General features: G+C 64.6%; 176 protein-coding genes, 1 tRNA gene and 1 pseudogene (1 of these 178 running past the window's edge). 104 read left to right on the top strand and 74 right to left on the bottom strand.

The annotated features are described in order from the left end of the window. Window positions 1–531 carry the 3' portion of an LON peptidase substrate-binding domain-containing protein gene (locus tag F8197_RS13365; RefSeq protein ID WP_152882266.1) on the top strand. It extends 87 nt beyond the left edge of the window, so only the last 531 of its 618 coding nucleotides appear in the window; its start codon lies beyond the left edge, outside the window; the stop codon is at window positions 529–531. Between the two features lie 11 nt (window positions 532–542). Here F8197_RS13365 and F8197_RS13360 read toward each other — a convergent pair whose 3' ends face one another. The 5 genes from F8197_RS13360 to F8197_RS13340 all read right to left on the bottom strand — a co-directional run bounded on the left by F8197_RS13360 (window position 543) and on the right by F8197_RS13340 (window position 4,972). Next, window positions 543–1,517, bottom strand: coding sequence for a DMT family transporter (locus F8197_RS13360; protein ID WP_152882265.1), 975 nt, complete (start codon window positions 1,515–1,517; stop codon window positions 543–545). Window position 1,518: 1 nt separating this feature from the next. After that, window positions 1,519–1,800: a DUF1294 domain-containing protein gene (locus F8197_RS13355; RefSeq protein WP_152882264.1), complete on the bottom strand. Its 282-nt coding sequence runs from the start codon at window positions 1,798–1,800 to the stop codon at window positions 1,519–1,521. Window positions 1,801–1,826: 26 nt separating this feature from the next. Further along, window positions 1,827–2,894: a tryptophan--tRNA ligase gene (gene trpS / locus F8197_RS13350; protein ID WP_019922513.1), complete on the bottom strand. Its 1,068-nt coding sequence runs from the start codon at window positions 2,892–2,894 to the stop codon at window positions 1,827–1,829. 198 nt (window positions 2,895–3,092) lie between these two features. After that, window positions 3,093–4,340: a TCR/Tet family MFS transporter gene (locus F8197_RS13345; RefSeq protein WP_373996868.1), complete on the bottom strand. Its 1,248-nt coding sequence runs from the start codon at window positions 4,338–4,340 to the stop codon at window positions 3,093–3,095. After that, window positions 4,331–4,972, bottom strand: coding sequence for an HD domain-containing protein (locus tag F8197_RS13340; RefSeq protein ID WP_152882263.1), 642 nt, complete (start codon window positions 4,970–4,972; stop codon window positions 4,331–4,333). Before F8197_RS13340 ends, F8197_RS13345 begins: the two co-directional genes overlap by 10 nt. A gap of 141 nt (window positions 4,973–5,113) precedes the next feature. Between F8197_RS13340 and F8197_RS13335 the strand changes: the two genes are divergently transcribed. Then, complete coding sequence (locus tag F8197_RS13335; RefSeq protein ID WP_019922516.1) at window positions 5,114–5,608, top strand: chemotaxis protein CheW; 495 nt, start codon at window positions 5,114–5,116, stop codon at window positions 5,606–5,608. 104 nt (window positions 5,609–5,712) lie between these two features. After that, window positions 5,713–7,320, top strand: a complete 1,608-nt coding sequence (locus F8197_RS13330) for a methyl-accepting chemotaxis protein (protein WP_152882262.1) — start codon at window positions 5,713–5,715, stop codon at window positions 7,318–7,320. 156 nt (window positions 7,321–7,476) lie between these two features. Here F8197_RS13330 and F8197_RS13325 read toward each other — a convergent pair whose 3' ends face one another. Both F8197_RS13325 and F8197_RS13320 read right to left on the bottom strand, forming a co-directional pair. Further along, entirely contained in the window at window positions 7,477–8,172 is a 696-nt protein-coding gene (locus F8197_RS13325) for a ribonuclease HI family protein (RefSeq protein WP_308937344.1), read from the bottom strand. 8 nt (window positions 8,173–8,180) lie between these two features. Next, window positions 8,181–8,744 (bottom strand): YXWGXW repeat-containing protein, encoded by a 564-nt coding sequence (locus F8197_RS13320; RefSeq protein WP_152882260.1) that lies wholly within the window; start codon window positions 8,742–8,744, stop codon window positions 8,181–8,183. A 173-nt stretch (window positions 8,745–8,917) separates the two neighbouring features. Here F8197_RS13320 and F8197_RS28890 point away from each other — a divergent pair, with 173 nt between their 5' ends. The 9 genes from F8197_RS28890 (at window position 8,918) to F8197_RS13275 (ending at window position 23,229) form a co-directional block, all read left to right on the top strand. Beyond that, window positions 8,918–12,469, top strand: coding sequence for a penicillin-binding transpeptidase domain-containing protein (locus F8197_RS28890; protein WP_227012233.1), 3,552 nt, complete (start codon window positions 8,918–8,920; stop codon window positions 12,467–12,469). Window positions 12,470–12,573: 104 nt separating this feature from the next. Continuing rightward, window positions 12,574–13,914, top strand: coding sequence for a hypothetical protein (locus F8197_RS13310; protein ID WP_152882259.1), 1,341 nt, complete (start codon window positions 12,574–12,576; stop codon window positions 13,912–13,914). Then, window positions 13,911–14,642: a hypothetical protein gene (locus F8197_RS13305; RefSeq protein ID WP_152882258.1), complete on the top strand. Its 732-nt coding sequence runs from the start codon at window positions 13,911–13,913 to the stop codon at window positions 14,640–14,642. The genes F8197_RS13310 and F8197_RS13305 overlap by 4 nt, the downstream gene beginning before the upstream one ends. A gap of 3 nt (window positions 14,643–14,645) precedes the next feature. Continuing rightward, on the top strand, window positions 14,646–16,031 hold the full coding sequence (locus tag F8197_RS13300) for a hypothetical protein (RefSeq protein WP_152882257.1): 1,386 nt from the start codon (window positions 14,646–14,648) through the stop codon (window positions 16,029–16,031). Then, entirely contained in the window at window positions 16,028–17,032 is a 1,005-nt protein-coding gene (locus F8197_RS13295) for a hypothetical protein (RefSeq protein ID WP_373996867.1), read from the top strand. Before F8197_RS13300 ends, F8197_RS13295 begins: the two co-directional genes overlap by 4 nt. A gap of 95 nt (window positions 17,033–17,127) precedes the next feature. Further along, window positions 17,128–19,416: an SPFH domain-containing protein gene (locus F8197_RS13290; RefSeq protein WP_152882256.1), complete on the top strand. Its 2,289-nt coding sequence runs from the start codon at window positions 17,128–17,130 to the stop codon at window positions 19,414–19,416. 16 nt (window positions 19,417–19,432) lie between these two features. After that, on the top strand, window positions 19,433–21,817 hold the full coding sequence (locus F8197_RS13285) for an SUMF1/EgtB/PvdO family nonheme iron enzyme (protein WP_152882255.1): 2,385 nt from the start codon (window positions 19,433–19,435) through the stop codon (window positions 21,815–21,817). Window positions 21,818–21,881: 64 nt separating this feature from the next. Further along, a complete protein-coding gene (locus tag F8197_RS13280) occupies window positions 21,882–22,229 on the top strand; it encodes a zinc ribbon domain-containing protein YjdM (RefSeq protein WP_152882254.1) in 348 nt (115 codons plus the stop codon). 103 nt (window positions 22,230–22,332) lie between these two features. After that, window positions 22,333–23,229, top strand: a complete 897-nt coding sequence (locus F8197_RS13275; protein WP_019922528.1) for a pirin family protein — start codon at window positions 22,333–22,335, stop codon at window positions 23,227–23,229. 90 nt (window positions 23,230–23,319) lie between these two features. Here F8197_RS13275 and F8197_RS13270 read toward each other — a convergent pair whose 3' ends face one another. The 8 genes from F8197_RS13270 to F8197_RS13235 all read right to left on the bottom strand — a co-directional run bounded on the left by F8197_RS13270 (window position 23,320) and on the right by F8197_RS13235 (window position 33,314). Beyond that, the gene (locus tag F8197_RS13270) at window positions 23,320–24,831 is read right to left on the bottom strand and encodes an FHA domain-containing protein (RefSeq protein WP_152882253.1); all 1,512 of its coding nucleotides are present in this window, start codon (window positions 24,829–24,831) and stop codon (window positions 23,320–23,322) included. 196 nt (window positions 24,832–25,027) lie between these two features. After that, window positions 25,028–26,029 (bottom strand): protein phosphatase, encoded by a 1,002-nt coding sequence (locus tag F8197_RS13265; RefSeq protein WP_152882252.1) that lies wholly within the window; start codon window positions 26,027–26,029, stop codon window positions 25,028–25,030. 277 nt (window positions 26,030–26,306) lie between these two features. Continuing rightward, on the bottom strand, window positions 26,307–26,924 hold the full coding sequence (locus F8197_RS13260) for an SH3 domain-containing protein (protein ID WP_152882251.1): 618 nt from the start codon (window positions 26,922–26,924) through the stop codon (window positions 26,307–26,309). An 11-nt stretch (window positions 26,925–26,935) separates the two neighbouring features. Next, window positions 26,936–28,648 carry a hypothetical protein gene (locus F8197_RS13255; RefSeq protein ID WP_152882250.1) on the bottom strand — a complete coding sequence of 571 codons (1,713 nt, stop codon included), beginning with the start codon at window positions 28,646–28,648 and terminating at the stop codon, window positions 26,936–26,938. Between the two features lie 2 nt (window positions 28,649–28,650). Continuing rightward, window positions 28,651–31,056 carry an FtsW/RodA/SpoVE family cell cycle protein gene (locus F8197_RS13250; protein ID WP_227012232.1) on the bottom strand — a complete coding sequence of 802 codons (2,406 nt, stop codon included), beginning with the start codon at window positions 31,054–31,056 and terminating at the stop codon, window positions 28,651–28,653. 74 nt (window positions 31,057–31,130) lie between these two features. After that, window positions 31,131–32,096 carry a serine/threonine-protein kinase gene (locus F8197_RS13245; RefSeq protein WP_193333428.1) on the bottom strand — a complete coding sequence of 322 codons (966 nt, stop codon included), beginning with the start codon at window positions 32,094–32,096 and terminating at the stop codon, window positions 31,131–31,133. Between the two features lie 92 nt (window positions 32,097–32,188). Continuing rightward, a complete protein-coding gene (locus tag F8197_RS13240) occupies window positions 32,189–32,644 on the bottom strand; it encodes a glycine zipper domain-containing protein (RefSeq protein WP_152882249.1) in 456 nt (151 codons plus the stop codon). Window positions 32,645–32,783: 139 nt separating this feature from the next. After that, window positions 32,784–33,314 (bottom strand): GNAT family N-acetyltransferase, encoded by a 531-nt coding sequence (locus F8197_RS13235; RefSeq protein ID WP_056139610.1) that lies wholly within the window; start codon window positions 33,312–33,314, stop codon window positions 32,784–32,786. Window positions 33,315–33,448: 134 nt separating this feature from the next. On the opposite strand from F8197_RS13235, the gene F8197_RS13230 reads away from it, so the two are divergent. Beyond that, a complete protein-coding gene (locus tag F8197_RS13230; protein ID WP_152882248.1) occupies window positions 33,449–34,891 on the top strand; it encodes a M20/M25/M40 family metallo-hydrolase in 1,443 nt (480 codons plus the stop codon). Here F8197_RS13230 and F8197_RS13225 read toward each other — a convergent pair whose 3' ends face one another. Then, a complete protein-coding gene (locus F8197_RS13225) occupies window positions 34,892–35,743 on the bottom strand; it encodes an MBL fold metallo-hydrolase (RefSeq protein WP_152882247.1) in 852 nt (283 codons plus the stop codon). Window positions 35,744–35,872: 129 nt separating this feature from the next. On the opposite strand from F8197_RS13225, the gene F8197_RS13220 reads away from it, so the two are divergent. The 4 genes from F8197_RS13220 (at window position 35,873) to F8197_RS13205 (ending at window position 39,501) form a co-directional block, all read left to right on the top strand. Continuing rightward, a complete protein-coding gene (locus F8197_RS13220) occupies window positions 35,873–36,112 on the top strand; it encodes a hypothetical protein (RefSeq protein WP_152882246.1) in 240 nt (79 codons plus the stop codon). Window positions 36,113–36,164: 52 nt separating this feature from the next. Then, window positions 36,165–36,590 (top strand): hypothetical protein, encoded by a 426-nt coding sequence (locus tag F8197_RS13215; RefSeq protein ID WP_152882245.1) that lies wholly within the window; start codon window positions 36,165–36,167, stop codon window positions 36,588–36,590. Between the two features lie 122 nt (window positions 36,591–36,712). After that, window positions 36,713–38,119 carry a TolC family protein gene (locus F8197_RS13210; RefSeq protein ID WP_227012231.1) on the top strand — a complete coding sequence of 469 codons (1,407 nt, stop codon included), beginning with the start codon at window positions 36,713–36,715 and terminating at the stop codon, window positions 38,117–38,119. Further along, entirely contained in the window at window positions 38,116–39,501 is a 1,386-nt protein-coding gene (locus F8197_RS13205) for a multicopper oxidase family protein (protein ID WP_152882244.1), read from the top strand. Before F8197_RS13210 ends, F8197_RS13205 begins: the two co-directional genes overlap by 4 nt. 22 nt (window positions 39,502–39,523) lie before the next feature. Here F8197_RS13205 and F8197_RS13200 read toward each other — a convergent pair whose 3' ends face one another. After that, window positions 39,524–39,805 carry a hypothetical protein gene (locus F8197_RS13200; RefSeq protein WP_152882243.1) on the bottom strand — a complete coding sequence of 94 codons (282 nt, stop codon included), beginning with the start codon at window positions 39,803–39,805 and terminating at the stop codon, window positions 39,524–39,526. A 3-nt stretch (window positions 39,806–39,808) separates the two neighbouring features. After that, entirely contained in the window at window positions 39,809–40,561 is a 753-nt protein-coding gene (locus tag F8197_RS13195; RefSeq protein WP_152882242.1) for a S24 family peptidase, read from the bottom strand. 121 nt (window positions 40,562–40,682) lie between these two features. On the opposite strand from F8197_RS13195, the gene F8197_RS13190 reads away from it, so the two are divergent. Together F8197_RS13190 and F8197_RS13185 are read left to right on the top strand one after the other, a co-directional pair. Continuing rightward, window positions 40,683–41,114 (top strand): hypothetical protein, encoded by a 432-nt coding sequence (locus F8197_RS13190; RefSeq protein WP_152882241.1) that lies wholly within the window; start codon window positions 40,683–40,685, stop codon window positions 41,112–41,114. A 66-nt stretch (window positions 41,115–41,180) separates the two neighbouring features. Beyond that, window positions 41,181–41,265, top strand: a tRNA-Leu gene (locus F8197_RS13185). Window positions 41,266–41,449: 184 nt separating this feature from the next. Here the strand turns inward: F8197_RS13185 and F8197_RS13180 are convergent. Further along, window positions 41,450–41,902 (bottom strand): TadE/TadG family type IV pilus assembly protein, encoded by a 453-nt coding sequence (locus F8197_RS13180; protein ID WP_193333427.1) that lies wholly within the window; start codon window positions 41,900–41,902, stop codon window positions 41,450–41,452. Between the two features lie 276 nt (window positions 41,903–42,178). On the opposite strand from F8197_RS13180, the gene F8197_RS13175 reads away from it, so the two are divergent. The 33 genes from F8197_RS13175 to rfaD all read left to right on the top strand — a co-directional run bounded on the left by F8197_RS13175 (window position 42,179) and on the right by rfaD (window position 111,128). Next, window positions 42,179–43,105, top strand: a complete 927-nt coding sequence (locus F8197_RS13175; RefSeq protein ID WP_152882239.1) for an STM4015 family protein — start codon at window positions 42,179–42,181, stop codon at window positions 43,103–43,105. Window positions 43,106–43,120: 15 nt separating this feature from the next. Then, window positions 43,121–44,221, top strand: coding sequence for an STM4014 family protein (locus F8197_RS13170; RefSeq protein WP_152882238.1), 1,101 nt, complete (start codon window positions 43,121–43,123; stop codon window positions 44,219–44,221). Next, window positions 44,209–45,036 (top strand): STM4013/SEN3800 family hydrolase, encoded by an 828-nt coding sequence (locus F8197_RS13165; RefSeq protein WP_152882237.1) that lies wholly within the window; start codon window positions 44,209–44,211, stop codon window positions 45,034–45,036. The genes F8197_RS13170 and F8197_RS13165 overlap by 13 nt, the downstream gene beginning before the upstream one ends. Continuing rightward, window positions 45,033–46,412 carry an STM4012 family radical SAM protein gene (locus tag F8197_RS13160; RefSeq protein ID WP_152882236.1) on the top strand — a complete coding sequence of 460 codons (1,380 nt, stop codon included), beginning with the start codon at window positions 45,033–45,035 and terminating at the stop codon, window positions 46,410–46,412. The genes F8197_RS13165 and F8197_RS13160 overlap by 4 nt, the downstream gene beginning before the upstream one ends. Beyond that, on the top strand, window positions 46,406–47,296 hold the full coding sequence (locus F8197_RS13155) for an STM4011 family radical SAM protein (protein ID WP_373996866.1): 891 nt from the start codon (window positions 46,406–46,408) through the stop codon (window positions 47,294–47,296). The genes F8197_RS13160 and F8197_RS13155 overlap by 7 nt, the downstream gene beginning before the upstream one ends. A gap of 43 nt (window positions 47,297–47,339) precedes the next feature. After that, entirely contained in the window at window positions 47,340–47,561 is a 222-nt protein-coding gene (locus tag F8197_RS13150) for a hypothetical protein (protein WP_152882235.1), read from the top strand. Between the two features lie 273 nt (window positions 47,562–47,834). After that, on the top strand, window positions 47,835–49,295 hold the full coding sequence (locus F8197_RS13145; protein ID WP_152882234.1) for a PfaD family polyunsaturated fatty acid/polyketide biosynthesis protein: 1,461 nt from the start codon (window positions 47,835–47,837) through the stop codon (window positions 49,293–49,295). Between the two features lie 12 nt (window positions 49,296–49,307). Continuing rightward, window positions 49,308–50,558, top strand: a complete 1,251-nt coding sequence (locus F8197_RS13140; RefSeq protein ID WP_152882233.1) for a hydroxymethylglutaryl-CoA synthase family protein — start codon at window positions 49,308–49,310, stop codon at window positions 50,556–50,558. Beyond that, on the top strand, window positions 50,546–51,328 hold the full coding sequence (locus tag F8197_RS13135) for an enoyl-CoA hydratase/isomerase (protein ID WP_152882232.1): 783 nt from the start codon (window positions 50,546–50,548) through the stop codon (window positions 51,326–51,328). Before F8197_RS13140 ends, F8197_RS13135 begins: the two co-directional genes overlap by 13 nt. Beyond that, window positions 51,325–52,386 (top strand): ACP S-malonyltransferase, encoded by a 1,062-nt coding sequence (fabD, locus tag F8197_RS13130; RefSeq protein ID WP_152882231.1) that lies wholly within the window; start codon window positions 51,325–51,327, stop codon window positions 52,384–52,386. Before F8197_RS13135 ends, fabD begins: the two co-directional genes overlap by 4 nt. 25 nt (window positions 52,387–52,411) lie before the next feature. Beyond that, a complete protein-coding gene (locus F8197_RS28590; RefSeq protein WP_193333426.1) occupies window positions 52,412–77,386 on the top strand; it encodes an SDR family NAD(P)-dependent oxidoreductase in 24,975 nt (8,324 codons plus the stop codon). Between the two features lie 44 nt (window positions 77,387–77,430). Next, window positions 77,431–79,206, top strand: coding sequence for an acyl carrier protein (locus F8197_RS13015; protein ID WP_193333425.1), 1,776 nt, complete (start codon window positions 77,431–77,433; stop codon window positions 79,204–79,206). A gap of 17 nt (window positions 79,207–79,223) precedes the next feature. Beyond that, window positions 79,224–90,980 carry an SDR family NAD(P)-dependent oxidoreductase gene (locus tag F8197_RS28585; protein WP_193333424.1) on the top strand — a complete coding sequence of 3,919 codons (11,757 nt, stop codon included), beginning with the start codon at window positions 79,224–79,226 and terminating at the stop codon, window positions 90,978–90,980. 32 nt (window positions 90,981–91,012) lie between these two features. Continuing rightward, complete coding sequence (locus F8197_RS12960; protein ID WP_152882229.1) at window positions 91,013–91,786, top strand: hypothetical protein; 774 nt, start codon at window positions 91,013–91,015, stop codon at window positions 91,784–91,786. Between the two features lie 33 nt (window positions 91,787–91,819). Then, window positions 91,820–92,071: an acyl carrier protein gene (locus tag F8197_RS12955; RefSeq protein ID WP_373996865.1), complete on the top strand. Its 252-nt coding sequence runs from the start codon at window positions 91,820–91,822 to the stop codon at window positions 92,069–92,071. Next, window positions 92,055–93,308 carry a beta-ketoacyl synthase N-terminal-like domain-containing protein gene (locus tag F8197_RS12950; protein ID WP_373996864.1) on the top strand — a complete coding sequence of 418 codons (1,254 nt, stop codon included), beginning with the start codon at window positions 92,055–92,057 and terminating at the stop codon, window positions 93,306–93,308. The genes F8197_RS12955 and F8197_RS12950 overlap by 17 nt, the downstream gene beginning before the upstream one ends. 8 nt (window positions 93,309–93,316) lie before the next feature. After that, a complete protein-coding gene (locus F8197_RS12945) occupies window positions 93,317–93,856 on the top strand; it encodes a hypothetical protein (protein WP_152882228.1) in 540 nt (179 codons plus the stop codon). Further along, window positions 93,853–94,740: an alpha/beta fold hydrolase gene (locus F8197_RS12940; RefSeq protein WP_152882227.1), complete on the top strand. Its 888-nt coding sequence runs from the start codon at window positions 93,853–93,855 to the stop codon at window positions 94,738–94,740. The genes F8197_RS12945 and F8197_RS12940 overlap by 4 nt, the downstream gene beginning before the upstream one ends. Then, window positions 94,737–95,672 (top strand): acyltransferase domain-containing protein, encoded by a 936-nt coding sequence (locus F8197_RS12935; protein WP_152882226.1) that lies wholly within the window; start codon window positions 94,737–94,739, stop codon window positions 95,670–95,672. The genes F8197_RS12940 and F8197_RS12935 overlap by 4 nt, the downstream gene beginning before the upstream one ends. Then, complete coding sequence (locus F8197_RS12930) at window positions 95,669–97,216, top strand: DHA2 family efflux MFS transporter permease subunit (RefSeq protein WP_227012229.1); 1,548 nt, start codon at window positions 95,669–95,671, stop codon at window positions 97,214–97,216. The genes F8197_RS12935 and F8197_RS12930 overlap by 4 nt, the downstream gene beginning before the upstream one ends. Next, entirely contained in the window at window positions 97,213–98,292 is a 1,080-nt protein-coding gene (locus F8197_RS12925; RefSeq protein ID WP_152882225.1) for an HlyD family secretion protein, read from the top strand. Before F8197_RS12930 ends, F8197_RS12925 begins: the two co-directional genes overlap by 4 nt. A 146-nt stretch (window positions 98,293–98,438) precedes the next feature. Then, window positions 98,439–99,056 carry a response regulator transcription factor gene (locus tag F8197_RS12920; protein WP_227012292.1) on the top strand — a complete coding sequence of 206 codons (618 nt, stop codon included), beginning with the start codon at window positions 98,439–98,441 and terminating at the stop codon, window positions 99,054–99,056. A 157-nt stretch (window positions 99,057–99,213) separates the two neighbouring features. Beyond that, complete coding sequence (locus F8197_RS12915; protein WP_019920638.1) at window positions 99,214–99,711, top strand: transcription termination/antitermination protein NusG; 498 nt, start codon at window positions 99,214–99,216, stop codon at window positions 99,709–99,711. Between the two features lie 12 nt (window positions 99,712–99,723). Continuing rightward, a complete protein-coding gene (locus F8197_RS12910; RefSeq protein WP_152882223.1) occupies window positions 99,724–100,944 on the top strand; it encodes a cation:proton antiporter in 1,221 nt (406 codons plus the stop codon). A 1-nt stretch (window position 100,945) separates the two neighbouring features. Then, window positions 100,946–101,641 carry a 4'-phosphopantetheinyl transferase superfamily protein gene (locus F8197_RS12905; protein WP_152882222.1) on the top strand — a complete coding sequence of 232 codons (696 nt, stop codon included), beginning with the start codon at window positions 100,946–100,948 and terminating at the stop codon, window positions 101,639–101,641. An 82-nt stretch (window positions 101,642–101,723) separates the two neighbouring features. After that, the gene (locus F8197_RS12900; RefSeq protein WP_193333423.1) at window positions 101,724–103,262 is read left to right on the top strand and encodes a sensor histidine kinase; all 1,539 of its coding nucleotides are present in this window, start codon (window positions 101,724–101,726) and stop codon (window positions 103,260–103,262) included. Continuing rightward, window positions 103,253–104,746, top strand: a complete 1,494-nt coding sequence (locus F8197_RS12895; protein WP_152882220.1) for a sigma-54 dependent transcriptional regulator — start codon at window positions 103,253–103,255, stop codon at window positions 104,744–104,746. Before F8197_RS12900 ends, F8197_RS12895 begins: the two co-directional genes overlap by 10 nt. A 153-nt stretch (window positions 104,747–104,899) precedes the next feature. Further along, window positions 104,900–105,643: a hypothetical protein gene (locus tag F8197_RS12890; RefSeq protein WP_152882219.1), complete on the top strand. Its 744-nt coding sequence runs from the start codon at window positions 104,900–104,902 to the stop codon at window positions 105,641–105,643. A gap of 18 nt (window positions 105,644–105,661) precedes the next feature. Beyond that, on the top strand, window positions 105,662–106,348 hold the full coding sequence (locus tag F8197_RS12885; RefSeq protein ID WP_152882218.1) for a hypothetical protein: 687 nt from the start codon (window positions 105,662–105,664) through the stop codon (window positions 106,346–106,348). Then, window positions 106,338–107,588 (top strand): SLC13 family permease, encoded by a 1,251-nt coding sequence (locus tag F8197_RS12880; RefSeq protein WP_152882217.1) that lies wholly within the window; start codon window positions 106,338–106,340, stop codon window positions 107,586–107,588. The genes F8197_RS12885 and F8197_RS12880 overlap by 11 nt, the downstream gene beginning before the upstream one ends. Beyond that, window positions 107,585–108,871 (top strand): MFS transporter, encoded by a 1,287-nt coding sequence (locus F8197_RS12875; RefSeq protein WP_152882216.1) that lies wholly within the window; start codon window positions 107,585–107,587, stop codon window positions 108,869–108,871. The genes F8197_RS12880 and F8197_RS12875 overlap by 4 nt, the downstream gene beginning before the upstream one ends. Window positions 108,872–109,057: 186 nt before the next feature. Then, window positions 109,058–110,113: a lipopolysaccharide heptosyltransferase II gene (gene waaF / locus F8197_RS12870; RefSeq protein WP_152882215.1), complete on the top strand. Its 1,056-nt coding sequence runs from the start codon at window positions 109,058–109,060 to the stop codon at window positions 110,111–110,113. Between the two features lie 16 nt (window positions 110,114–110,129). Beyond that, on the top strand, window positions 110,130–111,128 hold the full coding sequence (gene rfaD / locus F8197_RS12865; RefSeq protein ID WP_373996900.1) for an ADP-glyceromanno-heptose 6-epimerase: 999 nt from the start codon (window positions 110,130–110,132) through the stop codon (window positions 111,126–111,128). 3 nt (window positions 111,129–111,131) lie between these two features. Here the strand turns inward: rfaD and F8197_RS12860 are convergent, their stop codons facing one another. From F8197_RS12860 to F8197_RS12840, 5 genes are all read right to left on the bottom strand, one after another. Then, complete coding sequence (locus tag F8197_RS12860) at window positions 111,132–111,389, bottom strand: hypothetical protein (protein WP_152882213.1); 258 nt, start codon at window positions 111,387–111,389, stop codon at window positions 111,132–111,134. A 24-nt stretch (window positions 111,390–111,413) separates the two neighbouring features. After that, window positions 111,414–111,704 (bottom strand): hypothetical protein, encoded by a 291-nt coding sequence (locus tag F8197_RS12855; protein WP_152882212.1) that lies wholly within the window; start codon window positions 111,702–111,704, stop codon window positions 111,414–111,416. A 24-nt stretch (window positions 111,705–111,728) separates the two neighbouring features. Continuing rightward, a complete protein-coding gene (locus F8197_RS12850) occupies window positions 111,729–111,953 on the bottom strand; it encodes a hypothetical protein (RefSeq protein ID WP_152882211.1) in 225 nt (74 codons plus the stop codon). Between the two features lie 94 nt (window positions 111,954–112,047). Then, complete coding sequence (locus F8197_RS12845; RefSeq protein WP_152882210.1) at window positions 112,048–113,904, bottom strand: hypothetical protein; 1,857 nt, start codon at window positions 113,902–113,904, stop codon at window positions 112,048–112,050. 2 nt (window positions 113,905–113,906) lie between these two features. Further along, window positions 113,907–116,027 (bottom strand): TonB-dependent siderophore receptor, encoded by a 2,121-nt coding sequence (locus F8197_RS12840; RefSeq protein WP_152882209.1) that lies wholly within the window; start codon window positions 116,025–116,027, stop codon window positions 113,907–113,909. A 217-nt stretch (window positions 116,028–116,244) separates the two neighbouring features. On the opposite strand from F8197_RS12840, the gene F8197_RS12835 reads away from it, so the two are divergent. Continuing rightward, window positions 116,245–118,452, top strand: a complete 2,208-nt coding sequence (locus F8197_RS12835; RefSeq protein ID WP_152882208.1) for an ATP-binding protein — start codon at window positions 116,245–116,247, stop codon at window positions 118,450–118,452. Here F8197_RS12835 and F8197_RS12830 read toward each other — a convergent pair. From F8197_RS12830 to F8197_RS12800, 7 genes are read right to left on the bottom strand one after another with little or no spacing between them, the layout of a single operon-like run. Further along, window positions 118,449–118,685 (bottom strand): hypothetical protein, encoded by a 237-nt coding sequence (locus tag F8197_RS12830; RefSeq protein WP_152882207.1) that lies wholly within the window; start codon window positions 118,683–118,685, stop codon window positions 118,449–118,451. The two genes, F8197_RS12835 and F8197_RS12830, sit on opposite strands and share 4 nt — an antisense overlap. After that, on the bottom strand, window positions 118,672–120,594 hold the full coding sequence (locus tag F8197_RS12825) for a response regulator (RefSeq protein ID WP_373996863.1): 1,923 nt from the start codon (window positions 120,592–120,594) through the stop codon (window positions 118,672–118,674). Before F8197_RS12825 ends, F8197_RS12830 begins: the two co-directional genes overlap by 14 nt. Before the next feature lie 27 nt (window positions 120,595–120,621). Further along, on the bottom strand, window positions 120,622–121,980 hold the full coding sequence (locus tag F8197_RS12820; RefSeq protein ID WP_152882206.1) for a sensor histidine kinase: 1,359 nt from the start codon (window positions 121,978–121,980) through the stop codon (window positions 120,622–120,624). Next, window positions 121,980–123,002, bottom strand: coding sequence for an anti-sigma regulatory factor (locus tag F8197_RS12815; protein WP_152882205.1), 1,023 nt, complete (start codon window positions 123,000–123,002; stop codon window positions 121,980–121,982). Before F8197_RS12815 ends, F8197_RS12820 begins: the two co-directional genes overlap by 1 nt. Beyond that, complete coding sequence (locus F8197_RS12810) at window positions 122,990–123,460, bottom strand: anti-sigma regulatory factor (protein ID WP_227012228.1); 471 nt, start codon at window positions 123,458–123,460, stop codon at window positions 122,990–122,992. Before F8197_RS12810 ends, F8197_RS12815 begins: the two co-directional genes overlap by 13 nt. Further along, the gene (locus F8197_RS12805) at window positions 123,457–123,807 is read right to left on the bottom strand and encodes an STAS domain-containing protein (protein WP_019920657.1); all 351 of its coding nucleotides are present in this window, start codon (window positions 123,805–123,807) and stop codon (window positions 123,457–123,459) included. The genes F8197_RS12810 and F8197_RS12805 overlap by 4 nt, the downstream gene beginning before the upstream one ends. A 7-nt stretch (window positions 123,808–123,814) precedes the next feature. Continuing rightward, a complete protein-coding gene (locus tag F8197_RS12800; protein WP_056148514.1) occupies window positions 123,815–124,678 on the bottom strand; it encodes an STAS domain-containing protein in 864 nt (287 codons plus the stop codon). A 301-nt stretch (window positions 124,679–124,979) separates the two neighbouring features. On the opposite strand from F8197_RS12800, the gene F8197_RS12795 reads away from it, so the two are divergent. Genes F8197_RS12795 through F8197_RS12775 form a run of 5 tightly spaced genes read left to right on the top strand, consistent with a single transcriptional unit; the run spans window position 124,980 to window position 129,962 of the window. Next, window positions 124,980–126,029, top strand: a complete 1,050-nt coding sequence (locus F8197_RS12795) for an ATP-grasp domain-containing protein (protein WP_373996862.1) — start codon at window positions 124,980–124,982, stop codon at window positions 126,027–126,029. After that, window positions 126,029–127,240, top strand: coding sequence for a phosphoribosyltransferase domain-containing protein (locus F8197_RS12790; protein WP_152882204.1), 1,212 nt, complete (start codon window positions 126,029–126,031; stop codon window positions 127,238–127,240). Before F8197_RS12795 ends, F8197_RS12790 begins: the two co-directional genes overlap by 1 nt. Next, window positions 127,218–127,970: an HAD family hydrolase gene (locus tag F8197_RS12785; RefSeq protein ID WP_152882203.1), complete on the top strand. Its 753-nt coding sequence runs from the start codon at window positions 127,218–127,220 to the stop codon at window positions 127,968–127,970. The genes F8197_RS12790 and F8197_RS12785 overlap by 23 nt, the downstream gene beginning before the upstream one ends. Further along, window positions 127,967–129,049, top strand: a complete 1,083-nt coding sequence (locus F8197_RS12780) for a cysteine protease StiP domain-containing protein (RefSeq protein WP_152882202.1) — start codon at window positions 127,967–127,969, stop codon at window positions 129,047–129,049. The genes F8197_RS12785 and F8197_RS12780 overlap by 4 nt, the downstream gene beginning before the upstream one ends. Next, window positions 129,042–129,962, top strand: coding sequence for an HpcH/HpaI aldolase/citrate lyase family protein (locus F8197_RS12775; RefSeq protein ID WP_152882201.1), 921 nt, complete (start codon window positions 129,042–129,044; stop codon window positions 129,960–129,962). The genes F8197_RS12780 and F8197_RS12775 overlap by 8 nt, the downstream gene beginning before the upstream one ends. A gap of 114 nt (window positions 129,963–130,076) precedes the next feature. On the opposite strand, the gene F8197_RS12770 is transcribed toward F8197_RS12775, so the two are convergent. From F8197_RS12770 to F8197_RS12740, 6 genes are all read right to left on the bottom strand, one after another. Then, entirely contained in the window at window positions 130,077–130,337 is a 261-nt protein-coding gene (locus F8197_RS12770; RefSeq protein WP_056148503.1) for a hypothetical protein, read from the bottom strand. A 108-nt stretch (window positions 130,338–130,445) separates the two neighbouring features. After that, window positions 130,446–133,505, bottom strand: coding sequence for a polysaccharide deacetylase family protein (locus F8197_RS12765; protein WP_227012227.1), 3,060 nt, complete (start codon window positions 133,503–133,505; stop codon window positions 130,446–130,448). Window positions 133,506–133,607: 102 nt separating this feature from the next. After that, window positions 133,608–134,048, bottom strand: a complete 441-nt coding sequence (locus F8197_RS12755) for a hypothetical protein (protein WP_152882200.1) — start codon at window positions 134,046–134,048, stop codon at window positions 133,608–133,610. A 173-nt stretch (window positions 134,049–134,221) separates the two neighbouring features. Continuing rightward, entirely contained in the window at window positions 134,222–134,692 is a 471-nt protein-coding gene (locus F8197_RS12750; RefSeq protein ID WP_019920666.1) for a response regulator, read from the bottom strand. Further along, the gene (locus F8197_RS12745) at window positions 134,689–136,566 is read right to left on the bottom strand and encodes an ATP-binding protein (protein ID WP_152882199.1); all 1,878 of its coding nucleotides are present in this window, start codon (window positions 136,564–136,566) and stop codon (window positions 134,689–134,691) included. Before F8197_RS12745 ends, F8197_RS12750 begins: the two co-directional genes overlap by 4 nt. Continuing rightward, the gene (locus F8197_RS12740) at window positions 136,563–137,327 is read right to left on the bottom strand and encodes a LuxR C-terminal-related transcriptional regulator (protein ID WP_152882198.1); all 765 of its coding nucleotides are present in this window, start codon (window positions 137,325–137,327) and stop codon (window positions 136,563–136,565) included. Before F8197_RS12740 ends, F8197_RS12745 begins: the two co-directional genes overlap by 4 nt. Before the next feature lie 158 nt (window positions 137,328–137,485). On the opposite strand from F8197_RS12740, the gene F8197_RS12735 reads away from it, so the two are divergent. The 4 genes from F8197_RS12735 to F8197_RS12720 all read left to right on the top strand — a co-directional run bounded on the left by F8197_RS12735 (window position 137,486) and on the right by F8197_RS12720 (window position 143,361). Beyond that, window positions 137,486–137,983: an SgcJ/EcaC family oxidoreductase gene (locus F8197_RS12735; protein ID WP_019920669.1), complete on the top strand. Its 498-nt coding sequence runs from the start codon at window positions 137,486–137,488 to the stop codon at window positions 137,981–137,983. A 248-nt stretch (window positions 137,984–138,231) separates the two neighbouring features. Beyond that, window positions 138,232–139,068, top strand: coding sequence for a hypothetical protein (locus tag F8197_RS12730; RefSeq protein ID WP_152882197.1), 837 nt, complete (start codon window positions 138,232–138,234; stop codon window positions 139,066–139,068). Window positions 139,069–139,102: 34 nt separating this feature from the next. Further along, entirely contained in the window at window positions 139,103–141,319 is a 2,217-nt protein-coding gene (locus F8197_RS12725) for an acylase (protein ID WP_152882196.1), read from the top strand. Between the two features lie 323 nt (window positions 141,320–141,642). Continuing rightward, a complete protein-coding gene (locus tag F8197_RS12720; protein ID WP_152882195.1) occupies window positions 141,643–143,361 on the top strand; it encodes a methyl-accepting chemotaxis protein in 1,719 nt (572 codons plus the stop codon). Window positions 143,362–143,386: 25 nt separating this feature from the next. Here the strand turns inward: F8197_RS12720 and F8197_RS12715 are convergent, their stop codons facing one another. From F8197_RS12715 to F8197_RS12705, 3 genes are read right to left on the bottom strand one after another with little or no spacing between them, the layout of a single operon-like run. Beyond that, complete coding sequence (locus tag F8197_RS12715; protein WP_152882194.1) at window positions 143,387–143,791, bottom strand: HNH endonuclease; 405 nt, start codon at window positions 143,789–143,791, stop codon at window positions 143,387–143,389. A 40-nt stretch (window positions 143,792–143,831) separates the two neighbouring features. Continuing rightward, window positions 143,832–145,007 carry a PLP-dependent aspartate aminotransferase family protein gene (locus tag F8197_RS12710; RefSeq protein WP_152882193.1) on the bottom strand — a complete coding sequence of 392 codons (1,176 nt, stop codon included), beginning with the start codon at window positions 145,005–145,007 and terminating at the stop codon, window positions 143,832–143,834. After that, entirely contained in the window at window positions 145,004–146,371 is a 1,368-nt protein-coding gene (locus F8197_RS12705) for a pyridoxal-phosphate dependent enzyme (protein ID WP_152882192.1), read from the bottom strand. Before F8197_RS12705 ends, F8197_RS12710 begins: the two co-directional genes overlap by 4 nt. A gap of 138 nt (window positions 146,372–146,509) precedes the next feature. On the opposite strand from F8197_RS12705, the gene F8197_RS12700 reads away from it, so the two are divergent. Then, a complete protein-coding gene (locus tag F8197_RS12700) occupies window positions 146,510–147,070 on the top strand; it encodes a thymidine kinase (protein ID WP_019920678.1) in 561 nt (186 codons plus the stop codon). A gap of 7 nt (window positions 147,071–147,077) precedes the next feature. Here the strand turns inward: F8197_RS12700 and F8197_RS12695 are convergent, their stop codons facing one another. Together F8197_RS12695 and F8197_RS12690 are read right to left on the bottom strand one after the other, a co-directional pair. Next, the gene (locus F8197_RS12695) at window positions 147,078–147,842 is read right to left on the bottom strand and encodes a LytTR family DNA-binding domain-containing protein (protein ID WP_152882191.1); all 765 of its coding nucleotides are present in this window, start codon (window positions 147,840–147,842) and stop codon (window positions 147,078–147,080) included. Beyond that, window positions 147,839–148,903 carry a sensor histidine kinase gene (locus F8197_RS12690; RefSeq protein WP_152882190.1) on the bottom strand — a complete coding sequence of 355 codons (1,065 nt, stop codon included), beginning with the start codon at window positions 148,901–148,903 and terminating at the stop codon, window positions 147,839–147,841. Before F8197_RS12690 ends, F8197_RS12695 begins: the two co-directional genes overlap by 4 nt. Window positions 148,904–149,055: 152 nt before the next feature. Here F8197_RS12690 and F8197_RS12685 point away from each other — a divergent pair, with 152 nt between their 5' ends. Beyond that, a complete protein-coding gene (locus F8197_RS12685; RefSeq protein ID WP_227012226.1) occupies window positions 149,056–149,871 on the top strand; it encodes a DUF2306 domain-containing protein in 816 nt (271 codons plus the stop codon). Between the two features lie 277 nt (window positions 149,872–150,148). Next, window positions 150,149–150,982 (top strand): alpha/beta fold hydrolase, encoded by an 834-nt coding sequence (locus F8197_RS12680; protein ID WP_152882855.1) that lies wholly within the window; start codon window positions 150,149–150,151, stop codon window positions 150,980–150,982. On the opposite strand, the gene F8197_RS12675 is transcribed toward F8197_RS12680, so the two are convergent. Further along, a complete protein-coding gene (locus tag F8197_RS12675; protein ID WP_152882189.1) occupies window positions 150,983–153,475 on the bottom strand; it encodes a glycosyl hydrolase 115 family protein in 2,493 nt (830 codons plus the stop codon). Window positions 153,476–153,665: 190 nt separating this feature from the next. On the opposite strand from F8197_RS12675, the gene F8197_RS12670 reads away from it, so the two are divergent. The 4 genes from F8197_RS12670 to F8197_RS12655 all read left to right on the top strand — a co-directional run bounded on the left by F8197_RS12670 (window position 153,666) and on the right by F8197_RS12655 (window position 157,816). Then, window positions 153,666–155,786, top strand: coding sequence for a TonB-dependent siderophore receptor (locus F8197_RS12670; protein WP_152882188.1), 2,121 nt, complete (start codon window positions 153,666–153,668; stop codon window positions 155,784–155,786). A gap of 9 nt (window positions 155,787–155,795) precedes the next feature. Then, window positions 155,796–156,941, top strand: coding sequence for a DUF1624 domain-containing protein (locus F8197_RS12665; protein ID WP_152882187.1), 1,146 nt, complete (start codon window positions 155,796–155,798; stop codon window positions 156,939–156,941). A 123-nt stretch (window positions 156,942–157,064) separates the two neighbouring features. Next, complete coding sequence (locus F8197_RS12660) at window positions 157,065–157,409, top strand: type II toxin-antitoxin system RelE/ParE family toxin (protein WP_152882186.1); 345 nt, start codon at window positions 157,065–157,067, stop codon at window positions 157,407–157,409. Between the two features lie 50 nt (window positions 157,410–157,459). Next, window positions 157,460–157,816, top strand: coding sequence for an addiction module antidote protein (locus F8197_RS12655; RefSeq protein WP_056148451.1), 357 nt, complete (start codon window positions 157,460–157,462; stop codon window positions 157,814–157,816). Window positions 157,817–157,888: 72 nt separating this feature from the next. Here F8197_RS12655 and F8197_RS12650 read toward each other — a convergent pair whose 3' ends face one another. From F8197_RS12650 to F8197_RS12630, 5 genes are all read right to left on the bottom strand, one after another. Then, window positions 157,889–159,226 carry an MFS transporter gene (locus F8197_RS12650; RefSeq protein WP_019920685.1) on the bottom strand — a complete coding sequence of 446 codons (1,338 nt, stop codon included), beginning with the start codon at window positions 159,224–159,226 and terminating at the stop codon, window positions 157,889–157,891. A gap of 265 nt (window positions 159,227–159,491) precedes the next feature. After that, window positions 159,492–159,944 (bottom strand): copper chaperone PCu(A)C, encoded by a 453-nt coding sequence (locus tag F8197_RS12645; protein ID WP_152882185.1) that lies wholly within the window; start codon window positions 159,942–159,944, stop codon window positions 159,492–159,494. Then, on the bottom strand, window positions 159,941–160,555 hold the full coding sequence (locus F8197_RS12640) for an SCO family protein (RefSeq protein WP_152882184.1): 615 nt from the start codon (window positions 160,553–160,555) through the stop codon (window positions 159,941–159,943). Before F8197_RS12640 ends, F8197_RS12645 begins: the two co-directional genes overlap by 4 nt. A gap of 57 nt (window positions 160,556–160,612) precedes the next feature. After that, window positions 160,613–160,993 (bottom strand): DUF2946 family protein, encoded by a 381-nt coding sequence (locus tag F8197_RS12635; protein WP_152882183.1) that lies wholly within the window; start codon window positions 160,991–160,993, stop codon window positions 160,613–160,615. 69 nt (window positions 160,994–161,062) lie between these two features. Next, window positions 161,063–163,090 carry a methyl-accepting chemotaxis protein gene (locus tag F8197_RS12630; protein ID WP_152882182.1) on the bottom strand — a complete coding sequence of 676 codons (2,028 nt, stop codon included), beginning with the start codon at window positions 163,088–163,090 and terminating at the stop codon, window positions 161,063–161,065. 444 nt (window positions 163,091–163,534) lie between these two features. Between F8197_RS12630 and F8197_RS12625 the strand changes: the two genes are divergently transcribed. After that, window positions 163,535–165,796: a carboxy terminal-processing peptidase gene (locus F8197_RS12625; RefSeq protein ID WP_152882181.1), complete on the top strand. Its 2,262-nt coding sequence runs from the start codon at window positions 163,535–163,537 to the stop codon at window positions 165,794–165,796. A gap of 160 nt (window positions 165,797–165,956) precedes the next feature. On the opposite strand, the gene F8197_RS12620 is transcribed toward F8197_RS12625, so the two are convergent. From F8197_RS12620 to F8197_RS12610, 3 genes are all read right to left on the bottom strand, one after another. Beyond that, window positions 165,957–166,574, bottom strand: a complete 618-nt coding sequence (locus F8197_RS12620; RefSeq protein ID WP_193333422.1) for a PEP-CTERM sorting domain-containing protein — start codon at window positions 166,572–166,574, stop codon at window positions 165,957–165,959. A 231-nt stretch (window positions 166,575–166,805) separates the two neighbouring features. Next, window positions 166,806–166,988, bottom strand: coding sequence for a hypothetical protein (locus tag F8197_RS12615; protein ID WP_152882179.1), 183 nt, complete (start codon window positions 166,986–166,988; stop codon window positions 166,806–166,808). Between the two features lie 305 nt (window positions 166,989–167,293). Continuing rightward, a complete protein-coding gene (locus tag F8197_RS12610) occupies window positions 167,294–168,508 on the bottom strand; it encodes an MFS transporter (protein WP_152882178.1) in 1,215 nt (404 codons plus the stop codon). Window positions 168,509–168,593: 85 nt separating this feature from the next. On the opposite strand from F8197_RS12610, the gene F8197_RS12605 reads away from it, so the two are divergent. From F8197_RS12605 to F8197_RS12595, 3 genes are read left to right on the top strand one after another with little or no spacing between them, the layout of a single operon-like run. After that, window positions 168,594–169,049, top strand: a complete 456-nt coding sequence (locus tag F8197_RS12605) for a helix-turn-helix domain-containing protein (protein WP_152882177.1) — start codon at window positions 168,594–168,596, stop codon at window positions 169,047–169,049. A 14-nt stretch (window positions 169,050–169,063) separates the two neighbouring features. Beyond that, window positions 169,064–170,254, top strand: a complete 1,191-nt coding sequence (locus tag F8197_RS12600; protein ID WP_056148423.1) for an acyl-CoA dehydrogenase family protein — start codon at window positions 169,064–169,066, stop codon at window positions 170,252–170,254. Window positions 170,255–170,263: 9 nt separating this feature from the next. Further along, window positions 170,264–171,397, top strand: a complete 1,134-nt coding sequence (locus tag F8197_RS12595) for an acyl-CoA dehydrogenase family protein (RefSeq protein ID WP_152882176.1) — start codon at window positions 170,264–170,266, stop codon at window positions 171,395–171,397. A gap of 2 nt (window positions 171,398–171,399) precedes the next feature. Here F8197_RS12595 and F8197_RS12590 read toward each other — a convergent pair whose 3' ends face one another. The 16 genes from F8197_RS12590 to F8197_RS12515 all read right to left on the bottom strand — a co-directional run bounded on the left by F8197_RS12590 (window position 171,400) and on the right by F8197_RS12515 (window position 192,849). Then, on the bottom strand, window positions 171,400–172,317 hold the full coding sequence (locus tag F8197_RS12590; protein ID WP_152882175.1) for a diguanylate cyclase domain-containing protein: 918 nt from the start codon (window positions 172,315–172,317) through the stop codon (window positions 171,400–171,402). Continuing rightward, complete coding sequence (locus tag F8197_RS12585) at window positions 172,314–176,888, bottom strand: PAS domain-containing protein (RefSeq protein WP_373996861.1); 4,575 nt, start codon at window positions 176,886–176,888, stop codon at window positions 172,314–172,316. Before F8197_RS12585 ends, F8197_RS12590 begins: the two co-directional genes overlap by 4 nt. A 33-nt stretch (window positions 176,889–176,921) precedes the next feature. Further along, window positions 176,922–177,503 (bottom strand): prepilin-type N-terminal cleavage/methylation domain-containing protein, encoded by a 582-nt coding sequence (locus F8197_RS12580; protein WP_152882174.1) that lies wholly within the window; start codon window positions 177,501–177,503, stop codon window positions 176,922–176,924. 55 nt (window positions 177,504–177,558) lie between these two features. Next, the gene (locus F8197_RS12575; RefSeq protein ID WP_152882173.1) at window positions 177,559–178,287 is read right to left on the bottom strand and encodes a hypothetical protein; all 729 of its coding nucleotides are present in this window, start codon (window positions 178,285–178,287) and stop codon (window positions 177,559–177,561) included. Continuing rightward, a complete protein-coding gene (locus F8197_RS12570) occupies window positions 178,287–179,066 on the bottom strand; it encodes an ABC transporter permease (protein ID WP_227012225.1) in 780 nt (259 codons plus the stop codon). The genes F8197_RS12575 and F8197_RS12570 overlap by 1 nt, the downstream gene beginning before the upstream one ends. Further along, a complete protein-coding gene (locus F8197_RS12565) occupies window positions 179,063–179,773 on the bottom strand; it encodes a type II secretion system protein (protein WP_152882172.1) in 711 nt (236 codons plus the stop codon). The genes F8197_RS12570 and F8197_RS12565 overlap by 4 nt, the downstream gene beginning before the upstream one ends. Before the next feature lie 8 nt (window positions 179,774–179,781). Then, complete coding sequence (locus tag F8197_RS12560; protein ID WP_152882171.1) at window positions 179,782–180,513, bottom strand: hypothetical protein; 732 nt, start codon at window positions 180,511–180,513, stop codon at window positions 179,782–179,784. Between the two features lie 287 nt (window positions 180,514–180,800). Further along, window positions 180,801–181,583, bottom strand: a complete 783-nt coding sequence (locus F8197_RS12555; protein ID WP_152882170.1) for a hypothetical protein — start codon at window positions 181,581–181,583, stop codon at window positions 180,801–180,803. A 212-nt stretch (window positions 181,584–181,795) separates the two neighbouring features. Continuing rightward, a complete protein-coding gene (locus F8197_RS12550) occupies window positions 181,796–182,551 on the bottom strand; it encodes a hypothetical protein (protein ID WP_152882169.1) in 756 nt (251 codons plus the stop codon). Next, window positions 182,548–184,143, bottom strand: coding sequence for a hypothetical protein (locus tag F8197_RS12545; protein ID WP_373996860.1), 1,596 nt, complete (start codon window positions 184,141–184,143; stop codon window positions 182,548–182,550). Before F8197_RS12545 ends, F8197_RS12550 begins: the two co-directional genes overlap by 4 nt. 7 nt (window positions 184,144–184,150) lie before the next feature. Continuing rightward, window positions 184,151–185,353: a type II secretion system F family protein gene (locus tag F8197_RS12540; protein ID WP_152882168.1), complete on the bottom strand. Its 1,203-nt coding sequence runs from the start codon at window positions 185,351–185,353 to the stop codon at window positions 184,151–184,153. After that, window positions 185,353–187,065, bottom strand: coding sequence for a GspE/PulE family protein (locus tag F8197_RS12535; RefSeq protein WP_152882167.1), 1,713 nt, complete (start codon window positions 187,063–187,065; stop codon window positions 185,353–185,355). Before F8197_RS12535 ends, F8197_RS12540 begins: the two co-directional genes overlap by 1 nt. 7 nt (window positions 187,066–187,072) lie before the next feature. Further along, window positions 187,073–189,274, bottom strand: coding sequence for a lipopolysaccharide assembly protein LapB (locus F8197_RS12530; protein WP_227012224.1), 2,202 nt, complete (start codon window positions 189,272–189,274; stop codon window positions 187,073–187,075). Beyond that, the gene (gene mshL, locus F8197_RS12525; protein ID WP_152882166.1) at window positions 189,271–191,121 is read right to left on the bottom strand and encodes a pilus (MSHA type) biogenesis protein MshL; all 1,851 of its coding nucleotides are present in this window, start codon (window positions 191,119–191,121) and stop codon (window positions 189,271–189,273) included. The genes F8197_RS12530 and mshL (F8197_RS12525) overlap by 4 nt, the downstream gene beginning before the upstream one ends. Before the next feature lie 64 nt (window positions 191,122–191,185). Then, on the bottom strand, window positions 191,186–192,133 hold the full coding sequence (locus tag F8197_RS12520) for an ExeA family protein (protein ID WP_227012223.1): 948 nt from the start codon (window positions 192,131–192,133) through the stop codon (window positions 191,186–191,188). After that, the gene (locus tag F8197_RS12515; protein ID WP_152882165.1) at window positions 192,133–192,849 is read right to left on the bottom strand and encodes an ABC transporter ATP-binding protein; all 717 of its coding nucleotides are present in this window, start codon (window positions 192,847–192,849) and stop codon (window positions 192,133–192,135) included. Before F8197_RS12515 ends, F8197_RS12520 begins: the two co-directional genes overlap by 1 nt. A 176-nt stretch (window positions 192,850–193,025) precedes the next feature. On the opposite strand from F8197_RS12515, the gene F8197_RS12510 reads away from it, so the two are divergent. From F8197_RS12510 to F8197_RS12435, 16 genes are all read left to right on the top strand, one after another. Next, entirely contained in the window at window positions 193,026–194,729 is a 1,704-nt protein-coding gene (locus F8197_RS12510) for a GspE/PulE family protein (protein ID WP_056148378.1), read from the top strand. Between the two features lies 1 nt (window position 194,730). After that, window positions 194,731–195,960 carry a type II secretion system F family protein gene (locus tag F8197_RS12505; protein WP_373996859.1) on the top strand — a complete coding sequence of 410 codons (1,230 nt, stop codon included), beginning with the start codon at window positions 194,731–194,733 and terminating at the stop codon, window positions 195,958–195,960. A 10-nt stretch (window positions 195,961–195,970) separates the two neighbouring features. Next, window positions 195,971–196,492 (top strand): type II secretion system protein, encoded by a 522-nt coding sequence (locus tag F8197_RS12500; RefSeq protein ID WP_152882164.1) that lies wholly within the window; start codon window positions 195,971–195,973, stop codon window positions 196,490–196,492. 51 nt (window positions 196,493–196,543) lie between these two features. Continuing rightward, on the top strand, window positions 196,544–197,074 hold the full coding sequence (locus F8197_RS29280; protein WP_304506165.1) for a type II secretion system protein: 531 nt from the start codon (window positions 196,544–196,546) through the stop codon (window positions 197,072–197,074). A 27-nt stretch (window positions 197,075–197,101) separates the two neighbouring features. Further along, window positions 197,102–197,722, top strand: a complete 621-nt coding sequence (locus tag F8197_RS12490; RefSeq protein ID WP_152882163.1) for a Tfp pilus assembly protein FimT/FimU — start codon at window positions 197,102–197,104, stop codon at window positions 197,720–197,722. Continuing rightward, complete coding sequence (locus F8197_RS12485; RefSeq protein ID WP_152882162.1) at window positions 197,712–198,353, top strand: type II secretion system protein; 642 nt, start codon at window positions 197,712–197,714, stop codon at window positions 198,351–198,353. The genes F8197_RS12490 and F8197_RS12485 overlap by 11 nt, the downstream gene beginning before the upstream one ends. Beyond that, the gene (locus F8197_RS12480) at window positions 198,353–199,333 is read left to right on the top strand and encodes a type II secretion system protein (protein ID WP_152882161.1); all 981 of its coding nucleotides are present in this window, start codon (window positions 198,353–198,355) and stop codon (window positions 199,331–199,333) included. The genes F8197_RS12485 and F8197_RS12480 overlap by 1 nt, the downstream gene beginning before the upstream one ends. Further along, a complete protein-coding gene (locus tag F8197_RS12475) occupies window positions 199,330–199,812 on the top strand; it encodes an agglutinin biogenesis protein MshP (RefSeq protein WP_152882160.1) in 483 nt (160 codons plus the stop codon). The genes F8197_RS12480 and F8197_RS12475 overlap by 4 nt, the downstream gene beginning before the upstream one ends. Before the next feature lie 139 nt (window positions 199,813–199,951). Further along, on the top strand, window positions 199,952–200,896 hold the full coding sequence (locus F8197_RS12470) for an agglutinin biogenesis protein MshI (protein ID WP_193333421.1): 945 nt from the start codon (window positions 199,952–199,954) through the stop codon (window positions 200,894–200,896). Continuing rightward, window positions 200,893–201,576, top strand: a complete 684-nt coding sequence (locus F8197_RS12465) for an MSHA biogenesis protein MshI (protein WP_152882159.1) — start codon at window positions 200,893–200,895, stop codon at window positions 201,574–201,576. Before F8197_RS12470 ends, F8197_RS12465 begins: the two co-directional genes overlap by 4 nt. After that, window positions 201,573–202,445, top strand: coding sequence for a type II secretion system protein M (locus tag F8197_RS12460; protein ID WP_152882158.1), 873 nt, complete (start codon window positions 201,573–201,575; stop codon window positions 202,443–202,445). Before F8197_RS12465 ends, F8197_RS12460 begins: the two co-directional genes overlap by 4 nt. Then, the gene (locus F8197_RS28580) at window positions 202,442–202,951 is read left to right on the top strand and encodes a hypothetical protein (RefSeq protein WP_193333420.1); all 510 of its coding nucleotides are present in this window, start codon (window positions 202,442–202,444) and stop codon (window positions 202,949–202,951) included. Before F8197_RS12460 ends, F8197_RS28580 begins: the two co-directional genes overlap by 4 nt. 7 nt (window positions 202,952–202,958) lie before the next feature. Then, window positions 202,959–204,752: a pilus (MSHA type) biogenesis protein MshL gene (mshL, locus tag F8197_RS12450; RefSeq protein WP_152882157.1), complete on the top strand. Its 1,794-nt coding sequence runs from the start codon at window positions 202,959–202,961 to the stop codon at window positions 204,750–204,752. Window positions 204,753–204,754: 2 nt separating this feature from the next. Then, complete coding sequence (locus tag F8197_RS12445; RefSeq protein ID WP_152882156.1) at window positions 204,755–205,648, top strand: ExeA family protein; 894 nt, start codon at window positions 204,755–204,757, stop codon at window positions 205,646–205,648. Next, complete coding sequence (locus F8197_RS12440; RefSeq protein ID WP_227012222.1) at window positions 205,645–206,916, top strand: M48 family metallopeptidase; 1,272 nt, start codon at window positions 205,645–205,647, stop codon at window positions 206,914–206,916. Before F8197_RS12445 ends, F8197_RS12440 begins: the two co-directional genes overlap by 4 nt. Before the next feature lie 155 nt (window positions 206,917–207,071). After that, window positions 207,072–209,789, top strand: a complete 2,718-nt coding sequence (locus tag F8197_RS12435) for a PEP-CTERM sorting domain-containing protein (protein ID WP_152882155.1) — start codon at window positions 207,072–207,074, stop codon at window positions 209,787–209,789. Window positions 209,790–209,791: 2 nt separating this feature from the next. Here F8197_RS12435 and F8197_RS12430 read toward each other — a convergent pair whose 3' ends face one another. From F8197_RS12430 to F8197_RS12415, 4 genes are all read right to left on the bottom strand, one after another. After that, entirely contained in the window at window positions 209,792–210,688 is an 897-nt protein-coding gene (locus F8197_RS12430; protein ID WP_193333419.1) for an AraC family transcriptional regulator, read from the bottom strand. A gap of 90 nt (window positions 210,689–210,778) precedes the next feature. Continuing rightward, complete coding sequence (locus tag F8197_RS12425; RefSeq protein ID WP_152882153.1) at window positions 210,779–211,720, bottom strand: HD-GYP domain-containing protein; 942 nt, start codon at window positions 211,718–211,720, stop codon at window positions 210,779–210,781. Window positions 211,721–211,729: 9 nt separating this feature from the next. After that, window positions 211,730–212,914 carry a pyridoxal phosphate-dependent aminotransferase gene (locus tag F8197_RS12420; protein ID WP_152882152.1) on the bottom strand — a complete coding sequence of 395 codons (1,185 nt, stop codon included), beginning with the start codon at window positions 212,912–212,914 and terminating at the stop codon, window positions 211,730–211,732. Window positions 212,915–212,968: 54 nt separating this feature from the next. Next, on the bottom strand, window positions 212,969–213,400 hold the full coding sequence (locus F8197_RS12415) for a putative toxin-antitoxin system toxin component, PIN family (RefSeq protein ID WP_152882151.1): 432 nt from the start codon (window positions 213,398–213,400) through the stop codon (window positions 212,969–212,971). 32 nt (window positions 213,401–213,432) lie between these two features. Between F8197_RS12415 and yaaA the strand changes: the two genes are divergently transcribed. Then, entirely contained in the window at window positions 213,433–214,203 is a 771-nt protein-coding gene (gene yaaA, locus F8197_RS12410) for a peroxide stress protein YaaA (protein WP_152882150.1), read from the top strand. A gap of 49 nt (window positions 214,204–214,252) precedes the next feature. Here yaaA and F8197_RS12405 read toward each other — a convergent pair whose 3' ends face one another. Then, complete coding sequence (locus tag F8197_RS12405; RefSeq protein ID WP_026637084.1) at window positions 214,253–215,059, bottom strand: outer membrane protein assembly factor BamD; 807 nt, start codon at window positions 215,057–215,059, stop codon at window positions 214,253–214,255. Between the two features lie 66 nt (window positions 215,060–215,125). Between F8197_RS12405 and F8197_RS12400 the strand changes: the two genes are divergently transcribed. Next, on the top strand, window positions 215,126–216,178 hold the full coding sequence (locus F8197_RS12400; protein ID WP_056148323.1) for an RluA family pseudouridine synthase: 1,053 nt from the start codon (window positions 215,126–215,128) through the stop codon (window positions 216,176–216,178). A gap of 2 nt (window positions 216,179–216,180) precedes the next feature. Further along, on the top strand, window positions 216,181–216,969 hold the full coding sequence (gene pgeF, locus F8197_RS12395) for a peptidoglycan editing factor PgeF (protein WP_152882148.1): 789 nt from the start codon (window positions 216,181–216,183) through the stop codon (window positions 216,967–216,969). Between the two features lie 3 nt (window positions 216,970–216,972). On the opposite strand, the gene F8197_RS12390 is transcribed toward pgeF, so the two are convergent. Further along, window positions 216,973–217,182 (bottom strand): hypothetical protein, encoded by a 210-nt coding sequence (locus tag F8197_RS12390; protein WP_019920738.1) that lies wholly within the window; start codon window positions 217,180–217,182, stop codon window positions 216,973–216,975. A gap of 49 nt (window positions 217,183–217,231) precedes the next feature. Between F8197_RS12390 and phaC the strand changes: the two genes are divergently transcribed. After that, window positions 217,232–218,947, top strand: a complete 1,716-nt coding sequence (phaC, locus tag F8197_RS12385) for a class I poly(R)-hydroxyalkanoic acid synthase (protein ID WP_152882147.1) — start codon at window positions 217,232–217,234, stop codon at window positions 218,945–218,947. A gap of 181 nt (window positions 218,948–219,128) precedes the next feature. Then, entirely contained in the window at window positions 219,129–219,692 is a 564-nt protein-coding gene (gene phaR, locus F8197_RS12380) for a polyhydroxyalkanoate synthesis repressor PhaR (RefSeq protein ID WP_152882146.1), read from the top strand. A gap of 160 nt (window positions 219,693–219,852) precedes the next feature. On the opposite strand, the gene F8197_RS12375 is transcribed toward phaR, so the two are convergent. Then, on the bottom strand, window positions 219,853–220,044 hold the full coding sequence (locus F8197_RS12375; protein WP_152882145.1) for a hypothetical protein: 192 nt from the start codon (window positions 220,042–220,044) through the stop codon (window positions 219,853–219,855). A 14-nt stretch (window positions 220,045–220,058) separates the two neighbouring features. On the opposite strand from F8197_RS12375, the pseudogene F8197_RS12370 reads away from it, so the two are divergent. The 10 genes and pseudogenes from F8197_RS12370 to F8197_RS12330 form a co-directional block, all read left to right on the top strand. After that, window positions 220,059–220,422, top strand: a pseudogene (locus F8197_RS12370) (transposase); the annotation flags it as partial. 180 nt (window positions 220,423–220,602) lie between these two features. Further along, the gene (locus F8197_RS12365) at window positions 220,603–221,703 is read left to right on the top strand and encodes a serine protease (RefSeq protein ID WP_152882144.1); all 1,101 of its coding nucleotides are present in this window, start codon (window positions 220,603–220,605) and stop codon (window positions 221,701–221,703) included. Between the two features lie 168 nt (window positions 221,704–221,871). Further along, window positions 221,872–222,891: a serine protease gene (locus F8197_RS12360; RefSeq protein WP_152882143.1), complete on the top strand. Its 1,020-nt coding sequence runs from the start codon at window positions 221,872–221,874 to the stop codon at window positions 222,889–222,891. A 6-nt stretch (window positions 222,892–222,897) separates the two neighbouring features. After that, window positions 222,898–223,956 carry a hypothetical protein gene (locus F8197_RS12355; RefSeq protein WP_152882142.1) on the top strand — a complete coding sequence of 353 codons (1,059 nt, stop codon included), beginning with the start codon at window positions 222,898–222,900 and terminating at the stop codon, window positions 223,954–223,956. Further along, window positions 223,953–226,700 (top strand): hypothetical protein, encoded by a 2,748-nt coding sequence (locus tag F8197_RS12350; protein ID WP_152882141.1) that lies wholly within the window; start codon window positions 223,953–223,955, stop codon window positions 226,698–226,700. The genes F8197_RS12355 and F8197_RS12350 overlap by 4 nt, the downstream gene beginning before the upstream one ends. A 452-nt stretch (window positions 226,701–227,152) precedes the next feature. After that, the gene (locus F8197_RS12345) at window positions 227,153–227,464 is read left to right on the top strand and encodes a hypothetical protein (protein WP_152882140.1); all 312 of its coding nucleotides are present in this window, start codon (window positions 227,153–227,155) and stop codon (window positions 227,462–227,464) included. Between the two features lie 574 nt (window positions 227,465–228,038). Further along, the gene (locus tag F8197_RS28575) at window positions 228,039–228,179 is read left to right on the top strand and encodes a hypothetical protein (RefSeq protein WP_193333417.1); all 141 of its coding nucleotides are present in this window, start codon (window positions 228,039–228,041) and stop codon (window positions 228,177–228,179) included. A 6-nt stretch (window positions 228,180–228,185) separates the two neighbouring features. Next, entirely contained in the window at window positions 228,186–228,701 is a 516-nt protein-coding gene (locus F8197_RS29455) for a DUF4365 domain-containing protein (RefSeq protein ID WP_373996858.1), read from the top strand. 110 nt (window positions 228,702–228,811) lie between these two features. Then, window positions 228,812–229,051, top strand: coding sequence for a hypothetical protein (locus F8197_RS12335; RefSeq protein WP_152882139.1), 240 nt, complete (start codon window positions 228,812–228,814; stop codon window positions 229,049–229,051). A gap of 363 nt (window positions 229,052–229,414) precedes the next feature. Next, window positions 229,415–230,386, top strand: coding sequence for a GTP pyrophosphokinase family protein (locus F8197_RS12330; RefSeq protein WP_152882138.1), 972 nt, complete (start codon window positions 229,415–229,417; stop codon window positions 230,384–230,386). Window positions 230,387–230,686 lie beyond the last annotated feature (300 nt).

Here is a 230,686-nt window from a genome sequence, read left to right as displayed (position 1 = left end):
GACATGGTCAAGCGCTGTATCGAACAAGACGAACAATTCGGCGTGGTTTCCCTGCTTGAAGGCAGCGAAACACGCGTGCCAGATCAGCAAGATACTTTATCCACTGGCGGCACCATGGCCAGGATTACCGAATGGGTTTCTCCGATGCCGGGCCTGTTGCAGATATCGTGCATCGGTACCACGCGTTTCCAGGTGCGTTCCGCGCACCAGTTGAAACATGGTTTATGGATGGCCGATGTCGATAACGTGGCCGAAGATATGGTGGTGCCGGTTCCGGCTGAACAGCAGGACGTGGCCAATGCACTTGGCTCGCTGATCCGCTCGTTGCAAAAAAAACAGATTTCGATTTCCAAAATGCCGCTGTCGCCGCCTTATCGATTAGATGAGGCCGGTTGGGTGGCGAATCGCTGGTGCGAATTACTGCGCTTGCCACAGGAAGAAAAACAGCGCCTGCTGTTGCAGGAAAATCCAGTATTACGCCTGGAGTTAATCCAGGACGTACTCAGCGAAAACGGTTTATTGGACCAGTAGTAAAGAAATATTTAATCGCCTGGATGCACGGTGCCCGCGCTGTCCAGCGCATGCACGCGCACCGACCACATCACGCCTGTCACCAATAACAGCATGGCCGCCACTTCCAGCACGCGCGGCCACTGCTGGTGATAGATAAAACCATAGCCAAGCGCGAACAGCGTTTCAAACAATATCAGCTGGCCCGACAACGTCAGCGGCACCGTGCGGCTGGCGATATTCCATAAATGGTTGCCGATCACGGACGCACCCAGCGCCAGCAATGCATTGACGATCCAGAAGACGGTCCAGTCGCGTCCGCTCGCCACGGCGCCGGCGCCGGTCACGTCGCCATGGAACACAGCCAGCGCCACGGCCGCGATCACCAGCGCGATCAGCCCGCTGGAGACGCCGTACAGCGCCGACCATTCACCGCTGCTGAAATGCGGATTGCGCTTGAGGTAGCGGGCATTGTCCACCGAATACCAGGTCCAGCACAGCAGGGCGCCGACGGCGCACGCCACGCCGGCCAGCTTGACTGCCAGCGTGGCGCCGGCGCCGGCGCTCGTGACCGCATCGTGCGAGAAAACATCGATGTTGATGCAGGCAATCCCGGCCGCGACCAGCAGCAGTGGCCACGCCAGCTGGCGCAGCGGCACGGCGCCGTGGTCCTTGCGGCCCATCAGGGTGACGGTAATCGGCAGCACGCCGATGATCAGCGACGTGGCCGACACGCCCGCCATCTGCACACCGAGCGCCAGCAGCATGTAATAAACGATGTTGCCGGCCAGCGCATGCTTGACCATGGCCGATACATCGGTGCGGTCGAGCCGGCGCAGCAGCGGCGGCAGGCGCCGGTGCAGCAGGCCGGCGGCGATCAGGCCGTAAGCGATATAGCGCCCGCAGGCCATTTCCAGCGGCGTGAACGCGGTAAGGTAGGCGGGCACGATGAACACCATGCCCCACATCGCGCCGGCCAGCAGGCCGCAGAAAACGCCACGCCACATATCAGTAGCCCCAGCACAGCCAGCCGAGGGCGGCAAGGTTGAAGGTTACCGAGATCCAGAACCGGACCTGGAACGAAGTCTTGGCGGTTTTATGGCGCAGCCGGCGCTGGGCCAGCCAGCCACCGGGCCAGCCGCACAGGAACCCGAGCAGCAGCAGAACGCGCTCGGGAATACGGCGCTCGCCGCGCCGGGCGGCAGCCTTGTCGATGGCATACACGATGTAACAGACGGTGCTGGCCACTGCATACACCGAGGCCAGCCACATGGCCAGCAACGGCCACATGGTCAACACGCCGGGCGTGGGCACGCTCAGAAGTACGACAGGCCGAGCGCGGCCTTCACTTCATCGGCGGTTTTGGCCGCCACTTCGCGCGCGCGGAACGTGCCTTCCTTGAGCATTTGCATGATGTAGCCCTTGTCCTGGGCCAGCTCCTCGCGGCGGGCGCGGATCGGCGCCAGCATTTCCTGCAACACCACTTCCAGGCGCTTCTTGACGATCGAGTCGCCCAGGCCGCCACGTACGTAATGCGCTTTCATTTCCGCCAGCTTGTCTTTTTCCGGATCGAAAGCGTCGAGGTAGATGAAGGCGACGTTGCCTTCCAGGTGGCCCGGGTCTTCCACGCGCAGGTGCAGCGGGTCGGTATAGACCTTCTTGACGGCGGCGGTGATCTCGGCGGCAGTGGCGCCCAGGTTGATGGTGTTACCGAGCGATTTGCTCATCTTGGCCTTGCCGTCGGTGCCCGGCAGGCGGCCGATTTCCGGCACCAGCGCCTTGCATTCGACCAGCACGTCGCGGTTGGCGAGGCGGTTGAAACGGCGCACGATTTCATTGGTCTGCTCGATCATCGGGATCTGGTCTTCGCCCACCGGCACGATCGACGCCTTGAAGGCCGAAATGTCGGCCGCCTGCGAAGCAGGGTAGGTGAGGAAGCCGGCCGGGATGTCGCGTTCGAAGCCGCGCAGCACGATCTCGGCCTTGACGGTCGGGTTGCGCTCGAGGCGCGCCACGGTCACCAGGTTCAGGTAATAGAAGGTCAGCTCGGCCAGTTCCGGAATCTGCGACTGGATCAGGATCGTCGATTTGGCCGGGTCGATGCCCACAGCCAGGTAGTCGAGCGCCACTTCCACGACGTTGCGGTGGACCTTGTTGACGTCTTCCATATTGTCGGTCAGCGCTTGCGAGTCGGCCAGCATGATGAATTGCTTGTAGTCGTCCTGGTACGTGACGCGGTTGCGCAGGCTGCCCACGTAGTGGCCCAGGTGCAGCGGGCCGGTCGGACGGTCGCCGGTCAGGATCACGGTCGGACCCTTGGCTGCGGTGGCAGCGTTGGCAGCGGGCGCGGAAGAGATAACTTGGGACTGGTCGGGCTGGTTCATCGGGCAGTATTCCTTGGGTTGCCCAAGTCCGGATCGACGAATAAAAACGCCACCAGACTCGGGCGGCGTTGATAAAAGTATCACATCACTATCGGGAAACAGTGAAATAGTGGCCGCGCTCGCTAGGAGCGGCGCCAATTCAGCAGCAATGTGGTGAAAAAATTCATGGCCGTATGGTTGCAGTTCGGCGCCGGTCTGTCAAGGCCGGTCCGTCGCATGCGGGTGGGTCGTAAAGTAGCGCCGCGCCACCACGATGGCCGCCACCTGCATTGCCGCGCACAGGAAGAAGGTGGCGCCGATGCGCCAGTCTCCCGCTGGTAACTGGCTTACCCGGGCCAGGATGGCGGAACCGAGCAGCGGCATCACGATCACGCCCGCGCTGCTGATCGACTGCAGAGAGCCCATCAACTCGCCCTGTTCATTGGCCGGGGTGGCGCGCGAGACCAGGCTTTGCAGCGCCGGACCGGCGGCAAAGGCCAGCACATTGCATACGATGATGGCGTACATCATCCAGCCCTCGGTGGCCAGGCCATAGGCGAGATAGGCCACCGCGCCGGAGATGATCCCCAGCCGCGCCAGTTTGACTTCGCCCCAGCGCTTGATCAGCACCCCGAGCAGGCCGGCCTGCACCACGGCGGCCGTCAATCCCACGCAAAACAGCGCAAAGCCGTTCTGGCCCGGCGTCCAGTCGAAGCGGAACGTGGTGTACAGCACCCAGGTGGTGTTGAGCATCATCTGGGCGCAGGTGACCAGCGTGAAGGTGATCACCAGGCCACGGATGTCGGTGCGCCGTCCCAGCTTGATCAGGGAGGTGAACGGGTTGAGGCGGGCCTTGTCGAACGGCGGGCGCACGCCCGGCGCCAGCGATTCGGGCACCACCAGGTAGCCGTAGATGAAGTTGGCGGCCGACAGCGCGGCGGCCACGTAGAACGGCAGGTGGATATCGATACCGCCCAGCAGGCCGCCCAGCATCGGGCCGCAGATGAAACCGAGGCCGAACGCCGCGCCCACCTTGCCGAAGCTCTTGGCGCGGTTCTCGGGCGTGGAGATGTCGGAGGCATACGCCGCCGCCACCGACATGCTGGCTGACGACATGCCGCCGATCACGCGGCCGATGAACAGGCAGGCCAGGTTGGGGGCCCAGGCGGTGGCGAGAAAATTGGCGCACATGCCGCCCATCGAATACAGCATCACCGGGCGCCGGCCCACGCGGTCGCTCAAGGCGCCCAGCATGGGCATGAACAGGAACTGCATCAGGCCGAAAGTGGCGCTCATCACGCCGTACCACAGCGACTGTTCGTCGCGCGAGGACGTGAACTGGCCGACCAGCACCGGCAGCACCGGCACGATCAGGCCCACGCCCAGCATGTCGATGAACACGCAGATCAGGATGAAGTTGAGATTAGCCGCCCGTGGCGTGGCTGCCGGCGCCGACACTACGCCCACTCTTCGGCAAAACGGTCGCGAAACGCCAGCAGTTCCGCCAGCCGTTCTTCGCCCAGCTGGCGGCCGGTGGCGGTCTGCATCTTGCCGGGCAGGGTGGCCAGCTTGGTCTCGATATGGTCGAGCGCATAGGCGCGGTCGTCGCGCTCGCGGTGGCGTGCCAGCGGATCATGGCTGTGCGCCAGATTCGATCCCATTCGGCCGGCGATGTAGAACAGCCGCGCCAGGCCTACTGCGCCCAGCGCGTCGAGGCGGTCGGCGTCCTGGACGATCTGCGCCTCGATGGTGTGGGCGGGCAGGGCGGCGGAAAAGCTGTGACACTCGATGGCGTGCGCCACGGCGGCCAGCCGCTCGGCCGGAAAATCGCGCTCAGCCAGCTCGCGCGTGGCCAGTGCGGCGGCCTGGCGCGAGGCCAGGTGGCGCTCGGGATGGTTCTTGGGCAGGTTGACCAGGTCGTGCAGGTAGCAGGCGGCCAGCACCACCAGTGCGTCCGCTTCTTCATGCCGGGCCAGCAGCAGGGTGGCGTTGCGCCACACCCGGTGCAGGTGATTGATATCGTGCGCGCCGTCGTCGTCCTGCCCGGCGGTGGCCAGGGCGATCAGGCGTGGCTGCCAGTAGTCGAGCAAGCTGTCCATGAGACTCCACAATCAAACCGCCATCATACCTTGCCCAAGCACTATTTTCGTGCGGTGGGGAGGTTTACGAGTGAATAGTTGATGCTTGGAAACTTGACTTGAGGTAACATTAGGCCATATTTTTAGTGAAGGATTACCGCAATGAACAGCAACGTCACCGAAATGCACGCCAATTCCCCTGCCGGCGAGTTTCTTGCATTTACCCTGGGCCAGGAAGAATACGGCATCGATATCCAGAAAGTCAGCGAGATCCGCAGCTACGAAACCCCGACCCGCATCGCCAATGCGCCGGAATTCGTCAAGGGCGTGGTCAACCTGCGCGGCATCATCGTGCCGATCGTCGACATGCGCATCAAGTTCAACCTGGGCACGCCGAGCTACGACCAGTTCACGGTCGTCATCATCCTCAATATCGGCCACCGCGTGGTGGGCATGGTGGTTGACCGCGTGTCGGACGTGACCACGCTGACCCACGAGCAGATCAAGCCGGCCCCGGAAATCGGTTCGGCCATCAACACCGACCACATCGTGGGCCTGGGCACCATTGAAGATCGCATGCTGATCCTGGTCGATATCGACAAGCTGATGTCCAGCGAAGACATGGGCTTGATTGAGAAGACGGCCATGGCAGCCTAGAAAACTCGCGAACCTACTGCGCCTCGCTACGGTTCTCGATGTTTTCTAAATGTATTGCCGATGCTGGCATCCGTTGCAGATTGTTTTTGAACCAAGAGGCAAGAATGAATATGTTGGCGAATATCAGTATCGGCAAGCGCCTGGCGCTGGGGTTTACGGTCATCCTGGCGTTTGCCATGGTGATCACCGGCATCGGCGTGTGGCGCCTGCAAGGCGTGGCGTCGGCCACGGCCGACATGATGCAGGTGCCGCTGGCCAAGGAGCGCATGATCGGCGATTGGTCCAGTAACATTGATAGCGCTATCAAGCGTACCACGGCAATTGCCCGCAGCACCGACGCCAGCCTGGCGACGTATTTTGCCGATGAAGCGAAGGCGTCATCGGCGCGCTCGTCCGAATACCAGAAGAAGATCGAAGAACTGATCACCGAACCGGACGAGAAGGAACTGTTCGCCCGTATCGGCGCGCAGCGCAAGATCTACCTGTCTTCGCGCGATGAACTGAGCAAGTTCAAGGCAGCTGGCGACCTGGAACAGGCGCAGCGCGTGTTCGATACCGTGTTCGTCCCCGGCACCGCAAAGTACCAGGCCCTGATCGCCGATCTGCTCAAGATGCAGCGCGCCCGGATCGACGCCACTGCCGCCCACATCGACGCCGTGGCCGACAGCAGCCGCAACCTGCTGCTGGTGCTGGCGGCGTTGATGCTGGCCTTCGGCGTGCTGTGCGCCTGGCTGCTCACGTCCGGCATTACCGGGCCGCTGCGCGCGGCCGTGGTGGCGGCCCGCCGCGTGGCCGGCGGCGATCTCACCGGCCACATCGATGATCGAGGCACCGACGAAACGTCACAACTGCTGGGCGCACTGAAAGAGATGAACGCCAGCCTGCTGGGCATCGTCACCGAGGTGCGCAGCGGTACCGACCATATCACCACGTCGTCCACCGAAATCGCCGAGGGCAACCAGGACCTGTCGCGCCGCACCGAGCAGCAGGCTGGCGCGCTGGAAGAAACCGCGTCGTCGATGGAGGAGCTGACGTCCGCTGTCAAACACAATGCCGACAACGCGCGCCAGGCCAACCAGTTGGCGGCATCGGCGTCGCAGGTGGCGGTGAAGGGCGGGCAGGTGGTGTCGCAGGTGGTGGATACCATGGATTCGATCAATCAGTCGTCGCGCCGCATTGTCGATATCATTGCCGTCATCGACGGCATCGCGTTCCAGACCAATATCCTGGCCCTGAACGCTGCCGTGGAAGCGGCGCGCGCCGGCGAGCAGGGACGCGGCTTCGCGGTGGTAGCGTCGGAAGTGCGCAACCTGGCGCAGCGCTCGGCGTCGGCCGCGAAAGAAATCAAGCAACTGATCGGCGACTCGGTGGACAAGGTCAACCAGGGCAGCAAGCTGGTGGCCGATGCGGGCGCCACGATGGACGAAATCGTCAGCAGCGTGGCGCGCGTGAGCGACATCATCACCGAAATCACCGCCGCCACCACCGAGCAAAGCGCCGGCATCAACGAAGTCAACCAGGCCATCGGCTCGATGGACGCCGTGACCCAGCAGAACGCCGCGCTGGTCGAGCAGGCCGCCGCTGCGGCGGAATCGATGCAGCAGCAGGCGGCCGTGCTGGCGCAGGCGGTCGCGGTGTTCAAGGTGGAAGGAATGGCGTACCAGTCGCGCCCGGGCGCCAAGCCGCGCAAGGCGGCGTTGCAGATCACTTAGAAGCTATCCCGGCAGGGAATGAGGCGCTGCTTGCGCGCCTCGACAGCGGGGCCGGCGTTGCTCGTCATCGCATGGCCTGCCATGCTTCTTGCCCGCGCCTTGCCGCCGCCACCGAGACATTGCAATCGGCTGCCTCCTCCTTGTTGCGACAGACCCTCAGTCTTCTTCCTCGGCCGGCGATTGTTCGATAGCCTGCTGCGACAGGCGGTCGGCGTCGCCGTTGCGGTGGCGCGGCACCCAGTGCAGGCGGCTGGTGCTTACTTTTTCCATCAGCGCCAGCACGCGGGCGCGGTGCTCTTCCAGGCCGCTTGCGCCGGTCGCTTCACCTCCCGCATTGACATCGTTGACCACCACCTGGCTGTCGCCGTGCAGCAGCAGGTCGTGCGCGCCTGCGTCCACGGCCGCTTCCAGCAGCGCGGTCAGGGCCAGGTATTCGGCCTCGCCGCTGTTGCCGTGGCCGGCGCGGCGGCTGATCTCGATGCGTTCGCCGCCAGGACCGCACAGCAGGGCGCCGATGCCGATGCGGCCCGGATTGGGGTGAGCGGAGCCGTCGAACCAGCCGCGCCAGCGGTCCTGCGGCGGCGCCAGTTGCGCCTTGCGCTGCGCCAGCTGGTCGGCCTGCTGTGCGCGGCGCGCGGCGCGGCGGTCCTCGTCCAGCTGTCTTGCTTGCGCACGCATGGTCAGCAGCGCCGCCAGATCGGTCAGCCCGCCCTGGCTTGCCGCCAGCGTCAGTATCTGGTGCAGCGCCTGTGCTTCGGTGAGGTGCGCGCGCGCGGCCAAACGGCGCGCGGCCACGCGCTCGCCGTGGAAGGCGGCCGTGGCCAGCGTTTCAAACTCGTCAGGTTGCTGCATCAATGTCATCAATTACGGCGAGGATTGTCGGGACGGTTGTCGTGGCGGTTGGGAACGCCGTCGCCATCGCGGTCGCGGTCATAGCGGTTCGGCACGCCGTCGTGATCGCGGTCGCCGCGGCCCCGGTTGTCTCCGCGATGATCGCCGCGATGGTCGTTGCGGTGGTCGCGGCGATCGTCACGGTAGTGGCCCCGGTTGTCGTGGTGGTCGTAGCGGTTGGGGATGCCGTCATGATCGCGGTCGCCGTTAGGGCCACGGTTCCAGCGGGCTTGTTCTCGGTACCAGCGGCCCTGGCGTTGCACCCAGTGCGGCTGCGAATAGACGTAACCAGGACGTACGGCCACCCAGTCGCCGCCGATCCATACGTGGCGGTTGCTGCGCCAGTCCCAGTAGCCGGGCGACCAGATGTAGCCGCTGCGCGGTGGCGGCACGCGCTCGTAGCGCAACGGTGGCGGCGCCTGGCCGATCACCACGCTTACGCCCACCTGGGCAGAGGCGATCGTGGGAGTAAAGGCCGCGGCGCTCAAGGCCAGCAGGGCGGCGGCGAAAACGGTGTGCGAGCGTGTGGTCATGATGTGTCTCCGGTTTGCAGATGAATCCAATATAGCAAGCGCGATATTGAGCACCGCTGATTGATGCAACTTTTTACATATGACACAAAGTCAGGGCGGAATTGTAAGCGACACGCCACTTTTCGTCTTCCCCCTGCTAAACCGCGCTGTCACCCATTGAACCCGAGAGCCGGATGCCACGATTATTCAGCCAGTTTTTGCAGGCGTTGACCGAGCGCCGCCGCGCGCGTCGCCGCCAGGCCAACCTGCGCACCGGCGATCGGCTGCGCGCGCGGCCGCAACTTGCGCTGGTGGCTACCCGCGCTGCCGCCGTGGCGCTGCCATCAAGCCGCTCCGCGTGGCTGTGGACCACGTTGGCCGTGTTGCTGGCGTTAGCCGGCGGCGCGCTGATCGTTGGCCACGCGCGCCACCTGGGCGCTGCCGCTCCGGCACGCTCGACGCAGCCGGTCGATACCCTGCGCACCGCCTTGCCCGGCGCCGTATTCACCGTGCCGGACAGCTCTGGCGCCACCACCAGCCTGCATGCCGACGGCGCGCTGCTGGTATTGGCCGGCATGGAGGCGGCGCCGGTGGTGCGGGTGGATTTGTGCAGCCAATTACGCAGTCCCGCTCATCCTGGCGATGCGCGCCTGCTGCCGCTGCGCCTGGGTGAACGGTTTGCCGATGTCGAGCGCCAGGTGGCCGACAATCTGGCGTCGGGCACGCCTGCGGCGCTGCGCAATGTGCTGCTGGTATCCGACAGCGGCGCCGGCCTCGACGCCATGCCGCAAGTGCGTATCGAAGGCAATGCCCGCGCCGATTTCGCCGATCCGCTGGCCGAACCGTTGAACCTTTCGTGGCGCAGCCGCCAGGGCCAGGCGCGCTGGATCGGCGACGCCAGCCTGGGCCAGGTGGAGCAGGGCGCGTCCGGCCAGGTCGCGTTGCGCCGGCAGGGCTGGTTGCTGTGGGGCGCAGCCTCGGCGCTGCGGCTCGAGCGGCGCGCCAATGTGCTGTGTCCGCGCGCAGGAGAACTGCTGGTGCAATTGTACCGGCGCGCCGCGCCTGCGGCTGTCGATGCGGCCACTGCGCTGGTAGTGGCTTTTCCCGCGCGCGGCGCTGCGGTGCGCACGCGTCTCGCTCCCGGCAGTTACCGGGTACCCGCCGGCGCTGCGCCGGTACTGGAAGACCAGGCCCTGTTTGGCTCCCTGCAAGCAGCCGGTCTGCTGCGGCTGACTGCCGCCGGCGTGATCGAATTGGCGCCACGCGACTTGCCGCAATGGCTGGCCGCCAGGCCCGCAGATCGCGTGGCGCAGCCGGACGACTGGGGCCATATCCCGCCCGGAGCCACTACCGATAAACTGTTCAAGCGCTTGTACTACCAGGCCGACGGCGCCTATGTGCGGCAGCAGGTCGATATCTTCAACGGCGAACGGCGCTTGCTGGCATGGCGTCTGCGTGGCGATTCCTCTGCGGCGCTGGAGTGGCGCGCCAGTGTGGATAGTGGCGGGCGGGGTGGCAGCAGCGGCGACAGCGGCCCGGTGATGGTCGCGACCACCACGCGCATGCCGGTGGCAGCTGCGCGCCTGTTCGCTACCTTGCCGCAAGGTTGGCAGCCGTGGACGCGGGTGGCACGCTGGCCGGCTGCTGGCGAAGGTAGTGCTGGCGGCAATGGCAACGGTAACCGCAACGGTAGCGGCAACGGCAACGGCAACGGCAAAGAAGGCAATGCGGGCAACGTCGCCAGCTTCGGCAATGAGGGTCACGTCGGTATCAACGGCATCAACGGCATCAACGGCAGTAGCGGCGACATCGGCAGGGTTGGCAATGTCGGCAACGATGTTCAGGCTGGCGGCGATGGCATAGGCAGCGACAGCGACAGCAACCGCAACGGTAACGGTAAAGGAGGTAGCAACGACAAGCAGGCGCCGCTGGTTCGGCTGGCCGCGAACTTGCCGCAAGCGGCGGCTGGCGGCGAGGTGTTGCGCCTGCTAGTAGCGGGCACGGTGGTCGGTGGCAGCGGCGCTGCCATGCGCGCTGTTCCCGCCTGCACCGGACGCGCCTGCACTGGACCCGATGATGTACAGGAAGTGTCGCTGACCTTGCACGCCGGCGTGCGCGAGGTGACGGTCAACGTGCGGCCGCTGGCCTTCAGCGCACCGGACGACGAGCAGTATCGTCACCTGCGCCTGGCCGGCGACAAGCTGGTATGGCAGCCTTTGGCCGGCGGTACGTCGGCGCCGGTCGCGGCACCGTCGCCGGTGCGGCTGGCGGACCGCCACGGCGAGCCCCTGTGGAACGATGGCGCGCCCACCGAAGCTGCCAGCGCCGCCGGCCTGGCGCCGTTGCTCGGGCTTGGCCCGGAACACGCCAGCAGCGTGGCCGGCATGCTGGCCCGGTTGCCGACGGCCGGGGCGCCCGTCGCAGCCACGCTGACGCTCGACCTGCCGTTGCAGGCGCTGAGCCAGCACATCCTCGAATGCGTGGGCATGCGCCAGGGCCGCTGGACCGGCGCCGGCTGCGCGGGCGGGCCGGTGGCACAGCCTACACCGCAAGCGCGGCGCGCCGGCCTGGTTATCCTCGACACCGAAACCGGCGACGTGCTGGCAGCGGCCGGCGCCGGCGGCGGCGAGGTCAATGCCGCCAACTGGACCGAAGCGCGCGACCACGACCGCACCAATCCCGCCCGCAGCGCCCTGCGTTTGCCAGCCTTGCAGCACGACGGCGGCGCCCACCAGAGTCCCGGTTCCACGTTCAAGGTGATCAGCGCGCTGGGGCTGGAAATGGCAGCGCAAAAGGATCGCCAGCTCGATGCGCTGCTGGCCGGCCTGCCGCTGCCAACCATCAATGCACTGGCGCGCCAGCGCGGCTTCGGCTTTCAGACCGGCGCGCCCACGTATCCGCAGGAACCCCGGCAAGCGCGCATCACCAACTACCGCGAGCAGGGCCTGGACCGGCGCGCGCAGGACGGCCGGCTGGGACTGGCGCAGGCGCTGACCTACAGCCTCAATACCTGGTTCGCCTGGACCGGCGAGTTGAGCGACCGCAGCCTGTTCGGCCGGCCCGACGGCGGCGCGCCCGGCGTGCAGGCGCTCGACGCCGACGCGCTCGACACCGTACGGCCCATCGTCGCGGCGGCGCACCGGCTCGGCTTCGAGCAACCGGTGCGACTCGATGGCGGCCTGCTGCCATCGGACTTCGACTGGCGCACCTGGGATGCCCTGCAAGCCACGCCGGCCCATATTGACACCATCCACACCCGCCACGAACTGCGCCAGATGGCGATCGGCCTGCGCATGCAGGTCACGCCGCTGCACATGGCGCTGGCCTCGGCGGCGGTGGGGCAGGGCCGGCTGGTCGTGCCCCGGCTGCTGCTCGATCTCGACGGCCATCACGGTAAGGTTCCTGCCATGACGTCCACCGGCGTACGGCTCGACCGCATCCGCGCCGGCATGAAGGGCGTGGTCGATGCGGGCACCGGCGCCGGGGCATTCGGCGGCCCCGCGCTGGCCGCCGTGCGCCCCGGCCTGTATGGCAAGACCGGCACGGCACCCACCGGCGATGACACTGCCACCGTGTGGTTCACCGGCTGGCTGGAACCGGGCACTTTGCCTGGACAGGCCCACCGGCTGGCGTTTGCGGCTTTTGTGAGCCACTCGGACAGCACCGGCGGCGGCCATGCGGCGCCGGTGGTGGCGGCCGTGCTGGCTACCCTGGCGGGGCAGAACGCCGAACAGAGGGGAAAATAGCCTTGTAAACGCGATAATGGCGCGACCTGGCTGTGGCATGATGATCGGGCGCGCGGGTGTCAATCCGGCTGCGCTTTTCGATTGATTATCCACGACAGGACTGTATGCGTTTGCCAGGAACCCGGTACCAGGAGCACGGCTGGGAACAAGTGCGCAAGCTGCTTGGGCTGTGCTCCCTGCAGGCGTTCCGCCGGCTCGACCTGGCGCTGGTGCTCGACCCGGCGCAGCACGGCGTTTTGCTCGATGCTTACACCGGGGCGCTGGCGGCGGACCTGCGCGCGCAGGCCCGCTCCGCGCGCGGCGAGATGGATGGCAACAGCTACGGCGAGACCGTGGCCGAACTGGCCCTGGCACTGGCTTTCGAATTGCAGGCATACCCGGCGTTCTGGGACGCGTTTGTCGCCACGCTGGTCGCCGAGCATGGCCGCAGCGGCGACTTCTGGTGCGACCCCGCCGCCGAAGGCGTGCTGCGCAAGAAAGTCAACGATATGTATGCCGGCCTGCGCGACCGGGTGGACGCCGACAACTACATCGTTGCCACGGGACGCGACTGCTCGCCCAACAAAATCTATACTTACCGCATGCTGGACACGGCCTACCGCGACATTGCCCGCCTGTTCGCTGACTGGCATGATCATCGCGCCCAGGTCGGCGCCATCCTGGGCCGCGCGCTCGACGCGATGCCGATCGAAGCGCGGCAAATGAAGTCCATCGCCGGCTGCAAGCCCGAATGGATTGTCAACTGGAGCGCGTCGCTGGAGGAATACGGCGGCGCCCCGGGGCCGCTGCACACCCGCTCGAAGCGCTTCGCCAGCCTGAAAAACAGCCCGGACAAGATCGGCGCGATGCTGCTGGAGATCGGCGACTACGAGGAGCTGTCGTCCAATCTGGACCACGCCGAAGGCTGGCAGGGCGCAGCCGGCGAGGCCGCAGCCTGGCTGGAGGACTACTGGCGCGTGATGGGCGACTCGGCCGCGCATGAAGCCGGGGGCGGGGTGTTCGACGAGGACCGCCTTGTGCCTGCACCTCCCCAATCGGACGAAGAAGAACTGAACGACGCCGGGGATCGGCACGACGACACCCCGGAACCCATGCCGCCCGATCCGGTGCAGCAGGCCGCCGAACAGCAACTGGCCACCGGCCTTTCCCTGCCCCCCCGCTACATGGAACTGGCGCGCGGCGCGCAGGCGGCGGGCAGCCGGTTGCTGCGGATACTGAGCGAGGAATCGCTGCCGATCCGGCTGGCCGTGTACCAGAAACTGCTGGGCGCCACCGACGACACGTACCCGGACGCCTGGTGCGATCCGGCGACGGGCGAACTGCCCACGCTGGCGCAATTGGCGGCGCTCGACGGCATTTCCATGCCCACCCTGCGCAAGCGCCGCGACCAGGCCATCGACAAGCTGCGCGCAGCCAGTGTATTGAACGCCACGCCGACGCAATGAAGGAGAACGAGTTGACCTCACATGATGATCAGGAAGCGCTGGCGCTGCGCCTGCAGGAGCGCGCGCTGCTAACGCCGGCAAGCAGCCCGGCGCGCGACCGCCTAGTGCTGGCCGACGCCACGCTGCTGGCAGCGCTGGCCGGCACCCGCCTGCTCACGCCCAACGAGCGCACGGCGCTGGCCGCCTCGCCGCTCACGCTGCGGCGGTTTCGCCAGTTGTCGCTGCAAGGCAGAGCGGCAGGTTGGTCAGCAAGCGCCAAGTCGAGCGATCACGCCAACTCGAACGCCCTTGGCGGGAACACCAGCACCTCCGCGACAACCAAAGCCGCCAGCGCCAATGCGACCAGCAAATCGACAGCCCCTGTCGCCGCCAACGATGCCGACTGGTCCGGCAGCGCCGGCATGCTGCGCGCGGCATCCACTGCGGCTGATGCACTGGCCTCCTTGGTCACCGACGACAATTGCTGGACCCTGCATTTCGTGGCGCAGGATGGCGGCTGGCAGGTGATCCTGGCGCTGTCGGCACAGGCGCCGTTCGCCGCGCGCCTGCTTGGCGAACAACCGCTGCTGCGCGTGATCGACGGCAGCGGCGCGACCGTGCTGCAAGGCCGACTCGACGCCGACGGCGAATGCGAGTGCGCCTGGCCGTTCGCCACCGCCCCGGCGCCGCATTTCCAGCTGCACGGCGCCAACTTCACAGTACAGCCGGCGCCACCGGCGGCGTTGTAGCTCATGGGCTGGTTTTCGCTGCGCGGCAAGCTGTCCGCCAATACTGCCGCCATCGCCAACCTGGGTGCCGGCCTGGTGGCGCTGCGGCTGGACGTTGGCGACGTGGCGCCTCCGGGCACGGTGCTGGTGGTTTTTTCCTCCTCCGGCCAGGCGCGCCGGCTGGCGCCCGGCAAGGTGGCGTCTTCGCCCGGCGATACCGTGTTCTGCTTTCACCCCGGCCCCTATACGGTGGACCTGGCGCCGTTTGCCGCCGCACCCGAGTGGGGGCTGCGCGTACGCCTGCTGGTCGATGCGCCCAATCCACACGCGGAGCAACAGCGCTTCGACCTGTTTCTGTATGCAGAGCACCATGAGCAGGGCGGGCAGCTGTCGCTGGTCGATCTGGGCGCGGCGCTGCAATCGGCCTTGCAGAGTGAACTTGCGCAAGGCGCGCTCGACCTGCCGCCGTGCACCACGCTGGAGGAATGGCACGCGTTCCGTTCCGGCTTCAATCAACTGCTGTACACACGCTACGGATTGACCGTGGATGACTGCGTGCCGGTAGATTTGGGCGGACAAGTCGATTTCGCCGACGTGTTGCGGGCGCGGGCCTTGGCAGCCAGCGTGGCGGCCGACGACGCCATGCAAGCCGCTCTTGCGCTGCATACCATGTCGGCCCTGCCGCAGGCCGAGGCACCCGACGCGCAGCCGACGGAACCCACATTGCAGCCGCTGACACCTGCCGTGTCGCAGTCCGATTCGCGGGCCACTTCACAGTCCGGATCACAGCCGCTCTCGAAGTCGGCCACGCAGCCGACCGCGCAGTCAACAACGCCCGCTGCATTGTCGGCCACCGCAGGTGCTGCATCGCAGACCGCAACGCAGCCTGCATTACACTCAATGCCGCCGCCGCCCCAGCAACCTACGCAGATACCGTCCCAGCTTGAGCCACAGCCCCAGACGCAGCAGCTGACGCCGCCAACTCGACCGGAGACCCATGCACTCCAAGACAATGCCGGCCTGCGCCGCCTGTTCGTGGAGCTGCCGGTACTCAGCCGCCACCTGCGCTTGCTGGTGCTGCCCCAGGGGGCGGCGATCTTCCAGGCGCACCAGTCGCTGCTGCTGCGCCTCGATATGGCAACCCTGAACGTGGACACCATGCCGTCGCTGGCCTGGGCAGCGCCCGACCAGCCGCTGGGCGCTGCCGACCAGGCGCGCCGGACTGCGGCAACGACCATCGCCGTGGCCGCGCTGGACGAAGCCTGGTCGCTGCTGGCGCGCCTGCACCTGGCCGGCAGCGAGGAATGGACCGCGCTGCTCGATGACGCGGACCGCATCTGCGCCAACCTCGAAACCGGCCTGGCGCTGCGCCGCGCCCCATACGTCCCCCGCCAGGAGCCCGCACTGTGACCACGCTCTCCATGACCGCCACGCCGTTGAATGCTGCCTGCACCTGCCTGCTGGCCGACGGCCGCTTGCTGACGATCACCGCCAGCCGCCGCCCGCGCGCCAACCGCGCCGACGTCAAATGCACGGTGCCCGGCGCACCGGCGATTGCCGCACAAATGCAGCAAGTGGTGCGGCTGGCGCGCCATACCGAGGCACGCCTGGACAGCCGCGACCAGGTAGTGCTGAGCATGGATGTCGCACCCGATCCAGGGCAGCGCGAATGGGAACTGGCTGCCGTGCTGGCCGACCGCATGGTGCGCGGCCTGCGCCCGATCCCGGTCGGCGCACCGCCGATGGCGCAGGGCTGGTCCGACCGCTGGCACCTGGGCCAGGCGAGCGAGGCGACCGTGGATGGCGTGTCCATCGGCCACCTGGGTGCGCTGGACGGCCACGCCGACCTGGCGTCGGCCGTCTCCAGCGTGCGCGCCTGGTTTCCGCTGCACAGCGGTGGCATCAACGATGCGCTGGCGTGGGTGGAGGTGAGCGTGTTCGCCATCGAAGTTGGTGTCCATGATGACACTGGCGAAGAAGAGACGATTACCGCGCCCGAGCTGGACCTGGCCGCACAGCAGGACGTGCGCCAGGCCCTGGCCGGCGCCCGCCACTTCGACGGCCACGGCCTGGGGCGCTGGCGCACGGTGGTGCGTTTCGGCCAGCCGCGCTTCCAGGGCGGCTCGTACCAGCTGGCGCTGGTGATGGCCGACCGGCTGGCGCGCGGGCGCGAGTTCGTGCCGCGCGGGCGCCTGATCGCTACCGGTACCTCGCGGGCGTGGCATGCGGGCATGGTGGAATCGGTGGAGGGCCGCGAGCCAAAGTTGGCCCTGATCTCGACCATGGCGGCCCCGGGCGATCGGGTGCTGCTGCCGGCCGACTGGGAAGCGTCGCTTCCGCCCGGGTTTGCTGCCCGTTTGCGGGAAAGGGGCGCATCCATGGCCTGCATCGACCGCATCGGCTTAATTTGAATCGAAGTGCGCTGAATGAATCGCGCCGCCCTGCTAAAATCGTCCACTGACAGCCGGCAGGCGGCGCGCGAGATGAATCGAAGAAGGAGTCTGACATGTTCCAAATGTTTGGTTTTGGCGGCGTCAAATGCCCGCGCTGCGCGCACAAGAGCGACGACCAGTCGGGCTACTGCAAGCATTGCGGCCTCACCCTGGGCGCGCCCCGCAGCGAACCGGTCCTGCGCGACAACCGCTGGGTGCCTGGCGACGACGAGCTGGCCGTGTACTTTGGCGTAAGCGCCTTGACCGGCATCTTTACCAAGACCCTGCGCGTGCCTGCCACCACCCGCGCCTACATCCTGCAAGCGGACAAGGCCACCGAAGTGCCGCAGGGCGAATACGAAATCGAAGGCTTTTTTACCCGGTTGAACCACTTGCTGCGCAATCAAAACGCTGAAATCCTGATCACCCGCAGCGCCGCGCTGCCGGTCGAGTTCTCGTTCGACGACCTGCACACGGCCGAGCACCTGAAGGTGTCGGCGCGCTTTACGGTCGCCATCAAGATCGAAAACGTGGCCGCGTTTGCCCGCCACTTCATGACCGTGCCCGGCGTGGTCAGCACCGTTCACCTGCAGGAGCTGCTCTCGCCATCGGTGCGCCAGCTGGCGGCGGAATTCGTCGGCAGCCGCTCGATGCGCGACATGGCTGGCAACGCCGACCTGCGCGCGCAGCTGGACGAACGCTTGCAGAGCGCCCTGAAACAGCGCCTGGCCTCGTACGGCCTGGCGGTTGAACGGGTGGAGACGGCTGCGCTGCGCCACGATAAATTCGACCATAACCGCGCCCGCATCGGCACGTTATGGCTGGTGGCGGACGAGCGCCACGTGCAACTCGAACACGTCAAGCAGCTCGACCAGATATACGACGAGGAAGAATGGCAGGCGATCTGGCGCGAAGAACAAAAAATGCGCTCCGACTTCCGCCGCGCCGAACTGCGCCAGGACGCCAGCGTCGGCAAGGCCGAACTCACGCTCAAGGAGAGCGAACGGGTACAGGCGCTGCGCGCGCGCGAGGTGGAGCTGTACAGCCAGGTGATGGAAGCCAAAACCCGCAAGGTGGCCATCGACAAGGGCGCCGGTACCGTGCTGGCTGACCTCGAACACGAACTGGCGCAAAAAAAATCCGGACGCGCCGGCGAACAGGCCGACTGGGAGCACGTGCGCCACCTGGCCCAGATCAAGATGCGCACCGAACTCGAAGTGCTGCAGCAAAGCGCCGCCGAGCAGCGCCAGTTGGCGCAGCAGCGCCTTGGCCACCAGTTGCGCCAGCAAGCTATTGAAAACCAGATTGCCCAGGCCCTGCAAATCGAGGACGAATCGCACCGCAGGAACGAACTGGCCGCGCTGCGCCAGCGCGAAAAGGATGAAAAGGCGCGCGAACTGCAACTGGAGTCCGAGGCCCACAACGCCCGCATCCAGGGCATGACGGTGGCGGTGGCTGCGCGTCGCCGCGAGGCGGAGCGGGTACAGGAATGGGAGGACCAGCTGGCGCTGGCTCGCCAGCGCGAACTGCTGCGCGGCGATGCGGTCAAGGACGCCGCCAACGCGGTGGAAGTGGCCGAGATCAGCCAGAAGATCGAAGATCTGCGCCGCACCGGCGAGCAGGCCGACGCCATTGCCCAGTACGAAAAGCTGCTGCGCACCATCGAGGCGGACGGCATCCATGCGCGCCAGAACCAGTCGCTGGGCAAGCAGGCCGCGCTCGATCAACTCGCCCTCGACGAGCAGCGCCAGATCCTGCGCCAGCGCGAGCGCGAGGCCGAGTGGCAGCACGAACTGAAAAAACTGGAACACGAGCGCGAGGAAAAATTCGCGCGCTGGAAGGGCGATTACGACGTGCTGCTGTCGCAGCAAAGCCACGAAATCAGCCGCATCGAGGCCATCGGGCGCCTGAGCGATATCGGCATGGTGGCTACTGCCAACGAATCGAACGCGCAGGCTGTTGCCCAGATCATGCGCATGCAGATCCAGGGCGGCATGACACCGGAACAGATCCAGTCTCTGGCGCAGGTGGTGGCGGCCGAGCAGGGCGTTTCGCCGGTGGAAGCGGCGCGCCTGGCCTACGAACGCGTGGTCGAGGAACGCGCCCACCGCGACACGGAACTCGACAAGGACCGGCGCCACCAGCTCGACCTGCTCAATGTGCAGAACGCGGCCAGCGCCAGTGCGCTGACCACCCAGAGCCAGCTCGGCATCGGCGTGGCCGGCGGCATTACGGGCAATGCCCACGGCGCCTGGGCCGAAGCGGGGCTGCCCCCGGCACGGCGCTGCCCGAACGGCCACGCCCAGCGCGCCGGCCATCCGGAAGACCGGTTCTGCCCGCAATGCGGCGCTGGGCTGGCGTAGGGTTGGTTACACTCTGATGATGCAAACAGCAAGAGACAAGATCCGTGAACTGCGGGCCCTGCACGAAGACGGCTTATTGAGCCTGCAGGAGTTCGACCGTCGCAAGAACGCCATCCTGGATGCGGAGTATGCGCCCCCGGGAGGCGCCGCCGCGTCGGCCATACCCACTCACGCGCCGCGCCAGGGTACGGAACTGGGCCTGATGACAGGCCAGGAAATCGGCCCGCAGCACCGCCGCTACCGGCTCGAACGGCTGATCGGCATGGGCGGCATGGGGCAGGTGTGGCAGGCCACCGACCTGGCCACCCACGCGGAGCTGGGCCACAGCGAAACCGTGGCCCTCAAAATCCTGCCGCCGCAACTCACGCAAAGCGCCACCCACGCCAAGCTGCTGATCGAGGAAGCCACCCAGGCGCGCCGGCTGGCGCACGAAAACATCGTGCGCGTGTACGAGTGGGCGCAAGACCCTGCCACGTCCAGCTACTTCATCATCATGGAATACCTGGAGGGTCAGGACCTCGATGCCTGCCTGGCGCAGCAAGGATCGCTCGATCTGGACGCCGTGTTCCGGCTGCTCTCGCCGGTCGGCGATGCGCTGGCCTACGCCTGGGACAAGCACAAGCTGGTACACCGCGACCTCAAACCGGGCAACGTGTTCCTTACCCATAAGGGGGAAGTCAAGCTGCTCGATTTTGGCATCGCCTCGCGCGCGCGCAATGCCGGCAGCAGCCTGGGACTGCAAACGCCCAACGCCGGTACGGTGGGCTACCGCGCACCGGAAGCCGGGGTGCATCAGCGGCAGCCGTCGCCACGGCTCGACGTCTATGCGGTGGCGGTGATGATTTACCAGTTGCTCGAAGGCCGGGTGCCGTTCGACGACCTGCGGCCTGCCGACTTCCAGCCATCGGTGCCGCAAGGTTTGAACGAGCGCCAGTGGCAGGTGCTGCAACAGGGGTTTGCGATCGTGGCCGAGCGTCGTCCGGCGTCCGTCAACGAGTTGCTGGCCGACCTGCGTGGCGCAGCCGGGCCGTCCGAAGCCGAACAGGCGGCGCAGCGCGAGAAGGAACTCGAAGAGCGACAACGGGAGGAGCAACGGCAGCGCCAGCGCGAACAGCAGGAACAACAGCAGCAACTGCAACGCGAACGCGAACAGGCGGCGCAACGCCAGCAGGACGCCGCCACACAGGCAGCGGCCCAGGCCGAGCAGGCGCGCGCGGCCGAACGCGAGCGCGTGGCAAAAGCCGCCGAACTGGCGGCGCGGCGCGAGGCGCAGGCCAAGGCGGCCGCCCTCGAAAAAGTGCGGCTCGACCAGCAGCGCCGCGCGCTGGAGGCGAAGCAGCGCGCCGAGGCGGAAGCAGCGGCGCTGGCCCGCAAGCAGGTGCTGCGCGAGCAACTGGCCGCGCGGCGCGACGCCGACGCCAAACAGGCGCGCGAGGAACAAGAGGAAAAGCAGCGCAAGGCCGCGCAACTGAAAGCGGAAGCGGCATATCGCGCCGAACAGGATCGCCACCGCAAGCAGCAGGCCGAGCGCCATGCGGCGGAACTGGCGGCCCTGATCCCCAGCCCGGCCAGCCCGGTGGCCGACGCCAGCGGTGTGCTGCGCGACCGCTTTATAGACGGCGCCGGCGCCGGTCCCGACCTGGTGCTGATTCCCACCGGCCGCTTCCAGATGGGATCGCACGAGGTGGAGCAGGCGGCGGCGGTGAAGGCCGGCGCCGAGAAAAAATGGTTGCAGCGCGAAGGGCCGCAGCACTGGGTGGGCATCGAATATTCGTTCGCGATGGGCCGGTACCCGGTCACGGTCAGCCAGTGGCGCCAGTTCGTGCGCGCCACGGAATGGGAGTCGCAGTCGGACGTCGACTGGCGCGCGCCCGGCTTTGCCCAGGACGACGAGCATCCGGTGGTGGGCGTGAGCTGGCACGACGTGCAGCGTTACCTGCGCTGGCTGTCGGAGCAGACCGGCCAGACGTACCGCCTGCCCAGCGAGGCTGAATGGGAGTACGCGTGCCGGGCCGGCACCAAAACGGCGTTCAGCTTCGGCGACACCATCGGCACCGACCAGGCCAACTACGACGGCAATTACGTCTACAACGGCGGGCCGCGCGGAGAGTTCCGCCAGGGGACCAGCAGGGTGGATGCATTCCAGCCCAATCCCTGGGGCCTGTTCGACATGCACGGCAACGTGTGGGAGTGGACCCAGGACGTGGTGCACGACACCTACGACGGCGCGCCGGCCGACGGCAGCGCGTGGGAAGCTGGCGGCGACCAGGCGCGCCGCATCCTGCGCGGCGGTTCGTGGCTGTACAACCCGCGCTACCTGCGCGCGGCGGTGCGCAACGGCTACTCGGCCCTGCTGGCCAACGACATTGTCGGCTTCCGGGTGGCCCGCAAGCTGGTGTAGTTGGTATGGCGAGATGCGGGGTGTATACTGCCGCCTCTCTTCTACCAACATCAGGATCACAACCATGAGCGCTCTGCCACCATGCCCCAAATGTAACTCCGAATACACGTACGAAGATGGCGCGCAACTGGTGTGCCCGGAGTGCGCGCACGAGTGGAGCGCCACCGCCGGCACCGCTGCTGCTGAAGATGGTCCGCGCGTGTACCGCGACTCGGTGGGCAATGTACTGGCCGACGGCGACACCGTCACCGTCATCAAGGACCTCAAGCTCAAGGGCGGTGGCGGCACCGTCAAGGTGGGCACCAAGGTCAAGAACATCCGCCTGGTCGATAGCGACCACGATATCGATTGCAAGATCGACGGCTTCGGCGCCATGAGCCTGAAAACGGAATTCGTGCGCAAGGTGGTGTGACTTTGCCATATTAGCGCCTCGTTCAGGAGAGGCAACCGGGAGCCGAAAGGTGTACATTGTCGGCTCCGACCAATATCGCACACTACCACCAGGGAGACCAGTCATGACCATCGCCAATCTGCTCAAGGGCCACGAGAAGGACCTGGGAGGCGGCTTCGTGGTGCGCCGCTACCTGCCGTCCGCCATCAAGCAGGCGGTGGGGCCGTTCATCTTCTTCGACCATTTCGGTCCGGTCGAGGCGCCGGCCCACGCCGACCACGACGTACGTCCGCATCCGCACATCGGTCTGTCCACCGTCACGTACCTGTTCGAAGGCGCGATGGACCACCGCGACAGCCTCGGCACGTTCCAGCGCATTGAGCCGGGCGCCGTCAACTGGATGACCGCCGGGCGCGGCATCGTCCACTCCGAGCGCACGCCGCAAGACCTGATCGACATCCCGCACCGCACGCACGGCCTGCAACTGTGGGCCGCGCTGCCGGTGGCGCACGAAGAGGATGAACCGGGTTTTTGCCACACGCCCGCTGCCGATATTCCGCAACTGGCCATCGACGGCGCCGTGATCCGGGTGCTGGTGGGCAGCGCCTTCGGCCAGACCTCGCCGGTCAGGACCTACAGCCGCACGCTGTACCTCGACATCGTCCTCAAGGCCGGCCATGTGCTGGCGCTGAACGGCTTGCCGGAAGAAGCGGCGATTTACCCGATCAGCGGCGCGGTGGAAATCGACGGCGCCCCGCTCGCACTGCACAACATGGCGCTGCTGGCCACGGCCGAGCAGCAGCGGGTAAAAGCCACGGACGATGGCGAAGCCCACTTCGTGGTGATCGGCGGCGAACCGCTGGACGGCCACCGCTTCATGTCGTGGAACTTCGTTTCGTCAAGCAAGGAGCGCATCGTGCAGGCGGGAGAAGACTGGGAAGCGCAGCGCTTTCCCAAGGTGCCCGGCGAGACGGAATTCATTCCGCTGCCGGTCAAAAAACCGGCGCCAAGCTACCTGTAGAGCGCCGAAAAAACCTCCAGAGCAAGGCGCTGCCACGAAGACAGTACGATAGTACGGCGAGTGGCGGCAACGCAGCTCTGGAGGCTTTTTTTAGGCGGTGTGGGCGTCGTAGGCGCGGTTTGAGCCGGTGCTGTAGCCGTCGCTGACATCGCCGCCAGCGGTGCGGATGATCCAGTGTTCGGGATACGCATCGCTGGCGAAGCGGCTGTGGCGTGGCACGCGGCTCAGTTTTTCCAGCGACACCGTGGGCGCCAGCGCGGTTTCCTTGCCGGTCAGCTGATCGAGGTGCCAGAAACCGCCAGCGCCATGGAACAGCAAGGGCAGCGCAGCCGCATGGGGCGCAGCGACAAAGGTCTTGACCGGGAAACCGGGATGTGTGTCGGGCGCCAGCACGTAGTAGCACTCGGCGCTGGCGCCGTGGTCGATGCGGTGCAGGATCACGCCGTGCGGCATGATGGCGGTGACCTGCAATACCGCCACGCCCTTGATGCTGGCGGTCAGCTCGATGCGCATGCCCAGCCGCAGCGCGGTGGGCTTGTGCTTGCCGGGCCACACGCCATCGAGCAGGATGCCGTAGCGCGACACGTCTTCGATTTCAAAACCGGCGCCCGCGCGGCGGATCACTGCGTGGCGGCCGGACAGGCGGCGCGTGAGGCCGTTGGTGTCCTGGCCGTCGGCCGAATAATGCGTGAGCAGCGCGTGCGCTTCGGGATCGACCAGCTCGAACCGACCGAATACGCATTCCTCGACCGCGAACAAACGGATCTGGCGCTGGGCGCCTGCCTCGGGTGCGGCATTGACCAGCGAGGCCGCGCAGCTGGCGTGCGGATGCACCGCGCCGGCCGCCGGCATGTCGATCTCGATCAGGTCCTCGTCCCAGGCGATGGTGGAAAAGCCCAGGTCCACCTTGCCGGCCGGGGCGTTCAGGTCGAGGTGGGCGATGCCGGCATTGCGGGCAGTGACGTCGATATCGAGGCTGTCGCCGCCGCTGGCGCTCACGCGCGCGATCGACGCGTCGTCGGCCATCACGCGCACGTTCTTGTGGGTGCTGAGGAAGATGCGGTGGATTTCGGTGAGCGTGGCGTCCAGGCGCGGCACCAGGATCACGAAAGTGCACACCCATTTGCGCGGCGCCTGACCAGCGTGCTGGCTCAGTACTTCGATGCTGATCTGGTACTGGCCATGCTCCTTGTCGCGCGACGAAAACTCGACGAACACGGGACGCCAGTCGCCGCCGACGGCACGCACGAACTGCTGGCGCGCGGCGCCGTGGGGAATCAATTCGGATTGCAGCTGCAAGGCCAGTTGCGGCGCGCTGGCCTCGGGCATGCCGCGCAATTCCATTTTCAGGGTTTGGCGGCCACCGGCAGCGCGCGGATCGAAGCCGCTGATGTGCAGTTGCGGGCGTTCGGCCTGGGCGCGTTGTAGCGGTCGGGCGTAGCCGGCTGGCGAAGTGGAAGCGGGAGAGGCAGAAACCCCATGGGCGTCACCCAGCGTCGTTACGGGCAAGCCGGAACGCGTTGTGCGCATGGCGCTCAGCAGGGCGTAGCTCGAGGAATCGGCTTGGGCGTGGCCGCCTTCGCAAGCTTGATTTCCTGGCATGACCCAATGAGTGCAGTGCGGGTGCTGGGCATTACTGCATTTTTTCATGACAAATCAACCGATGGGATACCCGCCAGTTTATGCGGTTTCGCCGCGTATTGCCATGCAAAGGTGCATCTGATCCGCATATTTTTGCAGACGGCCGCCCGCTGCGGACGCGCTACAACAGATCACGCGCCCGCACCATGTTCAGTTGTCACGAATGCACGCCGATTGATGCCACCGGCAGTGCCGTTTCGTCAATGTTTTCGCGCGGGCGCACGGCCGGCGCGTGGAAGCGCAGCACGATGGCGGTGACGTTGTCGATGTGCAGATCGCGCGGGGGATGGTCGGCGTACTCGCCAAACAGCGCGTCGAGCGCGGCGCCGGACGTCTGGCTTGAGCGCGCCATCAGCGCCGGCCAGCGCGCCGTCCATTCGAGTGGCCGGCCGCACGACCAGAAACCGTCGGTGGCCAGCAGGTACAGCGCATCCTCGCGCACGTCCAGCTGCCGGCGGTCGCCCAGGTCGCGCAGGAACGGTGGCAGGCGCTGCGCGTCGAGCGCCATCAGCGGGTCTTCCAGCACCTGCGGATTGCCGAAGGCGTTGCCGAGAATGTAGGCCTGAGAGATTTGCGGCCGGTGTTCGCCATGCACCTGCTGCCACCATTCCTGCTCGCCCAGCAAACCATGCATGGCGAAGCAGGTGGCCGGTACGTGGTCCACCGTCAGCGGACGCGCGGCCAGGGCCGAGATTTCGTACAGGCGCGAGTCGCCAGCATGGAACAGCAGGGGCGCGCCGCCGGGCGCAATTTCCAGCAGCGTGAGCGTGGTGCCGGGCCGGCGCAGGCTGTCGCCGGGGTGGCGGAAGCGCTGTTGCAGCCCGCGGTGCAGGGCGTCAAGGCGCTGGTCGAGCTGCGCCTGGGTGCTGCAGGCCGGCACGCGCAGCAGACCCTCGGCCACCGCCTCCGCGGCCTGGCGGCCATGACCGTGGCCGCCCATGCCGTCCATGACCGCCACCCGCACGTGGCCGGGCGGCCAGCCGGCCACCATCACGCTGTGCGGCGCCTGGTCGCGCAGAAAAGTGGCGCGGCCGGTGGCGTCGATCAGCAGCAGGTTGTCCTGGTTCTCCTGCGCCTGCGACGGGCAGATGCTGGCGCAGCTGCGCGCCGCGATATCGAGGCCGGGGCCGAAGTCCAGCAGGTCGGTGATGCGGGTCATCGTGGCGGGCGCCGGGGCGCGGGATGCTAAAGACCACAGCTTAGCTGAAAATCCCGGCGCGGTCGCGGCGGAGGTACAGGTCACGGCTCCGGCCCCGGTCCGTGTTCCGGTTTTGGCTTTATTTCCGGCCCCATTTCGGGCCCCATTACGGCACCATTTACGGCACCATTTACGGCCCCGTTTTCGGCTTCAGTTCCGGTGCTGGTCCCGGTTCCAGCTCCGCTTCCGGCGTGACTGCCGGAATGTGCGCCGGCGCATCGGGCCACGTCTTCGGCCATCATTCCGGGCGCGCCGCTTCATCGCTGCGGCGCAGCCACAGGCTGCTGGCCCAGCCCGTGCTTTGCTGGCCGTTGACGCTGGCCGTAACCTGCCACCAGTCGCCGTGGCGTCGGCCGGTGGCGACCACGGTGGCGCCGGCCGGCACCGTGAGCAGGCGCGGCGCATCGACGCCGGCGCTGGCGCGCAGGTTGAGGTCGCGGTGCACCTGGAACGGTCTGCCTGGTTCCCTGACGCCAGTTTCGGCGCCGCGCCGGGCGCTGCCCGGGCCAGCCGCCATCCCCGACGTGGTGGCGGTGGACGCTGAACGTTGCCGCGCCGTTGATGCTGCGGCCACCGGCAACACTGGCACCGGCGCTGCCGCTACTGGTAACGCAGCCATTGGCAAAGCCAGCTCGGACACCGGCGTCGCAGGCAGCGCCATCACGGGCAAAGCCACCACAGGCAAGGCCGCCAAAATCAGGCTGCCGAAGCCCCACGCGCCGGCAGCGGACAGGCCCAGTGCGCGCAAATTCGGCCGGCGCCACCAGCTGCGCGGCGTGAGCCACGCGCACAGGCTCCAGGTGAGCGCCAGGCCCGCCGCAAAGGCGCCGGCCGTGTACAGCGTGGCGGTATGCATGGCGGTTCCCCTCAGGCGTCGAAGCGCAGCACGTAGTGGCCGGCCACCAGGTGGTGGCCGTGCGGCAGCAGGTAGAGGCTTTCCGGACCGGCGGCGTCGATCATCGCCACGAACGCCATCCGTTCGTCGAGGTGGTACAGCGCCTGGCTGGCCGACAGGCGGCCGATCCGGTAGCCGTGGTCCGTGGCTTCGAAACTGAAGGCGTTGCGCGACAGGCCGATACGGTCGGCGCTGGCGGCGCCCGGCGCACCGTCGGCGCGGCGGATGAAACGCGGCGAATCGAGCACGCGCAGTGCCGCCAGCATGGCCGCGCTGCGTCCGAACGTGAAGCGCGCGCCGCTGGCCACCGCCGCGCCCACCGGCTGCGCCAGGCAAAGCAGCGCGTGGTAACGGTCGGCCATGGCCGGCGCGGCGGGCAGCAGGCGCATGGTGCGCGCATCGACCGGGGCGAAGGTGGCCGGCGCGGTAATGCGCTGCCGGCCCTCTTTTGTTGCGGCGTACAGGTGGTCGGCGGCGTCGATGACGAAGCTGATGGCGGTATCGCTGTGCGCGCCGGTGTTCAGCATCAGCGACCGGTCGAATGGCAGCTCCAGCGCCTCGGCGCCAGTGTCGCGGTAGCGGCTCAGGCGGGGCAGGGCCAGCGCCACCAGTTGCACCCGTTGCTGCGCCAGCGGCGCATAGGTGGCGTCGCTCTCTCCCGGCAGGGTGGCCGGCGCCGTTGGCCGGTGACTGACCGGGATCGCGGTGGGGTCGAGCGGCAAGCCGTCGGCGCGGCTTTGCCAGACGGCCGGCCGCGCAGTCCTGGCCGGTGCTGCATGTGCCAGCGTGCTGGCTGGCGCCGGCATTGGCGAATGCAGCTGCGTGTGCATGGACATGGGTACCGATGCTGGCACTGGCGCCGGCATTTGTATGGACATGGGCACTGGCAATGGCACCGGTTCGGCGTTAGAGGCCGGCATGGAGCTGGGCATCACTGCGGGCATGGCCGGCCTGGCTGCGGCCAGCTCGCCGTTGCGGGCGATCTTCAGCAGCAAACGCGGGCCGCCGCCGTCGATTTCGCGCAGCGATTTGATGGTGTAGTAGCCGCTGCGCGGATCGTAGCGGCAGTCGAAATCGCCGCGCGGACGCATGTCCACCACCGGCACCGAATCGGGACCGTCGTTGATGACGAGGATGGCGCCGTCCGGGCCGAATGGCCAGTCGGCGGCGCCCTGGCCAGCTTGTCCGCCGATCAGGGCCAGCCGCTGGTGGGGATAGATCGGGCACACCGGGTGCCAGATCGCGCTGTCGCGCGACACGCTGACGTTGTACAGCACTTTTTCGCCGGGCGCGGGCAGGTACACGGCATGGCCGAAGCGCACTTCGATTTCACCCGGCGCCAGCGATTCGGCGCCCACCACGTCGTAGCGCACCTGGTCGCCGCCGAGCAAATCGCCAAAATCCTTCTGGTGCAGGGTGGCGAGCGTCTGCGCCAGGTCGCGGGCGCGGGCGCCGCGCGTGAGGTGGTAGTCGTCGTCGACATCTTCCTGCGGCAGCACCAGCGTCACGTGCGAAAAGCAGCGGGTAGCGGCGCGCCCGCGATGTTCGCGCGGGCTGCGTTCGAGCAGGTCGCGCAGCAGCGGGCGGCGCGAGAACAGCGCCAGGCCCGGCGCCTGCCAGATCGCTTCGGCATTGAAGACGTCGGGGATGCGGCCCAGGACTTCGTGTTGGACGTAGATCGGCATGGTCATTCTCCTTCTAAAGATGGTGCGCCGGCGGCACTGAACGCTAGCAGGGGGCAGAGGAAAAACAGCAAGTGGCTGCCGCCGGCCGACAGGAAGCTCATGGGCTGGCCCATGATGGGGAAGATCGCCAGGTTGGTGCCCCACGACAGCAGGAAGTGGCCGAGCACGAAAGCGCCGCCGCCGCACAGGGCGAAGTAGCGGAAACGCGCGGCCCACGCCTGGCGGAAATTGCGGGCGGCGGCGCCGCTGCGCCAGGCAGCGCGTGCCGCCAGCGCCATCCCGCCCAGCAACGCCGCCTGCACGCACCACAGCAGCAGCGCGCCGGCCAGGCCGTGGCGGTTGATCAGGAACGAGGCGGCAAAGTCGTCCTGCACCGCCGGAATGCGCATCACGTCGCCCGCGTTCTGGCCCAGGTCGCGCAAGCCGAACCACCAGTCCGCACCGAGCCAGCCGCCCTCGCTGATGGCGCGCGCCCCCAGCAGCAATTGCTGGCCGGTGTGCGGATGGCCGGCCGGGTCGAGCCATACCAGGAAGCGGTCGGCATAAAAGCCCCAGCGCACCAGGTCCTCGCTGCCTGCCAGTCGCAGCCAGGCGATGACCGCCACCGCCAGCAGCGCCGCCAGCAGCAGCGCGGCTGCCAGCAGGCGCTGGCGCGCCAGCAGGGCGTAAGAGAAGGTCATGGACACGCACCACACCAGCAGCAGGATCAGCGGCGAAAAGTCGTCCACCTGCACCAGCGCCAGTCCGAGCAGCGCCAGGAACAGCAGCGCCGGGGCGACCAGCCGCAGCCAGCGCGCGCCGTGGTCGGCCGGATGCGGCGCGTCGCTGTGCCAGCCGAAGCGCAGCGCCAGGCAGTGTGCAGTAAGCGCGGCCAGCGCCAGCTTGGCCAGTTCCACCGGCTGCAAGTCGAACACGCCTCCTTCGTCGCCCCATAGCACTTGCGCGGCCAGGCCGGCCAGCGCCACCAGGGCAAAGCCGGCCAGCAGCCATTCGATGGCGCACTGGTCGAGGCGCCGGCCGTGCAAGGCGGCGTGGCGGAACCACAGGCGCAGCAAGCCGCCGGCGCCGCAGCCGATCGCCAGCAGCGCCGCGCTTTTCTGGTAATAGCGCAGCCACGTGGTTTGCGGGGCGCCCAGCCCCATTTCCAGCTGCACCAGCAGGCCGGCCGCCAGCAGCACCACGGCGGCTGCCGTGAGCAGGGTGAGACGACCGGGGAGTACCAGCCACAAGCCCAGCGCCCAGGCGCCCAGCAGCAGCGGCAGTGCTGCTCCGGGAGACATGCCGGCGCGCTGGGCCAGCAGCGTTCCCGCGCCCGCCACCAGCAGCAGCGCCGATGCCGCCACGGCGCCGCCGGTGCGCGACACCACGGTGGCGCCAGCGATGCCGGCAAGGGCCGCCGCGACCACCAGCCACGCCTTGGCGCCGAGATCACTGCGCCATAGCTGGCGCGGTTGCCAGTCCCATGTCACGGCGGCGGGCAGTTTTAAATCCGGGGCGGCTTGCAGGCCGACCTGGCGGCCCGGTACCAGCGTCAGGGTGCCCGCGCCGGCCGTACCTGCAGCGAGCCGAAAGCGCGTATGGCCGGCGATCAGCGCGGTGGCGCCGGTCAGTGGCACTTCCTGTCGGCGCAGGTCCAGGCCATCGACCAGCACGGCCGCGCGTTCGCCATCGGTACTGCCGGGCGTCAGCTGCAAGCGGCCATGGCTGCGCACCAGCAGTGCCCCGCCGGGCGCCACCCGCTCCACGCCGAGCCGGTTGCCGCAATACAGGTTGCCGCCAAAGGCCAGCGGCCGGGAGATGGTCAGCACGGCTGGCGCAAGCCGGTTCCATAGCGCCAGCGCGCGGTTAGATATGCGTGCATTCGGGCAATCGGGCAGGGCGCGACCGTCGCGGTACAGGGTGGCGCCGTCGTAGCGCCATTGATTGCCGTTGCGGGTGAATTCCACACTGCCGGTGTCGGCGGCGGACACCTGGAAGCGCGCGCCATCGACCTGGAAGACGGCGCCTGGCGCCAGTGTGCTGCTGCCCAGGCGCTGTTCGTCGCCGCCGCGCAGCACCACCACCTGGCGTGCAGCGGAGAGGTTGCGCAGCATCCAGCCGTCGCGCGGATCCAGGCGCAACGCCAGGTGCTGACGGTCCGCGTGCGGCGCGGCCAGTTCCCTTAGTCCCAGCACCACCGTTTCGCCGGCAACTGGCGTGACGTGGATCGCCGCTGGCATCCAGGCCGCCGGCGCGCGCAGCAGGGCCAGCACCTGCAAGGCGCACAGGCCGGCCAGCAGGGCCAGGGTGACCGCCATGCCCAGGTGCTTGGCAGCCAAGTGGCGCAACCGGGCGCCGATGCTGGTAGTCGCTGGTGGCGAAGCCAGACGTGATCGCGACGGGTGAGGCAGACGGTGCTGCAACAGCATGGAGGTCAGCGCCGACCGCCAGGTCGCGCGCCGTGGCAGCCCAGCCGAGGACGCAGACCGTAATGGCCGCCCCATCACGCCGCCACCGCTGTCAGCGCACACGCCTGCGCGACAGCATCCAGCATGCGGCTGATTTGCAAGGCATGGCGCGGTCGCTGGGCCGGATCTCCATGCAGCAGCACGCGCAGCAGCGCCACGGCCGGGTCGCGCGCGGCATGCGGCAGCAGCGATGCGAAGCGTGCTTCTTCGTCGGCGTGCAGCGTGGCGGGGATGGCGCCGCCATGAGCGCGCCGCAGCACGTCGGCACCGGCCGTGTGGTGGGAACGGTAAGCGCGGCCGCAATCGCTGCAAAAGCGCAGCGCCTGGCCGCCCGTGATCAGAAAATAGAACATGGCGCCCAGCGAAAAATAGTCGCTGCGGGCGCTGCTGGTGTAGGCTCTATCAGTGGGGAAGAACTGTTCCGGCGCCTGCCAGTTGGCGGTGCCGGCGTACGAATGCTGGCGCGCTTCGCCCAGCAGGCGGTTGGTGCCGAAGTCGGCCAGCTTTACCGTGTTGCGCTGGCGGTCCACCAGCACGTTGGCCGGTTTGAGGTCGAGGTAGCGCCAGCCGTACTGGTGGACCTTGGCCAACGCCTGGTTGATCTGCGCCAGCCATTCCAGCGCGCGCGTGATCGTCAGCTGATCGGCGGCGTCGCGCAGCGTCGTCATGTGCTTGCCCAGGTCGGTGGACATCAGTTCGAGCGCCAGCACCGGCAAGCCCTGGTGCCAGCCGCTGTCGAGCAGGCGCACGATGTGGAGGCCATCCCAGGGCGCCAGCGACTGCAGGAAGGCGATTTCGTTGGCGGCGCTGCTGGTCCAGCGTTCGCGCTGCGCGGGCTGGGCACGGTCCATCTGCTGCTGGTTGATCAGTTTGACCGCCACGTCGTCGGCGCCACGCGGGCCGCTGGCGCGCCATACGTGGCCGTAGGCCGATCCGCCGATCTGCTCGCGCAGCCGGTAATGCCCCCGTTCCATCGCGATGATTGCGTCTGCTGTCGTCATGATCCCCCCTTCGCTACGCCTTGCGGAGGGAGACGAAAAAAAGCCCCCGACGATGACGGCGGGGGCAGGGAGGCTGGCGTGGCTAGCTGGATTTAACGGCGGTAGCCGTCGTGGCGGCCATGATGGTAATCGCGGCCGCCACGGTCATAGTAATAATCGCGGCGCACTTCGCGGTATTCGCGATAGACCGGGCGCGGTGGTTCTACATAGACCACGCGTGGTGGCGGCGAGTAGTACCGTGGTGGCGGCGCGTAATAGGTGCGCGGCGGTTCGTAGTACACCGGTGCCGGCTGCGAATAAACGCGGGTTTCGACGTAGCGGTCGTCGCGACGATAGCGATCGCGATCGCGGGAGCTGAGGCCGTTGCCGACCGCCGCGCCAACCAGGCCGCCGACGATGGCGCCGTCACGGCCGCCGGCGCTGTTGCCGATCGCGGCGCCGACCACAGCACCGGCAACCGTGTTGAACTCACGGTCGCCTGCGTAAGCCGCCGACGATACTGCGGCTGCGGCCAGTAACGCGGTGCCCATCAATTTTTTGATCAACATGGTAATCCCCTTGCTGCGGCGCGGATCGGAATGATACGTCTGCCGGTGATGTCACTATAAAGCGTCAAGAAAATCACGCAATCAGTTAAACACCTGCTTACAATCAAGACGGGTTGTAACAATTAGCTTACAAGCGCGCTTACAAACGGCGCTCTTCCCACTCTGGGCGCAGCAGGCTGAAAATGCCCACGTCCTGGAAGCGGCCGTTGATGAAAAAACTCTGGCGCAGCAGTCCTTCGGCGGTGAAGCCGCATTTTTGTGCCACCCGCACCGACGCCTTGTTCTCCGGCGCCGTCAGCAGTTCGAGCCGCTGGTACTGGTGGACATTGAACAGGTAATCGACCAGCAACTGGCACGCTTCCGTCATGTAGCCGCGCCCGGCCAGCTTCGGCTCGAACAGGCGGTAGCCGATTTCACGCGTGGTGGGCGTGCGGCTCTTGAAGTGGGTGATCACGCCGATCACGTGGTGCAGGCTGTCCTCGATCACGAACAACTCGCTGTCGTCGGTGACAAAGCCGTGCTGCATGAATTCGCGGCGCAGGGTTTCGGGCGACTTGAAATGGGTGGAGAAATGGTCGCCGCGCGATGGCAGGTCGTTGACCAGGGCGATGAAGGTATTGAGGTCGGTGCCGATCACGTGGCGCACGATGCAAATCTGACCCTTGAGCATAACGGTTTTCCTTCTTGCTGTGGACGATCATCTTATTCCAGCACCCCTGACAAATCAATGTGGATGACAAGCGCGACACGATCGGTTATCGTTGAATATTAACTTGCAATCCATTCACTTTTTACAGGGCCCGCATGAAATCCGTCTCCGCATCGAAACTGACCATCCTCGCCAGCAGCCTATTGATTGCCTCGGCCTTCGCTTCCGCCACCGCATGGGCGGCGCCGGCCAACGATCCCGCCACCCTGGCGCAAATCCGTGACAGTGCAATGAAAGAGGACTGGGCCTACGAGCGCCTGGCCGACATGACCGATTTGATCGGCCCGCGCCTGTCCGGTTCCGCCGGCGCCGCTGCCGCCGTGGAGCAGGTGGCCGACGCCATGCGCAAGATCGGCGCCAAGGTCACGCTGCAGCCGGTCAAGGTGCCGCACTGGGTGCGCGGCGAGGAAAAGGCGCAGCTGGTCGATTACGCCGGCCGGCCGTCGGGCATCACGCAAAAGGTCGTGCTGTCGGCATTGGGCGGTTCGGGCGCCACGCCGGCTGCCGGCCTGACCGCGCCGGTGATCGTGGTGCGCGATTTCGACGAACTCAATGCCCGCAAGGCGGAAGTAAAGGGCAGCATCGTGCTGTTCGACGTGGTGTTCGACGACGAGATGGCCAAGGGCGGCCAGGCCGGCAAGGCCTATGGACGCGGCTCCAACTATCGTGGCAACGGCCCGCGCGTGGCGCAGGAACTGGGCGCGGTGGGTGCGCTGGTGCGCTCGGTGGGCGGCGCCGACTTCCGCCTCACTCACACCGGCAACACCGGCCTGGTGGACGGCAAGCGCATTCCGGCCGCCGCCGTGACGGCGGAAGACGCGATGCTGATTTCGCGCCTGCTCAAGCGCGGCGCGGTCAAGATGCACCTGACGCTCACGCCGCAAAACCTGCCCGACGCCGACAGCTACAACGTCATCGCCGATTTCCCCGGCACCGAAAAACCGGAAGAAGTGGTGATTGTCTCCGGCCACCTTGATTCGTGGGACCTGGCCACCGGCGCGCATGACGATGGCGCCGGCGTGGCAGCGGCCATGGCGGTGATCGACACGCTGAAAAAACTCAAGCTGCAACCACGTCGCACCATCCGCGTGATCGCCTGGATGAACGAGGAAAACGGCACCCGTGGCGGCAAGGGTTACTTTGAAGTGAACAAGGAAAAGGTGGAGCAGCACTTCGCCGCCATCGAATCGGACAACGGCGCCGGCCGTCCGTTCGGCTTCATGGGCAGCGTGCGGCCGTCGATGGTGAAGTATTTTGCGCCGCTGCAAAAATCGCTGGACCAGATCGGCGCCGGCGTATTCGACCGCCGCGACGTGGCCGGCGGCGCCGACATCATGCCGCTCGAGCGTGCCGGCGTGCCGTCGTTCCAGCCGCTGGTGGACTTCACCAACTACTTCAACTACCACCACACGGCGGCCGACACGCTCGACAAGGTCAATCCGCTGGACCTGAAACGCCAGGTGGCGGTGATGACGTCGCTGACCTGGTACCTCGCCAACATGGACGAGAACATCGGCCGCACCGTGGTACCGCAGTAATCAGAAGGAATTGAGCGGTATCTTCAGGTACCGTACGCCGTTCTCCTCGGCGTCGGGCAACTGCCCGGCGCTGATATTGACCTGGATCGCCGGCAGTATCAGCACCGGCATGTCCAGAGTCGCATCGCGCCGTGTGCGCATTTCCACAAACTGCTCTTCTGTCACACCGTCGTGGATGTGGATATTGTGCGCCCGCTGTTCGGCCACCGTGGTTTCCCAAGTCGCCTCGCGCCCGGCAGGCGGGTAGTCGTGGCACATGAACAGCCGCGTTGCCGGCGGCAGCGCCAGCAGGCGCCGCACCGACCGGTACAGCGTAGCCGCGCAGCCGCCGGGAAAATCGCAGCGCGCCGAACCCACGTCCGGCATGAACATGGTGTCGCCCACGAACACGGCGTCGCCGAGCCGGTACGCCAGGTCGGCCGGCGTGTGGCCGGGCACGTGCAGCGCGTGCAATTCCAGCGCGCCGATGGTCAATACCTCGTCCGGTTCGATCAGGTGGTCGAACTCGCGGCGCACGCCCGGCGCTTGCGGGAACACCCGCGCGAACGCCTGCTGCACTTCGGCGATATGGCTGCCGATGGCGATGCGGCCGCCCAGTTCGTGCTTCAGATAGGGCGCCGCGGACAGGTGATCGGCATGGGCATGGGTTTCCAGCAGCCAGACCGGGTTGAGGCGCTGCATGCGCACGAACGCAATCACGGCGTCGGCCGAGGTGGTGGACGTGCGGCCCGACCTGGGATCGTAATCGAGCACCGAATCGATGATGGCGCAGTCGCTGCCATCGCCTGCGTGGACGACATAGGTGACGGTGCCGGTGGCCGCGTCGAAGAACGCTTTGATCTGTGGATTCATGGCGGGCATTATAATAAAATTTCATATCAGGGAAAGGTCTGGAACGTTTTTTGATGTTTCCCAGGCCATCCGTGCGCAAGGCGGCGCGGCCTTCATGATAGTCTGCATAGCCATCAATAGGAGCCACCCATGGACAAGATTCACTACAAGGGCTGGGAAATCGTTCCCACCGTCCTGCCGACGAACGACAATAAATTTACGGCCAGCTGCGACATCGAGCGCGCCAACGCCGACGGCGTGGAAGTATTCGAGGGCGCCACCATGCAGTTCGTGCGCGATACCGAAGACGACGCCATCACCGCCGCCTGCGAAGAAGCCATCCGCCAGATCGACAACATCATCGCCAATCCGCTGGTGCGCCTGGCTTGACGACAGGGGCGCGGCCCTGCGGGAAGCGCGCCTCCTGTGATAACATGGCCGCATGACCGTTTTCTTCCGTTCCCTCATCGTGTACTGCATGCTGCTGGCGCTCCCGTACCAGGGCTACGCTGCGGCCGCGATGATGGCGTGCTTGTCTTCCCCGGCTACCGCTACGGCTACCGCAGCGGCGGACGCCCACATGGTCATGCCCGCCGGTCCCCACGATCACGCGGCCATGATGGCAGCGCTGCAACAGGCACACGCCGAACACGCCGCGCAATCTTCCGATAACGCGTCTTCTCACGCCGGCCACACCCACGGCAGCGCCAAGTGCGGCGGCTCCGCCTGCTGCGTTGCCGGTGCCCCGGTGCTGGCCGATCTGCTGTCCGTGCCGGTTCTGCCGGCCGTCTCGAACGCCGTTGCGTTCTACGCCGAATACCTCCCTGCGGTCGATCTGGCCCACCCCGAACGTCCCCCTCAGGCTTAAGCCGCTTTCCCGCGACAGGTCCGTCCACGGCCTGCGCCATCCCTGATATTGCCGCGACAGATCCTGCCCGGAACCTCTGCGCGCATACCATTCATACTATTCATAAAATCGAGGTGTAAGACATGACTTGTCTGCATAAACCTGGCGGCGCGATTGCCATGGCGGCGGCGTTGCTGCTGTCCGGTTGCGCGTCGCTGTCCGGCGATGGCGGCTTCAAGGCCGCCGCCGCCGTCAGCGAACAGCGCACCGGCGCACCGGCTAGCGTGGCCGGCCGCTTGCCGCAGAATGACGACGATGGCCGCGCGCTGGCCGCCGTGATCGACCAGAAACTGGCGCAACCGCTGACCGCCAACGAAGCCGTGCACATCGCGCTGCTCAACAACCGGGGCCTGCAAGCGACCTACTGGTCGCTTGGCATCGCCGAGGCGGACCTGGTGCAGGCGGGACGCCTGCAAAACCCGGTACTCGATTTCAAACGCAGCCACGGTGGCGGCGCGCTGGACATCGAGCGCACGCTGACCTTCAACCTGCTCGGTATCATCACCGCGCCGATGGCCGGCCGCATCGAAGGGCGCCGCTACGAGCAAAGCAAGCTGCTGGTCGCGAACGAAGCGGTGCGGGTGGCCGCTGAGACGCGCCGCGCCTGGGTGGCGGCGGTGGCAGCAAGCCAGAGCGCCGACTATGCGCAGCAGGTGGAAGCATCGGCCCAGGCCAGCGCGGAACTGGCGCAGCGCATGCGCGACGCCGGCAACTGGAGCGCGATGGACGTGGCGCGCGAACAGGCCTACCACGCCCAGACCAGCGCCGACGTCAACGCGGCCCGCAAGGGCGCAGTGATGGCGCGCGAAAAACTCACCCGCCTGATGGGCCTCGCCGGCGCGCAAGCGGCCTATAAACTGCCGGGCCACTTGCCCGACCTGCCGGCGGCGCCATCCGAACTGGCCGACATCGAACAGGTGGCGGTCAACGAGCGGCTCGACATTCAGGCCGCCAAGCTCGATGTGGCGCACACCGCCAGCACGCTGGGTCTGACCAAAACCACGCGCTTCATCAATGTGCTGGACCTGGGCCTGGTAGCCAACAGCGAAGGGGCGACCAACACTCGGGGCTACGAGATTGCGCTGGAAATTCCGCTGTTCGACTGGGGTTCCACCCGCGTGGCCAGGGCCGAAGCGACCTATATGCAGGCCGCGAACATGCTGGCGCAGACCGCAGTGAACGCCCGCAGCGAAGCGCGCGAAAGCTATGCCGATTACCGCGCCTCGTACGATCTGGCGCGCCACTACCGCGACCAAGTGCTGCCGGCCCGCAAAAAGCTGGCCGACGAAACCCTGCTGCGCTACAACGGCATGCTGATGAGCGTGTTCGAACTGCTGGCCGACGCCCGCGAACAAGCCAGCGCGGTGCGCGGCTACATCGCCGCCCAGCAGGACTTCTGGACCGCCCAGGCCAACCTGGAGGCCGCACTCGGCGGCCGTCTGCCGGGGCAAACCATCCACCAAGAATTGAAGCAAGGAGACCAACCATGACCACCCGCAGATCGTTCCTGAGCGGCGCCGCCCTGATCGGCGCCGGCATGGTGACCAAGGCCGGCGCGGCCTCGTTGCCCGAAGCACCGGTGCAATCGTCGTCGGCCACCGCGCCGCCGCTGGCGCCCCCCAATGGCCGCCCGTACAACCCGGTGGTCACGCTCAACGGCTGGACCCTGCCGTGGCGCATGAAGGACGGCGTCAAGGAATTCCACCTGGTGGCCGAGCCGGTGGTGCGCGAAATCGCCCCCGGCATGACCGCCAACCTGTGGGGCTACAACGGCCAGAGCCCGGGCCCGACCATCGAAGTGGTGGAGGGCGACCGCGTGCGGATCTTCGTCACCAACAAACTGCCCGAGCACACCAGCGTGCACTGGCACGGCCAGCTGCTGCCGAACGGGATGGATGGCGTGACCGGCCTCACGCAGCCGGGTATCAAACCCGGTAAAACCTTTGTTTATGAGTTCGTGGCGCGCAATGCCGGCACTTTCATGTACCACCCGCACGCGGACGAGATGGCGCAGATGGCAATGGGGATGATGGGCTTCTGGATCACCCATCCGAAGAACCCGAAACAGCACGCGGTGGACCGCGACTTCGTGTTCCTGATCAGCGCCTACGACATCGAGCCGGGCAGCTACACGCCCAAGATCAACACCATGACCGATTTTAATCTGTGGACCTTCAACAGCCGCGCCTTCCCCGGCATCGACCCGATGGTCGTGCGCAAGGATGACCGGGTGCGGGTACGCGTGGGTAATCTCACCATGACCAACCATCCGATCCACCTGCACGGCCACACGTTCGAAGTGACCGGCACCGACGGCGGCTGGGTCAAGCCATCGGCGCGCTGGCCCGAGGTGACGACCGACATCGCCGTGGGCCAGATGCGCGCCATCGAATTCGTGGCCGACGCGCCCGGCGACTGGGCCTTCCACTGCCACAAGTCGCACCACACCATGAACGCCATGGGCCACGACGTGCCGACCATGATCGGCGTCGATCACAAGGGCGTGGCTGCGAAGATCAACAAGCTGGTGCCGGGCTACATGGTCATGGGCGACAAGGGCGGCTCGATGGGCGACATGCGCATGCCGCTGCCGGAAAACACCCTGCCGATGATGAGCGGCGACGGCCCGTTCGGCGGCCTGGAAATGGGCGGCATGTTCACGACCCTGAAGGTGCGTGAAGGCCTGGCGCGCAACGATTACAAGGACCCCGGCTGGTACCAGCATCCGAAAGGCACGGTCGCCTACGAGTGGACCGGCGAAACTCCGCCGGCGCCGCGTGCGCCCGGCGTGCCGGAAGGGTCTGCGCCCAAGCCGGCGGTGGATACTTTAAATATCAAGCGCGATGGCGGCGGCCACCAGCATCATCATTAAAAGATGACCGGTCCCCGGCCTCTCAGAAGGGCAGGGGACTGCTGTCGGGCAGGGCGCTGTAGCGGCGCCATGCGATACGGTCGGTATCGATATGATCGACCAGGTTTGTCACATCGAAATGCGCATACGTGCGCGAAAAGCCCCCCACGCGCGGGGCAACCAGCAGGATCGGTAGCGTTGGGAATACGCGCTGGGCCTCGGCGACCAGGCGCGCGCCCGGCGCGGGATAAGTGCTGTCCGGCGGCACCAGGATCACGGCCAGTGTGAGCTGGCGGATGGTGAGGACGGCGGCGGTCAGTTCCAACGGTTACAGCCGGTCGCGGAAATTGCGCGCATCGAAACGCACAATGCGCCCGATCACGATGCAGTCCGCGCCCTTGCACGGCTCCGGACGAAATGCCGGATTTTCCGACGCCAGGAACCACTCGCGACGCTGGTACACCAGGCGTTTGATCACGGCCTGACCGTTGTAATTCATGGCGAACACGCCACCGGCCTTGCGCGCCTTGTCCCCCGTGTTAATCACCACGATATCGCCTTCGTACATCAGCGGCTGCATGCTGTCGCCCTTGATCTTGATGGCCAGCAGCGCGCGCGGCGACAGGTCGTTTTCTTCGAGCCACTGGCGCGGCACATGGTGCTGGCCATTTTCTTCGTACAGCGGCACCGTCTCGATGCCGTCGATGCCCGCTTGCAGGTGCAACGACACCAGCTCGATCGGCACCGATGGCGGCGCCAGGTCATCATCGTCGGTTACCGGCTGCGCCTCTGGTATGTCGATGCCCGCCACCGAGCGCGAAGCCTCGGCAATCTGCGCCGCAATGGTGGGGCTGAACGCATCGACCGGCACGGCCAGGCCGCGCGCAAAGGCGGTAGCGGCCTTGATGTTGAGCGGTCGCCGGCCCGCCACGTATTGCCACACCATGCCTTGCGAGCCGATGTCGAACTGCATGCCGAATTCCGCCTGCGAGATCTTCGGCTCACGCGCAGCCAGCAGCGCCTTGAGCCGCGCAGCGTCGTCCAGTTGCCAGGGGGCGAGGGATGTCGATTCAGGTTTCATGAAAGGAAGTTTAGCACGTTGTTGCACATCTGACGAGCTTTGCTATTGATTTATGTAATAGCGGTGCTATTATTCAACGTGTCTTCAACGACATTTCATCAAACCTCAAGAAAGAGCCATCATGCCCGTTCCCGACATCACCCCGTTCAGCGCCGGCGCATTGGCTCAACTCCTGGCCCTGCCCATTGCCGCTGGCGCAGCCGCCACCGCGCTCACTTTCCTCTTCAAATGGCCGCGCACGCGGCGCGAAGCGCTGGTGCGCTTTGCGTGCTCAATCTGTACCGCCGCCTTGCTCGGACCACTGCTGCTGGTGGCGCTGCATAGCTGGTGGCCCACCTTGTTCGACTCGGCCAGGGTGCTGGCTGTGCTGTATGGCGCACCAGCCATGCTGGGCGTGGTGGCGGTGGCATGCCCGGTATTGGTGTTGGCCGGCCTGCCCGCCTGGTGGGGGCTGGGCGCCGTCGTGCTGTGGCTGGAGCGGCGGCGCGGCAAGGACATCGGCGAGCTGGTACATGATGCTGCGGAGGTGGTGCGGGAGGTGCGGCGTGGGTGAGTGCCGGGGACGGTGTTGTCGGTATGGCAGGAGCGCCCCGCTTGTGTCATAATATTGCGCTGCGCTGCTCCGATGGTGAAATTGGTAGACACTGGAGACTTAAAATCTCCCGCCGTAAGGCGTGCCGGTTCGATTCCGGCTCGGAGCACCAGCCCTCATTTCAGCGGTACCGCATAAAACGCCATAAACCCTTGGAAATCAAGGTTTTATGGCGTTTTTTCTTTGCGCCATGGCCAACCAAAGGCCCTTTAAAACCGCTGTTTTATGCAGGCCGCTCTGATTGGATGTATCTAGAGCAGAAAATTTGCCACTGAGCTATTTTATCGCGCCATGGATCACCGCCCCCTGTAGGGGATAGTGACGGTGACAAATATCGGCAGGCTAAGCTGAGTGATATCGCGGAAGAAAATATCTTCAACAGTCATCTCGACGGACACGCGCACAAAATTAGGTTTCGCGTTGCCTCCGCACTGGTGCTGAACACAGTCAATCATCACCAGTGGCGGTGCCCCGCCGGTGCGCAAGTCGCTTGTCATTTCCTGAAATATTTCCCTGGCTACTCCGAACGCGGCTGGCGCCTTAACTGTATTTGTTGCTTCGGCGAGAGGGACTTTCGACATGTAATTGGCTGCGCTTGTCGCTGCGGCATGGGCGACGCTGTAATGGTAGCAATATCGACCGAAGTAGAGCGGGAACGCCAGCAGCAGCAAGAGCAGGGGCAATACCAGGAAGAACTCGACCGCCGCCAGTCCCTGCACACGTCGTTTGCACTGTTGATGTTTCGCCACGCTCGCCCCTGGAAATTGTTCGGCACCATGCTCCAAGATGACAGATCGACGGTGACAGGCTTTGATCTATATCTTGAGGGCGCTATGCCTCGATTCAGCGCCAGATCAGCTAATGACCGTCCCAAAGCCACTGTTTGGTTGGTACTGATGTCGTGACGAGCGCGCCACCCATGTTAAGATTTAGGAATAAACAAGATTTCCAGGCCTGGTAATCCTGGCAGGCCGCAATACCACCTCCACCGCCAGGCCCCAACAGTCCGCCACGGAGCCCAAGCGATGACGATTTCCGACAGCACCACCACCTTCCGCAATAAAACAGTCGTGCAGTACGATCCCGACAGCGCTTTCGATCCGTCACCCGACGTGGTCTATCGCCTGGCGCTGGACTACGACGACACGCGCAAGATGCCGGAGCTGATCGACAGCTTCCTGGCGCGGGCCGACAAGGCCACGCTGGAGGCGCTGGTAATCGGCATGTGGGGCGAACCGTACGAAGCGGGCGCCGATGCGGTAATCGCTGCGCTGGCCAGCCATGCGCCGCAATTGCCTGCGCTGCGCGCACTGTTCATCGGCGACATGACCTACGAGGAGTGCGAAATTTCGTGGATCGTGCAGGGCAATTACAAGCCGCTGCTCGACGCCTTCCCGCAGCTGGAAGAGCTGCGTATCCGCGGCGGCAACGAGCTGACCATCGAGCCGTTCGCCCACCAAAACCTGCGCAAGTTCACCATCGAATCCGGTGGCCTGGACCAGAAGATCGCGCAAGCGCTGGCTGCGTCCAGCATGCCAAACCTGGAGCACCTGGAACTGTGGCTGGGCGCCGACGATTACGGCTTCTCCGGCGATGTGCCGCTGTACCAGCAAGTGCTGGCGCAATTGGCCACGCCAACCTTGCGCTACCTGGGCCTGCGCGATTCGGAGATCGCCGACGACCTGGCTGCGTGGCTGGCCAACGAGCCTTTGTTTGCCACCGTCACCACGCTGGACCTGTCGCTGGGTACCATCGGCGACGCGGGCGCCGAGGCGCTGCTCAATGGTACGCAACTCGGCAACCTCAAACGCCTGGACCTGTCCCACCACTATATCTCGCCAGCGAACCAAGACAAGCTCCGGGCCTTGCCGTTCGATGTCGTGCTGGCCGATCCCCAGGAAGAGGACCAGTATGACGGCGAGGGCCATCGCTACGTGGCCGTCGGCGAATAATCGTTGCGACGTTCCATGACCGCGATGGTCGTGCTGGCAACAGCCGGCAGCAAGCGTGTGCGGCTGTTGCAGGCCGCGCGCGCGCAGCTGGGTATATCTCCAGCGCGCGTGCTGGAATGGCGCGACTGGCTGAACTTGCCGTCGTTGCTGGAACAGGCGCTCGATCAGCGCTGCCTGTTCAAGATCGAACCGCCCGGCGACGATCCCGCCGCGCACCTGCACCTGCTGCGTGACGGCTGCCGCCTGCTCGACCGGCCGGCGCCGTGCGCGCCCGAGCACGGCGAACTGCTGGCGATGGACGCCTGGTTTGCCGGTTTTGCCAACGCCATGGCGCGGTTGTTGAAGCAGTTGGCAGACCTGCCTGGCGCCAGCGTGGTCAACGCCCCCGACGAGATCTCGCTGATGACCGACAAGCTGGTGTGCCAGCACCACTTGCATGAACACGGCGTGCCCACGCCGGCTTTGCTGGGGCGCGTGACCGGTTACGACCACCTGCAAGCGCTGCTCGCTGAACACGACCTCGATCGCCTGTACCTCAAACCGCGCTACGGCTCCTCCGCTTCCGGCGTGGTGGCGTACCGGCGCAACCGGGCAGGGCGACAGCAGGCCACCACGTCGGCCCGCATCGTGCATGCGAACGGCGGCATCCGGCTGTTCAACGACAAGCGCATCGCGCGCATCGAGCACGCCGCCGATATCGCCGCGCTGGTCGATGCCCTGGCCGCGCAGGAACTGTACGCGGAAGCGTGGCTCGACAAGCCGCGCTGCGGCGACAGCCATTACGACCTGCGCGTGGTCGCCATCGGCGGCCGGCCCGCGCACCGGGTGGCGCGCCTGGGCACGCAGATGATGACCAATCTGCACCTCGACAACCGGCGCGGCGACGCCGCCACGCTGCTCCACGCAGCAGATATGGCGGCGCTGGAAGCCACCGTGCAGCAGGCAGCGCGGGCGTTTTCTGGCAGCGGCGTGGCCGGCTACGACCTGGTGGTGCGCCGGGGCCAGGCTCACGTGCTGGAGGCGAACGCCTTCGGCGACCTGCTGCCCGGCCTGTTGTGGCAAGAGCGCGATACCTATGCGGCGCAACTGCAGGAGCTGTCCTCATGCCGGACATGAACCTGGTCGTGGGCAGCCACGACATCGTCTTCATCACGCTCGACACCTTGCGCTACGACGTGGCGCAAGCGCTGTTCGAGGCCGGCGAGCTGCCGGTGCTGGGCCGTTTTTTGCCAGCCACCGGCTGGGAGCGGCGCCACTCGCCCGCCACGTTTACCTATGCCGCGCACCAGGCATTTTTTGCCGGTTTCCTGCCGACGCCGGCGGCGCCGGGCCGCCACCCGCGCCTGTTCGCCAGCGCTTTTGCCGGCAGCGAGACCACGTCGCCGCGCACTTTCGCGTTCGAGCAGGCGAGCATACCCGAGGCGCTGGCGGCGCGCGGCTACCGCACCATTTGCATCGGCGGCGTCGGCTTTTTCAACAAGCAGACGGCGCTGGGTTGCGTGCTGCCGGCGCTGTTCCACGAAAGCCACTGGAGCGCCGGCATGGGCGTGGCCAGCCGCCACTCCACCGAAAAGCAGGTGGCGCTGGCGCGCGAACTGCTGGCGCAGAACAGCTGCCGCACCTTTTTGTTCATCAACGTGGCCGCACTGCACACGCCCAACCGCGCGTATCTGCCGGGCTGCCGCGCCGACAACCTGGAAAGCCACGCGGCCGCCTTGCGTTACGTCGACCAGGCGCTGGCGCCGTTGTTCGACGCCTGCGCCGCGCGCGCGCCCACCTTTGCCATGGTCTGCTCCGACCATGGCAGCGCCTACGGCGAAGACGGCTATCGCGGCCACCGCGTGGCGCACGACAGCGTCTGGAACGTGCCGTATGCGCACTTCTTTATCCCCGCACTTATCGACGCACAAGCAACAGGAGCCGCATCATGAACACCTCCGAACAGCCGGGAACCCTGGCGCAGCGCATGCGCCACACGCCGTACCAGGCATATTCGTATTCTTATCCGCACAAGGCTGCATATCGCGCGCTGCCGCAGGCGACGCCGCTCGCGCCGCTGTGGGCGCAGCAGGACCGCTCGGCGCTGTTCGCCTACATCCACATTCCGTTCTGCGAAATGCGCTGCGGCTTTTGCAACCTGTTCGCCATGGCGCGGCCCGATGCCGACATGGTCGAACGCTACGTGCAGCAGGTGCTGGTGCAAATGCGCGCGATGGACGGCGTGCTGGGTGCGCGAGGCTTCGCCCGCTTCGCGCTCGGTGGCGGCACGCCGACGTATTTATCGCCAGCGCAGCTCGACACCTTGCTGTGCGGCGCGCGCGATATCCTCGGCATCAACCTGCACGCCACGCCGGCCGGCATCGAAGCATCGCCCGAAACTATCACCGCCGAACGGTTGGCTGTCTGTCGCGCGCATGGCATCGACCGCGTAAGCCTGGGCATCCAGAGCTTTGCCGCCGGCGAGATGCGCGCACTGGCGCGTCCGCAGCAGAACGCCACCGTGCATCACGCCATCGGCTTGATCCGCGCGGCGGGCTTTCCGACTTTGAATCTTGACCTGATCTACGGCATCGCGGGGCAGACGGTGGCCAGCCTACTGGCGTCGATCGACAGCGCATTGGCGTTCGCGCCGGAAGAGATTTACCTGTATCCGCTGTACGTGCGCGAGCAGACGGGCCTGGGCAAGGTGGCACGCCGGCAGGGCGCACAAACCCTCAACCCCATCATGCTGGCGCGCGACGGCGACAGCCGGCTGGCGCTGTACGCAGCAGCACGCGACCACCTGCGCGCGCGCGGCTATGTGCAGGTGTCGATGCGCATGTTCCGCGCGCCGCATGCACCTGGCGATGCCGGCCCGTCCTACTGCTGCCAGAACGACGGCATGGTGGGCTTGGGCGCGGGTGCGCGTTCGTACACGTCGCAGCTGCACTATTCGAGCGAATACGCGGTGGCCCGCACCGAGACCATCGGCATTATCGACAACTACCTGGCATTGGACCAGGCGCGCTTCGCCCAGGCCGAACATGGTTACCTGCTCGGGGTGGAGGACCAGCAGCGGCGCTACGTGATCCAGTCGCTGCTGACCGAACCGGGGCTCGATGGCGACGCCTACACCGCGCGCTTCGGCACCGTCTGCGAAGCCGACCTGCCGCAACTGGCCGAGCTGTTCGCATTGGAACTGGTGGAGCGTGACGGACCGCTGCTGCGCTTGAACGACCAGGGCTACGCCTACGCCGATACCATCGGTCCGTGGCTGGCGTCGAGCACCGTGCGTGCATTGATGGCAGAAAGCGGACAGGCGTGCTGACAGCGGCCGACGGGGCACTGGCGCTGCTGTACCGGGGCACGCTCTCGAGCTGCAACTACGCCTGCGACTACTGTCCGTTCGCCAAAAAGCAGGACAGCCGCGCCGTGCTGGCGCGCGATGCGCGCGAGGTAGGGCGCTTCACCGAATGGGTGGCCGCCCAGGACCGCGCCATCAGCGTGCTGTTTACACCGTGGGGCGAAGCGCTGGTGCGCCGCCATTACCGCACCGCCATGCATACCCTGGCCACGCTGCCCAATGTGCGCCAGGTGGCGCTGCAAACCAATCTGTCCGGTCCAATGGGCTGGCTGGCCGACATGGACGAAGCCTCGCGCGTCAAGATCGGCCTGTGGTGCACCTACCACCCGGACCAGACCACGCTGGCGCGCTTTGTCGAGCGGTGCGCGCGGCTCGACGCCATCGGTGTGCGCTACTCGGTCGGCATGGTGGCGCTGCGTGAACACTACGACGCCATCCGCGCCCTGCGCGCGGCGCTGCCGTCGCGCGTCTACCTCTGGCTCAATGCGTACGACCGGCGCGGGCCCGGCTACTACGCGGCCGACGACCTGGCCTGGCTCGACGCCATCGACCCGTGGTTCGTACAAAGCCGCCGCCCGGCGCCATCACGCGGCAAGGGCTGCCTGGCGGGCGAGGCTGCACTGTCGGTGGACGGCGACGGCACGCTGACGCGCTGCCATTTCGTGCCCGAGGTGCTGGGAAATTTGTACCAGGATGAGCTGGCGGAACTGCTGCAGGAACGCAGCTGCCCGCGCTTCAAGTGCGATTGCTATATCGGCTATGCGCAGCGCAAGGACTTGCCGTTTCAGCAGGTATTTGGCGCGGGAGTGTTGGCGCGCATACTTCCAATGGCCAGGTCCGCACGATAGAAATACGCGCCATAATGGGGCATCAATCCCCGAGGAGACTGGCATGCCATTTTATCGAGTGTGGTACCAAAACAAGTCCGAGCCACTGGAGTTTTCCAGCGCTGCGCGTCTGCCCGAAGCGCAGATTTTCGAGCGCGTGTTCGAGCACGAAAACATCGCGCTGCCAGCCGAAGCCGGGCCGTCGCTGGCCGAACTGGCCGCCAGCCACCAGCTCGCACCAGTGCGCTACACGGAAGACGAGGGCAAGCCTTACACGCTGCTGTGAGCCGCCTTTATGCCAACGACCGCCGCCCACCGGCGGTCTTTTGTTTTTTCGACACAGCCCCAGTCAGTTCTTGACGCCTTGATGTCGTTCGCATACGATTGTCCTTATCGCATCGTTGCGAAAGGGCGGAGCCGTGGCAATCACGGCGTTATTTCCCGCCGCACTGCATCACTCCCCTTGTAAATTTCGCGCCTGTCCCGGCGCAGCCATGCCGTTCCCACCCGACCCTCACCATCTCCACGCCGACATCCGCGCGTGTGCAGGAGCATGTCCATGGAAGACCTTACGCTCGACCAGCCGCGCGCCAACCCCGCCGACTTCGCCGAACCGTCGGCAGTCGCGCAGTTGCATTGCATCGACCCTGCCAATCGCGCCGACGAAGCCGATACCATCGCCATGCGCCTCGGCAGCGCGCAGTTCCGCCGCGACTACGGCCTGAGGTACGCCTACCTGTCCGGCGCCATGTATCGCGGCATCGCCTCGCGCCAGATGGTAGTGGCGATGGGGCGCGCCGGCCTGCTCGGCTTTCTGGGCACGGGCGGCATGAGCCTGGAGCAGATTCGCACCGATATTATCGCCATCCGCGAACAGCTCGAACCGCACCAGGCATGGGGCATGAACCTGATCGCGCAAGTGGCCGACGACGCCATGGAGCGCGCCACCGTGGCGTTGTACCTGGAGCTGGGCGTGCACGCCATCGAGGCGTCGGCCTTCATGCAGATCACGCCCGCGCTGGTGCACTACCGGTTGCAGGGACTGGAGGCAGGGCCAGATGGTACGGTCGTATGCCACAACAAGATACTGGCCAAGCTGTCGCGCCCCGAGGTGGCGCGCGAGTTCATGCAGCCGGCGCCCGAACGCATCGTCGCGCGGCTGCTGGCCGAAGGGTTGGTGACCGAGCAGCAGGCACGCCTGGCACGCCACGTCAGCATGGCCAGCGACATCTGCGTGGAAGCCGATTCGGGCGGCCATACCGACCAGGGCGTGGCACTGGTACTGCTGTCGGCCATCCAGCGGCTGCGCCGCGAACTGGGGTGCGATCCCCGGTCGCTGCGGGTGGGCCTGGCCGGCGGCATCGGTACGCCGGAGGCGGTGGCCGCAGCCTTCATCCTGGGCGCCGATTTCGTGCTGACCGGTTCCATCAACCAGTGCACCGTGGAGGCGGGCACCAATGACGCCGTCAAGGACCTGCTGCAGGAGATCGACATCCAGGATACGGCATACGCTCCGGCCGGCGACATGTTCGAGATGGGGGCCAAGGTGCAGGTGCTGCGCAAGGGCGTGTTCTTCCCCGCGCGCGCCAACCGCCTGTACCTGCTCTACAGCCAGTACGAATCGCTCGCCGAGATCCCGGCCGCCGTGCGCACGCAGCTCGAAGAAAAATACTTCCGCAAGTCGCTTGATGACGTATGGCGCGAAACCCGGGCCTTTCTCGCTACACGCGGTCGCCAGGACGACGTGGACAAGGCCGAGGCCAACCCAAAGCACAAAATGGCGCTGGTATTCCGCTGGTACTTCGGCCACTCGATGCGCGCTGCCATCAATGGCGACACCGCCAACCGCGTCGACTACCAGATCCACACGGGCCCCGCGCTCGGTGCGTTCAACCGCTACGTGAAAGGCACGCCGCTGGAGAACTGGCGCGCACGCCATGTCGATCGCATCGGCCGCCAGCTGATGCGCGATGCGGGCGCCCTGATGCTCGAGCGCGTGGCCGCGCTCACCGCCAACTAGAGGAAAGCGAACATGCCACACGTCGGAATAGAAGCGATGAACGTTTATGCCGGCACGGCCTGTATCGATGTGCGCGCGCTGGCGCGGCACCGCCAGCTGGACCTGGCCCGCTTCGACAACCTGCTGATGCTGGAGAAGACCGTGGCGCTGCCCAACGAGGACCCGGTCACCTTCGCTGTCAACGCCGCGCGGCCGCTGGTCGATGCGCTGTCGCCGCAAGAAAAGGACCGCATCGAGATGGTCATCACCTGCACCGAATCGTCGTTCGATTTCGGCAAGTCGCTCAGCACCTATGTGCACCAGTTGCTGGGACTGAACCGCAATTGCCGGCTGTTCGAATTGAAGAACGCCTGCTACTCGGGCGTGGCCGGCCTGCAGATGGCGGTCAATTTCATCCTCGCCCAAACCTCGCCCGGCGCCCGGGTGCTGGTGGTGGCCACCGATATCAGCCGCTTCCTGATGGACGAGGACACGCACGACCAGGACTGGTCGTTTGCCGAACCCAGTGGCGGCGCCGGCGCGGTGGCGATGCTGGTGGGCGAAGACCCGCAGGTATTCCGGATCGACGTGGGCGCCAACGGCTACTACGGCTACGAGGTGATGGATACCTGCCGCCCGTCGGCCGACAGCGAGGCCGGGGACGCCGATCTGTCCCTGCTGTCTTACCTCGACTGCTGCGAGAACGCGTACCTCGAATACCGCAAGCGCGTGCCGCAGGCGGACTACGCCAGTTCGTTCCAGTACCTGGCGTTCCACACGCCGTTCGGTGGCATGATCAAGGGCGCCCATCGCAGCCTGATGCGCAAGCTGGCGCCGGCTGCATCGGCCGAGATAGAGCTGGACTTCAATCGCCGGGTGGCGCCGGGTCTCGATTACTGTCAGCGCGTTGGAAATACCATGGGTGCGGCGGCGATGGTGTCGCTGGCCAGCACCATCGCCAACGGCCGCTTCGACACGCCGCAGCGGGTGGGCTGCTTCTCTTACGGGTCCGGCTGCTGCTCGGAGTTCTTCAGTGGCGTGGCCACCAGCGCGGGCCAGGCGCGCCTGCGCACCATGGACATCGGTCGGCGGCTCGACCAGCGCTACCGCCTGTCGATGGCCGAATACGACGAGATCCTCTCTGGCGGCGGCGTGGTGCGCTTCGGCACCCGCAACGCCACTCTGGCCGAACGTTATACGCCGGCGATAACGGACGGACAGGGCGCCACGCTGTTCCTGCGCCGCATCGAGAACTATCACCGGGAATATGCATGGATGGCCTGACGCCGGCGGGCGCCACCGTGATCACCCGGCGCGAGGGTGACCTGTGCTACTTGCAGCTGCACCGCCCCGATGCCGACAACGCCATCAACGACGCCATGCTGGCCGACTGCGGCGCGGTGCTGCACGACTGCACGGCATGGGCGCGGGTGGTCGTAGTCGAGGGCCTGCCACACGTGTTCTGCCCGGGCGCCGACCTGCATGAAGCAGGGCGGTCCCGGCCCGATCGCCAGTCTGCGACGCGCAACGCCGAGGCGCTGTATGGCTTGTGGCTCTTGCTCAAGCGTGGACCGTTCATCAGCATCGCGCATGTGCGCGGCAAGGTCAGTGCAGGCGGCGTGGGGTTTGTCGCTGCCTGCGACCTGGTGCTGTGCGCGGACGACGCCACGTTCTCCCTGCCAGAACTGCTGTTCGGGCTGATGCCCGCCTGCGTGCTGCCATTTCTGATCGACCGCGTGGGCAGCGCCCGCGCCCATGCCATGACCCTGCTGACGCAAGCGGTGGCCGCACCACAGGCGGTGGCGTGGGGGCTGGCCGATGCCAGCGCCGCCGACAGCGCCAACCTGCTGCGCATGCACCTGCTGCGTCTGCGGCTGCTGCCGCGCGACGCCATCGCGCGTTACAAGCGCTACGCCGCCAGCCTCGATGGTGGAGTCGAAGCTGGGCGCGGCAAGGCGGTGGCTGCCAACGCCGAACTGTTTTCCGATCCGGCCACGCACGACAAGCTGGCGCGCTACGCCGCCACCGGCCAATTTCCATGGGAGGTTGTATGAAAACCTGTCTGTTCCCCGGCCAGGGCTCGCAAGCGAAAGGCATGGGCCGCCACCTGTTCGACCGGTTTCCCGATCTGACCGCGCAGGCGGACCAGGTGCTGGGTTACTCGATCCGTGAACTGTGCGTCGATGATCCGCGCCAGCAGCTCAATCAAACGCTCTACACCCAGCCGGCCATCTTCGTGGTGAGCGCGCTGGCGTGGTACGAGCACTTGGCCAGCCACGGCAAGCCCGATTTCGTGGCCGGCCACAGCCTCGGCGAATTCAACGCCTTGCTGGCCGCCGAATCGTTCGGTTTCGAGACCGGTCTGCGCCTGGTGCGCAAGCGCGCGGAGCTCATGAGTGAGGCAGCCGACGGCGCCATGGCGGCCGTGCTGAACCTGGGCGCAGCCGACATCGAAGCCATTCTGCGCGACCATGGTCTAGACCAGATCGATATCGCCAACCTCAATGCGCCGTCACAAACGGTGATCTCGGGCGCGCGCGAGCAGATTGCCCGTGCCGCGCCATTGTTCGAAACAGCGAACGGACACTGCATCCCGCTCAATACCAGCGGCGCGTTCCACTCGCGTTTCATGGAACCGGCGCGCCAGCAGTTCGAGGCTTTCCTCGCCAGCTTCGACTTTCGCGCGCCGGCCATTCCCGTGATCGCCAACGTCACCGCGCAGCCGTACCAGCCCGGTGCGGTGGCAGCCAACCTCGCGCGCCAGATCACGGGCACCGTGCGCTGGCACGAATCCATCGCCTACCTGCTGGCGCTGGACCCCGGCCAGCAGATGGTGGAACTTGGCCACGGCGAAGTGCTGACCAACCTGCTCAAGAAAATCCGCAGCGAGCGGCAGGTGGCGCCGGTGTCCGCGCCAGCCGCCACCGTCCACGAACGCGTGCGCGACTGGAATTTGCGCCACCCGGTGGGCACGCGCGTGCGTTCGGCCATCGTCGCCGGCGCCGTACTGGCCACCCGCACCGAAGCCGTGGTGCTGTTCCAGCACCGCCCCGCCGTGTACCTCGACGGCTACCAGGGCTACTTCGACCTCGACGAACTGCAGCCGGCCTGATATGCAGGTTGCCCAAGGAGCTAACGTGTCTGAGCTAACCGATCCTCCCGATGACATCGCGATCATCGGCATGGCTTGCCGCTTTCCCGGCGCGGGCGATTACGAAGCGTTCTGGCGCGCGCAACGCGATGGCCGATTTTGCGTGGGCGAAGTGCCGGCCGACCGCTGGCGCTGGCAGCAGTATTATTCCACCCGGCGCGAGGACGAGAACAAGACCATCAGCAAATGGGGCGGCTTCATGGCCGACATCGACCAGTTCGACGCCGCGCTGTTCCGCATCTCGCCGCGCGAAGCGGAATTGATGGACCCGCAGCAGCGCATCATGCTGGAACTGGCGTGGTCGTGTTTCGAGGACGCGGGCTATGCGCCCGCCAGCCTGCGCGGCAGCGATACCGGTGTCTATCTCGGCGTGTGCAATTTCGACTACAAGATGCAGGTCGAACGGGCGCCGGCCGCCATCGAAGCCCATATGTCCACCGGCGTGCACACCACGCTGATTCCCAACCGCGTGTCGTACGAATTCGACCTGCGTGGCCCCAGCATCCCCTTCGACACCGCCTGTTCCAGCTCGCTGGTGGCGCTGGCCGAAGCCGTGCATGCGCTGCGGCGTGGCGATTGCGGCGCGGCGTTAGTGGGTGGCGTGAGCGTGCTGCTCAATCCCACCCATTTCATCTCGTTCTCCAAGGCCGGCATGCTGTCGCCGCGCGGGGTGTGCCGCTCCTTCGACGAAGGAGCGGACGGCTACGTGCGCGGGGAGGGCGCTGGCCTGATCATGCTCAAGCCGTTGCACCAGGCGCTGCGTGACGGCGACAAGGTTTATGGCCTGGTGAAGGGCGTGGCCGTCAACCATGGCGGCAAGGTGGCCACCGTCACATCACCGAATCCGTTCGCCCAGGCGCGTTGCGTGGAAATGGCGCTGCGCGATGCGGCACTGTCTCCCGCCGCCATTGGCTACATCGAAGCCCACGGCACCGGCACGCCCAAGGGAGATCCGATCGAGATGAATGCGCTGATCCGCGCCTATGCCAGTCAGGCAAGGGTGCAAGGCGTGGAACTGGCGGCTCGTTCGTGCGCGATCGGCAGCGTGAAGACCAGCATTGGCCACCTGGAGGCGGCGGCCGGCATCGCCGGTATTATCAAGGTGCTGCTCGCGATGAAGCATCGCCACTTGCCTCCGCTGCTGCACTTCACCCGCGCCAATCCGCGCATCAGGCTCGATGGCTCGCCATTCTACTTTCTCGAGCAGGGACAGGATTGGGCGCAGGGACCGGATGGCGCGCGGCGCGCTGGCGTGAGCAGTTTTGGTTTTGGCGGCGTCAATGCACACGTGGTGCTGGAGGGTTTCGAAGAGCCGCCGGTGCGAGAGGCACAGCAGACCGATGGCCCGCTGCTGTTCGTCCTGTCGGCCAAGAACCGCGATAGCCTGGCGCGGTACGCGGGATCGCTGGCGCGGTATGTGGCCGGCCCGCGCGATCGGACCTGGGACCGGCCGTTTTCGCTGGCCGCGCTGGCCCATACCCTGCACCAACGCGAACCGCTCGAAGAGCGCCTGGCCATCGAGGCGCAGGATGCCAATGCACTGTGCCGTGCGTTGAACGCATTTGTCGCCGGCCAGCTGGAGCCTGGTGCTTTGCACGGCAATACGAGGGCAGGTGCGGGCGATTCGGTCGGCGCTCCGAAGGTCGGCGACCCGGTTGCCGGCGACCGGCTGGCCGGCAACCGGGCGGCCAGTGGCCCGGCAGTCGGCGTCCCGGCGGTTGGCGCTTCGGTGACTGGCGCACCCACGGCGGACGAATTGGCCGACTGCCTGCGCTCACGCGACCATGCACGGCTGGCACGGTGGTGGGTGGCCGGGGTGCCGATCTCGGACTGGTCGCTGTACTTCGCAGACGGCGTACCAGCCAGACTGACGTTGCCCGGCTATGAATTTACGCGAAGGCGCTACTGGTTCGAGGAAGCAAAGGAAGAAAAGGTTGGAAAAGTGGGCCAGGCATGGCTGCATCCGCTGCTGCACAGCGTTGCATCGACCGGCAATGGCGCCTGTTTCGACGCCGAATTCGATGGCGCGGAATTCTTCTTCAACGACCACCGGGTCCACGGCGACAAGGTGCTGCCTGGCGTAGCCAGCCTGGAAATGGTGCGCGCTGCGCTGCGGCAGGCGATGCCGGAGCTGGTAACCGGCGGGCTGCAGTTGTCCGGCGTGGTGTGGTCGCGGCCCGTGGTGGCCGGCGCCGCACCGGTCAAGGTGCAACTGGCGCTGGTGCAGCAACCGGACGCAGTGGGTTGGGAAGTGCGCTCCGGTGCAGCAGATGACGCGCTGATTCACAGCCAGGGCAAGGCGACGGCGCTGACCTGGACCGTTCCGGCAGTGGATCTGGCGGCAGTCCGCGCACGCCTGGCTGGCGGCGAGCGCAGTGTGGACGCGCACTACGCCATGTTTGCCGCCATGGGCATCGACTATGGGCCGGCGCACCGGTCAATTACCTCGCTGCACGCCGATGCCCATTGCGAGGTGCTGGCCAGGGTGGGCGTGGTCGATGCGGCCGGCGCTGCCGGTTTTGTCCTGCACCCGGGTTTGATGGATGGCGCGTTGCAGGCAAGCCTTGCAGGGTTTGCCGGCGCCAGTACGCAAGCGCTGGTACCGTTCGCGCTGGACCGGTTGCTGCTGCCGGCTGCCACGGTGTTGGCGGCCGCTCCGCCGTTGCAGTTGTGGGCGTGGGTGCGGCCTGCGGCGGGCAAAGAGGGCAGCGACCGCGCGGCGCAGTCGTTCGACATCGACTTGTGCGACGACGAAGGACAGGTGTTTGCCGCCTTGCGCGGGCTGTCCCTGCGCCTGTTGGCTGGTGAGCAGGCTTCGGCGCCTGGCGCCCTGCTGATGCTCACGCCGGGCTGGCGCGACGATGATGCCGCAGCCTTGCCGCCGCAGGACTGGTCGGGCCGTCGGGTGTGGCTGGCGGGCTTCGAGAATGCCGGCCTGGCCGCAGAACTTGGCGCGCTGCTGCCGGGCGCCCGCACGGTGAGCGCGCTGGTAGATGGCGAGGGCACGACGCTGTCTGCGGCCTACCGCAACACCGCCGTGACGCTGTTCGAGCAGGTACGCGCCGCCATGCGCGCAGCGGCGGCAACGCCCGGGCGCCAGTTGCTGCAACTGCTGGTGCCCGACGACGGACCACATCAACTGCTGGCCGGGCTGGCTGGCCTGCTCAAGACGGCGCAACTGGAAAATCCCCAGTGCGTGACGCAGGTGCTGCGCATCGGTGGTGCGGTTACGGCGGGCATGCTGCGCGACCACGTGCTGGCCTGTGCCGCGCGGCCGGAGACTGCGTTGTTCCGCTGCGTGGACACACAGCGCATGGCCGCAGTGCTGACTGAACTGCCGGTACAGGGGGAGATTCCCGCTACGCCATGGAAGGAGGGCGGCGTGTACCTGGTCACCGGCGGAGCTGGTGCGCTGGGACTGATCTTCGCCCGCGAAATCGCTGCCCGTCTGCAACGCGCCACCCTGGTGCTTGTTGGTCGCACTGCCAGGCCAGCATCGGAGTTCGACGCGCTGTGGCGCGAAGGCGTGGTAGTGGAATACCATGCGCTCGACCTGGCAGATGCCGATGCCGTGCACGCGCTGGTGGATGGCATCCACCGCCGCCACGGCGCCCTGAATGGCATACTGCACTGCGCCGGCCAGGTGCGCGACAACTACATCGTTCGCAAGGACGGTAGCGATTTCCCCAGCGTGCTGGCGCCCAAGGTCGATGGCGTGGTCCATCTCGACGCCGCCACGCGCAGCCGGCCGCTCGACCTGTTCGTGCTGTTTTCCTCGATTGCTGGTGCGCTAGGTAATGCCGGCCAGGCCGACTACGCCGCCGCCAACGGCTTCCTGGACCGATACGCGGCGTGGCGCAGCAATGGTCACGGCGTGACCGTCTCCATCAACTGGCCATTGTGGCAGGACGGCGGCATGACCATCGACGCTGCCACTGCACGCATGCTGGACCAGCGCCTGGGCATGCGGCCGCTGCACACCGCCAGCGGCATCGAGGCGTTTTACCGGGCGGTGGCAAGCGGCCAGTCGCAGGTGCTGGTGATGGAAGGCGACCTGGCGCGCATGCGCGACAGGCTGATCGCGCCTGCTGCCAACATCGCTACTCCCGAATCGCGCCGGGGTGTGGATAGCGCCGGCAGTGTGGCGGCGGTGCTGGTGACTGTCGCGGCCGACCTGCTCAAGCTTGATGCGGCCGATCTCGATACCCGTACCCAGTTGAGCGAATATGGTTTCGATTCGATCGCGTACACGGGCCTGGCCAATCGCATCAGCGAGCGATACGGCATCGAGCTGTCGCCGGCGATGTTCTTCGACTACCCCACCATTGCCGGCATTGCGGGCTACCTGGTGGCGCAGTATCCGCAGGCGTTTGCGGTGCCGGAAACTGAATTGGCATCAGTATCAGCAACGGAATCAGCAAAGGTACCGGCACTGGCTGCGGCGCAAGCCCAAGCCCCCGCTCTCCACGAGACAATCGGCGCGACGTCCACTCCGGCGCATGGTCCCGAACCGATCGCCATCGTTGGCATGAGCGGCAGCTTCCCGATGGCGCCCGACCTGGCAACGTTCTGGCGCAACCTGGAACAGGGACGTGACTGCATCACCGAGATCCCCGCGCAGCGCTGGGACTGGCAAGCGATCTACGCCGATCCGGCGGAACACCCCAACTGCTCCGACATCAAGTGGGGCGGCTTTATCGATGACGTGGATGCTTTCGATCCGCTGTTCTTCGGCATTTCGCCGCGCGAAGCGCTGAGCATGGACCCGCAACAGCGGCTGTTGATGACGCACGCGTGGCAAGCCATCGAAGATGCGGGCTATGCGCCATCGAGCCTGGCGGGATCGTGCACCGGCATTTTCGTGGGTACTGCCAGCACCGGCTACGACAGCGTGCTGGCGCGCGCCGGCCTGCCGGTCGAAGGCTTCAGCGCCACCGGCGTGGTGCCGTCGGTAGGGCCGAACCGCATGAGTTACCTGCTCAACCTCACCGGTCCCAGCGAACCGGTGGAAACCGCATGTTCGTCGTCGCTGGTGGCCATCCACCGCGCGGTGCAGGCGATGCAAGCAGGCGACTGCGAGCAGGCCATTGTCGGCGGCGTCAACACCATCGTCGCGCCGCAACTGCATATCAGCTTCAACAAGGCCGGCATGCTGGCCCCCGACGGCCGCTGCAAGACCTTTTCCAGCAGCGCCAACGGCTATGTGCGCGGTGAAGGGGCGGGCATGCTGTTCCTGAAAAAGCTCGGTGCGGCGCAAGCCGATGGCGACCACATTTATGGCGTGATCCGGGGCAGCGCCGAGAACCACGGCGGCCGCGCCAATTCGCTCACGTCGCCCAATTCGCTGTCGCAGGCGCAGGTGATGACCAAGGCGTGGCAGCGCGCCGGCATCGACATGGATACCGCGACTTACCTGGAAGCACACGGCACCGGTACGCCGCTGGGCGATCCCGTCGAGATCAACGGCATCAAGGCCGCGTTCGCGGCACGGGGGCCGACCGCGCCGTGCGCGATCGCGTCGGTGAAGACCAATATCGGCCACCTGGAACTGGCGGCCGGCGTGGCAGGGGTGATCAAGGTACTGCTGCAGTTCCGCCACCAGCGTATCGCCGCCAGTCTGCACTGCGAAACCGTCAATCCGCTCATCGACCTGGCGCATACGCGCTTCCATATCCCGCGCCAGGCGCAGGCATGGGAAACCCCGCCGGGCGCCGATGGCCGGCCGTTGCCGCGCCGCGCCGGTGTCAGCTCGTTCGGCTTTGGCGGTGTGAATGCGCACGTGGTGCTGGAGGAGTACCAGGCGCCGCAAGCCGCCGCCATCGCCTTGACTGCACCTGTGCTGGTGCCGCTATCGGCCCGTACGCCCGCGGCCTTGCGTCGCTATGCCCAGTCGCTGCTCGACTGGATCACTGTCGAACCGGGCGTGTCGCTGCCATCGCTGGCGTACACCTTGCAGGTGGGGCGCGATCCGTTCGATGAGCGGCTGGGGCTCGCGGTGTATTCACTGGCCGAGCTGGAACGGGGCCTGCGCGATTTCCTCGACGGTAGCGGACAGGCCAGCGCCTATGTCCAGGGTCAGGTAAGCCGCAACCGTGAAGCGCTGGGCAGCTACGTCGATGACGACGACCTGCAGGCGACCATGGCGTTGTGGCTGGACAAGGGCAAGGTCGCGCAGTTTCTCGGCATGTGGGCCAAGGGCGTGCATTTCGACTGGCACCGCCTGTATCGACACCTGGCGGCAGACCGGCGCCCGCGCCGCATCAGCGCGCCGACGTATCCGTTCGAGCGCGAGCGGCTGTGGCCTGCGCCAGCTACGGCGGTGGGCGTAGCGATGGAAGCACCACAGTTGGGAGTGAATTCGTCACTGTCGTTGCCGGATGTACCGCCGCCGCAACAGCAGCAGCGGCTGGCCGTAGCTGGCGCCTCGCGCGGAAAACCCGGCAACATTGCGTTGGCCGCCCTGGCGAGCTCCGATTTCTGTGCGTACCGCCTTCCGCCTTCCTCCAAGCCGGTCGTAACGCTACCGGCACTGCTAGCTGCCAAGGTGGAGGCAGCGACTGAAACAGAGGTGGAATTGGAAGCGGCGCCCGCCGCCACCGGTTTTGCGATCGATGTGGTCGATCACGGCGATGGCATCTACGCCCTCAATATGCGCGACTGTCCGCCGCAGTGGAACGCGGCTCTGGTGGATGCACTGCGCCGCGCCATGCTGCTGGTGGCGGAAAGGCCCGATCTGAAAGCGGTACTGCTGCACGGCGAATCGCGCTTCCTGCCGGTCGATGGTGACGAAGCGTTCTTTTCGCAAGGCGCGGCGCTGCTGCCGTTCGATTGCCCGGCGCCGGTGATTGCCGTGGGCGAGGGCGATGCCGAGGGCCTGGCCTGGCTGTTTGCGTCGCTGTGCGACTTCATGCTGTGCGCCGAGGATGGACGTTATCGCTACGCTGCGCGCGGCACGCCAGCGGAAGCTGCGCTGTTCGCGGCACGCTGGCGCCTGGGGGACGGTGCAGCCTGTGTGCTGACCGATACCGCCCGCAGCGGACGCGAACTGCGCGAATCGGGCTTGGGACTGACCGTTTTGCCGGCGCATGAGTTGAAGGCAGCAGCATTGACGCTGGCCCGGCAACTGGCGGCGGCGCCGGCCGTGTCGCTGGCGCTGCTCAAGCAGCACATGGCGCAGGAACTGCGGGCGCTGGCGGCTGGCCTGGCGGCCGGCTGGCACGAGGGTTTCAAGCGCGCCCGAGGCGACGCATTCTCCGTGGCAGCGCCAATGCCATCGGCATGGAATGCGCTGCTTGGCGATACCGCTGCGACAACTGGCAAAATGCCTGCAATGCCTGCAATGCCTGCAATGCCTGCAATGCCTGCAATGCCCGCGATACGCGACGGCGTACAGCCTATCGACATCGGCTCCCACGTCGTCCGGCTCGACATCGACGCCCAGGGCGTGGCCGTGCTGACCATGTGCGACCAGATCAGCCGCAATGGCTTTACCAGCCTGCTGGTAGCCGGCGTTTCGCAGGCGTTTGCGGCGGTGGCCTCCGAGCCGCAAGCCAGGGTGCTGGTCATCACCGGCGACGGCAGTTATTTTTCCAGCGGCGGCACGCGCGAAAGCCTGCTGGCCATCCAGTCCGGCCGCGCCAGGTTCACCGACATCGATATCTACAGCCTGCCGGCCACGCTGAGCATTCCCGTCGTCGCGGCGATGCAGGGCCATGGGGTAGGCGCCGGCTGGGCGCTGGGCATGTTTTGCGACCTGGTGGTGTGCAGCGAACAGCATACGTACCGCAGCCCCTATATGCGGTACGGCTTCACGCCAGGCGCTGGCGCCACGCTGGCCTTCCCCGGCAAATTCGGCATCGACATCGCACGCGAGATCCTGTTTGGCGCGCGCCAGTACACGGGCGCCGAATTGCGCGACCGTGGTGCACCATGCGAGGTGGTGTCCGCCGCCAGCGTGCTGCCGCGCGCATTGTCTCTGGCCACGCAGCTGGCGCACAACGACCATACCGCGCTGGCAGCGGCCAAGCGTGCTTCGGTAGCCCATATCTCTGCACGCCGCACGCAGGTGCTGGCGCAGGAGCAGGCCATGCACCAGCAATGCTTCGTGGGCAGCAGCGAGGTTCTGTCCCTGATCGACCGGCACTTCGGCGAAGGGGCGCAAGCAGAGGAGTCGCCGATGGCGCGGCCGCCGCACGGAGTTCCAGTCAACGGCGGTGGCGATCTGTTGCCGGAACTGGCCGCCATGCTGGCTGCCGAATTGTTCATGCAGGCGGGCGAAATAGGCCTGGACCAGAAGTTCATCGACATCGGCCTCGATTCGATCACGGGCGTCAACTGGGTCCGCAAGATCAACGGCCGCTATGGTCTGAACCTCAACGCTACCGCCATTTATCGCCATCCCACCTTGCGCGAGTTCGCCGCGTGCCTGCGCGAGCAGGGTGTGGGCCAGGTTTCCGCAGCGGCGCCTGAAGCCACGCCGACGCCGGCTCCGCAGTCCGCGCCTGTCTCGCTGTGCACCGTGCGTGCCGAACCCGCGCCGCAAGCAGCGCCGACGCCCGAGGCACGCACATCGCCACCACCGAAAATCGCTGTCATCGGCATGGCCGGCCAGTTCCCCATGGCGCGCGACCTGGCGCAGTTCTGGGACAACCTCGCCCAGGGGCGTGATTGCATCAGCGAGATTCCCTCCGACCGCTGGCGCATCGCCGACCATGTCGATACCGACCGCCAGCAACCGGGCAAAAGCTATTCGCGGTGGATGGGCTGCCTGGACGACGTAGACATGTTCGACCCGCTGTTCTTCGGCATCTCGCCGCGCGAGGCCGAGTGGATGGACCCGCAGCAGCGGCTGTTCCTGCAAAATGCCTGGCATTGCGTGGAGGATGCCGGCTACGGACCGGCGGCGCTGGCGGGCAGCCGCTGTGGCGTGTTCGTCGGGTGCACCGCCGGCGACTACAGCCAGGAGATCGCCCGCTGCGACCTCAACGCGCAAAACTTCATGGGCCGCGCCACGTCGATACTCGCGTCGCGCATTGCCTACCTGCTGGATCTGCAGGGACCGTGCGTGTCGATCGACACCGCCTGCTCATCGTCGCTGGTGGCCATGGCAGCGGCTTGCGACAGCCTGGCATCCGGCGCCTGCGACATGGCGCTTGCCGGCGGCGTGTGCGCGCTGGCCGGTCCCGACATGCACATCATGACCAGCAAGGCCGGCATGCTGTCGCCCGACGGCCGCTGCTACACCTTCGACCAGCGCGCCAACGGTTTCGTGCCGGGCGAGGGAGTGGGTGCGCTGATGCTCAAGCGCCTGGACGATGCGCTGCGCGACGGCGACCAGGTTCACGGCGTGATAGGCGGCTGGGGCGTCAACCAGGATGGCAAAACCAATGGCATGACTGCTCCCAATCCGCAATCCCAGGCGCGCCTGGTACAGGAGGTGTACCGCAAGTTCGATATCGACCCGGGCACCATCGAGCTGGTGGAAGCCCACGGCACCGGCACCGCACTCGGTGATCCGATCGAAGTCGAGGGACTGAAAGAGGCGTTTGGCGCCTTCACCGCGCGCACCGGCTTTTGCGCGCTCGGTTCGGTCAAGAGCAATATCGGCCATACGCTGGCGGCGGCCGGGGTGGCGGGCGCCATCAAGCTGCTGCTGGCGCTGCGCCATGGCGTGAAACCCGCCACCCTGCACGTGGAGCAGGTCAACCCGCACATCGACCTGGCGGCATCGCCATTCTTCATCAACCGCAGTGCGCAGCCCTGGGCGCAGACGCCGGGGAAAGCGCGGCGCGCGGCCGTCAGTTCGTTCGGTTTCAGTGGCACCAATGCGCACCTGGTAATAGAAGAAGCGCCTGTGCCGGCGCCAGTGCAGTCATCCAGCGGGCCACACGCCATCGTCTTGTCGGCGCGCCAGCGCGCGCGCTTGCCGGTAATGGCGCAGCGGCTGCGCGATTTCCTCGACCTTCCCGCAGCGGCGGCCATCAATCTGGCCGACCTGGCCTGGACCTTGCAGGTCGGGCGCGAAGCGATGGCTTACCGCGCGGCGTTCGAGGTACGCAGCATGGCCGAGTTGCGCATGGCGCTGGACGGCCTGGCACAGGGCGCCGAAGCAATGTCTCCGTTGCCGCCGCTACTCGCTGGCTGGGTGGCCGGCCAGCATGTGGACTGGCAGGCGCAGTACCCGCAGGACGCGGCCCGGCCACGCCGTGTGAGCCTGCCCGGTTATCCGTTCGAGCTGGCGCGCTACTGGCTGCCGCCAGCCGTCAGCCATGCCGGCAGCATGCAGGCGCAGGCCGCCATGCTGCATCCGCTGCTGCATCAGAACACCTCGACCCTGGCGGCGGGCCACCGTTACAGCTCACGCTTTACCGGGCAGGAATTCTTCTTCGCCCAACACGTGATCATGGGCCGCAAGGTGCTGCCCGGAGTGGGGCACCTCGAGATGGTGCGTGCAGCGGTACGCGAAGTGTGCGGCCTGGAGGCGGACACCGGCTGCCTGCAGATCAAGAACGTGGTGTGGATGCGGCCGGTGGCCTGTCACGATGGCGACGATCCCGCCCAGCGCACCGTGATCCATCTCGGTCTCAAATACGATGACGGTGGCGATATCGCCTTTACCATCTTCAGCGGCGGCGAGCGCGCGGATCAGCCGCTGGTGGTGCACAGCCAGGGCGTGGCGATGCGGCATGCAGTGAACGTGATTCCATCGGTGGACCTGGCGACCTTGCGTGCGCAATGCGACCATGCCACCATCCTCGCCTGCCATCACTTCGACGCCATGCGGTTGCGCGGCGCCGACCTGGGGGCTGGCTTCCGTGGCATCAGCGAATACCACCTTGGCGCCACGCCGGATGGCATGCCGCAGGCACTGGCCCATATATTCATCCCCGAGGGGCTGTCCGACGCGGTGGACCGCTTCGTGCTGCACCCGACCGCGATGGATGCCGCCGTCCACACCGCGCCGCCGTTGATGGACGGCTGGGAAGACGCCAGCCGCATTCCGCTGGCGCTGCCATTCGCGCTGGAGGAGCTCGAGGTGCTGGGCAGCTGCCAGGAAGAGATGTGGGCGCTGGCGCGACCCGCGCACGGCGCGGCGCCGGGCGCCCTCAAATACGATATCGACCTGTGCGACGACGCCGGCATGATTTGCGTGCGCTTCAAGGGCTTCTCGTTCAAGGTGGTGGAGCAGGGGCCGCAGAGTGCTGCTAGGCCCGAGGCGCCAGCAATCCTGCTGTCGCAGCCGGTATGGACCGCCGGCCACCAGGGCCGGCGTAACGCGGCGCACGACCGTCGGCTGGTGGTCATGTGCGGCATGGGGCCGGCCGCTGACTGGGGCCATCGCTTTCCTGATACCGAAGTCCATGTCATCGACATTGGCGTGGACGATCGCCGCCATGCTGACGTTGCGGACCAGGCGCTGGCTCTGGTGCGCGCCGAAATGCAGGAACGCCGGCATCATTCCGGCGCTGGCTCCGGTTCCAGCTCCGGCCGCGTGCTGATCCAGTTCGTGGCGGCGGATCCGCTGCTGGCAATACTGGCGGGCCTGGCGCGGGTGCTGGCGCGCGAGCACTTGCAGGTGGCGGCGCAGGTGGTGCTGGTCGATGCCACCGGCAGCGATATCGTTAGCCAGGTGAACGCCAGCGCGCGGCATGCGGACGACTCGGAGGACGTGCTGGTACGCCACACCGCCGGGATAGTCGAGATCCGGCAATGGCAGCCGGTTCCGGAAAGCCACGAACCACCCAAGTTGCCGTGGCGCGAAGGCGGCGTCTATCTGCTGACCGGCGGCGCCGGCGCGCTGGCCACGCTGTTCGCCCGCGAGATATTGGGGCGCTTGCGGCATGTCACGCTGGTGCTGGCTGGGCGCTCCGCACTTGACGAGGAGCTGTCAGCGCGGCTGGATGCATTGGCGCGCAGCGCAATTTATCCCGGTGGCGCGCGCATCGACTACTTTTGCGCCGACCTGGCGCAAGCTGACAGTGTCGATGCCCTGGCCGGCGCCATCCGCGCGCGTCATGGGCGGCTCGACGGTGTGCTGCATTGCGCCGGCGTGGTGCGTGACAACTTCATCCCGGCCAAGACCGGAGCCGAATTGCAGGCGGTATTCGATCCCAAGGTGAGCGGCTTGCTCAATCTCGAACGTTCTTGCGCCGCGCTGGCGCCGGACTTCGTGGTGCTGTTTTCCTCGATCGCCTCGGCGCTGGGCAATGCCGGCCAGGCCGATTATGCGATGGCCAATGCCTTCCTCGATGCGTACGCCGCCGGCCGTAATCCGCAACGCCGTACCTTGTCCATCAACTGGCCTCTGTGGCGCGAAGGCGGCATGGCGCCCGATGCCGGGACCGAACGCTGGATGGCCGAGAACACGGGCCTGGTGCCGCTGCCCACCGCCGCCGGCATCGCCGCCTTCTATCGCGCCTGGTCCAGCGGACTGGCGCAAGTGATGGTGCTGGCGGGCGACCCCGCCGCCATCGAACGCTTCATTCCCGGCCTGGCCGCGCCTTCGGCGCCCGTCGCGCCGCCACCCATCGCGGAGCATATCGTCATGAAGACAACCAGCCAAATTCACGTGGACGCCGCGCGCCCGATAGAGGACGTCACCGCGCTGCTGCGTCCCGTGGTGGGGCGCATCCTGAAGATGGCGCCGGGCCAGCTCGACCCGGACAAGGAATTGAGCAGCTACGGCTTCGACTCGATCAGCCTGACCGAGTTGACCAACGAGCTCAATGTGCAGTTCAGGATCCCGGCGCGGCGCGCGCTCAACCCGACCATATTCTTCGAACATCCGACCATGCGCAGCCTGGCCGGCCACCTTGCTGCGGAATATCCCGAGGTGGCGGCAAGCGACACATTGGCGCCGGTTTCGAGGGCATCTGCACCTGCGCCCGCACCCGCACCGGTACCAGTACCTGCACCTGCACTGGCCTCAGCATCATCATCAGCAGCAGAGCGGACGTCCTTCGTGCCAGCGGCTGCTCCAACCGTTGCTACGACACAGATGTCGCAGCCTGCGGCAAGGCTCCAACACTCCGGGCGGCAACGCGAGCCGATCGCCGTGGTGGGCCTGAGCGGACGCTTCCCGATGGCCAGCGATGCACGTGAATACTGGCGTAACCTGGCGGCAGGCCGCGACTGCATTGCCGAAGTACCGGCCGACCGCTGGAACTGGCGCGACTACTATGGCGATCCGGCAGCGGATGGCGACAAAACCGACGTGCGCTACGGCGGGTTTATCGAAGGCGTGGACGAATTTGATCCGCTGTTCTTCGGCATCTCTCCACGCGAAGCGTTGTACATGGACCCCATGCAGCGCCTGTTGATGCAGCATACCTGGCACGCCATCGAGGACGCCGGCTACAGCGCTAAAGCGCTATCGGGCACCCGCACCGCGATCTTCGTCGGCACGTCGGTGAGCGAGTACGGCATGCTGCTGCAAAAAGCCGGTGTGCCGTGCGACGCCTTCCTGCCCACCGGGCGCAGCGCCTCGCTGGGCGCCAACCGCATGAGCTACCTGCTCAATATCTCCGGCCCCAGCGAGACCATCGACACGGCCTGCTCGTCGTCGCTGGTGGCGATCCATCGCGCGGTGATGGCGATCGACAGTGGCCAGGCCGACATGGCGCTGGTGGGTGGCGTCAATGTGCTGATCGCGCCGGACGGCCATATCAGCTTCCGCAAGGCCGGCATGCTGAGCGAAGATGGCCGCTGCAAGACCTTCTCCAGCGCTGCCGACGGCTACGCGCGCGGCGAGGGCGCGGGCATGCTGTTCCTGAAAAAGCTTGCCGACGCCGAGCGCGATGGCGATCACATTTATGGACTGTTGCGCGGCAGCGGTGAAAACCATGGCGGCCGCGCCAACTCGCTCACTGCACCCAACCCCAAGGCACAAGCGGACTTGATCAAATCGGTGCACACCGAAGCGGGGATCGACCCGCGCACCGTCGGCTTCATCGAGGCGCACGGCACCGGCACGCCGCTGGGCGACCCGGTGGAAGTGAACGCGCTCAAGATGGCGTTCCGCGACCTGTACCAGGCCAGCGGCGACGCCACGGTGACAGCCGCCCACTGCGGCCTGGGTTCGGCCAAGAGCAATATCGGCCACCTGGAACTGGCCGCAGGCGTGGCCGGCGCCATCAAGGTACTGCTGCAACTGAAGCACCGCACGCTGCCGAAAAGCCTGCACTCCGAGACCCTCAACCCGTACATCGACTTGCAGGGTACGCCGTTCCACGTGGTGCGCGAGACTGCCCATTGGCCGGCGCCGGTCGATGCGTCGGGACGGGTGGCGCCGCGCCGCGCCGGTGTCAGCTCCTTCGGCTTCGGCGGCGCCAATGCCCACGTGGTGTTCCAAGAGTATCTGCCGTCGGTCGAACCGCAGGCGCTCGCGCCCACCAGCCACGAACGACTGATTGTGCTCTCGGCCCGCAGCGAGGACAGGTTGATCGAGGCTGCCAGGCAGTTGCTGGCCGTGGCCGATGACGATGACGATGCGCTCGATCTCGATGGCGTGGCCTACACCCTGCAAACGGGGCGCGAGACGTTCGATGAGCGGGTGGCGTTTGTGGCAACTTCGCTGCAGCAATTGCGCGAGCGGCTGGCCGCCTTTATCACCGGTGAGCCGGGCGATGAACGTTATCGCGGCAAGGTCGCCCGTGGCGACCAGGTGCTGGACCTGTTCGACGGCGACGAGATGCGCGAGACGATCGCGCGGTGGGTGGCGCGCCGGCAGTTCGGCAAGCTGCTCGCGCTCTGGATCAAGGGCGTGGAGATCGACTGGCACATGCTGTACGCACAGCCGCCGCGCCGCGTCAGCCTGCCCGGTTACCCGTTTGCGCGCGAGCGGCACTGGCCGCAGTCTTACAACAGCAACAGCAACAGCAACAGCAACAGTAACAGCACAAGCACTGCTTCCTCGCCCGCGCCCACGCCAGCACGCTCTATCCGCTACGTGGCAAAGCACTGGATAGCGCAACCGACGGTGCCTGCCGACGTCGTGGCATCGGGCCGGGCGCTGATACTCGCCACCGATCGCAGCATGGCGCTGGCGCGGTCGTTGGCGCAGCAGGTCGATGGCGTGATTGTCGATCCGGTGACCGGTCATGACGCCGCAGATATCTCGCTCGACACCATCACCGGCGTGATCGACCTGACCGCCTGCGCCGACGACGCACCAGGTGCGCTGTCGCTGCTGCCCTGGTTGCAACGCCTGGCCGCGCAGCGCGACCTGGGCCAGCCGGCGCTGCTGCTGGGCGTGACCATCGGCCTCGAGGCGCATGACAATGCGGCGATCCGGCTGGCCGGCGCCACCGGCGCTGGACTGTACCGCATGCTGCAAAGCGAGTATCCGTCCCTGCGCTCGCGCCACCTGGACCTCGATGCCCGCAATGACCCAGCAGAGCAGGCTCTCCAGATCGCCGCCGAATGGCGCGCGGCAGGGGCGGCGCCGCAAGCATGCTATCGCCAGGGACTTCGGCACGTAGCAGGGCTGGCCGAGGTGACATTGCCAGCGTCCGCACCCTGGTCGTTCGATCCGGATACCGTCTTGTGGATCAGCGGCGGCACGCGCGGACTGGGCCTGCTGTGCGCGCGTCACTTCGTGGCACGCCATGGCGTACGCAAGTTGGTGCTGACGGGACGCGAAGCATTACCGCCTGTTGATCAATGGAGCGCGTGCATGGACGATGCCTCCGTCAGTACGGCCCTGGTTCGCAAGCTGGCTGCCTTGCAGGACCTGGTGGCGCAAGGCGTGCAAATCGAGGTGCTGGCGTTGGCCGGCGCCGATGCGCGACAAGTCGCCGATGCGGTGCTGCGGGTGACGGCGCAACTGGGCGCCATCGGCGGCGTGCTGCATTGCGCCGGCATCAACGACTTCGACAACCCCGCCTTTGTGCGCAAGAGCGCTGCGGGCTTCGCGGCCGTGCTGGAGCCGAAGGTGGCTGGCCTCGATGCGCTGCTGGCCGCCATGCGCGGTCAGCCACTCAAGTTCTTCGCGTTGTTCTCGTCGGTGGCGGCCACGGTGCCGTCACTGGCGGCAGGACAAAGCGATTACGCGTGTGCCAACTGCTATATGGACTACGTGGCGAAGGCCCATGCCGGTGCGCTGCCACTGGTCAGCATCCAGTGGCCATCGTGGAAGGAGACCGGCATGGGCGAGGCCACCACCCGCGCTTACCGCGACACCGGCTTGTTGACGCTGACCGATGCCGAAGGTCTGGAACTGCTCGACGCGGTACTGGCCAGTGGCGCCGGCCCGGTGATCCTGCCTGCCGTGGTCGATGCCACATCTTGGGCGCCGGAACGCTTGATGGAGCGCAGCCTGGCGACCGCACCTGTCGTGAAGGCTGCCGCTGTCGCCAGCGGCGCCATTGCGGCTGTAGCTGCATCTGCGCCGGCTGACCTGTCCAGTGCCACGCTGGACTGGCTGGCGGTCCTGTTCGCCAAAGAGCTGATGGTGGCAGCGCACACGCTGGAGCATGCCACGCCGTTCCAGGACTACGGCGTCGATTCGATCATGCTTACGCAAATACTGCGCCGCGTTGAAGGTGCGCTGGCGGCGCACGGCAACACGGCGCCGATGGATCCGTCGATCTTCTACGAGCATCCGACGCTGGCAGCATTTGCGGCTTACCTGGCGGCGCAGTATCCGGCTGCGCTGGCGGGCGTGTTGGGTACCGCAACGCCGGGGCCAGCCACGCACACGCAGCAGGCCCCGGTTGCAATGCCCTTGGCTCCGACAATCCCGACAACGCGGACAATGCCAGCATCACTGGAAACGCCGATAACGCCAGCAATGCCGGAAGCGCCAGTCGCGCACGCAATTGCAGTAAATTTTACAACTCCTGCAAATGCGGCAACGCCTCTAGCTCCAGCATCCCGACCGGCATTACCAACCGAGTCGCCAATGGCGGCCTCGGACAATAGCAGCAGCAGGAGTAACAAAAACGACATCGCCGTCGTCGGCATGTCGTGCTGCCTGCCCGGCGCCGACGATCTTGATGGATACTGGCGTCTGCTGTCCGAAGGCCGCTGCACCATCGGCCCGGTGCCGGATCAGCGCTGGCAGGCGCCTTGCACCCGCTACGCGGGTTTGCTCTCGAATGTGACCGACTTCGATCCGGCTCACTTCCTGCTCGGTGAAGACGACGCGCGCGCCATGGACCCGCAAGCGCTGCTGTTGCTGGAACAGGCACTGGCAACCTTGTCCCACGCTGGCTACACCGCGCGCGAAGTGAAGGGCAGTGCGACCGGCGTATACATCGGCGCGCGCAGCCACCATCAACCGGCAGCATCGACACTGGCGCAGGCGCGCAATCCCATCGTCGCCGTCGGCCAGAACTACATGGCTGCCAACATCTCGCACTTCTTCGACTTGCAAGGTCCGAGCCTGGTGCTCGATACCGCTTGCTCATCGGCGCTGGTGGCGATGCAGATGGCGATCCGCGCGCTGCAAGCAGGTGATATCGGCGCGGCCCTGGTCGGCGGCGCCAGCGTACTGGCCTCCGATGAAGCACACCGGTTGTTCGACAGCCGCCAGTTGCTGCGCGAGGGCGGCGAGTTCCACCTGTTCGACGGGCGCGCTGCCGGCGTAGTGCCGGGAGAGGGCGTGGGCATGGTGATGCTGAAAACCGTGCAGCGCGCATTGCAGGATGGCGACCGCATTCATGCCGTGGTCAAGAGCGTGGCCATCAACAACGACGGCCGCACGGCCGGTCCCGCCACCCCCAATCTGGCGGCGCAAAAAGCAGTGATGCGGGCGGCGCTTGACACCAGCGGCGTGCGCGCCGACCAGGTGGGCTATATCCATGTCAACGGTTCCGGCAGCGAGGTGACCGACCTGCTCGAGATCAAGGCCACCCAGGCGGTGTACCGTCCCGCTGGTGGCGCCCCGTGCGAACTGGGCTCGATGGAGCCGAATATCGGCCATCCGCTGTGCGCCAAGGGTATCGCCGGCTTCATCGCGCTTGCGCTGATGCTTGACCACCGCCAGCGTGTACCGTTCCTGTCCGGCCAGCAGCCGATGCGGCACTTCGACCTCGAACAATCGCCGTTCCGCTTCGGCCGCGCGGTGGCGCCGTGGTCCGCCGCTGCGCCGTTTGCTGCGCTGAGCTGCTTTGCCGATGGCGGCACCAACGCCCACGTTATCATGGCGCCGTGGGAGGCGTCGGCAGGGCAGGCAGAATGCCGCGCGCCGCTGCCGATGCCGGTGCTGCAACGGCGCCGCTTGCACGGTACGGCGCCTGCTTCAGCAACCCCGGCATCGCCAGCCTTGTCAGCTTCGCAGCCGTCGGTATCGCCTGCTTCGCACGCTTCGGCACATTCGCTAGCTTCGCACGCGTCGCCGTCGACGTCGGCGCCAGCCTGGCCGGTGGACGAATCGACCGGCTACCTGCGCCTCGACACCACGCACCCGGTATTGCAAGGTCACCGCGCCTACGGTCAGCAACTGCTGCCCGGCTTGGCGTACATCGACATGCTGTTCCAGCACTTCGAGAAAATGGCCATTCCGCTGGCGCAGCTTGAGCTGCGCAACCTGTCGATCTACCAGCCGCTCACGGTGGTGGAAGGCGCCGACGTGTTGTTCGACATTCGCTGCGAAGAGCGCGCCGATGGTCATTGGCAGGTGCACGTGGAGTCGGCCGGCGGTGGCGAGCCGAAACGCTACGCCGTGGCCGAGATGCATCGCGTCGCGCCCGCCACTTTCGATACCATTCTGGACCTGGCGCAAGCACGCCGCGCGGCCGCCGCCAGCACCGATCTGGAGGAATTGTATGCGCAGTGCGCGCGCCAGGGTCTCGAGCACAGTGGCGTGATCAGGGCGGCAGGCGTGGTGCACGAGGGGCCGCAAGCCACCCTCATCGAGATCACCGTGGGACCGCAGGCACTGGCCGATGCTGCCGCCTTTCGCTTCCATCCTACCCTGATCGATGGTGCCAGCGTGGGCGCGCAGCGCCTGTTCGCGGCCTTGTTCGAAGGCGAGGATCGCCTGATACTGCCGCTGTTCTACGAATCGTTCCGCGCCAGTGCGCCGTTGACCACCAATTGTGTCGCGCGTATCGACTCTGCCGGCGTACGCCGCCGGAACGAGCTGCTGTACATGACTATCGAGTTCTTCGATGCCGCCGGCGTCAAGGTGGCCGAGCTGCGCAACTACGCCTGCAAGCTGGTACGCGACGAGGGCGCCATCAACCCGCAGCGCAAGATGGCGCAGCCGGTGCTGGCTGAGCAGACGCAGGTCGGCACAGTTTCCGCTGCTGTCGTTACGGCTGCCGCAGCAAACACCGCGGCCGTTGCAACCGTCGTCATCGGCCCGGCGGAAACGACAGTTGCAACGAAATCGATCTCCGCTGCTGCAACTGCCGTCGATATGCGGGCGATGGCCGCCAGCACCACGGCGCAACACTACCTGGTAGAGCTGATGGCTGCCCGCATCGGCACGCCTGCCGAGCGTATCGACACCTCCGTCGGCTATTACGAACTGGGGCTCGATTCGGCGCGCTTGCTGGATCTGGTGGGAGCGCTGGAAAAGCGGCTGGGCGCCACGTTGGCGCCGACGCTGCTGTTCGAATACACCACCATTGCGGAGCTGGCGGCGTACCTGGCCGAAAAATATCCGCAGACGTGGGATGGCCCGGTGCCCAACGAAGCCGATGCCAGGGCGCCGGTTAAGTCAACCATACCAATCGCGCCAGAGTCTCTGAACGCGCCGTCACGTGACAGTACGCAGGTTGACGACATCGCCATCATCGGCATGGCCGGCCGCTATCCGGGCGCCGACAACCTGGGGCAGTTCTGGGACAATCTGCGCGCCGGCGTCGATAGCGTGACCGAGGTGCCGTCCTCGCGCTGGGAACGCGCGCGGATGGATGGCGTGACGTCGCCGTCGGGCAAACCGATGTCGCGCTGGGGCGGTTTCATCAACGATCCCGGCGCGTTCGATGCGCAGTTCTTCCGTGTTTCGCCGTGGGAGGCGAAGCTGCTCGACCCGCAGCAGCGCCAGTTCCTCGAGGTGTGCTGGGAGGCGATCGAAGATGCCGGCTACACGCCGAAGAACCTGGTCACGCCGCGTGGACGCAACCAGCGGCGCCAGGTGGGCGTGTATGCAGGCGTGATGCATAACGACTATGCCCTCTTGAGCGCCGAAGCCAATGCACGCAGCGAACCAATGCCGGTGTCGCTCAACTACGCGCAGATCGCCAACCGGGTATCGTACTTCTGTAATTTCCACGGTCCCAGCATGGCCATCGACACGGTGTGCTCGTCGTCGTTGATCGCGGTGCACATGGCGCTGGAAAGCCTGCGCAGCGGCGAATGCGAAGTGGCGCTGGCCGGCGGCGTCAACTTGTCGCTGCATCCGGTCAAATACTTGACCTACGGGATGATGGACATGCACGCCAGCGACGGCCGCTGCCGCGCCTTCGGCAAGGGCGGCGATGGCTATGTGTCGGGCGAAGGCGTGGGCGCGGTGCTGCTCAAGCCCCTGCGCCACGCAGTGCGCGACAACGACCATATCTACGCTGTCATCAAGGGCAGCACGACCAACCACGTGGGCGCCGTCAGTGGACTGACCGTGCCCAGCCCCGTGGCCCAGGCGGACATGATCGAGCAGTGTTTGGAAAAGACCGGCATCCATCCGCGCACCATCAGTTACGTGGAGGCGCACGGCACGGGCACGTCGCTCGGCGACCCGATCGAAATCCAGGGATTGGTAAAAGCCTTTGGCCACTACACGGCAGACCGCCAGTACTGTGCCATCGGATCGGTCAAGTCGAACATCGGCCACGCGGAATCGGCGGCCGGCATCAGCGGACTGGCCAAGGTGGCCTTGCAATTGCGCTACCGCACCCTGGTGCCGTCGCTGCATTCGACTGAACTCAATCCCTACCTGGACTTCACCAGTTCGCCGTTCCGGGTGCAGCATGTGTGCGAACCGTGGCGCCAGCCGGTGATGAGCCAGGACGGCCACGAGGTGACGATACCGCGCCGCGCCTCCCTCAGTTCCTTCGGTGCGTCCGGTTCGAATGCGCATCTGATTTTGGAGGAATACGCCGCGCCAGTCGCGCCGCCGGCGTCTGCTTATCCTGCGCACCCCGTGATCGTGCCACTGTCGGCAAAAAAAGCGGACCGCCTGCAGGCCATGGCAGCGCGCCTGCTGGCACACCTGCGCCGGCACGGAGAGGGCCTGGCGCTGGCCGAACTGGCCTGGACCCTGCAAACGGGACGTGAAGCGATGGCCGAGCGGGTTGTCTTCGTGGCTTCCGATATCGAAGGATTATGCACGCAGCTTGAAGCTTTTAGCAGCGGTGCACCGCATGCCATGCGCGCCACCACGGCAAAGGGCAAACAGGCGCCAGCGCCCGCAGCGGAAGACCTTGAGTGCTGGATTGCTGCCGGCGACATGCAGCCGCTGGCGCGGGCCTGGCTCGATGGTGCGGCGGTGGAATGGCACGTGGTGCACCGCCTGCAGTTCCCTGACTTGGCGCCGCGTCGGGTGAGCCTGCCGACGTATCCGTTTGCGCGCGAGCGCCACTGGATCGACATACCAGCGTCCGCTGCATCAGCTGCATCAGCTGCAACAGCTGCATCAGCTGCAACAGCTGCATCAGCTGCATCGACGCCTCTGCCAGCTGCACATGCGAGTGCCGTCATAGCCGCGTCAGCGCCTGTAACGACACCCGCACCAGCGTCGGCTAGCGGGGGAGCTCCGGGATCGGCCTCGGATTCTGTGTCAGCCACCGCGCCGGCATTAGCCGACACCGTGTACTTCACCACCGCGTGGCACGACTGTCCGGCAACCGGTACGGCAAAGCCATGTAAAACCACCGTGTTTGCCATTGGCGCGCCGGCCTTTAAGGCGCCGCAAATGGCAGGGCATGCCGTCGACATGATCCACCTGCAAACCAGCGACGATATTCCCGCCGACCTTGAACGTCACGCCACCGCGCTGCTGGCGTGGAGCCAGGAAGCCGCCCGGCAGCGCCGCGCCGAACCGGAGCTGCTGCTGGTGTACGCGCCACACATGGGCACCGACTATCCGCACCGTGGCCTGATAGGCGCCTTGCGCACCATTGCGCTGGAACTGCCGTTTATCCGCACAAGGCTGATCCTTGATGCCGCCGTCGCGGCGCACGACATGGTTGCCATGCAAACCAATCTGCATACCGAAATCAAGACCGCCGATGGCCATACCGAAGTGGTGTATCCAGTCGGGCGCCAGCGCCAGGTGCTGCGGCGCGAACTGCTGGACGCAGCACCAGCCGACGCCCAAGACGGCCGCACCAGCGCCGATCATCTGCGCCGCCAGGGCGTGTACCTGGTCACTGGCGGCCTGGGTGGACTGGGACGGATGTTCGCAGCCCGCTTGGGAGCCGGCACGCAGGCGCACTTCGTGCTGACCGGCCGTTCGCCGCTGGATGCGGTTCGCAATGAGCAACTGGCGGCGCTGCGCAGCCAGGGCGTGCAGGCGGACTACATCGCTTGCGATACGGCGCAGCCGCAAGCGGCGCACGCGCTGGTGGCACAGGTACTGGAACGGTATGGCGCCTTGCACGGCGTGATCCACAGCGCCGGGGTGCTGGCTGACAGTTTCATTGCGCGCGCCACTGCCGCCGAGGTGCATGCGGTGCTGGATGCCAAGGCGGCCGCTGTCGTCAACCTGGATCACGCCACCGCTAGCTTGGCGCTCGACTTCTTCGTGGCGTTTTCCTCGTCGGCAGCATTCGGCAACCCGGGCCAGTTCGGCTATGCGACCGCCAACGCCTTCCTCGACAGCTTCGCTGCCCACCGCGCGGCGCTGGTGGCGCGCGGCGAGCGACGCGGTAAAACCGTGTCGATCAACTGGCCGTTGTGGCAGAACGGCGGCATGTCGGTGCCGCCTGCCTATGCGCAGTTGATGCGTGAGCAGTACGGCATCGTGCCGCTGCAGGATGATGCAGGCGTAGCCGCGCTGGGTGCGGCGCTGGCCTCGAACGGCCACCAGTTCGGCGTGTTCCAGGGTGAGCGCGCCCGCGTTGCCGCCTTGCTGACGGCAGATCCACAACCTGCCGGGCAGATTGATGCGCAGCGTACAGTTAGCGAAAAGAGCACGCAAGATGTAGAGGACGCGGCACGCGCGGCCGTGGCGCAGGTGTTGGGTCTCGCGCCCGATGCCGTGGATGTCGACGTCGATTTCGCCGACCATGGCATGGATTCGATTGGCGCCACCAGGATCGCCGCGCTGCTCAACGAGCAACTGGGATTGACGCTGACCGGCGCGCTGTTCATGGAACTGAACTCGCCGCGCAAGCTGATCGACTACCTGGCCGTGACCATGCCATCGACACAGCCCGTTTCGCCAAAATTCGTCGCGCCCATGCCGATGTCGAAGCCGACGTCGGCACTGGAACCGGAAGCGCAATCGCAAGCGGGGTCTGAACATGGAGCTGAACCTGAGCCGGCACCGGCGTCGGCATCGGCATCGGCACTGACAGCGAAACCTCGACCTGACCCGCAACCCATGACCAGCCATGCAGCGAACCCGCGCGCCGCCATCATCGGCTACGACGTCCGCCTGCCGGGCGCGCCGGATGCCGACACCTTCTGGCGCCAGGTGCAGGACAAGACCATCAGCATCGACGACAACGCGCACGACGCATGGCGTGCGCGTGGCGTGGTGGCCGATGCCGATCCCGCCAGCATGCGCCACGCTGGACTGCTCACCGACATCGACAAGTTCGATGCCGCCTTCTGGGGCATCGGCGCAGCGGCAGCGCGCGCCACGGACCCGCAACAGCGGCTGCTGATGCGCAGCATCTGGCAGTGCGTGGAACATGCCGGCATCGCCATGCGTGAGCTGACCACCGGCCGCGTGGGCCTGTTCCTGGCGCTCGATGCGGTCGATTACCAGGCGCTGGCCCGCAACCTGGACATGGACGAAGGGACGGTACAGCCGCTCAGTCCCGGCATGATCGCCAACCAGATTTCGTATTACTGCAATTTCACCGGCCCCAGCGAAGCGATCGACAACGCCTGCGCCAGCACCTACGTGGCGCTCAAGCGCGCTGCGCAGTCGATGGCAGAGGGCGAGTGCGACACGGCGATCGTCGCCGGCGCCAAGATCCTGCTCGACCCGGCGGGCTTCCGCAGTCGCGACGAAGGCGAAATCCTCAGCCGCAGCGGGCGCATGTACCCGTTCGACGCCCGTGCCGACGGCTACGTGCGCGGCGAGGGCGTGGGCTGCGTACTGCTCAAGCCAGAAGAGCGGGCACTGGCCGACGGCGACACCATCCACGCCGTGGTGGCCGGCGTGGGCGTGACGCACAACGGGCGCGGCGCGCTGTCACAGGTGGCGCCCAGCGTGGACGGCCAGTACCGCGCCATTCGCGAGGCGTATCGCGTGGCGGGCTTCGGTCCGGAGACGGTTTCCTACATCGAAGCGCACGGCACGTCCAACAGCTTCAGCGATGCGGCCGAACTGGCCGCCTTCAAGCAGTACTTCAAGGAGGCGCTCACGCCGCAAGCCTGGCGGCAGCACCGCTGCGCCGTCAGTTCCGTCAAAGCCAATATCGGCCACCTGGAAGGCGCCTCGGGTATCGCATCGCTGGTCAAGGTCCTGTGCTCGCTGCGCGATGGCCGCATCGCGCCGATCGCTACCTGGGCCACGCTGCACCCGGCCATCCTGCTCGAGCAGTCGCCGTTCCACGTGCCGACCACGGTGGTGCCATGGGAACCGGGCGCGGCACCGCGCCGCGCAGGCCTGCATTCGATCGGCATCGGCGGCATCAATGCCCACGTGCTGCTGGAGGAAGCGCCGTTGGCCACCACCCCGCGAGCCCGCGCGCCGCTGCCCCGGCAGCGCTTCGACGAGAAGTCGTTCTGGCTGACGGCGCCCGTCGATGAACCAGCGGCGGAAGATGTCTTTGCAAAGCTGTTCCACGAAACCTTCACGCAGGCGTCTGCCGATGGCTGGGAATCGCTGGTCGCATGAACCGGCAGCGCTGCTCAATTTCAATTCAACTCAAGGAGCATCGAATGGACAAGCAACGCGCGCTGCGCGACACCGTGATTACGCTCGCCGGCGAAGCGCTGGGCGTGGCGCCCGGCGACATCGCCACCGGCGTCAACATCCAGGACCTGGGATTCAACTCGGTTCTGCTGGTCGGCTTCGTGGAAAAGGTGTCGGCCGCGCTGGACGACGATATCCACCCGGGCGTGTTTTTCGAACACGCGACGCTGGATGCCTTTACCGGCTACCTGCTCGAGCACAAGTCCGACAAGGTGGACCAGTACCTGTCGATGATGGCTGCCGACATGGCACGCGCCATTCCGTCACCGGCTGCGGCGCCGATGGACGCGCAAGCGCGGCCGCTCACCAGGGGGACGCATGGCGAACTACCGCAGAACGTCCCGGTAATCATCGGCGGCGGCATCGGCGGCATGTTGATCAGCCGCGCACTGTGCCGCAAGAATATCCGCCATGTGCTGGTCGGCTCGCCGCAACTGGGCGACACGCCCAAGCTGGGCGAATCGATGACGGAGGCGTGCACCATCGAGTTCACCCAGGACTTCGAAGGCTACGAACCCTACCTGTTTGCCAAGAACTACACGCCGTTCTTCATGGGCGACATCGTGGCCGGCTTGCGCTTCGATTTCTTCGGCACCATGGCTTCGCTGTTCCTGGACAAAGCGCCGCGCGCCTTCATCCACGTCGATCGCATCGGTTTCGACCAGGCCTTGTTCGACGAAGTGAGCGCCTGCGAGCACTGCTACTGGGTCGACGACCTGGTGGTCGATGTCGATTACGACAAGGAAGGTGATCGCCTGTCCCTGCTGCGTCTGAAGAACGGCGCCACCATCAAGCCGTCGTACGCGTGGGACTGCACCAACCATATCCGTCTGCTGGGCCGCAAGCTCGAGATCCCGTTCCAGAACTTCGATGCGCCGCGCCAGGTCATCTTTACCCATTATATGCAAAAGGATTGCGAGGACCTGTGCCACCGCGAAGACCTGCCGTGGATGCACGCCACCACGCTGCTGCGCGCCGAAACGGAGTTCGACAACCTCAATGGCGTGTCCTGGTTTATCCCGCTCGGCAAATACGTCTCGGTGGGGATCAGCATGGCGCCCGAGGATATCGGCGACCGCAATCCCGAAGAGATCATCACCGCGCTGACCAAGGCGTACCAGAATCGCGGCATCGACTACAGCCGCGAATTTGCGCGCCGCAAGGAGATTGTCAGCGTGCCGTCGCAGCACTTCATGCATGAACGCTTTTATGGCGCCAATTGGTCGATGGTGGGCGGTTGCGCGGCCAGTACGTGGTTTACGTCCGGGTCGCAGATCAGCATGCTGGCGTGCATGGCGGCGATGGCCGACCGCATCATCGACGAACCGCAAGTCTATGGCGAACATTACAGCCGCCACGTACGCGGCTTTGCCAAGACCCAGCGCATCTACGACACGCTGCTCGGTTCGGGCATCGGACCGCTGGATGCGATGAAGTTCCTCTCGGGGATAGTCGAGCAGGCGCGCGGCCGGATTTCGTCCTACTACATGTTCCGCAAGGGGCTCGACACGCCGGTTGCGCGCATCGCCAAGGAACTTTGGGAAGAACAGGTGGTCGTAGACAAGGACTACTTCGCGTTCCTCAAGCAGATCGCCACCCATGCCCAGCCGGCGCGGCGGCAGGAACAGGCGGGCGCCATCTTTGCCAAGCTGGCCGAGATGCACGACGCCGCGCGCAAGGTCAGGATTCCGTACCTGCGCGACAGCGCCGTGCGCGAGGAAAAAACGGGACTGTTCCTTTAACCGGGATAAAGCGGATCATGGACCAACACAATTATCTTCAGCCCTGGGCCCAGCGCATGGCGCAGGCGTTTCGCAGCCTGTGGAATGGCGCGCTGGCGCCGGACGAGGCAACGCGGTTGCTCGATCCGGCGCTGGTGTTCCACTTCCACGACCAGGCGCTGCACGGCCCCGGAGCCTATCGCCGCTTCATGGCCACCGCGCGCGCATGCGCCAGCGAACTCGATCTGGACGAAGAACTGGTGCTGGCCCGCGACGATCTGCTGATGCTGGTCTATCGCTGGACCGCCGCCAAATGGCATTCCGACATCGTCGGTGGCGGACGCCATTCCAATTACTGCAAGGTGGTGCTGCGCGTGCGCGATGGCCGCATTGCCGAGATCTGGCAGCAGTCGCCGGATTTTCTTTACCTGCTCGGCAAGCTGCCGTTGCAGGCGCCGATGATCTATCCGCAGGTGGCGTTGTCCAGCGTTCTGGCCTGCGCGGACGGCGCCATCCGCGCCACCGACGATGCCGACACCCACGCCATGAGTGCGCTGTTCCGGCGCATGAACGACTGCTTCCTCAACCGTTCGTCGCTGCGCAATATGCAGGACATCCAGCACCACGACATCAGCTACGATACCGGCGGCACCCGGGGGACGGGCGTGCAGGCGTGGAAAACCTTCGTGTATGCGCTGCACACCTGCCTGGGCGGCCAGCAGGGCACGCGCTTCGACGACTTGTACCTGCGTGACGGCGACCGGCTGCGGGTGTTCCTGCGCGCGACCGTGGCGCATGAGTCGCCGTATATCCTGCGCTGCGCGGACGGCCTGCTGGCCGCGATGAAGATGCGCGTGCGCGACGGCCGCATCGCCGCCATCGAAACCCATCTGGCCAACTACATCCAGTTTCTCGATACCGATTTTACCCGCCACCACGAGCGGCTGGCCAAGCTGTTCCACGGCCGGCGCGAAGCGGTAGTGGAGGCAAGTGTCGATGCAACTGTGGTGATGGCTGCTGCGGCCGCGCCGCGAGAAGGCGTGGCGATCATCGGCATGGCCGGCCGTTTTCCGCAATGCGATACCGTCGATGAGCTATGGGAGGCGCTGGTTGACGGGCGTTCGCTGATTTCAGCGCTGCCCGAGGTGCGCCCCTGGCTGGCCCAAGGTACCGACATCGCCCATGCTGGCCTGATCGACCGCATCGATCATTTCGATACGGGCTACTTCCAGGTGCTGCCCGATGAGGCGCGCTTTATCGATCCCCAGCAGCGCCTGCTGTTGCAGGAGATAGTGCACAGCATCGATGATAGCTGCCACCCCGCCGCCAGCTATGCCGGGCCGCGCACGGCGCTGTTCATCGCCAACCTGTCGGTGGACTACCAGAAGCTGCTTCACGACCAGGGCTGGATCGACGATCCGCAGTCCTGGGCTGGCAACGAGCAGGCGATCTTCGCTTCGCGCGTGGCGCGCTGCTTCGATATCCAGGGACCGATCCGGCTGGTCAATGCCGAGTGCACCAGCTCCCTGGTGGCGCTGCACGAAGCGGCGCGGCTGATCGCCGCCGGCGAGATCGACCAGGCCATCGTGGGCGCTACCAATTTGCTGCTGCATCCGTATGGCTTCGCGGCGCGCAGTGGCACCTTGCTTACGCGGCAGCCGCAGGCACGCCTGTTCGGCAGCGACAGCGACGGTCAGTTGCGCGGCGAGGCGATCGTCAGCGTGGTGCTCAAGTCGCTGTCTAAAGCGCAGGCCGATGGCGACCGTATCTACGGCGTCATCGCCGGTTCGGCGGTCAACAGCAGCGGCAAAACGCTGTCGCTGGCGGCAGGGCAGGTCGAACGGCAAGCAGCCGTGATCCGCGCTGCCTGGGAAGCGGCCGGCATCGCACCGGAGCAAATATCGCTGATCGAGTGCCACGCATCCGGTGTGCGCGGTGGCGACTTTGCGGAAATCGCCGCGCTCCAGCACGCGTTTGGCGAGGGTGGCGGCGGTAATGGTAATGATGCCGCTGCGCCGGTACGGCTGGGCACCTCCAAGGCTGCCACGGGCCACGCCGAGGCGGCGTCCGGCATGGCGTCGCTGGTCAAGGTGCTGCTGCAGTTGCGGCACAACCGGGTAGTCGGCGTTGCAGGACTGGATCGCATCGACCCTGCGCTGCGGCTCGATCCACTGCGCTTTGCGCTGTCGTCGGAAGCGGCGTCGTGGCCCCGCCAGAACGATGTGGCGCGCGTGGCCGGCATCAACGGCTTTGCCGCCGGCGGCTACAACGCCCACTTGGTGGTGCGGGAATATGTCGAATCCGGTGCCGGTGCTGCGCACCTTTCAGCACCACCATCCGCGCTCGATGGCATCGTGCTGGTCTCGGCGCAGTCGCAGGCCAGCCTGCACGCCCGCCTGCGCGACTTGCTCGGGTACCTGGCCGCTCATCCGCAAACCACGCTGGCCGACCTGGCGTACACCTTGCGCCAGCGTGATGCTTTGCGCTGGCGTGCCGCGTTCATCCCGGTCGATATGCCGCACTTGCAGGCCATGCTGGCGGCAGCGCTGCAAGGGCAGGGCGGCGAGCGTGCCTTCCTGGGTCGGCGTGACCAGCCGTCCGCACCGGTCGCGGCAGAAGGTGATCCGCTGGTTATCGCTGCCGCCTGGGCCGGCGGCCAGTCATTCGCATGGACGCCGATCACGGGCCACCGGCGCCCGCGCCTGAGTGGTTTGCCAGCCTATCCGTTCGATGCCCAGCCGTGCTGGCTGCCGCCAGCGCGCGCGAGGCAGGGCGTGACCGTTAACGCTAACGGCAGCAGCACCGTCACTGCCTGTCTCACTGGCACCAGCATCGCCACCGTCACTACCACCGCAAACGCCACTAATCCTCCCATCGTTGATAGTGCCACCGTCTCCGAACCTCCGGCGCTACGCAAAGTCGTCACGCTGACCGGCAGGGAAGCCTGGTTGGCAGACCACGTGGTGAACGGCCAGGTCATGCTCCCGGCCGTGGCTTACCTGGAGCTGGTGCGTGACGCCGCTGCGAGCGCGCTGCAATGCCCGGCCACCAGCGTGCAATTGCATCAGGTGGCCTGGGTGCGGCCGGTGGTGTTCGATGGCGCGGGGGAGATAAAACTCCAGATCGCGTTCACGCCCTTAACCAATGCAAGTGCGCCACTGTTGGGCTTTACCGTTACCAGCGATGGTGACGGGGAGCCGCTGCTGCACTGCCAGGGGCAGGCACAGGCCGGCGCCGCGCCAGCCGCACCACATGTCACCACGCTGGACCAGTTGCGCGCTGCCTGCATCACACCAGGCCCGCAGCCGGAGCAGCTTTACGCGGCATACCGCGCGGCGGGACTGGCTTATGGTCCTGGCTACCACGCGGTCACGGCCCTGCATACCGACGCTTCGGGTCAGGTATTAGCGCGGCTCGAACTGCCCGCCGGTGCCGATGGCAGCACGGGTATGGCGCTGCATCCGTCGATGATAGACGCAGCTATCCACGCCGCTGCCGCGCTCACGCCAGCCGAAGGGCAGGGGGCACTGGCGCCATCGCTATCGCTGCCGTTCGCCGTCGAACGCGTGGAGATCCACGGCGAGTCCACCACTACCATGTGGGCCTTTATCCGAGACGCCGGAGGCAGCGCTGCCGGCGTCCGGGTGCGCAAGCTCGATATCGACCTCTATGCCGACGAAGGCCGCTTGTGCGTAGCGCTGTCGGGCTTTTCGCTGCGCAGCATGGATAACACTGGCGCGGCCAGGCCGGCCTCCACGCCAATGTTGGCGCATCAAGCGGAGCATAAAACAGAGCATAAATCCGGGCATCAAGCGGCGCATCAGGCGGTGCACGAACCGGTGCTGCACTTGCTGCGCGCCGAAGTGGCGGCGCTGCTGCAAGTGGCGGTGGACGACATCAGCGCCGACGAAGAGTTGGGCGCTTACGGATTCGATTCCATCAACCTCACCACGCTGGGCAACCGGCTCAATGAGCTATACCGGCTGCCTGCGGAGCGGCCGCTGAACCCGACCGTGTTCTTCGAATACCCGACCCTTGCCGCGTTTTCGCGCTTCCTGGCCAGCCGCTACCCGGAGCAAGTAGCGGCAATACACGGTGCGGCAGTCAGCCGGCTGCCGCAGCCGCCACGCGTGATCGCGGACCTCACAAAAGCGCCAAGCTTGCTCATGCATGCGATGGAAGCGCCGCGTGCGTTCGCTGACGCTGGCCAAGCGCCGCACATCTTCGCTGGTGCCGCCGAACCGCTACGCGTATCCGAAGATGCTGCCAATCCGTCACGGGTGTTCGAAAATGCTGCCGAAGCACCACCACCGAAGCCGGCCCGGTCGGCCGGCAAGGCCATTGCCATCGTCGGCGTCAGCGCCAGCTTCCCGCAGGCGCCGGACCTGGATACATTCTGGCGCAACCTGGAAAGCGCCCGCGACAGCATTGTCGAAGTCCCGCCCGAGCGCTGGGACTGGCGCGCGCTGTTCGGTGACCCTGCCACCGAACCGTTCAAAACCGACGTCAAATGGGGCGGTTTCATGGATGGTATCGCACATTTTGATCCGCTGTTCTTCGGCATCTCGCCGCGCGAGGCCGAGTTGATGGACCCGCAGCACCGGCTGCTGCTGCAACATGCCTGGCATGCGATCGAGGAAGCCGGCCATAATCCGCGCAGCCTGGCGGGTAGCCGCACCGGTGTGTTCATGGCCACCGCCAACAGCGGTTACGGCAATCTGCTGGCGCAGGCCGGGCTGGCGGTCGATGGTTCGACCATTACCGGTATGGTGCCGTCGGTGGCGCCCAATCGCATCAGCTACCTGCTCGACCTGCACGGTCCCAGCGAGCCGGTGGAAACCGCGTGTTCGTCGGCACTGGTGGCCATCCACCGCGCCATGGCCGCGATCGACGCCGGCCACTGCGACCAGGCGCTGGTGGGGGCGGTCAATACCATCGTCACGCCGGATGGCCATATCGGCTTCCGCAAGGCCGGCATGTTGTGCGAGGATGGCCGTTGCAAGACCTTCTCGCGCCACGCCAACGGTTATGTGCGTGGCGAGGGCGTGGGCGTGCTGCTGCTCAAACGCCTGGCCGACGCCGAGCGCGATGGCGACCATGTCCACGCGGTCTTGCGCGGCAGCGCCGAAAACCACGGCGGCCGCGCCAACTCGCTGACCGCGCCCAATCCCAACGCCCAGGCGCAATTGATCGCAACTGCCTTTACCGAAGCCGGCATCGATCCGCGCACGGTGGGTTATATCGAAGCGCACGGCACCGGCACGGCGCTGGGCGATCCGATCGAGATCAATGGCCTCAAGCTGGCGTTTGCCGACCTGTATGCCAGGCATGGCGCGGCGCCGGCGCAGGAGGCGCACTGCGGCATCGGTTCCGTCAAGAGCAATATCGGCCACCTGGAACTGGCGGCAGGCATGGCCGGCGTGGTCAAGGTGCTGATGCAGCTGCGCCATCGCGCGCTGGCGCCCACCCTGCATGCGCAGGAACTCAATCCCTACCTGGAGATCGAAGGTAGCCCGTTCTTCGTGGTGCGCGATGGCCGGCCGTGGGCCGCACCGCGCGACGCCGAGGGGCGCACCTTGCCGCGTCGCGCGGGCGTGAGTTCCTTCGGCTTCGGCGGCGCCAACGCCCACGTGGTACTGGAGGAGTACCAGGCAGAGGTCCCGCCGGCAGGCGACAGCACCGCAGGACCGCAGGCCTTCGTGCTGTCCGCCCGCACCGAATCTCAGCTGTTCGACGCGGCGCGTCGCCTGCGCGCAGCACTGGACGCTTTCAGTGACGACGACTTGCCGGCCATTGCGTACACGCTGCAACTGGGCCGCGAGGCCATGACGCACCGGCTGGCGCTGGTGGCCGGTTCGCTGGCGCAACTGCGCACGCAACTGGACGCCGTGCTCGAAGGCCGTGCTGCGGTCATGCCGGACGTTTACCTTGGCGCCGGCAAGGCCGGCCGCGACACCATCGCGCTGTTCCAGTCCGACGACGAATGGCGCCCGGTGCTGGCGGACTGGCTGACGCGCGGCAAGTACCGGCAGGTACTGCCGCTGTGGGTACATGGGCTGGCGCTGGACTGGAAACCGCTATACGCCAACACTCGTCCGCGCCGGCTGTCGCTGCCCGGCTACCCGTTTGCACAGGAGCGCCACTGGGTGCCGCCAGGGACCGCCGGTCATCCGCTGCCGGCGCCGGCGCATGTTCTGCATCCGCTGTTGCACACCAACGTCTCCGGCTTCGACGGCCAGCGCTTCCGCACCACCTTCACCGGCCAGGAATGGTTCCTGCGCGACCACGTGGTGTTACAGCGCCGCGTGCTGCCAGGCGTGGCTTACCTGGAGATGGTGCGGGCGGCGCTGGCGCAATCTGCCCGCTCAACCCAGGGCGTGGTGCTGCGTGACGTGGCTTGGCTGCAGCCGGCGGCGCTCGATGTCGGCGATGCGGGCATCACCCTAGAACTGGCGCTGATACGGCGCGACGACGGCGACGTGGCGTTTGCCATCACCAGTGGCGACCAGCCGCCGCGCACGCACTGCCTGGGAGTTGTCAACCTTTCCGGCTCCGGGCCACAGCAAAAGCCGTTCACACCGCCGCCGGCTGGCGGCGTCACTGTCTTGGCCGACCGGATCTACGAGCGGTTCGCGGAACTGGGCATTGCCTACGGCCCTGCCCACCGGCCGCTGTGCGAGTTGCACGTGGCGGAAGCTGTGGAAGGCCACGCAGCGCAGATATGGGCCACGCTGGAACTGCCGGCAACCGCCAGCGCAGGCATGCACGACTACGTGCTGCACCCGGCAATGCTCGATGGCGCCCTGCAAGCGGGTATCGGCTTCATGCTGGCGCAGTCCGGCGGTCAGGCGCCGCTGCCGTTCCACCTGCGGCGGCTGGAAGTGCTGGCGCCGTGCACCGCCAGCATGCGCGCGCTGGTAACACGCGACGCCGCTCATGCCCAGGATGGCGACGCTATCCGCCTCGATATCGACCTGTACGACACCGGGGGCGCGCTATGCGTACGTATTGGCGGCTTCGCCTCGCGCCAGGCAGGTGGCCCGCATACCGAAACCTCCGCCCACCGTACGTTGTCGAGCGAACCGCACGCGCTGGTGCTGGCGCCGGTCTGGGAGCGGCTCGAGTATCGGGCCTCGGCCGAGACCAGTCCGCGTGCCGGCGACCGCGTGTGGCTGCTGGACGTTGCCTGTGGCCCCGCTGCCGCCGCCGTTCTGCGAGCGCATTGGGCACACCCCACCGTCTTTGCACCAGGCGGTCCCGACGCGTCGTCCTCACCCGTTACATCTTGCAGCCCCGACACTCCGTTCGCACCTGCCGTCCACGCTAGCCTCGCCACGACGTCTGCGATCGACACACCCGGCATACCTGGTAACGCCGGCACGCCGTTCACACCTGGCGCATCCGCTAGTTTCGTCACGACATCCACACCCAGGGCACCCAGCCTGCTAAGTACATCCGCCGCCACCATCACACCTGCCGGGCAGGCAAACGACGCCGATCAGGTCGCGTCGGCAGGCGCCGACCAGCGGACATTGCTGGCGGATGGCGTCGATCACGTCGTCTGGGCTGCCGCCGACCGGCAGGAATTGGCGACCGATGGCGATGCCATGCTGGCCGCCCAGGAGAGCGGCATCTTCGCTGTTTTCCGCGCCGTCAAGGCCTTGCTGGCCCACGGTTACGGCGGCAAGCCGCTGGCCTGGACTTTCATCACCACCGGCGCGGCGGCGCCGAACGCGGAGACGCGCATCGATCCCACCCATGCCGGGGTACGCGGTCTGGCCGGCGTGCTGGCGAGGGAATATCCGCAGTGGTCGGTGCGGGTGCTGGACCTGGCGCCCGGCTGGTCGGCCGATGTGGCGACGCTGTCTGCGGCCCTGGCGCTGCCCGCCATCGACGCGGTGGTGCGCGACGGCGTCTGTTACCAGCAAAAGCTGGCGCCGCTGCATGTGCTGGACCGGGTGGCCGCACCACGCTTGCGCGAATCGTCGTACCGGGCCGGTGGCGTGTACGTGGTGATTGGCGGCGCCGGTGGCATCGGCGTCCTGTGGACCGCTTACATGATGCGAACGTACCAGGCGCAGGTGGTGTGGCTCGGACGCCGGCCGCTCGATGAAACCATCGCGGCGCGGATAGCGGAACTGGCCGATCACGTCGCCGCCCCAATGCCGGTGTACCTTGCCGCCGACGCCACCGATCCCGTATCGCTGGCCGCCGCCCGCGCGCAAGTGCTGGCGCGCTTCGGCCGCATCGATGGCCTGGTGCACGCGGCGGCGGTGTTGTCCGATGCCAGCCTGGCCAACCTGGACGAAGCGGATCTGCGCGCAGTCTATGCCAGCAAGGTCGATACCAGCGTGCGCATGGCGCAGGTGTTTGGCGGCGACCGGCTCGATTTCGTGTTGTGCTGCTCGTCGCTGGTGGCGTTCGCGCGCCCGCCCGGTCAGGCCAACTATGTGGCCGGCTGCGTGTTCCAGGATGCCTGGGCCCGGGCCATGGCCGCGCACTGGACCTGCCCGGTGAAGGTAATGAACTGGGGGTACTGGGGCGGCGTGGGTCTGGCTGCGGACGATGGTTACCGCGACCGCATGGCGCGCCTTGGCGTTGGTTCGATCAATGCGGCCGAGGGCATGGAGGCGCTGGAAATGCTGCTGGCCGATAGCCAAAACCAGACCGCGCTGGTCAACGTCACCCGGCCGCTGGCCGAACTGTCGCAGGGGATTTATGCAGGAGTGCTGGCGGGCGGCCACCCGACCGCAGAGTCACCCGTGCAGGCAATGGCGACACCGCCATCGGCGGCGGCAACGGCAACGGCAGCGGCAACGGCAACGGCAACGGCAACGGCAACGGCAACGGCAACGGCAACAGCGACGACTCCCGACGAAGCCGGGCTGACTGCCATCGTCACCAGCGTGCTGTCGGCCGCGCTCAAGGTGGCTCCCGGCGATATCGATCCCGACGAGCCGTTTTCGGCCTACGGTGTCGATTCCATCACCGGCGTGCAGTTGGCGCAAACATTGAACCAGCGCCTGGGGCTGGAGCTGGACGTGACGCTGTTCTTCGACCACGGCTCCGTGCGGCGCCTGGCGCAGCACCTGCTCGACCGTCATGGCGCCACGCCAGACATCACTCAGCCGCTGGCGCAGAAAACGCCGGTGCCATCAACCGCACCAGTGGCAGCTCACCTACCGGCGCCAACGACAGCGCCAGTTCCAGGACCTGCAGTATTTCATCCACCGTCGTCGATGGCGCGAACAACGGCACCGACCCTGGTAGCATCAGCATCAGCATCAGCACCAGCACCAGCACCAGCACCAGCATCAGTACCAGCAGCACCAGCACCAGCACCAGTACCAGCACCAGTACCAGCAGCACCAGTACCAGCAGCACCAGTACCAGCAGCACCAGCACCAGCAGCACCAGCACCAGCAGCACAGGCGGCAGAAGCAGCACAAGCTGCACGAGCTGCACATGCAGCATCAGCACCACATGCAGCATCAGCAGCACCAACCACATCACCAACCACATCACCAACCACATCACCAACCACATCAACAACTCTGCCAGCCAACAATCCCGCGCCAGCAATCGCCACTACCGCGCCGACGGCGGAACCCATCGCCATCGTCGGTCTGAGCGCCGCCTTCCCGCAAGCTGACAGCCCCGAAGCGCTGTGGCAGGCCCTTGCCAGCGACCGTCACTGCGTGACCGAAGTGCCGAAACAGCGCTGGGACTGGGAGCAGGTCGGCGATGAATCGCTGACCGACGCCGAACGCGCCTGTTTCCGCTGGGGCGCCTTTCTCGACGGCGTCGAGCAGTTCGACGCCGGCTTTTTTGGCATCGCGCCGGAGGAGGCGGCGTACATGGCGCCGCAACAGCGGCTGCTGCTCACCCACGCCTGGCGCGCCGTCGAGGATGCCGGCATCACTCCCGCCACGCTGGCGCAATCACCCACCGGCGTGTTCATCGCGGCCGTGCCCAGCGACTATTTGAACCGGCTCGAACACGCAGACCATGTGCCGTTGGTGGTAACCGGGCTCTCGACGTCGATGATCCCCAACCGCATTTCGCAGTTCCTCAACCTGCGTGGCCCCAGCGAACATTGCGATACCGCCTGTTCCTCCACTCTGGTGGCGCTGCATCGCGCGGTGCAGGCGATCCGCAGCGGCGAGTGCGCGCAGGCACTGGTGGGAGCGGTCAACCTGCTGCTCACGCCGGCCGGCTACATTGGCTTCCAGTCCATGGGTTACTTGAACGCCGGTCGCCGCATGGCCGCTTTCGAACCTGGCGCGTCCGGGTTCGTACGGGCCGAGAGCGTGGGCGCGCTGCTGCTCAAGCCGCTGCGCCAGGCGCAGGCCGACGGCGACCATGTGTATGGAGTGATACGCGGCACCGGCGTCGCCCACGGCGGCGGCGCGCTATCGCTCACCATGCCCAATGGGGGCGGCATGCGCCAGGCGATCCGCCAGGCGCTGATCGGCAGCGGTGTCGATCCTGCCAGCGTGTCGTACATCGAGGCGCACGGCATCGCATCTCCGCTGGGCGATGCGATCGAGATCGGTGCGCTCGGTGACGAGTATCGTCGTTCGACGTCCGATACGTCGTGCCGGATAGGCACCGCGCGGCCGGTCGTGGGCTATGCCGAAGTGGCGTCCGGGCTGGTCTCGCTGGTCAAGGTGCTGATGGCCTTCAGGCACCGCACCTTGCCCGGCATTCCCGGCTTTGCGGGGCCGCACGCCAACCTGGCGGCGGCCGCCGGCCGCTTCGCTTTCAGCGCCGAGCCGCAACCGTGGCCGGCGCCGGTGGACCGGCATGGCGTGATCGAGCCGCGCCGGGCGGCGATCAACAACTTCGGCTTCAGCGGCGTCAATGCCCACCTGGTATTGGAAGAGTACCTGCCGGCGGCGCGCCAGGAGCTACCGGCGCAGCCGGAACTGATCGTGCTCTCCGCCCGCACCGACGCCGCGCTGCGCCAGAGTGCCGCCGACTTGTTGAATACGTTGCAGGAAGGCCCGGCACCGGCACTGAGCGATATCGCTTTCACCCTGCAAACAGGTCGTGCGCCGTTCAATCGCAGGCTTGCGGTGGTGGCCGACAGCCACGAAACGCTGCGGCGCGAACTGCAACGCCACCTCGACGGCAACGCTGTCAACACTGGCGCCAACGCCAACGCCAACGCCAACGCCAACGCCAACGCCAACGCCAACGCCAGTGCCAGTGCCAGTGCCAGTGCAGGAGCCACCGCGACCGGCGATAGCATTGGCTGCAGCAACGGCACCCACAACGACACCGAAGCCGCAATCGCAATCGCAAGCGGCACCGCCACCGCCAACGCCACCAACAACGCCACCAACAACGCCACCAACAACGCCACCAACAACGCCACCAACAACGCCACCAACAACGCCACCAACAACGCCACCAACAACGCCACTAACAACGCCACCATGACCACCACCGGCCGCGCCGGCGCCAAAGTCGCTGACCGCGCTCAGGCCGAGTTATGGGCGCGCCAGGGCCGGTTGCCGGAACTGGCCCGCCACTGGGTTGACGGCGGCACCGTGGACTGGCGGCTGCTGCGTGCGGAAGGTTCGGCGCGCAGGGTGTCGCTGCCCGGCCACCCGCTGTCGCCCCGGCCGTACTGGGTCACCGGCGCCACCGGCCTGTCCGCGCTGCACGGACGGCGCAAGGCCAAACGCGCAGCCCGCATCAACAAGGGCGTCAACCAGGGTGTCAACCAGGGCGCCGACGGCCAGGGTGCCGGTCGTGCGGCCGCCCCCAGCACCACGCCCGCCACCTAACACCTCGAATCCCAACCACTGAAAGGACTGATATGGCGAACAATATGCAAGCACAGGCCAGGCAGGTGATCCAGCAGGCCATCCTGCGCCATGGCGGCATGGCGCGTTACGAGCAGGTCGATCGGATCGTCTGCGACGTGACGACCATGGGCGGACTGGCCATGCGCCGGCGAGGGCTGCACGCCGATTTTCCGCTGCCCAACCGGGTCACGCTGATGCCGCGCCAGAGCCAGGCCGTGCTGCATGACTATCCGGCGCCGGGACGCTCCTGCCTGTACGACAACGGCCGCGTGGCCATGGTGGGGGGAGGGCGCGAAGCGGTCTTCGACAGCGACAACCACCGTCAGCAGATGCTCAGCGTCTCGCGCCTGCGGCGTCCATGGACCGTGCTCGATGCCGTCTATTTTTTCGGCTATGCGATGACGCATTACGCCTCGCTGCCGTTTTCGCTGCCCGGGTTGAAAGTGGTGGGGCTGGCGCGGCGTAGCAGCGGCGACTGGCGCACCCGCATCGATGTCGAATATCCCGATGGCGCCCACACCCACAGCAAGCAGGAGACCTTCTATTTCGATGACACCGGCCTGCTGGTGCGCCACGACTATCGCCCGGAAGTGAGCTCGCCGGTCGCGCGCGCCGCCAATTTCCTGCACGAGTACAAGAACTGCGAAGGCCTGCTGATCACCGAACGGCGCAAGGTCCACTTCCGGCTCGGGCGCCTGGTCACGCCGCTGATCGTGATGGACGCCAGCATCAAGGTGCGGGAAGTGATGTACAGCTCCCCTGAAATGGCGGTCATCTCGGCATAAAGCACTCTTATTGAAGATGAAGGAGGAATCAACGTGGGAACACAAGCTATCGTCGATATCATCGCCGGCCATGCGCGCGAGGTGCTGCCCGACCTGGGTACGCGGCCGCTGGGTGGCGCCGACTCGTTGCGCGAACTGGGCGCCAATTCCATCGACCGCGCCGAAATCCTGATGCTCACCACGGCCACGCTGGGCTTGCGCATTCCGCTGGTCGAACTGGCGCAGCCGCGCAACCTCGGTGAACTGGCCGCGCTGCTCGCGGAGCGAGGTGCACGTGTCGCCTGACGCCGTGGTCACCGGCCTGGGCGTGGTGTCGGCCATCGGCCAGGGCAAGCAGGCGTTTCTCGACGCCTTGCTGGACGGACGCCAGGCATTCGAGGTGCTGCGGCGCCCGGGGCGACAGCTGCCTGCGGGCGCCGATGGTGGCGCCGCGCTACCGTTTATCGGCGCCGAAATCGCCGACCTGCTCCTGGCCGCAACCATGTCGCGCAAGGGTTTGCGCACCGCGTCCCTGGCAGGGCACGCGGCGCTGGCGGCGCTGCACGAAGCCTGGCACGAGGCCCGTCTCGACCAGGTGCGGCCCGAACGCATCGGCCTGATTATCGGCGGCAGCAATGTCCAGCAGCGCGAACTGGTGCTGGCGCAGGCTGCGCTGGCGGGCGAGCCGTGGTTCATCGCACCGGCCTACGGCCACACTTTTCTCGACAGCGATGTATGCGGCCTGTGTACCGAAGCGTTCAATATCCGGGGCTTTGCCTACACCCTGGGCGCAGCGTCGGCCAGCGGCCAGGTGGCGGTGTTGCAGGCGGTGGAGGCGGTGCGCGCGGGCCAGGCCGACGTTTGCATCGCATTGGGCGCCTTGACCGACCTGTCGTACTGGGAGTTGCAAGCCTTGAGTTCCATGGGGGCGATGGGTTCCGCGCGCTTCGCCGGCGAACCGGCGGTGGCGTGCCGGCCATTCGACCGCGATCGCGACGGTTTCATTTTTGGCGAGGCGTGCGGCGCGGTGGTGGTCGAGCGGGTGGAGCGCGGCGCGGCATTCGAGCGCGCCGGTGTGCAGCCGTATGCACGCTGCCTGGGTGGGGCGGTCAATGTGGATGGCAACCGCCATCCCAATCCGTCGCTGGCCGGCGAGTGCCTGGCCATCCGCCGCGCGCTGCGCCGCGCGGCGCTGACGGCGGCGCAGATCGATTACGTCAATCCCCATGCCAGCGGCTCCCGTATCGGCGACGAGACCGAATTGCTGGCGCTGCGCGAGAGCGGCCTGGCGCACGCCCGGCTCAATACCACCAAGTCGCTCACCGGCCATGGCCTGGCGGCCGCCGGAGCGGTGGAGGTGGTGGCCACGCTGCTGCAGATGCGCGCCGGGCGGCTGCACCCGTGCCGCAACCTGGACCGGCCGCTGGAAACCGGCTGGAATTTCGTCGGCGCAGCGGCGCAAGCCTGCGACGTCGAACACGCGCTCACGGTCAGCATCGGCTTTGGCGGCGTCAATTCGGCGCTCTGCTGGCAGCGCTTGTGAGGCCGCCCATGCCCGTAAAGTCCCACGGCCTACTCGAGCATTACCTGCCGCGCTATACCTTTGCCCACCGCTACAAGACGGTGGTGCATTGCGGTGACATAGGCCGCGTGTACGATATCGCCCGCGACGTCGATTTATCGCGCTCGCGCGTGATCGTGCTGCTGTTCCGGCTGCGGGGCCTGCCATGCGACCGCTGGCGCGCGCGGGCGTTTTGCGCTGCCATGCACTGGACCGAGCTGGCGCAGCGGCGGCCAACGGAGTTCCTGGTCGCCTACTGGCGCGGCGGCGACGGCAACCGCATCCGCCGCATCGAGGACGCCGCGCAGTTCTGCGGCCCGCTGCCGGGCGCCACGCAAAAAGTGGGCTTCACGTTCCGCTTCCGCCAGCTCGATGCGAAGCGCGTGGAAATCGATACCGAAACCCGGGTGCTGTGCATCGGTGCGCGCAGCCGACTTGCTTTTCTCGGGTACTGGCTGATGATCAAGCCATTCAGTGGCCTGGTGCGCAAGGAAATCCTGCGCCTGATCCGCCGTGAGGCCGAGTCATGAAGGTGGCGGCCAACCAGCCCAATGCCATGGTGGTCAAGCTGCCCTTGATCGTGCTGGCGCCGCTGCGACTGTATTTTCAGCTGGCCGGCCGCATCGCGCCGCAAGCGGCGGTGGGGGCGTTCCGCTGGCTGCTGTCGCACATGCCGCGCCGGCGGCTGTCGGCCCGCGAGCAGGCGTTTCTGGATGGCGCACAGCGCCTCGCCTTCGATTGCGGCGACGCGGTGCTGGCCGGTTACAGCATCGGCGCCGGTCCCGCCGTGCTGCTGGTGCATGGCTTGCAGGGCAGCGCCGCCAATTTCCGTGCGCTGGCGCCGGCGCTGGCGCAGGCAGGGTATTGCGCTGTCATGTTCGACGCCGTCAACCACGGCAACTCGCCGCCGGGCACCGCGTTTTCCCGGCGCTCGGTGCAGCACCTGCGGTGCGTGATCGAAAAACTGGGGCCGCTGCACGCCATCGTCTGTCATTCGGCCGGCGCCTATCTGACCATGCTGGCGCTGTGCGAACCAACCGCCAGCGTGGAAAAATGCGTGTACCTGGCGCCGTACCCGGATATCGCCACCACGCTGCGCACGTTTGCCGACTACCTGTGGGTACCCCGCGCGGTGGAGCCGCGCCTGCGGCGCTGGTTCGAGGACATCGGCGGCATGCCGTTCGAGCAGCAGTCGATGTGCCACTGCCTGCCGCGCCATGGCACTACCCGCAACCCGGCATGCCTGTTCGTGCACGACACCGACGACCGCCACATCCCGCTTGACTATACCCACGCCACGCTGCGGCACCTGCCGCTCGCGCGTCTGCACGTGACCAGCGGTCTCGGACACTTCCACATCCTCAAGGAACCGGGCGTGATCGCCCACATCGTCGATTTTCTCCAACGCCCATGACCAGTATTCACGCAATCAAGCCATCCCGTCTCGAGCTGGTGTTCCTGTTCCCTGGACAGGGTTCGCAGCACTACCAGATGGGGCGCGCGCTGTTCGACGCCGACCCCGCCTTCCGCGATCTGATGACCGGCCTCGATGCGCAATTCACCGAACGCGAGGGCGTGTCGCTGCTCGCCCGCCTGTATGGTTCGCTCTCGGCCGCCACGCCGCTCGACGACATCCACCTGAGCCACCCGCTGGTCGTGATGATCGAGTACTGCCTGGCCACCGTGCTGCGCCAGCGCGGGCTGCGTCCCACGCGGGTGATCGCGTCCAGCGCCGGCGAGTTTGCCGCACTGGCGTTCACCGGCCGCATCACCATCGAGACCGCGCTGGACATGATGGCGCGGCAGGCGCAGTGGGCATCGCATTACGTGGAGCCGGGCTTCATGCTGGCGGCGATGGCGCCGCGCGCCTGGTGCGCAGCCAATCCCGATGTGTGCCGGTTGGCGTGGGTCGCGGGCGTGGGCATGCCATCGGCCACCGTGCTCACGGGCCGGCGCGAGAACCTGGCGCCGCTCGAGGCGGCGCTGCGTGCGCGCGGTGTGGCGTTTGGCCGGCTGCCGGTACGAGTGCCGTTCCACAGCGCGCTGATGGACCCGATGCGCGCGCACTGGGTGCGGCGCTACGCCGACCATCCGCACGCGGATGCGCTGTGGGACGTGATCCGGCACCCGTTCGATTTTCCGGCGTCGCTGGCCATGCTGGACCGGCAGGCGCCATGCACGCTGGTGGACGTGGGGCCGTCGGCCACGCTGGCCAACTGGATCCGTCACGGCGCCGTGCCGCACGCCGACCAGTGGCGCGTCCACGGCATCCTCTCGCCCTGGGGCGGCGACTTGCCACGGCTGCAGCAGGTGCTCGACCTTGCCGATGTTCACACCACCGCATGATGACGCGCGGCGCCCGCCTGTTCCTGTTCGGCGTGATGGCGTTCGGCCAGTTCATGGCGCTGGTCGATATCCAGATCGTGGCCGCCTCGCTCAACGCCATCCAGGCCGGCCTGTCGGCCGCGCCGGACGAAATCAGCTGGGTGCAAACCGCGTACCTGATGGCCGAACTGGTGATGATTCCGCTGGCCGGCTTCCTGGCCAAGGCCCTGTCCACGCGCTGGCTGTTCACCTTGTCCGCCGGGCTGTTCACGCTGGCGAGCGCCCTGTGCGGGCTGGCGTGGGATATCGATTCGATGATTGCCTTCCGCGTGTTCCAGGGTTTTGTGGGCGGCGCCATGGTGCCCACCGTGTGGGCCACGGGGTTCATCCTGTTTACGGGTCGCGACCGCGCGCTGGCTTCGTCCATCCTTGGCGTGGTGACCATGCTGGCGCCGGTGTCCGGCCCCACCATCGGCGGCTGGATCACGGAGTTGATCGACTGGCGCTGGATTTTCTACATCAATGTCGTGCCGGGCATCGTGGTGACGGTGCTGGCGGCGGCGCTGATTCGCTTCGATGAAGCGCGGCCGGCGCTGCTGCGCACCCTGGACTGGTCGCACCTGCTGGCGATGGCGCTGTTCCTCAGTTGCCTCGATTATGTGCTCGAAGAAGGCCCGCGCCACGACTGGTTCAGCGACACCGGCATCGCCGTGGCAGCGTGGGTGGCGCTGGTGGCGTTCGTGCTGTTTGTCGAACGTTCGCTGCGCTCGGCCACGCCGGTGGTGCGGCTCACGCCATTCAAACGACCGACGTTCGTGCTGGCCAGTACGCTGGCGCTGGCCACCAGCGCGGCCATTTTTGCCGCCACGTACCTGGTGCCGGTGTTCCTGGGCCGGGTGCGCGGCTACAACAGCCTTGATATCGGCACCACCGTGTGCGTGACGGGACTGGGCATGCTGATCAGCGCGCCGCTGACCATGCGCCTGCTCAGGCATGTCGATCCGCGCCTGGTGATTGCGCTCGGGGTGCTGATTTTTACCGCCAGCCTGTGGATGTTCTCGTTCGTCGGCCCGGAGTGGGGTTTCAAGGAACTGTTCTGGCCCCACGTGCTGCGCGGCGTGGCCGGCATGCTGTGCGTGGTGCCGGCCGCAAACCTGGCGCTGGCCGATCTCGAAGACGAGGCGCTGCACGAAGCGTCCGGCCTGTTCAACCTGCTGCGCAACCTCGGTGGGGCGTTGGGCATCGCGCTGGTCAATACCTGGTTGCAGGACCATGGCCGGCTGCACCTGCTGCGCCTCGGCGAGGCGCTCGGCACGCGCGGCGACGGCGCCCGTCAACTGCTCGATGGCCTGCGGCACGACCTGTCCACCCGGACTACCGACGCCGCGCACGCCTGGCTGGCCGCGCAGGCGCTGCTCGAACGGCACGTGCAGCGGCAGGCGCTGGTGCTGGCGTTCGACGACGTCTTCCGCCTGATGGCCTGGCTGCTACTGGCCACATTGGTGCTGGTGCCCTGGTGCCGGACGGCGCCGCCATCTTCCACTCCTCATTCGATAGAACCATGACGCAAACCGAAACAAAAAACCGGCGGCGTGCCTTGCTGCCGCTGCTGACAGCACTGGCGGTCGGCGGCGCCGGCGCCCTGTGGCTGGCCGCCCCCGGCAGCCAGGTCTCGACCGACGACGCGTACCTGCGCGCCGACGACACCAGCATCGCCCCGCAGGTGAAGGGAAGGGTGCTGGAAGTGCTGGTGCGCGACCACCAGCGCGTGGTGACCGGTGCGCCGCTGGTACGGCTCGATCCCGACGACCTGGCTGCGCGTACCCGCGCCGCTGCTGCCGACCTGCAGGGCGCGCGCGCCAACGTGCAGGCCGCGCAGGCAGCGCTGACCAGCCTCGATGCGGAGGAACAGCTGGCGGCGGCCCAGATCACCACCGTGCGGGCGGGGATCGTCGCGGCGAAAGCGCGGGTGGCGCGCACCGCCGCCGAGCAGTCCCGCCACGAACGGCTGGCACAAGCGGGCGCCGTGGCCCAGCGCGAACTGGAACTGTCGCGCACCGGCGCGCTGGACGCCACGGCGAACGCCGACCGCAGCACCGCGCAACTGGCGGTGGCGCAGCGTCAGCTGGAGCTGACACGCAGCCGGCGCGCCAGCCTGCGCGCCGCTCTGGCCCAGGCCGAAGCGGGCGTGGCACGAGCCGACGCCGCGTTCGCGCTGGCGCGCCAGGAGCAGGGTTACGCGGTGATACGGGCGCCGGTCGATGGTTCGGTGGGCGCCTTGCAGGTGCATCGCGGCGATATAGTGCAACCGGGCTCTGCATTGATGACGCTGGTGCCGCTCGAGCGCATGTACGTGGTGGCGTATTTCAAGGAGACCCAGAGTGAGCGCATCGTCGCCGGCCAGCCGGTGCGGCTCGACATCGATGCGCTGCCCGACCAACCCTTGCGCGGTACGGTGGAGAGTTTCGCGCCTGGCACCGGCGCGCAGTTTTCGCTGCTGCCGTTCGAGCCGGGAACCGGCAACTTTACCAAGATCGTGCAGCGGGTGCCGGTAAGGATCGCGCTCGATGGCGGCCAGGAAAAGTGGTTGTCGAAACTACGGCCGGGCTTGTCTGTTACGGCGCGGGTCGCCATCAGATAATCAAGCAACCCAATACCTGCAAGGCGCGCTTGTCAAGCCGCGTAATTACTATCGGTGGCAAAATTGTCGCGGATGCCATTTTTTTGTTTCGTTCAATTTTGCCTGTCGTTACAATCGCTGCATCGGAATTCCAAGGCGTGCGCACCATGATTTGCCTGATCGTCGATCATCATCCCGTCATTTCCAGCGGCCTGGCGCAGATGGTGCGCGCCAGTTTTCCCGGCTGGCAGGTGGATATCGCCCATACCGTTGCTGTCGCCATCGAACAGGCCGGCGCGCAACAGCCCGATGTCGTGCTGATCAGCTTGCTCATGCCGGACAATTCGGGACTGGCGCTGCTCGGTCACTTGCAGCAGCACGATCCGCACAGCCGCCGTACGGCCAGCATCGTCATCGCCGATGCGCCCGACGCCGATACGGCACGCCTGTGCGAGCGGCTGGGCGCGCACGGTTTCATGTCGCGCGCCCACGCATTTACCGCGATTGCCCCGGCCATCCGCGCCGTCTGCGCGCGGCAAAAATATTTCGAGCCGGCGCCCGATATTGCGACGCCGGTACCGGCGCCGATCCGCTTTACGCCGCGCCAGCGCGACATCGTCGATCTGCTGTTGATCGGCTACTCGAACAAGCAGATCGCCTGCACGCTCAACCTCAGCAGTGGCACCGTCAAGAACTACATCTTCGACCTGATGCGGATGATTTCGGTCAGTTCGCGGCTGGAGATGGCGCTCAAGATCCGCGACAGCGGCTACCAGCGCTCGTGACAACCACCATCTAGACCCTCCGGGGTCTTTTTTTTCGTCTGTCGCCACCCACCGTGCCGGATGGCACCTGCCATCGGGCAGGTATCCACTGACATCTGTTCTTGTCAGTTCGACAAAAACATAATGAACCTCGACACCCTAGACCAATGGAGGTTCCATGAACGACGCATCCCCCAACCCGTGGCTGGTGCTGCGCACCCGCAGCCGCCAGGAAAACGTGGTGCAGGAAGTGCTGCGCCAGCGCCAGATTCACTCCTACCTGCCCAAGCACCGCGAGGCCGCGAAACCGACCGAAACCGCGCTGTTCCCCGGTTACATCTTCGTGCAGCCGCGCCCCGAGCAGGTCAGCGCGCTGCGCACCGTGCGCGGTTCGTGCGGCCTCCTGATGAGTTGCGGTCGCCACGCGCAGGTGGCCGCCAACGATGTGCTGGCGATCCGCATCATGGTCGGCAGCGGCGCGCCGCTCGACGTCCATGCCGACCTGGTGGCCGGGCAGCCGATGGAAGTGATTGCCGGGCCGTTCAAGCACGCGCAGGGGCAGTTCGTCAGCGTCGGGCGTCAGCGCCGGCTGGTGATCAACCTGCACCTGATCGGTCGTGGCCTCAGCGTCGAGATCGACGCCGCCCACGTCCGTCCGCTTGCCAACGCCGCCTGACAGGAGAAAGCCATGTCGATCACCGAAATCTACCTGCTGGCGATGATGATGATTTTTGCCGTACCCTACCTGGTGTGGCGCCTGCTCAACTCCGACAACGTGGCGCCGCTGGTGGTGGTGCAGATCGTCGGCGGCGTGCTGCTCGGGCCCGCCGTGCTGGGCGCCGCCTATCCCGAGTACCACGCCTTCGTGTTTTCGCCGCAGGTCACGCTGGCGCTGAACGGCATCGCCTGGTGGGCGGTGATGGTGTTCGTGTGGATTGCGGGCGTCGAACTCGATTTGCGCCAGGCCTGGCGCCATCGCGGCGAGAGCCTGGTGGTGGCCGGCATGGCGCTGGTCACGCCGCTGCTGCTTGGCGTGGGCGTGGCACTGGTGCTGCTGGGCTGGCAGTCCGACTGGATCGGCCCGCGCGCCCGTACCTGGCAATTCGTCACCGGCGTGGGCATGGGATGCGCGGTGACGGCGCTGCCGATCCTGGTGCTGTTCCTGGAAAAGCTCGGCATCCTGCGCACTGCGCTGGGCCAGCGCCTGCTGCGCTATGCCAGTTTCGACGACCTGGCGATCTGGGGCGTGCTGGCGCTGATCCTGCTCGACTGGGAGCGCATCGGCCGCCAGGGCCTGTTCCTGTGCGGTTTCGGGATTGCCGCCTGGCTGGTGCGGCGCGCGATGGTGCGCTTGCGCGAGGGCGACCGCTGGTATGCCAGCCTGACCTGGCTGCTGGCCTGCGCGTTCCTGTCGGACTGGGCCGGGCTGCACTACATGGTGGGCGCGTTCCTGGCCGGCGTGGTGCTCGATGCCGGCTGGTTCGACCGCACCCGCATGGACGCGCTGCGCGAACAGGTGCTGTTTGCCTTCATGCCGGTGTTTTTCCTCAGCACCGGGCTCAAGACCACCTGGACCGTCGGCGCGGAGACGGTCTTCGTGGCGGCCGGCTTGCTGATGCTGGCCAGCGTGGCCGGCAAGCTGCTGGGCGTGGGACTGGCCGGGCGCATGCTGGGCTGGCCCCGTGGCGATGCGCGCGTGATCGGCTGGCTGCTGCAAACCAAGGGCTTGATCGAGCTGATCTTCGCCAATATCCTGCTCGACAAGCAGATCATCTCGAACCAGATGTTTACTGCCATGCTCCTGATGGCCATCGGCAGCACCATGCTGGCCTTGCCGATGGTGCGCAACAGCCACCTGGTGCCGGCCCGCGCGCCGGCCGCCATGCCCGGCGGTCCGCTGCGTGAATGAGGTGAACAACCTTTGCGTGGTGTTGTGCGTGGCGTTGCCGGACGAATACCACCCGGCAGCGCTCGAGCGCAGGCTGCGCCGCCGGCTCGACCGGCCAACGCTGGACCGCATCGACCGCCTGCGCCAGCCGGTGGACCGCTTGCGGTCGATGCTGGGCCGCCTGCTGCTGCGCCACGGACTGCGGCTGCGTGGCCTCGACGATGACGCCGGCGTGACGATCGGCCACTATGGCAAGCCTAGGCTGGTTGATGGCACGGCCGAGTTCAACCTGTCGCACGCGGGACGCTGGGTGGTGTGCGCGATCTCGCAGACGGCGGTTGGCGTCGATGTCGAGCAGATGCGGCCGTTCGACCTGGTGCTGGCGTGGCGCTTCTTTCACCGCCGCGAATGCGCAGCGCTTGCCGTGCAACCGGCAGCCGCCCAGCACGACTATTTCTTTCGCCTGTGGACCGCCAAGGAAGCGTACATGAAGGCGCTCGGGCTCGGTTTTCAGCGCGACATGGCGTCGTTCAGCGTGGCGCCGCGCGCGGACCTGCACGTGGCGCTCGACGATCCGCAAGTGTCGTCGCAGCCCTACATGCTGTCCCACCTGGAACTGGATCCCGGCTACCGCCTGGCACTGTGTCGCCAAGGGCAGCCGGTGCAAGTGCTGCCGGTAACCCTCGATCACTTGTTGTCGCTAACCATCATTCATTAACTTACCTTCAGGCTACTGTGCTGTCATGCCCGCTTTGAAACGGCATAATGCGCGACAGGGTTGGTTGCCTAAAGGACATAAAGTGCTGAATGGAATGCTGAAACGCGACCTGTCGTGGCTGTGGGCAGCGATTGCGGCGATGGTGTTGCTCATCATCTGGCTGCTGTTGCAACTGGGCCGGCAGGGGTCGCAGACGCAAATTACGGCTGCCCGCACCCGTGCGGCCGTGATTTGTCAGATCATGCGCGCGGGCGCCCAGCGCCTGGACGGCAAGGAGGCGCAGGCCGAGGCGGTCGAGCGCGCGGTGGTCGATATGGCGCTGCGCGAAGACAGCGGCGTCGAGGGCGGCCTGTGGCAGGCGCAGCGCGGCGTGTATGCGTACGCCTTTCCCACCTACGACGGCAGCGGCATCAAGGACGATGCCCCGGCGGCCGAATTGCCGCGCATCGGCTCGCTGGCGCAGCGCGCTTTGGCCAGCGCCGCGCCGGTGATCGAGGTGCGCCCCGGCCTGCGCGAGGCGGTCGTGTATGGCGCCTGCCCGGTGCGCGATAACGTCGCCGGCTGGACGTTGACGCGCGTCGCCAGCATGGCCGACAACGCGCTCGACCACCTGGTGGTGGCCGTGAGTGTGCTGCTTTGTTCACTGGTGCTGGCCGGGGCCTGGTTCGCGGTGCTGCTCACGCGCTGGGGCCGCGAAGTGCAGCGGCTGTCGGGCCTGCTGGTGGCCAGCGAACGGATGGCCGCCCTCGGCAGCCTGGCAGCGGGGCTGGCGCATGAAATCCGCAATCCGCTCGGCACCATCCGCATGAAGGTGGACAATGCGCTGGCCGCCGCGCCCGAGCGCCGTCCCGTCCGCACCGAGGCCGCGCTGCACACGACGCTGCTGCAAGTACAGCGGCTGGAAACCCTGGTGGCCAGCCTGCTGGCGCTGACGCAGCCGTTCCACCCGCAGCGCGCGCCGGTGGTGCTGGCCGATTGGCTCGAGCAGCGCCGGCAAGACCATGCCGATGCGGCCGCCGATCTCTCGGTGACACTGGCGCTGAAACTCGGGCCTGGTCTTGGCGCTGCCGTCAACCATGTCGTCACCGTCCAAGCCGGCACTCATGCGGCCTGCTCGGACGCCGCTGCGGCCAACGCCGATATCGCCGCGGTTCACGCCGGCCGCGATCCAGGCGCCGCTGCCCATGCTGGCACCCACGCCGCACCTCCAGACTCTGTCGCTGCCGAGGTAGCCGCCGCCCACGCTAACGGCGGCCCTGGCGCGCGCAGCGCCGTCCACACCGACCAGGAGGTAGCGCTGTTCGACCCGGCGCAGATGGCCCGCGTGCTCGACAACCTGCTGATCAATGCGCTGGCCCACACCACGGCCGGCGGCCACGTGGAGCTGGGTGCCGCCCGCAACGGCGATGTCCTGCGGCTGTGGGTGGCCGACGACGGGCGCGGCGTGCCCCCGGCCTTGCAGGCCAGCTTGTTTGATCCGCTGGTGACCGGACGGCCCGGCGGCACCGGTCTTGGGCTGGCGGTGGTGCGCGAAGTGGTCCACGCCCATGGCGGCACGGTGGCGCTCGACCCCGCCCACGTGCCCGGCACCCGCATCGTGATGGATCTGCCATGGACCTGATCCTGGTTGTCGATGACAATACCGCCTTCAGGGCCACGCTGGCCGAGACGCTGGAAGATCTCGGCTACCGCGTGCGCCAGGCGGCCAGCGCCGAGGCGGGGCTGCGCGCGCTGGGCGAGGGCGGCATTGCCGCCGCGATTGTGGACCTGCGCCTGCCCGGCGACGACGGCCTGGCGCTGCTGCGCGCCGCGCCGGCCATCGCACCGGACGTGCCGTGCATCATGCTGACCGCGTATGCCAGCGGCGCCAACACCATCGAGGCGATGCGCCTGGGCGCTTTCGACCACCTGACCAAGCCGATCGGACGCAGCGCGCTGGCCGCAACGCTGGAGCGGGCCTTGCGCGCCAAGGCAGCGGCAGCGCCGGGGCCGGCGGAAGTTGCCGCCGATCCGGCCGACACCATGGTCAGCAGCAGCGAAGCGATGCGCGCCATTTTCAAGCGCATCGGCCTGGTGGCCGACAGCGACAATTCGGTGCTGGTGCTGGGCGAGACCGGCACCGGCAAGGAACTGGTGGCGCAGGCGCTGCACCGCAACAGCGCCCGCGCGGGCGGCCCATTCGTGGCCGTCAACTGTGCGGCGATACCGGCCGACCTGCTCGAGAGCGAACTGTTCGGCCATGTAAAAGGCGCGTTTTCTGGCGCTGTCGCCGACCGGCCCGGACGCTTCCGCGAGGCCGATGGCGGCACCCTGTTCCTCGACGAGATCGGCGACATGGCGCTGCCCACCCAGGCCAAGATCCTGCGCGTGTTGCAGGAGCGGATAGTGACGCCGCTCGGCGGACGCCACGCGCAGCCGGTCAACCTGCGGGTGGTGGCGGCCACCCACCGCAATCTCGAACGCGAGGTACTCGACGGCGCCTTCCGCGCCGACTTGCTGTACCGCTTGCAGGTCATTACCATCATGTTGCCGCCGCTGCGCGAGCGGCAGGGTGATATCGATGTACTGACCGCACATTTTCTCCATCACGGCGGCGGACGCAGCAAGCGCCTGTCCGGTGCCGCGCTGGCAGCCTTGCATGCGCACGACTGGCCCGGCAATGTGCGCGAGCTGCGCAACACCGTGCAGCGCGCGATTGCGCTAAGCGAAGGGGATTTGATCGAGGTCGAGCACCTGGGGCTGGGCACGGCGGCTGGTGTGCTACCGGGTAGTGCCGCGCCGCTGCGGGCTGATGCCGCTGCGGATGTTGTTCCCGCTATCGCTGACGGCATTGCGACGGCCGCGCAAGCTGGCGCTGGCGGGGATGTCGCTGCGGCAGCGCCTGCGGTCGCGGAGGATATCGCGACAGCCGTTCCGGCGACTGGCGGGTTGCCCGCCATCGACTGGGACGGCAACCTGGACCGGGCCGTGGCGCAGCTGGAGGCGGCCATGCTGGTCCGCGCGCTGGACGCCAGCGACGGCAACCGCAGCCAGGCGGCGCGACGGCTGGGCCTGTCGCGCCAGCAGTTGTACCGCAAGCTGGCGCAATATGGACTGGATATGTGACGCCTGTCCGCAGGACGGACAGGCTGGTGTCACCAATCCGGACACGTGCCGGCAGCGACCAGTCCATTTGTGCGCTGTAAGGGACAAATGACGCTGGCACGCTATCTGCATAGACATGGTTACCCCGCCTTTTAATGAAACAAGGAGAGAACCATGAAAGTCCTGAAACTGAAACCCGCCATGCTGGCCGCCGCACTGTCCGTTGCCACCGCCGCCGCCATGGCTGCACCGCAGCCACCGCAGCCGCCGGCAGCGCCATTGCTGGCCCAGGCCGACACGCCGCCACCGCCACCAGCAGCCGGCGCGCGTCGTGCCAAACCGCCTGCCCAGCCAGGCCAGGGCGTGCGACCACCGGCGCCGCCGCGTGATGGCGTGACGCCGCCACCGGCAGGAGCCGGCGTGCCGCCACCTCCACCAGTCGGTGCCGGTACGCCGCTCCCTCCACCAGTCGGTGCCGGTACGCCGCTCCCTCCAGCAGTCGGTGCCGGTACACCGCTCCCTCCACCAGCTGGCACCGGCGCGCCGCCCCCTCCACCAACTGGCGCCGGTGCGCCGCCCCCGCCACCAGCCGGCGGCGTCGGTGCGCCACCACCGCCCCCTCCCCCTGGAGCAGGCATGTCACCGCCCACTCCGGCTCGAGCAGGCGTGCCGCCGTCAGCTCCAGCACGAGCGGGTACGCTGCCACCACCTCCGCCAGCAGGTGCGGGTACGCCGCCGCCACCACCAGCGGATGCCGGTACGCCGCCACCACCAGCCGATACCGGTGCGCCACCACCACCACCAGCCGGTGCCGGTATGCCGCCGCCTCCGCTAGCTGGCGGTGGTGCGCTGCCACCACCGCCTGCAGGCGCCGGCATGCAGCAGCCACCGGCGCCGCCAGTTGGCGGCCAGCTCTAACCGGGCGGGACGCGACCGATGCAACTGGATAGGCGCCTGTCTGCCGCCTTGCTGACGGCCATGCTCGGCGGCGTTGTCGCCGTCGCCAGCGCCGCGCCGCCGGGACCGCCGGGACCGCCGATGCAGCCGATGAGGCCGATCCCGCCGACGCTGCCAGGCAAGGCGGCGCTGGCGGTCATCGAAGGCCAGGTGCAGCGCCTGCTGGTCACGCCTTACGGCGAGCCGAACGGCCTGCGTTTCGCTGACGGCACGGTGGTGCTGCTGCCGCCGTACCTGGCCGTGCGGCTGACCGGTGTCGTCGCCGTGGGTGACCGCGTGCGTGCGATCGGGCTACCGGCCAGCGGTGGCGCCTTGCGCGCGCAGGCGCTGGTCAACCTGGCGACCGGTGGCGCGGTGGACGAGCAGGGTGAAAGTCCGCCCCGGCCACCAGCGCCGCCGTCGCGTCCACCGTTGCAGCAGTACGCAGTGCAAGGCACGATCGATGTCGTCTTGTACGGCCCGCGCGGGGAGGCCAACGGCGTCATCCTTGCCGATGGCGCCATTATCTATTTCCGGCCCGACCTGGTCGGCTTTGCGCTGGCGCCGGGTCTGCCGTTCGCGGCGGCCGGCATCGGTACGCGCAGCGCGGCTGGCCTGTCCATCGAAGCGATTTCCGCTGCGGCCGGCAAAACTGACAATCCAACCAATTCCAATCATGTCGAGTAACACCATCTTGTGGGCGATCACCGCCATCACCATGCTAGGCATCGTGGTGCGCCCGTGGCGCCTGCCCGAGGCCGTGTGGGCGGCGCTGGCCGTGGCCGCGCTGCTGATCTTCGGTTTGATCGACATGGCGCACACCGTGGCCGGCGTGGCGCGCGGCGCCGATGTTTATCTGTTCCTGGCAGGGATGATGCTGCTGGCCGAACTGGGCCGGCGCCACGGCGTGTTCGACTGGCTGGCCGCCCACGCGGCGCGCGCAGCCGACGGCTCCGGTCACCGGCTGTTCCTGCTGGTGTACCTGGCGGGCACGGTGGTGACGGTGCTGCTGTCGAACGACGCCACGGCCGTGGTGCTCACGCCTGCCGTGTACGCAGTGGCGCGCGCGGTCGATGCGCCGCCGGTGCCGTACCTGCTGATCTGCGCCTTTGTCGCCAACGCGGGCAGCTTCGTGCTGCCCGTGTCCAACCCCGCCAACCTGGTCGTGTTCGGCGAGCACATGCCGGGCCTGGCCGACTGGCTCGCGTTGTTCCTGTTGCCGTCGCTGGGCGCCATCGTGGTCACGTACGCGATCCTGTATTACCGGCTGCGTGCCGGGCTGCCGCAGGTCATCCGCCGCGCAATCGCGGTGCCGGCCTTGTCCACCGGCGGCCGCGTCACGCTTGGCGCGCTTGCCGGTACGGCGCTGCTGCTGGGGGCGGCCTCGGCGCTGCGCTTGCCGCTGGGGCCGGTCACGCTGGCGGCCGGACTGGTGGCGCTGCTGCTGGCCAGCGTGGCCGCGCGGGTGTCGCCGCTGGCCGCCGTGCGGGCGCTGTCGTGGGATGTGCTGCTGATGGTGGCCGGCCTGTTCGTGCTGATCGAGGCGTTGCAGGCACACGGCGTGGTGACCGCACTGGCGGCGCAATTGCAGCGCCTGCAGGCGGCTGAACCGGTCATGGCCGATGGCATTGCCGGCGCCGTGCTGGCCCTGGCCTGCAACCTGTTCAACAACCTGCCGGCCGGCCTGCTGGGCGCGGCCACGCTGGACCACGTGGCGGCCGATCCGTTGCTGCGCGCTGCCGCCCTGATCGGCATCGATCTCGGCCCGAACCTGTCGGTGAGCGGTTCGCTGGCCACCATCCTGTGGCTGACTGCGCTACGGCGCGAGGGCGTGCAGTTCAGCGCGTGGCGCTTCCTCAAGCTTGGCGTGCTGGTGATGCCGGCCAGCCTGCTGGCCGCGCTGCTGCTGTTGCAGGTGGCGGCATGAGCGCGGTACCGGCCGTTATCGGCGCCAAGCCTGCGGGCCCGACTGCCGCCACCCTGTGGGCACTGGCGCTGCTCAACTTTTTCCTGGCCGATGCGCGCGACGGCCTCGGTCCGTTCCTCGACGCTTTTTTGACCACCAAGGGGTGGCAGCCGCTGGACCTGGGCATGCTGGCCACCATTGGCGGCGCCATCGGCCTCGCGGCCGGGGTGCCGGCCGGCGCCTTTGCCGACCGCACCCGCAACAAGCGCATGATGATCGTGGTGCCGATCGCCGTGATTACAGCCATGAGTTTCCTGTGCATCGCCTGGCCGCAGAAAGGCTTGGTGTTCGTGACACAAGCGCTGGCCGCGCTGGCCGGCGTGCTGATCGCGCCGGCGCTCACAAGCATCACGCTGGGTGTGGTGGGTCCCAAACACTTCGGCCGCCAGTTGGGCAGGAACGAGGCCTGGAATCATGCCGGCAACGTGGTGCTGCTCGGTGCCACCTGGGGCGCCAGCGCCTGGCTCGGCCTGCCCGGCGTGGCCGGGCTGATGCTGGTGACGACCATGGCGGCCATCATGGCCACGCTGGCCATCGCCCCGGTCAGCATCGACCATGCCGCTGCGCGCGGATTGGCGCCGGCCGGTCCCACTGCGGTAAAGGAGGCGAGCGGAGTACCAGCGCAGGCGGCAACGCCGTCGTGGCGCGTGCTGGCCACCAACCGATCGTTGCTGCTCCTGAGCGTGGCCTTGCTGCTGTTCCACTTCGGTAACGCGCCGCTGGCGCGGCTGATCGCCCAGCAGTTCGCCTTGCAGATGCAGCGCCCGTTCGAGACCACGGCGGTGATTACCATGGTGTCGCAGCTGTCCGCCCTGGCGGCGGCGCTGGCAGCGCAGCGCATCATCCGGCGTGACTGGGTGCGCGCCGCCGCCGTGCTGGCGGTGCTGAGTTTGCCGCTGCGCGGGGTGCTGGCGTGGAGCTTTTCCGATTTCGCCATGATTTACCCGGTGCAGTTGCTCGACGGCCTCGGCGTGGGCTTGCTCGGCATCCTGACGCCGTTCCTGGTGGAGCGCCTGACGCGCGGCAGCGGCCATTTCAATATGGCACTGGCGGCGGTGATGGTGGTGCAGGGCGTGGGGGCGGCTTCGAGCAACGTGGTGGCTGGCTACCTGGTGGCGCATTACGGCTATCCGGTTACCTATTTGCTGCATGGCAGTTTCGCGCTGCTGGCGCTGGCGGCCTTGTTGCCGGCGCTGGCTGGCGCCAGGGCGAAATCGTCAGCGTCGTGCGGCTTGGCGCCTTAGCCGCAGTGGCGGGCAGCGCCGGCCATCTTGTGCTGACCGTCGCAATGCACGGCCAGTGCCAAGCTCAACCGGCCAGGTTCACGCCTGGCCCGGCCTGCCGCGCGGGCGCCTTGGCGCTATAATTCCGGTTTGCCGGCTCGGCAGCGCCCAGCGCGCCGCAGCAACCGGCCGGTCTCACTGGAAATTATGGAAAAATCAATCGATACGCGTGCCGTGCGCACGCTGGTGATCTCGCCCAACTGGATCGGCGACGCCGTCATGGCGCAACCGCTGTTGCGCGCTCTGAAGGACGCCAATCCGCAGCGCCGCATCGACGTGCTGGCCCCGGCCTGGGTGGCGCCCGTGTGGCGCGCTGCCGCCGAAGTCAGCGAGGTGCTGGAAACGCCGTTCAAGCACGGCAAGCTGCAATGGGCCGAACGCCGCGAATACGCGCGCATGCTGCGCGAACGCGGCTACGACGAAGCCTATATTCTGCCCAACACCCTGAAATTCGCCCTGATTCCATGGATGGCCAAGATTCCGAAGCGGATCGGCTACAAGGGCGAGATGCGCTACGGCCTGATCAACGTGATGCACCACGACGATCCCAGGCACAAACGCCCGATGCTGCCGTTCTACGCGGCGCTGGCCGGCCCGGTCTCAAAGACCCCGCCGCAGGACGTACCGTTCCCGGTGCTGACCATCAGCGATGAAGACAAGGCCGCCGCGCTGGGCCGGGTGGGCATCGCGCCCGGCACCACCATCGTGGCGTTCGCGCCGGGCGCCGAGTTCGGTCCCGCCAAGCGCTGGCCCAGCGGGTATTTTGCCGGGCTGGCGCGGCTGTTGCAGCAGTCCCGTCCCGAGATCACCATCGTGCTGATGGGGTCGGCCAAGGATGCCGAGGTGTGCGACGAGATCGTCGCCGCCGCGCCCGGCGTGCGCAGCCTGGCCGGCGTGACGTCGTTATCCGATGCGCTCGCCATCCTCGGCAGCGCGGCGGCGCTGGTGACCAACGATTCCGGCCTGATGCACATTGCCGCCGCGTTGAACCGGCCGGTGGTGGCGCTGTACGGTCCGACCGATCCGAGGCATACTCCACCGTTGTCGGACATCGCCAAGATACTGTGGCTGCACCTCGAGTGCGCCCCGTGCCAGCAGCGCGTGTGTCCGCTGGGCCACCAGGCTTGCATGCACAAGCTGACGGTGGACCTGGCATGGGCGCCGCTGCGCGCCATGCTGCCGGCGCGGCCGGCAGCCCTTTAATTTTAGAACAGGACAGATCATGATTTTGGTGACCGGCGGTGCGGGTTTTATTGGTAGTAACATCGTTCACGCGCTGAGCCAGCGCGGCGAGGCGATCTTCGTGGTCGATAATCTGAAGCGCCCGGAGAAATTCCACAATGTCGTCGATGCCGAGGTGGTCGATTACATGGGCAAGGAAGAGTTCATCGAACGCCTCGAGCGCGGCGAATTCGCCGGCAAGTTCTCGGCCGTGTTCCACGAAGGCGCGTGCTCCGACACCATGGAAATGGATGGCGAGTACATGATGCGCAATAACTTCCGTTACAGCGTGTCGTTGTTCCACTTCTGCCAGAAGGAAAAAATCCCGTTCATCTATGCGTCGTCGGCAGCCGTGTATGGCGCCGAGGAAGGCTTTACGGAAGAGCGTTCGGGCGAGCGGCCGTTGAATGTGTACGGTTACTCGAAATTCCTGTTCGACCAGTACGTGCGCAACTACTGGAAAACCAATGGCGACCGTGGCGCGCAAGTGGTCGGCCTGCGCTACTTCAACGTCTATGGCCCGCGCGAATTCCACAAGGGGAATATGGCCTCGGTGCCGTTGCACCAGTACCGCCAGTTCCTTGCAGATGGCCAGGTGAAATTGTTCGGCGAATACGACGGCTACGCCGCCGGCACCCAGACCCGCGACTTCGTCTATATCGACGACGTGGTCAGCGTCAACCTGTTCTTCCTCGATAACCCGGGCAAGAGCGGCATCTTCAACCTGGGCACCGGTCGTGCGCAGCCGTTCAACGATATCGCGGTGGCGGTGGTGAACAACCTGAAACCCGAAGCCGGCGCCCTGACACTGGATGCCATCGTCGAGCAGAAATTGCTGGAGTACGTGGCGTTCCCGGACAAGCTCAAGGGCAAGTACCAGAGCTTCACCCAGGCCAACATCGCCAAGCTTCGGGCGATTGGCTACGACAAGCCGTTTTATGATGTGAGTGCCGGGGTGACCGCGTATATCTCGTGGTTGAAGGCCAACCACAAGTAATTGCTATTGCAGCCCCAGCTTCCTGAGCAAGCCGGGCAGCAACTGCGCCAGGAAAACGCTGCCGACCACCCAGACGATGATGGCGTTTTTCGCTTCGGCGATGGCGGCCTTGGTGTCGGCCTTGACCTCGGCGACCGCTGCCTTGGTCTCTGCTTTGACTTCGGCCAGGTCCGCCTTGGTGGCCACCGTCGCCTTGAGGATGCCAAGGTCGAGCTTGATTGCTTCCATTTCCGATTCGAGTTTTGTGACGCGGTGCTCCATGTCGCACTCCTGTTTGCTTCGCGATTATTGCAGCCCCAGCTTCCTGAGCAAGCCGGGCAGCAACTGCGCCAGGAAAACGCTGCCGACCACCCAGACGATGATGGCGTTTTTCGCTTCGGCGATGGCGGCCTTGGTGTCGGCCTTGACCTCGGCGACCGCTGCCTTGGTCTCTGCTTTGACTTCGGCGACCGCTGCCTTGGTCTCGGCTTTGACTTCGGCCAGGTCCGCCTTGGTGGCAACCGTCGCCTTGAGGATGCCAAGGTCGAGCTTGATTGCTTCCATTTCCGATTCGAGTTTTGTGACGCGGTGTTCCATGTCGCACTCCTGTTTGCTTCGCGATTATTGCAGCCCCAGCTTGCTCAGCAGGCCGGACAACACTTGCGCCAGGAAAATGGCGCCGACGGTCCACATGATGATGGTGCTCTTGGCGTCGGCGATGGACGTCCGGGTGCCGGCGATGGCCTCGGCCAAGTCGGCTTTGGTGGCAACCGTCGCCTTGAGGATGCCAAGGTCGAGCTTGATCGCCGCCATTTCCGATTCGAGCTTCGTAACGCGGTCTTCCATTTTGGGCTCCTGTCGATGAATACCTTACGGTGATCCTAGGAGCCTCTGCGTAAGCCGTCAAGCGGCACAGGCGCCAGTCGGCAGAAATGCGGTTTTAGCGGCGACGCTTCGGCGGCACGAATACTCGCCAAGCCACCACGCAGGCGGTCACGCTCATCGCCACCCCCAGCAGCGATAACAACACGACCAGGCTGTCGCGCAACCACGGCCGCGCCAGCAGCGGGGCGAAGTCGAAGCTGTGCAGGCCGTTGTACAGCAGACGCTGCCAGCGGTTGGAATTATCGGCGCGCAGCACGATGCGGGCGGAGGCCGGATCGGCATAGGCCACCACGCCATCGGCCCAGGCTGCGCGCCACACGGGCAGCGGCCGGTTCTGGCGGTTGGCAGGTTGATTGCCGCGTGCGTAGTAGAGTTCGTCGTACGCGGTCAGACGCGACAGCGTTACCGGTGCTTCGGCACGCAGGCGTCCCAGTGCGGCGCTGATGTCGGCATCGGGCAGGGCGGCGATGGCGGCAGCGTGACTGGCCGTAGCCGCAGTTCCATCGACATCGTCGGCCGCAGTGATGCCGCTGGCAGCAGCGGCTCCATCGGTCGCAATGTTATGACTGGCAGCAACGACGCTGCCGACAGTAGCGACACCATCTGCACGCACGAGCACCGAACCATCCACCCCCCTCAATCGATACCACGCCTGGCCATTGAAGCGCAGCGTTTCCAGTTCGCGCACGGCCAGCGGCGCCGCCAGCCGCACCGCTGCCGCCGGCGACAATTGTGCGGCCACTTCCTGACCTGACCAGCGCCGCTGTTCGTCCGCCGTGGCGCCGCGTGGCGAGAAGACGCTGAACGGATTCATCGACATCAGGCCCGAAAAAATCCATGTCAGCGTGACCACGCCAACCGCCAGCCCGAGGATATGGTGCCAGCGCATCCAGAAGATCCGGTACGGTATCCAGCGCGAACGGTTGAGGAACAGTTGCCACACGCCGATGATCAAACCGGTGGCCGCCAGCAGCACGCCGGGCAGTGATAGCCATACCACGACATGGTGCCAGCGCTCGGGCCAGCGCCGCAGTTCGGTGAAATAGATCCAGTGGGGAATTGCGCCGACCCAGTTCCAGGCGCGCTCGGCGCGGCGGGTTTCGCCTACCACTTCGGCCGCGCCGGGGGATACGTACAACTCCAGTCCATCGTCGCCGTCGAGCTCCACCCGAACCAGCGGCCGGTAAGGATTGAAACCTTGCGCCACGGTCCACTGGTCGCGCTCCAGCGCTTCGGCATGGACCGCGCGGCGACCGCTGAAGGCTTCGGCCACGGCCAGCGCCTGCGCCGTGTTCAGGTTGGGCAGGACGGCGCCGGTGCGGGCATCGACCGCGATCCAGCGTTTATCGGGGGCGGTGCGCAGCAGGCGCCAGACCGGCGCCCCCGCATGCATGCCGAGCCGGGCATCGGCGGCTGTAACGCGGGCGCGGGCGGCTGCTGCTGACGCCGTCAGGCAACAGCGATTGTCCACTGCGGTGGCCGGCGGTGCGGCGAGCCGTTCGGCCGTTCGATCGCCCGGCGCCACGACAGGAAGTCCGCTCAGCCGTTTGGTAGTCTGGTCGATCACCGCCACGGCAGGAAGTCCGCTCAGCCGCTTGGTAGTCTGGTCGATCACCACCGGGGCCGGAACGCCGGTTCGCCGTTCGGCAGCGCCGTCGCCCACCGCCCGGGCCGGCAACCCGGCCAGTTGTTCGGCTGGTCGGTCATCGAACGCGAGCGCCGGTAGTCCAGTCAGCCGTTCGGCCTTCAGGTCGTCCAGCACCAGCGGCGGCAACCCGGCCAGCCGCTCCTCTGGTGTCAAACTCGGAAACGGCACGAAGTACAGCACGATGCCACTGGCAAACCACACCAGGAACAGCAAGGCCAGCGCCACTCCCAGCCACTTGTGGACGAACAGCAGCGCCTGCTTCATGGTCAGAACGTGGTGCGGGCTGTCAATTGTACCGAGCGCGGGTCGGCCAGCAGCCAGCGCACGCCGGCGCTGCCGGACAAGGCGTAGTCGCGGTCGGCCAGGTTCTTGACCGACAGGGTCAGGCCCAGCTTGGGCGACGCGGTCCACGCCAGCGAGGCGTCAATCGCCGTGTACGCGGGCAGGTTGGCCGTGTTGGCGGTATTGGCCTGGCGCTCACCGACGTAGCGGGCGCCGATCGCCGCTTGCCAGCCCGGCACGAAGCGGTAGCCGGTCCAGATGTTGGCGGTGCGCTCGGGAACGCCGGTGGGCGTGTTGCCGGCGCGCGAAACCGGCACGCCGCCGACCACTTCGTTGAAGTCGTCGTAGCGGGCGCGCAGCGCGGCCAGGTTGGCGTCGATGGTCCAGCCGCGCACCGGTTCGGCCGCGAATGCCAGTTCGATGCCGGTCGATGACTGCTGGCCGATCTGCAATGCCACGGCCGGGTTGTCCGGGTCGCGCGAGAGCAGGTTGTTCTTTTCGATTTTATACACGGCCGCGCTCCATTCGCCGCGCAGCGCGGCGATGCCGCCCTTGGCGCCGAATTCGAGTTGCTTGCCCTTGGTGAGGTCGAAGCTGGGGCTGCCGTTCGGCAGGGCCAGCGCGCCGCTCAGCGGATCGGTGGCGGTGCCGTACTGGGCGTACAGGCTCACGGCGGGATCGAGGTTCCACACCAGGCCGGCGCGGCCGGTCACCGGCGTGTAGTCTTTTGCTGCGCGCACGCCGGTGCGCAGTTCGTGGTTGTCGAGCGCCATGCGGTCGCGGCGCAGGCCGGCCACCAGTTTCCAGTGCGGCGCCAGGTCCAGCATGTTTTCGGCGAAGACGGCGGTCGATTCCAGCTCGGCGCGGCGCAGCGGCAGCGTGCGGCTGGGGTTGGCGCCGGCAAACGTGCCGGGCACGAAGTTGTACGGATCGATCACCGAGTTGCCCGTGTATGGCGAATTGTTGGTCAGGAACAGCTTGGTGCGATACCATTCCACGCCCGCCACGAAGCGGTTTTTCAGGCCGGCGATCTGGCCGTCGAGCGTGACGTCGAGGCGGTTGCCCACTTGCTGCTGGTCGTGCAGGATTTCCAGGTAGCTGTCGCGGTTGATCAGCGTACCGGTTGGGTTGAGGGTATAGCTCTCGGCGTTGCGCCAGTGGCGCTTGCTGGTCATGTAGTAGCTCTCGTTGCGCACGCGCACACCGGGCGCGGCCTGGTAGTCCACTTTGACGCGCCACACGCGGTCGTTGTACTTGACCAGGGCGTCATCGACGTTAAAGCTCAGGCGTTTCAGGCTGTCGTCCAGCTTGCCGTTACGCAGCGGCGTGCCGAAGTAGCGGGCGTCGTCGTTGTGGCCGGCATCGACCAGCAAGGTCACTTTCAGGTCGCGGTTGGGGCGCACGGCAACGGCGCCCGAGATGTTCTGGCGCTGGTAGCCGGAGTCTGCCCGGTAGCCATTGCTTTTTTGCGCGTCGGCATACAGCGAGTACGCCACCATGTCGTTGATGGGACCGCGCACACCGACGCCGCCGCGCACCGTATCCCACGAGCCGGCGCTGGCATACGCTTCGCCTTCGAAGCGATCGAAACGCGGTTGCTTGGTCACATAATTGACCGCCGCGCCGATGGCGCCATCGCCGTACAGTACCGACGCCGGGCCGCGCAGCACCTGCACCGATTCCAGCGGCCACGTCGAGAACGGATAGGTGATGGTGCCCACCGCTACCACCAGCCGGGTGCCATCGACCATCTGCGCCACCGAATTATGGCCGGAAAAGCCGCGTGCCGACAGGCTGGTGCCGCCATTGCCCGGCGACGGCGCTTCGCTCACGCCCGGCATGCGCACGGCGGCGTCCTGGGCGCGCACCAGCACCCGCTCGGCCATGTCGGCGCTGCTCATGCTGCTGACGCTGGCCGGGGTCTCGCGTGCGGTCAAGCCCAGGCGCGAACCGGTGCCGTTTTCTTCGTCGAGGCCGAGGCCGCTATTGGGGGTGAGACGGCTTTCAACCACTTCCACCGTGGGCAGGGTGGGGTGGTGGGCGCGGGCGGTGGCGCACAAGGTCATGCTGGCGGCGGCCAGTGCGGTCAGGGTCAAATGTTTCATGCGAGGGCGGTGAGCGTGGAATGAGGCGCGCAGTTTACGACATTGATAACATTGAGTCATTCGAAAGATTTTCATTTAAACGTGAAAATTTTTCATGCAACCGGTTTTCGTTGTATTTAGATGCGTACTGCGCCCGGCTTGGCGCGGCGCTGGCGCTATAATTCGTCACCGGGGAGTTTGCCCATCCACGGCCAATTTCCACTGCCCTTGAAAGCCGATGATCACACCTGATTTTGCTGTCCGCAATGCCGATACGCCCGTCACGCTGGCCAACTGCGCCGACGAGCCAATCCACATTCCCGGCAGCATCCAGCCGCATGGCGCGATACTGGTGTTCAACAGCGCGGCCGAACTGGTCTCGTGGAGCGCCAACGCCCACGCCATGTTGCAGTTGACGGTACCGATGGTGCTGCTCACGGCCCTGGCCGACCTCGGCCTGGCGGACGAAGTGCAGGAAAAAATCCACGAATGCATCGAGGACATGGACGGCGGCGAAGCCCCGGCCGCCATGGCGGAAACCCTGGTCGGTACCCAGGCCTTCGATTGCATCGTGCATGGCCACGAGGGCCTGGTCATCGTCGAATACGAATGCCGCGAACTGGCCACCGACAGCGTGGCCACGTTCGCGCTCAAGGCCCATACCGCCATCGAGCGCCTCAAGCGCCAGAAGTCGGTGCCGGCGCTACTGAAGGCGGCAGTCGATCAGATTCGGCTGATCACCGGTTTCGACCGCGTGATGGCCTACCGCTTCCGCCATGACGACAGCGGCGAAGTGGCGGCCGAGGCCCGCGCCGAATCGCTCGACCCGTACCTGGGCCGGCGCTACCCGGCCAGCGACATCCCGGCCCAGGCGCGTCGCCTGTACGTGATCAACACCCTGCGCCTGATTGGCGACATGGGCTATACCCCGGTTCCCATGATAGGCCGCACCGGCGCGGCGCCGCTCGACATGAGTTACAGCGTGCTGCGCAGCGTGTCGCCGATCCATGTCGAATACCTGCGCAACATGGGCGTGCAGGCGTCGATGAGCATTTCCATCGTCATCAACGGCAAGCTGTGGGGCCTGATCGCCTGCCACCACATGGCGCCGCGCCGGGTGCCGTACGCAATTCGCATGGCGGCCGATGTCATGGCGCAAGTGCTGGCGGCCTCGGTGCAGTCGCTCGAAACGCGCGAACGCGCGGCGCACACCGAGCGCGCGGCCGAGGTGCGCACCCAGGTCATGGAATCGCTGCTGCACTTCGACGATGTTGCTTCGGGCCTTGCCGCTTGCGCAGCCGAGATCTGCGGCTCGCTTGGCGCCGGCGCGCTGGTGGTCATGCATGGCGGCCGGGTGGTGGCGCATGGCCCGGTGCCGGCAGAAGTTGTGGAGGCTGCGGTGGCATCGATGCAGCTGGAAGACGCCGACGTGGTCGAACGGTCGGCGCGCCGCGACTGGCCGGCCGGGCAGCAACAGGGCTGCGGCAAATGGGTCGGCCTGCTGGGCTTGCGCTACGACGCTGCCGCCAACGGCTGGCTGCTGGCGCTGCGCGAAGAGCAGGTGGAACTGGTGCGCTGGGGCGGCAAGCCCGACAAGGAAATCGCCCACGGACCGCTGGGTCCGCGCCTCACGCCGCGTGGCTCGTTTGCCGAGTGGCGTGAAACCGTGTTCGACCAGGCCGAACCGTGGGAAGCCACGCGCCTGTCCATCGCGCGCCAGTTACTGGCCGAAATGAACCGCGCGTCGGTCACCCGCCACGAACAGAACGACCGCGCCCGCGCCCAGCTCTTTGCCATCCTCGGCCACGACCTGCGCAACCCGCTGCAATCGATCAGCATGGCAGCCACGGTGCTGGAACTGGGCGGCTCCAAGGAAACCGCCGGGCGCCGCATCAAGGCGTCGAGCGGGCGCATGGAACGTTTGATTTCGCAGGTGCTCGACATGAGCATGATCAACGGCGGCATGCGCCTCGGTGGCGAGGTCGTGGCGGTGGACCTGGCGCCCATGCTGGCCGACCTCGCCGACGAATTCCGCACCGCCAAGCCGAATATCGTGCTCAACCTGGACAGCCCGCCGCAAGTGCTGGTACCGATGGATGCCGACCGCGTGGCGCAAGTGGTGAGCAACCTGATCAGCAACGCCTACCACCACGGCAAGGTCGGTGAAACCATCGACGTGCGGCTGGTGCAGGACGACGCCGGCGTGACGCTCGATGTGCTCAATGTCGGTGATGAAATCGCCGAAGAGACCGCGCGCACGCTGTACAACCCGTTCAAGCGGCTGTCGGCCAACAATGCCCGCAACAAGGGCGGCATGGGCCTGGGCCTGTATATCGCGCGCCAGATCATGCTCGAGCATGGAGGCACCATCGAGTACACGTACCAGGCGCCGCATGTGCGCTTTACGCTGCATCTGCCGGCTACCCCGGCAGCTCCCCCGGCCTAATTCACCTGCCACAACCCCGCCAGCAGCCAGCGCAGGTCGCAGTCGGGGTCGTCGCGGTAGCGCAGGAAGAAGCTGTCGGCCCATTCCTCGTCGAGCGGGGTATCCCATTTCTCGAAATTGGAAATCGGGTATTCCTCGCTGAACAGCAGCAGCAAATCGGTGTGCGCTTCGCGTTCGCTCGCGGCCAGGCCGCGATGCATGCTGAAGCGGACCAGTAAATCACTTTTTCTCATGTTCTAAAACCTGTGACGGCCGCAGGCTGCGCTCGAGCTCGTCGAAATTGGCTGGCTTGACCAGGTGGAAATCGAAACCCGCGTCACGGGTTTTCTGGCGGTCCTGGTCGGAACCGTAGCCGGTGTGGGCGATCAGCCGGGTGAGGGCAAATAACGGGTCGTCGCGCAGCATGCGCGCCAGTGCGTAGCCGTCCACCTTGGGCATGCCGATGTCGAGGATGATGGTGTCGGGCCGGTGCGCCCGCGCCAGGGCCAGCGCGCGGTCGGCGTCGTTGGCCAGGAATACCTCGTGGCCCATCACGCCCAGCAGTTCGCCCATCACTTCGGATGAATCGATATTATCGTCCACCAGCAGCACGCGGCGCATGCCGGGCGCGAGCGTTGGATGGGCGGTATCGGGCGGCACCGGGGCCGATGCGGTCGCGGCGGCATCGAGCAGCGGCAGGATCAGCTCGAAGGTGCTGCCGTGATCGATGCCGGGGCTGCTGGCATGAACGCTGCCGCCGTGCATGTGCGCCAGCGTGGACACCAGCGACAGGCCGATACCGAGGCCGTCGTGCACGCGGTCGTGGGCGGCGGCGCCCTGCGCGAACATATTGAAGATGCGCGGCAGGTTGTACGAGGTGATGCCGATGCCGTTGTCGTGCACCGAGATCGATACGCGGGCGTCGGCCAGGCGCGCCACCTGCAGCCGCACTTCGCCACCGCGGTTGGTGAACTTGGCGGCGTTGTGCAGCAGGTTGCCGATTGCCTGCGCCAGGCGCACCGGGTCGCCGTTGATCCACAACGGCTCGGGCGGCACGTCCACCACCAGCCGGTGCTGGCGCGATTCGAGCATCGGCTGCGCGGTTTCCAGCGCGGAATCTACCACCGCATGCAGTTCTGTGCGCTGCAATTGCAAAGTGAGCTTGCCCTGCGAAATGCGCGCCACGTCCAGCAAGTCGTCCACCAGGCGCGACAGGTGCGCCACCTGGCGCACGATGATCTGGCGCGCCTTCTGGTGCAGCGCCACGTCGGCAGGCGCCACTTCACCCATCAGCGCCACCGCGTTGCGGATCGGGCTCAGCGGATTGCGCAGTTCGTGCGCCAGTGTGGCCAGGAAATCGTTCTTGTTGTCGTCGGCCGCGTGCAGCCGGTCTTCCATGTCGCGGCGCTGGGTGATGTCGCTGGTGATGCGGGCGATGCGGTAAGGCACATCGGCAGCATCGCGTACCAGGAAGGCGCGGTCGCGCACCCAGCGTACGCCGCCAGGCACGGTGAGACGGTATTCCTCGTCGAACGGTTCGCCGGCGCCCGCCAGTTGCCAGCGCGCGGCAACGGCGGCGCGGTCGTCGGCGTGGATGGCGTCGAGCCAGTCGCCAGGCGCGCGTTCGAGCAGCTGTGCCGGACGGGTCCACATGGTGGCGTAGGCATTGCTGACATACAGCAGTTCGCTGCCGTCCAGGCTGAACATCCAGAACACGTCTTCGATATTGTCGGTGAGCTGGCGGAAGCGTTCCTCGCTGTTGCGCAGGTCGGCCTGGGTGCGCTGCAGGCGCAGCAGGGCGTTGACGTTGGCGATCAGTTCGTCGGCTTCGATCGGCGCGGCCAGGTAATTGTCGGCGCCGCCTTCGAGGCCACGGATCTTGTCGTCGCGGCCGGTGAGCGCGGCCGAGGTTTGCAGGACCAGGATGGTGCAGGTGTCGACGTCGGACTTGATCTGGCGGCACACTTCGATGCCGTTGATGTCGGGCAGCTTGACGTCGAGCAATACCAGCGCGGGCAGCAGGCGGCGCGCCATGGTCAGTGCATCGGTGCCGTTGGCCGCCTCCGCCACCTCGAAGCCGGCGCCTTGCAGGATGCGGGTCTTGACATAGCGCGCACCGTCGTTGTCGTCGACGTTGAGGATCAGGATGTCACTATTGCTCACAAGCGGTCTTTCAGAGAAATGAACATGCTAAGCGTCCGGCGCAGGCGCAGCGCGCGGCAGGTGCAGGAAAAACGTCGAGCCCTTGCCGCTGGTGCTTTCCACGTCCACCGACCCACCCAGCAGCGTGGCCAGCTTGCGGCACAGCGGCAAACCGAGCCCGGTGCCCTTGACCTGGCGTTGCAGCGGATGCTCGATCTGGGAAAACTCCTCGAAGATCAGCAGCAGGTTGTCGGAACTGATGCCGATGCCGGTGTCGCTGACTGCAAAGGTAACATGCTCGGGGCTGTCGTTGGCGCGCAACTCGACGCAAATCTGGCCGTGCTCGGTAAATTTGAGCGCATTGGAGATGAAATTGCGCAGGATTTGCGCGACCATGCCTTCGTCCGACAACAGTAGCGGGCCCGGCGGCGGCATCACGAACACCAGTTCCACGTGCTCGTGGTGGGACAGCGGGCGCAGCATGCCCTTCAGGGCAGAGAACAGGTTGGCGACATCGATCGGCGCCACCGTCAGCTCCACCTTGCCGGCCTCGATCTTGGCCAGGTCGAGCAAATCGTTGACCAGTTCCGACAGGTCGCTGGCGGCGGTGGCAATGAACTGCACCTGCCGTTCCTGCTCCACCGTCAACTCGCCGTCCATGCGGTCGAGCAGCAGCTTCGACAGCGCCCGGATCGAGCTCAGCGGTGTGCGCAGCTCGTGGCTGGTGTTGGACAGGAAGCGCGATTTCATTTCGTCGGCCTTGCGCAGGCGCTCGGCCTTTTCTTCCACCTCGGCGTACAGCGCCACCACGCCGCGATTGGTGTCTTCCAGCTCGTGGGTGAGCGAGATCAGGTCTTCCTGGCGGTCGCGCAGTTCGGCCAGCGCCATGGCCAGCTCGCGGTTTTGCTGTTGCATTTCCGCCACCGTGTTTTGCACGGGACTGGCAGCGAGTTCACCGCCCAGTTGCAGCAGGCGGTCGCGGTCGATATGCTGGCGCGGCCCCAAGGCTTTGAGCATCAGCACGTGTAAACCATGTTCGGGCGAACCTTGCACGCTGCACTCGTCCATCAGGCGGTGCGCGGTGGCGACCGCGTTGTTCAGCTGCGACTGCGGCGATTCGCCTTCCACGCCGGACACCAGTTCGGTGGCGCGTACCGGGTCGCCGTCGGCGCGGATGGTGACCACCAACTGCTGCTGGGTGCCGGAAGATTCAAGCGCGAACACCGCGCGTCCGCGCGCCAGCCGGCTCGAGGCGCAGCGCGCCACCTCCGAGACCGCCGTGGCGATGCGGACCTGGTCTTGCGCGCCAAAGCCGAGCAGGGCCGAGATCTGGCGCGCGCGCTGGCGCACCGCGACCACGTCCGGTTCGCTGTCGATGCCTACTTGCAGGATGCGGGTCTGCGGCATTATGCAGCCTTCGGCACGCGGTAGACCAGCACACTGGCGTCGTCGCGCTGGCGGGCATGGTCGCGCAGCAGCACGGCTGCCACCACCGACGGATCGCACGCCGCCAGGCCCGGGTACTGGTCCAGGTCCCACTGGGTGCCAATGCCGTCGGTGGCCATGATCACCAGCGCGCCGGGTTTGCATTCCACCGTGAATTCCTGCACCTTGCGCAGGTTGTGGCCGACGATGCCGTTGTACGACGCCAGTTGACGGCGTCCGGAGTCGTCGATCACACAGGCGCTGATGTTGCCGATGCCGGCGAAGTGCAACTGGCTGGTGGCCGCGTCAAGCAGGCCCAGCGCCAATGCCGCACCGCGCGTGTTGCGCAACGCGGCGTGGCACGCCTGGATCTGTTCGGTTGGGCGCAGGCTTGGCTGCAGCGCAACCGTGGCAATCGCGGCGGCGGCGGCCTTGGCCGCTTCCGGCCCGTGGCCCAGGCCATCGACCATCAGCAACGCCGTGTGCTGGCGTGCGCCGGCCACCGCCCAGGCGTCGCCGTTGGCGGTTTCGCCGGCCAGTGGCAGCGAAATGCCGCCGCTGGCCAGTTGCCGGGCCGGCGATGGCGTGTGCCACAGGCGCATGAAGAACACCGCGCCTTTGCCGCGCGGCGCGTACACGTCGAACTGGTCGGACAGCCGGTGCAGGGCGCCCAGGCCGGTGCCGGACGTGCCGGCGCTCGAGCTGCCGTCGCGCAGCGCTTGCGCCAGGTTGCCAATGCCGGGCCCGGAATCGTAGGCCAGCACGTCGATGCCGTCCATGCCGTCGGCGTGCACGGCAGACAGCACCAGCGTGCCGTCGCCGGCATGTTTCAGGATATTGGTCGCCGCTTCGGTGATCAGGAGCGCCAGCTGGCCGGCGCGCACCTCGTCAAAGCGGGCGCTGGTGGCCAGCAGCTGGCCGGCGCGGCGGGCAGCGGCGATGTCGCTGGCGTGGGTGATCGTGATCCATGTGGAAGTCTCGACCGATTGATTTATTTTTTCCATTTAACAATGGCTACTGCCGTACCTTCTCCGCTGCGGGAATCTATGTCGAACTCGTCGACGAGGCGCTTGGCCCCGCCCAGTCCCAGTCCCATGCCGCCACCGCTGGTATAACCATCGCGCAGCGCCTGGGTGATATCCGCGATGCCGGGGCCGTCATCGGCGAACACCAGCCGCAACCCCTGGCGCAAGCCGCTGTCGAGCACCTGCGCCAGCACCATGCCGCCGCCGCCATACTTGATGGTATTGCGCGCCAGTTCGCTGGCAGCCGTGACCAGCTTGGTCTGTTCCACCAGGCTCAGCTTGAGTGCAAGCGCGTGCTCGCGCACCAGCTTGCGCACGCCCACCACGTGTTCGTCGGTGTGCAATGGCAAGGTCGTGCCGCTGGTCACGCGCGCACCCGGCTCGGTCAGCAGGGACGAGGCGAAGCGCACCGCATCTTCGGCGCCGAGCGCGTTCATCGCTTGCCGAGCATGACCATGCCCTTCTCAACATTGAGCGCGGTCTTCACGCCGGGCAGGGTCAGGCCCAGTTCGACCAGCGTGATCGCTACCGCCGGCTGCATGCCGACCAGCACCGTCTGGGCATCGAGCACGCGCGCCATGGCAGCGGTATTGCTGATCATGCGGCCGATGAAGGAATCGACCAGGTCCAGCGACGAAATGTCGATCAGCACGCCCTTGGCGCGGTCGCTGACGATGCGCTCGGTCAAATCGTCCTGCAGGGTCATGGCCAGGCGGTCATGCATGTCGACCTGGATCGACACCAGCAGCAGGTCGCCGATACGGAGAATGGGGATCCGTTCCATGCTGGCCTCAGGCGGCGATACGGGTGACGCGCGCGCCCACGCGGGCCAGCGCCACTTCGAAGGCATCGGCCAGGGTGGCCTTGGTCATCACGTCTTCCAGGTTCACGCCCAGGTGGACGATGGTCTGGGCGATCTGCGGACGGATACCGGAAATGATGCAGTCGGCGCCCATCAGGCGCGCGGCGGCGATGGTCTTCAGCAAGTGCTGGGCCACCAGGGTATCGACAGTCGGCACGCCGGTGATGTCGATGATGGCAATCGCGGCGCCGGTCTCGACAATTTTTTCCAGCAGGCTTTCCATTACCACCTGGGTGCGGGCGCTGTCGAGCGTGCCGATCAGCGGCAGCGCCAGCACGTCCTGCCACAGTTTGACCACCGGCGTGGACAGCTCCAGCAGTTCCTGCTGCTGGCGCACGATGATCTGGTCGCGGCTCTTCTGGAACACTTCCACCGTGTAGAGGCCCAATTGATCGAGCAGGGTGGTGGAGCCCCACAGCGCGTCAGCCAGCACGGCCGGCTCGGCGCTCAGCGCTTCGCGCAGCGCGGCAAACAGCGACTGCTTGAGCGAGAATACAAAGGTGGCGGTTTCGCTCGGGGTGGAGCCTTGCTTGGCGCGCTGGTTGGAGATTTCCGCCAGCAGGTTGCGCACTTCGTCCCAGGCGCGGCCTTCGATGTTCTCAGTGCCGCCAGTGACGGTGGCTTCCGGCAGCAAGCCCAGCAGTTGCGTGCAATGGCGGCGCAGTTGATCGGCGACGGCGGCGTCTTTACGGAAGGACAGACTGTTGAGATGGCCGATCCACGCCTCGAGGATCTGTTGTTCGTGTTCTTGTATGACGGCGCCAAGGCGGCGTGCGGTGTCGTTCGAGCTCATCAATTCCCCAATCAACTTTAGATTTATTTCCTGTAAGTATAACAATTGATCAAAATCTACGTTTTTATCAATCGTGTGCAACCTCAAAGCTTAGCCACTTTTCAATCTTTCGACTAGGGCATAGATCAGTAAAATCATGTAATTTGGAAAATAAATGCTGCGCGTGCAAATTCGCGTGCTTTGTCGCCGTAAGGTCAAACAAGACTGCTAAGATTAAGTTTCCCTTAATTTCAAACCGGATACTGTTGGCGCGGCGTCAACTTGCCGTAAGGGAGTGGACAATTAAAAATAGGGAGTGCAAGTGGGCAGTGAATCAGTTTTGGCAGCGTCGGTGCAACGGGTGTGGTTCAATCGTGCGTTTTCGTCGGTGTATACCGCCATCAGCCTGATCCGCGAAGCGGACCGGGAACAACGTTACCACCTGATTTACTCGCACGTCGCGCCGGCCACTGCCGGCCAGGTTGCGCACCAGTTCGAACTGGAACCGGCCGGTCTCAAGGGTGACGAATACGTCGAATGGTGTCTGGCGTTCTGCCGCGAGCACGCGGTCGATATCTTTGTCACCGGTAAGGAGGCACGCCTGATTACGGCAGCCGGCGAGCGTTTTGCCGAGATCGGCGTGCGCGTGCTGTCCGCCGGTTCTGCCGACACCTTGCAACTATTGCATGACAAGGCCCGTTTTTACGCCACGGTCCAGTGCCCGCAGGCGCCGCCACCGGAAGCAATCGCCGTCCACACCCTGGCCGAGTTCGATGCCGCCTACGCCGAGCTGCGTGGCCGCTACAGCAAGCTGTGTATCAAACCATCGCAATCGATTTACGGCCTCGGCTTTGCCCTGATCGACGAGCAGCGCAGCTGCGCCGAGCTGCTGATCGCCGGCGTGCAATACACCATCGGCCTGGCCGATTTACGTGCGGGTCTGGCGCTGCTGCCCGAGTTCCGCACCATGCTGGTCATGGAATACCTGGAAGGGCGCGAGTACAGCGTCGATTGCGTGGGCGACAATGGCAAGCTCGTCGTTGCGGTACCGCGCAAGAAACCGCAATCGTCGTCGGCCACCGGCCAGCGCGTCGACATGCATGCCGACATCCTGGCCGCGTGCGCCACGCTGTCTGAACATTACGGTTTGAACGGCTGCTTCAACGTGCAGTTCCGCGAAACCGGCGATCAGCCGCGCCTGCTGGAAATCAATCCGCGCATGTCGGGTGGCATCAGCATGGCGTGCGCGGCCGGGCCGAATTTGCCGTATATCGCGCTGGCCGGTTTTGATCGCGGTTTCGACAAGGTCGAGATCGCACCGGTGCGCAATGGCGCGCGCGTGACCGAAGTGTCGATCGCCATGGAGCTGTGATGGAGCGGCTGGCTGAAAACCTGGCCGTGGCCTTTGCCGGCCAGGACGGCGATAACTTGCGGGTGGTGGATCTGCCAACCGGCAAGCTCACCGTCACCGCGCGTGCTGGCGCTTATCCGCTTGACGCGCTGGTGGGTTTTGCCGCGCGCGCCAACGCCAAACGCGGTTTCCTGTTCGTGAGCAAGGTGCTGGGCAAGCACTGGCCGGTGCGTCCGAGCGCCATGCGCGGCCTGCACCAGTCGCTGGCGCGCGGTTTGCCGCTCGATTTGCCGGGACCGGTGCTGTTCATTGCCATGGCCGAGACCGCAGTCGGCCTCGGGCAGGGCGTGTTCGAGGCCTGGCTCGATGAAGACGCCGGCCGCGAGGCGCTGTTCCTGCACACCACGCGCTACCGCGTGGGCGACGGCCCGCTGATCGAATTCGAGGAAGCGCACAGCCACGCGCCGCGCCAGTTCCTGCACATGCCCGACGATCCTGCGCTGGCCGCCAAGTTTGCCCAGGCGCGGTCGATCGTGCTGGTCGATGACGAGGCCAGCACCGGCAATACCTTTGTCAACCTGGCGGCCGCCTGCCGCGTGGTGGCGCCCGCCATCGAGCATGTGCACCTTGTGACCATCACCAATTTCATGGGCGAGCAGGGCACCAGTCAATTGCTGGGCCGCTTCGGCGTGCCGGTGACCCACAACGCCGCGCTCGAAGGCGCGTTCTCGTTCGAGGCCGGCCAACTGGAGACCGGCGCCGCGCCGGCCCAGCGCTACGACGCCAGCGCCGACCGGGGCGCCAGCGCCGCATTTGGCAGGCTGGCGGTGGACCATGCGCTGGCGTTGCCGCCGGCCCTGGCGGCCGGGTTGTTTGAGCAGGTGCAGCCTGGTCAGCGCGTGCTGGTGCTTGGCACCGGCGAGTTCATGCACCCGGCTTACCTGCTGGGCCGGGCGCTGGAAGAGATGGGCGCCGACGTGGTGGTGCAATCGACCACCCGCTCACCGATCCTGGTGTGGGGGGCGGTGGCCAGCGCGGTGACATTCCCCGACAACTATGGCGAAGGCGTGGCCAATTTCATCTACAACGTCGCGCCCGGTCAGTACGACCACGTGCTGGTCTGCCACGAAACGCCGCCCACGGCAGCGCTGCACGAGCTCGCTGGCAAGCTGGGCGCGCGCCTGTTCCATTTCAAGTCGGAGAAACTGGTTGAAGAAATTCCTGTTCGTTGACCTGGACGATACCCTGTTCAGTACCCTGGGCAAATGCGCCAGCCAGGCCGAGCTGCACCCGGCCGCCTATTATTCGGACCAGTCGGTGTGTTCGTACACGACTGCGCGCCAGCGCGCCTTTCTGGCGTTGATGGATCCGGCCACCACGCTGATCCCGGCCACCGCGCGCCACCTCGATGCGTTCGGCCGCGTCGGTCTGCCTTTTAACAGCTACAAGATCCTCAACTTCGGCGGCTTGATCCTTGGACCCGACGACCAGCCCGACCCTGCATGGCTGGCGCAGATGCGCACCGACATGACGATCGCGCTGCCCGGCCTGAACCATGCGGCAACCGTCATCAACGCCTGGTGCGAACAGCAGGGGCTGGCCTCGCGCGCACGCGTGGTGGAAGACGGCGGCGTGCCGTATTACACCTTGATCAAGGACGTGGACAAGCAGGCCGAGCGCCTGGCGCCTATCGAACACGCAGCACTGGCGCCGTGGCTGGCCGGCGCCGGCAGCGGTTTTTATGTCCACCGCAACGGCAACAACCTGGCCGTACTGCCGCGCACGCTCGACAAGGCGGTGGCGGTGGCCTATGTGACGCGCCTGCTGCGCGCCGAGCATGGCGAGATTCTGACCCTGGGCATGGGCGACAGCAAGTCCGACGCCCGTTTCATGGCCGCCTGCGATTACGCCATCATCCCCAGCAACACCCAACTGGCGGCGTTGACGGTGGCGGCGCTATGACCGGCGCCCCTTTTTCCGGCAGCTACCAGGCTGGCGACGTGCAGTTTTTGCTGCGCCAGTTGCCGGCGCAGCAGTTCACCAGCGTGGCCGACAAGGAAGCGCTGATCCAGTCCGGCCGCAAGCATTACAGCGAGATGCTGTCGCCCGAATCGCTGCCGTCCGAGCGTTATTTGCAGGTATTCGAGGATGCGTGCGCGGCCAATATGAAACAGATGGCGCGCGATTGCCTGGCGCTGGCCTGCATGATCGCCGCCCGCCGTGCAGGGGACGTCACCGTGGTGTCGCTGGCGCGGGCCGGCACGCCGGTCGGCGTGATCCTCAAGCGCCTGCTCGAGCAACGGTTCGGGCGCGGCGCCGTGCATTATTCGGTCTCGATCGCGCGCGATCGCGGCATCGACGCCGTGGCGCTGCGCCAGATCGTGCAACACCACGCACCCGAATCGATCGTGTTTATCGACGGCTGGACCGGCAAGGGCGTGATTTCGCGCGAGCTGGCGCACTCGGTGGCGCGCTTCAATGACGAACATGGCACCGCGATCGACAGCGGCCTGTACGTGCTGTCGGACCTGGCCGGCTCGGCCGCTTGCGCTGCCAGCGAGGCCGACTACCTGATCCCGTCGAGCATCCTGAATGCCACCGTGTCCGGACTGGTGAGCCGCACCGTGGTGGGAGCGCCGGACCAGTTGCACGGGTGCGTCTATTACGAAGCGTTCGCGCCGCACGACCGCTCGCGCCAGTTTGTCGATGCCGTGACCGCCGCCGCGCTGTCGCTGGATGGGGCAGACTTGCCGCATGCTGCGCTGGACCGCGCAGCGGCCGCCGCCACCTCGCGCGCCTGCCTGGCGCGGCTGCAACAGGAATACGGCGTGGCCGACGTCAACCTGATCAAGCCGGGCATCGGCGAGGCCACGCGAGTGTTGCTGCGCCGTGTGCCGCGCCTGCTGCTGGTCCGCGATCCGGCCAGCGCAGACGTGCGTCACCTGACCTTGCTGGCACAGGAAAAAAATGTGCCGGTCATCATCGATCGATCTCTGCCTTACCAGGCAGTATCCCTTATCAGGAGTGCATTGGATGGCTAATTGGACGGTGAACAAGCCGATGGGCGCGTCGTTATACGTACCGACCACCCACAAGGATTTGCTGGAAATTGCCAACGGCATCAAATTGCCGAAGCTGCGTTCGGTGATCTTTTGCACCGAGGACGCGGTGGCCGACCGCGAGCTCAGTTATGCGCTGTTCAACCTGTCTGTGATGCTGGAAAACATGGACCCGGTAGGCGTGCTCGACCGCTTCGTGAGGGTACGCAATCCCGAAGTGCTCGAACGCGTGCTGGCCATGAAGGGTTCCGAACACCTGACCGGCTTCGTGATCCCGAAAGCCACGCGCGACAATTTCGATGCCTACTTCAAGCTGGTGCGCCAGACCGGGCACTTGCTGATGCCCACGCTGGAGACGGCAGAAGTGTTCGACGAGCGCGAGATGGTGGCGTTCCGCGACCTGCTGCGCGCGCCGGGCGTGGTGGGACGCATCCTGGCGCTGCGTATCGGCGGCAACGATTTACTGGCGCTGCTGGGCATCCGCCGCCCTCGCAACATGACGATTTACCGCACCCCGCTGGGATCGGTGATCGCGCGCCTGGTCACCACGTTCGCACCGTACGGCTTCCGCCTGACGGCGCCCGTGTTCGAGCACCTGGACCAGGATGCCTTGCTCGATATGGAAGTGCAGGAAGACCTGGCGCACGGCCTGGTGGGCAAGACGGCAATCCACCCGTACCAGCTGCCGCTGATTGAAATGCATTACCGGGTCCAGCCGATCGACGTGGCGGCGGCGGTGCGGATCATGGACGAAGATAGTCCGGCGGTATTCAAGATGGGGAATTCGATGTGCGAAGTGGCCACGCATCGCGCGTGGGCGCAGACGGTGCTGCAGCAGGCCAATCATTTCGGGACGTATCCCGATAACAGCCTGGCGCCGAATTCGGATAGTTGAGAGGATAGCAAAGAAGGTGAAGCTAGGGCAGGGGTGGCTATCCCCTGAGGTCAATCGAAACACGCAGCCTGGCCGTCACTCCGTAGAGGGTGACGGCCAGGCATCACGCCAGGCTTAACGCGCTGGCGGCGGTGCTGCCGGATCTGGCGTGGTGCCGCCCGGTGGCGTGGTCGTGGTGCCGTCAGCCGGTGGCGTGGTTGCTGGCGGTGGCATGGTGTTGTCAACTGGTGGAGAACCGGTCGGGGCCGTATTGGCCGGTGGTGCTACAACTTCAGGTGCGGGCGGATCAACTTCCTGCTTCTTGCAACCGGTAACAGCGGCGGCGGTCAGGATCAAGGCGAAAATAAACTTGGCTGGTGCGTGATGCTGTTTCATGTTGAGCTCCTTTTGGTGACAATCGAACTACAGTTTATGCATTCCTCAGCCCGTGCGCTATCGGCGCGCTTGCGGCCTGTTTGTAGGACTACTCAGCGGTCGCCTGTATCACTTCTTTCCTGATGGCATAGACTTTTGAGTCGGATACAAGGGCTGCTGGCCTTTCATCGCTCGCGATGGTGCCGGTACCTTGCCAGCGGCTGCCTTGATGACCAGGTTGTCGAACCAGGCCATGCTCAGCTTGTCTTCATCCTTGTCCTTGTGCACACCGGCCAGGATGCCGGCCATGCCGGCGCCGTACAGGTCGTCGCTGGCGGCAAGCTGCTGCTTGCCATCGACCAGCCCGGTAATCCGGTTGCCGGCGAAGCGCAGGGTCAGCGTGTGCCACTGGCCTGCCTTCACGCCTGCCACGCGGCCGGCGGCCAGTTGCTTCTCGCCGCCCTCGGACGTGTCGTTCATGGCGCGGATCAGCGCCTGCTGCTCGGCGTCGCCGACCGCCTTTTTCTTGTCTTTCTTGCCGCGGATGGCCACCAGCCGCAGCGCGCCATCGTGACCCAGTTGCAGGAAGTATCCTTTCGGAATGAAGCCATAGCCGGTGCCGGCATGGTTGATGCGGCCCATGACAGCGGCCGATTCGCCCGCTTGCAGGTACACGTCCACGCTCACTTCGTAGTCGCGCCAGGCATCGTCGCCGATGATGGAATAAGGCTGCCAGTCGGGCGCCCACGAAATGGTGGGAATCGGCGCACTCTGGCGCAGACAGGTGCCGACGCGCGCCGGGCAGCGCGCCAGTTCGAAGGAACCGGCGATGTCGGCCAGGTAGCGCGGCTGGTGGCCCCAGGTGGCCGGCTGTGGATAGTGTTCAAACGTTTCGCGGTACGGGAACGGGAACGATGCCAGCGCCGGTACGTCGGCCACGCCGCCTTTTTGCTGGCCGCGCGTAGTGGTCAGCGAATACACGGCGTGCGGTTCGAGCGTGAGCGTTGCCACGCCGTCGCGCACCACGGCGTCGGCCTGGCGCACGAAGTGTTCTTGCTCGGTGGTGCGCCACACGGCCAGGTCGCCATCCTTCAAGCCTTTGACGTTCAGTCGCAGCTGCTGTGCAGCGGGCGCGTCCTTGGTTTCGATGATCACGCTATAGTCGCGCTCGGGCGAGGCCAGCGTGACGAAGGTGCCGCCGCCGGCCAGGTCGCCGCTGCCGCCCTGCAGGTAGGTCCAACCCGTTTCGGTGAACTGGCCGTAGTGGGCATAGCCCCACAACACCGGGTTGACGCGGTAGTGGCCGCTCCACGGCCAGTTGGCGCGCACCATCGCCTCTTTTTCGCCCGAATAGGCCTGCATCGTGTACAGGCCGGCGATGCCGTACCAGTTGACCACCTTGGTCACGCCGCTGCGCACGTAGTTTTCATTGAAGGACTGGACCATGCTGATCAGGCCGTCGTAGCCGGCCTTGTACACGTGCTGCTCGGTGTTCCAGATCGGCTTGCCCATCGCTGCAGCCTTGCGTTGCACTTCGACCGGCACCACCGACTTGGGCGGGTTGATGTGGGCGCCGACGATGTCGATGGCATCGCGCAGTTCCGCATCCTGGGCCATGTCATCGACAAAGCGGAATTTCCATGGATCGGGCCAGTTGTCGAAGCCGTGCAGCTTGACCTTGCCGAAGTCGTTGGCGTTGAGCGTGGCGCGCAGCGCCTTGGCGAAACCGTAGCTGGCGCCTTTCTCGTTGCGGATGCCGATGGCGTCGAACTCCATACCATACACGTTGCGCAAGCCCTTGAGCCAGCTGACGTAGTAGTTGGCCGTGTCCTGCGAGAAGAACCGCGCATCGCCCTTGTAATAATCGCCCGTACTCTGCTCTAACAGTTGGCCTTGCCGGCCCAGCCAGCCGGGCGCGCTCCAGGCGGCGCCGTCGAGCGTGAGTTGCGGATTGCGGCGCCTGGCTTCACGCATTTCCCACCACAGGTAGCCGCGTTCGTAGTTCAGGTCGTCGCGGGCGTGCATATGGCTGGGCATCGAGCCTTGGGTGGCGTTGCCGTCGCCGGGAATTTCCACGTACAGGGCGCTGACAGACGCGCCGAACTTCGGCGTGAACACCAGGTCGAGGATTTCGCTGCGCTGCGGTTCCGGGTAGTCCTTGAGCAGCACGCCGGTGCCACCCCCGCCTTCGACAATGCCGATGCCGTCGAAGCGCGGCCCGCCGGCGGCGCCGTCGAGGGTAATGGTTTGTTCGGCCGGCTGGCGGCACAGGGTGCCGGGATCGATGCGGTCGGCCATCGGCGGCTCGGCGTCGAGCTTGATGCCCTGGCGGCGCGCCGTGCGTTCGATCACGGTGCCGCCGCCCGGCTCGGCGTAGGCAGGATCGGATTGCGCCTGTTGCAGCGACACGTAGCGGGCGCCCGCCGCATCCAGGCGTTGCAGCACGTCGGGCAGGGTCGCCGCGCTCCAGCCGCCCAGGTGCGTGAGCAGCACTTGCGGAATCACGCGGCCATACACGCGCTGCGAGTCGGCCTCCATTTTGGCGATGCCGCGCTCGACCGCCGCCAGGTACTGGCTTTTCATGGTCGTGATCGCGGCCTGGTCGCCGCTGGCCACGCAGCGCGCGTAGGCGTCGGTATAGGCCCAGTCGTCGAACGAGAGGCTGACATCGGCCACGCGGTAGCCGCGTTCGCGCAGCCAGGCCAGCGCGGCCGGCCCACGGGAACCGCCGCCGTCGAGGAACGGCAGGCGCAGGTAGCGCCAGTCGGCACCTTGCATGCGCTGCGCCACGGCAGCTTCGCCAGCCTCCACGTCGGCTTGCCAGGCCGCCAGCGACGGCGCCTGCGACAGGCCCAGGTGGGTGGCGGTATGGTTGCCGAGCGGGTGGCCGGCGGCGCGCCAGGCATCGAGCACCTTGGCGTCGTCGGCGGACCGGGCCAGCTTGCCGGCGTTGACGAAACCGAACGCCTCGGTGACGCCATGTTGCTTGAAAGTTTGCAGGTGCGCGTCCACGATGTCCATCCGGGTCATGCGGGGCGGCAACAGGCCGTGGGCGGGCAGGTCATCGACGGTGACGGCAACGTCGAAGCGCTGGGCGCAGGCGGCGCCGGAAAACAGCAGGGCGGCGGACAGGGCGGTCAGCACTGGAGCTAGCAGTGAAGGAACTGCGGTGGCACGGGCGAAGGTCATGGCGGGCGATAGCGAAGTCGGAGGCAACCGCATCGTAATCGAAGCGCCGCGCCAGCGGCGCGCTGGCGCCGGAAATAATCAGCGCCGTGCGTACGCGCCGCTTTATTCGCGTTCGATCGAGGCCCGGATCACGTGTTCGGCCGCCTGGTAGATATTCGGATCGCGCAGGATGTCGTATTGGAACGCACCGCCCGGGGTGGCCATCAGGTTGCCGTCGCAATACACGCGGGCGTTCCAGTCGGCGCCGTGGCCCACGCTGTAGGTGCCCAGGTAACTGATGGCGCGGCCGTCGCGCTTGCGGGTGAAGGATCCCTTGATCGGCCACTGGTCGAGCCAGTATGACGCCATTTCGGCCGCGTAGCGGTTGGCGCCGTCGGCGGTGCCGAATTCGGCCAATGGATACGATTGTTCATAGACCACGTCGCCGGCGGAAGACGCGCCGCGATAGATGCGGAAACAGGCGTAATAGCCGTTGTCCGCCGTGCGTTTGGGCGTGCAGACGATGTAGTGGCCTGCGTATGAGTAACTATGTGATTGCGCCATATAACCTCGCTAAGTGAACTGTTTGGCGCATCGCACCAAACCACCCGTAAGCTGCCTGGGCGATGTTTATAGAGCAAGAATAGCACAGGATTTCCTGACAAGCCGGTTCAAACGTGCGCAATGGCAAAAATAATATTGCGACGCAGCATGACGCGGCCCGGCGCGGCACGCGCTCAGGGCAGGCGGCCCCGGTAGCTTTGCGGCGCCAGTTCCTGCTGTGGCGCCAGCGCTTGCAGGCGCTTGTACAGGACCCGGGTTTCCAGCAAATTCCACACGCGCAACATCGCCTCCAGCGTATCGAACGGCTTGGTAAGAAAGTCCTTGGCGCCCAGCGACAGGGCGCGGCGCTTGGCTTCGGCAGTGGCGTCGGCGGTGATCACCAGCACCGGGCGGAAATCGTAGGGATCGCCGCGGCGCTTGAGGCGTTCGAGTACCGCATAGCCGTCGAGGTCCGGCATCATCAGGTCGAGTACGATCAGGTCGGGATCGAAGGCGGTGTACAGGTCGAGCGCGGTGCGGGCGTCGGTCGTGCCGACCACGTGGGTCAGGCCTTCGGCAATGAACATGTCTTCCAGCAGCCGCAAATTGGCGGGCTGGTCGTCGATGATCAGGATGCGTGAAGCGAGTACTTGATTTTCCATCATCTAGATTTTCCGTGAGAATCGAGCAGGGCGAAGAACGCCGGGATATCGAGTGGTTTGGCCAGGTGTGCAAAGTGTGCAATGTCATTATTGGCGTCGCTGCCCAATAGCACCAGGGGGCCTGGCAATGCCAGCCACTCGGCGCCGGCCAAGTTGGCTGCCAGCAGCACCAGGTCGGGCTGTTCGGCCTGCACCACGTCCACGCCTGCTGCGGCGTCGGCCACGGTGGTCACGCGCCAGTGCGGTCGGCGCTGGGCCAGCGTGGCCACCAGGATGCGCGTGGCGGGGTCCGCTTCCACGCACAGCAGGTGGTGGGTGCTGGCGCTGGTGGCCGGCACGGCGGCAACGGGCGCTGGCTGGTCTGCCGGTTCCTGCTGGTCAGCCTCGTCGGTGGCCCCGGCGTTGGTCGCCAGCGGCAAGGTCAGGGTGAAGCGGCTGCCCGGCCCCGGTCTGTCGTGCAGGATGACGTCGCCGCCCATGGCCTGCATCAGCGCTTTCGAGACTGCAAGACCGAGGCCGGCGCCCTCGGTCTTGCCGCGTTCGGCGCCGAGGCGGTCGAACGGTGCAAACAGGCGCGTGCGCAGCGACGGCGTGATGCCGGGGCCATTGTCGTCGATGTGGATGGCGGCCAGCTCGTCGCCGGGCGCCAGGTGCAGCGCCACGATGCCGTCGCGCGGGCCGTACTTGATGGCGTTCGACAGCAGGTTGAGCAGCGCCTGCAGCAGCCGCTGGCGGTCGGCCAGCACGGCCACCTCGATGCCGGCGTGGTCGTGGCGCAGCTGCACGCCGCGCTGGCGCGCCAGCGGCGCCATCAGCATCATCGCCTCGTCGAGCAGCGGCGCCAGCGCCACCGGCACGCATGCCAGGGTGAGCTTGCCGGCCTCGATGCGGCCGATGTCGAGCACCTCGTTGATCAAGGACAGCAGGTGCTGGCCGGCCTGGCGGATGTGTTCCGCATGTTCGCGTTCGCGCGGTTCGCGCAGGCCTGCTTCCAGCAGTTGTGCATAGCCGAGGATGGCGTTGAGCGGGGTGCGCAGCTCGTGGCTGGTGCGCGCCAGGAATTCGGTCTTGGCGCGGCTGGCTGCTTGCGCCGCCGAGGCGCGGCCGGCCAGCAGCACGCTGGCCTGGTGCAGGCGGTCGGCCAGTTGGCCCAGCTCGTCGGTGGTGGACGGCGTGGGCTTGAGCGGCAGGTCGTTCGACAGGCGCTCGGCGTTTTCGGCCGCCAGGCGCACGCGCCGCACCAGCCCCAGGGTAAACGTGAGCGTTGCCATCGCGCCGGCCATGCCGGCGCCGATCACGATCATGGCCATCCACAGGTTGCGGTTCGACGCCTGTTGCAAGGTCAATGTGCGCTGCTCGACCAGCGTGGCCTCGCGCAAATTCATCACGCCGATTTCGGTACGCAACTGGTCGAGGATCTGCTTGCTGCTGAGCAGATGTTCCTGTAACTCCGCCGTGCTGGCGTTGCGCTGCCCGCGCATCAGGTTCAGGCTGGCGAGCTTCTTGCGCAACAGCGGCGTGATGCGCGCCAGGCTGGCCAGTTGCTCGGGATCGACGGCGCGCGCCTGCAGGCTGGCCAGGGTGGCCGGCAATTGTTCGGCAGCGATGTGGTAAGGCACCAGGAAGTCGTCGCGGCCGGTGAGCAGGTAGCCGCGCACGCCGGTGGCGGCTTCGGCGATCTGGGTGTGCAGGCGCTGGATATCGGCCTGGGCCTGCATGGTGCGCAGCATGTCGGCGGTGGCGGCAGCGGTATTGCGCTCGAGCGTGTAGCTGGTGGCGGCCGAACCCACCAGCAGGGCCAGCGAGGCGACAATGATTGCGCCGCCCTTGAAGCCGAGCGACCAGTGGCGCGGGTTCAGCCTTGCGAGCGCGCTCATGATCCGAGCCCGAGGTCGGCCGCGCGCACGGCGGCCTGGGTGCGGTCGTTCAGGTCCAGCTTGTGCAGGATGCGTTCCACGTGCACCTTGACGGTGCCGGCGGCGATGCCCAGGTGTTCGCCCATGGCGGCGTTGGTCCAGCCTTGCGGCAGCAGGGCGAGGATTTGCAATTCGCGCGGGGTCAGCGACTTGAGGATGGCGGCCGCCTCGGTGGCGCCCACGCGCGGCGCCGCCTGGCTGTTGGCGAGCGCCGCGCCCAGCAGCGTGGCCAGCGCTTGCAGCGTGAGCAAATCGTCGGGGTGGGGCGGCGGCGCGGCGGCTGCGCAGAGCAGGGCCAGCATGCCGCGATGCTTGCCGTCCAGGCACAGCGGCACCAGCACTTCGAGGCCGGTGCGCTGCTCGCGGCCGATGCGCAGCCCGCTGGGGACGTCTTGCCGCACCAGCGGCGCCACCGGCCCCGGCTGCAAGACCGTGTGCAGGGCCATGGCATGTGCCACGCGCGCCCCCACCGGCGGTACGTTGCCGTGGCTGGCCGCCACGTGCAGGGCGTCGTCCTTGAGTACCAGCAGCAAACCATCGTCGAGCGAGAGGAAGGCCAGGGTCTTGGCCAGCACCGTGGCAAGCGCGGCGGGACGCACGCCATCCTGGGCCAGCGCGCCGGCGGCGTCGGTGAGCAGGCGCCAGCGTGCAGCGCTGCTTTCGCTCTGGCGATAACGGGTGCGGACGGCGTGGGCGCTATCGGCGGGGGAGGGGGAAGTCATTGCATACAACCAGTTTCATGTGTGGAATGGCAGATTATATGCCACCCGGCATATGCCGCAACCCCCGGCCGGCAGATTTTTCAATCGCTCCGGTCCGCGATACTGACTTCATTGGCAGTCACTTGCTGCCGATGATCCTCAACTACATGGAGCACATAATGAAAAAAGTCCTGATCGCCCTCGCCCTCGCCGCCTCGACCACCTTCGCAGTCGCCGACATCGCGCCGAAGTTCTACGCCGGCGTTGTCACCGCCCCGGTCAACGCCCAGGAAGCGGAAATTGCCGCCCTGTTCGACAAATGGAATGCGACCCTGGCCACCGGCAACCCGGCCAAGGTGGCCAGCCTGTACGCCAGCGATGCGGTGCTCGAGCCGACCGTGTCGAACGAGGTGCGCACCACCCCGGCCGCGATCGAGGACTATTTCGTCAAGTTCCTCAAGATGAAGCCGGTCGGCACCATCAACATGCGCCAGATCCGCATGCTGGGCAACGATTCGGCACTGGATACCGGTGTGTACACGTTCCGGGTGACGGTCGATGGCAAGCCGCGTGATGTGCAGGCGCGTTACACCTATGTGTACAAGAAGGTCGGCGGCGAATGGAAAATCCTGAACCACCACTCGTCGGCCATGCCGGAAGTGATCGCTGCCAAGTAAGAAAAACGGAAAAAGCCCCGCAGTAGCAGCAACTACCCGGGGCTTTTGGTCAATAGCTGGAGAAAGCATGTTTGACTGCTGACGATGATAAATAGCGATTCTTAAGCCAATCTTAGCTGCACTGCACCATTTGTAAATTTTCAATCTTGAAGCCACTTTTTGTTGCGCCGTCCGGATGGTGTAGCATGTCGGGTGGCGCAGCGGGCGGGCGCATTTTGCCTGCCGCCGCCGGTACTTCAAGGAAAACCATGCAAATCAAAATTAACGACGTGTTGCGGGCCTACATCGAGCCGCTGACCGAGGCCGAGTACATGGCGCTCGAGCGCAGCGTGCTGGCCGAAGGCTGCCGCGACGCGCTGGTCCTGTGGCAGGACACCCTGGTGGACGGCCATAACCGTTATCAAATCTGCCAGGAACACGGCATCCCGTTCAAGGCCGTGGAAAACACCAGCTTCCGCGACCTCGACGACGTCAAACTGTGGATGATCGACAATAACCTGGGGCGCCGCAGCATTTCCGACTACCAGCGCGGCGTGCTCGCCCTGCGCAAGAAGGAAATCGTCCGCGCCCGCGCGCTGGAACTGGCTGCTGAGGCCGCTGCAGAAGACGCGGCCATCGCCCCACCGGACGGCGAAGCCAAGCCCAAGCCGGCCGCCATGCCGCTGACCTCGCGCGAAGACATTGCCCGCGCCGCGCGCCTGTCGAGCGCCACCATCAGCCAGATCGAAAAAATCCAGAAGACCGCCACGCCGGAACTGGTGGAAGCCGTGCGTTCGGGCACGATTTCCATCAATGCCGCCGCCACCGTGGCGTCGCTGCCGGAAGATGCGCAGATTGCCGCTGTCGCCGGCGGCAAGAAGGAACTGCAAAAGGCCGCCAAGGAAGTGCGCGAACTGCGCACGGCCGGCAAGCCACCGAAGGAAGCCAAGGGTGTGCGCGAGGACGGCGAGCGCGATTACAATCGCAATCCCACCGAAGCGGAAGAGCTGCGCCGTGAAAACGCGGCGCTGCGCGAAAAGAACGCGGCGTTGCTCGAGGAAATTACCGCGTTGCAGCGTCGCATTTCCGAACTCGCATCGAGCTGATCCCTAGGTTGAACTGTTAATCCGGAGTTTGTCGATGCAACGATGGCGCGCCACGCTGACCTTGCTTTGTTTTGTTCCCCTCAATGCAGCGCTGGCGGCCACGGCGGCGCCGGTTCCCCTGGCCGGCGCCGAACTGGCCCGCATGCAGGCCCAGGCCAAGCGCGTGACCATCGTGCGTGACAAGTGGGGCATCCCCCATGTGTATGGCAACAACGACGCCGACGCCGTGTTCGGCCTGCTGTACGCCCAGGCCGAGGACGATTTTCGCCGCGTCGAACGCAATTACATCAACGCCCTGGGCCGCCTGGCCGAAGTCGAAGGCGAGGCCGAGCTGTACCGCGACCTGCGCATGAAGCTGTTCATCAACCCGGACTTCCTCAAGGCCCAGTACCGGCAAAGTCCCGCCTGGCTCAAAAAACTGATGGTGGCGTTTGCTGACGGCCTGAACTACTACCTGGCCACGCATCCCGAGGTCAAACCCGACCTGATCACCCGTTTCGAGCCGTGGATGGCGCTGGCCTTCAGCGAAGGCAGCATCGGCGGCGACATCGAAACCATCGATATCAAGCAACTCGAAGCCTTGTATGCGCATGGCGCCCACCCGTTGATGGCGCCGATTTTGCTGGCAGAGCAGGGCAGCGACCTCGACCACGAACCGGGCGGCTCCAACGGTTTTGCCATCGCGCCGGCGATCACCAAAAACGGCCACGCGCTGTTGATGATCAACCCGCACACGTCATTCTATTTCCGCCCCGAAGTGCAGGTGCACAGCCGCCAGGGGCTCAATGCCTACGGCGCCGTGACCTGGGGCCAGTTCTTCGTGTACCAGGGTTTTAACGACCGGGTGGGCTGGATGCACACGTCGGGCGGCGGCGACGTCATCGACGAATACCTGGAAACCATCATCGACAGGAACGGCCAATACTTCTACCAGTACGGCAACGAGCAGCGGCCATTGCGTGCGGTCGATATCGCCCTGCCTTACAAGACCGCCGGCGGCATGGCCAGCAAGACGGTCAAGGTGTACTACAGCCACCACGGCCCCATCGTGCGCGCCAAAGACGGCAAGTGGGTTGCGGTCAAGCTGATGAACGAGCCGCTGAAGGCGCTGACGCAATCGTTCCTGCGCACCAAGGCGCGCAACTACAAGGAATTCTATAAATCGATGGAGTTGCGTACCAATTCCTCGAACAACACCGTGTATGCAGATGCGGACGGCAACATCGCCTATTTCCACGGCAATTTCATCCCGCGCCGCAACCCGAAAATCGACTTCAGGCGCCCGGTCGATGGCAGCGATCCGGCCACCGAATGGCAGGGTTTGCACGCGGTGAAGGAAACCATCACGTTGTTCAACCCGAAAAACGGCTGGATCTATAACACCAACAACTGGCCCTACACGGCGGCCGGCCCGTACAGCCCCAAGGCCAGCGACTATCCGGCGTACATGTCGATGAACCCGGAAAATCCACGCGGCATCCACGCCGTGCGGGTGATGGAAAACCGCAAGGACTTCACCATCGACAGCCTGATCGCGGCGGCCTACGACAACCAGTTGCCGGCATTCGAGCCGCTGCTCCCGCAACTGTTCGCGGCCTACGATGCGTTACCGGCCGGCGACCCGCTGATCGCGTCATTGGCGCCGCAAATCGCCGCGCTGCGCGGCTGGGATATGCGCTACACACTGGAGTCGGTCCCGACCTCGCTGGCGATTTACTGGGTGCAGGATCTGACAGCCGCTTTCGGTCCGGCCGCCAAGGCCAGGGACGTGCTGGTGCTCGATTACATCCAGGCCGCGCTGACGCCACGCCAGCGCCTGGAAGGGCTGGTGCGGGCGTCGGACAAGCTGACGGCCGACTTCGGCACCTGGCAAACCGCGTGGGGCGAAATCAACCGCTTCCAGCGCCGGACCGGCGACCTGGTGCAGCCGTTCGACGACAGCAAACCGAGCCTGCCGATTCCGTACGCGTCGGCCAACTGGGGCGCGTTGGCGGCCTATGGCATGACCTCGAAGCAAACAACCAAGCGCATCTACGGCGAACGCGGCAACAGCTTTGTCGCCGTGGTGGAGTTCGGCCCGCGCCTGAAGGCGCGCAGCATCCTGGTGGGCGGCCAGAGCGGCAATCCGGCGTCGCCGCATTTTGCCGATCAGGCCGAGATGTTTGCCAGGGGCGAGTTCAAGGAAGTGCTGTTTTACCGCGAAGACGTGGAGCGCAACGCCGAGCGCCGATATCACCCTGGCCAGCAATAATTGTTGGTCATATGCAACGTTGTTAAATATTTTTTTGCGCTGAATTCCAATATTGATATCGTAATCAATATGTCTCCGTGGAAATATAGATTCATGGCTGCTGACAGCCGCTAAAGCCTTATCCTGCCTGGGTGCGTGGTTTTTAGATAACTGTTCGAGCTTGTCTGGCGCGGCCCTCGGATTGTGTTACAGCCGAATTTTGCCTGTTTATCAGCATTGATATTCTATATAAGAAATATTAATTTCCGCTGATATAGTGATATCTACAGGAATGCTCAAGGGCAATTCCACTGGCTTTCACTCACTTTGGCAAGGCACACTCCATGAAAAATCTTAACATCGGCGTCCGCCTGGGCATCGGTTTCGGCATCGTATTGCTGCTCCTGGCGGTCACTACCGCGATCGCGGTCCTGCGCATGCAGGAAGGCACGGCGCTCACGGACCGGCTCATCAACACCAGTTACAAGAACCAGCGCCTGGTGGCGGAGTGGGCCAAGGTCATCGAAATCAATGCGGTCCGTTCGTCCGCCGCCTGGCAGGCCAGTGACGCGGAAGATCAAAAAAACTACGAGGCCGGCATTGCCGCCGCGTCGGCCCGCGCGGGCGAGGTACAGGAAGAGATCAACAAGAGCATCCGCAACCCCGGCGTACGGGCCCAGTTCGACCAGGTGCTGCTCGCACGTACCGCGTATATCGATGCGCGCAAGCTGGTCTTTCAACTCAAGACCGCCGGCGACCTGGCGCAGGGCAAGATTGCCTACGATACCGGCCTGGTTCCCAAGGCTGCCGCTTACCTGGCCGAAGTGAACAAGCTGCAAACGCTGCAAGTGGCTGCTGCCGACGGCATTGCCAGCAACGTGCTGGACCTGTCGGTCTCCACCCGTAACGTCATCATCGTGCTGGGCCTGGTTGCGCTGGCGCTGGGCGTGGGCTTTGCGCTTTACATCACGCGCTCGATCACCGGTCCGATCAACCGCGCACTGCAAGTGGCCGAGACCGTTTCTGCCGGCGACCTCACCAGCGTGATCGTGGTCGATAGCCGCGACGAGACCGGCCGCCTGATGCAGGCGTTGAAGACGATGAACGATAACCTGGTCACCATCGTGGCCCAGGTGCGCAGCGGCACCGACACCATGGCTACTGCCTCGGCCGAAATCGCGGCCGGCAACCAGGACTTGTCGAGCCGCACCGAACAGCAAGCCAGTTCGCTGGAAGAAACTGCTTCGTCGATGGAAGAGCTGACCGCCACGGTGCGCCAGAATGCCGACAACGCGCGCGAAGCCAACCGCCTGGCGCAGGACGCTGCCGGCGTTGCCAACCGGGGCGGCGCGGTGGTGGCCGACGTGGTCGATACCATGGGTTCGATCAACGAATCGTCGCGCAAGATCGTCGATATCATCTCGGTCATCGACGGCATCGCGTTCCAGACCAATATCCTGGCCCTGAACGCGGCCGTGGAAGCGGCCCGCGCGGGCGAACAGGGCCGTGGTTTCGCGGTCGTGGCGTCGGAAGTGCGCAACCTGGCCCAGCGCTCGGCGGCAGCAGCCAAGGAAATCAAGGTCTTGATCGACGACTCGGTGCACAAGGTGGAGGCCGGCTCGGCGCTGGTGGACCAGGCCGGCCACACCATGAACGAAATCGTCCAGGGCATCGGCCAGGTGACCAGCATCATGGCCGAGATCACCAGCGCCAGTGCCGAGCAGAGCGCCGGCATCGAGCAGGTCAATCAGGCCATCACCGAGATGGACCAGGTCACCCAGCAAAATGCCGCGCTGGTGGAAGAAGCCTCGGCCGCCGCCGAAGCGATGCAGGACCAGGCAGCCGGACTGTCGCAAGTGGTGAGCGTGTTCAAGCTTGACGGCATGGCCCAGTCAGCCCCGCCACGCCAGGCGGCCAAGCCTGCGCGTCCGGTGGCAAGCCGCACGCCGGCCGCAGCGCCACCGCGCTTGCCGGCAGCGAGCAAGCCAGCAGCAACAGCATCGGCACCGGTCCGCAAGCCGGCGCCAGCCAAGGCAGAAACGAACGAGTGGGAAGAATTTTAAATTACGGTGATTAAAACGAGGGCGTTCAGGTCTGGATCAGATGCTCCGACTCTTCTCTCGTCAATAGCGGCGGCTCCACCTCCGGCACGCCGGCCACCAGCTCCAGGTTGTCGATATTGTTGTTGCGTACATTGCCGTCCTTGTGGCGCACGCTGGTGTAACGCTTGGGGTTGGGCAGGTACACTTCGGCCACCAGTTCGTGCACGTAGAACTCGCCGGTCCGGTTGCCGCCGCGCAGCTTGACGCGCAAGCCGTCCGGGTACAGGGTGGGGCGTACCGCGCTCACCTTGGGCCCGGCGCACATCAGTACCCGGCCGTCGCGCGAGATCTTGTACATGCCGCTGCCAGGGATGGGCTTGGCGCTGGCCACGGTGATCGAGTACAGCACCCCGAGGGCCAGGACGCCGGCGATAATGAAGACGATTTCCATCTTGGTGGGTGTGGTTGTGGTGATGGGGCGATACTAGCAGCTATATCGCATCGAGCGAGCGCCGAATATCGGCCTTTAAATCCCCTATATCTTCGATTCCAACCGACAACCGTATCAGACCGTCGCCGATGCCGAGCTGCGCGCGCTGTTCGGGCGGGATGCTGGCGTGGGTCATCAGGGCCGGGTGCTCGATCAGGCTCTCCACGCCGCCCAGGCTTTCGGCCAGCGCAAACACCTGGCAATGCTCGAGAAAACGCCGCGCACCGGCCAGGTCGGTGTCCAGGTCGATCGAGATGATGCCGCCGTAACCGTCCATTTGCCGCTGCGCCAGCGCGTGCTGCGGGTGCGAAGCCAGGCCCGGATAGAATACGCGCCGCACTTCGGGCTGCTGTTCGAGCCAGGTGGCCAGTTCCAGCGCGCTGCGGCAATGGCGCTCCATGCGGATCGCCAGCGTTTTGACCCCGCGCAGTATCAAAAAGCTGTCGAACGGTCCGGCGATCGCGCCGACCGAGTTTTGCAGGAAACCCAGTTGCTCGCGCCAGCCTTGCTGGTGCGGCGCGCCGCCGACGATGGCAATGCCGCCGATCACGTCCGAGTGGCCGTTCAGGTACTTGGTGGCGGAGTGGACCACGATATCGAAGCCATGCTCGAGCGGGCGCTGCACCAGCGGGCTGGCAAAGGTGTTGTCGGCCACGGCAATGATGCCGCGCTCGCGGCAAATGGCCGCAATCGCTCTGAGGTCCGCCAGCTTGAGCATCGGATTGGTCGGGGTTTCGACCCACACCATTCTGGTGTCCGGGCGCAGCGCGGCCAGCAGGTTGGCCGGGTCGGTGAGGTCCACGTAGGTAAAATCGTGGCCGCTGCTGCGCCGGCGCACCCGTTCGAACAGCCGGTACGTGCCGCCGTACATATCGTCGCCGGCAACGATGTGAGACCCGGCGTCGAGCAGTTCGAGCACGGTGGAAATCGCTGCCAGGCCCGAGGCAAACGCGTACGCCTGGGCGCCGCCTTCGAGGTCGGCCACGCAGCGTTCGAGCGCCCAGCGCGTGGGGTTGTGCGAGCGGCCGTAGTCGAGACCCTTGTGCACGCCCGGGCTTTCCTGGACGTACGTGGACGTGGCGTAAATCGGCGGCATGATGGCGCCGGTGGAAGGGTCGGGCGCCTGGCCGGCGTGGATCACGCGGGTGGCCAGCGCCTGCTTGAGATGGTCGTTCAAGAGAGCTTCCTTCGCAGGTGGTTGAGCAGGTCGAAGCGCGTGATCAGGCCGTAAAAAATATCGCCATCGGCTACCACGGCGGTGAGGCCGCTGTCGAGCACGGCGCGCAGCGCGTGCAGGTCGGCCTGCGGATGCAGGATGTCGAGCCGGCGCGTCATGGTGTCGCCCACGGTGCGGGCAAAGCGTTCGGGGTGGGTATCGACCGCCAGCAGCAGGTCCGATTCGTCGATGATGCCGGCCAGCCTGCCGCCGGCAATCACCGGCAACTGCGCCAGGTCGGCGGCGCGCATGCGGTTGAATGCGATCAGCAGCGAGTCGTCGGGGGCCACGCTGACGACCTGGCCGGCGTCGTAGCGGCGCCCGATCAGGTCGCGCAAGTCGCGCTCGGGTGCGTGTTCGATCAGGCCCTGGTCCTGCATCCAGCCGTCGTTATAGACCTTGGACAGGTAGCGGGTGCCGGTGTCGCACACGAAACTGACCACGCGCTTCGGCACCGTTTGCGCGCGGCAGTATTGCAGGGCTGCCGCCAGCAGGGTGCCGGTGGACGAGCCGCCGGCGATGCCCTCTTCGCGCAACAGCGTGCGCGCGGTGTCGAAACTTTGCTGGTCGGTGATGGTGTAGGCCTGCCTGACGCCGCCGAAGTCGGCAATGGCCGGAATGAAATCCTCGCCGATGCCTTCCACGGCCCACGAGCCGGACGTCTCGCTGACGTGGCCGGTGGCGATGTACTCGGCCAGGATGGAGCCGGCCGGGTCGGCCAGGATAAAGTCCACCTGCGGCGCCACGCGGCGGAAGTAGCGGGTGAGACCGGTGAGCGTGCCCGAGGAACCCACGCCCACCACGATGGCGTCGATGTCGTGACCCATCTGCTCCCAGATTTCGGGGCCGGTGGTGGTTTCATGGGCCAGCGGATTGGCGGGATTGTTGAACTGGTCGGCAAACCATGCGCCCGGCAATTCGGTTGCGAGGCGCGCGGCGAAATCCTGGTAGTACTCGGGGTGGCCCTTGCCCACGTCCGAGCGCGTGGTGCGCACTTCGGCGCCCAGGGCTTTCAGGTGCAATACTTTTTCGGCAGACATTTTATCGGGCACGACCAGCAGCACGCGGTAGCCTTTCAGGCGTCCGACCAGTGCCAGGCCGAGGCCGGTATTGCCGGCGGTGGCTTCGATGATGGTGCCGCCCGGCTTCAGGCGGCCATCGGCCTCGGCCGCTTCGATCATGGCCATGCCGATGCGGTCCTTGATGGAGCCGCCGGGGTTTTGCGATTCGAGCTTGAGGAACAATTGGCAGGGGCCGGTGTCGAGACGGGTAATCTCGGCCAGTGGCGTGTTGCCGATCAGGGAAAACAGTGCGGGTGCGGACATCCGGGTCTCCTTGGGTCTCATGGTAAGAGAACGGCAAGTATGCCCTTTTTTTGTATGGCACGGTTGATGGCGTCTATAATCGCGCTCATTCTTTTTTGCGCGCCCCCGCGCTGCAGATTCACCTCATTTTGGAACGTTATGGCTAGTCTTCACTTCAGGTATTCGGCGATGAACGCAGGCAAGAGTACCTACCTGCTGCAAGTCGCGCACAATTACAAGGAAAACGGCATGGAGGTGCTGCTGCTGACCTCCGCGCTCGATGGCCGCGACGGCTTTGGCGTGATTGCGTCGCGCATCGGCCTCAAGAGCGAGGCCACCACCTACAGTGCCGACACCGACTTTGCCGCGCTGCTGCAAGACGTAAAGGTCGCATGCGTGCTGATCGACGAGGCGCAATTCCTCACTGTCGCGCAGGTGCACCAGCTGCACTGGTGGGTCCACACCACCAATACGCCGGTGATGTGCTTCGGCCTGCGGTCCGATTTTCAGGGCAATCCGTTCCCCGGCTCGGCCGCCTTGCTGGCGCTGGCCGACAGCCTCGAAGAAATCAAGACCATCTGCAAGTGCGGCAAGAAAGCAACCATGAATATCCGCACCGACGAGCACGGCGTGCGCGTGCGCGAAGGCGATCAGGTTCTGATCGGCGGCAACAGCGCGTACCGCCAGGTGTGCGCGCGCTGCTTCTATACCGTGGCCTGATTGCCGGCTACATTTGCCGAAAATGGTGCAGGTAGTTGCGGCTGACCGGCAGCACGGCCGGATGCGCCTTCAGGTGCAGTTCGGCAGTCTCGTTGACGCCGCGCACCACTTCACGCACGCTGCCCAGGTTGACGATGACCGAGCGATGCGTCTGCACGAAGCGGGCGGGATCGAGTTCCTCGCTCAGTTCGCGAATGCTCTTGCGAATCAGCGCTTCGCCGTCCGTCCAGGCCACCAGCGTGTATTTTTCGTCGGCGCGCAGGAACAGCACCTGGTCCACCGGGATCAGCCGCACGCTGTTGCCCACCGACGCCTTGATCCATTGCAGCCATGACGTGGCCGGGCTTGGCGCGCGCTGCGCGTAGCGCTCGGCCAGCTGGTCGAGCACGGTATCGAGCGCCACGCTGGCCTGCTTGCGCGCACGCAGCCGCGCCACGGTGTCGGCCAGCCGGGCTTGGTCGACCGGTTTGACCAGGTAATCGATGGCGCCTTGTTCGAATGCCTGCACTGCGTATTGTTCATAGGCGGTCACGAACACCAGGTGGGCGCGCCGGCCCAGCGCGCGCGCCGTCTCGATGCCGTTCAGGCCGGGCATGTGAATGTCGAGGAAGACGATGTCGGGACAGTGCACGGCGGCGAGCTCCAGCGTTTCCGGGCCGTTGCGGGCATCGGGCGCCAGGTGTAGCTCGGGCCATAGCCGCGCCAGCATGCCGCGCAGGCGTTCGCGCAGCAGCGGTTCGTCGTCGGCGATCAGGGCAGTGGTGCGGGTCATGGTGATCCTGGTTGAAAATGCAGTTCCACGCGCACGCCATGGGGCGCTTGTTCGTGGATGTCGAGCCGGGCGCTGGCGCCATACAATGCTTGCAGCCGCGCTTGCAGGTTGGACAGGCCGGTGCCAGGCTGCGCCGTTTCCGCCATGCCCACGCCGGTATCGGCCACCCACAGCACGACCTTGCCGGTGGCGGTATCGGCCTCGCCGCCGACGTCGATGCGGCCTCCATCCATGCCGGGATCTATGCCGTGGCGCACGGCGTTTTCTACCAGCGTGAGCAGTGCCATGGCGGGGAAGCGCAGCGGCGCGAGCGCCGGCAGGCTGGCGACCGTGAAGTGCAGCCGGTCCGGCATGCGCATATGCATCAGTTCCAGGTAAGTGCGCACCAGTTGCAGCTCGCTGCCCAGGGTGGCGTCGGCGGCGTTCAGGCGCGGCATGGCGGCGCGCAGGTAGGCAATCAGGTGGCGCAGCACGGGGCCGGCATTGGGCGAGCCGGCGTCCACCAGCGCTTCCACGTTGGCCAGCGTGTTGAACAGGAAGTGCGGTTCGATCTGCGCTTGCAACAGGCGCAGGCGTGCGTCCGACAGTTCCCGCTCCAGCGTGTTTTTTTCCAGCTCCACTTGCAAACGGTCGGCGCGCTCTCGGGCCAGCCGCTCGCCGCGCATGGCCAGCAGAGACATGGTCAGCCCGAAGAGCAGCGCCAGGCCCATCATCATGATGTGACCGGTGAGTATCTGGACGTCGTTGAAATACGTGAGCACGCCCCAGCCTTGCGTGAGCACTGCCGAACCGAGTGAGGCGAACGGCGCCATGACGATAATCGCCAGCAACCGCGCCGCGCGCAGCGACAGCCAGCGCGGCCGCAGCGCACCGGCCGCGCTATACGCCAGCAACAAGCAGCCACCGACAAAACCGATCCGTGCCAGCACTGCCAGGAACGCGGTGCCGGACGCCTTGTGCAGCAGCCACGACAGCGGCAGCACGATGGCGGCCACCACCAGCGCCTGGCGCCGGGTGGGCAGCAGGGCGGGAGCGGGGCGGGTAATCGCAGCGGCAGTCATCGACCCACAATAACCGCAATGGCGCCGCCATTCAAGCCCCCGTCGTTCAACCCTGATTTTCCGTCGTTCGTCGCACCGATGCCGGCATGGTCTTGCAGGCCGTGGCTACGGCTGGCTATCGTGGGCCCAACACAACAACGATGGAGCATGGCATGACCAGCACGCGAATCCCCCTGTTTGCACTCGACACCGCCGCCCGGCTGTGGTTCGTGGTCACGCTGGCCGGGCAGCTGATGTTTGGCGCCTATATTGTGGCGCTGTATGGTGGCGCCATCGCGCGCGGCGACCCGGCGCGCTGGAATGCCGTGATGACGCATGGCCATGTCGCGGGGGCGACCGCAGGCAACGCCGCCGTGGCTGTGCATTTGCTGCTGGCGGCGGTGATCATGCTGGGCGGTGCATTGCAACTGGTGCCCGGATTGCGCACAGCCTTGCCGCGCCTGCATCGCTGGAATGGCAGGATGTATTTGCTCGGCGCCGTGCTGGCTGCCATCAGCGGCCTGTACATGATGTGGTGGCGCGGCGCCGTGGGCGACCTCATCCAGCACATCGGCACCAGCATCAATGCGCTGCTGGTACTGCTGTGTGCTTACCAGGCCTTGCGTCACGCACTGGCGCGGCGCATCGACGCGCACCGGCGCTGGGCGCTGAGGCTGTTCCTGTGCGTGAGCGGCGTCTGGTTTTTCCGGGTGGGGCTGATGTGCTGGATCGCCCTGAACGGCGGCCCCGCCGGGTTCGATCCGGCCACTTTTACCGGGCCGGCGCTGAGTGTGCTGGCGTATGCCCAGTACCTGGCGCCGCTGCTGGTGCTGGAAATCTATCTGCGTGCGCGCCGCAATGCGCAGCCGGCCGGGCAGGTGGCGGCTGCGGCGTTGGTCATGTTTTCGACCGGGCTGATCGCCGTTGGCGTTGCGGTGGCGACTGTCGGGATGTGGTTGCCGCAGTTGGGTGGCGGCGCCACCAACTGAACTTAATGGCAGTGGTGGCCCTATCCAAAGACAGAATACAAGGTGGTATGCGATGGTGTCCAATGGTGGTATCGGCTCCCGCACAGCGCGAGCAGTACCAACCACCCGAACGACAACCTGCCAGGAGCACCAAGTGAAATCCGATCACACCCCAAGCGACACCGTTACCTCGCGCCGTACCGCCATCGTCGGCAGCCTCGGCGTGGCTGCCGCAGCAGTCGCGGCCACTTTGCCGGCGGCATCGTCGGCCGCTACGCCAGCGGGCCGGAGCGCCACCATGGACAGCGGCTTTGTCACCGTCAAGGACGGCGCCCAGATTTTCTACAAGGACTGGGGCCCGAAAGACGCACCAGTGGTGTGGTTCCACCACGGCTGGCCGTTGACGTCCGACGACTGGGATGCCCAGATGATGTTTTTCCTGCAGAACGGCTACCGCGTGATTGCCCACGACCGTCGCGGCCACGGCCGCTCCACCCAGACCGACAAGGGTAACGATATGGACACCTACAGCTCGGACACCGCCGAGTTGGTCGCTGCGCTGAAAGTCAAAAAGGCCATCCACGTGGGTCACTCGACCGGCGGCGGCGAAGTGGCGCGCTACACGCGCCAGCATGGCAAGGGCCTGGTCACCAAGGCGGTGCTGATCAGCGCGGTACCACCAATCATGGTCAAGTCGGCCACCAATCCGGACGGCGTGCCGCTGTCGGTGTTTGACGATATCCGCAAGGGCACTGCGTTCAACCGCTCGCAGTTCTACATGGACTTGACGATCCCGTTCTACGGCTTCAACCGTCCGGGCGCGAAAGTGTCGGAAGCGGTGCGTAACAACTGGTGGCGCCAGGGCATGATGGGCGGCGTCAAGGCCGCCTACGATTGCGTGTTCCAGTTTGCGCAAGTGGACTTTACTGACGACCTGCGCGCGATGGACATGCCGGTGCTGGTGTTGCACGGTGAAGACGACCAGATCGTGCCGTTTGCCAATAGCGGCGCCAAGTCGGTCAAGCTGGTCAAGAACGGCAAGCTGATTTCGTATCCAGGCTTCCCGCACGGCATGCCCACCACGCACGCCGACGTGATCAACGCCGACCTGCTGAAGTTCTTCAAGTCGTAATTACCGGCCTGCTGTTGGCGGCGCGCCGTAGTAGTCGGGTGCGCCGTCGGCGCTGATGTCGATGCGGTCCAGGATGAAGCCCGGATCGAGCGCCACCACCTGGATGCGGTGCGCGCCCTTGGTCAGCTGTGGCCGCTCCAGGATGCGCACCGCCGTGTTACTCAGCACATTCTGTTTCCATTCATCGCTGCGGCCGAAGGTGCGGAAGTCCAGTACTTCCCACGGACCGTCGTCGAGGCGCACGCCGATGCGCAGGCTGTTGGCCGATGTCAACGGATGCACGGGCACTGCCACCAGCTTGATCTTTGCGCTGCCCGTATTCTTTTGCTCGAAGCGGTAGTCGAGCGGGGCAAGCTTGGCCGCTTCCTCCACCGTTAACGAGGCCATGTTGAGCCGGCTGCGTAACGCGTCGCCGTTGCTGCCCAGTCCCGGCACCACTTCCCACGCTGCATTTTTTCCGCTTGACGCCGCCGCCAGCGAAATCACCGGCACCTTGCTGACGGGGAGGGCAATCGCCTTGGCCGGCGCCGGGTAGGTCGGAAACACCGGTGCGTGGAACACCGGCAGCCGGCGCGGCGCCAGGTCCATCATGTGTTGCCATTTGCCGCCGGCCAGCGCGTTATACCGGGCGGTGTCGGCCACCAGCGCCGCGTGTGCGGCCCTGGCTTGCTCCACCTGCTCCTGGGCGCCGGCCTGGCTTTGGCGCGCCAGGGCCGCCGCCAGTTCTAGCTTGAGGATGCGGGCATTGAGATTGGCGCTGGCGCGGATCGGGTACAGCACCAGTTCGAAGTACGCGTCCTGGCGGTCGGCCGGCAGGGCGGCGCCCAGCTGTTCCGCTTGTTTGGTCAGTGCTTCGTAGCGGGCCAGGCGGCGGCGTGCTTCGTCGCCACCGGTGCGCAGGTAGGCGTTGACGCCGTTCGGCGTGGTCGGCTCGGTCTGACCAAAACCCATGAACTCGGGCCGGCGCTCCCAGGCCAGGTCATAGTACTCGCGCTTGAGCGCGGCCAATGCGTCGGCCTGCTGGCTGCCGAACTGCGCGGCGAACCAGGCGCGCTGGTGCTGGTCGGGCGTCTGGGCGATCTGCGTGTGGTCGAAAGCGAGGTCGAGAAAATACTGGGTCAGGTATTCGACTGGCTTGATGTCGCCCACGTTGACGATCCACATATTGCGGGCGCCGGTCTGCCAGGCGCGGTCGAGCTGTTCTCGCACCAGCGCCGGCCGGGTGGTGCCGAGCCACAGGTAGTCGTGCGGCCGCCCCCAGTACGACAGGTGATAATAGATGCCGGCGCCGCCCGGCCGGGCGCGTTCCTGCGGCGTGCTCAATTGGGCCAGGTAGCCGTAGTTGTCGTCGGGCCAGACGATGGTGGCGTCGCCCGGCACCTTGAGTCCGGCCTTGTACAGGTCCAGCACTTCCTTGTACAGCGTGAGCGCCTGCGGTATCTCGGCGACCGGTTTGCCGGTCGATTTGGCCAGCATCTGGCGTTGCAGGCCGACCACTTCGGCCACCGCGTCGCGCGCCTGCTCGGTGCTGCCAGCACCTTCCATCGGCGAATCGTGGATGCCGCGCACGCCGAGGCTGTAGATATTCTCGTAGCCTTTGACTTCATCGACGCGGCGTTGCCAGTAGTTGAGCATCTTGTCGCGGTTGGTGAAGAAGTTGAATTCGCCGTCTTCCTTCTTGCGCCACTCGCGTACGTTGTTGCGCATCATCGGCTCGGCATGCGAGGTGCCGACCACGATCGCGTAATCGCGCGCCATCTCCGGGTTGCCGGCGATCTGGTAGAACGGCTTTGTACTGTCGTGCATGGCCGGCCAGATGGTGTTGGCTTTCAGTCGCCACAGCAGCTCGTAGATGCGCGCGTAGGTGGCCGGGCCGATGTCCTTCGCTTGCTTGTCATAGGTCTTGGCGGCCCACGGTTGCAAACCCCAGTCCTCGTCATTGAGGAAGATACCGCGATATTTCACCGACGGCGGTGTCGAGAGCACCGCGCGGTCATCGACCGTGATGCTGGCCTGCTTGCGCGGCGCCACGTCGGCCCACCACTCCCAGCTCGATACGCCCAGCTCGCGGGTCAGGTCCACCACGCCCCAGGTGGCGCCGCGCGCGTCCGATCCGGCAATCAGCAGGTACGTGGTGGCGCCGGCTGGCACCACTGCGCGCCGGTAGCGTTCCCACTGGCCGCGCAGGTCGCTTAGTGCCAGTTTGGCGTCGGCCGCGATCTTTGCCACCTGCGGTGCGTCGTGGCGGCCGAGCACGATGCATACCCGGCCGCAGTCGGCCAGGCTGGTGCCGACCTTCGGCGCCACGCCGCTGACCGCTTGCAGGTCGCGCGCCAGCAGGCGGGCGGCGAGGGCGGCGGTGGGCGTGTCTTCGTGGACCACGGTGGCGACCTGTTTGCCGTCGTACAGCGTGAGGGCGCTGGCGGGCAGGGCGGCCATCAAGGCCATCACAATGGGAATGATCCGCAGCGCGAAAATCGTGGGAGTGCTCATCTGTTCCTGCTAGGTGGGTGACGCGACGAAAGATGGCAGATAGTACAAGAAGCCAAATTGCTGTACTAATGTTTTACTAAAGTGCTCAATTGAATGATTAAATACATGCTTCCTTGCCCATATCCTTAATGCAATTTAGTTGCGTTGCATGTAGAATGCAAGTCTGTTGCGTTTAATTTCGGGAGCATTCATGTTTGTCGTTCGTCCTTCGCGTCTTGCCGTTTGCCTGGCTGCCGCGTATCCGTGGTTTGCCGTGGCTGGTCCGGCCGAGGATGCCCCCAATGCCGCCGAAGTGACCGATGTGGTCAACGTGGTGGCCGCGCGCCAGCCGTATCGCAGCCTGTCTGCCACCGGCGCCACCAAGACCGAGACCGACCTGAAGGACTTGCCGCAATCGGCCCGCGTGCTCACCGCCGACATGCTCGGCGACGCTGGCGTCACCCGCCTGGCCGATGCGCTCGACATGGGCAGCAGCATCGCCCGCCAGAACAACTTCGGCGGCGTGTGGGACAGCTACTCGGTGCGCGGTTTTACCGGCGACCCCAACTACGGTTCCGACTTCCTGGTCAACGGCTTCAGCTCCAGCCGTGGTTACAACGGCCTGCGCGATATCGCCAACGTCAGCAGCATCGAGATCCTCAAGGGCCCGGCCGCCGCACTGTACGGCCGCGGCGAGCCAGGCGGCATCATCAATATCGCCACCAAAAAGCCGCTGTTCCAGCCGTCTTATGCGATCGAGCAATCGGTCGGCAGCCACGATACGTACCGCACGGCGGTGGACCTGACCGGCCCGCTGGGCGAGAACGTGGCCTACCGCCTGAACGGCTCCTACGAAAAAGGCCACAGCTTCCGCGACTTCGTCACCAGCGAGCGCCATTTGTTGTCGCCGTCGGTGATCTGGCGCATTTCCGACGCCACCACGCTGTCGTACGAACTCGAGCAAGTCGAGCAGAAGGGCAATTTTGACCGTGGCGTGGTGGCGGTGAAGGGCGTGCTGGGCCTGATCCCGAATTCGCGCTTCCTCGGCGACCCGGCCGATGGTCCCACTACCATCAAGTCCACCGGCCACCAGGTGTTCTTGCAGCACGACTTCCAGGAAGGCTGGTCGCTGCAAAGCGGTCTGTCGTACCGCAGCAGCGAAATGAAAGGGTTTTCCAGCGACGCCACCGTGTTGCAGGCCGACGGCCGCACCCTGTGGCGCCAGCGCCGCTTCCGCGATTTTTCGGGCCAGGACTGGTCCGGCCGGGTGGAGCTGCTCGGCAAGCTCAATACCGGCGCGGTGCGCCACAACGTGCTGTTCGGTGTCGATGGCTACCGTTTCGTCGATGATCGCCTGCAACTGCGACGCAACCCGAGCGCGGCCGCACCGTACAGCATCGACATCTACAACCCGGTCTATGGCGGCGCGCAGCCAACCAACCTGTCGCGCTCGATTGATACCCGCGAGCAGCAATGGTCCACCGGCGTGTACGTGCAGGACCAGATCGATTTAAGCCGGCAATGGAAAGCGCTGCTGGGCGTGCGCCGCGACGCCTATCGCCAGCGCATCACCAACGCGCTGCTGGCCGGACGCGTCAATGAACAGCGGATCGAAGCGACCAGCCCGCGCGCCGGCCTGGTGTACCAGCCGACCAGACAGGTGTCGCTGTACGTATCGGCGGCCAAGTCGTTCCGGCCTAACAGCGGCATCAGCATTGCCAACGAATCGTTCCCGGCCGAGAGCAGCCGCGCCTACGAGGCGGGCGTCAAGTTCGACACGCCTGACGGCAAACTGAGCAGCACGCTGGCCGTGTACTCGATCAAGAAGGAAAACGTATTGACCGTCAACCCGGTCGATAACAACTTCTCGCTGGCCGCTGGCGAAGTGGGCAGCAAGGGCGTGGAGCTCGACGTGGCGGGCGAGGTGGCGCGCAAGTTGCAGCTGTCGTTCTCGTACGCTTATACGGATGCGACGATCTTGCGCGACAACGTGCTGGCAATGGGCGGTACGGTGGCCAATGTGCCGAAGCAGAGCGCCAACCTGCTGCTGGTGCGCGAATTCAAGGTGCTGGGCAAGCGCGCCTCGCTCGGTGGCGGGTTCAATTATGTTGGTGAGCGCAATGGCGACGTGGCGATCAGCCGCAGCTTTGTCTTGCCGGCGTACACCACGGCCAAGCTGGTATCGTCGTTCGACGCGACGCGCCAGTTGCGCCTCTCGCTCGACATCGACAACCTGTTCGACAAAGTTTATTATCCGAGCGCCTATCAGCAAACCTGGGTGGCGCCCGGCGACGAGCGCCGCGTAACCTTGAAAGCGCACTATAAATTTTAACGGGTGGATATGAATGTAGTGAAGAATGCGCGCGTGGCGTCGATCGACGTCATGCGCGGGCTGGTCATGATGATCATGATGCTCGACCATGTACGTGAAACGTTTTTCCTGCGCTGGCAGGTGACCGATCCGATGGACGTGGCACAGACCGAACCGGCGCTGTTCTTCAGCCGCTTTGCCGCCCATTTTTGCGCGCCGATGTTCGTGTTTCTCACCGGCTTGTCGGCGTGGTTGTATGCCCATCCGTCGGCCGGACCGCGCCCGGCCACCGGTTTTTTGCTCAAGCGCGGCCTGTTCCTGGTCGTGCTCGAAGTGCTGGTGGTCAGCGTGGCCTGGACCGGCATCTTTCCAGCCCCCACGATTTACTTGCAGGTGATCTGGGTGATCGGCCTGGCGATGATCGCACTGGCCTTGCTGCACCAGTTGCCGCGCGCGGTGCTGGCCGTGATCGGACTGGTCATCGTGGGCGGTCACAACCTGCTCACACCGGTGACGTTCGCGCCCGGCGACTGGGGTTATATTCCGTGGACTATTTTGCATGACCGTGGTTTCCTGGTGGCCGAGGGCGCCTTGAAAATCAAGGTCAGCTATCCGTTGCTGCCGTGGATCGGCGTGATCGTGCTCGGCTACGTGGCCGGCCCCTGGTATGCGCGCACGGTGGATTCCGCGCGACGCCGCAGCCTGTTGGTAACTGCGGGCGTGGCCGCACTGGCCGTACTGCTGGTGCTGCGCGGCTTGAATATCTACGGCGAAAAGCTGGACTGGACGGCGGGCGAGACCGCGCTGCGCACCGTGATGTCGTTCCTCAACGTGACCAAGTACCCGCCGTCGCTGGCGTTCCTGCTGCTGACCCTGGGTTTCGGCCTGGTGGTGCTGGGCTGGCTGGAGCAGCGCGACAACCTGTTCCTGCGCGTGTGCGCCTCGTTCGGCGGCGCGCCGATGTTTTATTACCTGCTGCACCTGTTCCTGCTGCTGGGCTTGCAGAAGCTGGCCGTGGCCATGTTCGGCGCCAACTATGGCAGCCGTTACGAGTTCGACCACCTGTGGCAGGTGTGGCTGTTGTCGGCGGCGCTGACCCCGTTGCTGTACTGGCCGTGCAAGGCGTTCGCCGCGTTCAAGCGGCGCACCAGCATGGGGTGGGTGCGGTATTTGTAATGGCGTTAGGCATCGACCACGATTCGATACAGCCGAGTAATTGAACTTCACTCAACGTTGAGATAACGTTAATCACACAACTTGATCGTCGCGCGGTTTGACATTTGAGAACAGGTGATTACAATGAGTGGAGACATTCACAAAAGGACGGCGAAACAAACGGCCACTTATCGCTGCTGGTTCAACGCCATGCTCGACCGCGTTGCCAAATCTATCGTCGCCAGCCGGGTGGAGCGCCTGCAGATGGGCCTTTACGGCGACGTGAAGTCGTGTGGCGAGGGCGTTTCTGAAATACGCATCGACTTCGGGCCCGGGTACCGCGTGTACTACACCGAGGCCCTGGACAACACCATCCTCTTGCTGTTGATGGGAGGAGACAAGTCCACGCAAAAAAGAGACATCAAGGATGCGAAGAAGATGTTGGCAGACATGAAGCAGCTGCTTGCCGAGAAAAAGCGCAAAACATGATGGCAACGTCAGCCTGCGCTACTGATCCAGACGAAGCAAAGGAAATAGCCATGACCAACGATGACAGCAAATACCTGCTCGACAGCCTCGATGGTATCGAGGGACTGACCGACTTCAATGTCGTTGACTACCTTACCAGTCCTGAGGCCATCGCGGCCTACATCAACGATGTGATCTCATCCGGAAATTCAGACCTGATGAAAGAGGCCATCAAAAATGTCCTACAAGCGAAAGGCGTGGCGAAAATCGCCGAGCAATCGGGGCTCACGCGCGAGGGCGTATATAAAGCGCTGCGGCCGTCGAGCAAACCGCAGTGGGATACGATCCGCAGCCTGCTGACCGGACTGGGGCTCGAAGTGCGCGTGGTTGCGATCGGCGAGAGCAAAGGGCCGGCACTGGCGGCCTGAGGTATAAGTACCGCATGAAAAATGGCCGCCAGATCGCTCTGGCGGCCATTTTTTATAGTGCGAGCAGTTCGATCAGGCGCGGGTTACCGGCGTCTTGAATTCGAAGCGCTTGATGTCGCCTACCATGAACACGTAGCACAGGATGGCCACCGCAGCGTTGGCGCCGACGAATACCAGGGCGCCAGCGAACGAACCGGTTGCTTCCAGGATGTAGCCGATCACGATCGGGGTGGTGATGCCGGCGGTGTTGCCGAAGCTGTTGAACAGTGCGCCGCTCAGGCCGCCTGCTTCTTTCGGCGATGTATCCGCTACCACTGCCCAGCCCAGCGCACCGATGCCTTTGCCGAAGAAGGCCAGCGCCATCACGGTAATGACCAGCCAGTCCGCATCCACGTAGTTACAGATAACCATGGTCATGGCCAGCAGCATGCCGCTCACGATCGGTATCTTGCGCGCCTTCGACTGCGAATAGCCACGCTTGATCAGGCGGTCGGAAATCACGCCGCCCAGCACGCCGCCGAGGAAGCCGGCCAGCGCTGGCAGTGCGGCCACGAAGCCCACCTTCAGGATCGTCATATGACGTTCTTTCACCAGGTAGATCGGGAACCAGGTCAGGAAGAAATAGGTCAGCGTATTGATGCTGTACTGGGCAATGTACACGCCCAGCAGCATGCGGCTGCCCAGCAACTGACGGATCGCCGACCATGTGTCGATCTTGGCGCTGGGGGCGTTCTTGTCCTTGGTCTCAAGATCGATCAGCGCGCCGCCGGCGGAGATGTAGTCGAGTTCGGCCTTGTTGATGTTCGGATGGTCTTTCGGACCATACACCAGCTTGAGCCAGAAGAACGACATCACCACGCCCAGGCCGCCCATCACGTAGAACACGCTTTCCCAGCCGTGGGCGTGGACCAGCCAACCCATCAACGGGCCGAACAGGACGGTGGCGAAGTACTGCGCCGAGTTGAAGATGGCTGCCGCCGTGCCGCGTTCGGCGGTCGGGAACCACGAGGAGGCCAGGCGGCTGTTGCCGGGGAAGGACGGGGCTTCCGCTGCGCCAATGGCCAGTCGCAGGCAGAACAGGGTGGTGAGGGCGGCGGCGCCGGTCAGGAAGCCGACAGTGCCCATCAACATGGTGAACACGGACCACAGGAAAATACTGAAGAAATACACGATCTTAGTGCCGAAGCGGTCGAGCATCCAGCCGCCCGGCAGCTGCGCCACCACGTACGACCACGAGAAGGCCGAGAACACATAGCCCATTTGTACCGGCGTCAAGCCGAGGACGCGCGTCAGTTCCGGTCCGGCGATACCGATGGTGGAGCGATCGGCGTAATTAATGGTGGTAACCGCGAACAGAATGGCCAGAATCAGCCAGCGTACCCGCGTTGCTTTTTGTTGCTGCGTTGCCATGCGTGGATCTCCTTCTTATCAATATGCGCCGATCATAACGCACATATCAGACATCATACAACTGGATATATGAAATATTCATACCCGTCATATAAACCCGACGCAAGGCTTACTTAATTCTTACAAATCAACAAGTTAAACGTTTTCCTATTTGCTTTAAGTTGTACGATGACGTATGAGAATGAAAGGGGGACGAAGGGGAGGGGCGGTGGCAGTGCGGCGGGAAAAGAGCCGGCTACAGGGTGCGGTAGCCGGCCCGCAGGCATCAGTGGCCGGCGTGAGCGGCGGCGTTGAGCGGTTTGACGAGCGCCTCGACCTTGATGGTGCTGCGCACCTTGGCCGCGTCTTCAACTTCCAGCACCAGCGGCACCTTGTCGCCGTCCTTGAGCTGCTGCTTGAGCTGGAACAGCATCAGGTGGTAGCCGCCTGGCGTCAGCGCTACCGGCTTGCCGGCGGGAAGTTCCAGCGCCGGGATCTGGCGCATGCGCATCACGTCGTCCACCATCTTCATTTCGTGCACTTCGACCGTGCCGGCCACCGGCGAGCTGACCGCCACCAGGCGGCTGGCCTTGGTGGCCGTCAGCGTCATAAAGGCGCCGGTGACTTTTTGCGCGGCCACAGTGCCGCGCACCCAAGGTTGATCGACGGTCACTTGCGACCAGGCGGGTGCGGCGGCCAGCAAGGTGGCCCCCAACATTACGGAAACGATGGTTTTCATTGGAACAGTCCTTGTAAGAAGCCCGGTTTTTTCGGGTTGATCAATTGGCGCAGGTCGTCCGCGCATTGCCGGGCGGTCTGGTCGTGCTTGAGGCCCAGGCGTATCTTGCCGTTGGCGTCGAAGACATACGTGATTGCCGTGTGGTCCATGGTGTACGACCCACCGCTCGGCACTTTTCGATACATAATCTTGAAGTCTTTTGCGGTCCTGGCAGTTTGCTCGTCGGTGCCGCGCACGGCAATAAACGTTGGATCGAATGCCGCCATGTATTCGCGCAGCAGCGGCCCGGTGTCGCGCTCGGGGTCGATGGTGGCGAATACGATCTGCAGCTTGTTGCCGTCGGCGCCCAGCAGGCGCTTGATTTCCACCGCGCGCGACAGCGCCGTCGGGCACACGTCCGGGCACTGGGTGAAACCGAAGAACAGCAGCACGAACTTGCCGCGAAAATCGCGCAGCGTGGCCGGTTTGCCGTCCGGGTAGGACAGCAAATAATCGGGGCCGATGGCGGCGCCGGTAAGGTCGATCGCGGTAAAGCCGCGTGCCTGCGCCGCCAATGGCAGGGCGGTCAGCGGCAGCGCAGCTACGGTCGAGAGAAAGGAACGTCGTCGCATAAAACTCCTGGTAATGTCTGGATGACGCCGGTGCGGGCACCGGCGCAAGGGCAGGGGTCAGGCGAACGTGGGTGGGGCGCGGGGACGGGCATCGGGCCAGGCGCAGCAGGGCGTGGGCGCTTCATAGCCTGGCGCGGGGAACAGCGCCGTGGCGGCAATGGGCGCGCGCCAGGCCAGGGGCGCGGGCGGCGGCGCGCCAGCCAGGCTGGCGCACAGCGCGCAGTGTTTCAGGTGGTGGCCAGCGATGGGAACCTGTTGCTGGCCGTTGCGGGCAGGGGTGCTGTACACATTGCCGCTGGCGCTGCATACCTCGCCGGCGATTGCTTCAATGCCGGGCGCTGCCATTGCCTGGCCCAGCGCGGGCCACAGCAAATTGAGCATGAGCGCCAGGCAAACGATCAGGCTGATGTGGCGACGCTGGGAGAGAAACTGGGGCATGGCGCGATTATAAAGTAAAAAAAGCCGCCACCGCTGGTGCGGGGGCGGCCTGTACCGGGGCAGTACCGGTTACTTCAGCGCCAGGCGCGACGGCGTAGCTACTGGCGCCCTGGCGGCGCCGGCATTGCTGCCGAGGTTGAAGATGCGCACCACTTCCACTAGGTCGTGGGCCTGGTCCTGCAGCGCAGCGGCGGCAGCGGCGGCCTGTTCCACCAGCGCGGCGTTTTGCTGGGTCACTTCGTCCATCTGGTGGATGGCGTCGTGCACCTGGCCGATGCCGGCGCGCTGCTCGTCGCTGGCGCTGCTGATTTCGGCCATGATGTCGGTTACGCGGCGCACGCTTTCTACCACCTCCTGGATGGTGCTGCCGGCTTCGGCCACCTGGCGGCTGCCAACGTCCACCTTGCTGACCGAGTCGTCGATCAATTCCTTGATTTCCTTGGCGGCCGTGGCCGAACGTTGTGCCAGGTTGCGCACTTCGGTGGCGACCACGGCGAAACCGCGCCCCTGTTCTCCGGCGCGGGCCGCTTCCACGGCGGCGTTCAACGCCAGGATGTTGGTCTGGAACGCGATGCCGTCGATGACGGAGATAATGTCGACAATCTTGCGCGACGAAGCGTTGATCGAGCCCATGGTATCGACCACCTGCGCCACCACCGCACCACCCTTGGCGGCGATGCCGGAGGCGGCCATCGCCATCTGGTTGGCTTGCGCCGCGTTGTCGGCATTCTGGCGCACGGCGCCGCTTAGTTCTTCCATCGACGCAGCAGTTTCTTCCAGGCTCGACGCCTGTTCCTCGGTGCGGCTCGACAGGTCGAGGTTGCCGTTGGCGATCTCGGTGGCGGCAGTGGTGATTTGCTCGGCGCCGGCGCGCACCTGGCCCACCACGCTCGACAGGTTGCTGCTGATACCGTTCAGGGCGCGCAGCACCAGGCCGATCTCGTCCTTGTTATGGATTTCCAGGTGAACGTCGAGGTCGCCCTTGGCGATGCGGTCGGCAGCCTGCTCGGCGCGGGCCAGCGGCCGCGATACCACCGTGCGCACCAGCAGGAACAGCACTACGGCAAAGATGACCAGCGCGGCCAGGCCGATCAGCGCGTAGCGGTCGCGCAGGGTGGCTGCTTCGCGCGTGATTTCGTCGGTGTAGGTGCCGCCGACGATCAGCCAGTTCCAGTCCTTGAAGGTGTGGTACTCGACCATTTTCTCGCGTGGCGCTTCGCCGTCGGAAGCGGCCCAGTTATAGGTCATGCCACCCGATTTGGCTTCCAGCATTTCGCGGATGATGGCATGGCCGTCGGTGCTCTTGATGTCGATCAGGTTGTCGCCTTCACGCTTGGGGTGGACCAGCGCCGTGCCCTGCTTGTCGCCCTTGGCGGCATTGATCACGTAGATGTAGCCGGTGTCGCCGATCTTGATCGCCTTGATCTTTTGCTTGAGCATGTCCATGTTCTTGGAGATGTCGAGGCCGATGAACAGCACGCCGATCACATTGCCGGCGCCATCCTTGATCGGATCGTACTGGGTGATGAACTGCTTGCCGAACAGGGTAGCCAGGCCGATATAGCTCTGGCCGTTGCGCAGCAGCGGATAGCTGGGGTGGGCGTGGTCGAGCTGGGTGCCGACAGCGCGTTCGCCGTTTTCCTTTTTCAGCGACGTGGTCACGCGCACGAATTCGGCGCCGTTGGCGGCAAAAATGGTGGCAATGACGCCGGTCTCGTTGGTGAACTTGTCCGGGCCGGTAAAGTCGAGATTGAGCGCCTTGCCGCCGTGGATCAGCGACGGCGTCGGTTTGCCGGCGATCTCTACCGTGTTGGCGGTGTCCAGGCTGAACTTGCCGTCATCGAACTCGGACGCGAACAGGCGCGCAAAGCTCGATGCCTCGTTGGTCATGGCGTTGTTGAACACCTCCACCGTGTTGCTGATGCCGTGCAGGGAGTTGGCCACGTTGGACTTGGCGCGCTCGGTCAGCATGGTGGACGTGCTGTGGTTAATCAGGACCAGTATCACGGCCATGATCACGGTCATCAGCGCGAACGTAAACACGGTGATCTTGGTGCCGACGCCCCAGTCGCGGGGATTCATCAGGGATTTGCTCATTGGATTCCAATATTTCGGTAACGAGTCGTTCGGAAACGGGGTATGCCCCCGAAAGGTCGGGAGCGCTGCTTGAGGCCAGGGAAAACATGCGCCTCACGCAGTGAGGCGGGCTGCCACCGCCGGGGTCCGGGGCGGTGCCATCATTGGATGATGAAACTGCTATCAGGCGAAATTTTAGCAGGATTTTTCTGCTAGGCAATCATTTTTTTGATAAATATCAAGGAATTTCTTTTCTAAAACAATGACTTAAATAGTCTATTGATGAATTTAATTACGGGTTACTACGTATTGTGAGAGATGGTGTTCAGCCGTGCTTAAGCTTCGTCGCGGAAACTCGCCATTCACAGAACGGCGTCCCGACTGCTATCCTGTAGAATGAAATTCAATGCAGCGCTTGTCATAACTGCTTGTAATACCCTAAATAAAACACTCCGGAGTTAGCCGATGAAGAAAAAAATGCTGTTGGTGGCCATGATCGCGGCCCTGTCCTTCCAGGCCGGCGCTGCCGTGCCGGACAAAGTGGCAGATGCGCCGCTCAAGCCCCAGATTGGACAGACCCAGGCCGCAGTGCTGGCCTCGCGCGTGCTGACCAAGCTGCATTACAAGGCTGCGCCGCTGGACGATGCCATGTCGGAAAAAATCTTCGACCGCTACTTCAAATCGCTGGATTCGGAAAAACTGTTCTTCACCCAGGCTGACCTGAACCAGTACGCCATCGTGCGCACCCGGCTGGACGACGCCATTAACGGCGAAAATCTCAGCGTGCCGTTTGCCATCTTCAACCTGTACCAGACCCGCCTGCGCGACCGCATCGCCTACGCGCGCGACTTGGTCAAGACCGGCAAGTTTGAATTTGCGTCGGACGAGACTTATCAGTTCGACCGCGAAAAAGCAGACTGGGTCAAGAACGACGCTGAAATGAAAGACCTGTGGCGCAAGCGCGTCAAGAACGAATGGCTGCGCCTCAAGCTGGCCGGCAAGGACGACAAAAGCATCCGCGAAACGCTGGACAAACGTTACGAAAACTACCTGAGCCCGTCGCGCCAGCCGACCAGTGAAGATGCGTTCCAGATCTTCATGAATGCTTACGCCATGTCGATCGAGCCGCACACTAATTACCTGGGCCCGCGCGCTGCCGACAACTTCGATATCGCCATGCGCCTGTCGCTTGAGGGTATCGGCTGCGTGCTGCAAAGCCGCGACGACTACGTGGTCGTGCGCGAAGTCGTGCCGGGCAGCCCGGCCGGCCTGTCGGGCAAAATCAAGGTCGGCGACCGCATTGTCGCCGTGGCCAAGGATGAGAAAACCCCACTGACCGAAGTGCTCGGCTGGCGCCTGGACGACGTGGTCGCGCTGATCCGCGGCCCCAAGGATTCCACCGTCAAGCTTGAAATCATCCCGGCCGACGCCGGCCCCGATGGCAAGCATGCGTTCGTCTCGCTGGTGCGCCAGAAGATCAGCATGGAAGAGCAATCGGCCAAGAAAACCATTTACGAAGTTAAGGATGGCAATACCAAGCGCCGCGTGGGCGTGATCTCGCTGCCAACCTTCTACCAGGATTTCGAAGCGCGCCGCAAGGGCGATAAAGATTTCAAGAGCGCCACCCGCGACGTCGAACGTCTGCTGGTCGAACTCAAGAAGGATAAAGTCGATAACCTGCTGATCGACCTGCGCAACAACGGCGGCGGTTCGCTCAACGAGGCGGTGGAACTGACCGGACTGTTCATCGACAAGGGGCCGGTCGTGATGCAGCGCAGCGCCGACAAGAAAGTGGAGATCGAAAGCGATACCCGCGCCGGCATGACCTGGGACGGCCCGATGGGCGTGCTGATCAACCGTGGTTCGGCATCGGCCTCGGAGATTTTCGCTGCTGCCATCCAGGACTACGGCCGTGGCGTCATCATCGGCGAACCGAGTTTCGGCAAGGGTACGGTACAGACCCTGTTCAGCCTGGACCGTTTTGCCCAGGACGACAAGGTGCGGTACGGCGAAGTCAAGTTCACCATCGCGCAGTTCTTCCGCATCAACGGCGGCACCACCCAGTTGCGCGGCGTGACGCCGGACCTGAAGCTGCCGACCATGACCGATGCTGATTCCTTTGGCGAATCGAGCTACGACAATGCCTTGCCGTGGACTCAGATCACCCCCGCGCCGTTCATCCCGGCAGGTGACCTGAAAGAAATCATCCCGGTGCTCGACAAAAAGCACACCGCGCGCATTGCCAAGGACAAAGACTTCCAGTACCTGGCCGAAGACATCGCCCTGGTGAACAAGCAGCGCAAGGAAAACTCGATTTCGCTCAACGAAACCGTGCGCCGCAAGGAACGCGAACAGCAGGAAGCCCGTGCCAAGCTGCGCGAGGCGCGCCTGCTGGCCGCCCCGGGCGCCGACGATCCGATCCTGCTGCCTGATCCCAAGGACGCGCTGAACAAGGCAATTTCGGCCAAGCCGGCCAGCGGCAAAACCGCGCCGGTCCCGAAAGTGGCAGGTGTAAAAGGTGCATTGCGCAGCGACGACGGCCTGCAAGGCGCCGAGCGTTCACTGGCGGCCGAGCTGGAAGCGGAGAAACTGGCCAAGGCGGCCAAGGACGTATTGCTCAACGAAGCCGTGCACATCCTGGCCGATGAAGTAGCCTTGCTCAAGACCGATACCCGCATGGCAGCGCGGGTTCTGCCTTACGCCCAGCCCGCCACCGCCGGCAAATAATGCTATTTTTGGGATGTTGGAGATAGTTATGCTGAATGTGAATTTCCAACATTACCAATATAAATTGGATTTATATGCTGCAGAGCGGCATTATCATTCCTGTCTCCTCTATTCTCCTCCAAGAAAATAGATTCAGCCCGCTCTCTGAGCGGGCTTTTTTTTATCCGCGATTTTTGCTGCGTGCACGTGCCGCCACCAAGGCCAGACCGACCAGCAGCATGGCGTAGGTCGCAGGCTCCGGCACAGCCGAGACGCCGTCGCGCGCGATGATCGAGCGCACGGTCAGGAAATCGGAATAATCGGCAGTACGGTCGGTGACCAATGCAAACGGCCGCACGCTGCTCGGTGTGGTCAATTCCCTGGCAAAGAATGCGAAGCCGCCCGAAATGCCATCGGCATCGCCAAAGGTCGTAATGCCGCGTGGATCGCTGCCCACCACCACGCGCTGGCCGATCAGCTCGCGACTGAAGTCCATTGGCGCCATCGCGTAGAACAGGATCGATGAAAAATCCTGCTTGCCGAATACACCGTTGCCGTTGGCGGCGCCGCTGACGGTCAGCTTCAGGCCGGTGACCCGGCTGATATCGATAGGGCGGGGAACGGCGGGCCCGGTGTCGATCAGCAGCGAGTCGAGCGTCAACTCGGCAAACGCCGTATCGACGCCGCTGGCGTTAGCCCATTTAATATCGAACGTCACCATCCCGGCCTGCGCCAGCGGCGCCACGGTCAAAGCGCACAGCGCGGCGGCCGCGACGGCCATCTTTTTCAACGAATTCATCATCATCAGTCCTGCTATCGGTAGGGGGATTCTTGTATGGAAGTCATGCAACCGATGCAATATAACTGTGACTATGTGAAGGTGCAACCTTTAACACGCAAACGTGATTGCCGCGCGACAGATATCGTCTGCGGTGCTTCGTTGTGCTCGCTTATAGCGAACAGACATTGAGGTTGATGCTGGAGAGCGCCACCGGCCAACAAGTGTTGGCACGGTGTACGGGGAGATGAATCAGGATGCACGCCGAAGTAACTTGCGCAGGCGATAGTTGTCAGCAACGAGGCCCAGCAAGGCCACAATCATTAAAACGGCGAAGCCATATTTGCCGGAGAAATGCCAGAACGCCCATGCCGAGCCCGAGCAAATCAACGCCCAAAGCAATAGCGATAAATTATCTTTTGCTGTCGTTTTCATGGTTTCGATGCAATGTATCTGCAAGAGTAGCGGCCGATAGCATTTGGCTGATAGATCGCTGGGGCTTTTAGCAACACCGGTGTAAGCCAGGCGCGATCTATCTGGTGCCTTCTCGCTAATAGTAAAACATCTGCGATGCTCACGCCACCGGCTAGTGTGCGGCCGGTCGCCACCGCGAGACTGCCAATACACGCCCCAACATAAAACGCAGCGGAAAGCGCCGCCACTGTCGCTAATTTTTCAAGGCGTGTACCGGCACCGACAAGGAAGCATATGCTGGCGGGCGCAGCCACAATTGACTTGTGTCACCTCCCGGGGGCTGCCGGTGAATTGTTCGTCCCCGCCACCGCCCAAAAAACCAGCGCCGCCAGGCTTACTCCAGCGCCGAGTGTGCACACGCCTTGCCAGCCGTCGATGTCGAATACCGCTGTTGCCGCCCAAGCACCCGTGCCACTGCCCACCGCGTAGAACAACATGTAGCAACCCACCAGCCGGCTGTGCGCCTCGTTGCCAGCGCGGAAAATCAGGCTCTGGTTGGTGACGTGTAGCGCTTGCACGCCAAGATCGAGCATTAATATGCCAAGTACCAGCATGAGTACGGTGGTGACCGTGCTGGCGCCGGGGGTAAATGCCGCCCTCAGGGGTAGCCACGACAGCAATAGCAGTACCAGCGCGACAGCGCTGGTGCGCCGGCTGTGACCACGGTCGGCCCAGTGGCCGGCGCGGGTGGCGGCCAGCGTGCCGGCAAGTCCCACCAGGCCGAAGGCGCCGATGGCGGTGTGCGAGTAATGGTAGGGGGCGGCACTGAGCGGCAATACCAGCGCGCTCCACAAGATGTTGAACGCGGCGAACATCAACAGCGCGATCACGCCGCGTACCCGCAACACGCGGTCGTCGCGCAGCAGTGGGAACATCGAGGCAAGCAGGTGCGGATAGGACAGCGCTGCTTGCTGAACAGGCAACACCGGCAGCAGCCGCCACAGCAGCACGGCCATCACCAGCATCGCCAGCGCCGAGCCGCCGTACACCGCGCGCCAGCCGGCCAGGTCGGCCACCGCGCCGGCCACCACGCGCGCCAGCAGCAAGCCCGACACTACGCCACCTTGCGCCGCGCCCACCACGGCGCCGCGCTCCGACGGATCGGCAGCCGCTGCTGCATAGGCGATCAATCCCTGGGTCATGGCCGTGCCCAGCAAACCAACCGCCAGCATGGCCGCCATCAACCAGCCTGCGCTGCTGGCGCTGGACGCCGCCAGCAGCGCCACGACCAGGGCCAGCATTTGCCATAGCATCAGGCGCCGGCGGGGCAGCAAGTCGCCCAGCGGGACCAGCAACAGCAGCGCCAGCACGCTGCCTGCCTGGGTGGCGGTGACCACACCGCCGATGGCGGCGCGCGCGATGCCGAAGTCGTCGGCCAGCGCACCGAGCAGCGGCTGGGCGTAATAGACATTGGCGACGCTGAAGCCGCTGGTGCAGGCAAACAAAGTCACCAGTGGACGGGGCAAGAAAGGGCTGTACATGAATACCTCAAACTAGTTTCAAATTAAAACCAGTTGAAGTGTAAGTATTTCGGTTTTAAAATGCAACCAATTATCAGGAGAAATTATGGCCAAGCGAAAGTCGATGCAGGACGATGCCTGCCCGGTGGCGCGGTCGCTGGACCTGGTCGGCGATCGCTGGTCGCTGCTGCTGGTGCGCGATGCGTTCGACGGCATCCGCCGTTTCAGCGACTTCCAGCGCAACCTCGGCGTGGCGCGCAACATCCTGTCGGACCGGCTGGCAGCGCTGATGGAGGCAGGCGTGCTGGCGGTGCAGCCGGCGTCCGACGGCACGGCGTACCAGGAATACGTGCTCACGGCAAAGGGGGAAAGCTTGTTCCCGGTGGTGGTGGCGCTGCGCCAATGGGGCGAGCAGCAATTGTTCGCACCAAGTGAGCCGCACTCGCAACTGCTGACGGCGGATACGCGGCAGCCGCTGGCGCCCATGTTGCCGAGCAACGCAGCGGGGCAAGTGGTACAGTCACACGATACATTCGTGAACAAATTGCCAGACAATAAATAGACGATGGAGACAGCATGGATTTGAGCTACACGGCAGCAGACCTGGCGTTCCGCGACAAGGTGCGCGCTTTTCTAGCCGCCAACCTGCCGCCCGATTTGCAAAAGAAGGTGCGCAACCATCTGCGCCTTACACGCACCGATTACGTGCGCTGGCACCAGATCGCCGCACGCCAGGGCTGGTCGGCGCCGGGCTGGCCGGTCGAGTACGGTGGGCCGGGCTGGACGCCCACCCAGCGCCACATCTGGGAAGAAGAATGTGGCCGCGCCGGCACGCCGCAAATCCTGCCGTTTGGCGTCAACATGGTGGCGCCCGTGATCATGGCGTTCGGCAGCGCCGCGCAAAAAGCGCATTACCTGCCGCGCATCCTCAATTGCGAGGACTGGTGGTGCCAGGGCTATTCCGAACCCGGTTCCGGGTCCGACCTGGCTTCGCTCAAGACGCGTGCCGTGCGCGTCAACGACGTGTACATCGTCAACGGCCAGAAAACCTGGACCACGCTGGCCCAGCACGCCGACATGATGTTCTGCCTGGTGCGCACCGATCCCGACGTGCGCAAGCAGGAGGGCATCTCGTTCCTGTTGATCGACATGACCTCGCCCGGCATCACGGTGCGGCCCATCATCACGCTCGACGAAGAGCACGAAGTCAACGAAGTGTTCTTCGAAAATGTGCGGGTGCCGGCGGTCAACCTGGTGGGCCAGGAAAACAAGGGCTGGACCTACGCCAAGTACCTGCTGGGCCACGAACGCACCGGCATTGCCGGCGTGGGCCGGTCCAAGCGCGAGCTGGCGTTCCTGAAAAAACTGGCGGTAGAACACACCCGGCACGGCAAGCCGCTGTTGCAGGACCCGCTGTTCGCCAGCAAGGTGGCCAACGTGGAAATTGAATTGATGGCGCTGGAAACCACGGTATTGCGCGTGATTACCAGGGAAGCGCACTCGCCAGGACCGGAAGCATCGCTGCTCAAGATACGCGGCACCGAAATCCAGCAGTGGTTGACGGAATTGATGATCGAAGTGCTGGGTCCGAATGCGCTGCCGTTCGACCTCGCCTACCTGGACGGCGACAGCGAACACGCGGTGACCGGCGACGACGCCGGCGCGCCGCTGGGCGCCAACTACCTGAACATGCGCAAGACATCGATTTACGGCGGCAGCAACGAAATTCAGAAAAACATCATCGCCCAGATGATCCTGGGACTGTGAGGGGACGGCATGGACTTTAATTTTACCGACGAACAGCAGCAATACGGCGACGCCCTGCGGCGCTGGATCGACAAGCACTACACGTTCGAGACGCGCCAGCGCATCGTCCATTCCACCGCCGGCGTGTCCAACGCCGCGTGGCAAGCATTGGCCGAGCTTGGTATGACCGCGCTGCCGGTGCCATCAAGCCAGGGCGGCTTCGACGGCGACGCCATCGACATGCTGGTGGTGATGCAGGAACTGGGACGCGGCCTGGTGGTCGAGCCGTATTTCGCCACCGCCTGGGGCGCGTACTTCCTCCAATTGGCCGGCAACCAGTACCACCTGTTGCAGGACGTGGCCGAAGGCCGCGCCAAACTGGCGTGCGCGCTCGGTGAAAAGCACTCGCGCTACGACCTGGCCGACATCAAGACCCTGGCTGCCGTCAACGGCGAGGGCTACCGCATCGATGGCACCAAGACCGTGGTAATCCACGGCGCCCAGGCCGATGCGTTGATCGTCTCGGCCCGCAGCGCCGGCGGCCAGCGCGACGTCAACGGCATCAGCCTGTTCGTCGTGCCCACCGACACCCCGGGCCTGACCATGCGCGACTACCGCACGCTCGACGGCCAGCGCGCGGCCACGGTGCAGTTCAGCCACGTGGCGGTACCGGCGTCGGCGCTGCTGGGACGGCTCGGCGCCGGCTGCGACATGCTCGACGAGGCGGCCGACTTCGGCGTCAGCTTGCTGTGCAGCGAAGCGCTGGGCGTGATGGATGCGCTGTTTTCCAGCACCCTGGACTACATCAAGACACGCAAGCAGTTCGGGGTGCCGATCGGCAGCTTCCAGGCCTTGCAGCATCGCATGGCCGACATGTACATCCACCTCGAGCAGGCGCGGTCGATGGCGATGCTGGCTGCTGCGCGCATGTCGTGCGGCGACCCCGGCGAACGGCGCCGCATCGTGTCGGCAGCCAAGGTGCGGGTGGGGCAGGCGGCCAGGTTCATCGGCCAGGAAGCGGTGCAACTGCACGGCGGCATGGGTGTCACCGACGAGCTGCCGGCGTCGCACCACTTCAAGCGCCTGGCCACGATCGAACGCACCTTGGGCGACATCGACCACCATCTCGAACGTTTTGCCGCCCAGAAGGCGTTTCAGCCCTAGCGTCAGTCGCGGTGGTAGCGGTTGCGGCCGCCCTGCTTGGCCTGGTAGAGGTTGGCGTCGGCGCTGCGGATCAGGGCGTTGGCGTCCTGGCGTTCCAGCGGCGGCATGGCCGTGGCCAGGCCCATGCTGACGGTGACGATGGGGGAAGTGGGTGATGCCTCGTGGGGCACTGCCAGCTTGCGCACTTCGTCCTGAATGCGCTGGGCCACCGCTTCGGCGCCTTCGGGTCCTTCCTGCGGCAGCAGCAGGATGAATTCTTCGCCGCCGTAGCGGGCCAGCAAGTCTTGCGGGCGGGCGGCGCAGCGTTTCATGGCGGCGCTTACTTCTTGCAGGCACAGGTCGCCGGCCTGGTGGCCGTAGCGGTCGTTGTACAGTTTAAAATGGTCGATGTCGATCATGATCAGCGACAGCGGCAGGTTGGCGCGCGCGCAGCGGCGCCATTCGGATTCGAGGCGGTCGTTGAAATGGCGGCGGTTGGCCACGCCGGTCAGGCCGTCGGTCAGGCTCAGTTCGCGCATGGCATCGGCCTGGCGCTTGATGGTCAGCTGGCTGCGCACCCGCGCCCGCACCACCGCAACGTTGAACGGCTTGCTGATGAAATCGACCGCGCCCGCTTCCAGGGCCCGGGTTTCATCCTCTGGCTGGCTCAGGGCGGTGACGAAAATCACCGGGATATCCTGCAGGCGCGGCGAGGCTTCGAGCGCGGCGCACACGGCGTAACCGTCCATGCCGGGCATGACGGCGTCCAGCAGGATCAGGTCCGGTTGCTGTGCCAGTGCGACATCGATGGCTTTTTCGCCGGACAGGGCGAACAGCACCTCGTGCTCGTCGCGCAGCGCTTGGTGCAGGATCTGGACGTTTTCCATGGCGTCGTCAACCACGAGTATCCGTCCATTCCTGGCCAGGTCGGTCCAGCTCATGCACTATCCTTTCGCTGCTTCATCTGTTGTATCACATCGTCCACCAATCGGGCCGCCTTATCGAAGTCCAGGCTTTCGACGGCCTCTGCCAGCTGCTCGGCATGTTCCATCGCTGCGAGCGCCGGTCGCAACGTCCTGAAATGCTCCAAAGCCTTCAGGTTGTTATTCTGAAGCAAACTTTGCAACTCCGCCAGCGTTAGCGCCAATTCCACCTGGTTAATGTTGCCACTTGGAATAATTTGTTCCTGTATATCCAGCAGGCGGGCGCCGCTCACCACGGTCTCCAGCGCCAGCGCCAGCTGGTCCAGCGCGGCATACAGGGCGGTATCGGTGTGACGCTGGTGCAGTGCGGTTTCGACCACGGCGCTCAATCGCGCCACCTCGTTGGCGCCAAGGTTGGCGGCCACGCCGCGCAACCGGTGCAGCGCCTGCAGGGCGGTCAGGCGTTCGCCGCTGCCGAGCGCGGCGCGCACTTCGAGCACGGTGTCGCCATGGGTACGCTCGAAACGCTTGAGCAGCGCCGCCAGCGCATCGTAGTTGCCGCCCATGCGGGCCAGCGCTGTGTCGAGGTCGATACCAGGCAGGTGGGCGGGCAGGGCATAGACGGGCGCCGACAGCGGCGCCGTCGGCAAGCCGTCGCGCGCGCCCGGCGCCGGCTCGGGCACCACGCCGGGCGCCAGGTCGCGCAGGATGGCGATCAGGATTTCCACGTCCACCGGCTTGGCGACGTGGGCGTCCATGCCGGCCTCGGCTGCGCGCTGGCGGTCTTCTTCCATGACATTGGCGGTCATGGCCACCACCGGCAGGGTCAGGCCGGCGGCGCGGATCGCTTCGGTGGCGTCGTAGCCGTTCAGCACCGGCATCTGCACGTCCATCAGCACCACGTCGTAGCGGCCGGCGTCGGCCAGCAACTGGTTGACCGCCAGTTGGCCGTTGCTGACCATGGTCACCACGGCGCCCGCGTGTTGCAGGATGTATAGCGCGACTTCCTGGTTGATTTCGTTGTCTTCCACCAGCAGGATGCGCATGCCGGCCAGCCGGCCGTGCAGCGGCGACGGCGGCACGGTGGCAGTGGCGCCGTAGCCGTGGTCGCCGGCCAGCAGGCCGCGCACCCGTTCCAGCAAGCGGTGCGGGCTGACCGGCTTGGACAGCACGCCGGCCACGCCGCTGCCGTCGGCATACTGCAGCGCCACGGCGGCCTCGTGTTCGGACGCCATCAGCAGCACCGGTGGCAGAATGGCGCCGGGGCGCAGGTCGCGCGCCAGCGCCGCCGTCAGGTCGTCGTCCAGGCCGGCCAAGTCGCGGTCGAGCAGCAGCAATTCGTACGGATGGCCATCGTCGCGGCCGCTGGCCAGCATGGCGCGGGCCTGGTCGGCATCGGCGGCGCTGTCGGCCTGCCAGCCCAGCCAGGCGCAGGCGTTGGCCAGCGCGCGGCGCACGGTGGGGTTGTCGTCGGCGATCAGCACGGCGAGACCTTCGGCGGCGGCCGGCACCTCGGGCGGGCGCGGCGGCGCCATGCATTCGAGCGGGCACGTGAACAGGAACTCGGCGCCCTGGCCCGGTTCGCTGCGCACCTGCACCGCGCCACCCATCATGTCGGCCAGCTGGCGGCAAATCGCCAGGCCCAGTCCCACGCCGCCGAACTTGCGGCTGGTGCTGCTGTCGGCCTGCGAGAACGTGTCGAAGATGTGTTCCTGCTGTTCGGCCGGGATGCCGATGCCGGTATCGCGCACGGAAAATTCGACCAGGATGGCGCGGTCGGCCGGACATTCGCCTTCCGTGCCATCGTCGGCGCTGGCGCCGGCGCGCACCGACAGTACGACCTCGCCGGTGGCGGTGAACTTGATGGCGTTGCTGAGCAGGTTGAGCAGCACCTGCTGCAAACGCATCGGGTCGCCGGCCAGTTCATTGGGCAGGTGCGGGTCGATATCGTAGGCCAGTTCGATGCCCTTGTCGGCAGCGCTGCCGCTGATCAGGACGCTGATGCTGTCGAGGATGTGCCGCAGCTGGAACGGCGCGTGTTCGAGCTGCAACTGGCCCGCCTCCACGCGCGACAATTCCAGCACATCGTTCACCAGGCCCAGCAGCGACTGGGTGGCTACCTGGATCTTGTCCAGGTAGCCGCGTTCGCGCTGTGCCAGCTGCGCTTCCTGCAGCAGCCGCGCCAGGCCGATGATGGCGTTCATCGGCGTGCGGATTTCATGGCTCATATTGGCCAGGAACTCGCTTTTCGCGCGGCTGGCGCCCTCGGCGCGGTCGCGCGCCAGCACCAGTTCATCGTTGACTTCCTGCAGGTGCAGCTCGGCTTCTTTCAGTTCCGTCACGTCGGAGACCAGCACGAAGAAGCCGCGTACCTCGCCGAATTCGCCCACGTCGGGAATGTAGTTGACCCAGGTGTAACCCACCTTGCCGGAAGGCCAGCGCAGTTCGCCGGCAAAGCCCTGCGGCTCGCCGTCGAGCGCGCCTTTGACGTACGACTCATTGCTGGCGTAGGCCGCTTCCTTGAGGACATCGGGCATGAAGGCCCCCAGCATCTGCGCTTCATCCATGCCGTGCCAGTCGAGGAAGTAGCGGTTGGCGAAGCGGCAGCGCAGGCCGGCGTCCCAGTAGGCCACCATGCCGGGCAGGCTGTCGGTGAGGGTGCGCAGGAAGTGTTCGCTTTTGCCCAGTTGCTCGACGGTGGCGCGCAAGGTTTCCTTGACCTGCTTGCGCTCGGTGATGTCCATCGCCAGGCCCAGTACGTGGGTGGGGACGCCGTGCTCGTCGCGCAGCGCCACCTTGCGCGTGGTGAGGTAGCGCGTCACGCCGCTGGCGTTGACGATCGGTTCCTCGGCGATTTCGGTGATTTCGTTGGCGTTGGAAGCGAGCACTGCGCGGTCGGCCTGGTTGTACAGCTCAGCCAGTTCGGGCGGATAGAAATCGAAGTCGGTCTTGCCCACGAACTCATCGCTGCTGATGCGCCCGGACAGCACGGCGCCGTAGCGGTTGACCATTTCATAGCGCAGGTCGGACGCGCGCTTGAGGAAGATCATGGCCGGCATGTTTTCCACCACCGAGCCGAGCAACTGGCGCGAACGCTGCAATTCGGCGGCGATGCGCCGCTGGTCCGTCACGTCGAGCAGCAAACCGGTGATTGCCGTCACCAGGCCGCCCGGTCCGAACTGCGGGTAGTAGCTGGCCACCCAGTGCCGCAGTTGCTGGCCTGTGTCGGCGCCGGCAGCGGCAAGGCCGGTGCGCTCGATGCCGACCAAGGGCCGGCCCGTGTCGAGCACGGTGCGGTAGTCGGCCAGCATGGCGCGGCGCAGGTCCGGATCATGGATCATGTCGCCGATATGGCGGCCGATGTGCACCACGACCGGCTCGCCGGTCAGGCGAGCCAGGAAATCGTTGACGCGGATCACCCGCAACTCGTTATCGACATAGCTGAGACCGACCGGCGCGGTGGCGTACAGGGTTTCCAGCTGACTGCGCGAGCGTTCCAGTTGCTCGGTGCGGTCGTTGACCAGCTTTTCCAGGCCGTGGCGGTGTGCTTTCAAATCGATTTCCAGCGCATTGAACGCTTGCGCCACCGCGTCGGCCTCGCGGAAGGCCATCGGTTCGAGCGTAAACGGCTGGCCGCTGGCCAGCGCCTCGGCCGGCCCCACCAGCGCCCGCACCGAGCGCGCGATTCGTCCACCCACCAGCCACGCCAGCGAGAAACCGGCCAGCAGCACCAGGCCCATGGTCAGCGAAATATTGGTGACCGCGTGCAGCAGTTCTTCCAGCGCCTTGGCCTGCGGCGTGGAAATGACCACGGACGCGCCGCTGACCGGCGAGCGGCTGTAGCCCTGGTAAATCGCCTTGCCCTCGGTGTCGGTGGTGGCAAACAGGGCATCTGGCGCCTGTTGCAGCCGCGCGCGCAGGGCGGGATCGGCCACTTGCCCCAGCAACTGGCGCGGCCCGCCGGCCTGCGCCACCAGCCGGCCCTCGCCGTCGTACAGGGCCATGATCTGGTGCGGCTTGATGCGTTCGTCGCGCAGGATTTTGTCGAGTTGGTCGGGCTTGAGCAGCGCGGTCAGCCCATACACTACCTGGTTGTCCACGAACACCGGCACATCGACCGCCAGCAGCGCACTGCCGGCCACGTACACCACCGATAGTTGCGAGCGGGCCGTGTGGAACAGCGGCGCCAGCCGGCTGGCGTTGTTGATCGAATTGAAGGTCTCGGGCAGCGGCGCGCCCACGTGCATGGTCACCTGGCCGGTGCTGTCGCTGAGCAAAAATTGCGATGCCGGGAAATGCGGCCCCAGCAGGCCGCCCGCTTGCAGCCGCAGTGTCGCCATGTCGTCGATGCGGATGCTGGGCGATATCGCCAGCGCTTGCGCCGCGCCTTCGCTTTGCACCAGGTCGCGGTCGATGGCGGCAGCCACCATGCGCGCGGCCTTGCGCGTGTCTTCCATCAGGGTGTTGCGCTCGCGGCTGTAGAACTGCTGTACCACCGCGCCAAAGCCGATCGTCGTCGGCAGTGCACAGGCCAGGACCAGCAGGGCGATCTGCGCGCGGATCGACGGCAGGCGGGTTTTGTCTGGCACTGGCGAAACTCCTGGACGGTGGGCTGGCCTGCGCTAGAAGAACACGGCGGTGCGCTGGATTACGCTGCCGTTGTTGGTGTAGGGGGCGGTGGCGCGCACCGAGCCGGTGTCGAACTTGCCGTCGTCGAGCTTGCTGTCGATCTGCTCGGCAAAGCCATCGGGCAGGTTGTCGAGGCGCACGCCGTTGCCGCCGCGTCCGCCCACGGCGTCGTTGTAGATATACACGGCGCCACCCTGGGCGCTGGTCATGAAGTCGGTGGTGCCGTTGAACGACCCGGTGATGAAGCCGGCCAGCGCCAGGTGTTGCGGCGCCAGCAGGTATTCGGCGATCTGGCCGTCGCCATTGCCGTTGCCAGTGGCGCCGGGCGCGTGGGTGGTGCCTTGCACGTCATCGCCAGGCAGGGCGCGGAACTTGTCCTGGTAGGCGTTGACGGCCGAGGTGAGCGAGGTCGATTGCTGGATGATGTTTTTCACGCGGGCGCTGTCGATCAGGCTCTGCCCCTTGAGCACGCCGCCGAGCAACAGGCCGATGATCACCAGCACGATGGCGATTTCCACCAGGGTAAAGCCGGCTTGCCGCGCAGGCTGGCGTAGGGAGTGACGGGATGCGCGCATGGGGAAATCCTTTCTTTAAAACAGCTTGTAAATCTATCGACATATTACCGCAGGGCTAGCGCGCGGTGGGGTGGTTCTGTTGCTGCTGTTGAAGCTGTTGCAGACGGTCGGCCAGGAACTTCAGTTCGCGCGGATCGGTGACCTGGCCGCTGTCGAGCAGGCCGCCGACCAGGGTGCGGGCGGCATCGAGCTCGTTCATGTCTTCGAGGATGAAAATTTCCAGTTGCCGCGCCCAGTCCGGCACCTGAGGGCCGGTGGCGTGCAGGCGGATGTCACGCGCGTAGGAACGCGCCAGCGGCAGGTCGTGCAGGCGGTGCCTGGCCACCAGCGCCGCATGGGCCAGCCACGGCCACCGGCGGTCGGGATCTTCGGCAAAGCGGGCATGGACGAAGTCGAGCATCAACCGCGTGCGCGCCGGGTCGCCGACGGCGCCGTACACCTGGCTGGCGGCCAGCAGCGGTGACTGGCCGCGCGGGTCGAGCTCGAGCACGCGTTGCAGCCAGCTGATCACGGTGGGGTAGTCGAGTTCGCGCCACGACACGCTGACGCCGGCCTGCTCGTCAGCACCCTGCACGTACAGCATGGTCAGCCGCGCCAGCGCCACTGGCTCGCCCAGCGCCGCCAGTTGTAACGCGGCACTCGACGGCGCCGGCGGCAGCGCCCGCGTCCGTGCTGTTTCGAGCGGGCGGCTGGCCTGCCAGCCGATGTTCAGCAGCAGGGCCAGCACTAGCAGCAACCACACGCTGCGCGGCACCGCTGATAGTGGCTTTTGCAGGGCCGCCATCAGATTTGCTTGCGGTACAGATCAAACAGGCCGGCGCCGGCCATCAGCGCCACGTACAACGCGGTCTGGACCACGATCGCCAGCAGGTCGGCGCCGCTGCCGCCGTGGTACACCAGCCAGTCGCTGCGGGTGAACCGGTCCAGGTGCGGCAGCAGCAGGCCCAGCAGGTCGATGCCGCCGCCCAGCACTTGCTGGCCCAGCGTATCGGCCGTGGCGCCCGCCTGTTTCATCAGTTGCAGGGCGCCGATGGCGCGCGCCATCAGGTAAAACGCCGTTGCTGCCGCCAGCGCGGGGAGCACTTGCTGCAAGGTCAGCACGCACAGCAGGCTGAAGGCAGCCACGATCCAGCACTCGCACAGCAGCGAAAACGCCCAGAGCGCGGCCTGGCCCGGCGGCGCCAGGGCCAGCGCCAGGCCGCCGAACAGCAGCGCCGGCATTACGGCCAGAATGCCGAAACCGGCCAGCTTGCCGGCCAGGTACACGGCGCGCGGCATGGGCAAGGCCAGCAGCAATTCCAGGCCCTTGTCGTTAGCCTCGCGCACCATGCTGGTGATCACAAATGTGGCGACGAGGAACACGCTGGCTATCCGCAGCACGGCGCCCAGCAATGCCGCCTGTAACTGGTGGCTCTCAGTCAGTGCCAGTTCCTGCAAAAAGCCGGCCAGTCCCACCGCGCCCAGCGCAGCGACGATTAGCAGCCACAGCAGGCGGTTACGCAGCGCTTCGAGCAGCGTGTAGCGGGCGATGGTGACAGCCATGGACAGGTGCATGCGCATCATGGCAGTTTCTGCGCCGCGACCATGCGGTTGATCAGGACGTTGGGCGACATCCACAGCACCAGGTCGTCGTACTCGCCGCCGGGCGCACGCGGGTCGGTGCTGGCCGGGCGGGTGACGAACGCCACGCCTTCGCCGCCGAGGTTGGTTTTCTCGTCGATATTGCCCTGGCCGACGTCGAGCAGTTGGGTGTTCTGGTCGCTGGTGGCGCCGTAGCCGTTGCGGCCGAACGACAGGATCACGGCAGGGATGTCGTTGGCGTCGGACGCCGGGATGATCTGGCCGTCCATGCCGCGCGTGGCCACCGTGATGTCGCGCGGAGAATTCAGCGTGAAAAAACTGACGCTGTTGGCAAACGATGGCGTGACCGAGTAGGCCAGCACCCGGCCCCAGCCGTCGAGCCTTTGCACGCCCAGCGTGGCCCACGGCAGGTAACCGTAGCGCTTGTTGCAGATGCTGCCGGCGCGGTCTTCGCGGCCGTCGATGGCGGAAATGGCGGGGCAGGGCAGGTAGTTGTTGCGCAGCGCAAAGCCGAACAGCGCCTCGCGCGCATCTTCCATCACGCGCTCGGTGTTGCTGACGCGCCGCTGTTCCAGTTGCGACGACAGCGGCGCCACCAGCCCGCCGATCATCAGGCCGACCACCAGCAGCACGATGGCGATCTCGACGATGGTGAAGCCGGCTTGGTGGGAACGGTGGCGTAATGGCATGGGCAAAGTTATTGAGGTGATTTGGTGACGGGCGCGGTAGCGCGCAGGCGCTGGCGGATCAGCCGCAGCGGCACCCAGCCGAGCTCGTTGCTGAAACTGCCGCCGAGGCTGCGCACATCGTCGGTGGCGGCGCGCGCCATGAAATCGCGCACGGCTTCGGCGTTGGCCTGCTCGTCGAGGTTGTCGGTGACCGCGCTGGCCTGTTCGATGCCGGCCAGGCTGGTGCCCAGGTGGCGCCCGCTGGACAGGATGACGGCTGGCGCGCAGCGGTCGTCCACCACGCAGTTGGCCGAACCCACGCGGTAAAAAATGCCGCCGTCGTCGCTGCGGTCCAGCAGGGTCTTGGTGGCCTCAGCCGCCTGGTCGAGGTTGCCTTTGGTGAATTCCGGCGAGACGCTGTAGCGCAGCAGCTTATTCCAGCCGTCGCCGGGCGTGATGCCCAGCGTGGTCCATGGCAACCAGCCGGTGCAGGCGGCGTCGTCAAGGCACGGCTGGCTACTTTCGCGTCCGTCCAGCGCCGACTGTGCCGGACGCGGCAGCCGGCGGTGGATGATGGCATAGCCGATCAGTGCTTCGCGCGCATCTGCCAGCGCGGCGCGGGTGACGGCCTGGCGGCGCAGGTCGCCCTTGGGCTGGCTGAACATGCTGATCAGGAACGACGACGCACCGAGGCCCAGGACCAGCAACAGCAGCAAGAGTGCGGCGCCGCGCTGGCGCGCCAGCGGTGGATGTAGCGTCAACGGCCGCTGTGGCGCCCGACGGGGCTGTGGCACCGATGGCCGCGTTAGCACCAATGGCCGCAGTAGCTCGGAAGGACGCTTTAGCATCAAAGTCCGCTGTAGCATCAAAAGCCGCTGCAGCATCAAAAGCCGCTGTAGAACCAAAGATCGCTGTAGCGTCAAAGATAGCTGTAGCGACAAAGACCGCTGTAGCAGCAAAGGTCGCGGCAGCGCCAAAGACCGATTTGCCTTCCAGGGCCGAGGTCGCACCGACGGCCGATGAGATCCCGGCGCTGGCTGGCTGGTGCTCATTGGCTGACGTCCTTCACGCGGCCGTCGGCCAGGTCGTAGCGCTGGCCCGGTTGCAGCACGATGCGTTTGCCCGACGGTAGCGTGACCGTGACCGCCTTGCTGTCGCGGTTGGTGAACTTGTTGGCGGCACCGCGCTGTGGCTGGTTGTTGAGCCAGACCGTGCTGCGACCGTTGCTGCTGCGCAGGACGCCGTTCATGGTCAGCTGTTCGGACGGCGGTGGCGTGTCGGCTGCGGCTGCGGAGCTGGCGCCGGGCATCGGCATTTGCTGCATCTGCTGCATTGGCGGCGGTTGCTGTTGTTGCTGCGCCATCGCTGCAGCCTGGTTTTGCGCCGACGCCATTTCACGGGCTGCGCGAGCCATGGCGATCATCTCGGCCTGCATGCCGGGCGGCATGTTGGGCGGCAGATCAGGCACGACGTCGGGCGCCAGGCCGGGAAGTCTTCCCTGTGCCATGCCGGCCGATGATGGCATTTGCATTCCCAGCATCCCCGGCGGCATTCCCGATGTTGATTGCACAGGCGGCTGCATGCCGGGTGGCATGCCCTGCGGCATGGATGGCGACACCCCGCCAGCCATCCTCTGCGCCTCGGTCTGCGCCAATTCGCCAGTCAAGCCGGCGCCACCACGCGGATACGCGGCACCCGATCCGGTCGACTTGCTGCGGCTGGCGTCGATAATCTGGCGCTCCTGCGGCGTATTGAACAGCCGGCCCAGTCCCGGTTGAGCCTGCGCCATAGGCAAGGCCAGCAGCGGCAGTAACCAGAAAACTCGTTTCATCGCCAGCAGTGGGTGCAACAAGCAGGCACGCTTCCCGGCCAACAGTGACGGCCACGAGCAAATGTACTTCTGAACCGGCGGTGGCAGCGACAAACAGGTACGCCGCCCGGCCAAATATGGCAGCAACAAGAAAGTTTGTCTCATCATCGGCAACGGCTGGAACACAAAGGCACGCCGTATGGCCAACAGTGACGGTAACACGACAACGCGCCTCATGGCTGCCGTCCCGTGGCCAGCGCCGGCGGCTGCGCGGCAAGGGGGGCGGGCGCCATGGTGATCCAGTTCAACGTGCAATCGACGCCGAGGTTGCCGCCCAGAGCGGCCTGGCCGGGTTGGCCCGGTTCGCTTAGTTGGCCAAGTTGACTGACCTGGCCGCCAGCGGCTGTCGCCAGCCGCTTGAGCGAACAATCCTGCGCCGCGAAAAAGCCGCGCGCGTGCAGGCCGGCGAGGAAATCGAACAAGTCCATTTCGTGCAGCAGTTCCATGTGCAGGCGCATGCGGCTGCCGCGCAACTGGTAGTCGCCGAGGTCGAGCGCCGCTTCCAGCCGCACCGGTTGTTGCGGCTCGATCTGGTAACTGAGAGGCGGCAGTTGCAGTTCTTCCTGCACCTGGCGGATCGCATCGACCCATTCCAGGCGGCGCTCGTCGCCGATCAGCCCGCGCTGGCGCAGTTCCACGTAGCGTTGCTGGAAGTTGCGGATGTCACGCTTTTCGTTATCGACGTGGGCGTAGCGCGAGTGGGCGGTGTCGCGCAGGCGCTGGGTGCGTTGCAGGTCGTCGTCGGCTTCGTGGCGCTGGGCGGCGGTGACCGCCACCAGCGTGGCGCCGATGACAACCGCCGCCAGCGCGGCCAGCGCGGCGGTGCGGATCTGGGCGAAGCCGGCGATCCAGTATGGCAGCGCGATGGTGTTCGCGGCCTTTTTGGCACTGGCGGCCGGATTGGCTGGGTTGACAGGGTTGGCGTTCATGGCTTCCACACCAGGTTCAGGGTGAATTTGGCGCGGGCGCTCGAACCGGACGCCGTCGCGGCACCGGCCTTGCCGTCGAGGCGCACGGTGGGACGGGTGTCGAGCGGTGGCTTGTCCACCTGCACCAGCAGGCGCGGGTTGGTTGCCAGTTGCTGCGCGAACTGGTTCATGGTGTTGACGGCGTTGCGGTAATCATCCTCGGGCGACAAAATCTCTGCTTCGACCTGCAGCGATTGCGGTGGCCGCGCCGGGATGCCGGCCAGCAGCGACGACATTGGCGTGACCGTTGCAGCGCCGGTGCTGCCGTTGACCAGCACCGGCGCACCGGCCGTAGGCTGGCCCGGCAAATCCACTTTCCAGCCCAGTTGCAGCAGGCGGATCTGCGGCGATTGTTCCAGCGCGGCGCTCACCATGGACACCATCTGCCACGGCGACGGTCCTTGCAGCACCAGCATGCGCTCGACATTGACGGCCGCGCGCATATTGGCGGTCGATGTCACGCGCGGCGGCATGGCAGCCATCACCTCGTTGTAACGGCGGTCGAACTGCTGCGCTTCGTGCGCCAGCTGCGCGCGGTCGGCGCGGGCATCCCACGTCTGCCACAGGTTGATGCCGACCGCGCACGCGGCCACCACGGCCACGGTACCGGCAGCGTAGTACAGGTTGCGGCGCGCGCGCCACAGCTGGAAGTAGCGGCGCAACGGCCCCAGCGTGTAGTGGCTGACCGGCTGGGTTTTGGCCAGGAGGGCCAGCAGCATGGAATCGGCCAGGGCGGCGCTGTTGTCCTGCGCCTTGGCCGCTTCGATCTTGAGACCGAGGCGGTCGGCCACCTGCGCCAGCGGCAGGAAGCGGAATGTGGTTTCCGGGCCTTCCTCGCACTGCATTTCCAGTGCGGGCAATTGTTCACCCTGCGCGATTACCACGGTTTCCAGCACGCTGCCGCGCGCGAACAGCCGCACGCTGGTCAGAAATTGCTGGGTCTTGGCGGTTTCGGTGCCGACGTTGACGGCGTCGCCGTCGCGGTCGATGGCCGGCGTCAGGCGCGAAAATTTCAATTGGCCACGCTGGAAATAGCTCTGGCGCCAGCCGGCCGACTGCTGGGTCACGAGCAGCAGGTGTTCATCCAGCAATCCCAGTTTTTTCACCAGGTGCTCGCTTAGCAGCGTGGTCGAGTACAGGCCGGCCAGCGGAATGCGTTCCTGTTCCAGCGCCTCCACCCACGGCAACACGATCGACGGATTGGTCAGCGCGGACAGCAGCACGATGTCGTCGCGGCGGCCGCCCGGCTCGCGGCCCTGCACCTCGTGGTGGCGGAACGGCGTTTCGCGGTATTGCTGCAACAGGCGCCGCTGCATCAGCTTGGCGCCGGCGCGGCCGCCCACGTGCGGCAGGTGCAGGCGCTGGAAGTCTTCTTCGATCAGGTCGGCCAGCAGCACCACCGGCATGTCGCGCTGGTCGTCGAGATAATCGAGCAGGGCGTCGATGCCGCTGCTGTCGTTGGTGAAGCTGGCGCCGCCCAGCAGGCGGCCGCGCTGCCAGCGCCACGCAGTCAGGCAGTCGTTGCTCAGATAGAGTACATGTCGGTTCAGCACGGGAGCCTCAGGTCTGGATCTTGCTGATCGTGTCGTATATCGGGCCCATGACGGACAACATGATCCAGCCCACCATCAGGCCCAGGATCACGGTCATGGCCGGCTCTATCATCGATTGTACTTTCTCGATCATTTCCTTGACTTCGCGGTTGTAGAAGTACGCGACATTGCGCAGCGCGCCGTCGAGCGCACCGGTGGTTTCGCCCACCTTGAGCATGCGGATCACCAGCGGCGGAAAAATGCCGGTGTTCTGGAACGCCGCCGTGATGCCCTGGCCTTCGGAAATCAGCTGCCCGGCGCGGCGCAGGCCGGCGGCCACCACGCGGTTGCCGACGATGCCTTCGGACAGGCGCAGGCATTCGAGTATCGATATGCCGGACGCGTACATCATGGCAAAGAACGTGGCAAAGCGCGCCAGCATGATCTTGTGCAGTACCGGGCCGATCAGCCACACGCGCAATTTAAAACCGTCGGCAACAAAACGCGCATGTTCGCTGTGGCCGAGCCACGCGCGCAGGCCCACGTACGCCACGATCGGCAGCGCCACGATGATGTACCAGTAATTGATGAAGATGCCGGACACCCAGATCAGCGCCCTGGTGTGCAGCGGCAGCGTGTTGCCCATGTTTTTGACAAAGCTGGTCAGCTGCGGCACCAGGTATATCATCAGGAAAAATGTCACGCCGGTGACGAACAGGCCCACCGCCGCCGGGTACGTCACGATTTTTTTCGTTTGCGACGCCAGCTCGTCCTGCCACTTCAGGCTTTCCGACAGGTTTTTAAACACCTCGGTCAGCTTGCCGCTTTGCTCGCCGGCCATCACCAGGCTGGTAAACGTGTGGTCGAACACTTCCGGGTAAGCGGCCATGGCCGCCGACAGTTGCAGGCCGCCCTCGATATTTTCGATCAGGCCCGTGATCATCTCGCGAAAGCGCGGGTGGTCGATGCTCTCGCGCAGGTCGTTCAAGCCTTCGAGGATCGGTACGCCGGCACCGGTCAGCTGCTCCATGTGGAAGCAGAAGTTGATCAGGTCGCGCCGCGTGATCACGCGCTTCAGTGCCACCACCCGCGCGCGCGAGACGCGGCAGTCGATCAGGTCCAGCCCCATGCGGTGCAGGCGCAGTTCCAGGTCCGGCTCGTTGGACGCATCCATATTGCCGGGCTGGATCTGGCCGGCGGTGTTCATGGCGCGGTAAAAATACTGGGGCATCAGTGAAGCCTCCCCAGGCGCTCGGTGAGATCGACCACGCGGCCCACTTCCTCGAGCGTGGTCACGCCCTCCAGCACGCGGCGCACGCCGTCGTCGATCAGGCTGTGGAAGCCGCCGGCCGCTGCCGCCGTTTTCAGCTCGCGCGACGACACGCGCCGCGCCACCAGCTCATCGAGCGCCGGCGTCATTTTCAATAATTCGATGATGGCAATCCGTCCCTTGTAGCCCTGGTGCGCACAGCGGTCGCAACCGACTGCGCGGTACAGGGTTTGCGGCGGCGCGTCCTCGCCCAGCCCCAGCAACTGGCGCTCGATATCGTCGGCCAGGTGCGCCTCGCGGCAATGCGGGCACAGTTTGCGCACCAGGCGCTGGGCGATGATGCCGATGATGTTGCCGGACATGATGTCGGGCAGCACGCCGATATCGAGCAGGCGCGGAATCGCGCCGATGGCCGAATTGGTGTGCAGCGTGGAATACACCTGGTGGCCGGTCATGGCGGCGGCAAACGCCATCTCCGCGGTTTCCTGGTCGCGGATTTCGCCCACCAGAATGATGTCAGGGTCCTGCCGCATCATCGAGCGGATGCCCTCGGCAAAGCTCATCTTGGCCGATTCGTTGACCGATGTCTGCCGGATCATGTTCATCGGGTACTCGACCGGGTCTTCCAGCGTCATGATGTTGACGCTCTCGGTATTGATGTGATTGAGGATCGAATACAGCGTGGTGGTCTTGCCGGAGCCGGTGGGGCCGGTCACCAGGATCACGCCGTCGGGCCGCGCGATCATCAGTTTTAATAAGCTCAGCTCCGCTTCGCCGAGGCCGAGGCCGTCGAGCGGCACGATGCCTTTCTGGCGGTCGAGCACGCGCAGCACGAAGTTCTCGCCATGCGTGGTCGGTTGCGCGGACGCGCGGAAGTCGATCTGCCGGCCCGAGAACTTGATCGAGATGCGGCCGTCCTGCGGCGCGCGCGTCTCGGCGATATTCATGTTCGACATCACTTTCAAGCGCACGGCCATCGCCGGCCAGTACGATTTGTGCAGGCTGCGGATCTGGCGCAAGATGCCGTCGATGCGGTAGCGGATACGCAGGAACGACTGTTCCGGTTCGAAGTGCAGGTCCGATGCGCTGTTTTGCACGGCGTCGGCCAGGATCGCGTCGATCAGGCGCACCATCGGCTGGCTGTATTCGTCGGACGTGGAACCCATGCTGGCGTAATTGACTTCGCCGGTTTCGATCTCGTGCAGGATGCCGTCGATCGACAGCTCGAAGCCGTAGTACTGGTCGATCGCGCGCGAAATGTCCGATTCGTTGACCAGCAGCGGGGTGATCGTGATGCCCTTGACCAGCATGGCGCTGATCTGGTCGAGCGCGACGATGTTGCTGGTATCGGACATGGCGAGGATCAGGTTGTCCGTTTGCCGCTCGTAGACGATCGGGAATACGCGGTAGCGCTTCGCTACTTCTTTCGGGATCAGTTTCAATGCGATCGCATCCACCACCAGGCTGGTGAGATCGGCGCTCTGCTGGTTCAGGTTTTCCGACAGCGCCATGCGCACTGTCGCTTCGGTGACGAAGCCAAGCGTGATCAACAGTTTGCCGAGCGGCTCGTTGCTGCGCTTTTGCTCGATCAGCGCAATGCGCAACTGGTCTTCGCTGATCACGCCTTTCTGGATCAGCAGCTTGCCGAGCGGGAGTTTTGCTTGTTCTGCCATGGAACTCCTAGTGCGCTCCATTCAACTCGTGCATGCGCTGGCGCAGCGCGGTGCGATCAAAACCGGCCGGTTTGTCCTGCCCCAGCGCCAGTGCGCGCTGGTAATAGGTCAGCGCCAGCTTGCCCTGGTTCAGGCGGTCGAGGCCGATGGCCAGGTTGTAGGCATAGTCGGCGTTGTCCGGCGCCGCCGTGTAGGCACGGAAATAGGTTTGCTGCGCCTCGGGCCAGCGGCCTTGTTGCGCGTACAGGTTGCCAAGCGCGAACAGCACCGGGCCGGCATCGGGATTGCTGGTGAGGATGGCTTTCAGACGCCGCTCGTTCTGACCGGTGTCGCCGCCGCTCAATCCCACCAGTCCGGCCACGGCCGTGGCGTCGTTGGGATCGAGTTCGAGCAGGCGCAGGTAGTAGCTCGATGCCTGCGCGCCCTGGTTCTGGCGTGCGGCCACGGTGGCCATGCCCAGCAGGGCGTCGCGGCTGTTCGGATCCTGGCGCAGGGCAGTCTCGTACTGCTGCTGGGCGGTGGCCAGGTCGCCGGTGCGCAGCAGCTCGTAGGCATTTTCCAGCGCCGGGGCAATCCGCGCAGGTTGCACGGTGCGCGCCACGCGGATGTCGGTGTTGTCGGGCGCGGCCACGGGCGGCAGCCGCTCCTGGCGCGGCATGTTCGCTTGCGCCTGGATCGCCTGCTGGGTGGCGGCCAGCTCGTGCTCGGTGCGTTCGAGGCGGCGTTCGAGGTCGTCGCGCGTGGCCCGGCTCATGCCACCCATGGGCGAGGGCGCCAGCATGCCGGCAACCGAAGGATCGCCGCCCGACGGATCGCCACCAGCCGCATCGACGCCATTGCCAAGCGCTGCCGGATCGGTGGCGCCGGTGGGGCCGACGATTTGCACCGCGTTGGTGGCGCCGGTGGCGCCCGGCGGCGGCATCGCCACCGGCGGCAAACGCGAACCGGCGCCCGGCGCCATCACGGCTTGCCAGTAGTAATAGCCGAAGCCTAGAATGATCAGCGCCAGGACCGAGAGCAGGCCGATCAGGCGCAGCCGTTCCGGGTCCATGCCCGGCGGCTCGGCACTGCCGGCGGCTGCCGCGCGGGCGCGGGTGCGCGGGGTGTCGCCGTTGCTGCTGCCGTTGCCGTTTGCGCTACCTGTACGCGGCGCAGCGCGTGGCTTGGCTTGTGCCGCTGCGCTGGCGGCAGTGGCTGCGGCGGTTGCCGGTGCAGCGGAGTGGACTGGCTCGCCGGTGATCGGATCGAAGTTGGCAGATGGCGCGTTGCGTGTAGTGCCGGCAGTTGCAGAGCCGGGAACGGCTGACGATCCGAAGGCGGAACCAGGACCGCTACCGGACGGGGTAACGAAGTCGGCTGCGTAACCGGAGCCAGGGCCGGCGGCAGAACTGGCCGGGGCGGCAAAGTCGGTCGCGTAGCCGGAACCACGGTCGGCGCCCGAACCGAACGAGGTGTCGGCAGCCAACAGACCTGCGCCATCTAATCCTGCGGCGTCGGATCCAAATGAAACGGGGCTGCCGCTGGCCCCACCGCCTGCGTTGGCGGCGGAGAGTGGCGCGCGAGTGCCGTTTGCACCAGCACCGGCAGTGCCAGCGGAGAGCGAAGCGTGCGTGCCACCCGAACCGGTGCCCGTGGTGTCAGATGAGAATGGTGCGTGGTTGCCGCTTGCGCCGGCGCTGGCGTCGGCTGCTGCCGATGTCCCGCGCGCGCGCGGTGCGGCCGGATCTGGCGCAAAGTCGAACGACAGCCCGGATTCCTGTTGCGGTGCGTTTGGCGGCACCGGGTCCGGCATCGGGCGTGCGGTTGAACTGGCGGCAGCAGCCACGGTTGGTGAGGACGGCTCCAGGCTGAAGGCCGGCTCGAAGTCCAGGCTCAGCTCTCGCTTGGCCGCTGCCGCCCCAGTCGTTGCGGCAGTCGCCGCTGTTGAGGCGGCGGCCGCAGTACCGGCACCGCCAGCACCAACACGGCTGGCTCCTTTACCGCCGACACCGGAACCGACAACAGCACCGCCGACACCGGAACCGGTGCCAGCACCAGCAGCATGGCCAGCACCGGCACGAGCACCGCCGCCATCAGGCGCGGGCGCAGGTTCCGGCGTCAACGCCAGGATATCGTCGAACTCGCGCGACGGCCGGTCCACCTCGGTGTCGCCGGCGGCATTCTGTTTGGCGCGCTCGGCTTTCTTGAGCGCTTGCATTAACAAGCTCATGATCCGTTGGCCTTGGCGGTAGGGACAGGGTAGGTGGACGGTACCGGGTATGGTTCGGTGTCGGGCTCGCCCGGCAGCAGGTCGCGGTAATTCTTGTAGTCGCCGTTGACGCTGGCGTCCTTGATCACCACCGGCCGCATGAAGATCACCAGCTCGGTCTTGGTGCTGGTTTCATTGCGGTACGAGAACAGGTCGCCCAGGATCGGCACGCTCGAGAGCAGCGGGATACCATCCTTGAGGTTGTCCACGCTGTCCTGCATCAGGCCGCCCATCACGGCGATCTGGCCGCTCGGCACCTTCATCAGCGATTCCAGTTCGCGCGCCTGGATCACCGGCACCCGGCTGATCACCTTGGCATCGGCCAGCGCCGGGTTGGGGTCGTTGACGTAACCGACGATGCGGGTAATGGTGGGACGGACGTTGATGGTGACTTCATCGTTGTCGGCAATTTGCGGCGTCACGCTCATGACGAAGCCGACCGGCACGGTTTCGAGCTTGGACTCGTACACCGCCTGCGAAATCGGGTTGCCATTGGTGCCCAGCACGGCCGGCGTCACCTTGATCGAAAAGAACACATTGTTATCGACCACCTTGAGCAGCGCGGTCTGGTTGTTCATCACGCTGATTTTCGGGCTCGACAGCACTTTTACCTTGCCGAACGATTCCAGCAGCTGGATTGCCGTGGTCAGATTGCCCAGCTTGCCAGCTGCCGTGTAGGTGAGCAGGAAGGCGCCGGGACTGGTGCCCGGATTGACGCCGCTGGGCAAACCGGTCTGGCCGATGGCCTGCTGCGAAAACCGCACGCCGCCGCCAGAGACGGTCGCCCAGTTGATGCCCTGCTGGTAGTTATTGCTCAGTTTTACTTCGAGCACGGTGGCTTCGATCAGCACTTGCCGCTTGGCTGCGCCCAGCACGATCTCGAGGAACTCGCGGATTTTCTCGTGCTGGCGATTGGTGGCGCGCACGGCGATCAGGCCGCCCTCGGCATTGACCACGACCGAGTTGGTGGTGGCGTTGCGATTGCCGCCGAAGGCGCCGCCATCGAACGGCGACGGCGCACTTTGCTGGTTCTGCTGGCTATTGCTGCCCTGGGCGCCTTGCTGCTGGTTGGCCTGGCTGGGCGCGGGCGCCGCCAGCGGATCGACCAGCTTGTCGTTGATGGTGGTCGGGCGCAGCATGTCGCGGATATTTTTTTCCAGGCTGTACCAGAAATTGTTGTCCGAGCGGTTGTTGACCACGGTGGTCGAGTTATTGCTCGGATTGTTCGTCGAACTGCTGCCGCCAAACGAACCGCCGCCCGTGCCGCCACCCTGGCCGGTACCGGTAGTCGCGCCCACCGGGTTGGACGCGCTGCCGCCACCGCCGGTGGTGGAAATCTGGGTAGCGATATTCACGCTGCTGTTAGTGCTGCGCGCGATGTTGACGTAGTCCACCTTGTAGTTGCGCCACTCTGGCGTGTCCGGCAATACGGTCAAGGTGGTGCCATTGATCTCGTAGCGCATGTCCACCTGGCGCTGTATGCGCGACAGCAACTGCGGCAGGGTCTGGTCGAGCGCGTTCAGGGTGACGCTGCCTTCCACGCCAGGATGAACATCGACGTTGAGGCCGGCGTCGCGTGCCAGCGCGAACAGCAGCGACTGCACCGGCACCTTGTGCACGGTCACGCTATAGGTTTCCACCTTGGCCGTCGGCTTCGGGGGCGGCAGCATGGCGCTTTGGCGCACCGGTTCGGGAATCGCCCCGGCGGCGCGCGGCGCTTCCGAAATATGGGTGGACGAGGGCGGCAACGCGCGCGTGGCGCATCCCAACAAGAGCATCGGTACAAGCGAACAGGCTAGTTTTTTCATTGAGTCTTTCCGGCCCGGTGACACTGCAGGATATTGTAAATTTGCAATTTTAACGATCATGATCTTACAATTCGGAAGCCGTCGCAAGGACGCTCCAACAGATTGCAACAAATAGCAGGCTCAGCAAACACGCCATTACAACAGTGCGTGGTTGCAAGCCTGCAAACCGTGCCCGGCGCGCAGACCGGTACGACCGGAACGGCGACTCGGCAATCGCCAGCCGGGCATGCCGTGCTTCCACCGTCGCCGCATCGTCGGCAAACGCCGCCAGCAGCGCCTTGTCCGCCAAAATATTGATGCGCCGGACGATGCCTTCCGAGGCGTCGCCGATCAGCCGCACTGCATCGCTGCTGAACACGGGAGCGCCGTCATGGCCGGCCGCTGTCAGCCGGAACGCCAGGAACTCCGCCACCAGCGACTGCGCCAGGGCCGGCACCTCGAAGCTGTGGGTGATGCGTTCCTTCAGTTGCCGCATCGACGGCAAGTCCAGGTGGCGGTCCAGCTCGGGCTGGCCGAACAGCACGATTTGCAGCAGCTTGCTGCTGGCCGTCTCCAGGTTGGTCAACAGGCGGATCGCTTCCAGCGTATCCAGCGGCATGGCCTGCGCCTCTTCCACCAGCAGCACCACGTTGCGGCCCTGGCCATGCAGGCCGATCAGGTGCGTCTGCACGGCGCGCTGGATTTCATCGACCCGGTAGCCGCGCGTGGCCAGGCCCAGCTCGGCCGCAATCGCATACTGCACTTCCACCGCGCTCACATTCGGGTTGACCAGGTAGATCACCTCGATATGGTCGGGCAGGCGGCTTTCCAGCATGCGGCACAGCATGGTCTTGCCGGTGCCGACTTCGCCGGTCACCTTGACGATGCCTTCGCCGTGGCACACCGCGTACAGCAGCGCCTCGAGGATGTCGCCGCGCATATTGCCCGAGTAAAAAAACGCCGGGTTGGGCGTGATGCCGAACGGCGTTTCGCGCAGCCCGAAGTGTTCCTGGTACATTGCCGTGGTCGCCATCATGCGATGCTGGCCAGAAAGGCTTGCTCCAGGGTCTCGGCGCCATGGTGCGCGCGGCACTCGGCCGGCGTGCCGGTAAACCGGATCGCGCCGTCGTGCAGGATGGCCATGCGGTCGCACAGTTCATCGACGTCGGCCAGCGCGTGCGACGTGAAAAACACCGTGCTGCCGCGCTGCTGTAACGCGCGCAATTGCTGTTTCAACAGCGCGCGCGCTTTCGGATCGAGGCCGCTCATCGGCTCGTCCAGCACGTACAGGCGTTTATTGGACAGCAGGCAGGCGGCCAGGCCCAGCTTCTGGGTCATGCCTTTCGAATAATGGCGCACGGTTTTTTTCAGCGCGGCCGGGTCGAGGTCGAGTGCGGCCAGCATGGCGGCCACTGCCGTTGCATCGACCTTCAACCCCTGCAAGGTCAGCAGGTACTTGATGAAGTCGGCGCCGGTCAGGTAGTAAGGTGGCGTCAGGCGCTCGGGCAGGAAGCCCAGCGGCGCGCGGCTGGCCGGACGGTCGTGCGGCTGGCCGAAAATGGCGATCTCGCCACCGTCGAGCGCGCAGAAATCGAGCAGGCACTTGATCAGGCTGGTCTTGCCGGCGCCATTCACGCCCACCAGGCCGAAACATTCGCCCGCGTGCACCGCCAGATCGACTCCTTGCAGCACGCCGGCCTGGCCATAGCGTTTGACAACTTGCTGGAAGCACAGGGCGGTTTCAGTCATCGATGCGGGGGGAAAATAGCCGGTGGGAAACAAGGTAACACTGTAGCGTATCCGTGCGCGGAATGCGACATCGTTTCGTCTTTCTTCATCGCAAATGTCACATTCTCGTCTAGAATGTCTGGCAAGTTGTCTTAGGGTATTTTTTGATGCCCGCCCGAATCTAACAAGGAGCAGGTATGGCAAGGCCGGAAAAAGTCAGGCTGGGGGAAATCCTGGTACAGCAAAAGCTGCTGTCGGAAGAGCAACTGGGCCTGGCGCTGACCGAGCAAAAGCGCAGTGGCCGCAAGCTGGGCCGGGTGTTCATCGAGAACGGCTACGTGACCGAGGAACAGATCTCCAATGCGCTGGCGCGCCAGCTCAGCATTCCTTACCTGAACCTGAAATTCTTCAACGTCAATCCCGAGATCGTGCGCCGCTTGCCCGAGACCCAGGCGCGCCGCTTCCGCGCGCTGGTGCTCGAAGACCGCCAGGGAACGCTGCTGGTCGGCATCTCCGATCCGACCGACCTGTTCGCGTACGACGAGATCGCCCGCATCGTCAAGCAACCGATCGAGCTGGCAGTGGTCAACGAGACCGAGGTGCTGGGCGTAATCGACCGCATCTACCGCCGCACCGAGGACATCTCCGACCTGGCGCGCGAGCTCGAACAGGATCTGGGCGATGTCTCGGTGGACTTCGGCGCGCTGGCCGCCAACCCCAACCTGGAGGAAGCACCGATCGTCAAGCTGCTGCAGTCGGTGTTCGACGATGCCGCCCAGGTGCGCGCCTCCGACATCCACATCGAGCCGCAAGAGGGGCGGCTGCAAATCCGCTTCCGTATCGACGGCGTGCTGCACCTGCAGACCGAAACCGATATCAAGATCGCGCCGTCGCTGGCGTTGCGCCTGAAGCTGATGTCGGAGCTCGATATTTCGGAAAAGCGCCTGCCGCAGGACGGCCGCTTTGCCGTACGCGTGCGCAACCAGCGCATCGACGTGCGTATTTCGACCATGCCCACCCAGTACGGCGAATCGGTGGTGATGCGTTTGCTGAACCAGGGCGGCACCCAGTTGCGGCTCGACGCCATCGGCATGCCGCGCGCGCTGGTGGAAAAATTCCGCGCCATCGTCCAGCGTCCCAACGGCCTGGTGCTGGTGACCGGGCCCACCGGTAGCGGCAAGACCACCACGCTGTATTGCGCGCTGGCCGAACTGAATTCGGTCGAGAAAAAGCTGATCACGGTGGAAGACCCGGTCGAATACCGGCTTTCCGGCATCAACCAGGTGCAGGTCAACGAAAAGATCGAGCTCGACTTTGCCCGCGTGCTGCGCTCGGCGCTGCGGCAGGATCCCGACATTGTGCTGGTGGGCGAGATGCGCGACCAGGAAACCGCGCAAATCGGCCTGCGCGCCGCCATGACCGGTCACCTGGTGCTGTCCACCTTGCACACCAACGACGCCGTCAGCACGCCGCTGCGCCTGATGGACATGGGCGTGCCGCGCTACATGGTGGGCAGTTCGCTGCAGGCGGTGCTGGCCCAGCGCCTGGTGCGCACCATTTGCGAAAGCTGCACCACCCCGTACGAACCGACGCCGTCCGAGCGCGAATGGCTGAGCCTGGAACTGAATGACAAGGTGGACATGGCGCGCTACTTCCACGGCAAGGGCTGTTCGCATTGCAACGGCATGGGCTACCGCGGCCGTACCGGCGTCTATGAATTGCTGGAAATGACGCGCGCCGTGGTCGATGCCGCCAACGATCCGAATCCGTCGCACTTCCTGAAAGTGGCGAAGCAGCAAATGGCTGGCGAAACCCTGCGCCGCCACGCCGTGCAACTGGTGGTGCAGGGCCGCACCACCATCGCGGAAGCGATGCGCATCAGCAACCAGATCGAGGAATGACGTGCCGTATTTCGCCTACAAGGCCCGCAACGCGCGCGGCGAACTGATGCAAGGTGTGCTGGAAGCGGCCGACAGCGGCGCCGTGGCCGACCAGCTGTTCAACACGGGTGTGACGCCGATCGAGATCACTGTCACCCAGAAGCGCGTGACCGACGATGGCGAAGGCTGGTGGGCCAAGCTGCTGGAAAAGAAGGTGACGTCGATGGACGTGCAACTGTTCAGCCGCCAGCTGTATACGCTGCTCAAGTCCGGCGTACCGATCATGCGCGGCCTGGCCGGTTTGCAGGAGTCGGCGGTCAGCAAATCGTTCGGCAAGGTGATCAAGGATTTGCGCGAGTCGCTCGATTCCGGCCGCGAACTGTCGGCCGCCATGCGCCGCCACCCGGATGTGTTTACGCCGTTTTACCTGTCGATGGTGCGGGTGGGCGAGATGACCGGTCGCCTGGAAGAAGTGTTCCTGCGCCTGTTCGACCACCTGGAATTCGACCGCGACATGCGCGACCGGGTGAAAACCGCGCTGCGCTATCCGAGTTTCGTGGTGCTTGCGATGATCGCTGCCATGGTGGTGGTCAATATGTTCGTGATTCCGGCGTTCGCGGGCGTGTTTGCCAGCATGCACGCCGAGTTGCCGTTGATGACGCGCATTTTGATCGGCTTCTCCAATTTCACCGTGCGCTACTGGCCGCTGCTGGCGGCGATTGCGGCGGTCAGCATCTTCGGTTTCCGCAGCTGGGTGCGCACGACTGGCGGGCGTTATCGCTGGGACAAGTTCAAGCTGACCATTCCCGTGGCCGGCAAGATCATCCTCAAGGCCACGCTGGCACGCTTTGCCCGCAGCTTCGCGCTGTCCTCGCGCAGCGGCGTGCCCATCGTCCAGGCGCTGACCGTGGTGTCGCAGACGGTCGAGAACGCCTACCTGTCGGCGCGCGTGGAGCAGATGCGCGACGGCGTGGAGCGCGGCGACAGCATTTTGCGCACGGCAGCCGCTGCCGCCGTGTTCACCCCGGTAGTGCTGCAAATGATCGCCGTGGGCGAGGAGAGCGGCGCCATCGACGACCTGATGGACGAGGTGGCGCAAATGTACGAGCGCGAAGTCGATTACGAGCTCAAGACCCTGTCGGCGCAGATCGAGCCGATCATGATCGTGTTCCTCGGCATCATGGTGCTGATCCTGGCGCTCGGTATTTTTCTGCCGATCTGGGACCTGGGCAAGGCGGCGCTGCCGCACTAGGCGCGCCACCATGAACCCGATGACAATATTTGTGACGCCAAAACAACGCGGTTACACGCTGCTGGAATTCGCGGTGGCGGTGATGGTCGTGGGCGTGCTGGCGGCGGTGCTGCTCGACCGCATGGCGTATTACCAGGTGCAGGCCGAGCGTGTTTCTTTGCAAACAACTGTTGCCAACTTGAGATCCACGCTGCAAATTCGCGTCGAGCAAGCTAAGTTGCCGGGTGGTAGTTTAGATTTAACGATGTTGGCCGAAGAAAATCCATTCAATTGGTTAAAGAGCAAGCCTGTCAATTATGCAGGAGAATACTATTCCCCCTCGGACGAGCAGATTGGCGCCGGTAACTGGTGTTTCGACCGCAGCGACAAAAGCGTCGTGTATTTGTTAAATAATTCAGAAACTTTTTCCGGTCCAAAGACTATGCGCCTGAAATTCAAGGTAAAATTATTGCACTTGCTCAACACCTCTGGCGCTGTGGGAACTGGCGCCGGCCCGGTGGTCGGTATCGACATCGAGCAAGTGAAAGCCTGACGACAGAGGGCGTCGCCTTTCCTCATTCAATGTCCGATTTGGAGAAGTTTAATGAACAAGCAAGCGATGTCTGTCACCCGCGCCCGTGGCGCCCAATCGGGTTTTACCCTGATTGAACTGATTGTGGTGATCGTGATCCTCGGTATTCTGGCTGCGGTGGCATTGCCACGGTTTACGAACCTGAGCGGTGATGCCCGCGTGGCGTCGCTGAATGCGGTACGCGGTTCGCTGGCGTCTACTGCCGCTACGGCGCGCGGTGCCTGGCTGGTCAACCCAGCCAACGTTACGTTCGAGAATATTACCGTACAGATGGACGCCAACGGTTATCCGCTCGCTGGCCAGACCTTGTTTGATGCAGCTGGTCTGAATGCCAATGACTACACGCTTCTTCTCGGAGGCGCTGCTGTTACCGCTGCAACCGCAACGACTCCGGTAATTCCAGCCAATGGCTTCGCAGTGGTGCCGCGTGGCATCGCCGGCACTGCTACCGCCGTCAACTGCTTCGTGTCGTACACCCAATCGATTGCTGCCAACACGCCGCCAACTGTGTCGTTAGCACCAACCGCAGCCAACTGCCGCTAATCGCCAGCCGGCAGGTGAGGGTAGTCGATGTCCCGGCATCACGAAGGCACGCGCCCTGACCGCGCCGGCTTCACCATGGTCGAGCTGATCATGGTGATGGTCCTGATCGGCATCCTGGGCGCGGTGGCCGGAAGCCGGTTCTTCGACCGCGAGGTCTTCGAAGCCAGGGCGTATGCGGATCAGGCCAAAGCCTTGATACGCTACGCCCAGAAGCTCGCCATCGCGCAAAACCGCCCTGTTTTCGTGCGTTCCACGCCCAACGGCTTCGCCGTCTGCGTCGATCCTGTCGTTGATGGGACCTCCGCTGTGGGTCCGGTCTGCAATACGGCCGACGCCCTGGCCCAGGCGCCGGGTGGCGCCAACAATGGCACCACCGCCACGCGCGCTTTCTGCATCGCTCCCAACAATCTTTACATCGCCAACTGGGCCTGCCTCGGCCGTCCGACATCGGTGGCCATTGCCAGCACGGCTGCGCGCAATGAAATGGCTGACAGCGGATTTTTCTTTTTCGATTCGGCCGGACGGCCGTTCAACCGCAACGACACCGTTGGCGGCACCTCCAGCTTTGCCAGGCTGACGCTCAACGTCGACAGCGGCAACCAGCGCGCCACGCTCAATATCGAGGCGGAAACCGGTTATGTTTTCTAGGCGGGTTTCCAGGCGTGCACGCGGCGTCACCATCATCGAACTGATCGTCTTCATGATGATCATGGGGGTGGCGGCGGCCGGCATCATCGGCGTGATCAACCTCAGCAACAGCCAGAGTGCCGAACCGTTGCGCCGCAAGCAGGCGCTGATGATCGCCGAAGCCCTGATGGAAGAAGTCCAACTGGCGCGTTTCAGCTTTTGCACCCCCGCCGATCCGAACGCCGACACCGTTGCCAACCAGGCCGCCTGCGCCTTCCCGGTGCAAATCGGCGCGCGCGCGGGCGGCGCCACGCGCCCGTACGGCAATGTCGCGGAATATGCAACGGTGGCCGGCACTCCTCAGTCCACCTTTGCCAATGTCGATGGTGTGGACATCGATATCAACGGCCGTCCGCTCGGCGTGGACAGCAGCGGCAACACCATGGGCAGGGCTTCGCTGGCGCCCATCCGCTCCACCGTCACGCTCAACTACGTAGGTGCGCTGGGGCCTGCCGGTGCGACCGTCGCGTCCGGCGCCGGCGCACTGAACGCGCTGCAGATCACCATCGTCACCACCTACGGTACCGGCGCCAACGACTTCGTGCGCCTCGACGGCTACCGCACGCGCTACGCGCCGAACCTGGTGCCGTGATGACGCCGAACCTCATGCCCAACATGGTTTTCAAACGCCCCCAGCGCGGTTTCACGCTGGTGGAAATGATCGTGGCGATCGTGCTCACCGCCATCATCGCCGGCACCCTGGTACTGTTCATCCGGCGCCCGGTTACCAGTTACCTCGACAGCGCCGGCCGCGCCGAGATGACCGACGTCGCCGACCTGGCCCTGCGCCGCATGGCGCGCGAAATCCGCGCCTCCCTGCCCAACAGCGCCCGCCTGACGCCGCCCAGCGATCAGAACGGCGGCGTACTATACCTGGAATTCATCCCCACCTTCGGCGGCGGCCGCTACCTGTCAGTGGAAGACAGCACGGTCAACGGCACGCCGCTCAGCTTTACCAGCCTCGCCGCCAATACTTTCAGCGTGGTGGGCAGCGTGCAGCCGATCCAGCTGCCGCCAGCGCGCCAGGATTACCTGGCAATTTACAACCTGGGCGCGGGCTTCCAGGATGGCGATGCTTATGCCGGGACCAACCTGGCGCGCATCACCGGCCTGCCGACAGTGACGGCAGGCGCGCAGACGATCCAGAACATCACCTTCAGCAGCCTGGCGGCGGCCGATCTGCCCGCCGGCAGCACGGTGTCCACAGTGGCCAATCCGTTTGCGGTGCCGGCCAACGCGGCCACGCCGCGCCTGGCCAATATGTCGCCGGACCAGCGCTTTCAGGTGGTGGGCAAGCCGGTGATTTTCCGCTGCGCCGGCAACGCCAGCGGCACCGGCACGCTGACGCGTTCAGTCGCGGCCACGTTCAGCACGACGCCATCGGCGCCAACCGCCGCTGCCGGCGCGCTGCTGGCCAACAATGTCGTGGCGTGCGATGTCACCATCGAAAGCAACGCCCATCGGCAATCGGCGCTGGTAGGCCTGACCCTCACGCTGGGCCGTACCAGGCCGGACGGCGGCCTGGAAACGGTGACCTTGATTCATCAAATCCACGTGGACAATACGCCATGACCATGCACTCCATGAAACGACTTGCCCACCGGCCGATGCCACGCAAGGCATCCGGCGTGGCAATTGTGACCGCGATCTTCCTGCTGGTGGTGCTGGCCGGCCTGGCCGTCGCGGTGGTGTCGCTGACCGGTACGCAGCAAGTCACGCGCACCCAGGACGAGCTGGGCGCGCGCGCCTACCAGGCCGCGCGGGCAGGCATGGAGTGGGCGCTGTTCAGGCAGCTGCAAGACCGCAACTTCAACTGCGCGCAAATCAGCACCTTCGCGCTGCCGGTCAATACCACGCTGTCTGGTTTTACCGTCACCGTGCGCTGCGAAGGACCGTCGCCCGGCTTTGGCGCGGCAGGTGGCGGGGCCGACCCGACCGCCGGCCGCATCACGATTACTTCGACCGCGTGCAACGGCGCGCCTGGCGCCGTTTGCCCCGCGCCGACGAACAGTCCCGACTATATCCAGCGCGTGGTGAGGGCGCAATTGTAGGGACTCGGGATCGCGGCGCAGCGTGAAAGAAACAAGCTGCACGGAAAAATGTGTATTTTTACGGCATGAATGTCAAATATTGTAAAGATCTGCCGTAAGTTGAATATAATCAATGACATAACCACAGAGAAGCACGCGCATGGGATTTTTCACAAGAACTAAAAAGAAGGAAGGCTGGATTACCGTCTCCTTTTTGCGCGACGGACTTTGCGCTGCCCGCATCCAGCGTGTGCGCGACGGCAAGGCCGTGGTGGAACTGTCCGCTTTCCATCCTGCCGCTGACAGCCGCGCGCCAGCGTCGCTCGAACGCGCCGCGAAAGACCTCAAGCTGGCCAACTACCAGCTCGGCACCATGCTCGGCGGCGGCGAATACCAGCTGCTGACGGTGGAGGCGCCCAACGTGCCGCAGGACGAACTGAAAACCGCCGTGCGCTGGCGCCTGAAGGACATGCTCGACTTTCATGTCGATGACGCCACCATCGACGTGCTCGATATCCCGGTCGATCCCAACGGCATGTCGCGCGGCCATTCGATGTTCGCGGTGGCCGCGCGCAACGCGGTGATCCAGGCGCGCCAGGCGCTGTTTGCCGAAGCCCAGCTGGCGCTGACGGTGATCGACATCCCCGACCTGGCGCAGCGCAATATCTCGGCGCTGCTGGAAGTCGATGGCCGTGGCCTGGCCATGCTCTCGTTCGACGGCGACGGCGGCTTGCTGACGATTACCTTCAAGGGCGAGCTGTACCTGTCGCGCCGCATCGACGTCACCATCGCCCAGCTGCTGGAACCCGATACCGACAAACAGCAAATTTGCTTCGACAAGATCACCCTGGAACTGCAGCGCTCGCTCGACCACTTTGACCGCCAGTTCAATTATGTGAACGTCAAAAAACTGCTGCTCGCACCCACCGGCGCGCCCGGACTGCACGAATACCTGGCCGCCAACCTGTACACGCCGGTCGAGGCCATGGGCCTGGAGGACGTGTTCGACCTGAGCCAGGTGCCAGCCTTGCGCGAAGTGGAACAGCAGCAGCGCTTCTTCCTGACCCTGGGCGCGGCCCTGCGGCACGAGGAGGTGGTGCTGTGAGCCAGCAGATCAACCTGTTCAACCCGATCTTCCTCAAGCAGAAGAAGATTTTTACGGCAGTGCCGATGGCCGAGGCGCTGGGCGCCATCGTGCTCGGCACGCTGCTGATGACCTGGTACGCCAGTCATAATGTCGAGCAACTGGAGCAGCGCGCAGCCAGCGGCAAGACCTTGCTGGCCGAGCGCGAGCGGCGCTTGCAGGATGCCAACCGGCAGTTCGCGCCGCGCCAGAAAAGTGCTGCGCTGGCCACCGGCGTGGTCCAGGCCCAGACCGAACTGGCGGCGCTGCGCCGGGTGGAAGAGTTCATCAAGCAGGGCACACTGGGCAACAGCGCCGGCTATGCCGCTTACTTCCGCGCCTTCGCGCGCCAGAACGTCACCGGCTTGTGGCTGACCGGCGTCACCATCACCGGCGCCGGCACCGGGATCGGCTTGCAGGGCCGCGCCATGCAACCGACCCTGATCCCGCAATACATCGGCCGCCTGAAAACCGAGCCGGTGATGCAGGGTAAAACCTTTGCCAGCCTCGATATCGGCCGGCCCGACGTGGCAGCCGCGCCTGTGATATCGCCAACGTCCAGCGCGGCAGTACAACCGGTGACTGCGCAACCGGCCACCGGCATCACGGCGGCGCCGTACGTGCAGTTCAGCCTGCAATCGACGGGAGTGCAGGCCAAATGAAGCAATTGAAAAATACCTGGAACAAGGTCAGTGCCAAGCTCGACGCGATGACCTTGCGCGAGCGGGCGCTGGTGTTCGTTGCCGCGACCGGCCTGATCCTGTTCCTGCTGTACACCATGGCGGTGGAACCGCTGCTGACCAGGCAGACCGCGCTGCTGGCGCAAATCCAGCAGCAGCAAAACCAGGTCAGCGGCATCAACACGGAAATTGCCGCCCGTGCCCAGGGTTTCGTGCTCGATCCCGATGCCGAGGCGCGCGCGCAGTTGCAGCAGGCCCGCGCCGAGATCGACAGCATCGGCGCCAAGCTGGTGGCCGTGCAAAAAGGCCTGGTGGCACCGGAGAAAATCGCGCCGCTGCTTGAACACCTGCTGCAAGGAGGCAAGTTGAAACTGGTGTCGCTGCGGACCTTGCCGGTCACCGGCATGAACGAAGCAGCCGGGCTGGCCGCGCCTGCCGCGCCTGCCGAATTCCAGGCCCCGGACCCGGCGGCCGCGCTGGAACCGGCCCTGCAACAGGCGGCCTTGCAAAAGACGCCGCCTCCTGCCACGCCAGCAGGTGCGTTGACTGCTGCGCCAACAACTGCGCCGACCAGCGCACCGGCAGCCGCGCCACTGCCAGTAGCGCAACCGGGCCCCGGCAGTGTTGCCGGCGCCGAGGTCAAGGCGCCCGAACTGCTGTACCGGCACGGCGTGGAAATCGTGGTGCAGGGTAGTTATCTGGAGATGATCAACTATATGCAGGCGCTGGAAGCGTTGCCGGTGCAACTGTTCTGGGGCGGTGCGAGGCTTGACGCCCAGCAGTATCCCGAAGCGCGCCTGACCCTCACGCTCTACACCTTGAGCCTGGATGAGAAATGGATGAAACTATGAGCGGGGCCACCGTTCGCATGGCTGCCGCCCCACGATTGGCGCAGGCGCAGGCGCAGGCACAGGCACAGGCACAGGCGTGGTTGCCGGCGTTGGTGCCTGTGCTTGTACCAGCGCGCGTCAGGGCCCTTTTATCGGCGCTTGTGCCAGCGTTCTTGCTGGCGCTGGCTTGCGCAGGCGGGCCGGCCCGGGCGCAACTGGCCGACCCCACCCGGCCACCGCCCGAGGCACAACTGGTCGCCGGCGCGCAGGCGGCGCCAGTGCGCAGCGGCCCGCAATTGCAGTCTGTGCTGAATGGCAACCATGGCCGCCAGGTGGCCGTGATCGACGGCCAGGCGTTGCGCGTGGGCGACAAGATCAATGGCGCAACCCTGGTCCAGGTAGGCAAGGACCAGGTCGTGCTGCAACATGGACGCGTACGCCAGGTCCTGAAACTGTATCCCGATGCCAGCGCCGCCAGCGGCACGATCCGGCGTCAACGCGCCTCCAATACCGCACCAGAGAATTGAACCGATTATGCAAAAGCACCTGTCCATCGCCGTCCTGACTACGCTGATTTTGAGCGGCTGCCAAACGGCGCCCAAGCGCGACACCTACAACCAGATCGGCGCGGAGGTCGATAGCGCGCTCAACGCCAAGCCGCCGGCCGCCAGCCAGGCCGATGCCGTGGCCAGCGCCCTGCTGCCGCCGGTGGCGCAATTGACCGAGCAGTTGCCCAAGGCCCGCGCGGTGCTGGAAGAGCGGTTCAATGTCTCGTTCAACAATGTGCCGGTCCAGCAGTTCTACAATTCCATCGTGGCCGGCACCCGCTACAACATGCTGATCAACCCCGAGGTGACCGGCAATATCACGGCCAATCTCAAGGACGTGACCCTGTTCGAAGCGCTGGAGGCGATCCGCGAACTGTACGGCTACGATTACAAGATCGACGGCACCCGCATCTACATCCGTCCGCTCACCATGCAGACCAAGATGTTCAAGGTCAACTACCTGACCGCTACCCGCAAGGGCGTGTCGAGCTTGCGCGTGTCGTCGACGTCGGTGGCCAATGCCGGCACCAGCAGCAGTGGCAACAACAACAGCGGCAATGGCAATAACAGCAACGACAATTCCGGCAATAACGGTAACAACAACGGCAATAACGGCGACAACAGCGGCGGCAGCCGTTCTCAATCGCAGCGCGATGCGGCCAGCGTGCAGACCACGTCGGCCAGCGACTTCTGGGTGGAACTGAAAACCGCGCTCGACGCCATCGTCGATAGCGGCACCGACGGCCGCAGCGTCACCATCAGCCCGCAATCGGGCGTGATCGTGATCCGCGCCATGCCCGATGCGTTGCGCAACGTCGATGAATACCTGCGCGCCACCCAGATATCGGTGGACCGCCAGGTGATCCTGGAGGCGAAGATCCTCGAAGTGGAATTGAACAGCAACTTCCAGAGCGGCATCAACTGGTCGGCATTCGGCCGCCTCAAAGGCAGCAACCACCTGGTGTCGGGCGGCCTGGTGCAGCCGGGCACCGCCATGGCGCCGCTGAACGCCAACGGCGCCGGCGTCACGCTCAACAACGGCAGCATCGTGGCCACGCCGGGCGCGGCACTCGGTGCCGCCGGTGACGCCATGGGCTCGCTGTTCGGCCTGGCATTCCAGACCAGCAATTTTGCCGCGCTGATTTCCTTCCTCGAAGGGCAGGGCACCGTGCACGTGCTGTCGAGCCCGCGCATCGCCACCCTCAACAATCAAAAAGCGCTGCTCAAGATCGGTACCGACGAATTCTTCGTCACCGGCGTCAGCACCACCACCAACAACAATGCCAACGGCACCGGCGTGACCACGCCGAGCGTCACGCTGCAACCGTTCTTCTCCGGCGTGGTGCTGGACGTGACGCCGCAGATCGACGACCAGGGCAACATCATCCTGCACGTGCACCCGTCGGTGAGCCAGGTATCCACCGTCAACAAGGCGGTCAACCTTGGCGTGGCGCTGGGCAGCCTGTCGCTGCCGCTGGCGTCGTCATCCACTTCGGAAATGGACAGCATCGTGCGCGGCCAGAATGGCCAGGTGGTGGCGATTGGCGGCCTGATGCGCCAGGCGACGACTTCGGACCGCTCCGGCGTGCCAGGCATCGGCGGCTTGCCGGTGGTAGGTGCGCTGTTCCGTTCGACCGGTGAAGTGGTGCAGAAGCGCGAGCTGGTGGTGCTGATCAAGCCGACCGTGATCGAATCGACGTCGGACTGGAACCAGGATCTGCTCGACAGCAGCCGCCGCATCAAGGATCTCGATCCGCACCGTCGCGGGGGACGTCCGTAACCATGTACGCCAAACACTTCGGTTTGCGTGAAGCACCGTTCAACATCACGCCGGACACCAGCTATTTCTTCACCTGCCCGCATTCGCAGGAGGCGTTGAATACCTTGCTGGTGGCGGCCAGGAGCGGCGAAGGCTTCATCAAGATCACCGGCGAAGTGGGCACCGGCAAGACCCTGCTGTGCCGCAAATTCATTGCCACCATCGGTCCCGGTTTTGTCACCGCGTACATTCCCAATCCCTTGCTGGAGCCACGCACCCTGATGCTGGCGCTGGCCGACGAGCTGGAAATCGCGCTCGAGCGCGACGTCGATCAGCACCAGCTATTAAAATCGATCACGGCGCGCCTGATCGAGCTGGCCCAGCAGGACCAGCAAGTGCTGCTGCTGCTCGACGAAGCGCAGGCCATTCCGGTCGAAAGCCTGGAGGCGCTGCGTCTGCTGTCGAACCTGGAAACGGAAAAGCGCAAGCTGCTGCAAATCATCCTGTTCGGCCAACCTGAACTCAATGTGCGCTTGCAGGACAATGCGATCCGCCAGCTGGCCCAGCGCATCACCTTTCATTACCACCTGGGACCGCTCAAGCGCGACGATATCGAATATTATCTGGCGCACCGCCTGCGGGTGGCCGGCTACGACGGCAGCCGCCTGTTTACGCGCGGTGCGGTGGCTCGGCTGTACGGCGCCAGCGGCGGCATCCCACGGCTGGTGAACATCATTGCCAACAAGGCGCTGATGGCGTGTTTTGGCGAGGGGCAGCAACAGGTGAGCCGTCGCCATGTCAGCCTGGCGGCGCGTGACACGGTGCAACCGCGCTCGAAATCCCGGCTGGCGTGGACTGCGGCAGGCACAGCAATTCTGGTGGCCGCTTGCGGCCTCACTTGGACACTGAGCAAATGAGTCTGATCAATAAAATGTTGCAGGACCTCGATGCACGCGGTGGCGCACGCGAGAAAGATTTGCAGCAACGCGAACTGAAAGCGGTACCGCTGCCCGAACGCGAGCGCCGGCCGCTGGTCTACGCCGGCGCCGGCGTGGCGGTCGTGGTGGCGGCAATCGCCGGCTGGTATGGCTGGAAATTCGCCCACCGGCCCGCGCCGGGACCGGTGCCGGTGATGGCGGCACCGACAGTTGCGCCGCCAGCGCTTGCGTCAACGCCAACGCCGGCTGCAGGGTCTGCCGCAGTGCCGGCCGGGATATCGCCTGATGGATCGGTTGTGACGCCGGCCGCGACATCGCCTGCAACGGTGGCTGCGGCGACGGCTGCAACGGCGGCTGTCAACTCGACTGCTACGCCGGCGGCAACGTCAACTGGCACCGCCGCTGCAACCTCGACTGGTACAGCGGCTGGCACGTCGAATCCTGTGGCGGCTGGCGCGCCGTCAACGGCAGCGCCGGCGATGCCGGCCATTGCTGCCGCAGCCGCAGCGCCGCCTTCCGCGCAGGCGGGCAGCGCCGCACCCGCACGTGCCGCCGCTGCACCTTCCGCCACCGCTGCAGCCACCGGGCGGGCAGCGGCGGCCGACGCCGCCACGCCACGCCCGCCGCGCCAGGGTGTCGCCCATGCCGACGGATCGGTCACCACCAAGCCGGAACTCACGCCCAAGCAATTGTCCGAAAACACTTACCGCCGTGGGCTGGCATCGTTGCAGGACGGCCGTGTGAACGCTGCCATGGCCGACCTGGACCGCGCGCTGGAAATCGATCCGCGCAACGACGCGGCGCGCCAGACCTATGTGTCGCTGCTGCTGGAAAACCGCCGGCCCGACGACGCCATCCGCCAGTTGCGGCTGGCGCTGGGCATCGATCCGCGCCAGCCCGGCCTGGCCATGGTGCTGGCACGGCTGCAACTCGAACGCGGTGGCCCGGCGTTGGAAACCCTGATGACCACCTTGCCATACGCCGCCGCCAATGCCGACTACCAGGGCTTCCTGGCCGGTGTGCTGCAACGCGCACAGCGCCACGCCGAAGCGGCCCAGTACTACCAGGCGGCGCTGAAGCTGGCGCCGCTCAACGGCGTGTGGTGGATGGGCCTGGGCATCTCGCTGCAGGCCGACCAGCACAAGGCCGAGGCGCGCGAAGCGTTTACCCGCGCGCGCACCGGCAACGGCATCACGCCGGAGCTGCTGGCCTTTATCGACCGCCGCCTCGACCAGTTGTCGCGCTAAGCCGGGAGTGCGGATGGTGGTGTAGTGTTTTTTGCAACGATGAGAGTGGCAGTCAATTAATATGAGAGTTGGGTGATAGCCAAAGATGTGCCTTAATATTAAGATCATGGTGATTATTTTAATAAAAATCACATAACATCTGATTAAGGCTAGGCATGAAACAATTCTCTTCAAAGCAAGCTCTGGCAGTCGGACTGACGCCGTTGTTGCTGTCGCTGGCAGTCGCCAATGCATACGCGGCTGACGTGGTGCGCACCGGTAACGCCGGCCAGCATGGCGCCGACGCGACCGCGCCACTCGCCGCTGGCGCCGCCGGTAAGGCCGGCCAGTCGCTGACCATCAACCCCGGCAATGCCGGCACCTTGTATAACCGCCTGACCGTCATTGGCGGCCGCGGTGGCAATGGCGGCGCGGGCGGCCCGTCGCTGCAGGAAGGCGACGCCGAGGCCGGCACCGGCGGTAGCGGCGGTCACGGCGGCGCGGCCAGCGCCACCACGCTCGACCTGACCGGCTACGCCGGCGCCAGCGCGCTCGGCGGCGACGGCGGCCATGCCGGCGCCACGCTCGGCTTTTTCAACTTCACGCCTGCCGATCCAGCTTACGGTAACGGCGGCAACGGCGGTGCGGCGAGCAGCAAGGCCACTACGACCGCCGTCGGCAACGCCACCGCGCTGGCGGTGGCCGTGGGCGGCACCGGCGGCGACGCCAATGGTGGCGCGGTCGGTATTGCCGGTGTCGGCGGCGCAGCTACTGCTGCCGCCAGCGCCACTTCGCTCACCGGCAACGTTTCGGCCACGGCCGAAGCCACCGGCGGCGCGGGCGGCAACGGCGCCGCCATCGCCTGGCGCGGCGCACGCGGCGGCAACGCCACGCTGACCAATGCCGCGCGCGGCACCACTGCTGGCGGCACTGTCACATTGACCCAGCGCGCCACCGGTGGCAAGGGCGGCAATAATTCGGACAGCACGATTCCGCCATTCCAGGACTTGGCGACCGATGTCCGTGGCGGTAAAGCGGTCTCTACGCTGGTGTTGGAGGACCGCACGGCAAGCGCGCTGACGCTCAATATTTCCAGCCTCGGCGGTGACAGCGGCAACCCGGCTTTTGGAACAGCATACGACGGCGGGGCCGCAGCCAGCGCCCTGACGCTTACCGCTGGCCGCAGCGGCGCCGGAATTGACGCGCTGGTGACCGCCGCCGGCGGCGCGAGCGGGTTCCAGTATAACAACAGCGGCACAGGTGGTGCCGCTACCGCCAGCGCCGACTTGCGCGGCAACGGCGCGGTCAACGGCCGCGTGCTGGCCACTGGTGGCAATGGTGGGTACGGCGGCAACGCCACCGCCTCGCTGCGTGGCAGCGGCGCCGGCACCGTGCGCGGCACGGTTGAGGCCAGCGGTGGTGCGGGCCAGGATAACCGGTCCGTGCTCGACAAAAACAACTACGGCGCGGCGACGGCCAACCTGGCGTTGTCGGGCGACGGCGCCCAGGGCGGCAGCTTCAGCAACGGCAGCTATGCCACCAGCAACACCACGGTGTCGGGCACCGGCATGCAGGCGGTCGATGTGCAGGCGCAGGCGGTGTCCAACGGCGCCAGCCCCCTCAATCTCGGCGCGGCAATCGCCAATACGGTCGTCAACACGGTGCGCGCCGGCGTTGCTGCCGGGACTGCCGCCGTGCGCGCCGTCTCGGTTGCCCTCGGTGGCGAACGGATCGAAACGGCCACGGCTACCACCGACGTACGCGCAGCGGGCGACATTGTCGCCAGCAGCAGGGCAGTAGGTGGTTACACCAGCAACGGCGCCACCGATTCGCTGGCCGGCACATCCTTGAGCAAGGCCAGGGCGGTGACCAGCGGCGCGCACAACGTCAGCGTCACCTCCACCGCGCTCAGCAACATCGGCGACGCCAGTGGCGCGCGCGCGTTCCGGGGCGACGCCACTGCCAATGCCTACGGCCGTTCCGGCAGCGGCATTGTCGAGAGCGTCGCTGTGGCGCGCGGTGGCATTTCCAGCTACACCGTTGCCGAAAGCAGCAGCCATGCCAATGCTGCCGCCATCGCGGTCAGCACCCGCGCCGGCGGTGTCAGCCTGGCGCGTGCCGAAGGCGAGGCGCTGACCCTGAACGTCAAGGCCACCGCGCAAGGCATCGCGGCAAGCGGCGGCGCAGTCACCTATGCGGCCGGCGCCAGCAGCGCGCGCGGCAACCTGGCGCAGACTTCGGCCTCGAGCCAGTTCCGCGCCAGCGCTTTCGAGTTGCCGCAGCTGGCAGCGGTTTCCACCATGTCGGCGCACGTCGGCGCCGGTCCGGTCGATGCTGCCGCGCTGGGCCTGGGCGCCAATGTCGCTGCGGCGATTCCGACCGTGCTGGGCACGGGCGTGCACGCGGCCGGTATCGAAGCGCTCATCGACGACAATCCGACCGTGTTGACCACGTCGGGCGAGTTCAGCTTTGCCACCGACAGCGCGCAGCGCCTGCTGCTGGGCTTTGTATCGTCCACCTTCGCTGGCGCCGGTTTCGATGCGCTCGATCTCACCATCAGCAACAACGGCGTGACCTTGCTGTCGCAAAGCTTCACAACGCTCGCTGCCGCCAACCTGTTCTTCAACGACCACGTGGTTGACCTGGGCCTGTTCGGCGCCGGCAACCAGCACCTGGTGATCAACTCGTCGATGACGTATGCCCAGCAGGGTGCGTATGCGTTCAACTATGTGCTCGGTGGCGGATCGTCGTTCAACACTTCAGCGCTCGGTGTGGCGATGCTCGACAATGTGTCGGCAGTGCCGGAACCATCGGCCTGGCTGATGATGAGCCTGGGCATGGGCGGCATGTTGCTGGTGGCACGCCGCCGGCGTAAAGCGGCGTCGGCTGCCTGAAGTTAGCGGCGCCGGGTGGCGGTGTTGTCGGCAGCCACCGGCGTGCCGGCGCGCCAGGCGCTCGGCGTCATGCCGAAGTGATTGCGGTAGGCGCGTGAAAAATGCGCGGGATGGCTGAAGCCGAACTGGTAGGCGATCTGGCTGATCGGCTGGCTGCTGCATTCCGGGTCACGCAAGGCCAGGTGGCACAGCTTCAACCGCGTGTCCCACAGCCACGTGCTGAAGCTTTGCGCTTCGCCTGCAAACAGGCGGTGGATGTGCGCGGCTGAAATGCCGAGCGCTTCCACCAGCTCATTGATCGACAGGCCGCTGTCGCCGATCCGCTTGAGCGCGTACTGGCGGATGCGGCCCAGGTGGTACTGGCTCAGGCTGGGCCGGCGCTGCTGCTCGGTCACCACCACGCCCAGCGCGCAGGCGGCCAGGGTTTGCCGCAAAGCTTCCGCCGCGTGCAAGGCTGCGGCCCGGGGCAGGACGGCGTAGTCGGTGGCGACGTGGCAATCAGCCATCGCCGTCAACAGCGCCACCTGCGGCTGGCGGCAATTCTGCACCACGCCCAGCAGGGTATCGACTAGCGGACACAGGCTGCGCATCGGCGCTGCCGGGATCCGCGCCACCGTCACTTCGAACGGCTCCTCGAAATCCAGCCGGTACGGTTGTCCCGCTTCGTGCACCAGCATGTCGCCGGGGACCAGCCGCAACGTGCTGCCATGCTGCACCAGCGTGGCAGTGCCGCGCCGCTGCCAGATCACCAATAAATGCTGTTCGGCGCCGCTATCGCAACTATCGCGCCACGGGCTGTCGCGCTGCACGCTATGGCGGGCACCGGCCGCCTGCGTCACCGTGACCGTGTCCAGTAGCTGGCTGTGGTACGTGCCGGGAAAGTCCGTGACGGTGTTCATATCGAACCAGGGGGCGGGGTGGGCTGAGGTTACTGATGTGGGCGGCATGGTGGTTCGGTTGTTGAAAGATGTCAGCACGGCCGCAGCCGGCTACAGGCCGGCTTGCGCGCCCCACACCTGCTTCATGCTGAAGCGGGTGTCGGCATCGTCTTCGGTGATCGCTGCGGCGATGGCCGTGGCCGGCAGCGGTCTGGCTTCGGCGGCAACTGCCACGCCGGCCGCATCGCGCAGGCAGGTTACCTGTGCCGCACCGTTGCTGCCTCGGCGGGTGACCACGCCGATTTCACCGCCGTGCAGGCGCACCAGGCAGCCGGGCGGGTAGTCGCCCAGTTCGTCATGGAATAGTGCCAGCAGTTCCGGATCGACCGGGCTGGCGCGGTCTTCGCGCAGGTTGCGGATGGCGGCGTCGGGCAGGATCGAGCGCCGGTAATTGCGGGCCGACACTTGCGCGCAATACCGGTCGGCCAGGCTCAGCAGCTTGGCGTTGAGCGTCACTTCCGGGCTGGCGATGCCGGCCGGATAACCGCTGCCGTCGTCGTTTTCGTGGTGCAGCAGCACGCATGAAATCCAGTCGTCGTCCTGCACGCCTGCGCATTGCAGCAGATTGGCCGAATCCTCGGGGTGGCGCCGCACGATCGCCAGCTCTTCGCTGGACAAGGGTGTGTGCTTGTCCTGGAACGTGTCCTGGTGGCGCAGCATGCCCACGTTCATGGTCAGCGCGGCGGCGGTGAGGGTCAGCGTGTCGGCGTCGGTTTTACCGAGCCGGCGCGCCATGACCACGACGACCACGGCCGTTTCGATACAGTGGCGCACGGCGTAGCTGCCGGCGATCTGGTTGAGCAGGATGGCGGCCAGGGCAATGTCGGCGTGTTGCTCCACGGCGTGGACCACGTCGGCGGCAATCTGCCGCAGCGCGCCCTCGGCGTCGGGTTCGTTGCGCAGGTTCTCCAGCAGGTGTTCGAGCCGGCGGTTGCAGACATTGAGCAGGTGCAGCACGGAGGCCGATGGCGTGCCAGGATCGAGGTCGGCCATGGCGGGCTCCTAGATGGTGGCCAGGCGCGCCAGGGCCAGCGCCAGCGTGGCGTCCTGCTTGGCAAAGCAGAAGCGGACGATGCCCGACTCGATGCCGTGCTGGTAAAACGCCGAAACGGGAATTGCCGCCACCTTGATCTCGGTGGTGAGCCATTCGGCAAATTCGGCCTCGGTCTGCGACGAAATTTTATCGTAGCGCACGCACTGGAAATACGTGCCGTCGGCCGGCAGCAATTCGAAGCGGGTGCCGGCCAGGCCGTCGCGGAACAAATCGCGCTTGCGCTGGTAAAACGCCGGCAACTGCAAGTACGGCTGCGGATCGGCCATGTAGCTGGCGATGCCATGTTGCATCGGCGTATTCACGCTGAACACATTGTATTGGTGCACCTTGCGGAACTCGGCCGTGAGCGCGGGCGGCGCCGCCACGTAGCCGATTTTCCAGCCGGTGACGTGGTACGTTTTGCCAAACGACGACACCACGAACGCGCGCGCCGCCAGTTCCGGGTGGCGGCATACGGATTCGTGGCGCTGGCCGTCGAATACCATGTGTTCGTACACCTCGTCGGACAGGATCAATATATTGGTGCCGCGCACGATGTCGGCCAGCGCATGCATGTCCGAGCCGCGCAAGATGCTGCCGGTGGGATTGTGCGGGGTGTTGATGACGATCAGCCGGGTGCGGCTGGTGACGGCGGCTGCCACCTTGGCCCACGGCACCGTGTAGCCGCTGGCGCGCATGTCCATCTGCACGCATACGGCGGTGCCGCCCGCGAGGGTAATCGCTGGCACATAGCTGTCGTACACGGGTTCGATCACGATCACTTCGTCGCCCGGGTGCACGCAGCACAGGATGGCGGTGGTCAATCCCTGGGTGGCGCCGGCGGTAATCGTGATGTCGTTGGCGTCGTACTGCTGGCCGTACAAATGGGCGATCTTGGCGGCAATCGCCGCGCGCAGGGCGGGCACGCCGCTCATGGGCGGATACTGGTTGAAGTCGGCCTGCATCGCGTCCGTGACGGCATCGAGCAGGCTGCGTTCGCATGGAAAATCGGGGAAGCCCTGGCCCAGGTTGACGGCGTCCGCTTGCGCGGCCAATACCGACATGCGGGTAAACACGGTGGTGCCGACGGCCGGCAGGCGGCTGGCAAGGACGGGGGAGTCTATGGTGCTGCTGCTGGGTTGGCTGCTAGTCATGTCGGCGATGTGGTGGGCGGATCGCCTATTCTAGCGCAGGTCAGCGCGTGTGCGTCACCCTTCGAGCGACCACTTCTCGGGCACCACCACCTTGAACATTCCGGCCTTCACCAGGCGCTTGCCCAGCTTGAGCAGCGCCTTGTCCTTGGTGATCAAGACGCTGGCCTGGGCGTCGCGCGCCACTTCGAGAAATTTCTGGTCGTCGCGGTCGGTGCACACGGGCAGGCGCACGCCCGATTCGGCCGGCGCCACCACCTTGATCAGTGCGTCGAAGCGGGCGGCGGCCAGCGGCCGGCTGTCGTCGTCGAGCGGCAAATGCTTGTAATGCAGCACGATATTGTATTCGTCGCGGCAGTCGGAACGGGTGACCGCTTCGACCTTGCCGGTCTCGAGCGCATCAAGCAGCGCAGCCCAGCGCGGGTCCCTGAAGACGAACAGGTCGAGGCAGACGTTGGTGTCGATGACGATGCGGGGAACGGGTATCATGTCGGAAGTTCAGTAAATAGGTTAATCAGAATATGTTGATAGTGCTGTCGCCCGCCAAAAGTCTCGACCTCGAAACCCCTCCCACGACCAAGCTGGTTTCCCAACCTGCGTTTCTCGACCAGTCGGCCCTGCTGATCGACCGCCTGCGCGAATTTTCGCCGGACCAGATCGGCGAGTTGATGGACCTGTCCGACAAGCTGTCGTCACTCAACGTGGGCCGTTACGCCTCGTGGACCACGGACACCGCCGAAGGCCGCCAGGCCATCATGGCCTTCAACGGCGACGTTTATGCCGGCTTCGATGCCTACAGCTTGAGCGCCAAACAGATCGATTACGCCCAGGCCCACGTGCGCATCCTGTCCGGGTTGTACGGCATGCTGCGTCCGCTCGACCTGATCCACCCGCACCGGCTGGAAATGGGCACGCGCTTGACCACGGCGCGCGGCAAGAACCTGTACGACTTCTGGGGCGACACCCAGACCCGCGCCCTGAACGCGCTGGCAGCCGAGCAGGGCGCGAAAGCGCTGGTCAACCTGGCGTCCGAAGAATATTTCAAGTCGGTCAAACCGAAGCAGCTCGATATCCCGGTGATCACGCCGCAGTTCGAGGACTATAAAGGCGGCAAGTACAAGATCATCTCGTTCTACGCCAAGCGCGCGCGCGGTTTGATGGCGCGTTACGCCACCGTCAAGGGACTGAGCGACCCGCAAAAGCTGAAAAAATTCGACGTGGACGGGTACGCGTTCGATGCGCAGGATTCAAGCGAGACGACGTGGATTTTCCGGCGCAAAGTTGCCGAGTAAAACCAGATAAAGAAAGAAAAACCGGGATGTTCATCCCGGTTTTTTTTAATTACTTGCTGCTCCAGAACTTCCACCAGTGACGCTCGGCCTTCTTGCCTTCGTCGAGGAACTTGCTGTTCGGGTAGTTCAGGCGGAAGACGCGTTCGGTGTCGTTGCGCAGTTCGGTCATGCCCAGCTTGTCGTAGCTGCGGATCATGATGAACAGCGCTTCCTCGATCGATGGCGAATCGCGGTAGTCGTCCATGATGCCCATGGCGCGGTTGGCCGCTGCCAGGTAGGCGCCGCGACGGTAGTAGTAGCGCGCCACGTGCACTTCATACGACGCCATGGCGTTGACCAGGTAGCGCATGCGCTGGCGGGCGTCCGGCGTGTACTTGCTGTTGGGGAACTTGTCCACCAGCTGCTTGAACGCCGCGTACGCCTCGCGCGTCGCCTTCGGATCGCGCTCGGTAACATCCTGCTCGTAGACAAAGTTCAACAGGCCAACCTGGTCGTTGAAGTTGACCAGGCCGCGCAGGTAGTACATATAATCGACGTTGTTGTGATTTGGATGCAGCTTGATGAAGCGCTCGACCGCTGCCAGCGCTTGCGCCTGGTCCTGCGATTTGTAGTAGGCATAGGCGATCTGCATCTGCGCCTGCTGGGCGTAGGTACCGAATGGATAGCTCGATTCCAGGCGCTCGTACAGCTGAATTGCGCGCTCGTAGTGCGCTCCTTCGAGTTCTTCGGTCGCCTCCGAGTATAATTTCGAAGCGGTCCAGCCCTTTGTTTCGTCCGTCTTGTCCGAGAACACTCCGCACGCCGACAAACTAAGCATCACTAACGTTGCTGCGACTACCGATAATTTTTTTTGCATGTTGTTTTGCAAGAAGCTGTTTAACCAAAGTTTTACAATAGGCTGATTATAGCCGATGGGAATGCTGTGATATTAACTCCAAAGCCGAATTCGACCGAATCCTCCACCGAACTCGCCCTCGATCCCTCCGACCTCGACACCACGATCGTCCTCGACGCCGACGGCGACGAGGATGACAGCCTGGCGCCGATCGAACTGGAACTCACGCCTGACGCGTGCGGCCAGCGCCTCGACAAGGTCATCTCGGGCCTGGTGCCGCAATTTTCGCGCGGCCGCCTGCAGATGTGGATTACCGACGGCTTCGTCAGCGTTGATGGCAAACCGGCAAAAAGCACCAAGGATACGGTCTACGGCGACGAGAAGATCGTCATTCTGCCCCAACCAGCGCCGGAAGACGAGGCTTTTAAACCGGAACAGGTAGAACTTAACATCGTTTTTGAAGACGACCACCTGATCGTCATTAACAAGCCGGCCGGCCTGGTGGTCCATCCGGGTGCCGGCAACTGGAGCGGCACGCTGCTCAACGGCCTGCTGTTCCACTGCCCGCAGCTGGCCGGTGTACCGCGCGCCGGCATCGTCCACCGGCTCGACAAGGACACCAGCGGCCTGATGGTCGTCGGCAAAACTTTGGCTTCGCAGACCGACCTGGTGCGCCAGCTGGCCGCGCGCACTGTCAAGCGCGAATATTTCGCGCTGGTGTGGGGCACGCCGCGCATCAGCGGCACCATCGACGCCTCCATGGGCCGCCATCCGAAAGACCGCATCAAGATGGCGGTGTCCACCAGCATGGGCGCCAAGCCGGCCATTACCCACTATGAACTGCTGGCCAGCGGCGACCTCGATCGTCGTCCGGTCAGCCTGATGCAGTGTCGCCTGGAAACTGGCCGCACCCACCAGATCCGCGTGCACATGATGTCGATCGGTTTCCCGCTGGTGGGCGACACCACCTACGGCAAGCAGCACCTGTCCAACGTCTTCCCTCGCCAGGCCCTGCAAGCGCGCCGCCTGGGGCTGGTGCATCCGGCCACCGGCGAGCAATGCGAATGGGTCGTGCCGCTGGCGGAAGATTTCGCCGGCCTGATCGCCCAGGCCGGTATTGCCGAACCGGAACAGCACTAACAATGAACAGTAATCCACAGTGGCTGGTGCCGCATTGGCCGGGTCTGCCCGCCAACGTGGGCATGTTGTCCACCACGCGGCGCGGCGGCGTGAGCCCCGCGCCGTATGACGACGGCATGGGGCAGGGCGGCCTCAACCTGGGCACCCACGTGGGCGACCAACCGCACAACGTCGCTCGCAACCGCCAGATTCTGCGCGACATGCTGCCTAACGACCCGGCGTGGCTGGCGCAAGTGCACGGAACCGTGGTGGCCGACCTTGGCAAGGTGGGACCGCAGCAAGTGCCCGAGGCGGATGCCAGCATGACCACCATCGCCGGCAAGGTATGCGTGGTGATGACGGCGGACTGCCTGCCGGTGCTGTTCTGCGACACTCGCGGCACCGTGGTGGCTGCCGCCCATGCCGGCTGGCGCGGCCTGGCCGCCGGCATGCTGGAAAACACCATCGAAGCGATGCGTGCCGCCGGCGCCGGCGACCTGATGGCCTGGATGGGGCCGGCCATCGGCGCCTACCAGTTTGAGGTGGGCGGCGATGTGCGCCAGGCGTTTTTGCAGGGCGCGCTCGACGATTCGAGTGTGCGCCACGTGACGGCGGCGTTTACGTCGCTCGAGCACAAGCCGGGCAAGTTCCTGGCCGACATCTATGCACTGGCCCGGCACCGCATGCTGCGCGCCGGTGTGGCGCAAGTGCATGGCGGTGAGTACTGTACGGTGGCCAATTCCGGGCGCTTCTATTCGTTCCGTCGCGATGGCGTCACTGGCCGTCAGGCAAGCTTGATCTGGCTCAAATAAGTGTCAGGTAGCGCTGGACTTTTTAGCGTCTCGCGCCGCCTGTTCCGCCGCTTTCCGGCGCGCCTTGCGCTTGCCTGTTCCCGCGATGTAAATCAAGGTCCCCAGCGGCAGCACGCAATAGAACAAAAACGTTACAATTCCCGCGACGATGGTCGGCTCGGTGAGCGCCATCAGTCCCACGACGTAAATCCACGCAATAGCAACAATCAGCATGTAGCAACCCAGGTTAAGAGATATTCAATATTTTTTTAGGGAATCACACATGAATTTGCCCGATCCGCAAGCCATTGCCAACGCCTGGATGTCCCAGGTGGGCGACCCCAGCCAATGGCAATCCTGGTTCAGCAAGGCGCCCACCACCGAGGCGAACCCGATGGCCACCATGTTGCAGGATATCGGCGTTGCGCTCAAACCGGAAGCAATGGAGCAGCTGAAAAACGATTATCTGCGTGACTTCACCGCGTTGTGGCAGGATTTTTTGGCTGGCAAGGCGCCAGCCGTCAGCGACCGCCGCTTCAGCTCGGCGGCCTGGCAGGGCAATCCGATGTCGGCCTTCAATGCCGCATCTTACCTGCTCAACGCCAAATTCCTCAGTGCCATGGTGGAGGCCGTGGATACCGCGCCCCAGCAAAAGCAGAAAATCCGCTTTGCCGTGCAGCAGGTGATCGATGCCATGTCGCCCGCCAACTTCCTCGCCACCAATCCGGAAGCGCAGCAAAAACTGATTGAAACCAAGGGCGAGAGCCTGACGCGGGGCCTGGTCAATATGCTGGGCGACATCAACAAGGGCCATATCTCGCTGTCGGACGAATCGGCCTTCGAAGTGGGCCGCAACCTGGCCATCACCCCTGGCACCGTGATTTACGAAAATCCGCTGTTCCAGCTGATCCAGTACACGCCGACCACGCCGACCGTCAGCCAGCGCCCGCTGTTGATGGTGCCGCCGTGCATCAACAAGTTCTACATCCTCGACCTGCAACCGGAAAATTCGCTGGTGCGCTACGCGGTGGAGCAGGGCAACACCGTGTTCCTGATCTCGTGGATCAACCCGGACAAGTCGCTGGCCGGCACCACCTGGGACGACTACGTGGAGCAGGGCGTGATCGAAGCGATCCGCATCGTCCAGGACGTCAGCGGCCAGGACAAGCTGAACATGTTCGGCTTCTGCGTCGGCGGCACCATTGTTTCCACCGCCTTGGCGGTACTGGCGGCGCGCGGCCAGCATCCGGCGGCCAGCCTGACCTTGCTCACCACCTTCCTCGACTTCAGCGATACCGGCGTGCTCGACGTCTTCGTCGATGAAACCCAGGTGTCGCTGCGCGAGCAGCAATTGCGCGACGGCGGCCTGATGCCGGGCCGCGACCTGGCTTCGACCTTTTCGAGCCTGCGTCCGAACGACCTGGTATGGAACTATGTGCAGTCAAACTACCTCAAAGGCAATGAGCCGTCGGCGTTCGACCTGCTGTTCTGGAACTCGGACAGCACCAATTTGCCGGGCCCGATGTTCTGCTGGTACCTGCGCAACACGTACCTGGAAAACAGCCTGAAGGTGCCGGGGAAGCTCACCGTGGCCGGCGAAAAGATCGACCTGGGCCTGATCGACGCCCCGGCCTTCATCTACGGTTCGCGCGAAGACCACATCGTGCCGTGGATGTCGGCGTACGGTTCGCTCGACATCCTCAACCAGGGCAAGCCGGGCGCCAACCGCTTCGTGCTGGGCGCGTCGGGCCATATCGCCGGCGTGATCAACTCGGTGGCCAAGAACAAGCGCAGCTACTGGATCAACGACGGTGGCGCAACCGATGCCCAGGCCTGGTTCGATGGCGCACAGGAAGTGCCGGGCAGCTGGTGGCCACAGTGGGCTGGGTTCCTGGCCCAGCACGGTGGCAAGAAGGTCAAGCCCAAGGCCAAGCCCGGCAACGCCCGCTACACCGCGATCGAGGCGGCGCCGGGTCGTTACGTCAAAGCCAAGGGCTGATTGCGCCGGACTCTACTATTGGTTGCGTTGCAATAAATGCCAGCACTATTGCGAGTTTCTGCAATCTTTCTACTTTCCCCTCTATAATAGGATCAAGTAGGCACGTGAAAAGCGGACCGAAGTTCGCTTTTTGTTTCGAATTGTTGGAGACGCGCTGCGGCGCAATAAAAACGGACTTGTGATGAGTAGTGCGAAAAAAAATGCTGACCGCCTGATCAAAAAATACCCGAATCGTCGTCTGTACGATACCCAGACCAGTTCCTACATCACGCTGTCGGACGTCAAGCAGCTGGTGCTCGATAACGAAGTATTCACCGTGGTCGATGCCAAGACCAACGAAGATCTGAGCCGTAGCATTCTCCTGCAAATCATTCTGGAAGAAGAAGCGAGCGGCGCGCCGATGTTCTCGAGCGACGTGCTGTCGCAGATCATCCGCTTCTACGGCCACGCCATGCAGGGCATGATGGGTTCGTACCTGGAAAAGAACGTCCAGGCCTTCACCGACATCCAGCGCAAATTCACCGGCACCACCCCCGGCGCCATCGACGGCAAAGCGTTTAGCCCGGAAATGTGGACCCAGTTCATGAACGTCCAGGGCCCGATGATGCAAGGCATGATGAACAACTACATCGACCAGAGCAAGAGCCTGTTCGTGCAGATGCAGGAGCAAATGCAGAACCAGAGCAAGAGCCTGTTCGGCACCTTCCCGTTCGGCCCGGTGGTACCGCCAACCGATAAGAAGTAATCTTTCGCTTTAGTGGAATCTGAACGGCACAGTGGCGTTGGCTACTGTGCCGTTTTTGTCTTATTAACGGCTATTGGTATTTGGTGCGGGATCGCCAGGAGTTTTGGAAGTGCCGACACCGGCCTTGATTTCGGCATGTTGTTGAACCTCGCCGATAAATTTATAACCAAGTACCAGCGCAGCGAGGAGATGCGATCGCATGAAACCGCTCGATTTCCTCGCGGCTGGGGCTACCACCGGAGGTGGCTTTGCAGAACTCAACTTTTTGCTGCTTGTAGCTAATGTAGGCCAAGGCGCCCACCAAGTCGTTGGGATCGGCAGTCAGCGTTTCATAAATGGTGTTGTAGGCCATTTGCTGCTGCCGCCTTCAAGCAAGAACTGATGTCACATGGGGGCTTCGCTGACAATATCAAGCATGTCTGCATGGACATGAGCGCGGCCTATGCCAAAGGCGTGGCCGAGAGTCTGCCGAAAGCCCAAATCAGCTATGACCGTTTTCATTTCATCGGGCTGGCCAACACCGCCATGGACGAGGTGCGGCGCGAAGAAATGCGCACCCAGCCAAAAACTGTGCGGACGGCACTGGCTGAAGGCGTCAAAGCAGTCAAGGCAGTGATGTGGGGGCATGCGTAAAAATTCTAATGGCTGGACCTACCATCAAATCACCGCGATGCACTGGCTGCAGCGCTCGAACCTGAAAAGTGCCCGCGCCTTCGCGTTCAAGCTCGCGCCAGTTGAACAGCTGGCTCCTGCACATCAATTCCCCAAGTGTGACAATTGGTGAGACTTACATTGCTAACTTACTGGTACAGTAAATAAGTTCCGTTCTGCAACCTTATATTCATTACTGCATCCGCAGTAACAACTCTTTAAAAGTTGCCGTTTACGCACTAACGAGCTAGCCCACGACATGAACGAAAAAAATCAAGAACAGCTAAAAGCATACCTCCAAGCGGTGACTCGCAATACGGGGGGACTAGACGCATTAATAGCATCGCTGGAATCAAATAAGGCGGGAACGTCTATGAGTGGCTTAGAAATGATGCCCACTGCCGTCCAACCAGATCAGTTGGCAGACGACGTTCGGGCACTCTTAATGGACAAACCAATTTCTGCCGTACAGTACTCAGGTTTAGAGGCGATCATCAACGAGAAACTTCGCCCGGTGGTGGACATTATTAACGATAGCTTCGTCTTATCAGATACTCGATGGGCCCACTTGACCGCCGACGACGTTATCCGAAATCGCATCGAAGCTATACTTCCTTCAGTTGGTCGAATCGAACTCCCGGGTCATAAAACACGCCCATATGGGGGGACCGGATTCGTTGTTGGTGACGGTCTGATCATGACCAACAGGCATGTTGCCCAAATCTTCGCTCATGGCATCGGCGACAAAAATCTGACGTTTCATCCGGATACTAAGGCAGGCATCAATTTCAAGAGGGAATTCAAACAACCGGAAGAAGAAACACTCAAGGTCAAGCAAGTCAGAATGATTCATCCCTATTGGGATATGGCACTACTAGAGGTTGAGGGATTGCCCCCCAAGAGACAAGCCTTGTCTCTTGGAACAGCTGATGCGCGAAACTTAGTGGGCGACGAAATTTGCGTCGTCGGATATCCAGCATCCGATATCCGTAATCCGTCAGATGTACAGAACGCTCTCTTCTCGAATAAATATGGCATTAAGCGTCTTCAACCAGGTGAGCTGCATGGCGCCATCGAAGTTATGAGCCTTGGCAAAACGGTTCTAGCAGCCGGCCACGATTGCTCTACATTAGGCGGCAATTCCGGCTCCGCAATCATCCATCTGGGCACAGGTGAGGTACTTGGGCTTCATTTTGGTGGCCAATACCATCAAATGAACTACGGCGTACCATCGGCAGCCCTGGCATCTGACTCACGTGTAGTTGACGCAGGCGTGCGATTCGCAGGTTCGCCACCCGGGGGGAGTGAGACGTGGGTAGGGTACTGGGCAGCTGCAGACACCGATAGCCCCAAGAATTAGTGGGCCATCGTCAATATGGTATCAAACTTCTAATCAAAATGCAGCGAAGTCGTAAGCAAACACTTTAATCTGCTGTAGTTAGACATATCTTCAAGGTGTTTCAATCATGGCGTTACGAGACTACAGTGTTTTCAATTACCACCAAACCTCATGTAGGCTAACAAAAATATGCAACTAACGGGCGACCAATTTGGACGAATTCACAGGGCTGTTGAGAGAACTTTCAACCGCGCGGAGTTGGACCGTCTATTAGTGGAGCGATTCGGACTTTCACTGGAAGAGTTCGCTGGAAACGTTGGACTCCAGGAGCAAATTACTGACGTCACCAGATATTTCAATCGTTACTCCATCGCAGAAGATCTAGTCGCTGCTCTACGAGAAGCCCGCGTGAAAGAAGCTGACTTTACTCGGGTTTCCGATGAGTTGAAGGTTATTGATATTTCGCGGACGGACCTGGAGGTTTTCGTAAGAGACAATGCTTCTACGTTCCAAGATGTCACCGATTTTCGTACTCAATTACAAATAAGGGAAAACGCCGTATGTAGAATTGAGACGCCGAACAGTTCGGGAACCGGTGTACTTATTGGCGATAAGAGGGTTCTAACAAGCTTTCATGTTATCAGTGGACATGTCGCACAAGACCTAAGTGTCGGTAAAGGCTGTAAGTGCATCTTCGGCTACAAAAAGTCGAGTGGGGGGCATCTCGTTTCACTTCAAGAAGTGACTATAAAGGGCGTTCTCGTACATAGCACTATTGATCCTAATGATTTGATACCTGATGGTGTTGCAATGGACGTTGAACTATTGGATTATGCCGTCCTTGAGCTTGAGTACGACATTGGTACCGCACCTATTGTTACTGGAGGAGATCTACGAGGGCACGTGCGAATTAATCCTAGTTGTAAGACACCAGCAGTGAATGCACCATTAGTAATACTCCAGCACCCAGAGGCGAAGCCGATGAAAATCGACTTCGGTATGGCGGTAGCCACATCTGGAAGTCGTCTACGTCATTCGGTTTCAACATTACGTGGCTCGTCAGGTGCGCCGGTGTTCGACACCGACCTCAACCTAGTTGCAATTCATCAAGGCGGCTTCGATAAAACAAAGGTTTTGGACCCCTACAACAATTCTATACCTTTGTCCCTTATTATCGCCCATGCAGCATCCAAACAAGTCGTTTTATAAATTTTTATGGAATTATTGATACCAGAACGGGACGCTATCGTTGGCGCAGCTACGGCTTTTGATCAGCAAGGCTTTGATACGTTTTTATTGAAAAATGCATTAATGCCGATCGCGACATTCTCATCATCAGTCAACGCGATGCCTTTGATTACCTTTGAATTTATTCGTTGGTTACAACAGAACACTCAGTACTTAGTGCCAGCTATCAACGCATTGATCAATGAATTTCCGGCACGCTCGGAAACTCCGATCTTAAAACAGACAGTAGAACGACTCACTTCAGCGCAACCAGCAGTGGCAGCAGGGCCTCCGTGGAACGACTCGCTGATCGAACGCAAACCAATTGTGAACAGGTCTATACTTCGCAGGAAGCTCAGTGACATCTGTGCAGGATTGCTAACTGGAGTCACGCTTATCGATGGTCCTCGTCGTACAGGGCGAAGCCATTCTTGGCTTCTAATCAGCCATGTGGCCCGCAAAACGCAAGGGTGGCGCCCTGTTCTCATTGACCTCGATAGCTATGCTATGAGGTTACAGAACTTACCCTTTATTGCTCAAGTTCTTGCAGATAGGCTTGGCTTAGGCCAACTTAAAACGACATCAATAGGATGCACTCCCGAGACGTTAGCCGCACGCTACGCGGACGAAATTACAACCGCTTGGGAGCTCAAGCAAAATCGGGGAAAAATTTATCTCGTCTTCGACAGTATCGACAAGGAAGAAGTAGCCCCGGAAATTAAGCATTTCATACGAGCTATGGCGGAGAAAAGAATTCGCCACGAGCTCAGTAACTGTGAGATTTTTCTCTTGGGAGCTAATCTAAATTGGGGTATAGTCGACGATCATCGCGTGATTGATGTTGAAACGTTGAGCGAGTTTCTACATCAGGAGGTTTATCATACTGCGAACGAAATCAATAATCTGGGAACTGATCCTCTCAATGCTGCAGATTTAAGATCACGTATTAATGACATGGTTAATGCCGTTGCCGGGAAAAGCCCGGGTGATGCTTGTTTTCTTATTGGTCAGGCAATTACTAACTTGCGTATTGATATAAAGGCATGAATAAAAATTCACACGATAATTCGCAGAAAAACGGATTGCCACCACTGTTTGCTGAAGCTGCAGTGAGCGAAACATTTCGCCCAAAGGAACTTCTTGAGAAGTGGCTCGAGCGATTTCCAAACGCGGACGAACGGGAACAAGTCCAGGCCATAGGCGCAGCATTGGAATTACAAACGCTTAGTAAACCAATGGAAGATGGTGGCGGTGATGATGCATTTGGATTGCCCAATGACCTGCGCCTCGAGTTACTTGCCAAGCTGGGCGCTCGTCGAGCGTTAAGCGTTTTAAAAACATTCTCGCCAAGAAAGATGACGCGTATAGAAAGTGATTTCCAAACGCTTCTGGAAGATCGCGCAGCCTCAGTTGATAGTCAGAACCGCGAAGCGCTGACTAGTATTCTTAACGCTAATCGCTGGGCACTAGCTGTAGGAATCCACTCGCCGTACTCCGAAGAAGAATTGTTGCAAGATCTCAAAAAACTCGACTTTCTGCAAAATTTGGGCGGTGCAGATCTGAATCGCTTTGTTGGACGAGCAAGTGAGCTAGGGCGTCTACATAAACTATTCAATGGTCTGGCGGATCATAGAATAACAGCACGCATTGAAGGCCCAGGCGGGATAGGCAAGTCGCTCTTAGTCTGTCGATTTATCGCCGATCTATTAATCCCAGAGCCTCTAAATGAGCACATCGTACCGAACGCTGTGTTCCATATCGACTTTGACAGAGTCGCTTTTCACCAGGCACGATTAATAACAATTTTGCACGAATTTTTGCTTCAATCTGGATTTTGGCACGCTAACCAAGACAGCGATGAATTTAATGACCTTTTGGAAAGCGCTCGCCGAGCAACCAATGGAGTTGCCTCAGGCTCAGACAAACTCTTAAGTGAAAGCAGGGGGTTGGAGCGCTATATCACAAGAGGGCTCGTAGCGCTGTTTAACACGAATCCTCGTCCTCCTCGAATTGTTGTTTTCGTTGATAGCTATGAACAAGTATTAGGGTTTGACGATACCGCAGCGGGAGCATGCTCACGTGCAATTGATCTGCTAGAAGAAGCCGGCGCAGTTGTCATGATCATCTACGCTTCGCGAACTTTTTTTGGCGAAACATTCTCTCCTGTCGAGCCTCACATTAAACTTGTTGGGCTGACAGCGCCGGAGGCTGATACCTATCTGAGAACCCGTGTTGAATTATTAGGCTTAAAAGTCAGCAGCTCTGTGTTAAGCGAAGTGCGACAATCGGTAGGTAACACGCCATTGGCATTGCGACTTGCGGCAAGTTTGATTGAACATGACCCGTCTGATCGCATGGTTAGAGAATGGGGACACGTGGCGGAACAGTCCCCAGAATTGATCCAGGCAGCACTATATGACCGCCTATTACGACGAGTCAGAAATGAGCAGCTGAAAAAGGTGGCAATACCCGGGCTCTTATTGCGCCGGATAACGCCAGATATCATTGAACAAGTGCTTGCGAGCGCCTGCGGCTTGGACTTGACCGTGACCACTCCTGCTCAGCTAATCGCAGCTGCGAAGAAAGAAGGACAGCTATTCGACGAGAAAAATAACGATCCAGGCGCTCTGTGGCACAGGCAGGACGTAAGGTTGACGATGCTGAACAATCTTGATCGCTCAATCGACAGTGCAACTTTTCGTGCCGTCAACGAGCAAGCGGTTGCATATTATGTCAGACAGCAAGGTCGACTCGCTCGCGTAGAAGAACTGTATCACCGTCTACGCCTGAATCAAGACACTCAAATACTCGAGAGTCGTTGGGTGGATGGTGCAGAAACGGAACTACGGCGTGTTCGCAATGAGTTTTCAGCACAGGCGCAGGCTTTTTTACGGATCAGAGCTGGATCGGCGCATCGTGCAAGTATCACGGCATTTAGCAATACTGTCGCATCTGTTGATCTTGCTTATACAGACAATGACCTAAAAGAATTCCGAATAAGCGCAAATAAACAACTTCAGGCCGAGGAAGACATTCCAGGACTAATTGCTCGTTTAGATGATATCGGTATGAACCTTAATGGAGCACTTGGAGACATTTACGCACAGGGTTTATTCCTAGCAGGCCGGCATAGAGACCTGCTTAACGGCGCTCGTCGCTTACTCCACAAAAGGGCTGCAAGCACAGCCGAAGTTCGCTGTGAAATATTTATGGTCGCGGCCCAGTTACTAGAGGGAAGGCACGAATGGCAAGAATCACGTCAATTTTGGACCTCAGCTCGTAGCGCCTCCAAGAAATCGCACGATGAGCTATCTCAGCTTCGGTGTACTATCGCGATTTTGCGAATATCTAGAAAGCTTCGCTTAGGAGGGGGAGACCGAATGGCAACCGTCAAGGTTGCGTTGGATCTACTAGCTAAAAATTTGAGTTCAGTGTACGAACGAGCGGTGCTATCGCGCGAAATATGTGCGGAGTTATTGGGGCTAAAACGTGGCTTCCACTTCGTCCACCGCCCCCAAGACTCTGTCGAGAGACTTATGGCGCAACTTGTCACACGAGGAGACCTGTTCCCAAGCGCTGTGGAGCATCGCTACCGGCTTGCTCGCATCAATGAACTATTAAACATTCCGCTCGACAGCTCGATACGCAATCTGAGGAATTTAGTCTCCAAACTCTCTAATGAGAAACCAGCATCTCCGGCATTGATCGAAGCTATTCGAGACGAAATTGACTGGAATCTTGCTAAGTCGATCGATATTTCAGAATCGCAAAACCCATACCATCGTATATAAGCTTGCCTGGTGTCCTCTGACTTGGGTAGCACGATGTGAAAGCCTCTTCGAGCAAGGGGAGCAATGGAAAACAATGAACCAAAGTGGGTAGTTGTGCAGCTCCGTGCGATCATATTCCTCGTCGCAGCTGGCCTTTGTTGCGTGGAAGGTCGGCTTAAGGGCGACAACGGCGTGTCGGGGCAGACCATGATTTATCGCAACGACAGCATGCTATGCTGGCGCGACCGGCCCGAGAACGGCCAGGAGCAGACCTTGCTAACGAATTCGATTGATTGGAAAATGCAACGTCGCATATCCCTTATGATTATAAACGTCGCCGTTTTTTTGATATCTTTACTCTGGCTCACGCCTAGTATGAGTTCGGATTTTGGCCGGCATAACGTAAAAATGGAATTTTCAGGGAAGGTGATGACCCAGTGCCTCCGGAGCATTTGGAAGAGTGGAATAAGCATATGGCGGAAGGACACGAGATTAACACAGGTAAATCTTTAGTTTTACATCCATTGAGTGGTGTTATGCATGTCGAAATGTCGGGCAAAGCCGTCCGTATTCGCTTACCTCAGGACCTCATCGATTTATTAGATGATAAAGCTGGTGTTTGGTTTACAATATATCGTGGCTCTTTTCGATCCAAAAAAATAGTGGGCGTGCTAAAAACTCCAGGACTTTACAGTCCAGATATTTCCATCGACCGCCGCAATGGTGAATTTTTAGTTATTAGCTCTAACCTTCAATACTCCGGACACTGCACTGCTGCGAAGTAATCTATTGTCCGCAGCGCCTGCTTCGTGGTGGATTTGCAATAAATAGGAATATCCGAAATAGCGCGAATTCGATAATATTCGAACTTGCGATTTGGGGCGACAACGGCATGTTCGGGGAGGCCGTGATTTTTCGCAACGGCAACATGCTGTGCTGACGCGACCGTCCGAGAACGGCCAGTAGCAGCCGGTCAGATTCACGGGAGAACGAATGCAACTTCTTAGATGGGTAGGAATGACCGCAGTGGTTCAAGCAGTCGGCGTCTTGTCTTTGCACGCAATAGTTAACATCGGGAGATGTATAAGAAATATTGGGAGATACCGATGGAGGAGCGCGACGTACGTCCGAGTATTCCAATGTCGCAGGGACAGATCAAGCGCGCAATGCGAGCGTTGAGAGTGGCAGGAGACGTGCCAAAAACCGCGTATACGGCGCTGGGCGTTAGACTTTCGGAGAAGTCACCAAAAAACGTGAAGTAGTGCGGCATCCCTCCATAACGCAGTAGCGAATCAACCTATGTGAACGTTCCAAAGGAATACTTGTAAATTTAATAAACACCATCGCAGTAATCGGAAAATGGAACGTGAAGGAGTGAATGCTGCGCGTGCCTTCTTCGAAAAATATGGCTGTGTTTTCGTCGAGATTTCGCTTGAAAACGATTATGGAAAGGATGCGCACGTCGATCTTGGCGACGAGGTATCTGCTTCTTCTATCTGAGCCGGGGTGCAAATCAAATCAGGCATATCGTATCGTCACGGTGGTGATTATAGAATTCCACTAAGCAAGGCAGATTTCGAATACTGGAGCGAATCGACAGTTCCGATGATAGGAATCGTGTACGATCCCGATGATCGCTTGTTCCGATGGGTGAACATCACGCAATATATACTTGGATTGAGTGGGCCACCTGGCTCATATATTCCTGTCGATGGGAAAGCAGTTTTATCGTTTGCCAGCCTGCGAGGTGAATTCACTGCGTCGGTAAAAAGTACTAATGTCGGTTTTAGGCGACATCCTTTAGCTCAACTGTGCGACGGATCTACGGAAGCCCAACACCACGGAATCATGGACTGCTTCATCCTAGGGCGAGCAGATCCTCGTCTTTTTTTTGGACTGCGGTATATGCTTTTCCAGTTGGATCCCTCTGTCTTCGAGATCGGTGTAGTTGCACTTGCGCACTTAACCCCCCACATCCAGATATTTTTTGGGGAAACAAAAAATGGTTCCCAGCGCAAGTAAAGGATCGAGTAAGACCACATCTGAGATGGAGTGAAAATGAAGTTTTAAAGTTCATAGCACTCGTTCCCGCAGAGGAGTGGGAGCGCGGCGGGATGGGGCAAAACATTTATATGTTATTACTTGAAGACCCTGAAATTGACAAAAAATTAGAGTCTGCAGCGAAGCGCTTAATTGATAATAATTTTGATGCTGCTCTTCTAGCGGTCTATCTGCTGTTGGATCGAACTGGGCTAAATGGACAAGCGTACTTGGAACAACTTATCAACCATATGCCAATGCTTCATGACGATCCTATAATTCGCGAGATAAGACATGACCTACGTGAGCACGGCTCAGTCAGTTTTTGGTGATATATTTCCGGCGGCAACCATGCTTGAAAGTAGGCTACCCAGTTGCGCCGATGGTCCCCTTTGAGGCGAAAACGGCAATTCTGCACGAGACGTGATATTTTCACGCCGGCAACATGCTATGCTGGCGCGACCGGCCGAGAGCTACCGTCACCAGCCAGTCGTAATAGAAGAAATTTAGATGAATTCATGTCCACGAGAAGGCTACATGTCTACTCAAAACCGCGATCAACTTGAACGGGGATGTTCTGTTGAAAAATCCAATTTTTAATACCTAATCTAATGAAGCGAGCCCTTTCGATGAGGGTTGAGTTTGTTATAATTATTCAGTTTTACCCCGTGAAATTCTATTAAAAAGAGCGTTATATGAACAGTGCCGAGTTGCGCATAGAGTACGATAAAAGACTACCTACTTACATACGTGCTTCGAATAATATTCAAGACGCAATAGCGCTATTGATTAAAGAAAAAGGAATTGCATATCTTGCTGTATTATCAAGGGTTAAATCATTTGAGTCATTTAAAGAAAAAATCGAAAAAAAACGATATGACTCTCCCTTCTCTCAGGCAACAGATTTTGTAGGGATTAGAGTTATATTGTATTTCCCAAAGGACGTGATATTGGTTCGAGAGATTTTATCAGAGGAATTCAATATTCTTGAGAGCTCCGATAAATCCGACTTGCTTAAGTCTAATGAATTTGGCTATAGATCGCATCATCTTTTGCTCAGAACGCCGGGATCTTGGTTGAGTACGCCGAATTATCGCGGATTAGGTGATGTTACAGTTGAGGTCCAGATACGAACTATCCTTATGCATGCATGGGCTGAAATTGAGCATAAACTTCAATATAAGTCGAATGTTCAAGTTCCTAGTGATCTTCAGAGAAAACTCTTTCTTCTATCTGCGAAAGTAGAAGAAGCTGATGATCAATTTCAAAATTTAGTAGCGGATGTGAATGCGTATCGCCATGAAATTGCAATAAAAGTATCCAGCGAAGGAAAGTTTGACTCAGCGCTGGATTTGAATTTGGATACCTTAAAAGAGTTTCTTCTATTCTTTTACCCGGAAAGTGAAACCCATGATGCAATGACTCAAAATTTATTTGATGATATCGTCAAATACAATATTACCCTTCCGCAATTAGTGGATTATGCAACTCGATTTGCTCCATATAGAAAAGAGTTGAAAGATCGTGTTTCTGGTTTGCCGTCTGCGGCTGAGTTGAATTACGCCATCGATGTTTTCGCTCCAAAATTTAGCGCCCCGGGCGAATACACTCGTGGCCGTAATAAAATAATTAGAGAGTTACGTGAACTTGCGCAAACGGTGAAATAGCGGGCTGTAATTTTGATCATTTTATGATATTTTTTGAAACTTTTTTGAGGCGTTTCGTCCACATGACCGTTACATCTTATCTCATTCAAGGGAATATTTTTATTACGAGATCGACTGGTGAGGGTCCGCTTTGGGGCGACATCGGCGTGTAGGCTCAGGCCGTGATGTTTTAGCAACCGCAACATGCTCTGCTAGCCCGAGCGGCCGAGAACGGCCCAAAGCAGCTGTCTCAGTTCGTTGAGTCTTGACGTACCTCTGTGACATGCATGTCGTGATAGTGTCGTATGGCTGTCGTTGTGA

The sequence above is a fragment of the Duganella sp. FT27W genome (assembly GCF_009295655.1).
GTDB lineage: Bacteria > Pseudomonadota > Gammaproteobacteria > Burkholderiales > Burkholderiaceae_D > Rugamonas > Rugamonas zoogloeoides.
Note: the sequence above shows the minus strand (reverse complement) of the source record. Positions and strands in the feature narration are given on the sequence as shown.

Excerpts from the sequence above, each read along its gene's own strand:
- F8197_RS13360 (WP_152882265.1), bottom strand. The coding sequence starts at position 1,517 with ATGTGGCGTGGCGTTTTCTGCGGCCTGCTGGCCGGCGCGATGTGGGGC.
- F8197_RS13355 (WP_152882264.1), bottom strand. The coding sequence starts at position 1,800 with ATGTGGCCGTTGCTGGCCATGTGGCTGGCCTCGGTGTATGCAGTGGCC.
- trpS (WP_019922513.1), bottom strand. The coding sequence starts at position 2,894 with ATGAACCAGCCCGACCAGTCCCAAGTTATCTCTTCCGCGCCCGCTGCC.
- F8197_RS13340 (WP_152882263.1), bottom strand. The coding sequence starts at position 4,972 with ATGGACAGCTTGCTCGACTACTGGCAGCCACGCCTGATCGCCCTGGCC.
- F8197_RS13335 (WP_019922516.1), top strand. The coding sequence starts at position 5,114 with ATGAACAGCAACGTCACCGAAATGCACGCCAATTCCCCTGCCGGCGAG.
- F8197_RS13330 (WP_152882262.1), top strand. The coding sequence starts at position 5,713 with ATGAATATGTTGGCGAATATCAGTATCGGCAAGCGCCTGGCGCTGGGG.
- F8197_RS13325 (WP_308937344.1), bottom strand. The coding sequence starts at position 8,172 with ATGCAGCAACCTGACGAGTTTGAAACGCTGGCCACGGCCGCCTTCCAC.
- F8197_RS13320 (WP_152882260.1), bottom strand. The coding sequence starts at position 8,744 with ATGACCACACGCTCGCACACCGTTTTCGCCGCCGCCCTGCTGGCCTTG.
- F8197_RS28890 (WP_227012233.1), top strand. The coding sequence starts at position 8,918 with ATGCCACGATTATTCAGCCAGTTTTTGCAGGCGTTGACCGAGCGCCGC.
- F8197_RS13310 (WP_152882259.1), top strand. The coding sequence starts at position 12,574 with ATGCGTTTGCCAGGAACCCGGTACCAGGAGCACGGCTGGGAACAAGTG.
- F8197_RS13305 (WP_152882258.1), top strand. The coding sequence starts at position 13,911 with ATGAAGGAGAACGAGTTGACCTCACATGATGATCAGGAAGCGCTGGCG.
- F8197_RS13300 (WP_152882257.1), top strand. The coding sequence starts at position 14,646 with ATGGGCTGGTTTTCGCTGCGCGGCAAGCTGTCCGCCAATACTGCCGCC.
- F8197_RS13290 (WP_152882256.1), top strand. The coding sequence starts at position 17,128 with ATGTTCCAAATGTTTGGTTTTGGCGGCGTCAAATGCCCGCGCTGCGCG.
- F8197_RS13285 (WP_152882255.1), top strand. The coding sequence starts at position 19,433 with ATGATGCAAACAGCAAGAGACAAGATCCGTGAACTGCGGGCCCTGCAC.
- F8197_RS13280 (WP_152882254.1), top strand. The coding sequence starts at position 21,882 with ATGAGCGCTCTGCCACCATGCCCCAAATGTAACTCCGAATACACGTAC.
- F8197_RS13275 (WP_019922528.1), top strand. The coding sequence starts at position 22,333 with ATGACCATCGCCAATCTGCTCAAGGGCCACGAGAAGGACCTGGGAGGC.
- F8197_RS13270 (WP_152882253.1), bottom strand. The coding sequence starts at position 24,831 with ATGCCAGGAAATCAAGCTTGCGAAGGCGGCCACGCCCAAGCCGATTCC.
- F8197_RS13265 (WP_152882252.1), bottom strand. The coding sequence starts at position 26,029 with ATGACCCGCATCACCGACCTGCTGGACTTCGGCCCCGGCCTCGATATC.
- F8197_RS13260 (WP_152882251.1), bottom strand. The coding sequence starts at position 26,924 with ATGCATACCGCCACGCTGTACACGGCCGGCGCCTTTGCGGCGGGCCTG.
- F8197_RS13255 (WP_152882250.1), bottom strand. The coding sequence starts at position 28,648 with ATGCCGATCTACGTCCAACACGAAGTCCTGGGCCGCATCCCCGACGTC.
- F8197_RS13250 (WP_227012232.1), bottom strand. The coding sequence starts at position 31,056 with ATGCTGTTGCAGCACCGTCTGCCTCACCCGTCGCGATCACGTCTGGCT.
- F8197_RS13245 (WP_193333428.1), bottom strand. The coding sequence starts at position 32,096 with ATGACGACAGCAGACGCAATCATCGCGATGGAACGGGGGCATTACCGG.
- F8197_RS13240 (WP_152882249.1), bottom strand. The coding sequence starts at position 32,644 with ATGTTGATCAAAAAATTGATGGGCACCGCGTTACTGGCCGCAGCCGCA.
- F8197_RS13235 (WP_056139610.1), bottom strand. The coding sequence starts at position 33,314 with ATGCTCAAGGGTCAGATTTGCATCGTGCGCCACGTGATCGGCACCGAC.
- F8197_RS13230 (WP_152882248.1), top strand. The coding sequence starts at position 33,449 with ATGAAATCCGTCTCCGCATCGAAACTGACCATCCTCGCCAGCAGCCTA.
- F8197_RS13225 (WP_152882247.1), bottom strand. The coding sequence starts at position 35,743 with ATGAATCCACAGATCAAAGCGTTCTTCGACGCGGCCACCGGCACCGTC.
- F8197_RS13220 (WP_152882246.1), top strand. The coding sequence starts at position 35,873 with ATGGACAAGATTCACTACAAGGGCTGGGAAATCGTTCCCACCGTCCTG.
- F8197_RS13215 (WP_152882245.1), top strand. The coding sequence starts at position 36,165 with ATGACCGTTTTCTTCCGTTCCCTCATCGTGTACTGCATGCTGCTGGCG.
- F8197_RS13210 (WP_227012231.1), top strand. The coding sequence starts at position 36,713 with ATGACTTGTCTGCATAAACCTGGCGGCGCGATTGCCATGGCGGCGGCG.
- F8197_RS13205 (WP_152882244.1), top strand. The coding sequence starts at position 38,116 with ATGACCACCCGCAGATCGTTCCTGAGCGGCGCCGCCCTGATCGGCGCC.
- F8197_RS13195 (WP_152882242.1), bottom strand. The coding sequence starts at position 40,561 with ATGAAACCTGAATCGACATCCCTCGCCCCCTGGCAACTGGACGACGCT.
- F8197_RS13190 (WP_152882241.1), top strand. The coding sequence starts at position 40,683 with ATGCCCGTTCCCGACATCACCCCGTTCAGCGCCGGCGCATTGGCTCAA.
- F8197_RS13175 (WP_152882239.1), top strand. The coding sequence starts at position 42,179 with ATGACGATTTCCGACAGCACCACCACCTTCCGCAATAAAACAGTCGTG.
- F8197_RS13170 (WP_152882238.1), top strand. The coding sequence starts at position 43,121 with ATGACCGCGATGGTCGTGCTGGCAACAGCCGGCAGCAAGCGTGTGCGG.
- F8197_RS13165 (WP_152882237.1), top strand. The coding sequence starts at position 44,209 with ATGCCGGACATGAACCTGGTCGTGGGCAGCCACGACATCGTCTTCATC.
- F8197_RS13160 (WP_152882236.1), top strand. The coding sequence starts at position 45,033 with ATGAACACCTCCGAACAGCCGGGAACCCTGGCGCAGCGCATGCGCCAC.
- F8197_RS13150 (WP_152882235.1), top strand. The coding sequence starts at position 47,340 with ATGCCATTTTATCGAGTGTGGTACCAAAACAAGTCCGAGCCACTGGAG.
- F8197_RS13145 (WP_152882234.1), top strand. The coding sequence starts at position 47,835 with ATGGAAGACCTTACGCTCGACCAGCCGCGCGCCAACCCCGCCGACTTC.
- F8197_RS13140 (WP_152882233.1), top strand. The coding sequence starts at position 49,308 with ATGCCACACGTCGGAATAGAAGCGATGAACGTTTATGCCGGCACGGCC.
- F8197_RS13135 (WP_152882232.1), top strand. The coding sequence starts at position 50,546 with ATGGATGGCCTGACGCCGGCGGGCGCCACCGTGATCACCCGGCGCGAG.
- fabD (WP_152882231.1), top strand. The coding sequence starts at position 51,325 with ATGAAAACCTGTCTGTTCCCCGGCCAGGGCTCGCAAGCGAAAGGCATG.
- F8197_RS13015 (WP_193333425.1), top strand. The coding sequence starts at position 77,431 with ATGGACAAGCAACGCGCGCTGCGCGACACCGTGATTACGCTCGCCGGC.
- F8197_RS28585 (WP_193333424.1), top strand. The coding sequence starts at position 79,224 with ATGGACCAACACAATTATCTTCAGCCCTGGGCCCAGCGCATGGCGCAG.
- F8197_RS12960 (WP_152882229.1), top strand. The coding sequence starts at position 91,013 with ATGGCGAACAATATGCAAGCACAGGCCAGGCAGGTGATCCAGCAGGCC.
- F8197_RS12945 (WP_152882228.1), top strand. The coding sequence starts at position 93,317 with ATGCCCGTAAAGTCCCACGGCCTACTCGAGCATTACCTGCCGCGCTAT.
- F8197_RS12940 (WP_152882227.1), top strand. The coding sequence starts at position 93,853 with ATGAAGGTGGCGGCCAACCAGCCCAATGCCATGGTGGTCAAGCTGCCC.
- F8197_RS12935 (WP_152882226.1), top strand. The coding sequence starts at position 94,737 with ATGACCAGTATTCACGCAATCAAGCCATCCCGTCTCGAGCTGGTGTTC.
- F8197_RS12930 (WP_227012229.1), top strand. The coding sequence starts at position 95,669 with ATGATGACGCGCGGCGCCCGCCTGTTCCTGTTCGGCGTGATGGCGTTC.
- F8197_RS12925 (WP_152882225.1), top strand. The coding sequence starts at position 97,213 with ATGACGCAAACCGAAACAAAAAACCGGCGGCGTGCCTTGCTGCCGCTG.
- F8197_RS12920 (WP_227012292.1), top strand. The coding sequence starts at position 98,439 with ATGATTTGCCTGATCGTCGATCATCATCCCGTCATTTCCAGCGGCCTG.
- F8197_RS12915 (WP_019920638.1), top strand. The coding sequence starts at position 99,214 with ATGAACGACGCATCCCCCAACCCGTGGCTGGTGCTGCGCACCCGCAGC.
- F8197_RS12910 (WP_152882223.1), top strand. The coding sequence starts at position 99,724 with ATGTCGATCACCGAAATCTACCTGCTGGCGATGATGATGATTTTTGCC.
- F8197_RS12895 (WP_152882220.1), top strand. The coding sequence starts at position 103,253 with ATGGACCTGATCCTGGTTGTCGATGACAATACCGCCTTCAGGGCCACG.
- F8197_RS12890 (WP_152882219.1), top strand. The coding sequence starts at position 104,900 with ATGAAAGTCCTGAAACTGAAACCCGCCATGCTGGCCGCCGCACTGTCC.
- F8197_RS12885 (WP_152882218.1), top strand. The coding sequence starts at position 105,662 with ATGCAACTGGATAGGCGCCTGTCTGCCGCCTTGCTGACGGCCATGCTC.
- F8197_RS12880 (WP_152882217.1), top strand. The coding sequence starts at position 106,338 with ATGTCGAGTAACACCATCTTGTGGGCGATCACCGCCATCACCATGCTA.
- F8197_RS12875 (WP_152882216.1), top strand. The coding sequence starts at position 107,585 with ATGAGCGCGGTACCGGCCGTTATCGGCGCCAAGCCTGCGGGCCCGACT.
- waaF (WP_152882215.1), top strand. The coding sequence starts at position 109,058 with ATGGAAAAATCAATCGATACGCGTGCCGTGCGCACGCTGGTGATCTCG.
- F8197_RS12860 (WP_152882213.1), bottom strand. The coding sequence starts at position 111,389 with ATGGAGCACCGCGTCACAAAACTCGAATCGGAAATGGAAGCAATCAAG.
- F8197_RS12855 (WP_152882212.1), bottom strand. The coding sequence starts at position 111,704 with ATGGAACACCGCGTCACAAAACTCGAATCGGAAATGGAAGCAATCAAG.
- F8197_RS12850 (WP_152882211.1), bottom strand. The coding sequence starts at position 111,953 with ATGGAAGACCGCGTTACGAAGCTCGAATCGGAAATGGCGGCGATCAAG.
- F8197_RS12845 (WP_152882210.1), bottom strand. The coding sequence starts at position 113,904 with ATGAAGCAGGCGCTGCTGTTCGTCCACAAGTGGCTGGGAGTGGCGCTG.
- F8197_RS12840 (WP_152882209.1), bottom strand. The coding sequence starts at position 116,027 with ATGAAACATTTGACCCTGACCGCACTGGCCGCCGCCAGCATGACCTTG.
- F8197_RS12835 (WP_152882208.1), top strand. The coding sequence starts at position 116,245 with ATGATCACACCTGATTTTGCTGTCCGCAATGCCGATACGCCCGTCACG.
- F8197_RS12830 (WP_152882207.1), bottom strand. The coding sequence starts at position 118,685 with ATGAGAAAAAGTGATTTACTGGTCCGCTTCAGCATGCATCGCGGCCTG.
- F8197_RS12820 (WP_152882206.1), bottom strand. The coding sequence starts at position 121,980 with ATGCCGCAGACCCGCATCCTGCAAGTAGGCATCGACAGCGAACCGGAC.
- F8197_RS12815 (WP_152882205.1), bottom strand. The coding sequence starts at position 123,002 with ATGGAAAAAATAAATCAATCGGTCGAGACTTCCACATGGATCACGATC.
- F8197_RS12810 (WP_227012228.1), bottom strand. The coding sequence starts at position 123,460 with ATGAACGCGCTCGGCGCCGAAGATGCGGTGCGCTTCGCCTCGTCCCTG.
- F8197_RS12805 (WP_019920657.1), bottom strand. The coding sequence starts at position 123,807 with ATGGAACGGATCCCCATTCTCCGTATCGGCGACCTGCTGCTGGTGTCG.
- F8197_RS12800 (WP_056148514.1), bottom strand. The coding sequence starts at position 124,678 with ATGAGCTCGAACGACACCGCACGCCGCCTTGGCGCCGTCATACAAGAA.
- F8197_RS12790 (WP_152882204.1), top strand. The coding sequence starts at position 126,029 with ATGGAGCGGCTGGCTGAAAACCTGGCCGTGGCCTTTGCCGGCCAGGAC.
- F8197_RS12780 (WP_152882202.1), top strand. The coding sequence starts at position 127,967 with ATGACCGGCGCCCCTTTTTCCGGCAGCTACCAGGCTGGCGACGTGCAG.
- F8197_RS12775 (WP_152882201.1), top strand. The coding sequence starts at position 129,042 with ATGGCTAATTGGACGGTGAACAAGCCGATGGGCGCGTCGTTATACGTA.
- F8197_RS12770 (WP_056148503.1), bottom strand. The coding sequence starts at position 130,337 with ATGAAACAGCATCACGCACCAGCCAAGTTTATTTTCGCCTTGATCCTG.
- F8197_RS12765 (WP_227012227.1), bottom strand. The coding sequence starts at position 133,505 with ATGACCTTCGCCCGTGCCACCGCAGTTCCTTCACTGCTAGCTCCAGTG.
- F8197_RS12755 (WP_152882200.1), bottom strand. The coding sequence starts at position 134,048 with ATGGCGCAATCACATAGTTACTCATACGCAGGCCACTACATCGTCTGC.
- F8197_RS12750 (WP_019920666.1), bottom strand. The coding sequence starts at position 134,692 with ATGATGGAAAATCAAGTACTCGCTTCACGCATCCTGATCATCGACGAC.
- F8197_RS12745 (WP_152882199.1), bottom strand. The coding sequence starts at position 136,566 with ATGAGCGCGCTCGCAAGGCTGAACCCGCGCCACTGGTCGCTCGGCTTC.
- F8197_RS12740 (WP_152882198.1), bottom strand. The coding sequence starts at position 137,327 with ATGACTTCCCCCTCCCCCGCCGATAGCGCCCACGCCGTCCGCACCCGT.
- F8197_RS12735 (WP_019920669.1), top strand. The coding sequence starts at position 137,486 with ATGAAAAAAGTCCTGATCGCCCTCGCCCTCGCCGCCTCGACCACCTTC.
- F8197_RS12730 (WP_152882197.1), top strand. The coding sequence starts at position 138,232 with ATGCAAATCAAAATTAACGACGTGTTGCGGGCCTACATCGAGCCGCTG.
- F8197_RS12725 (WP_152882196.1), top strand. The coding sequence starts at position 139,103 with ATGCAACGATGGCGCGCCACGCTGACCTTGCTTTGTTTTGTTCCCCTC.
- F8197_RS12720 (WP_152882195.1), top strand. The coding sequence starts at position 141,643 with ATGAAAAATCTTAACATCGGCGTCCGCCTGGGCATCGGTTTCGGCATC.
- F8197_RS12715 (WP_152882194.1), bottom strand. The coding sequence starts at position 143,791 with ATGGAAATCGTCTTCATTATCGCCGGCGTCCTGGCCCTCGGGGTGCTG.
- F8197_RS12705 (WP_152882192.1), bottom strand. The coding sequence starts at position 146,371 with ATGTCCGCACCCGCACTGTTTTCCCTGATCGGCAACACGCCACTGGCC.
- F8197_RS12700 (WP_019920678.1), top strand. The coding sequence starts at position 146,510 with ATGGCTAGTCTTCACTTCAGGTATTCGGCGATGAACGCAGGCAAGAGT.
- F8197_RS12695 (WP_152882191.1), bottom strand. The coding sequence starts at position 147,842 with ATGACCCGCACCACTGCCCTGATCGCCGACGACGAACCGCTGCTGCGC.
- F8197_RS12690 (WP_152882190.1), bottom strand. The coding sequence starts at position 148,903 with ATGACTGCCGCTGCGATTACCCGCCCCGCTCCCGCCCTGCTGCCCACC.
- F8197_RS12685 (WP_227012226.1), top strand. The coding sequence starts at position 149,056 with ATGACCAGCACGCGAATCCCCCTGTTTGCACTCGACACCGCCGCCCGG.
- F8197_RS12680 (WP_152882855.1), top strand. The coding sequence starts at position 150,149 with ATGGACAGCGGCTTTGTCACCGTCAAGGACGGCGCCCAGATTTTCTAC.
- F8197_RS12675 (WP_152882189.1), bottom strand. The coding sequence starts at position 153,475 with ATGAGCACTCCCACGATTTTCGCGCTGCGGATCATTCCCATTGTGATG.
- F8197_RS12670 (WP_152882188.1), top strand. The coding sequence starts at position 153,666 with ATGTTTGTCGTTCGTCCTTCGCGTCTTGCCGTTTGCCTGGCTGCCGCG.
- F8197_RS12665 (WP_152882187.1), top strand. The coding sequence starts at position 155,796 with ATGAATGTAGTGAAGAATGCGCGCGTGGCGTCGATCGACGTCATGCGC.
- F8197_RS12660 (WP_152882186.1), top strand. The coding sequence starts at position 157,065 with ATGAGTGGAGACATTCACAAAAGGACGGCGAAACAAACGGCCACTTAT.
- F8197_RS12655 (WP_056148451.1), top strand. The coding sequence starts at position 157,460 with ATGACCAACGATGACAGCAAATACCTGCTCGACAGCCTCGATGGTATC.
- F8197_RS12650 (WP_019920685.1), bottom strand. The coding sequence starts at position 159,226 with ATGGCAACGCAGCAACAAAAAGCAACGCGGGTACGCTGGCTGATTCTG.
- F8197_RS12645 (WP_152882185.1), bottom strand. The coding sequence starts at position 159,944 with ATGAAAACCATCGTTTCCGTAATGTTGGGGGCCACCTTGCTGGCCGCC.
- F8197_RS12640 (WP_152882184.1), bottom strand. The coding sequence starts at position 160,555 with ATGCGACGACGTTCCTTTCTCTCGACCGTAGCTGCGCTGCCGCTGACC.
- F8197_RS12635 (WP_152882183.1), bottom strand. The coding sequence starts at position 160,993 with ATGCCCCAGTTTCTCTCCCAGCGTCGCCACATCAGCCTGATCGTTTGC.
- F8197_RS12630 (WP_152882182.1), bottom strand. The coding sequence starts at position 163,090 with ATGAGCAAATCCCTGATGAATCCCCGCGACTGGGGCGTCGGCACCAAG.
- F8197_RS12625 (WP_152882181.1), top strand. The coding sequence starts at position 163,535 with ATGAAGAAAAAAATGCTGTTGGTGGCCATGATCGCGGCCCTGTCCTTC.
- F8197_RS12620 (WP_193333422.1), bottom strand. The coding sequence starts at position 166,574 with ATGAATTCGTTGAAAAAGATGGCCGTCGCGGCCGCCGCGCTGTGCGCT.
- F8197_RS12615 (WP_152882179.1), bottom strand. The coding sequence starts at position 166,988 with ATGAAAACGACAGCAAAAGATAATTTATCGCTATTGCTTTGGGCGTTG.
- F8197_RS12610 (WP_152882178.1), bottom strand. The coding sequence starts at position 168,508 with ATGTACAGCCCTTTCTTGCCCCGTCCACTGGTGACTTTGTTTGCCTGC.
- F8197_RS12605 (WP_152882177.1), top strand. The coding sequence starts at position 168,594 with ATGGCCAAGCGAAAGTCGATGCAGGACGATGCCTGCCCGGTGGCGCGG.
- F8197_RS12600 (WP_056148423.1), top strand. The coding sequence starts at position 169,064 with ATGGATTTGAGCTACACGGCAGCAGACCTGGCGTTCCGCGACAAGGTG.
- F8197_RS12595 (WP_152882176.1), top strand. The coding sequence starts at position 170,264 with ATGGACTTTAATTTTACCGACGAACAGCAGCAATACGGCGACGCCCTG.
- F8197_RS12590 (WP_152882175.1), bottom strand. The coding sequence starts at position 172,317 with ATGAGCTGGACCGACCTGGCCAGGAATGGACGGATACTCGTGGTTGAC.
- F8197_RS12580 (WP_152882174.1), bottom strand. The coding sequence starts at position 177,503 with ATGCGCGCATCCCGTCACTCCCTACGCCAGCCTGCGCGGCAAGCCGGC.
- F8197_RS12575 (WP_152882173.1), bottom strand. The coding sequence starts at position 178,287 with ATGGCGGCCCTGCAAAAGCCACTATCAGCGGTGCCGCGCAGCGTGTGG.
- F8197_RS12570 (WP_227012225.1), bottom strand. The coding sequence starts at position 179,066 with ATGATGCGCATGCACCTGTCCATGGCTGTCACCATCGCCCGCTACACG.
- F8197_RS12565 (WP_152882172.1), bottom strand. The coding sequence starts at position 179,773 with ATGCCATTACGCCACCGTTCCCACCAAGCCGGCTTCACCATCGTCGAG.
- F8197_RS12555 (WP_152882170.1), bottom strand. The coding sequence starts at position 181,583 with ATGAAACGAGTTTTCTGGTTACTGCCGCTGCTGGCCTTGCCTATGGCG.
- F8197_RS12550 (WP_152882169.1), bottom strand. The coding sequence starts at position 182,551 with ATGAACGCCAACCCTGTCAACCCAGCCAATCCGGCCGCCAGTGCCAAA.
- F8197_RS12540 (WP_152882168.1), bottom strand. The coding sequence starts at position 185,353 with ATGCCCCAGTATTTTTACCGCGCCATGAACACCGCCGGCCAGATCCAG.
- F8197_RS12535 (WP_152882167.1), bottom strand. The coding sequence starts at position 187,065 with ATGGCAGAACAAGCAAAACTCCCGCTCGGCAAGCTGCTGATCCAGAAA.
- F8197_RS12530 (WP_227012224.1), bottom strand. The coding sequence starts at position 189,274 with ATGAGCTTGTTAATGCAAGCGCTCAAGAAAGCCGAGCGCGCCAAACAG.
- mshL (WP_152882166.1), bottom strand. The coding sequence starts at position 191,121 with ATGAAAAAACTAGCCTGTTCGCTTGTACCGATGCTCTTGTTGGGATGC.
- F8197_RS12520 (WP_227012223.1), bottom strand. The coding sequence starts at position 192,133 with ATGGCGACCACGGCAATGTACCAGGAACACTTCGGGCTGCGCGAAACG.
- F8197_RS12515 (WP_152882165.1), bottom strand. The coding sequence starts at position 192,849 with ATGACTGAAACCGCCCTGTGCTTCCAGCAAGTTGTCAAACGCTATGGC.
- F8197_RS12510 (WP_056148378.1), top strand. The coding sequence starts at position 193,026 with ATGGCAAGGCCGGAAAAAGTCAGGCTGGGGGAAATCCTGGTACAGCAA.
- F8197_RS12500 (WP_152882164.1), top strand. The coding sequence starts at position 195,971 with ATGAACCCGATGACAATATTTGTGACGCCAAAACAACGCGGTTACACG.
- F8197_RS29280 (WP_304506165.1), top strand. The coding sequence starts at position 196,544 with ATGAACAAGCAAGCGATGTCTGTCACCCGCGCCCGTGGCGCCCAATCG.
- F8197_RS12490 (WP_152882163.1), top strand. The coding sequence starts at position 197,102 with ATGTCCCGGCATCACGAAGGCACGCGCCCTGACCGCGCCGGCTTCACC.
- F8197_RS12485 (WP_152882162.1), top strand. The coding sequence starts at position 197,712 with ATGTTTTCTAGGCGGGTTTCCAGGCGTGCACGCGGCGTCACCATCATC.
- F8197_RS12480 (WP_152882161.1), top strand. The coding sequence starts at position 198,353 with ATGACGCCGAACCTCATGCCCAACATGGTTTTCAAACGCCCCCAGCGC.
- F8197_RS12475 (WP_152882160.1), top strand. The coding sequence starts at position 199,330 with ATGACCATGCACTCCATGAAACGACTTGCCCACCGGCCGATGCCACGC.
- F8197_RS12470 (WP_193333421.1), top strand. The coding sequence starts at position 199,952 with ATGGGATTTTTCACAAGAACTAAAAAGAAGGAAGGCTGGATTACCGTC.
- F8197_RS12460 (WP_152882158.1), top strand. The coding sequence starts at position 201,573 with ATGAAGCAATTGAAAAATACCTGGAACAAGGTCAGTGCCAAGCTCGAC.
- F8197_RS28580 (WP_193333420.1), top strand. The coding sequence starts at position 202,442 with ATGAGCGGGGCCACCGTTCGCATGGCTGCCGCCCCACGATTGGCGCAG.
- mshL (WP_152882157.1), top strand. The coding sequence starts at position 202,959 with ATGCAAAAGCACCTGTCCATCGCCGTCCTGACTACGCTGATTTTGAGC.
- F8197_RS12445 (WP_152882156.1), top strand. The coding sequence starts at position 204,755 with ATGTACGCCAAACACTTCGGTTTGCGTGAAGCACCGTTCAACATCACG.
- F8197_RS12440 (WP_227012222.1), top strand. The coding sequence starts at position 205,645 with ATGAGTCTGATCAATAAAATGTTGCAGGACCTCGATGCACGCGGTGGC.
- F8197_RS12435 (WP_152882155.1), top strand. The coding sequence starts at position 207,072 with ATGAAACAATTCTCTTCAAAGCAAGCTCTGGCAGTCGGACTGACGCCG.
- F8197_RS12430 (WP_193333419.1), bottom strand. The coding sequence starts at position 210,688 with ATGAACACCGTCACGGACTTTCCCGGCACGTACCACAGCCAGCTACTG.
- F8197_RS12425 (WP_152882153.1), bottom strand. The coding sequence starts at position 211,720 with ATGGCCGACCTCGATCCTGGCACGCCATCGGCCTCCGTGCTGCACCTG.
- F8197_RS12420 (WP_152882152.1), bottom strand. The coding sequence starts at position 212,914 with ATGACTAGCAGCCAACCCAGCAGCAGCACCATAGACTCCCCCGTCCTT.
- F8197_RS12415 (WP_152882151.1), bottom strand. The coding sequence starts at position 213,400 with ATGATACCCGTTCCCCGCATCGTCATCGACACCAACGTCTGCCTCGAC.
- yaaA (WP_152882150.1), top strand. The coding sequence starts at position 213,433 with ATGTTGATAGTGCTGTCGCCCGCCAAAAGTCTCGACCTCGAAACCCCT.
- F8197_RS12405 (WP_026637084.1), bottom strand. The coding sequence starts at position 215,059 with ATGCAAAAAAAATTATCGGTAGTCGCAGCAACGTTAGTGATGCTTAGT.
- pgeF (WP_152882148.1), top strand. The coding sequence starts at position 216,181 with ATGAACAGTAATCCACAGTGGCTGGTGCCGCATTGGCCGGGTCTGCCC.
- F8197_RS12390 (WP_019920738.1), bottom strand. The coding sequence starts at position 217,182 with ATGCTGATTGTTGCTATTGCGTGGATTTACGTCGTGGGACTGATGGCG.
- phaC (WP_152882147.1), top strand. The coding sequence starts at position 217,232 with ATGAATTTGCCCGATCCGCAAGCCATTGCCAACGCCTGGATGTCCCAG.
- phaR (WP_152882146.1), top strand. The coding sequence starts at position 219,129 with ATGAGTAGTGCGAAAAAAAATGCTGACCGCCTGATCAAAAAATACCCG.
- F8197_RS12375 (WP_152882145.1), bottom strand. The coding sequence starts at position 220,044 with ATGGCCTACAACACCATTTATGAAACGCTGACTGCCGATCCCAACGAC.
- F8197_RS12365 (WP_152882144.1), top strand. The coding sequence starts at position 220,603 with ATGAACGAAAAAAATCAAGAACAGCTAAAAGCATACCTCCAAGCGGTG.
- F8197_RS12360 (WP_152882143.1), top strand. The coding sequence starts at position 221,872 with ATGCAACTAACGGGCGACCAATTTGGACGAATTCACAGGGCTGTTGAG.
- F8197_RS12355 (WP_152882142.1), top strand. The coding sequence starts at position 222,898 with ATGGAATTATTGATACCAGAACGGGACGCTATCGTTGGCGCAGCTACG.
- F8197_RS12350 (WP_152882141.1), top strand. The coding sequence starts at position 223,953 with ATGAATAAAAATTCACACGATAATTCGCAGAAAAACGGATTGCCACCA.
- F8197_RS12345 (WP_152882140.1), top strand. The coding sequence starts at position 227,153 with ATGGCGGAAGGACACGAGATTAACACAGGTAAATCTTTAGTTTTACAT.
- F8197_RS28575 (WP_193333417.1), top strand. The coding sequence starts at position 228,039 with ATGGAACGTGAAGGAGTGAATGCTGCGCGTGCCTTCTTCGAAAAATAT.
- F8197_RS12335 (WP_152882139.1), top strand. The coding sequence starts at position 228,812 with ATGTTATTACTTGAAGACCCTGAAATTGACAAAAAATTAGAGTCTGCA.
- F8197_RS12330 (WP_152882138.1), top strand. The coding sequence starts at position 229,415 with ATGAACAGTGCCGAGTTGCGCATAGAGTACGATAAAAGACTACCTACT.